Consider the following 164357-nt stretch of genomic DNA (forward strand, 5'->3'; position numbering starts at 1 on the left):
GTACCGGCGGCTGGACGCGCTGCCCGGCTACGACTTCACCGTCCTGCGCGCCTGGCTGGTCGAGATCCGGGAGCTGTGGGATACCTACTCCATTGAGTTCGCCGCCATGGAGCAGGCGATGGCCGCGGACACGGCGGTGGCGGATGAGTGGCTGGGGATGCTGCGCCGGGTCAGCGGTTCCATGCAGCGGCTGTATTCCACCTGCGCCTCGGAACAGGAGCGCGAGGAACGCCAGACCCACCTGGTCACCTTCATGATGAGCCTGGACCGCAACTTCTACTTCCTTTATGTCCGGGGCCACCAGGACCGGCATGAGCTGGTACTGGACGCCCTGGCCCGGCAGCTGCTGACCCTGTTCGAACCGCGCTAGCGTGCCGGCTGGTCCGCCGGCACGCTGGCGCCGGGTGCCTACCGGTCCAGGACCAGCCGCGGGCAGCCGCGCTCGGCCCGGGAAACGCAGATCATCAGCGTTTCATTGGCGTCCTGCTCGTCGGCGGTGAGGATCGAGTCCCGGTGTTCGGCCCGCCCGGAGAGCAGCCGCGTTTCGCAGGTGCCGCAGGTGCCGGTTTTGCAGGAGGAGATGACCGGCAGCCCGGCACGCTCCGCAGCGTCAAGAATGCTCTCGCCGGTGCCCACCTGCACGCTGACTCCGGATGCCGCGAATTCCACCTCGAAACCGTGTTCCGGTCCGGTGATCTCCACTTCCTTGGCGGCGAAGCGCTCCAGGCGCAGGGAGCCCTTGGGCCAGTGCGCGGACAGGGTTTCCACGGCACGGAGCACCGGTTCGGGACCGCAGCAGTAGATCAGGGTGTCCTCCCGCGGCTCGCGCAGCAGGTTCGGCAGGTCCATCAGCCCGTGGGTGTCCTGGGGCACCAGGGTCACCCGCTCCGCGTAGGGTGCCAGCTCATCCAGGAAGGCCATGGAACTGCGGGTCCTTCCGCCGTAGACCAGCTCCCAGTCCGCGCCCGCCCGTTCAGCTTCGCGGATCATGGCGAGGATGGGTGTGACGCCGATACCGCCGGCAATAAACAGGTACTTCCGGGCGGCGGTGAAGCGGAAGTTGTTCCGCGGCCAGGACACGGTGACTGCTGCACCCTCGCGCAGGGTCCGGTGCACCGCCAGCGAGCCGCCGCGGCCGGCGTCGGCACGCAGCACCCCTACCCGGTAGGCGGTGGTGTCCTCCGGATCCGAACACAGCGAGTACTGGCGCACCACCTGCTCCGGTTCCCCGGGGAGGTGCAGGTCAATGTGCGCCCCTGCCTTCCAGCGGGGCAGCTCCCCGCCGTCGGGGTGGCCCAGGAGCAGTGAGACCACGCCGTCGGACTCCTCGCGGCGCTGCAGCACCCGCAGGTTCAAGGTGCGCACGGCGCGTTCCTTGGAACGGGCGACGTCGGCGACGTCCCAGTGTACGTTCAGCGAGCGGCGGGCGGGCAGCAGCGCGAACCGGACGAAGTCCAGCGCCTCGGCGTCATCCGGGCGCAGGGACGGCAGCCGTTCGTAGAGGACCTTCAGCCCGGCAGCACCCTGCACCCGCGCCAGCGGATTGCCCAGGCACTTGTGCCGCCCGGTGGAAAAGCCCAGGTGGTCGGCGGGGTCGGTGCGGTGGATGTCGAAGGTGAAGGGGTGCTCCACGTAGTCGGGATCGGTGTTCACTGCCGCCAGCGCAAGCCAGACCATGTCCCCGGCCCTGATCTGCGCCCCGCCGAGTTCAATGTCGATGTTCGCGCGCCGGGACGCGAAGGTGGAGGAGGGTCGGCGCCGGACGGTTTCCTCGAAGACCCGCGGCCAGAGTTCCGGTTCGGCCAGCGCGTCACTGCGGGCCTCGGGGCTGCCGTCCAGGAACAGCACGGCGTTGGCCATGGCCTGGGCGGTGGTATCGGTGCCCGCTGCGGCGAACTCGGTCAGGTGGATGGCAATCTGGTCCGCACCGAGGGCATAGTTTCCCTTCTCGTCGCGGGCCGAGGCCATCACGGAAATCAGGTCCTCCGCCTTTGAGGTGCGCCGGGATTCAATGATGCCGCGCAGTACCAGGTTGGCCTCGGTGTAGCGCTTCCATACCTCGGAGCGCCGGGGCTCCGGGAAGGGCTCCTGCGCGGAGGCCAGGATCTGGAAGAAATCGTCGCGCAGCTGGCGCATCATCGGGTCGTATTCGTAGTCCAGGTCCATCAGCGCCATGAGCGTCTGGGTGGTCAGCTCCAGGCAGTAGTCCTCCAGCAGGTTGCCGGCACCGTTGTTCTCGAACCGGTCAATGATGCGGTGTGCCCGGGCTTCGATTTCCGGCTGCAGGGCGTCCATCCGTTCCTGCAGGAAGCCGAGCTGGGCCACGCCGCGCGCCGTGGTGTGCCCGGGCGGATCGGACCCGACCAGGATGCGGGACATCAGTTCCGCTGGAATGGTGGACCGGTATTCCTCGGGCACCTCGATCAGGCCGCCGTTGGAGGCGGAGGAGAATTTCTGCCAGTCCGAGAGCACGGTCAGTGCGTCTTCGCGTCGGGTGACAATCCAGGCATTCAGGTGCGGGTAAAAGAAGGTAGGCGTGGCGTCGCGCACTTCGGCGAAGTGCGCGGCAGGGTCGCGGTAGTAGGCATCGCCCATGGCATCGAAGCCGTGGGCCACGGGGCATTTGGCGGGGGCGGAGCTGGTGGCGGTCATGGGGCGTCCTTGAAAGGGGGTTTAGAGTGCTGCGGCGACGGCGAGGGTGGAGAGCTTCTGGAACCGGGCTACGTTCTCGCCCTCGTCCATGACGCCGGAGGAGAGGAACACGAAGGTCAGGTCCCGGACGGGGTCCACCCAGAACAGCGTGGACCCGGCACCGTAGTTGCCGAACGTGCGCGGGCTGGTGAACGGACCGAAGAACGTGGGCGCGGTGCCGGTGCCGGAGAGGGAGAAGCCCAGGCCGAAGTTGCCGTTGGGCGCTTCCCAGCCGCGCATGGCGGCGATCCCCGAATACAGGTCATTGGGCATGTCCCCGGTCTGCAGGGTGGTGGCTGCATCCACCACCGCCGGGGCCACCAACTGGACCCCATCGGCCCGGCCCTGGTTGCGGAACATTTCGGCGAAGCGGAACACATCGTCAACGGTGGAGGTCGCCCCCACCCAGGGCATTTCAGCGTCTTCGGTGATGTAGGTGTTCAGGCACTCAATGTCCTCGGGTGAGAGCCAACCGTCTTCGGGAACATAGACCTTCAGCGGAACAGCCCGTTCGGCGCGGTCGGCGGGCAGCCCGAAGGCTGTGTCGCCCATGCCCAGCGGAGTGAAGACCAGATCCCGGGCCAGGTCCCGGAAATGGTCGTAGCCATAGGCGCGCCGGACCATTTCGCCGATCAGTGCGTGGTTGATGGAGGGTGCGTAGTTGAGGTTGCTGCCCGGCTCGTTCACTACGTCCACGCCGCCCAGGGCCTCGATCACGTCAGCCAGTACACCGAACCGGTCCGCGGGCAGCCCGGGATCGGGGGTGGCGGGCATTCCGGAGCGGTGCGTGAGCAGGTGGCCCAGATTGATCTTGTCCTTGCGCACGGCCCGGAACCGGTCGGTGCCGAAGAACTCCGGAATCAGGTCCACTACGCGGGTGGACAGCGCGAGTTTCCCTTCGCCCAGGGCACGGTAGGCCAGGGTGTTGGTGAAGGCCTTGGACATGGACAGGATCCGGTAAACATCCCCGCGGTCCGTGCGCCGGCCGGCGGCCCGGTCGGCGAACCCGTAGCTGCCCTGCAGTCCGATCCGGCCGTTCCGGGCGACGATGATGTTGGCTCCGTCGTAGCTGCGGCGGTCAATATCCGTTGCGATGGTGTCTTCGAGGGTTTGCAGGGCTGCGGGGTTTAGGCCCTCAACATTGGTGATCATGGTGCCTTTCGGGGGTGGGCGCTGCGGCGGGAAACGCCGGTGAACTGCGGGGAGAGGGCGGGTCAGGACATCAGGGCCCCGCCCGAGGGCGAGAGCACCTGGCCGGTGTAGTGGGCGCCCGCGTCGGAGGCCAGGAAGACCAAGGTTCCGGCGATCTCCTCCGGTTCGGCCAGACGTTTGAGCGGCTGCAGTGCCAGCAGGGCCTGGACATGGTCCTCACCGGACTGGGTCATCAGCTGTGTGTTGATTCCGGCGGGGGCCAGGGCATTGACCCGGATCCCGAACGGTGCCAGTTCACCGGCGGTGGTGCGCGTCATGCCGACGACGGCGGCCTTGGACGCGGGGTAGTAGGTGGGCATGGGCAGGCCCACCAGGCCGGCCACGGAAGCGAAGTTGACGACGGCGCCGCCGCCGGCTGCCTTCAGCAGGGGCACGGCTGCGCGCAGGCAGTAGAACGTGCCGTACACATTGATGCGCATGACCCGGTCAAAGTCCTCGTCCGGGATTTCGGTGATGAATTCGGGGGTGAACGGCTCGCCCGCCTTCATGGCGTCCAGCATCCTGTGGTTGATGCCGTCCAGCCATTCCGTCGCCAGCCGATGGGGGGTGTTCACGCCGGCGGCGTTGATCAGTACGTCCAGCCGGCCGTGTTCATCGGCAACGCGTTTGAACGCGGCGTTGACGGCAGCGGAATCGGCAATGTCAACGGCAATGCCCGTGGCCCCGGGCAGGTCTGCCAGTTCGCGGTCCAGGGCGGCCTGGGATATGTCGAGGGCGTAGACGGTGGCGCCTTCGGCTACGAAGGTCCGCACTGCCGCGAGCCCCATGCCCGAGCCGGCTCCGGTGATGACGGCGATTTTGTCCTGCAGTTGCACGGGTACCCCTTTTGCTCCGACCACGGCGGTGTGGTCCATGAATGTGATCCACATCATGCCATTTCACTGGACAGGTGTCTAGTGAAATTCGGGTCTTGTCTCGGAACCTGCGCCTGCGCGGTATTCCCGGCGGGGCGGATGACCAGACGCCAGGTCTCCAGTAGGCTCCGGACATGGGGAAGCGACGAGACACACACGCAGCGGATTACCGGCTCTACGCCCGTCCCGAGGCGGGCGGCAGCGGCGGCTGGGCGGCGGGGCAGGCCGGCAGCGCCGAAGCCGGGACGTGGGCTGACGACGACGGCGGTACTGCAGCGGATGCCGGTGCGCGCGGGCTGCGGCGGCACAGCACCGGGCCAATGCCGGCAGCGGCCGGGGTCGGCCGGGTCTCCGGGGAAATCTTCAGGGAAGAGGATCCGCGCGGCAGCGGGGAGGAAAGCCCTGGTTTTCTGCCGGCCGGCGCCCCGGACTCGCGGCGGGTCAACCCTTATCTCTGTGGGGCCTGGGCGGTGGTGGCGCTGATGCTTGGCGTTGGGCTGCTCTGGTTTTTCGGCAGCCTCCAGATGGACTCTCTGTACGGTGTCAACACGCAGGTCATGACACGCAAGAGCATGGTGATGGTCAACTTCCAGATGATGGGTCCCAACCTGCTGCCGTTCGGCCTGGCAGGCGCCCTCGCCCTGCTGGGCATCCACGCGCTTAACTACGAGCGGTCCCGCAGCCGCCGGGACTGAGCCGGTGCCCCTCCCGCAGGGAAACGTGCAGGGGTTGTGCCGGGAATATGCCCTGCCCACAATGAAACTGGCGACCCGCACGGGCGCCGGCCCGCGACGCAGTCGATAGGACGGACATCATGGAGCTTGTTCCCAACAATTCCCTGAAATGCACCACTCCTGAGGACGGCCGCCGGCTGGCGATCAGCCTGGCGCTGCAGACGTCCTTTGCCATGCAGCCGGATGAACACGTCCAGGAGATTATCCGCACTACGTACGCGAACAATCCGGAAGACCTGCTTGCCGCCTCGCAGGTGGTGGCCACCGAATTTGCGACCATTGCCGCGGCCAATGACTACTGGCGCTAAGGTGCGATGACGGTGAGCTGAATCTCCCCTTTGGGGTTCAGATTCGGTTCCCCTCCGGGAGCGTCCCGCCCGCGCGGTCCTATACTTCACGGATGGAGGACCAACCCCGGATCCTGGTGGTGGAGGATGACCGGCGCCTGGCCGGGATGCTGGCTGAAATCCTGGAAGACGAAGGCTATGCCGTCACTCTCGCCCACGACGGGCAGCGGGCACTGCATGAGGGACTCACCGGGAACTTCGACGTGCTGCTGCTGGACCGTGGGCTGCCCGCCATCGAGGGCCTCGACGTTATGGCCCGGCTGCGCAGCCGGGGCGTGCTGACCCCCGTGCTGGTGCTCTCGGCGCTGGGCAACCCATCGGACCGGGTGGAGGGGCTGGACCGCGGTGCCGAGGACTATCTGGCCAAACCCTTCGACATGGACGAACTCCTGGCCCGGCTGCGGGCCCTGCGCCGGCGCACTCTGGAACGTATTCCGGTGCTCCCCGTTCCCGGCGGGACCTTTGACCCGGAAGCCAGGACGGTGTCCGCGGATACCGGCAAGGCCGTCCAGCTGTCCGAACGCGAGGCGGAACTACTGGAGGTCCTGGCCCGGCATCCGGGCCGGATCTACCCCCGCATGGAGCTCCAGGACCTGGTGTTCCCGGACGCGGACGACGACGGCGTGGTGGACACCTATGTGCATTATCTGCGCCGGAAACTCGGCCGCCCCGTGGTGATGACGGTGCGCGGGGTGGGCTACCGGCTGGGCAGGAGCCCATGAGCCGGCGGGACAGCTCCGAACTGCAGAGGGCGACCATCCGGCTTTCCCTTCAATTCACCGCCTTCATCGTGGTCCTCCTTTCCCTTGTGGGGGTGCTGGTGTATTCGCTCGCTGCCGCGGGATCCACCGCCGCCGCGCGCGAAACGCTGGAGAACGCCGTCGACCTCTCGAATGCCCGGGACGCTCCGCTTGATGTTTTCCTGGCCGTTTATGACCGGGGCAGGCTGGCGGTTTCGCGTGACATGCCCGCCGGGCTGCCGGTTGAAGACGCCCTCGCCGAGGTTTCCGCCGGCGGCGGAAGCCGTGAGGAGACGGTCTCGGTGGGCGGTGCAACGTACCAGGTGCTCACCGTCCGCCGGGGCAATGACGTGGTTCAGGCGGCAGTGGATACCCGCGAATCCCGCAATGAACTGCAGCGGTTGGTGCTGGTGCTGGTGGGAACCATCCTGGGCGCGGCGGTGATCGCTGCGGCCTTCTCCGTGCTGGCGGCACGTGCGGCCATCAGGCCTCTCGCGCGGGCGCTGGCGCTGCAGCGGCGTTTCGTTGCCGATGCGAGTCATGAACTGCGTACCCCGCTGACCCTGCTTAGCACCCGCGCACAGTTGCTGCGCCGGCGTCTGGACCGCGGGAACAGCGGGGGAGGATCAGGTGCCGGGGCCGGGACAGGCCCGGAGCCGGAAAAGTGGCTGCAGGACGGGCTGGCGGAAATCGTCTCCGACGCCGGCGTGCTGACCGGCATCCTGGAGGACCTGCTGGTCTCCGCTGACCCGCGCAGGAATGAAACCGTGGAACCCGTGGATCTGACCGCCGTCGTCCGCGACGTTGCGGATAGTTTCGAATCGATGGCGGGGGAGCGCGGTCTTCAGCTGGAGGTGCGGGCACCTCAGGGTCCGGTGGCCGTCCGCGGTGTGCGGGCGGCGTTCCAGCGGCTGGTGACCTCCCTGCTGGCTAACGCGGTGGATTACGCCGGATCGGCGGTGCGGCTGACCGTGGAGCCGGTCGGCCGGGAGGCGGTGCTGACGGTGGCCGACGACGGACCCGGCCTGCCGCCGGAACTTGAAGGACGCCTGTTCGAGCGGTTCTCATCCGTCCGCGCAGCCAGTCCGGTGGACCCGGCGGAGGGAGCCGGCCCCCAGCGGCATTACGGTCTGGGCCTGGCATTGGCGGCGGAAATCGCGGCCCGGTTCGGCGGGTCCATCCGGGCCGAATCAAGCCCGGGGGCCGGGACATCCCTGAGGGTCCGGCTGCCGCTGTCCGCGCCTGGCTCCTAGGCATAACTTCTAAGAAATCTCGAAGAATCCGGCGTCAGGATTGAATTATCAGCAAACCACTTGATGGAGGTGAAGACACCCATGGCTTTGGGTAGCAAGGCCAAGCGGGTCGTGATCTGGACCGCCGGTGCCCTTGCCGGAGCCGGACTGCTGGTTGGCAGCTTTTTCGCCGGTACCGCCGTTGGCGGGGACGATGCTTTGGAGCAGGCAGGTTCCACGACGCAACAGGAAAACACCCGGGACGCCGAAGACCGGGACGGCAGGGAGCTGCAGGACCAGGACCGGGATCAGGATCAGGGTCAGGATCAGGATGGCCGGGAGGCTCGGGAGCATATGGGTCCGGGGCACAAAGGCGAGGGTCCAGGTGATGAGAGCCAGGACGGCCAGAACCAGGACGGCCAGAACCAGGACGGCCCGAACCAGGGCGGCCAGGACCAGGACGGCCAGAACCAGGACGACCCGAACCAGGACGGCCAGGACCAGGACGGCCAGGACCGCGACCGACGTGAAGGCCGGCCCGAACGGGAGGACCGCGGACGCGGGGATCATCACGATGAACGGCACGATGGTCCCCGGGATGGGGACGACGCCGCCGACGGGGACACCGCAGACGGCGAAACCGACGGATAATCCTGCAGGGCATTAACCGGCCCCGGAGCGGACTCCGCACCGGAACCGGAGGTGAAAGGGCCGGGCGCATACGCGCCCGGCCCTTTCCTGTCAGCAGCCGCCCTTCCGGTTCAACGCCGGCGGTGCACCCTCGTTAGCGTTTTGGCTCGGGGACCAGGTCCAGCAGGTGGGTCTCCACGTAATCCAGGGCCAGGCGGACCGCACCCGTGGGGACCAGCATTTTGCCCAGGTCCGAGACAGCCAGCCGCGGCGGCTCCGCCACATAGTGTGCAAGTTCCCGCGTCATGGCCGGCAGCAGGGCCGTGGCCGACGCCGCAACGGCACCGCCGATGACAATCAGCCGCGGATCGAAGAAGGAGGACGCCAGCGCCAGCACCCGGGCCATGCGGGCCGCGATGCGGTTCAGGATCTCCACGGCCACCGGATCTCCGGCGGCTGCTGCTTCGAACACCAGGCGTGCCGAGGCCCGGTTGGTATCCGGGCCCACAAGCTCCCGGATTCTGCCGTTGTGCCCGTCCCTGAGGGCGGCGCTGCCCCACAACCGGGCCAGCTTGGCTATGCCGTCCTCGTTGCCCACGCCCTCCACCAGCTGCAGGGCACCCATGCCGCCGGTGCCCCCCGAGGCGCCATGCAGCAGCCGGCCGGACTCAATAATGCCGCTGCCGAGGCGCTCGCCGGCCAGGATCACGGCAAGGTTCTCCTCACCGGCACCCACTCCGCGCCAGCGTTCTGCCAGGGCCGCGAGCTTGGCGTCGTTTTCCACCAGCAGGGGCCACCCCCTCGTGTCGCCGAATTCCCGGCTCAGCCCCAGATCGAACATGGGTGCCACATCCTGCCCCGGGGCGAGGTCGCCGTTTCCCGTGACCTGCGCGGCGATCCCCATTCCGGTGCAGAGGACCGCCGAAGCCTCAATCCCGGCGTCGGCAAGTGCGGCGTCGACGGCGGCCGTGACCACGTCCCGACGCTGCTCCGGCTGCCCCCCGTGGCGCGGGAACCGTGCCTCGGATCCGCCGACGACGGCGCCGGAGAGATCGGCGGCCAGCACACGGACAGTGGCAATGCCGACGTCGAGACCGAGGACGTACCCGGCACTTTCGTTGAACTCAAACCGCCGGGCGGGCCGCCCCTTTTGCCGGTCAGTGCGCAGGGAGGGGGTTTCGCGGGCCCAGCCGCGGGCAATCAGGTCATCGCAGACCGCAATGACCGTTGCGCGGGTCAGTCCGGTGGCATTGATCAGGTCCGTGCCGGTGACGGACGGGACGGAGCGCAGCACTTCGAGCACGGCGCGCAGATTGGTTCGGCGCAGCAGCTGCGGGGTGTTTGCGGAGGCGTCCATGGAAGTGGCCTTTGACGTGTGGCGGCAATAACAGCATAATTGTAGAAGACATTAAATTTAGTCTCTAAATTTACTCTAGCTTCTAGGAGGCCGCAGTGACGGTACGCGTCGGAATCAATGGTTTTGGTCGGATTGGCCGCAATTACCTGCGGGCGGCCCTGCAGCACGGTGAAGGCTTTGAGGTAGTTGCCATCAACGACCTCGCCGATCCCGCGCAGCTGGCCCACCTGCTCAAATACGACTCCGTTGCCGGACGCCTGGCGGAGAAGGTCACCGTGGAAGACGGCAACCTCATCATCGGTGAGCACACCGTCAAGGTGTTTGCAGAGCGGGATCCCGCCAACCTGCCGTGGGCTGACCTGAACGTGGACATCGTGATTGAATCCACCGGCTTCTTCACCAACGCCGAGGATGCCCGCAAGCACATCACCGCCGGCGCCAAGAAGGTCCTGGTCTCCGCACCGGCCAAGGGCGACGCATTCACCGTGGTCATGGGCGTGAACGACGGCGACTACGACGCCGAGAAGCACGACATCATCTCCAACGCGTCCTGCACCACCAACTGCTTGGGCCCGCTGGCCAAGGTCCTGAATGACGCCTTCGGCATCGAAAAGGGCCTGATGACCACCGTGCACGCCTACACCGCAGACCAGAACCTGCAGGACGGCCCGCACAAGGACCTGCGCCGCGCCCGCGCCGCAGCCCTGAACATGGTGCCCACCTCCACCGGTGCCGCCAAGGCCATCGGCCTGGTGCTCCCGGAGCTGAAGGGCAAGCTGGACGGCTTCGCCATCCGCGTCCCCGTGCCCACCGGTTCCGTCACCGACCTGACGGTCACGCTGGAAAAGGAAGCCACGGTTGAGGAGATCAACGCCGCCTACGCCAAGGCTGCACAGGATCCCCGCTGGGAAGGCATCCTCACCTACACCGAGGATCCGATTGTTTCCTCCGACATCGTGGGCGATCCGGCCTCGAGCATCTTCGACTCAGGCCTGACCCGCGTGATGGGCAACGAGGTCAAGGTTGTTGCCTGGTACGACAACGAGTGGGGCTACTCCAACCGCCTGGTGGACCTCACCGGCCTGGTTGCCTCCAAGCTCTAGTCTTCGGAAAAACCGCCCGACGGCGCCGCGCCGGACTCCCTGCGAGTCCGGGCGGCGCCGTCGTCGTTTAATGCGGTGTCCAGGAAAAAAGAAAAGAAAAACGGGGGAACCGTGAACCATTCATGGTGAGCGGGCATTACAAGGTGTGAACACAGACAAAGAGATTGTGGAGCGGTCGCGCAGCGGCCCCGCCATATTCGGGGAACTCTATGACCGGCACGCGCCGGACATCTACCGGTACGCCGCCCGGCGTGCCGGTGACTTTGCCGCCGAGGACGTGATGGCGGAAACCTTCCTGGTCGCCTTCGAGGGACGGGCGGGTTTTGACGGGCCGGCCGAAGCGGTGCGGCCCTGGCTCTTTGGCATCGCCACCAACCTGCTGCGCCGGCACCACCGGGCCGAGGCGCGGATGCTGCGCGCGCTGGCCCGCAACGGCGGTCGCGGCCACACCGCGGACGGGTTGGATGCCATAGACGCGCGGGTCGACGCGGCCGGCGACCGCTCCCGGATTGGTGCGGCGCTGGCAGCGCTGGCACCTATCGACCGGGAAGCCATCCTGCTTTATGCCTGGGCGGACCTGACGTATGACGGAATCGCCACCGCAACGGGCGTGCCCATCGGCACCGTCCGCTCCCGCATCAACCGTGCCCGGCGCAAGCTCCGGGCGGACCTCGGCTTTGCCCTTTTCGACGAAATGGACAGTGATCATGGACGAACTGCACCTGCTCCGCGCCACGCGTAACACCACCGGTACCGTGCCTCCGGCTGTCCTGGCCGCGGGCCGGGAGAAACTCCTGCAAAAGGCAGCGGAGGAAGTACGTGAGCCGGCACCGGTGCTGCATCCCCGCCGACCCTGGCGGCGCGCGGTTTTTGCCGTTTCCGCTGCCGCCGCGCTGATTGCCGCACTGGTGGCGGTAGACGTTGTCGGGGCCGGCGAACGGCCGGGCGCGACGGCGGAGGCGGCGCAGGTGCTTAACGACGCCGCTGCCACCACCATTGCCGCCTCGGACCCGGTGCTGGCCCCGGGACAGTACCTGCTGATTGATACGAAGGCCGTGTACACCACGACAACCTCCACGGAGAACGGTGAATTTGTCTGGTTAAACAGCCAGGACGGACAGGTGTACGTACCGGCGGACCGGACGGCAGAGTGGATCTGGAACCGGGAGCCCAGCGAGCCGGTGCAGTTCTTTGATGAAGCTTCACGGCTGGAGGCCGAGCGGCAGGCTGCGCAGGAACAGGTCCCCGCGGAGACCTTCCCGTTCGAGAAGCAGCCCATGCGGGCTCGGGAAGGCAGGTTTTACGATTCCGAACAGCGCATTCTGGGTGCTATGCCATTGCAGGAGGGGGTGGCCAATGCCCCTCGGGATCCGGATGAGCTCTTAGAACTGATTTACGAAAACACCAATGGGCAGGGTCCTACCGCGGATGAGGAAGCGTTTATAACAATTGCTGACACCTTGAGGACGGGCGTCATCCCGGCGGATCTGCGGGGTGCCCTGTATCAGGCTGCTGCCTTGATCCCAGGGGTCACTGTAGTGGATCGGGAAGCTGCGCTGGATGGCCGCACCGGGATCTCACTGGGCATGAAAAGCAGCAGATACGAGGCGCGGCGGGAAATCATCATCGATCCGGACACCGGCCAGCTCATCGGAGAACGGGAAATCCTGCTCGAAGATCTGGGGGGCATTCCGTCTGGAACTGCCACCGCCTGGACCGCGGTCACCACCTCCGTAGTGGATTCGGCGCCCTAGGGAACCTCCGCAGCGGGAACTTCCCACGCTTTGGTACCTGTGTTGCCGGTGTGGTCCCTTCCGGAACAGCAGTCACAGAGCGTGGGAAGTTCGGCTCCCGGTTTGCGGAACCCCTTGCGGCACCTCTCGATTGTCGATAAGTATTGGTTGTCCTTCAATGGGATTCGGTCAGTCGATGAGGCCCCGTAGGGAGAGCGTGATGGGAAAAGCAACCATCCTGGCGTTGCGGATTGTGCTGGTCCTGGTGCTCCTGGGCACCCTGTTTGTCCAAGCGGTCCTGGTGCCGCTGTTCGGCGTCGACCTGGCCGAGGCCGGTGCGGAAGCCGTCCGGGTGCCGGTCCTGGCCATTGTGGTGCTGGGCATCCTCGCCTTCCAGGTCTGCCTGGTCTGTGTCTGGCGCCTGCTGACCATGGTCCGGCGTGGAACCGTGTTCTCCTCCGGTGCCTTCCGCTACGTGGACATTGTGATCGGAGCGCTGTCGGCCGCGGCCCTGCTGCTCTTCGCCCTGGGCACCGTGCTGGCGCCCGGCGAGGACGTGGCCCCCGGCGTCGTCCTGCTGATCGGCGGCATGGGAGTGACAGTAGCTGCCGGTGCCCTGCTGGTCCTGGTGATGCGGGCGCTGTTGGCCTCCGCCGTCGCCACTGCAGCGGAAGCGCACCAGCTGCGCAACGAACTCGGCGGCGTGATCTGATGCCGATCATCGTGGACATCGACGTGATGCTGGCAAAACGGAAAATGCCCGTAGGGATGCTGGCGGAGCGCATCGGAATTACCCCGGCGAACCTGGCAGTGCTCAAAAACGGTCGCGCGAAGGCAGTACGGTTCACCACCTTGGCTGCGCTGTGTGAAGTGCTGGAGTGCCAACCCGGAGACCTGCTGCGCTGGGAGCCGGATCCGAACGGCAGCCACCAGCCGGCAGCCGATGGAGCCCCCGAGGGCGTCGCGCCCGGTTCAGCGGCGCTGGGCCCTGTCCCTGAGGCGGGAGGCGAGGCGAAAAGGCGCTGACGGGGTGTGCTCTCCAGCGGGCAGGACGGCCGCTTGCACTGCGGAGGAGGCGTCCACGGCGTCTGACGGCTCAGCATCCTCGTCAGCCGGGATATCTACAGCCGGCTGGTTTCCGGCCGCAGCCCTCCGGTGCAGCACCAGGACCGCCACCGCTCCGACGGCAACCAGAGTGCTGGCCAGAGCGAGCATCAGGTTGGCGTAGAGCCAGAGGAACGTCATGGTCGGCGGGGTGCCCGGCGGCGCCTCCAAAAGGTCGGCGGCTGAGGCCAGCCAGAAAGCCACGCAGCAGGCAAGGACAATCCAGGCCGTTCGGGGGCTGACGAAGGAGAGGATCTTTTGCTCCATGGTGAATGTTCCTGGGCGAAAGGAGGAAGGTGCCGTCTTCTCGACGCACCAACCCTAGGCCACTCCTTGGCCCTGCTCGCGGTTCTGCGCAGCTTGTCCCTACTTCGTGGAGTAGGGGGTTGCCATCCCGGGGGATTCCTTCACAATAACCGGAATCTCTCCGGCCGGCGCCTGATCAGCGGCCGCCGACTGGAGGGCAGCGACCTGATCCGCCGGTACTTCGACAATCACCGCACCGTCACGGCCGCTGGCTGCGATGGAATGCACCTCCAAAGCCGGCAGCGGCTGTTGGGCCAGCCAGGTCCGGACCTGTGCCTTGGCTTGCTGCAGCTCGGTGCTGTTGAAGCCCACCAGCACCGGAACGGCACCGGCGTCGCGGACGGTGGCTTCCGCTGCGGAATCCGTGACCGCTACGTGCAGCACACCGCCGTCGACCCAGGCGTCCGAGTATGCAGGCCCCAGCTGGGTTTTGAGCTGCTCATGCAGCAGGAGCAGCTGTGTGGTGTATTCGTCCGTGGCCATGTTTCCTTCCGGTCCGGTGGCAGGGTCTGCCGGCGTTGCCCCGATACCGGGGGACGCCGCAGCGGATGATGAAGCCGCGGACGGATCGGCCGTAGGGGCGTTGTCGGGGCGCGCACCGGAATCCGTTCCGCAGCCGCCAAGTGCGGTGAGGACTGCTGCTACCAGGACGGCCGCGGCCAGTGGCCGTGCTTTCGGGTGGAGCTGACGGGTGTTCGGTTCCATGGTTCCCTCCTCGGCGTGACTGTAGCCTAAACCGGAACGGGCCCCGGCCGCTGGCCGGGACCCGTTCCACTATTCACTAGTGCACTTACGCGTCAGCAAGTACCCGGCGGCGCTTGGTGTAGAGCACTGCAGCGGCACCGGCGGCGAGCAGGGTAGCTCCGCCCCCGGCCAGCAGTGCGATGTTGGAAGCACCGGTATCAGGCAGTCCACCCGTTCCCGGGTTTCCTGCCGGCGCGACCGGTGCGACAGGCGCCGGATCGGCGTTGACAATGAAGGAGACGAAGGCAGCTGCCGAGGGAGCGCCCTGGTACACCTGCGTGACCTCCACGCCGTGGCTGCTGACCGCCAGGTCGCCCATGGGGGCGGACCAGTTGCCGTTGTCGTCAGCCTGCAGTTCCACGGCCGGCTGGCCGTCGAAGCTGACCAGCACCAGGGCGCCGGGCTTGGCCGTTCCGGTGATGTTGTCGGGGAGCTCGCTCTGCGTGAACTCCGAGCCGTCGGCCGGGTTGGTGATGACCGGTGCTTCCGGAGCAACCGTCAGGTTCAGCTCGGCGGCAGCGGAATCTTCCTTGCCTTCAATGCCGCCCTGGCGGGCAGTTACTTCGTAGACGCCGTAGCTCAGCGGCTCTTCGAGGGTGTACGCCCAGTTGCCTTCCTCATCAACCTCTATGGTGCGGGTGGCGAAGTTCTCCACCTGGTCATCCGGGATGGACACCGACACCGTGGCCCCGGCTACGCCGGTGCCTTCAATGCTGCTGAGGGAGTTCAGGACCGTGGCGGGAGTGGTGAACACCGGAACGGGAAGCGGCGCTTCCTTGACGGTCAGCTCGAACTCGCTGACGGTCGACTTGTTGAAACCGTTCACGGCCTGAGCCGTGATTTCCAGCTTCGCGCCCTCGGGAACCAGTGTAGGAGCCGTGGTGGACCAGGTCCCGTCGGGACCTGCCAATACCTCGGACTCTTCGCCGTTGAGCGAGAGCTGTACGGTGCTGCCGGCCGGAGCCGTTCCGGTGATGGGCGCATCGGTTTCCACCGTGCCGCCGTCCGCCGGGCTGGTCAGTGCCGGAGCGGCCAAGTGGATCGCCACGGAGTAGCCGGGAATGGCAGCCATGGAGCGGGCCAGGTCCACGCCGTAGACCTTGCCGGATCCGGGGACGCCGGCGCTGATGAGGCCGACGGCCAGGCTGCCGGAGATCATGCTGCCGCCGGAGTCGCCGGGAGCGGCGTCCAGCTCAGCCTGGAAACCTTCAGTCCAGGTGCCTTCGGCGTTGAAGAGGGCATCGGCGCTGAGGATGGTTCCGCAGGTCCAGAAGGAGGTCCGGCCGGACTTGCAGATCGGCGCACCTGCCACAGGGGTGGTGGAGCCGGTGATCTGGACTGTGGTTGCTTCCAGGTCCTCGGCGTTCGCCCACTGCAGGGTTTCCGGCAGCAGGGTCAGGTCGGGGTTGATGCTGTCGATCACGGAAATGTCCGTGCCCGGGTTAGCTTCGGTGCCGTCGAAGGAGTACGTGCCGAACATGCCCAGCTGCAGTTGAGTGTTGTGTTCAAGGATGGTGAGCGGGCCGGCCGCTCCCTCTGCACAGTGACCGGCGCTGATGACGGCGTCGTCGCCGGCGGCATTAAATCCGTTGAAGCCGATGGAGCAGGCTGACGCCAGGCCGTCGCCGCTTTCGAAGAGGTAGCCGAGACCGTTCGGGATATCGGTCTCCGCGAAGTTCTCCGGCAGACCCTGCGGGTCGGTGACGGTGACGTTTTCGTAGGTCGCGGCGAATTCCTCTGCCGTCATGGGTGCGGCCATGGCGCGGGCCTGGGCTCCGCCGAGCTCCGTAGCCGGCTCACCGACGGTCAGCACGAAGCCGCTGCCGGCGTTCCCGGTCACGGACTGCAGCTTGTCAGCGGCACCGGTGGCGTCAGCGTAATCCTGCAGGAGGCTTCGCAGGTCGGAGGCGCGCTTCAGGGGTGCAGCGGCTTCCTCCTCGGGGGCTTCAGTGGTGTTCTCAGCGGGTGCCGGAGCTTCGGTCTGCTCCGGTGCCGGCGCTTCCTCAACCGGTGCTTCCTCGGCCGGCGCTTCTTCAGCCGGTGCTTCGGTTGCCGGGGCGGGATCCACCACGGTGGCATCCAGTTCAGTGGCCAGCGTCTGCAGGTCCTCGCCGCTGCCGGTGATGACCAGGGCGCCGTCAACGAGCTCGATGCTGACAAAGCCATCGGTGGCCTTGAGCCGGTCAAGTGCGTCGGAGGCCTTCTTGCCGAGCTCGCCGGCCGCCAGGAACTCCTCGACCGTCATTCCCAGATCGCGCTGGAGCGCTTCGCTCAGGCCGGGGGCCAGTGTTGCCGCACCGTCCTCGACAGGCGCTTCGGTGCCTTCAACAGCCGGAACGGCCGGTGCCTCCGTGGCGGCCGGCTGCGGGGTTTCCCCCGTGGTTGCCATCGCCGGTCCGGCGATAAAGGCGCCGCTCACCGCCAGAAGGGCGGCGGCGCCAAGGGCACCTGCCCGTGCGTAGAGCGGGCGTGGACTTTCCTGCATGAAATTTTCCCCCATAGACGTTGGCCTCCGGCTTTCCATGCGGGCGCTAATGCGGTGCTGGAAGTGCGGAGGGGACAAGACTGTGAACTGCAAATGTTTACTGCGAGTGATGCGGAAACTGCCCGTAGCCGGGTTTTACTCAGTGAACTGATTAAAAAACGCCAGTGATAGTACCGAATAACTCCTGCCCGCCGCGGTTCCCACGCCCAAAAATGTTAATGACATAGATCACACGGGGAGGCACTCGAGAGAATAGCGGCCCCGGGAGGAGATAGCAAGGGTGGACGGGCAGAGCCGGGGGACACATATTGATCCCGCCGCACGGCCCGGGTAGCGTCACATTGACAATGCCAGCCACGGCGCGCACGCTGCCCCGGATCCAAGGAGAAACGTGGGACGAGGGCGCACAGGGGCCGGTTCCGGCGCGGCACAGGCAGGGGCCGGGGGAATTTTGGTGGCGCTCGCGTCCTCGGCAGTGTTCGGCCTCTCCGGTTCGTTTGCCAAGTCGCTGCTGGAGACCGGATGGACCAGCACCGGAGCCGTGGCGGTTCGGATGCTTGGTGCAGCGCTGGTCCTCGCGGTTCCCGCCGCGATCGCACTTCGCGGCCGCTGGCACCAGGTGCGGGACAACTGGCGCACCATCGCACTCTTCGGGTTTATCGGCGTGGCCGGATGCCAGTTCTTCTACTTCAACGCAGTGGAGCGTCTTTCCGTGGGAGTGGCGCTGCTGCTGGAGTTCCTGGCCCCCGTGCTGATGGTGCTCTGGATCTGGGCAGCCACCCGGCGCCGGCCCGGCCTGCGGACCGTGCTGGGGACTTTGGCGGCAATTGCCGGGCTGGTCCTGGTGCTTGACCTTGGCGGCAGCACCCGGATTGATCCGATCGGCGTGCTGTGGGGCCTGGCGGCAGCCGTGTGCCTGGCCATGTACTTCTTTATTACCGCCAAACAGAATGATTCCCTGCCGCCGCTGGTGCTGGCCACCGGAGGCATGCTGGTTGGCGGAGCAACAATGGCGGTTCTGGGCCTCACGGGCATTCTGCCGCTGGGGTTCAGCGCCGCCGATGTGGATCTTGGCGGGTGGCGGACCCCGTGGTGGGTGCCGGTGGCCGGCCTGGTGCTGTTCTCCACCGTTCTGGCCTACGTCACCGGGATCATCGCTGCCCGCGCCCTGGGCTCACGCGTGGCGTCCTTTGTCTCGCTGACGGAAGTCCTCTTCGCGGTTCTGTGGGCGTGGCTGCTGCTTGCAGAGCTGCCGCGTCCGGTGCAGCTGGCGGGCGGAGCCCTGATTGTGGCAGGGGTGGTGCTGGTCCGCTCCGATGAGCCGGCGGGACTGCCCGGCGAGGCAGCGGCCGACGTCGAACCCTACGCCTGAGCGGGTCCGACGCCGGTGCGCCGCTCAGGCGCCCGGAGCCTCGCCTACCAGCGGCGCTTCCACCGGCTCCACCGTTATTTCCCGCTTCAGGATCTTGCCCGTAGGCCCCTTGGGCAGGGCATCGGTCAGCTGGATCCGGCGGGGATATTTGTAGGCCGCCAGGCGGTCCTTGGCGAACTGGGCAATCTCCGCCACCAGCTGGTCCCGGGCGCTGTCATCAGCCGGCCGGGATTCTTCACGCAGGCCCACCACGGCCACGATTTCCTCGCCGTGCAGGTCATCGGGGACACCGATCACCGCGGCTTCGGCCACTGCCGGATGCCCGTAGAGCACCTCCTCGACCTCGCGGGGATACACGTTGTACCCGCCGCGCAGGATCATGTCCTTCTTCCGGTCCACAATGTAGATGTTGCCCTCCTCATCGAGGCGGGCAAGGTCCCCGCTGCGGAACCAGCCGTCCGGAATGGCGGCAGCCGTGGCGTCATCGTTGTGCCAGTACCCCTTCATCACGCCTTCGCCGCGAATGGAGAGCTCTCCGATCTCACCGGTTGGCACGTCCCTGCCTTCGGGATCCAGTATCCGCACCTCCATGCCGTCAACCGGCCGGCCGATGGACCCCGCCTTCCGCTCGCCGCCCGGAAGGTTGAAGGAAACAATCGGCGAGGTTTCGGAGAGCCCGTACCCCTCCAGCAGGTAGGTTCCGAAAACGTCCTCGAACTCATGCAGGATTTCCAGCGGCATGGCGGAGCCGCCGGTGATGGCACCGCGAAGCGAGGACAGATCGGTGGTTTTCACGTCCGGGTGGCGCAGCATCGCCACGTACATGGTGGGGACCCCCTCAAAAATGGTCACGCCGTCACGCTCAATAATCTGCAGTGCCTTGCCGGCATCAAACCGGGGCAGCAAGCTGATGGATGCACCGGCAAGAACGGCGGAATTGAGGGCGGCGGTCTGGCCGAACACGTGGAAGAACGGCAGTCCGCCGAAGATGACGTCGGTCTCGAGGGTGTCCAGCAGGGAGCGTGAGACCTGGGCATTGCTCAGCAGGTTCCAGTGGGTGAGCGCCGCACCCTTGGGGCGGCCGGTGGTCCCGGAGGTGTAGAGGATTACCGCGATGTCTTCATCATCTACGTCGGCAACCTCAGGGCGGGAATCCGCGGCAGCCAGCAGCTGGAGGAACTCCACCGAGTCCACGGAAACTACGTCCACATTCCCGGCCTCTTCGGCTCCGGCGGTTACCTCCGCAGCCACCCCTTCCCAGGCGAAAACAATCCGTGCCCCGGAATCCTGCAGGTGATAGGCAATCTCCCGGGCCTTCAGCAGCGGATTCATAGGCACCACAACGGCTCCGTACCGCAGCGCACCGTAATAGATGAACGGCATCTGCGGAATGTTCGGCATCACCAGCCCCACGCGGTCGCCGGGAGCCACGCCCCGTGCAGCCAGGACACCCGCCACTTTTGCGCTCATGGCCTCCAGCGCCGCGTACGTCACTACGGTCTCATCCAGTTTCAGAGCGGTCCGCTCCGGAACACGGGCAGCTGTGTCGGTAAGGACGCGGGCGAGGTTGGCCATGGGGATCTCCTTTGATCGTGCAACGTTGTGGGCAGTCTAGCCACAGCGGACGGGTGCTGCCGAGCTTTTTTGCCGGACCGGCTCACGAACGTTTCCCCAAAACCGTCTACCGTATGTGGAAGTGAAACCCTTTGAGCAGATTGTGCAGGAGCACGGCCCGGCCGTGCTGAGGGTCTGCCGTGCCGTGCTCGGTCCGCAGGACGCGGAAGACGCGTGGTCGGAAACATTCCTGGCCGCGCTGCGCGCCTACCCTGCTCTGCCGGAGGGTGCCAACATCCAGGCCTGGCTGGTCACCATTGCCAAACGGAAAGCGATCGACCAGCACCGGTCAGCAGCCAGGAATCCGCTGCCGGTGGAGCAGCTGCCGGAACCGCCCCCTGCCGGGGGAGCCGCCGAGCTGGACGGACTCTGGCATGCGCTGAAAACCCTGCCCGTGCGTCAGCGTGAGGCCTTGGCGTACCACCATCTGGCAGGGCTGCCGTACGCCGAGGTGGCACTGTTGCTGGGCGGTAGCGAAGCGGCCTGCCGGCGCTCGGCGGCAGATGGCATGAAGAAACTACGGACGCTGTACAGGGAGGACCGCAATGCCATCCTTTGATCTTTCCGAAGCGGGCCTCCTGGCCGGCATGGCGGCCGGAGAGCCGGACGCAGCGGTCCTGGCGCGGCTGCATTCCCGCCTGGCCGCCGACGCCGGGTCCGCCGGAGTCCTGGACCTCGCGTATACGGTGATGGACAGCCCGGTGGGCAGGCTGATCCTGGCCGCAACGGACGCCGGCCTGGTCAGGGTGGCCTTCGAATGTGAGGGAGTCGACGAGGTGCTGCAGGTGCTCAGCGACCGGATCAGCCCGCGGATCCTGGAGGCGCCGGAGCGGCTTGCCGTTCCCGTGGCGCAGCTGCAGGAGTATTTCGACGGCGCCCGGCATAGCTTCGACCTGGACCTGGATCTCCGCCTGACATCCGGTTACCGGCGCACCGTGGTCCAGGCCCTGCAGGGGATCGGCTACGGACACACGGTGACCTATGCAGGCATAGCCGCACTCACCGGCAACCCCGGTGCCGTGCGGGCGGTGGGCACCGCCTGCGGCCGCAATCCGCTGCCGCTGGTGATTCCCTGCCACCGGGTCCTGCGCTCGGACGGAACCACCGGCGGGTACCGCGGAGGACCGGCCGCGAAAAAGATTCTCCTCGATCTGGAAGCAGCAGCATGAGCAACTCCCTCTTTCCCCGCGAACGGACAGAACCGGCCGTGGGGGCCGTGCATGTTCCCGGCTGGCTGCCCGCGCAGCGCCAGCGCGAGATAGTGGATGCCTGCCGGCAGTGGGCCGTTGGGCCGGTTCCCATGCGATCGGCGGTGCTGCCCGGCGGGCACCCGATGTCCGTCCAGACCGTCTGCCTGGGCTGGCACTGGCAGCCGTACAAGTACACGCGAACCGCCGACGACGTCGGTGGTGGCCGCGTCGCGGACGTGCCCGAGTGGCTGGTCGAACTGGGACGCGATGCGCTGCGTGCTGCGTACCGCCGGCCGGACGGCAGCTATGAGCGGGATGACTACCGGCCGGAAAACTACACGCCGGACACTGCACTGATCAACTACTACGCCGAGGGCGCCCATATGGGCATGCACCAGGACAAGGACGAGAAATCCAGCGCCCCAGTGGTATCCATCAGTATTGGTGACACATGCGTGTTCCGTTTCGGCAACCCGGAAACGCGGAACCGGCCGTATACGGATCTTGAACTGGAGGGAGGGGACCTGTTTGTCTTCGGCGGGCCCTCACGCTTTGCCTATCACGGAGTACCCCGTACCCATGCCGGTACCGCGGACCCGGCGGGCGGGCTGGCCACCGGCCGCATCAACATCACCCTCCGGATGACCGGCCTGAGCGGATGAGCCCGAGCGGCCCCGGCGCAGTGCCCGATGTCCAACACGGCGCAGTTGTCCAAAACGGCGCGGTTGTCCAAAACGGCGCGGTGCCCCGAGCCGGCGGCGGTGCCGTGCGGCAGGACTCCCTGGCATACCGGGGGCCGCTGGCGCGGGAGCCGCTGGTCAACGCCCTCGCCGCCCACGCCGTGCCCGGACTGGAACGGGTCACGCGCGGCAGCGACGGCGCCGCGGTGGAACGGCTTCTGACGTTGCCCTCCGGTCCCGTGGAGATCGCCGTCCGTTTCCGTTCGGACGGCGAGGTGGTGCTGGCCCGTCCGCAACTGCCGGACACGGAGGACGCCGAACTGACCGCAAGGGTCCGTTCCTGGTTGGACCTGGAAGCGGACCACACGGTGATTGATCCGTTCCTGTCCCGCTTTGACCTCCTGGAACCGCTGGTGCGGTGCCATCCCGGGCTGCGGGTACCGGGTACCACTGACGGTTTCGAAACTGCCGTACTCACCGTCCTGGGACAGCAGGTATCCCTCGCCGCTGCCCGGACCTTCGGTGCGCGCCTGGTTGCCTCCTTCGGCCGCCCCGGGCCGGCCGGTCTTTCCACCTTCCCGACACCGGAGTCTCTGGGCGCCGTGCCTGCCGAAGATATCCAGGCTGCCGTCCGGATTCCCCACGCCCGCGCACGCACGGTATCCGCAATGGCCCGGGCCGCCGTGGAAGGGCTGGCGCTGCACCCCGGCGCTGACCGGCATACGGCACGGCGGGAACTGCTGGCGCTCCCGGGGATCGGTCCCTGGACCGCGGACTACCTGGCTGTCCGCGTGCTCGGGGACCGCGACGCCTATCCGGCGGATGACCTGGTGCTCAAGCGTGCGCTGGGCGTCGGTACCGGACGGGAGGCCGCGCTGCTTTCCCAACCGTGGCGTCCCTGGCGGTCCTATGCCCTGTTCCACCTCTGGACCGCCGCTGCGTACGCTCCCGTCGGGAAGGCCGCCGTCGGCAAAGCCGCGGGTTAGGCTCCCAGCAGGGAGAACATCAGCGAGACGCCTGCCGGGCCTCCCTGCACCACGGCCAGCCGGCCGAGCCTGCGGTCGCTAAGCACCAGAACGACGGCGGCCAGCAGCATGCACGCCGTGCTGAAGCTCATAAGCGTCAGGCCTGCCACCGCGTTGCCGGCGATCAGCAGCACCACGCCGAGGCAGGCACCCACGGCGAGGAAGAGGTTGTGGAAACCCAGGTTGTAGGCCAGCTGTGCCGTAGCCGCTGCGGAACTTGAACCCCGAAGCTGAAAGATCGCAACGGTCCCCGGGTCCGTCCATCTCAGGGATTCGAGCATAAAAAGGTAGAAGGCCACAGCAGCGGCGACCACGGCAAGGATGGCTGCGATTATCAGCACGGGGGGCTCCCTTGGCATTGCCCGGGCAGAGCCGTCCGGCACTGCCGCGCCGGGGACGGTAACCTCCGCCGGTGCGGTCAATCCTGACAGCCCACGGTCCCGCCCTCAAGGCCGCGTGTCTGTTTCGGTTGGCGGGCGCGGCCAAAAGCGAGCTAGCCTTGAATGAGCGGCCGTTGTACCGGCCCTCACCCCACCGGCGTTGGACGCCGCTGCCGCTTTCCCGGAAGGAAACCCATTGCGCCCAATCCGCCCCGCCCGTTCCCTGGCCATGGTGGTGCTGGCATCCCTTGCCCTCACCGCCTGCGGATCCGACTATCCTCTTGGCGACGCCCAGCGCGAGGCCGCCGAAAACAGCAACTCGACCCTCAGCGGTGTGCTGTCCGGGGCCGGATCAAGTGCCCAGGGTCCCGCCATGGACGCGTGGATCGCCGGGTTCGGGACGCTGCATCCGAAGGTGCAGCTGCAGTACTCTCCGGACGGATCGGGTGCCGGGCGCAGCGCGCTGCTGGCCGGCGCCGTGGATTTCGCCGGGTCGGATGCGTACCTGCAGGAAGAGGAAATGGCTGCTGCCCGGGAAGTCTGCGGACCGGAGGGCGCACTGGACATCCCGGCCTACATTTCACCGATTGCCGTGGCGTTTAATCTGCCAGGCTTCGAATCACTGAATCTGGACGCTGCGACCATCGCGGCCATTTTCCGCGGCAGCATTGAAACCTGGGATGATCCGGCCATTGCTGCCCTGAATCCCGGGGTCGCGTTGCCATCCACCCGCGTCACCCCCGTGAGCCGCGCCGATGACTCGGGCACCACGGAAAACTTCACTGAGTACCTGCACGAGGTGGCACCGGACGCTTGGCCCGATGCGCCGTCGGGAACCTGGCCGGGAGGCCTCGAAGGTGAGAACGCACAGGGTAACTCCGGTGTAGTCAGCACCGTCACGCGGACCGAAGGCGCCGTGACCTACGCCGATGATTCGGTGATCGACGAATCCATGGGCACCGCCAACCTGCTGGTCGGGGAGGAATTCGTCCCGATCAGCGCCGAAGCGGCGAGCACCGCCGTCGAACAGTCCACCCGGGTACCGGGGCGCAGCGAGCACGATATTGCGCTGCACCTGGACCGGAAGACCACCGAACCCGGTGCCTACCCGCTGGTCCTGGTCTCCTACCAGATCTACTGCAGCTCCTACGACGACGCCGCCCTGGTGGAACGCGTCAAGGCCTTCGGGGAGTACGTGGTCAGCGAGGCCGGACAGGCCGCCTCCGCCGATGCCGCGAAGAGCGCACCGATCCCGCCGGCACTTGCCGAAGATACCCTCGCCGCGGTGAAATCCATTACCGTGCGCGACTAGGCGTACTGCAATCGGGGCGGTCTGCAGTTAGCTGTATCTTCCGTCGCCGCTCTTTGGGCGCACTCTTGCGCCGCCTGCACGCCGGTGTCACCGTGGATTTACGCGACGCTGAAGGGGGCTGCTGTGGAACCTATCCGAATCGAACGTTGGTGGCCGTACCTGGACGGTTCGGCCAAGGATTGGCTGAGGCACAACCTGCGCCAGGACGGCCTGCCGCCCAGGGTGCAGGACCGGATTGCGGAGGCCGGCGGGCCGGTCATGGATCCCATTCTGAACGAACCCGACTGGGCCTTCATCGAGTTGGACTCCCAGACTGTCGAGTGATCGAACCTCCGTGAACGCGACTAGTTAACGAAATGCGTTTCCACGGACTCCGAGGTAATCGAGCCCACCACACGCTCCGCGAGGTCCCGCAGCTTCACGTTCCGGTTGCTGGAGGCCCGCCGCAGGATCTCGAAGGCCGCGTCCTGGCTGCACTTGTTTTGCGCCATGACAATGCCCACGGCAAGGTCGATGGTGGTTCGAGCCTCCATGGCCGCCCGCAGGTGCTCTGCCGTGTTCTTGTGCCGGGCAATCTCCACGGCCAGCTGCAGTGCTGAGCTGGCCTCACCGGCAAAGGCTTCCGCCGCCGCGATCCGCTCTTCGGTGAAGTACTCCGCTTCAGGGGCATAGAGATTTAGCCCCGCCCCGCCGTCGTTGCCGAGAACCAGGGGTACGCCGAGGATGGAATGGAAACCGCGGTCGCGAATGACATCCGCGTATTCCGGCCAGCGGGGGTCGGTACGCACATCCTGGATCAGCACCGTCTTTCCCGTTCGTGCCGCACGCAGGCACGGGCCGTCGCCGTAACCGTACTGGACCTCATCCAGCACCCGGGCGGCGTCACTGCTGCTGGCGACCGTGGCGCCCTGCTTATTGCGGAGCAGGGTCACGCCCACCAGGATGTCTGCGTCCGTACTGAAAAGCTCGGCGGCACGGGCCGCAAACGCCTCCAGGAAGTACTCCATCGATTCGGTCTCGAGGATTAACGCCTGCAGTTCGGCTGCGACCGAATGCTGCTGCGGGGCAAGTTTCATGATGCGAGTCTATCGCCGACGCCGCAGTTCCCGCTGGTTCGACGGCGCCGGCCGGACGGACTTAAAGCGAGTCTGTGAGCTCCGCTTCCTTCTCCCGGCTCCACGTCCTGGCGTAGACCCCGATCAGGGCTTCCTGCCGGAGCGTGAACCCGAGCCGGTTGAGCAATCCGTGCGCCTGGTAGACGGTGAGGTGCTGTGCGCTGCGGCTCGCCCCTGCCTTGTCCGCCCGGTACAAATAGGTGTCTATGGCCCGCAGCCAGCGCCGTCGCCAGTTTGCTACCGCCGACTCGGAGGCGGTGGCCATCATCAGGCGGTGGACCGGCATCAGCTGGGCCTGTGCCTGTGCGCCGGTGGCTTTCTGCACGCCGGCCGCCCGGGGATCCGAGGCGGTGCAGCTGTGCAGGTGGCTGTCCCAGTAGTATTCCCAGGACACCCGGCGCCGGTCCGGCCAGGTGGAGGCGCGCGGCCCCTTCATCATCGCGTAGGCGGAATCGAAGAGCAGCAGCGAGGCCAGCGCGGACCGGTTTTGTGCCTTGGGAAACCGGGCTGTTGCCCACAGGCACAAATCAGAGGAAAGCTCGAAGACCTCTTCCGCGAGGCTCAGGCCTTCCACGCCGCCATACCGCGCCAGGTCGGCTTCGACCCAGGGCAGCAGCGGATCGGTTCCCACAGTGCGGTCCAGGACCGGGTCGCTGAACTCATGCCCCACCGGCATGCTGCGCACCGGGTCCCCGGACTGGTCCTGCAGCGCCCCCAGCAGGGGTTTAAGCCTGTCCAGGGTTTCCGACGGGGCGAGGACCCTGAGCCGCACCTGGGCGTTCGCGGGCTGCATTCGCCGGGTATAGAACCATCGCTGGGCCCCCCATCTGCGAGCCTGTGCAACAAGCGGGGTGACCAATTCCCCGATAATGCGGTCCGCCAGCTCAAAACCGCCGGCCTCTACGGACAGGTTCCACCACACCGGATGCGGGGCGGAACGGAACGGGGTGCGAAGTGTGGTTGGCTGGCTCATAGCCATCCTTTCGTGCTGTCTGTGCGGGATAACTCGTGATTCCACTCAGGACTGCTCATGCTGGACCACCCCGTCCGGAATGCCCTTTTTCAGGGCGTCCCGGGTAGGAAGTCTTCCCCAGTCAAACGGCCGTGTCCACCGTCCCCGGAACCTGTTCGGAAAGGTTGTCGGAAGACCTCGCCATCCTGCGGAAGTGGAGTACTATCCCTTGGCATTCGGCCCGTCCCGGGAGGGTTCCCTTGGAGGGGATCCAGGCCTGCTGCGGCACTTCCGCAATGGTCCGGGCAGTGCCATAATCGGCGCCGATTGCGCCGCTGATCGGCGCACCCGCCGGACCTGCAACATTTGCAAAGTTACTAAGTCTGCTTATGGTTAAGGGACTTGGGGTGAGGGCCTCGCCGGGCAGGGTCGTCCGGGGGCCCCGCCCGGACCCGGAATCCGCGGAGACGAGGAGGCAGGCCTGTGCGAGCGATGGTGTACCGAGGACCCTGCAAGGTGCGGGTTGAGGAAAAGGACCGCCCGCCCATAGAGCATCCCAACGATGCCATCATCCGGGTCACCCTGGCCGCGATCTGCGGCTCCGACCTGCACCTGTACCACGGGCTGATGCCGGACACCCGGATCGGGCACACCTTCGGCCACGAATTCATTGGAGTGGTGGAAGAGGTAGGCCCCTCGGTACAGAACCTGAAGGTCGGGGACCGGGTGATGGTTCCCGCCAACATTTACTGCGGTTCCTGTTACTTCTGCGCCCGCGGAATGTACTCGAACTGCCACAACGTAAACCCCAACGCCACCGCCGTCGGGAGCCTGTACGGGTATTCGCACACCACCGGCGGGTACGACGGCGGCCAGGCCGAGTACGTGCGCGTGCCGTTTGCCGACGTCGGGCCCTCCGTGATCCCTGACTGGATGGACGAGGAAGACGCACTGATGTGCACCGATGCCCTGGCGACGGGATACTTTGGCGCGCAGCTCGGAGACATTGTCGAGGGCGATACCGTGGTGGTCTTTGGAGCAGGCCCCGTGGGCCTCTACGCTGCCAAGTCGGCCTGGCTGATGGGCGCCGGGCGGGTCATCGTGATAGACCACCTGGATTACCGGCTCGAAAAGGCGCGCACCTTCGCACATGCGGAAACCTACAACTTCACCGAGCATCAGGACATCGTGGTGCACATGAAGCAGATCACCGACCATCTCGGTGCCGACGTAGCCATCGACGCGGTGGGGGCGGAAGCTGACGGTAATTTCCTGCAGCACGTCACCGGGGCCAAGCTCAAGCTGCAGGGCGGATCCCCGGTGGCCCTGAACTGGGCGATCGACTCGGTACGGAAGGCGGGGACTGTCTCGGTGATGGGCGCCTACGGCCCCATGTTCAGTGCCGTGAAGTTCGGCGACGCCATGAATAAGGGCCTGACCCTGAATATGAACCAGGCTCCGATGAAGCGGCAGTGGCCGCGGCTCTTTGAACATATCCGTGCCGGGTACCTGAAGCCCAGTGAAATCATCACGCACCGGATCCCCCTGGAACACATCGCTGAGGGCTATCACATGTTCTCGGCGAAGCTGGATAACTGCATCAAGCCCGTCATTGTCCCCGGATCCTAAAGAAAGGACACGGTCATGGCCTACACACCGCAGAAGCCCGCCCTGACGCCGAGCAGTGAGGAGCTGCGTGCACGGATCCCGGGATGGGGCGCGGACCTGGACCCGAAGGACCGGCCCGCAGTGCCCAAACTGCAGTTCGATCCGACGCTCAGCGGCGCCCACTGGGAGTTTCCGGAACGCCAGGAGGAAAAGTATCCGCGGGAACGGTCCATGGAGCACAAGTTCCTCACTCCCGTTTTCGGCACCTCCTGTCCGCCGAAGGGATTATCGGGCGTGATGCGACGCTATGCCTACAGCCGTTACAGTGAGGCCCGGGCTGCGCACTGGCTGATCCTGCTGGCGGCGGACCGGGTGGATGCGGTGGAAAGCCACCTGGCATCCTTCGTGAGCCTGCGTCCGGACAATCCGGTCACCGAGACAGGGGTGCTCAGCGAATTTTCCCGGCACGGGTACGCGTCCCGCGCCGGCAGGAAACGGGCGGACACCAATCATCAGTGGATTGATCCCCTCCTGGTGGGCGGCCCGTGGCTGCTTGCCGGTGCGGGCCTGGCCACGGCCATTGGCGCAGCGGCCCGGCGGCTGCGGAAGTAAAAACCGTGAGTGCGTTGCAGGCCGCCCCAGGCGGTGGGAATACTGGTGGAGTCGGATGCGAAAGCAAGGCAGGTAAGGCGGTGGCCGGGCATGGACGGCAGGGGAGTGGAGCAGTATCGGCGCCGGATGGAACGGGCAGCCCGGCTCAGGGCGGCCGCGGCCGGCGGGGAACTCGACGCTGAAGATGCCAGGGCCGTGGCGGCGGAGGAAGAGCTGCAGCACAAGCGCCGCCAGTTCGACGACGCCGCGCGGGCGGATTACCTTGTCCGTGACGCGATGGCCCGCGGCGAGTTCGACAACCTGAAGTATGCCGGCAAACCCATCCCCGGACTGGGTGACGCCCATGATCCGGACTGGTGGATCAAGGGCCTGCTCCAGCGGGAAAACGTCACCGGCCTGGGTCCCAGGGCCATCCTGTTGCGTACCGAGGACGCGGAACTGGATGCCAGATTGGACACCCGGTGGAGCGAGAGGCAGGTGCGGGAAATCCTCGAGGACTTCAATGCCCGGGTGATCGACGCCCGGCGCCAGCTTGAGGGCGGCCCTCCGGTCATCACCCCCACCCGGGACGTGGAACTGGAGCTGCAGCGCTGGCGGGAACGGAAAGCGGCGGCGCAAAGCACAGCCGCCGCCGCCCCGGAAGAGGAGCGGCGGCGGCCATGGTGGAGACGGAAGCGCTAGGCCCTAGACGGTAGTGGCGTCCTGGACTTCGCCCACCAGCTCCTCGATGATGTCCTCGAGGAACAGCACGCCGGTGGTATTGCCTTCGGCATCGAAGACCCGCGCCACGTGGGCGCCGGTGCGGCGCATGGTGGCCAGTGCATCCTCCAGTTCGCTTTCGCGGTAGGCCGAGGCCAGGCGGCGGATGCGCTTGGCCGGCACGGATGCGGTGAACTCATCCGGGGAAGTCAGATCCATAACGTCCTTCAGGTGCAGGTAACCGTCGGGATCCCCGGCCTCGTTGGTCAGGATGTACCGCGAGTAGCCATGGATATCCACGGCCTGCTGCAGGTCCGCCGGCGAGGCGGTTTCCGGCAACAGCACCATCCGGGCAATGGGAACCTCGACGTCGGCCACTCTCTTCTCGGTGAATTCGAAAGCGGCCGTCAGTGTTCCGCTGCGGTCGGTCAGTACACCCTCACGGGTGGACTGCTCAACAATGGTGGCCACTTCGTCCAGGGTGTACGCGCTGGTCGCCTCATCCTTGGGTTCCACCTTGAACAGGCGCAGTACGCCGTTCGCTATCCCGTTCAGGGACCAGATCACCGGACGGACAATACGGGAAACCAGCACCAAGGGCGGCGCGAGCAGCAGGGCGGCGCGGGTGGGCACCGAGAAGGAAATATTCTTCGGCACCATTTCGCCCACCACCACGTGCAGGAAGGTCACCAGCAGCAGCGCCACGATAAAGGCAATAACACCAATGGCGTCCGGAGACAGCGGCGTCAGTGCCAGTGGTATCTCGAGCAGGTGGTGGATGGCCGGCTCCGAGACATTCAGGATGACCAGCGAGCAGACAGTGATACCCAGCTGGGCCGTGGCCAGCATCAGCGTGGCGTGTTCCATGGCCCACAGTGTGGTTTTCGCAGCCTTGCTCCCGGCTTCCGCCTTCGGCTCAATCTGTGACCGCCGGGCCGAGATGACCGCGAATTCAGCGCCGACAAAAAACGCGTTGACCGCCAGCAGCACTACGAGCCAGATGATTCCGGGCAGGTATTCACTCATGGGTCAGTTCCTTGGTCAGAGAGTCAACAATGCGGTCATGGGCGCTCTTCGGAGCTTCCGAGGTGCCGGAAGGTGTGAACCGGAGGCGTTCAATGTGGTTGCGGACCACACGCTCCACCCGGAGCGTGCCGCCGTTGATCTCCACCTCGTCGCCCAGTTCCGGAATGCGGTCCAGCTCGTCGGTGACAAACCCGGCAATGGTGTCATATTCCTCGCCGTCCGGAACGGTTACGCCCGTGCGGTCCAGGAGTTCGTCGGGCCGCAGTGCGGCGTCGAAGGTGATGGCGCGGCCTGTGCGGACCACACCCACCCGGGCGCGGTCATGCTCGTCCTCCAGCTCGCCCACAATCTCTTCCACGAGGTCTTCGAGGGTGACGATGCCCGCTGTGCCGCCGTGCTCGTCGGAGACAATGGCCACCTGCAGGCCCTGGGCGCGCAGCAGTCCCAGCAGGGTATCCACGCCCATGGACTCGGGCACGTGCAGCGGTTCAACCATCAGCTCGGCAGCGGTTACTGAGCCGCGGGAGGCCAAAGGCACTGCAAAGGCCTGCTTGACGTGCAGGACACCCAGGATGTCATCGGAATCCCGGCCGATCACAGGGAACCGGGAATAGCCGGTGGAGGTGGCCAGGGCCACCACCTGTTCGGAAGTATCCGCCTCATGGACGGTCTTCATCCGCACACGGGGCGTCATAACGTCTGCGGCCGAATGGTCAGCGAACCGCAGGGTGCGGTTCAGGAGGACCGCGTGGTCCAGATCCAGCAGGCCTTCCAGTGCGGAGCGGCGTACGAGGGAACTGAGTTCCTCTGCGCTGCGGGCACCGGAAAGCTCTTCCTTGGGCTCAATGCCGAAGGACCGGATGATCGCGTTGGCCGTGTTGTTGAACAGCAGAATGACGGGTTTGAACACGGTGGTGAACACCGACTGGAAGGGAACCACCAGTTTGGCGGTGGCCAGGGGGAGGGCCAGGGCAAAGTTCTTCGGAACCAGTTCACCGATGATCATGGAGAAGATGGTTGCCAGGAAGATGCCGATCACCGCGCCGACGCCCGGCACTACTGCCTCGGGAACGCCCAGGGCGGTAAGCGGGGAACTCAGCATTGAGCTGATCGCGGGTTCAAAGGTGTAGCCGGTCAGCAGCGTGGTTAGCGTAATGCCGAGCTGGGCACTGGAAAGATGCGTGGACGTGATCTTCAGTGCGTTGATCGTGGGGTTCAGCCGCTTCTCACCACGGTCACGCCGGGCTTCAAGCTCCGTGCGGTCCAGGTTGACGAGTGAAAACTCGGAGGCGACGAACAGTCCGGTGCCGACGGTGAGGAGCAAGCCTACGCCGACCATGAGCCATTCATACATGGGGCTGCCCCTCTCTCGTGATAGCCGGTGCAGCCGGAGTAAACACGGACTGCACGTCGGTCAGGACGGGGAGGGGCAAGGGTTTATGTGAGGGAGGGTCATCCATAGTCCAAGAGATAATACATGATCTCCCTGAAGTGGATTCCAAGGATTCTCCCAGCCTGAAACGGCCGGCCTGTTGCCCGGACGGATTAGCGTCTGCCGTGCCCATAGGTGGGTTCACGGTTAGTGGACCCGGCGACCCGGTGCTGCCGCACCAGGCAGAACGGATCATACATTTCAATGCCCAGCCGGCCCGTTCCGGGCACAGGCTGGTAAAAGCAGGTGCAGGGGAAGTTCACGGGCGCCTTTCCGGGCCCAGGCATCAAGGCCCTCGAAGTTCTCTTTGATCCGTTGGACGGTGCCTGCCCCGGGGGCGGGAACCGTCCTATATACCGTGATACAACGCAGGGCTGCCCGGTTTCAAAACGGTGCACCGGGGCCGAAACGGGCCTGCCGGGACCCCCGGATTCCCTGCGCCGCTGCGGTCCGGCAGGGAACCCGGCGGCGGGGTCAGCTGCTGGCCAGCTCCGGTTCCCCGGCAGCCTCCATAAGGACCGAGTCCAGGAGTTCACCTGCCTCTTCCGCCGTGGCCTGGCGGGCCAGGGCAAGTTCGGAAACCAGCAGCTGCCGGGCTTTGAGGAGCATCCGTTTTTCGCCGGTGGACAGCGGATGGGTCCGTTCGCGGGACCACAGGTCGCGGACAACTTCGGCAATCAGGTGGAGCTCGCCGGTGCTCATCTTGCCCTCATTGGCTTTGAACCTGCGGGACCAGTTGTCCGGTTCGAGGCCGGCCGGGCCGCGCAGCACGGAGAACACGGCCTGAACGCCGTCGTCGTTAATGACGCTGCGCACCCCCACGTCCTCGGCGTTGTCCGCGGGGAGCTTGATGGTCAGCTCCGTGGCGTGCACGCGGAAGGTAAGGGTTTCCCGTTCAACCCCCTTGATGGTCATGGGGGAGATATCTGTGACTGTGACGGCGCCGTGGTGCGGATATACCAGGGTCTGGCCGACGGTGAAATTCAAAATGACGTCCCTCTGTTCAGGTAGGCATGCTTCGGAAGCGGGGCTCCCAAAGACCGCACTGACCTGCACCGGCCGCTCACACACGGCCGTGGCAGCTTGGACCGCGGGCAATAGAGAAGGAGTCAAGTCCCAGGCGCGGGGTGTGTGGATAGTGCCTGGCGCCGGTACTAACCGCCGCCAGCGGTTCCGCAGTCCCACGCTGTGCCGTCAGCATATCCTCCCGGGGCAAGTGCTCCCGGCTCCGCCACGGCGTGCGGTCCGTGGACGGGGCCGGAGAGTCCCTATGCTTCGGCCCGCAGGAGCGCCCGGGCCGCTGCACGGGCGCTGACAATCGGGTCCGCCGGCAGGCCGCGCAGCAGGCTGGCCAGAACGCCGTTGTAGATCAGCAGCAGGGCTGAGGCAGTGGCAGCAGGCTGCCGGCAGCCAGCCGCCCGGGCCAGTTCCCCGAGCCGTTCACTGACCAGCCGGCTGTCCGTCTCCAGCAGTGCCTGCACCGGGTCGGATGCCCCCACGGCCGGGATGGGACGCTCGGATGCGGTGGCAAGGAAGCAACACCACTGGGTGGGACCGGATGCCGCGCGGAAGGTCTCAACCGCATCGAAAACCGCCAGCAGGCGGTCGGCGGGCGACGGGGCAGCGGCTATGGCGGCATCCCAGTGTCCCGTCCAGTCGCTGAGCCTGCGCGCGAGGACTTCGCGGAGGAGGTTGTCCTTGGACTTGAAGTGTTTATAGAGGGTCACCACCGAGACGCCGGCGTCGGCCGCCACGGAGTCCACCCCCGAAACGGCAATGCCGTTCTGGAAAAACAGCTTTTCCGCCGAGTCGAGCAGTCGGGTTTGGGTGTCCTGCGGGGATGCCATGCCTATAGTGTAACGTTCGTTACAGTGAAACGATCGTTAAGCAGGTGCCCATGAGCCAGACACGCCTCAGCTCCGCCGCAGGCCCGGGGATCGCTGTTGCCGGCATGCTGCTCATCGCCGCCACGTACGGGATGGCCCGGTTTGGGGTGGGTCTGTTTGCCCCCGCGCTGGCGGCCGTCCGTCCGGAGCTGGTCGGTGCCCTGGGTTGGGGCGCAGCGGCGCAGTTCACGTCCTATTCCCTGGCGGCGTTTGCCGCCGCCCGGCTCGTGGATCGGCACCCGCGTACCGGACTGCTGCTGGCCGGGGCCACGGCAACGGCTGGCTGTATCGGGGTGGCCGTGGCAACAGAACCGCTGATGTTCGTGCTGGCCGTCCTGATCGGTGGCATGGGCGGCGGCTTTGCCTCCCCGGCCCTGGTGCCGGTCATTGACGCGGTGACGGACCCGGGATCCGCGGGCACGGCACAGTCCGTTGCCAATGCCGGGACCGCGGTGGGAGTCATCGGAGCCGGCGGCATAGCCTTCGCGGCGCCCTCGGTCGGTTTCGCCTGGCTGCTCATGGCGTTGATCTGTGCCGCGGCCGCAGCTGCTGCCTGGTACCCCGTCCGCCATCCGGCCGCACTCTCCGGCGCCCGTCGCCCAGCCGCCCGGTCCCCGGATGCTGCTTCCTGGAAGCTTCTGGGTATTCCCAGTGCTGCTGCGGTGGTTGTCGGTGCCGGCTCCGCCCTTGCGTGGACCTTCGGTCCGCTGCTGGTCAGCCAGGGTGGAGCGGTGGCCGGGGGGCAAGTGGGGTGGCTCTGGATCGTGCTCGGGGCCGGCGGCCTGTTTGGCACGCTGACCGGGAAGCTGGTCAACCGCATTGGCCTCCGGGCGGGATGGGTCCTCTGTGCCGGGTCTCTGGCCGTGGCGACAGCCGCCGTCGGATTATCCGCCGTAACGGGCAACCCCTGGGCCGCCTATGCCGGGCTGGCCGTCTTCGGCGCCGGATACATGGGAATGTCGGCCGTGCTCATCCTATGGGCACGGTCCGTCTGGCCGCACCATGCCGGGGCGGGCACTTCCATGCTCTTTATTGCCCTGGCTACCGGGCAGGCTGCCGGATCGGCGGGCTTCGGCGTGGCACTGGACCTCTGGGGTCCGGCGCTCCCGGCGGCTCTGGCTGCCGCCCTGTGTGCCGCCGGCGGCCTGGCCGGCCTGGCCCGTCGGAGTCCCTAGGCATCCTTGCGGGCGGCGTCCGGGTCATCAGGTGCCTCCCTGCGCCGCTGGGCCACCAGTTCCTTGGTGCGCAGCAGACGCAGCGCCGTCACCAGGACCAGGCCGCCGATCATGTTGAACAGCAGGGTGTAGCCGAACCACCCCAGCCATTGCAGGTAACTGATCCCGGCGCCGGACTGGATGGCGCCGAACACGAGCAGGGAATCCAGGATTGAGTGGAACAGTTGCAGGCCGGCGAGGAGGAACCCGCCGATTACCGTAGCCACGATCTTGGCCGGGTCAGAGGTGGTGCCCTGCTGCATACGGCTCATGAGGGTGATGGTGCTGCCGCCCAGAATGGCCAGGGCAACAGTCTGGAGGGAAAACGGCGCGTCGGTGAAGTGCCGTGCCGATTCCGCCACCGTTGGCTCCCATTGCGGAAACGCCTGCATGACAATCCACATAAAGACCCAGCCGCCAGCAAGGTTGGCCACCAGGGTTCCGCCCCACAGTTTGCCCAACTGCCTAACGCTGCCTTCTTTGGCGGCAACTGCGGCAACGGGCATAAGGAAGTTCTCGGTGAAGAGCTCACTGTGGGCAAGGAACAGGGCGATCAACCCGACGCTGAAGGCAATGCCGGCCAGCAGGTGGTCGCCCGTTTCATGCATAACCGCCAAGTAGGCCATCACACCGAGTCCCACTTCGAGGCCGCCGAAAAAGCCGGTGATCAGAATGGTGCGAACCGTCCGGTGCAGCCGTTCCCCGCCTTCGGTGATCGTATTCTCAAATGATTCGTGAAGTTCGTCTTCAACGGGTGCATCGGACTGGCCGATTTCCCTGCGGCGTTCCTCGCTCATGGCGTCCCCTTCGGCGCTGCTTGATGGTGTGACAAGTAACCATAAGAACCATAAGCCTGCTGACCATCAGGGGTGGGCAGGCTGCCATCCTGCCGCAGGGAAACGCCCGGTTAGGGCAACTCGATCCAGTACCGCCGGGCACCTTCCCGTGAGTCCTCATACACGCCGCCGTTTTTCTCGATGATCGTCCGGGAGCCGGTGTTGTCCTCGGCGCAGGTGACGAGCACCCGCTCGATTCCCAGCCCGCGGGCAACCGGCAGGGCATCATGCAGGGCACGGACGGCGTGTCCCTGCCGGCGGGCCGAGGGCCGCACGCTGTAACCGATGTGCCCGCCCTGTTCGAACAGGAAGTCGTTCAGGGTGTGCCGGATGGCCAGGGACCCAAGGAATTCATCCTCTTCGGCCAGCCAAAGATATGTGCAGGGCACAAACTCAGGCGGTCGGGGCGTCTCCGGCAGCCGCTCCGCCACCAGCCCGTCGACAAAACCGGGGAAATCCGCGGCTATTTCCGTACGAATCCGCTTGAGAGGGTTCCCGCCGTACACGCCGGAACCGTCCATGTGCTCGCCGCCGAACTCTTCGGCGGCGGCAAGCCAGCTTTCACGGAAACGGGCATGCGGGGTGATCAGGGTGGCCATCCGGACATACTATGCCTGCGTAGGCGACGGGCCCTTTATTTGCCGGGCTGTGTGGCACGGGGTCTGCCCGTGTGTCCCGGCTTCGGGCCGAAGGGCTCCCGCTTGGAAACAGGCGTCCGTATCCTGACAAGAATGGACCCGGTTCGCACCTGCTTCTGGATTTTCCTTGCCACTGCCGCCGGAACGTGGGTTTTTTCGCTCCTGACGCGGGAGTACTCATGGACCGACCGGATCTGGTCAGTGACCCCGGTGGTTTATCTCTGGGTCTTTGCCGCCGCGTCCGGGGGTGAGCCGCGGATAGTGCTGATGGCGGTCCTTGTGTCGCTGTGGGGTGCCCGGCTGACGTTCAATTTCGCCCGGAAGGGCGGGTACCGGCCAGGCGGGGAGGATTACCGGTGGGGGATACTGCAGCAGCGGCTGCGGCCCTGGCAGTTCCAGCTCTTCAACCTCGGGTTCATTAGCGTGTACCAGAACGCCATTATCTGGCTGATCACCCTGCCGGTGCTTACCGTGTACCAACACCCGGGCCCGCTGACCCCGGGGGACTGGCTGCTGGCGGTACTGTTCCTTGCGGCCCTGGCCGGAGAGACGCTGGCGGACCAGGAGCAGTGGAACTTTCAACAGTGGAAAAAGGCCCAGCGCGCTGCCGGGCGAACCCCGGCGCCGGGGTTTGTCCACACGGGGCTGTTCCGGTTCTCGCGGCATCCGAACTTTTTCTTCGAGCAGGTCCAGTGGTGGCTCTTCTACGGGTTTGCCATCACGGCATCCGGCGCGTGGCTGCACTGGACCTTGGCCGGACCGGTGCTCCTGACGCTGTTGTTTATCGGTTCCACTGTTTTTACCGAGAGCATCTCCCGGAGCAGGTATCCGGATTACCGCCGGTATGAACAGCACACCTCCCCGATCATTCCGCTGCCGCCGCGCCGGCAGCAGGAGCAGCCCCTCTGATAAATGTTCGCCGCGTCACATTTCCGTGTTTTCGGAATGCCGAGTTCTTCTACATGTGTTGAATAGGGCAGGATGTAATCACAACGAAGGGAACGTAATGGGACGCGTGAGCGGCAAAGTGGCACTGATCAGCGGAGGTGCACGAGGCATGGGTGCCTCGCATGCCCGCCTGCTGGTCGAAGAAGGTGCCATGGTCGTTATTGGCGACATTCTCGACGACGACGGCCGGCAGACCGCCGCGGAGCTGGGCGACAACGCCCGCTACGTCCACCTGGATGTGACCAAGGCAGAAGACTGGGAAGCTGCGGTGCGGACCGCCGTCACCGAATTCGGCGGCCTGGACGTGCTGGTCAACAATGCGGGCATCGCGAACTTCGGGCACATCGAGGATTACAGCGTTGAGCAGTGGAATGCGATTGTAAACATCAACCTCAACGGCGTCTTCCTGGGTATCAAGTCAGCGATTCCGGCACTGAAGGAATCCAAGGGCGGCTCGATCATCAACATCTCCTCCACCGCCGGCCTGCAGGGCTTCGTGGAACTGCCGGGCTACACCGCCACCAAGTACGCGGTGCGCGGCCTGAGCAAGTCCGTGGCCCTGGATCTGGGCAAGTACGGCATCCGCGTGAACTCGGTGCACCCGGGCGTCATCAAGACGCCGATGACCGAGGGCATGGAGAACCCCATGAACCACGTCGCCCTGCACCGCATGGGTGAGGCGGAGGAAGTGTCCCGGATGGTCCTCTTCCTCGCGAGCGACGATTCCAGCTTCTCCACCGGAGCCGAGTTCGTTGTTGACGGCGGCGAAACCGCAGGCCTGGCCAACCACTAAGGCCCCTGCGCATACAAGCTTGCGGCGTCCCCCTGCGCCGCGGCATGAAAGGACTCCGCTTCGGCGGGGTCCTTTCGTGTATCTGCGAAGATTAGGTTTATGTCTGCACCGGAAGAGCCCAAGCCGCCCCGGCGCCCCTCTCCGGAGGAACCCCGGACTGCCCGGACCCGGGAAGCCCTCGAAGCAGGACTATGGGAGCTCCTGCGTGAGCATGAACTGGCGGAAATCAGCGTCTCCGCGCTCTGCAAAGTGGCCGGAGTGCACCGGACCACCTTCTACGGGCATCACCGGAACATTTTCGACTTCGCAGCCTCCGTCTACGCCGGACTCGTGGACCGGCTGGGCACCGTGGACCTGGACCAGCGGGGGACCGGCCGCACCGTCGCCGAAATCGGCGAACTCTACGTTGAATCCATCCGGCAGATCCTGCAGCACACCAAGGACGAACAGCGGGTGTACCGGGCCCTGTTCCACACCGAAGCGTTCCTCGGCGTCCTGGTCGAAAACCTGCGGATGCGCTTTGTGCTGGCCATGGACGTGTGGCAGGCACACGGAGTGCTTCCGGACCTTGATCCGGAGGCTACCGCCGGGTACCTGGGCGGCGCTTACGCGTCCTGGTTCGAGCAGTGGGTCATCAGTGACGACGACGACGTCGAAGCCTGGCTCGGTTCGCTGCGGAACCTTCTTCCCGTTTGGTGGCCAAGGGAAGGTTTTCCGCCCGCACCCCAACCGGTCCCCGGGCGCGGATCCCGCGCGGCGGGGGCCCGAAGCACGGAAGCCCTAGAGCCCGAACAGTCTTAGAGCCGGTGCAGGGCTCCCCGCAGCGAGGCCAGATCCGGATAGCCGTTGACCGCCATGGTCAGGTCCGCCTCGGCAAGCAGGCTGCGCATCACATGGGACACCCCGGCCTGCCCGCCCACGGCCAGCCCGTACACGTAGGGCCGTCCGATCCCCACCGCGGTGGCCCCGAGAGCCAGTGCCCGCAGCGCGTCCACGCCGGAACGCACCCCTGAATCGAAAAGCACCGGCGCGCCGTCGGCCGCCTCCACCACGCCGGGCAGGCAATCGATGGCGGGAATCCCGCCGTTGGCCTGCCGGCCGCCGTGGTTGGAGCAGTAGATCCCGTCCATCCCGCCGTCCAGGGCGCGCCGGGTGTCTTCGGGGGAGCAGATGCCCTTGAGCAGGATGGGCAGGCTGGTCAGGGACCGGAACCAGGCCAGGTCCTCCCAGGTCATGGTGGGATTCCCGAACAGTGAGGCCCAGAGCATCACCACGGCCGCCGGGTCGGTGGAGCCCTGCTCGGCCAGCAGCTTCCGGAAACGGTCATCGGTCAGGTAATTAGCCAGGCATTGCCCGGAGAGCATGGGCAGGTAGGCGGCGCTGAGGTCCCGAGGGCGCCAGCCGTTCACCCAGGTATCCAGGGTGATGACTATGCCCGTGTAGCCGGCCGCTTCGGCGCGGTGCACCAGGGATTCCGTCAGTTCACGGTCCGCCGGCGGGTAGAGCTGGAAAAACCCGGGCGTTCCGCCGGCCGCTGCGCGGACCTGCTCCAACGGGGCGGAGGCCAGCGTGGACGCCACCATGGGTACGCCCAGCTCGGACGACGACGCCGCGGTGGCCAGGTCGCCGTCGTCCGCCACTGCGCCCAGCACGCCCACGGGGGCGAAGAAGAGGGGCGACGGCATCCGGTGGCCAAACAGGTCGATTCCCAGATCGCGCTGTGCCGCACCGACCAGCATTCTCGGCATGATGCCCAACCGGTCAAAGGCAGCGACATTGGCCCGCTGGGTGTGTTCGTTGCCGGCGCCGCCGGCCACGTACCCCAGGACCCGGGGGTCCATCACGGTTTGCGCCAACTCCTCCGTGGCGGCAAAGCCCATCGGCAGTTCAGGGACCACGCCTTGGGCTCCGTTCATGTAGATGCCCAGCTGGTAATCCCCGAAGTTCGCGCCCATGTTGGTCCCCGTTCCTTCCTGTTCCCGGCGCCGTCGCCGGGATACCTGTGGGCGAAATGCTACTCCCGGGTCATCTTCGCTGCGCCGCGACCCGCTGGGGCCGCGACCCCCTCCACCCTGTGTTCGAGGAGTGCCCGGACCTGCGGCCACTCCTCCGAGAGGACCGAGTACACCGCTGTGTCCCGCCAGCTGCCGTCCGCCCGGCGCCTGTCCCGGCGGCGGATGCCCTCAAAAACCGCGCCGATGCCGAGGATCGCGGCCCGGGACCGCTCGTTGCGGGAATCCGCCTGGATGGTGATCCGGCCGATCCCGGAGGCGAACGCATGGCCCAGCAGCAGGAGCTTGGTCTCTGCGTTCACGGCGGTACCCCAGACCGAGGGGGCATACGCAGTCCAGCCCAGCTGGGCCGATTCGGTTCCCGGGTCCAGATCCGCCAGGCTGCTGGTGCCTACCACAGGACCGGCGTCCTCCCCGGTCAGCAGGCGGACCGCAAACGGTAGTTCGTTCCACCGGTAGTACGTCCGCGCCCACTCGGTGAACCCGAAAAGGTCCTCCCGGAGCCCCGCGGGTCCGCCAGCGTAGCCGCCCGCAAATACCTCGGGGACGGCGATGGCCCGGTGCAGTTCCGGCAGCAGGTCAGCGGTGAGCGGTTCAAGCCGGACCCACCGGCCGGTCAGGACGGCGGGAAGAGGGCGCACGGCGGTCATGGCGCCAGTTTTGCACATCCGGAACCGTCCGCCCCGTGCTGGAACGCTTCGTTACGCCAGGAACTTGTCCGGGGTCAGTGGCAGGTCCCGCACCCGGATACCCGAGGCGTTGTAGGCAGCATTGGCAATGGCTGCGGCACTGCCCACAATTCCGATTTCCCCGATGCCGCGGGCGCCCAGCGGCCCCGCGTGCTCGTCCCGGTCCTCAATCCACACGGCATCCATGTCCAGCACATCCGCACTGGTGGGGACATGGTATTCGGCCAGATCATGGTTGACGAAGATCCCGAACCGCGGATCCAGGACACTCTGCTCGTGCAGGGCCATGCCCAGGCCCATGGTCATTCCGCCAAGGAACTGGGAACGGGCGGTCCGCGGGTTGATGATCCGCCCTGCGGAAAAGACCCCGAGCATCCGGGCCACCCGGATCTCCCCGGTATCGGCAGAGATATGCACCTCGGCGAAGTGTGCACCGAAGGAGTAGAGGGCGAAGTTCTGCGCTTCGGCGTCTTCGGGTGCGTCCGCTTCGGTGGTGGCGCCGGGGGAGGGGTGTTCACCGTGGTCGGCCCGGAAGGCTTTGGCTGCAGCAATGATGGTGCCACCCCAGCTGGCCGTGCCGGAGGACCCGCCGGCCACGCTGGCCGCGGGGAACCGGGTATCGCCGATGCCGAGCCGGATCCGGTTCGCCGGAACCCGTAGCGCATCGGCGGCGATCTGCGTCAGGGACGCCCACGCACCGGTGCCAATGTCCGCGGCACCGATCTGCACTGAGTAGATCCCGTCCTGTTCATAACTGATCCGCGCCGTATTGGCGGGCTGGCGCATAAAGGGATACACGGCGCTGGCCGTGCCCAGGCCTACCAGCCAGCCGTCCTGCTGCACCGAGCGCGGCCGGGTGACCCGCCGGTCCCAGCCGAACCGTTCGGCGCCCAAATCGAAGCACTCCATCAGGTGCCGGCTGGACCAGGGTTTGCCGGTCTCCGGATCTGCCGCCGGTTCGTTCCGGCGGCGCAGTTCGATGGGGTCCAGCCCGGCAGCGGCGGCCAGTTCATCCATGGCCACCTCGGGACCGAACATGCCCGGGCACTCACCCGGCGCCCGCATCCAGGACGGCACCGGAATATCCAGAGGAGCCAGCCGGGTGGTGGTGCTCCGGTTGGGGGAGGCGTACATCATCCGGAACGGCGCGGGCGTCTGTTCGGCGAACTCCTTGATGCGGGAGGTGTGTTCCACAATGTCCAGGGACATGGCGGTCAGCCGGCCGTCGTCGGCGGCGCCCAGCCGGATGCGCTGGATGGTGGGGGTGCGGTGGCTGGTGAGGCTGTACATCTGCTGGCGGCTGACCGGGAACTTCACCGGCCGCCCGTCGGTGCACTGTGCGGCGAGGGCCGCCATCACCACGTGTACGTGCGGCATGCCCTTGGAGCCGAACCCGCCGCCCACGTGCGGGGCTATCACCCGCACCTGCTCCTGCTCCAGTCCGAGCACCTGGGCCAGGGTGCCCTTGACGGCGTGCACACCCTGGGTGGAGTCCCACAGGGTCAGCACGGAGCCGTCCCACTGCGCCACGGTGGCATGGGGTTCCAGCGGATTGTTGTGCTCGGCGGGGGTGGAATAGGTCTGTTCGATCTTCAGTGCGGCAGTATCGAAGGCCGCGTCCGCGTTCCCCTGGCTGCTGTCCGTAGGGGTGCCGGCATTCAGCTCCTCCGGGGCGTAGAGGGCGGGATCATCGGCACGGAGCTGGGCGGCAAAAGGTTCCTCCGCATAGCTCACCCGGACCGTATCCGCTGCCTGCCGGGCAATCTCCGGCGTCTCGGCCAGGACGGCTGCCACGATCTGCCCGCGGTAGCCCACCGTGGTGTCCTGCAGCACGGCCAGTTCCCGGTCCGAGGCATCCGCCAGCCGCGGCACGGTTTCCGCGGTCAGGACGGTCAGGACACCCTCGATGGCTTCAGCGTCGGCGGTGTCCACGCGTTCCACGGTCCCGCGGGCAATGGTGGAGAGCATCGGATACAGGTAAACGGGGTGGTCCACCGGCTGCTCATACGCGTACGGAGCGGTTCCGGTGACCTTGAGTTCGCCGTCGAGCCGTTCGAATGCGGTGCCGATAGCCGAAGCAGGCAGCAGGTTGCTCATGAGTCCAGTTCCTCCCAGCCGGCATCCGCGGGTCCGTCCGGACCCTCGGGGTGATCTGTTCCTTCGGCGCTCGCGTCCGGCGACGGCGAGCCGGTGAGGTCACGGAGGACCGCCACCAGCGTGTTGCGGACCATGGGGATCTTGAAGCCGTTTTCCCTCAGGGCCCGGGCGGAGAGCAGCTCGGCGTCGGCGGCGGCGCGGAAGTTCTCCTCGGTGGCGGGGGCGCCGCGCAGTACCGCTTCGGCCTGCAGTGCGCGCCAGGGTTTGTGCGCCACCCCGCTCAGGGCAATGCGTACGTCCCGGATCACCGGGGGATTAGCGCCGTCGTCCTCCAGCTCCACGGCTGCCGCTACGGAAACCAGCGCAAAGGCATAGGACGCACGGTCCCGGACCTTGCGGTAGGCGGATCGGGCCGGCGCCGGGGGGAGTTCGACGGCGGTGATGAGTTCGCCGTGCTCAAGCACGGTGTCACGTTGCGGCTCGCTGCCGGGCAGCCGGTGGAAGTCACTGACCGGGATGATCCGTTCCCCAGCCGGGCCCAGCACCACTACGGAGGCGTCCAGGGCAGCGAGGGCGACGGCCATGTCCGATGGATGGGTGGCCACGCAGTCCTCGGAGGCGCCGAGGATCGCGTGGTAGCGGGTGTACCCGTCCAGGGCGGAGCAGCCGGTACCGGGTTCGCGTTTGTTGCAGGGCGTGGTGGGGTTTTGGAAGTACACGCAGCGGGTGCGCTGGAGCAGGTTTCCGCCCGTGGTGGCGAGGTTGCGCAGCTGTCCGGATGCTCCGGCGAGCAGCGCCTGGGACAGCGCAGGGTAGCGGCGGCGGATGAACGTGTTGGCGGCCAGATCGGCGTTGCGGACGTTGGTTCCGATCCGCACCCGGCCGTCATCTTCGACCTCGACGGCGTCCAGCGGTAGCCGGCTGATATCAACGAGCATGGCGGGTTTAGCCACCCCGAGCTTCATCCGGTCCACCAGGTTGGTGCCCCCGGCCAGATAAGCGGCGTCCGGATTGCCGGAAACCAGTGCAACAGCCGACGCCGCGTTCTCGGCCCGCCGGTAATCAAAGGGGATCATGGGCGTTCCTCCGGGTGCGACGGCATGGATTCCGCTGTGGGCGAGTCCTCGACTTCCGGTTCCTCCGGATCAGCCGCACCGCCGCGCCGGGCTGCTGCTGCGACGGCGGCCTGACGCACTGCGGCCACAATGTTGGCGTACGCCCCGCAGCGGCACAGGTTTCCGCTCATGCGCTCGCGGATTTCCGCATCCGTCAGGTCGATTCCGCCCTCCGCTTGCAGATCGCCGGTGGCGGCCGAAGGGTGCCCGGCGGCGGCTTCCTCAATGATTCCGGCCGCGGAACAGACCTGGCCCGGGGTGCAGTAGCCGCACTGGAAACCGTCCTGTTCCAGGAAAGCGCGCTGGACCGGGTGCAGTTCCCCGTCCGCCGTGCCGCCCGCCAGTCCCTCCGCCGTGACAATCTCCGCGCCGTCGTGCGCCACCGCCAGCGTCAGACAGGAATTCGCACGCCGGCCGTCCAGGAGTACCGTGCAGGCGCCGCACTGGCCGTGGTCGCAACCCTTCTTGGGGCTGGTCACGCCCAGCCGGTCCCGCAGGGCGTCCAGGACGGTGGTGCGGGTGTCGACGGTGAGGGTGCGCTGGGCCCCGTCCACCTGCAGGGATATTCGGGCTTCCATGAATCAGGCCACCTCTCCATTGCCGGTTGGTCCTCGCAACTTATCGGAGGAGGCATGGAGGAAACAACTAAGCAGGCTGTCATCGGGCGTTGCCGGCAGGGTGTGAGCGCACAAAAAATCCCGATCCGGTGATCCGGATCGGGATTCTTCTACGTGGTTGCGGGGGCAAGATTTGAACTTGCGACCTCTGGGTTATGAGCCCAGCGAGCTACCGAACTGCTCCACCCCGCGGCGTGATTACGACTTTACCGCAGATCTTCCCCACAGCGTAATCCCGTGGCCCCCGTCACAGTTCCATGCTCCGGTTTCGGTAGGGTGGGCGGATGAGCCTGCCTACCGTCGATACCACTGTTACCTACCCCGCAGGTGCCGTTGCCGGCACCGGAACTGTCCTTTACACGCAGACGCTTCCGGACGGACGCCTGGCGGTACTGACCGACAGCACCCCGGTGCATCCGGTGGACGCGGGATGGCCGGACCAGGGGGCGGACCGGGCCACGCTGACCACGGCGGACGGCACCGAAGTGCCCGTGGAAGACTGCGTTGTCGGCGCTACGGACGGCAGCTCGCTTTTCCTGGGCCGGGACATCCCGGTCCGAAAAGGCACAGAGGGGTGGGTCTTTACCGTGGTCCACGTCCTGCCCGCCGGGACCGTCCCGGCCGAGGGCTCCGAGGTGCGGTTCCAGGTGGATAACGGCTACCGGGCAGCCCTTTCCGCCGGGCACACTGCCTGCCACCTGGCATCCCTGGCGCTGAACAAGGCGCTGGCCGAGGCCTGGAAAAAGGACGTTCAGGCCGACGCCGCCGGCAATCCCAATTTTGATGCGCTGGCCATCGAGACGTCCACCATTTCCGAATTCGGTTCCCGGGACCTCTACCGGCTGGGTAAGTCCCTGCGCCGCAAGGGGTTCCTGCCGGATGCCCTGCTGGCCTCACCTGAGGTCGTGGAGGAGGCTGTGAACCGGACCCTGGCCGGCTGGGTGGCCTCCGGCGCCGCGGTCCGTATTGAGCGGGACTCGGAACTGCTGACCGGGATGCGCCGGTGGGTCTGCGACCTGCCCGACGGCACTGTCAGCATTCCCTGTGGCGGCACCCATTCGGATTCCCTGGCCCGGTTCTCCGGCATCCAGGTCCGGCTGAGCCTCAAAACCGCCGACGGGGCTGCTGAAATGGTGATGGAAACCTCGGGTACTCCTGCCGGGTAAGCGTCAGAGTGCCTGGTTCTGCTCCTGCACGGTGGCGTTGGAGGATACCTCGAATGTCCGTTCCGGCTCCTCGACGCTGGCCGGGTCCATCCACATAAATTCCCAGACGTGACCGTCCGGGTCGGTGGCGGAACCGCTGTACATGCCGGGCATGCGTTCTTCGGCAGGAGCGTAAACAGCGCCGCCGCCCGTCTGGCAGGCAGCCAATATCCGGTCCACCTCGTCACGGCTCTCGCAGCTTATGCAGTTCAGGACTTCCTTGCCGGAGGACCCCAGATGCGGGGTGTCGCCCTGGGGCAGGAACCCCTGGTAAAAGTCCTGCTGCAGGAGCATCACCACAATGCTGTCGGAGATAACCATCGCAGCGGCGTCATCATTGCTGAACTGCGGATCCTTGGTGAAGCCAAGGCCCAGGTAGAACCTTTCGGCCGCTTTCAGGTCCGCAACCGGAAGATTCGGGAAGATCATGCGTTCCATGGCTGGTCCTTTCAAAGACGGATGGTTTTTACGTTCCCACCGCGGCGGGCCGGTGACAATGGGTAGCCGGAAGCGCTTCTCAGCGGGGCGGAAAGAACAGGTGTGCGGTCTCCGGGAGCATTGATGCCAGGGTATTTCCGGCGTTTGGGGAAGAATGCCGGGGCGCACCTGCGCTCCCCGCCGCCCCGGTAAGGTTCCAGCGGTTTTCCAGTGTTTCCCGTGCTGCCTGCCTGCGGAACATGTGCGGTCCTTTCCTCCGGGCGCCCGGATGGCAGCCCCTGCACTGAGCAAACGTGCTCAAGTGCGCTGGAGGTCAAATACGCGTCACAGTCACCGGCCGCGACGTGCGCGCTGCGACACTGAACTAGTGACTGAACCTGCCCAACCGCGCAACCTGCTCGCCATTGGTGAGGTAGCCGAACGTGCCGGCATCTCCGTGCCGGCCGTCCGCTATTACGAGGAGCGCGGACTCATCCGGTCCCAGCGCTCAAGCGCCAACCAGCGCCGCTTTCCTCGCCATGTCCTGCGCCGGCTGGCCGTTATCTCCGCCGGACAACGGATGGGCCTTTCGCTCCGGGAAGTGGGGGATGCCCTCGCCGTGCTGCCTGCGGACCGGGCGCCCACCCGGGCCGAATGGTCGGCCATGAGCGCAGACTGGTCCGCCATGGTGGCGGGAAGGATCCGCGGGTTGCAGGCACTGCAGCAGTCCCTGGACAGCTGCATCGGCTGCGGCTGCCTGTCACTGGACCGGTGCGGGATCTTCAACGCCGGGGATGAGGCCGCTGCTGAAGGCCCCGGCTCGCGGTGGGAACGCCGCGCACGGGAAATCTCCGCAGCCGGCAATGTCCCTTCGTGACGTGGCCCATATTCGTTGTGGCCGGAAAAACTGCTAACCTCGCTGCTGCGAAGGCGGGCCGGAAATGCACCGGTCATCTACCTGGCACACCTGCAACAACACTGCATCGGGAACCAAGGGAGAAGCCAATGAGCACCTCGGATATGGACAGCACCTACCTGGCCCAGGCCATTCGCCTCGCCACCGAAAACGTCGCGGCAGACGGCGGCCCGTTCGGCGCCGTCGTTGTCACTGCCGAGGGCGCCGCCTTCGAGGGCGTGAACCGGGTGACGGCCAACAACGATCCCACTGCGCACGCCGAAGTGACGGCAATCCGCAACGCCTGCGCCGCCCTGGGTACTTTCGACCTCACCGGCGCCGTCCTGTACACCAGCTGCGAACCGTGCCCCATGTGCCTGGCCTCCTCACTCTGGGCGCGGGTGGACCGGGTGGTGTTCGCCGCCGACCGGCACGACGCCGCCAGTGCGGGGTTCGACGACGCCGTGTTCTATGAGTACTTCGAAACCCCGCTGGAAGAGCGGTCCATGCAGGTCACCCAGCTTTCCGTGGACGGCACCCCGAGCATGGCGCCGTTTGATGCCTGGACCTCGGCCGCCAACCGCACCGACTATTAGGCTGCCCCACGGCACCCGTCCTACAGCGGCAGGGCAGCGCCGATGGTTTTTGAATAGCAGGTGGAGCCGGCGGCAGTGATGTACGGGCCGAAGTTGGGCACCACCTTGTAGCCGCCGTTCTCATAGAACCGGTGCCCGTCCGGTTGGGCGGAGCCTGCCTCCGCGGTCAGGACGGCGAAACCCATCTGCCGTGCCCTTGCCTCCAACGCCGCAAGGATGGCCGTGGCCACCCCTGACCCGCGGGCATAGGGGAGCACATAGACCCGTTTGATCTCCGCCGTCGAGGTATCCAGCCGGCGCAGGCCGCCGCAGCCCAGCGGCTGTCCGTTGCTGCGCTCGTAGGCGATCAGAAACACGGCGGATTCCGCAGCCTGCGGCGGATGCGGGTCGTGATGTACGGTCCCGTAGCGGGCATCCAGTTCAGCCTGCTGTGCCTCACGCAGATCCGCGCCCACGGGGTTGCTCCACGGGACTTCACGGATGATCAGGTGCGGGGTTGAGTACGGACGGAATCCGGAAACTCCGGAAACTCCGGAAACTCCGGAAACTCCGGAAACTCCGGAAAAAGGTCGCAAATCCGACATGCTGCCTCCAGTGGCCGGGGAGTGTGCCTCCACGCTACGGGCGGCGGGTTTCCGCGGTGTTTCAGCGGTGTGGCAGCGGCGCAAAAGGAATGTTCCGGACGTGCGAACCGTGCGAGAATAGTGGCGATGTCAACCCTCGATACTCCCCCCGCCAAAAAGCCGCGTACCGCCCGCACGCTTCCGTCTGCCACCGCACCGCAGGTCCGCCCTGCCACGGAGGGGTGGGAGCAGGCCAAGGAGCCGGACGGCCGCCCGCTGCTGCAGTTCAAGTCTCCGCGCGTATCCCAGCCGCCGGTCCACCTGGCCGATATGACGCTGGCCGAACGCCAGGAGAAGGTCAAGTCCCTGGGCCTGCCCGCCTTCCGCGCCAAGCAGCTCTCCGTGCATTATTTCCAGCACTACACCACGGACCCCGAGGCCATGAGCGACCTGCCCAAGGAACGCCGTGCCGAGCTTGCCGCCGAGATGTTCCCCACACTGCTCACCGAGGTCAAGCGCCTGACCACGGATAACGGCGACACCATCAAGTTCCTCTGGCGCCTCTTTGACGGCTCCCTGGTGGAGTCCGTGCTGATGCGCTACCCCGGCCGGATCACGCTGTGCGTTTCCAGTCAGTGCGGCTGCGGCATGAACTGCCCGTTCTGTGCCACCGGCCAGGCCGGCCTGACCCGGAACATGTCCGCCGCGGAAATCCTGGACCAGATTGTCCAGGCCAACCGCGTCATCAAGGAAGGCGGCCTCGGCGGCAAGCGGCGCGACGGCGGCCACGACGCCGAGCGCGTCACCAACATCGTGTTTATGGGCATGGGTGAGCCGCTGGCCAACTACAAGCGCGTGATGAATGCCGTGCACCGGATGGCCGCCGACGTCCCCGAAGGCCTCGGCATGAGTGCCCGCAACATCACCGTTTCCACGGTGGGACTGGTGCCGGCCATCAAGAAGCTGGCCGAGGAAAACATCCCGGTGACCTTCGCCCTGAGCCTGCACGCCCCGGATGACGAGCTGCGCGACGAGCTGATTCCGGTCAACAGCCGCTGGAAGGTGGACGAGGCGCTGGACGCTGCGTACAACTACTACCGGGTCACCGGACGGCGTGTGTCCATCGAATATGCCCTGATCAAGGACATGAATGACCACGCCTGGCGTGCGGACCTGCTGGCCAAGAAGCTGAACTCCCGCGGCCGCGGCTGGGTGCACGTCAACCCGATCCCGCTGAACCCCACGCCCGGTTCCATCTGGACCTCCCCGGAACCGGAGGTCATCCAGGAGTTCATCAACCACCTGATCGACGCCGGTGTGCCCACTACGGTCCGTGACACCCGCGGCAAGGAAATCGACGGTGCCTGCGGCCAGCTGGCCGCCGCCGACTAGTTTTCCCACCACAAACGACGACGGCGGGAGGCCGGGCTGTGTGCCCGCCTCCCGCCGTCGTCGTTTATGGGTGCCGGTCCGGTGCCGGCAGCCGGGGGTGCCGGGAGGACTGCTCCCGGCACCGCCGACTCACCGGCAGGGATGCTGCGGCTACTTCAGGTGGTCCACCAGTTCGTCCGCGATGCCCGTGTACCTGCCGGGCGTGAGCGCCTGGAGGCGTGCTTCCGCTTCGGTCGGCAGGCCGAGCCCGGCGATGAACTCCTGCATCCGTGCGGCGTCTACGCGGTGGCCGCGGGTGAGGTCCTTGAGCCGCTCGTAGGGGTTTTCCATGCCGGGGGTGCCGGCGACGGCCTCGGCGCGCATCACCATCTGGATGGCTTCGCCAAGAACCTCCCAGTTGGTGTCCAGATCCGCGGCCAGCACGGACTCGGCCACATCCAGGCGTTCAAGGCCCTTGGCCACGTTGGAGATGGCGAGCAGTGAATGGCCGACGGCAACGCCGATGTTGCGCTGGGAGGAGGAGTCGGTGAGGTCCCGCTGCCACCGGGAGGTCACCAGGGTGGAGGCGAGCGTGTCCAGCAGGCCGTTGGAAATCTCCAGGTTTGCTTCGGCGTTCTCGAACCGGATCGGATTGACCTTGTGCGGCATGGTGGAGGAGCCGGTGGCACCTTCGACGGGAACCTGCGCGAAGTAGCCAATGGAGATGTAACTCCACACATCGGTGCAGAAGTTGTGCAGAATCCGGTTGAAGCGGGCCATATCGGCGTAAAGCTCCGCCTGCCAGTCGTGGGATTCAATCTGCGTAGTGAGCGGGTTCCAGGTCAGGCCCAGTCCCTCGACGAAACTGCGGGCCACCTGCTGCCAGTCCGCCTGCGGCACAGCCGCGTAGTGTGCTGCATAGGTGCCGGTGGCCCCGTTGATCTTGCCCAGGAATTCGGTGTTGCGGATGTGGCGCAGCTGGCGGGAGAGGCGGTGAACGGTGACCGCCAGTTCCTTGCCCAGCGTGGTGGGCGTGGCAGGCTGGCCGTGGGTGCGGGAGAGCATGGGAACGTGGCGGGTTTCCTCCGCCATGGCAGCGATCCGGTTCACGAGGTCCTGTGCTGCCGGGAGCCACACGTTCTCCACGGCGCCCTTGATGCCCAGCGCGTAGGAGAGGTTGTTAACGTCTTCCGAGGTGCAGCCGAAGTGGACCAGGGCCTTCAGGTCCTCGATCCCGATGGCGGCCAGCCGGTCGGCGATGTAGTACTCCACGGCCTTCACATCATGCACCGTGCGCTTTTCAATCTCGCCGAGTTCAGCAACGGAGTTTCCGTCAAAGCTGCTGACGATCTCCCGGAGCTGGTGCTGCTGCTGTTCACTCAGGGGCTTGGTGCCGGGCAGGACCGAGTTGGAGGTCAGGTGGATCAGCCACTCCACCTCCACGTGGGTCCGGTCCCGGTTCAGGGCGGCTTCGGAGAGGTAATCCACCAGCGGGGCGGTGGCGCTGCGGTAGCGGCCGTCCAGGGGGCCCAGCGCGATGGCGGGGGTCACGGAGGCGAGGGAGACACGGGGAGCAGATGCGGATTCGGCCATGCGGCAATTCTTTCATGCCGCCGCCTGCCGCCGCGTGTGTGACTCTCCTGCTGGGTCACTGCCCCTCCACAGTGCGGTTCCCCACAGCGGGCGGAACTATCCGTCCACCAAGCTTTAACGCGCTGACCGTGCCCGGCCCGCCCTGAACTACGTTGACAGGGACAGAGAGCCGCGGTTGACGGCCGGCTGGAACGGAGATCTGGCCTTACGGCCTCACCTGCGTAGATTTGGACAAACGACATTCCTAGGGAGGAATCCGTGGATCAATTGCTGACCGCTGCGCGCGCTGAGCAGATGGAACGCTCGCTTCTTGCGTTGGCCGCGGAAATTGACGAAATCGAGGCGGAGGTCGCCAGTGCGGCAAATGTCCAGTGGGAGTCTCCGGCCGCCGATGCCTTCCGGCACGGTCTTATCGCAGCGATAGCGGACCTCCCGCCTGCCGTCCGCCACCTGCATGCCGCGGTAGGGGAATTGCGGGCGATTCCGCTTATTTGTGCTGCAGGAAGCTGACATCGTGGGAGCCTTGGGCGCGGCCGACACGGCAGGGGACAAGCCCGTCTACATTGTGGCCGGCGGGGCCGCGGGTCTCCTGGTGCAGTACGAGGACCTTGTCCGGATTGCCGGCCGGATGGAGCTGGCTGCGGAGCGCCTCCACAGCCTGCGGGAACAGGCCGCGGAGCTTTGGCAGGAGCCCGGCGTCGGAACCAGCCTCCCGGCGGACCGGATCAGGGTGCACCTGGCCGGCGCGGTTGGCAATCTCGCGCTCTGTGCCGCCGCGCTGGACCGGCTGGTAGACGGTGTTCGGGAAAGCGCGCGGCAGTACGCTGCAACCGAAGGTCGGATCCAGTTGATGCTGCCCTCCCTCGGCCCCCTTCCGCTGGCCCCCTGGATCATTCCCGGGCCCAGGGCCGGCGGGTTTCCCACTCTGCCGCAGACCGAGTCCGCTTTGGCCTCTCCGGCGGATGAGCGGGCCATGGCAGCGGCCATGTGGGTGGTTCGGAAAATGGGGTTCGGGAAACCGCGCCCGGTGACGGTCACGGCCCTGCCGGGCAAACCCGAGCTGGTGCAGGTGGAGGGAACGGCACGCTCCATCCTGTCCCGTTCCGAGGTGCTGAAACGTGAGAACCGTGAGGGGGTGGTGGAGATCCTGCGCATAGACGAGGCAGGGAAGAGCATTTTTGTGGTCACTATCCCCGGCACCCAGGACGGCGCAAACGGATCCAACCCCTTCGGATTCACCGGAAACGGAGAATCGCGGCTGGAGGAAAGCCGCTACGTCGCCGCAGGGGTAGCGGAGGCGCTGCGCCAGGCGGAAGCGGAGGCCGGGGACTCCGTCATCTTGTCCGGTTACAGTCAGGGCGGTGACCATGCCGCCAACGTTGCGGCGGAACTGGGCAGGGACAGTGAATACGACGTGGATTTCCTGCTGACCGCCGGCAGCCCCACGGGTGCAACCGACCTGCCTCCCGGCCTGCCGGCACTGCATCTGGAGCATGTCCAGGATTGGGTGCCTGGTATCGACAGCATCGCGAATCCGGACACTGCGGACCGGGTGACCCTGACCCGGCTTGACCCGGTGACCACGCCCGCCGGAGAGGATGTGGGCCTCGGCCCGGGGCACCGGCTGGACCACTACCAGCAGGCTGCGGCGATGGCCGATGCCAGTGACGATGCCTCCCTGCGGACGGTACTGGGTTCCCTCGGCGCGGCCATTGGTACGGCAACGGTCGCCACCCGGCACCTGTACCGGTTCAGCCGGGAACCGCTGACGCAGGTGCCGCTGCGCCACGCCGGGCCGTCAATGCCTGTAGCTAAAGCGGGGCCCTCGCTGCCCGTGGCTCCCGGATTCCGTCCGGTGGCCGGAGCAGGGGCTCCGGTGGTTCCGGACGTGGAACCCAGCGCCCGCCGGGCCGTTTGCACCGACCCGCTGCCCCGCTGACGGCAGCCCCGGACCGCTGACAGCGGAGTGCCTCGTAAACAGCGGGCTGCCCCTGCCATAGCGTGCCGGGGGAGGAGGTCCCGGAGGTCCTGCGGCGGACGGGCCGCTTATTGCCGGCTTCGCCTGCGGCTGCCGGTGACACCGTCCAGAACCATGGACACAAGGCTGATAATTACCGCACCCAGAATGGCTGTCCAGAAGAAGGACTCAACCTCGAACTGAATAGGTGTGTAGCTGCTGAGCCAGGCAGTGAGCTCCAGCATGGCCGCATTGATAATGATCCGGAATAGCCCCAGCGTGAGAATGGCCAAAGGCAGCGTCAGGCCTTGGGCAATGGGTCGGACAAGGGCGTTGACAATACCGAAAATCAAACCGATAAACAGATACGCAAGGACGGTATCCAGTGTCGGGTTGCCGGTCATGGACCCGGTGGAACTGGTCAGTGTGAGCCCGGGCAGAAGCCAGCCGGCTACCCACAGGGCAATCGCGTTGACGGCAATCCGCAGGACAAATGAGAGCATGCTCCCATGCTGGCAGAAACGCGGCGTTTAGTGTTAACGCCATGACCACACCCGTGAATGACACCAACGCAGCTGAAGTTCCCGCTACCGGCATTTCCTCCAGGCCCGCACTGGATGAAATGCCCCGCTACAGGGCGGGCAAGCCTCCGGTGGTTATCGACGGCCTGCAAAGCTACAAACTGTCCTCCAACGAGAACCCCTATCCGCCGCTCCCCTCGGTAGTGAAGGCTATCGCGGACCACGCGACCGTCAACCGGTATCCGGACCCGCTTTCCACCGCGCTGCGCACTGAGCTATCCGCTTTCCTGGACGTGCCCGCCGAAGACATCGTGACTGGCGGAGGAAGCCTGGGCGCGCTGAACCAGCTGCTGGCCACATATGCCGGCCGGAATGCGGACGGAACCGCGGATGAGGTCATTTACCCCTGGCGGTCCTTCGAGGCTTACCCCATCAGCGTTGGCCTCGCCGGGGCGGAAAGCGTCAAGGTCCCGCTCCGGGCTGACGGCACCCATGATCTGGACGCCATGGCCGCTGCGGTCACGGGGCGGACCAAGGTTATCCTGCTCTGCACTCCGAACAACCCCACCGGCCCGGCGCTGACCACCGCTCAGGTGGAAGACTTCCTGGCCAAGGTCCCATCCCGCGTCATCGTGGTGATCGACGAGGCGTATGAGGACTTCGTCCGCGATCCGGACGCGGTCAACGGCATCGAGATGTACCGGAAGCACCCCAACGTGGTTGTCCTGCGTACCTTCTCCAAGGGGGCCGGCCTCGCCGGTCTCCGGGTTGGCTATTCGGTGTCGCATCCGCCGATCACCCAGTACCTGCGGGTGGCAGCTGTGCCGTTCGCCGTATCCACCATCGCCGAACAGGCGGCGGTGGCATCCCTGCGCCATCACGACGAACTTGTGGAGAGAATACAAGCACTGGTGACCGAACGGACCCGCGTGGTGGAGGGACTGGAGGCACTGGGCTGGTTCGTTCCGGACGCGCAGGGGAACTTCGTCTGGCTGGCTCTGGGGGAGAACACCCCCGAGTTTGCGGCGCTGGCGGAGCAGCAGGCCCTGGCTGTGAGGGCCTTCGGCACCGAAGGTGTGAGAGTCACGATTGGCGAGGAGGAAGCGAACACCCGTTTCCTGTCAATATGTGCGACTTATACAAAAGGCCCGCGGGTTTCCTAGCGTGTCCTAGGTAGGGCCGAAGGCCGCGCCGTCGTTAGGCTGTGGAAAGTAACTTCCACATATATGCGGAACGGGGAATGTATTCCCCGCAAGGCATATTTCTAGCGCCGGAGTGGCCTTTGGCCGCCCGGGCGAGGAGTAGGCATGGACGTAGGACACCTGCCGGCCAGTGAATTCGACTCGGCCGGATTCGAGCAGACCCTGATGGGGTCTCCCGAGGAGAACCCTGTCCCCGACATGGTCCAGCTGCTCACCATCGATGGGGAAGTCCGTCATGACCCGACCTACAGCAGCTACGTCGCGGACCTGACGGCAGATGAGCTGCGCGGGTTCTACCGGGACATGTTCCTGGTCCGCCGGTTCGATGAGGAAGCGACGGCGCTGCAACGGCAGGGCGAGCTGGTGATGTGGGTGCCGATGACCGGCCAGGAGGGCGTCCAGATTGCCTCGGGCCGGGCACTTATGCCGCAGGACTACGTTTTCCCCACCTACCGTGAACACGGCGTGGCCTACACCCGCGGACTCGAGCTCTCGCATCTGCTGCGGCGTTTCCGCGGTATCTCCCACGGTGGCTGGGATCCCAGGGAAGCGAATTTCCACCTCTACACCCTGGTCCTTGCCGCCCAGGTTCCGCACGCCGTCGGCTACGCGATGGGAATGGCCCGGGACCGGCTGGTGAACCCGAAGCTTCCGGAAGCCGCCACGGTGGCCTACTTCGGTGACGGTGCCAGCTCCGAAGGCGACGTACACGAAGGCATGGTCTTCGCCGCCTCCTACAACGCGCCGGTGGTCTTCTTCTGCCAGAACAATCACTGGGCCATCTCCGTTCCCACCGAGGTCCAGTCGAGGGTTCCGCTGGCCAACCGCGCCCGGGGCTACGGATTCCCCGGAATCCGGGTGGACGGCAATGACGTGCTGGCAGTGCACGCCGTGACCCGGTGGGCGCTCGAACATGCCCGCTCCGGCGGCGGCCCGGTACTCATCGAGGCGTTTACCTACCGGATGAGCGCGCACACCACCGCGGATGACCCCACCAAGTACCGTCTCAGCGCCGACGAGGAAGCCTGGCTGGACCGGGATCCGCTGCTCCGGCTGGAAAAACACCTGCGGAGCCGGGATCTGGTGGACGATGCGTTCTTTGAGGATCTTCGCGAGGAAGGCCGCAACATGGCTGTCCGGCTGCGCGAGAACGTCCAGGCCATGGAAGCGCCCGGGTTTGAGGACGCCTTCACGGATGTCTACGCCGAAGCCCACCCGCTGGTCCGCGAGGAGCTGAACGCCCACCGCGCGTACGAGGCCGGGTTTGCCGATTCCGACGCCGATCCCACCGCCGCTTCCCGGGAGCACACTGCATGAGCACCACCATGACCATGGCCAAGGCCATCAACGCCGGCCTGCGCGCAGCGTTGGAATCCCATCCGAACTCGCTGCTGATGGGCGAGGACATCGGTTCCCTCGGCGGCGTTTACCGGGTCACCGAAGGGCTGAAGGCAGATTTTGGCGCCGACCGCGTGATGGACACCCCGCTGGCCGAATCCGGCATCATCGGAACTGCCATCGGACTGGCCCTGCGCGGCTACCTGCCGGTGTGTGAAATCCAGTTCGACGGCTTTGTCTTCCCGGGGTTCAACCAGATCACCACGCAGCTGGCCAAGATGCACTCGCGCAGCGAGGGCAACCTCAGTGCCCCGGTGGTCATCAGGATTCCCTACGGCGGCGGCATCGGTTCCATCGAACACCATTCCGAATCGCCCGAGGCGCTCTTTGCCCACACGGCCGGACTGCGCATCATCACGCCGTCGAACCCGCAGGACGCCTACTGGATGATCCAGCAGGCCGTGGCCTGCAAGGACCCGGTGATCGTTTTTGAACCCAAGCGCCGGTACTGGCTCAAGGGCGACGTCGACACCTCGGCACCCGCCTCGGATCCGTTCTCCGCGCAGATTGTCCGCGAAGGCACCGATGCCACCATCGTGACCTACGGGCCCCTGGTGCCCGTGGCCTTGGCCGCAGCAGCTGCCGCGGAGGAGGACGGCCGGTCCGTGGAGGTAGTGGACCTGCGGTCCATATCGCCCATCGACTTCGACACCATCACGGACTCGGTGAAGAAAACGGGCCGGTTGATCGTGACGCATGAGGCACCGACGTTCGGCGGCATTGGCGGCGAGATTGCCGCCCGAGTGGCCGAGCGGGCGTTCCTGTCGCTGGAAGCGCCGGTGCTGCGTGTCGGCGGCTTCCATATGCCCTATCCGGTGGCCAAGGTCGAAGAACACTACCTGCCGGACATTGACCGGCTGCTCGAGGCGCTGGACCGTTCCTTCGCCTACTGAGCGTCCTTCGCCTGAGCGCGGCCCCGCCGTTTGCCCACCGTCCCCATCCAGAGCCCTGAAGATCGAGAAGCCATGACTGAAAAGACATTCAACCTGCCGGACGTGGGCGAAGGCCTGACCGAAGCCGACATCGTCGAGTGGAAGGTCAAGGCGGGCGACACAGTTGCCGTCAATGACGTCATCGTCGAAATTGAAACCGCAAAGTCCCTGGTTGAGCTGCCCTCTCCCTACGCCGGTACGGTGGCATCACTCCTGGTCCGCGAGGGCGAAACCGTCGACGTCGGCACGCCCATCATCAGCGTGGCGGTCGACGGCGGGGCGGCCGGCGCTGACCGCGATGGCACTGATGATGCGCTTCCCGCGGCACGGACACCGGAACAGACTCCCGCGGACTCCTCGCCCGAAGCGCCGTCCGCGTCCCTGACCGGCACCGGACCCAAGCCGGACGCCGTCAAACGCCGCCCGCGGCGTCGTTCCACCGTGCCGGCGGATGCAGCACCGTCTACACCCGCCGCCGACGCCCCGGCTGCACCCCGGACTCAGACCCCGGGAGCAGCGTCCCCGGAGCGGACGCAGCCGTCCCGGACACCGCAGGCCGGCCCGGAACCAACCCCGGCAGCCGCAGCAGCGGCTGCTGTCCAGGACCGGGTGAACCGGCTGATCCAGCGGGTACTGGCCAAGCCGCCGGTGCGGAAGGCCGCCAAGGACTTGGGCATCAACCTGGCGGACGTCCCCGCAACCGGGGCCGGCGGTGAGGTGACCAAACAGGACCTCATCAGCTACCAGGCCCAGCGGGAGGCGGAGCGGGAATCAGCGCCACAGTTCTGGACTCCCGGAGCGGGAGCGCAGGAGTCCCGGATTGAGCGGATTCCCGTGAAGGGGGTCCGCCGGGCTACGGCCAAGGCCATGGTGTCCAGCGCCTTCAGTGCACCGCACGTGAGCATCTTCGTGGACGTGGATGCCTCCCGCACCATGGAGTTCGTCAAGCGGCTGAAGACATCCAAGGATTTTGAGGGCATCAGGGTCTCCCCGCTGCTGATCCTCGCCCGGGCGGTCATCTGGGCCGCAGCCCGCAACCCCTCCGTCAACGCGTCCTGGGCAGGCGACGAAATCCTGATCAAGCACTTTATGAACCTCGGCATCGCCGCGGCAACGCCCCGCGGCCTGATGGTGCCCAACATCAAGGACGCGCAGGATCTCTCACTGAAGGAACTCGCGGTTGCCCTGAACTCCCTGGCCTCCACCGCGCGGGAAGGCAGGACGCCGCCGGCGGACATGCAGGGTGGAACCCTGACCATCACGAACATCGGTTCGCTGGGCATTGATACCGGCACCCCCATCATCAATCCCGGCGAAGTGGCGATTGTCGCCTTTGGCACCATCAAGCAGAAACCGTGGGTGGTGGACGGGGAAGTGGTTCCGCGCTGGATCACCACACTCGGCGGCTCCTTTGACCACCGCGTGGTCGACGGCGATCTCTCCGCACGATTCATGGCCGACGTGGCGGCAATTCTCGAGGAACCGGCCCTGCTCCTGGATTAGCCGGGCCCGCGCCCCTAACCGGCGCGGTGCACCTTGGCCTTGTCGACGGCGGCCCTCAGGATCGGTGCCAGCCTGCGGACACCCTCCCGGATGTCCTCCGGCGATACGGCGCTGAAGGCCAGCCGCAGCTTGTTTGAGGGCCCTTCACCGGGTGTGAAGGCCGCGCCGGGGATAAAGACGGTGCCGGCGTCGATCGCCTCGTAGAGCAGGGGATAGGTGTCCACGCCGTCCGGCAGGGTCACCCAGATGAAGAAGCCGCCCTCGGGGCGGGTCCAGGAAACGTCCGCGGGCAGATGTTCCTCCAGCGCGGCGAGCATCGTGGAGCAGCGTTCGGCATAGAGCTCCCGGGAGTCCCGGATATGGCCCATCCAGTCATACTCGCGCAGGTATGCGGATACCAGCATCTGGGTCAGCGGGGAGGGGCACAGGACCACCGCCTCGCAGGCCAGATAGAAGCGCCGGTACAGGTGCCGCGGCACCAGTGCCCAGCCCAGCCGGACTCCGGGCGCAAAGATCTTGGAGAAGGACCCAAGGTACAGCACGTCCTGTGGGTTTGATGCGCGCATGGGCCGCAGTGGCCGGCCGTCAAAGCGGAGCAGCCCGTACGGATTGTCTTCGAGGATGAGGATGTTGTTGCGGCTGCAGATATCCACCACGGCCTGGCGCCGGGCCTCGGTGAGGGTTACCCCGCTGGGGTTGTTGAAGCTGGGGATGGTGTACAGCAGCTTGATGGTCTTGCCCTCCGCCTGCAGCGCGCGGATCTGTTGCTCCAGGGCCTCCGGAACCAGGCCGTCGGCGTCCATCGGGACGGTGCGGACGTCCACTTCGTAGGCTTCAAAGGCGTTGAGGGCGCCGACGTATGTGGGATCTTCGCAGAGAATGACGTCCCCGGGATCGCAGAACACCTTGGCTGCGACGTCCTGCGCTGACTGGGAGCCTGTGGTGATGACAATGTCCGCCGGATCGGCGTCGGTAATCCCTTCTGCGGCCATGACCTCGCAGGCCTGCCGGCGCAGTTCCTCCATGCCCTGGCCGCCGCCGTACTGCAGCGCCTCCAGGCCGTGGTCGCTGATGATCCGCTGGGCCGTCCTGCCCAGGTCCTCCAGCGGCAGCGACTTCAGGTACGGGCTGCCGCCGGCCAGGGAAATCAGGCCGGGTTGGATGGAGATGTCGAAGACATCCCGCACCGCCGACTGCTTGATGTGGAAGGCGCGGTTTGAAAAGAGCATTTCGTGCCGGTGGGATTCGGCGGCACGCTCCAGTGCGGCCATGGTGTCAACGGGTAGTTCTACTGCATTGGAGAATTCCTCGCGGGTCATGCCCCCAATGCTAACCCTGCGGGTTAACTGTTAGGCAACAGCTGTTGCCTAACCGAGCAGGGGTGTCGGACCGGCCCATAAAAGGTGCCACCTCCGGCAGGACCCGACTAAATCCAGCCCGCTTTGTGTGCCTTGATCCCGGCCTGGAACCGGCTTTCGGCGCCCAGTTCCTCCAGCATCCAGGCGATGTGCCGGCGGCAGGTCCGGACGCTGATGCCGACCCGGCGCGCAATGGCCTCGTCCGAATGCCCCGCGGCCAGGGCGGTGAGAACCGAGCGCTGCGTGCTGGTGAGTTCCTCCCGGCCCGGGCTTTCGGTGAGGAAGGGCTCCGCCAGCCCCCAGGCGAACTCAAAGAGCAGGCTGAAAATGCGGATCAGGTTCGGATCCCGTACTACCAGCCCTGCCATGTCGCCGGGATGGAGCTGCCGCGCCACCACTGCCACTTTTTCATCGAAGATCAGGGTGCGCAGGGGCATATAGGGCAGCGTACGGAATTGTCCACCCGCTTCGGTGATGGTTTCCACGGCCTTGCGGGTGGGAACGTGGTCCCGGGTGCTGGAATGGTAAAGCGTCTGGCGCCGGACGCCGCTGCGCAGCAGATCCAGGTCCTTTTGCACACTGTCCTCGTGAATGTCGGCATTGGCGCCCTGCCCCGGGCGCGCAATCAGGACGCGGTCCGTGGCACTGCGACCGTATTCGATGAGCACGCGCTGGACCTTCTCCTGGTCCTCCACCACTTCCACCGAGGAATCCGCGGCAAGACGCTTGCGGGCCTCGGCGTAGGCCGGCGTCAGTGCGGCCATTTCCCGGCGTCGGGCATTGATTCTTCCGCGTAGTTCCAACAGCGCGCGCTCGTCCGGATCCACCAGTTCAGCCAGGGCCACCTCCGGGGAAACGGCCGTGTAGCTGGGGCAGTCCGCAGCCTGCTTGAGCAGCAGGCAGCGCGAGGTGAGCTCCGCTATTGCGGCATCGATGACCCGGCTCGTATACCCCAGAGCTTCCGATGCCTCTTCAGCCGTCCACCCCGGACGGCTGACGGCAAATCGGTAAACATCCAGAGAAGCATGAGACAGCACGGCGGATCCTTTCAATGCAGCAAGCTGACCTCCCCCATGCACACCCTACCCAGCGGGCGGCAAGTGTGGGCCGCTCGTGACGAAAGTGTTTTGTGTCTACAACACACTAGGAAATGTTGGACATGGCCGGTTAATGCCACCATACGCACCCGGCTCGTCCATCCGCAGGAGGGCCGCTAATACGCCGCACTGCCACAGAAATCGGAGAAAAAACGGCTGACCCGTGTGCCGGAAGCGGACATGTCCGGAACCGGGCACCGGAGGGTATTTACAGTCCGCGTGACCGCGGGGGAAGCTTTCGGAGTCAATCAAGGCGCCGGCTGAGCTTCAGCCAGAAGAGACACAAGGGGGATAGCCATCATGATGAAGAGCTGGGATTGGTTCTAACCGTCGGCCCCAATTGGGCTGACCACAGATAACAACAATGCAAGGCCGCTCCAGCGGCGGTAACCAATACCCCGAGGGGAAAGACGCTTATGAGTCAGCTAGCTGCAGTTCGACCAGCCTCACGGACGCAAACCGGCACTCATTGGTGGTCTCTCTCCATCCACACCGGGGGCTTCGATGTAGCGGACGGCATCATTGGAGAGCTGGTTACCCCGCTGGCGGCTCAGGCCCAGATCCTGGGCGCGCAGCGCTGGTATTACACCCGATGTGCCGACCCGGCCCACGCTCACGTAAAGCTGAAAGTGTTGGCCGGCATGGACACCCTGGACCGGCTGCAGTCGCTGTTGGCGGCGCTGCAGGACCAGTCCAGCGGTGTTCTGGGCCATCTGGAAACCAGCCACCAGATCACCGAACCCGCTACGGACCGGTTGAGCCCCGGCGGCGGTGAACCGCAGGACCCCCGCGTGGAGGCGGACCTGGCCAAGTACGGCGGCGTGGAGGGCCTGTCCCTCGCCGAAGAGGTTTTTGAGCTTTCCTCGGATCTGGCCAGCTGGGCAACGGCACGCTTTCCCAAGGTCCAGAACCGCTGGGCCCTCGGGTCACTGCTGCTTTTCGATGCAGCGCGGAGCATGATGAAGGGCCCGCGGGCATCGGCCTGGCCGGACCGCCGGAGGCTCTCCTGGGACTACTACTGGGACAGCCACCTGCGTAGCTGCACCGCCGGATTCGGCCCGCGCGCAGCGGGTGTGCGCCAGGCAATGTCGGTGCAGGTGGGCGCCAAGGTGATGCCGACCCACCGGCTGATGGCGGCGACGGCGGCGGAATCGGCCGTCGAAAACTGGCGGCGCCGCTGGTTCCGGGGAATCGATACCTACCTGTACCGGGCGGACAAGGCCCGGCTTAGCCGAAGCGCACAGCACCTGACTGTCTATCAGGCACACATGCTCCTGAACCGGCTCGGTCTGAGCCTGCGCGAGGAAGCTGCCATGGGACTGTACGCACGCACATGGAGCCCTGAACGCGAATCGGTTCTGCTCGACAAGCGCTGATCCGGCGCATCAAGGGAAGGGGGCCCGTACCGTGGCCGATCAAGAAGAGGTAGTTGTTGCGCAGGCCCATGAGCTGGGCTCAGTGCTGGGCTGTTCCGAAGATGTACTTGCCGATATGAGGGACAGCGGCGTCCTTGAACCCTTTGGGGAGGCATGGAATGTCGGCCCGGCGCGGGAGTACCTGCGCGACGCAGCCTGGGCCGATCAGGTCTGGTACTAAGGGCCTGGTACTAGGCGGGGCAACGCGTAGAAGGTAGAACGTAGAACAGGGAAGGGACGGACCGGTACCGGTCCGTCCCTTCCCTGTTGTGCGGGTGCTGACTGCTCTCCGCCGGGATTCTCCCTAGACGGCGGGAACTAGACGGCGGAAACTAGACGGCGGAAACAGAGGCGTCGGCCAGCACGCGGAGGGCTTCGTCCAGCTGGGCCACGGTCTCTGCATCGTCCTTCGGGTGCAGTTCGGCGTAACGGGTTACCGAGCTGCCGATGGCCAGGCGTACTTCCTCGACCACGCGGGCGCCGGCGATTCCCACCGACTTGCGGGCATCATCCTGGGCCCAAACGCCGCCGTACTGGCCGAAGGCAGCGCCGATAACCGCGGTGGGCATTCCGGAGATGGGGCTGGCGCCAAACGGACGGGACAGCCAGTCGATGGCGTTCTTGAGGACGGCCGGCATGGTCCCGTTGTACTCGGGGCTGATCAGCAGCAGGCCGTCGGAAGCGGCGGCAGCGTTGCGAAGGGCCTGTGCCGTCTCGGGAATAGTTCCCTCGGCGTCAATGTCTTCGTTGTAGAAGGGGATCTCGCCAAGCCGGTCAAAGATCTGAACCTCGACGCCTTCCGGGGCGCCCGCTGCGGCAGTTTCGGCGAGCTGGCGGTTAACGGAACCGGCGCGCAGGCTGCCGACGAGGGTCAAGATTGTGGTGCTCAAGGTTGGAACTCCTGTCTGGCCGCGCACTCTGACTGGGGCGCGGACACGAATAACGTTTCAACCCCTTAAACGGGCCAGCACGGAAATTTATTCCCGAAAGGGCTTGCATTTACCGCACGAAGGGTGACGGGAAGTCCCGACCGGGTGGGACGCCGGGCTAGGGCCGGCGGTTCCCGGTCCCGTCCGGCCGGTCGAGCCGCAGGGAGGAAATCAGGGAGCGAAGCGCCTTGCGCAGCTCCTGGCTGTCCTCGGCGTCGAGTGTTATTTCGGCCTCCGCCAGCTTTGCGCACTCAATGACCTGACGGCCCGCGTCAGTGATGCACCACAGGCCCTGCCCGTTACGCGAGGCGTACCCCGAGGAATGCAGGGACGCCAGGTCACTGTCCAGGGAAGCCGGCTGCCCGGTGGTGGCGGCAAGGGCGGTGTCATCGGCTGTGGACAGGGCGAGGCGGTTGAGCAGGGAATACCGGTCGCGGGTGAGGTCAAACCGTTCCAGCACACTGTCGGAGGCTAGATGGGTCACGTGGGCAGCTGCCGACAGTAGGCGAGGAAAGTATCCGGGAGCGGGTGCGGGGTCCTGCGCGGGACCATCAGTGTCCGGCATCTGCGGCTCGTTGTCCGGAGCGGTGCCCGACGCGGTGTCCGGTTCGTTGTTCACAGTGCCCGTAACCGGGTGCGGTGGCCGGCGGGGCAGGCCGGGGCGGGAAATGCACCGGGAAGAAACCTTCGGGGTGCGTCAGCAGGGCAGACGTGGGAGTACGGCACGGATTCCTCGTGAAGGCAGGGTACGGGAGAGGCAAAGACCTTCGGCCACGTCTTGACCAAGGGAAATAGTAGAGCGAAACCGCTCTCCCCGCCAATCGCTCCATCCGGGCCGCAGCGGCGGAAACTGACACAGATTGACATCGAATCTGTATGTGGCCCTTCTCTCAGTTAGCGTTATCTGATGCACATCAAGGACCGGATCGAAGAAGCCCGGATGAGTCCCCGGCAGGTGGCCATCATTGCCATCTGCACCATGCTGTACATGATCGACGGATTTGACGTTCTGGTCATGGCATTCACTGCCAGCCACGTGGAGGCGGAGTGGGGGCTGAACGGCGCGCAGCTGGGCTACCTGCTGAGCGCCGCGCTGGTGGGAATGGCCGTCGGGTCGATCTTCGTCTCGACCGTGGCCGACATTATCGGCAGGCAGAAGACCCTGCTGATCGGCGTCTGCATCGTTGCCCTCGGCATGCTGGCCTCCTTCTTTGCCCCCAGCTATGCCGTGCTGGTGGCCCTGCGTTTTGTGACCGGCATAGCCATTGGAACCCTGCAGGCAACCATCAATGTTTTTGCTTCCGAGTTCTCCAACGCCAAGCGCCGCTCCACGGCGCTGGCCATTGTCAGTATCGGTCAGCCGATCGGCGGTGTTCTTGGTGGCATAGTCACCGGGGTGCTGATCAGCCAGTACGGCTGGCGGTCAGCGTTTATGTTCGGCGCCGTCGTGACCTTCATGATGATTCCGCTGGTGATGAAGGTGTTCCCGGAATCCGTGGACTATCTGCTGGTACGGCGCCCGGCCGGTGCCTTGGAACGGGTCAACCGGAGCCTGCGTGCCATTGGCCAGCCCGCCGTGGACGTGCTGCCCGAACGGGTGCAGCAGCAGCATCACAAGTCCCGCTTTGCGGACATCCTCACCGGTTACAACGCCCGGCGCACCATCCTGCTGGCGCTGGCCTACTTCATCCTGATGGCCAGCTTCTACTTCGCGAACTCGTGGACGCCTAAACTGATCACCGCCAGCGGGTTCTCGGCCCAGGACGGGATCAATGCCGGCATCCTCTTCAGCGTGGGCGCCATCGTGGGTGCGGTCATGCTGGGCCTGTTTGGGGCCCGCTTCCCCATGCGGAAGGTGCTGGCCGTCTTCTTCGTGATTGGCGCGGCAACGTTTGTGGTGTTCGCCAATTCCACTACCGGTTCACTCGGCTGGGCACTGTTTGCCGCGGCGCTGGTGGGCTTCGGGTCCAATGCGCCCATCGCCGGAATGCTGGCCATCAGCCCCACCTACTACACCAGTGACGTGCGCGGCACTGCGCTGGGACTGGTGATCGGTATGGGCCGGGTGGGTGCCATCGTGTCCCCGATCCTGGCCGGTGCCCTGATCGACGGCGGCTGGACCCCCGGCGACCTGTACTTCCTGTTCGTGATTCCCATGGCGCTGGGCGCCGTCGTCATCTCGCTGCTGGGCAAGCCGGTGCTGCGCGGACCCGCCGCCAAGGCGGACATCCCGGTCCACTAAGGCCGCACCCGAAGGCGCCGCACGGTTCTGTTTCCGGGACGGAAGCAGAACCGTGCGGCGGAGCCTAGGAGTTGACCAGTTCAGGCCAGTCCGAAGCCAGCTCAAGGCCATGTGCCGCGGACACGGAGGAGTGGGTGACCCGTCCGCCGGCGATATTCAGGCCGTGGGCCAGCTCGGGATACCGCTCGAAAGCGCCGGTGACGCCGCGGTCAGCCAGGGCCACTGCGTAGGGCAGCGTCACATTGGTCAGGGCATAGGTGGACGTGTTCGGCACGGCGCCGGGCATGTTGGCCACGCAGTAGAACAGCGATCCGTGCACCCGGAACGTCGGTTCCTCGTGTGTGGTGGGGTGGCTGTCCTCGAAGCAGCCGCCCTGGTCCACGGCGATATCCACCAGGACACTGCCGGGTTTCATCCGCGCCACCATGGCATTGGTGACCAGCTTGGGGGCCTTGGCACCGGGAATCAGCACGGAGCCGATCACGAGGTCCGCGTCCAGCACGGCACGCTCGATTTCAAACGCGTTGGATGCCACGGTTTTGATCCGCCCGGCGTACTGGGCATCAAGTTCGCGCAACCGGTCAATATTGATGTCCAGCACGGTGACGTCGGCATGGGCGCCGACGGCGGCCGCAGCGGCATTGGTGCCGGCGACTCCGGCGCCCAGCACCACCACCTTGGCGGGACGGACTCCCGGCACGCCGCCCAGCAGCAGCCCGGGACCGCCGGCGGGAGCCATCAGGGACTGGGCTCCGACCTGGACCGAGAGCCGCCCGGCAACTTCGGACATGGGGGCAAGCAGCGGCAGGGCCCTGCCGCGCTGCACGGTTTCATACGCAATGGCGGTGACACCGGATTCCAGCAGGACAGAGGTCAGTTCCGCCTCCGCAGCGAGGTGCAGGTAGGTGAAGAGAATGAGGCCCGGCCGGAAATGGCGGTACTCGGAGGCGATGGGTTCCTTCACCTTGAGGATCATGGCGGCCTGGGACCAGACGTCGTCGGCTGAGTCCAGGATCCGCGCTCCGGCCGCGGCATACTCCGCGTCGGAAATATTTGAACCGGTGCCGGCACCGCTTTGTACCAGCACCTCATGGCCGTGGGTAAGGAGCTCGTGCACTCCCGAGGCAGTGATTGCTACGCGGAATTCATTGTTCTTGATTTCCTTGGGGATACCGATGATCACAGTATTGCTCCGTCAGTAGGGTCAGCCGGCGGGGTGTCCGCCGACACAGCCCCAGCATAGATCCCCGGGCACCGTTGCGGGCATATGCGTCCGCTGCCGGTTGGCGGCTCAGCTGTCCGTTCCGCCCGGGCCGGCGGTTTCGCGCGCCGCTTTGGCGGCACTTTGGGATTCAAGCCAGGCCTGGATGTCTTCCATCCGGATGCGGCGGTGCGAACCGCGGTACTGCACCGGGATGATGCCGGCGTCGGTCAGGTTCCGCAGGTAGGTGTGTGAAATTCCGGCGGCGGCGGCGGCCTGCGAGGTGGTCAGCAGCGGCACCGGCCCGGCAGGAAGGGGCGGGTCCGCAGGAGCCGGGGTGGAGATCTTGACGGCATCGCCCCGGGCCAGGCGGGAGAGCAGCTCCAGCACCGCGTCCCTGGCTGCGTCCGGAAGCCGCAGGGCGGTCCCGTCCACAAAGACGGTCACATCCCCGGCGGCCAGGGCACGCTTCAAGGCAAGGGTGTCTTTGTCCGGCAGTGCCGGTACGGTCGCGGAACTCTCACTCATGACTTCATCTTGCCAAAGGATTCCGGCACCGGTGCCCATCCGGGGCGTGTTGGAACGTGCCGGACGTGGTGGAATAAGGCTGTCGGTGCGGAAACCGCCGGACCGGACAGACGCGGCAGGAATCTTCGAAGGAGAGTTCATGGGTATCGAGGGCACCAGGTCCATCCGGGGAGCGGTCCTCGAAACCATGGGCGCCGAGCGCCCCTACGCCCGTTCCCGGCCCGTAGCTGTACGCGACCTGGAACTCGATCCGCCGGGGCCGGGGGAGATCCTGGTGCGCATCGAGGCGGCCAGCCTGTGCCACTCGGACCTGTCGGTGGTGAACGGCAGCCGGGTGCGGCCCCTGCCCATGCTGCTCGGGCATGAAGCGGCGGGCAGGGTGGAGGAGCTGGGCGACGGCGTTCAGGATCTCAGTGTGGGGCAGCGGGTAGTGATGGCCTTCCTGCCGCGCTGCGGCGACTGCGCGGGTTGCCGGACGGACGGCAAAATGCCCTGCATTCCCGGCAGCGCGGCCAATAACGCCGGCACGCTTCTTGGGGGCGGGATGCGGCTGCGTTACCCCGACGGCGGGGAAGTGCGTCACCATCTGGGCGTTTCCGGCTTCGCGACCCACGCGGTGGTCAACCGGAAGTCCGTGGTGCCGGTGGAGGACGATATTCCGCCTCAGGTAGCCGCCCTGCTGGGCTGCGCCGTCCTTACCGGCGGCGGAGCCGTGCTGAACCCCGCGCGTCCGGGCCGGGACGACGACGTCGCAATAGTCGGGCTCGGAGGGGTGGGCATGGCAGCCCTCCTGACGGCGCTGTCGCTGGATGTCCGCACGGTCATCGGCATTGATGCACTGCCGGAGAAACTCATCCGGGCCAAGGAACTGGGCGCTGACGCGGTGTATACCCCGCAGGAGGCGATTGAGGCCGGCATCCGCCCGGCGCTGGTGATCGAGGCAGCCGGGCATCCCCGGGCCTTTGAAACAGCGGTGCGGATCACTGCGCCCGGCGGCACCACCGTGACAGTGGGCCTTCCCGGCCCGGACCAGACCTCGGAGATCACTCCGCTCACCTTGACGGCCGAGGCCAGGACCATCATCGGCAGCTACCTCGGTTCTGCCGTGCCTGCACGCGATATTCCGGTGTATGCACAGCTCTGGCGGGAGGGAAAACTTCCGGTGGAGGAACTGGTCTCCTCCACGATCGCCCTGGAGGACATCAACGCTGCCATGGACACCCTCGCGGACGGCCACGCGATCCGCCAGGTGATTCTTTTTGACTAGCGGAACCGGACTCCCGGCCGGGAACGTGGCGGCACAGAATGAATGAGTCCGCGGACGGGATCCCGGCGGCGCAGGAGTGGCGTCCGGACATTCTGGGGGAGGGGTTCGAGCAGCTGACCATGCCCCTCCCCGGTGGTTCGGTGGCCACGCTTGTGCGTTACGTCCCGCCGGAGCCCCATCCCCGCGGGCCGGTGCCGGCGGCGGATTCCGGGAGCCCGGACGCCGTCCCTGCCGACGTGCTGTACGTACACGGCTGGTCGGACTACTTTTTCCAGACCGAACTGGCCCGCTACTGGGCGGGCCGTGGCGCGCGCTTCTTCGCAGTGGACCTGCACAATTACGGGCGCAGCCTGCGGCCGGGCCAGGAACCCGGCTTTGCCCGGAGCCTCGCGGAGTATGACCCGGATCTGGAGGCGGCACTGCGGGCCATGGGCCAGGACCGGCCGGACGCAGCCCCGCTCATCCTGCTTGGGCACTCCACCGGCGGGCTGACGCTGGCCACCTGGGTGTACCGGCATCCGGGACGGGCGGCTGCCCTGATCCTGAACAGTCCCTGGCTGGAATTCCAGGCCACCGAACTGGCCCGCCGCGTGATGTCTCCGCTGGTGAGCCTTCAGGCGCAGCGCCGGCCCCGCACTCTGTTCCCTCCGGTGGATCAGGGGATTTACACCCGGACCGTCTCCGCAGCGTTTGGCGGGGAATGGCACTACAACACGGACTGGCGCCCGGTCCGCGGGTTTCCCGTTACCGTGGCGTTTTTGGATGCCGTCTTTTCAGCCCAGGCAACCGTGGCGGACGGGCTCCGGCTGGAGGTGCCCGTGCTGGTGCTGCTCTCGGACAAGAGTTACCTGCACCCGAGGTGGTCCGAGGCAGCGGAACGCGCCGACGTCGCCCTCGATGTAAACGTGGTGGCCCACCGGGCACTGTCGCTGGGTTCCGCGGTGAGCGTGGTGCGGATTGCCAACGCCATGCATGACGTGTTCCTGTCCGCACCGGCGGTGCGGGCGCAGGCCTATGCGGCGATTACCCGCTGGAGCAGCGGCTACCTTCGGGTCCCGCCGCAAAGCGGCAGGACCCGAAGCGCGCTCACACCGCCGGGGTGAACCGTGGCGGTGTGCCCGGCTAGTCGATCAGCTCGTATGCAGGCAGGGTCAGGAAGTCCGGGTAGTCCTCGGAGAGGCTGATCTCGCCGATCATGCGGCTGGCCGGTTCGAAGTACGCCGTGAACATTTCCTCGGAGACCTCACCGCGCAGGCGTTCGGTTTCCTCGGCAAGGATCCGGCTGACCAGTTCCTCCGTCACCGTGTCGCCGGTGTCCTCAAGCACCACGTTGTTGCGAACCTGCTGCCAGACCTGGGACCGGGAAATCTCCGCCGTCGCAGCGTCTTCCATCAGGTTGCGGATGGCCACTGCACCGTTGCCGGAAAGCCAGATGGCCACGTAGTTGACAGCCACGTAGAGGTTTGACCGCAGTCCGGCCTCGGTGATGGATCCGCCGGCGGTGCTGACATCCAGCAGGTCCGCAGCGCTGACCGAAACATCGTCCCGCTGCCGGTCCACCTGGTTGGGCTTCTCGCCCAGCACGCCGTCGAAAACGTCCTTGCAGGTGGCAACCAGGTCCGGGTGTGCCACCCAGGAGCCGTCGAAACCGTCGCCGGCTTCGCGGGTCTTGTCCGCCTTGACCTTGTCCAGGGCGGCGGCAGTGGTTTCCGGTTCGCGGCGGTTCGGGATGAACGCGGCCATGCCGCCCATCGCGAAGGCGCCGCGGCGGTGGCAGGTCTTCACCAGCAGCTCGGTGTAGGCGCGCATAAACGGTGCCGTCATGGTGACGTCGGCGCGGTCGGGCAGCAGGAAGGACTTTCCGGCGTCACGGAAGACCTTGATCATGCTGAACAGGTAATCCCAGCGGCCGGCGTTCAGGCCCGAGGCATGGTCGCGGAGTTCGTAGAGGATCTCGTCCATCTCGAATGCCGCCGGGATGGTCTCGATGAGCACCGTGGCGCGGACCGATCCCTGGGGTACGCCCACGTACTCTTCGGCGAAGGTAAAGATGTCATTCCAGAGCCGGGCTTCGAGGTGGCTCTCCATTTTGGGCAGGTAGTAGTACGGGCCCTGGCCGTTCTCGAGCAGCTGCTTGGCATTGGCGAAGAAGTGCAGCCCAAAGTCCACCAGTGCGCCCACGGCGGGTTCGCCGTCGATCAGTACGTGCTTCTCCGGCAGGTGCCAGCCGCGCGGGCGCATCACGACGACGGCGAGCGGGGCATCCGTGCGCAGCTTGTATTCCTTGCCCTCGGGGGACGTGAAGGAAAGGTCTCCCCGGGCTGCGTGGTAGAGGTTCACCTGCGAATCCACCACGTTGTGCCAGGTGGGGGTGCAGGCATCCTCGAGGTCGGCAAGCCAGACCTTCGCGCCGGAGTTCAGCGCGTTGATGGCCATCTTGGCGGGGGAGGCCGGGCCGGTCATTTCCACGCGCCGGTCCTGCAGTGCGGCCGGGGCCTCGGCTACCTTCCAGTCTCCGCTGCGAACCTCGGCGGTTTCGGGCAGGAAGTCCAGCTTGCCCGAGGCGGCAACCTCGCGGCGGCGGACGGTGCGGGCAGCGAGGCGCTCGTCGCGGGTGCTGCGGAAGCGGCGGTGGAGTTCCTCGATGAATTCCAGTGCCTCGGGGGTCAGGATCTGCTCCGCTCCCTCTGCGGGTGAGGGGTCGGTTACTTCAATGGCCATGATGGTTCTCCCTGTCGACAATGCCTGTGGGGCGGGTGCGGGTGCAGCAACGGGGCCGCGGCGGTCCGTGATGAACCGCCAACCCTACACTTTCTTCCGTATCGTGGATATTATTATCTGTGGAGTGGAATTACAAGGGTAAATGTGTCCTGTGACCCAGCATTACCGGTGCCTACTTCCACTCCGTCATAGCCGCTGCCAGGTGTTCCCGCGCCCGTGCCAGCCGCCCGCGGACCGCCTGGGGGCTGATCCTCAGGGCGGCACCAATCTCCGCGTAGCTCTGGTCATGGACTTCGCGCAGCAGCCAGCATGCCCGCTGGTCCGTCGGGAGCAGGGAGAGGGCACGCCGCAGGGTCTCGAGTTCAGCCGAGACTTCCGCGGTGCGGTGCGGGTCCGTACCGGGAAACGCGGCACGGAAGTGCGGGTCATCAGCATCCGGATCCAGCATGTCCTGCGGGTGGGAGGTGCGGCGGCGCAGGACGTCGAGGCAGCGGTTGGTGGCTGTGCGGTAGACCCATCCGCCGAACGCATCGTCGCGTTCCAATGACGGCAGCACGCGCCAGCCAGCCGTGAGTGTGTCCTGCACAACGTCTTCGGCATCGCCGCGGTCCCGCAGCATGCGGTAGGCCAGCCGGAACAACCGTTCCCGGTAAAGTGCCACAAGGTATTCGAACGCCGTCAGATCGCCGCCCCTGGCCATCGCCACGAGGGAAACCTCGTTCGGGAAGCCGGTATCCGTCCCCGCCGGGCTGCGGGTGGAACCCCTCCGGTCATGTGCCGCCTGCGGCAGCTCGGATCCTGCCATGGTGTCCCTTGTCCGTCCGGCAGTGACCGGATCTGCTCCGATTTTCCCAGAGGTGCGGGCAGGGCGGAATAAGCGGCTGCCGGACCGAGGGGAAGATACCCAAATCTCAGCTGCGGCCGTGACGTTTCCCGTCCGCACACGTCATTAATCCTGTAAGGGGCGTGCGCGGTGACGCCGCAACGATCGCAGGAGAGATGATTCCCATGGCAGATCCATCGAAACCGGCCGGACCCACACCGGCAACCACCACCCCCCGGGGAGCCCAGAGCGTCCCGGACCCCTCCGGAACCGGAACCCAGGCCCGGCCCCCGGCTCCGGACCCGCAGGGACACGATCACGAGTCGTCGGGGATGGACGCCCAGCGCCGGTCCGGCCCGCTGCAGACTCCCCGGGGCGACACCACCATTGAAGAAACCGTGGTGCAGAAACTGGCCGGAATGGCCACCCGCGAAGTGCCCGGTGTCTACGCCATGGGCAACGCAGCGCGGCGGGCCTTCAGTTCCATGACCGAGCGGATCCCGGGCTCGCAGACCAACGTCAGCAACGGCGTCACAGTGGAAAAGGGAGAGCGGCAGGCAGCCGTGGATGTGAGCATCGTGGTGGAGTACGGCTTCTCCGTAGTGGAGGTCAGCCAGAGCATCCGGCGCAACGTCATCCGGTCCGTGGAAAACGCCACCGGACTGGAGGTGCTCGAAGTCAACGTGAATGTCACGGACGTACACCTGCCGGATGAACAGGATGAGAGCGGCGAGAGCGAAAACAAGCCGCCCAAGAGCCTGCAGTAACGGCAGTACAACAAGCAGAAGGAGGACTCCATGTCCGCAACGCGGTGGTGTCTGGTAATCGGGTTGGTACTGGGAATCGTGCTGGCCTTCGGCGGTTGGCTGGCGCTCCTCATTACGCTTCTCTTTGGTCTGATCGGACTCCTCGTGGGTCTGGTGGTGGACGGAAAGGTGGACGTTCAGGGGATGCTCGGCAGAGCGTCAAGCCGATGAGCATCCCATCGGCGCCGGGACGGCTGCGTCCGGCACGGGATATCAATGACCGGGGGGAAACCGTGCTGTCCCGGCGGGTGCTGGAGAAAACCGCCAGCCAGGTTGCCCGGGATGAAACCTTTGCAGGCGGCAGTTCGGGAGGCTTTCTGGGGATCGGCGCCCGGGCCGATCTGTCCGCCAGGCCGGATGCCAGTGTGGAACTGGCGGGAAATATTGCCAGTTTGAAAGTCACCGTGGGACTGCCGTATCCGATTGCCCTGCGGCAGGCTACGGAACAGCTGCGCCGCCGGATTACCGACCGGGTCACTGAACTGACGGGTGTGGAGGTACGGCAGGTGGACATTACTGTGTCCTGGCTGAAGCCCGCCGGCACGCAGATCTCACGCCGGAGGCTGCAATGAGCGGGAGGATTCACCCGCCGGTCTCCATGCGGCGCAGACCCAGCCGGTCCGGCCCTGCCGTGGTCACCGCCCTCCTGCTGCTGGCACTGGGGGCGGCACTGGTGTGGGCGGCAGTGGTCCGGCTGGCGGAAGGGATGTGGCCGGTCTTTTTTGCCGAGCCGCTGGTGTGGCTGTCCTCCACCTCCTGGGACAGCCCTCAGGGCTGGACCGCCGCGGTGGTCCTGCTCCTCATCGGCCTGATCCTGCTGTTGTGCGGGATCATCCCCGGCGAATTCGGCGCCCTGCCGCTGCGGGCCAAACCCGTAAACATGCCGGGCCTGCCCGGAGCCGGGGAGTCCGGCGGGGTGCCTTCGGTGCGGGGAGGGGAAACGGTGGTGATGAGCCGGCGTGCCGTCGCGCGGCTGGCCGCGTCCACCTGCAACCACATTGACGGGGTGTCCTCCGCCTCGGCGACTGCCTCGGGTCGAAGGGTCCATCTGGACGTCACTACCGCACTGCACGGCACCGCGGATCTCCAGCACTGGGTGGTGGACGGGGTGCGGTCCCGTCTTGCCGCCACCGGATTGGATCCGGTGCCGGAAGTCACCGCCTCCATCCGCTCCCGGGAATGACCCGGGAGCGGTGACGGACAAGCAGAAAGGCCAGCCTCAATGAAAGAACATGCCGGAGCGGCCAACCGGACGTGGCTGATCATCCTCGGGATAGTTTTCCTTGCCGCCGGAGTGCTGGCGGTGCTTATCGCCACCGGTGTGCTGGGCGGCGTGGCCAACGCATCGGAGCCGCTGCTGGCGGACGGTGCGGAATTGCTCGCCGGCGAGTCAGCGCCGTGGGTGGTACTGCTGGCCGGCGTGGTGCTGGGCATTCTTGGCCTCTGGTGGATCCTGGCCCAGATTCCGCGCAGCCGGACGGCGGGGACCTTCCGCCTGCAGGAAGACCCGGCGCGGGGCATAACGGTCTGCGATCCGGCAGTGCTTGCGGCCGCCGTCAGCAACGAGACGGAACAGCTGCCCGGAGTGGTCTCCTCCAGCGTGCGCCTGCGGGGCACGGCAGATGAACCCGACCTGGCCATGAAGGTCACGGTGAACTCCGATGCGGATGTGCAGGGGGTCATCGCCCGGATCCAGCACGAGGTGGTTCCTCATCTGGTGACGGCGCTGGAGGTGCCGCTTAACACCTTCGGCCTCGAAGTGGACGCCAGCAGCAAACCGGGCGCCCGGACTGGCGGGGCAAGGGTCAGCTCCCGGGGCACCGTGGTGTACTAGCGGGCCCGCACCGCTTCGGCGCGCTCGCGGACCACCTTGTCCTGATGCGCCGCCACCCGCGCCTGGTGCACGGGAGTGCGGCGCAGGAATGCGTACACCACAGCGAGCAGGATGAACCAGAAGGGCGTTACCAACAGGGCCTGGAAGGTGTCCGGCTGGGTGGTCAGCGCCCACAGGATGAAGGCGAAGAAGGCGAATACCACGTACACCATAACGACGCCGCCCGGCAGCTTAAACTTCGATGCTTCGTGCAGCTGCGGCCGGCGCTTCCGGTACACCAGGTAGCTGGCCAGGATGATGGACCAGACGAACATAAAGCACAGCGCGGAAATTGTGGTTACGAGTGTAAACGCGGCGCTGACGGACTCGCCGGCATACAGGAGCACGACGCCGGCGAGCAGGAAGGTGCAGGAGAAGAACAGAGCATTTTGGGGCACTTTGCGCCGGGACAGCCGGCCGAAAGCCTGAGGGGCATCGCCGTCGTGCGCCAGGCCGAAAACCATGCGCGAGGTGGAATATATCCCCGAATTCGCGCTGGATGCCGCGGAAGTCAGCACCACGAAGTTCACTACGGCCGCAGCCGTGCCCAGGCCGGCCAGTGTGAACATCCCTACGAACGGACTTTCATCGGCGCTGAATTCGTCCCAGGGGACCACGGCCATCAGTACAACGAGGGCGCCTACGTAGAAGAGCAGGATGCGGATGGGGATGGAGTTCACGGCGCGGGGAAGGTTCTTCTCCGGGTCCTTGGTCTCCGCGGCGGCGGTGCCCACCAGTTCGATGCCCACAAAGGCGAAGACGGCTATCTGGAAGCCGGCCACAAAACCCATGGGACCGGTGGGGAAGAAGCCGCCGTGGTCCCAGAGGTTGTTGAAGCCTGCCGTGACGCCGTCGCCGTGGGTGAAGCCGGTCAGGACCATGGCCAGGCCCACCACAATCAGGGTGAGGATAGCGATGATCTTGATCAGTGCGAACCAGAATTCGGTCTCGCCGAAGGCCTTCACCGTGGGCAGGTTCAGCGCGAGCAGGACCAGTATGCAGGCCAGCGCGGGTATCCACAGCGGAGCGTTGCCCCACCAGAACGTCACGTAGTGGGCAATGGCCACCACGTCCGCAATGCCGGTGACCACCCAGCAGAACCAGTAGGTCCAGCCGGTGAAAAAGCCGGCCCAGGGGCCGAGCAGGTCCGCGGAGAAATCGCTGAAGGACTTGTAATTGAGGTTCGAGAGCAGCAGTTCGCCCATGGCCCGCATGACGAAAAACAGCATGAAGCCGATGATCGCGTAAACAAAGATGACGGACGGGCCGGCAACGGAGATGGTCTTGCCCGAACCCATAAACAGGCCGGTGCCGATGGCTCCGCCGATAGCCAGCAGCTGGATGTGGCGGCTGGAGAGTGAGCGGGCAAGATGCGGCTCAGCGGAATTGTTTTGCGGCGCTGAAACAGGGCTGTCGCTCGGTGGGCGGGTAATGCGCTCAGACATCAAAATCCTTCTAATAGGCACCCGCCGGCAGCTAACCGCCGTACTCGCCTATGCCGCTCCCGGAAGGGGACAGCACCTTGCTGTTGGCGCTGCCGCCGACATTTCAGTTTGGAAGCCGCCTACTGGCCCCGTCAAATTACAGGATTGTGACGTTGCAGGTCACAGCGCTCGTGTGGGGCTGCGTACGGCCCCCGCAGCCGGGTGTGTCGAGGGGTTGAGGCCGTGCGGGCGTCGGGTTAGAGTTTGCTGTGTCACGTGCGTGTGACACCCACAAATGAACATGCCTTTATCAGCCGTGGCGGGAGAGTCCCGCCGGATGCACACGAGCATCGCGCCGGGCGCCGTAGGAGCAAACCCTCCCCGGGAATCTCTCAGGCCCCCGTACCGCCATGGCGAGGCAACTCTGGAAAGCAGTTCCGGCCCCGGTCGGGACTCACCGACGGTGCAAGCGGAAGTACACCCGCGGAATCTCTCAGGTCCAATACAGAGCGGGGAGGAGCCTTCGTTAGTTGGCGTACCCCCGTCTGCCTTTCCTGGAGCCTCTCATGCCTGTAGAACCGTCCTCCTCCACCCTTGCCGCCGCGTTTGCGGACCGGCACATCGGTGCCCGCGGCGACGCCGTCGAAACCATGCTCAAGGCCGTTGGCTACGACACCCTGGACGGGCTGGCGGACATGGCTGTCCCCGCCGCCATCCGGCAGGGCTTCCCGCTGGTGCTGGATCCGGCGAAATCCGAAGAGGAAACCCTGGCCGCGCTGCGTCGTATCGCCGGGAAGAACAAAACCGCCGTGCAGATGATCGGGCAGGGCTACTACTCCACCCACACCCCGCCGGTAATCCTGCGCAATGTGGTGGAGGATCCGGCCTGGTACACCGCCTACACCCCGTACCAGCCCGAAATCTCCCAGGGCCGGCTTGAAGCGCTGCTGAACTTCCAGACCATGGTCCAGGACCTCACCGCACTGCCGATCGCCAATGCGTCCCTGCTGGATGAAGCCACCGCGGTGGCTGAGGCCGTTTTGCTGATGCGCCGGTCCAACAAGTCCAAGGGCAACGGCGCCATTGTGCTGGACTCCGAAGCCTTCCCGCAGACCATCGCCGTAGTGAAGGGCCGGGCGAAGGCGCTCGGCTTCAAGGTCATCGTCGCGGACCTGGCCAACGGACTCCCCGACGGTGAACTGGCCGGCGTCGTTCTGCAGCAGCCCGGTGCCTCCGGCGTGGTCCGCAACCAGGCCGCGCTGATTGCCGAAGCAAAGGAACGCGGCGCGCTGGTCACCGTTGCGGCTGACCTGCTGGCCCTGACCCTGATCACCCCTCCCGGCGAGCAGGGCGCGGACATTGCCGTCGGCTCCGTGCAGCGCTTCGGCGTTCCGCTGTTCTTCGGCGGCCCGCACGCCGCTTACATGGCCGTGCGCAAGGGCCTGGAACGCTCCCTGCCGGGCCGCCTGGTCGGCGTCTCCAAGGACTCCGCCGGCACCCCCGCCTACCGCCTGGCCCTGCAGACCCGCGAGCAGCACATCCGCCGGGAGAAGGCCACCTCCAATATCTGCACCGCACAGGCCCTGCTGGCCATTGTCGCCTCCATGTACGCCGTGTACCACGGCCCCGAAGGCCTGACGGCGATTGCCCGCCGGGCGCATGACTCGGCCCGTTCGCTGGCGGCCGCCCTCCAGGCCGCCGGCGTCGAACTGCTGCACGGGACCTTCTTCGACACCGTGACCGCCCGGGTTCCCGGCAAGGCCGCAGATATTGTGGCCGCGGCGGACGCGAAGGGCATCAACCTGCGCTTGGTTGATGCCGACACCGTGGGTGTTTCCGCCGACGAAACCACAACGCCGGCCGTCATCGCGGACGTGGCGGACGCCTTCGGTGCCGCCCCGGCAGACTCGGTGGAAGGCTTCGAGCTGCCCGCGGATCTGTTGCGCACCTCGGAGTTCATGACCCACCCGGTGTTCTCCTCCTACCGCTCCGAAACCCAGATGCTGCGTTACCTGCGGCGGCTCTCGGACCGTGACCTGGCCCTGGACCGCACCATGATCCCGCTGGGCTCCTGCACCATGAAGCTCAATGCCACCGCGGAAATGCAGGCCATGACCTGGCCCGAGTTCGCTTCCATCCACCCGTTCGCCCCGGATTCCCAGACCGAGGGCTGGCGTGAACTGATTGCGGACCTGGAAGAGAAGCTGGCTGTGATCACCGGCTATGACACGGTCTCCATCCAGCCCAACGCCGGTTCGCAGGGCGAACTGGCCGGCCTGCTGGCCATCCGCGGCTACCACCACTCCCGCGGCGACGAGCAGCGTACCGTCTGCCTCATCCCGGCGTCGGCACACGGCACCAACGCCGCCTCGGCCGTGCTGGCCGGCATGAAGGTGGTAGTTGTTGCCACTGCCGAGGACGGTGCCATTGACCACGCGGACCTGTGTGCCAAGATCGACGCGCACCGGGAGAACCTGGCCGCCATCATGATCACCTACCCCTCCACGCACGGCGTGTTCGACGACGACGTCCGCGACGTCTGCGAAGCCGTGCACGAGGCCGGCGGGCAGGTCTACATTGACGGCGCCAACCTCAACGCCCTGGTGGGCCTGGCCCAGCCGGGCGACTTCGGCGGCGACGTGTCCCACCTGAACCTGCACAAGACCTTCTGCATCCCGCACGGTGGCGGCGGTCCCGGCGTCGGACCCGTGGCCGCGAAGGCACATCTGGCACCGTTTATGCCCGGCGACGCCGCCACCTGGACCGAGGGCGAGGACATCCCCGTCTCGGCGTCGCGTTTCGGCTCCGCCGGCGTGCTGCCCATCTCCTGGGCCTACGTGAACCTGATGGGCGGCGAGGGCCTGACCAGCGCCACCAAGCACGCCCTGCTCGCGGCGAACTACGTGGCTGCACGCCTGAACGAGTACTTCCCGGTGCTTTACACCGGCAAGGGCGGACTCGTGGCGCACGAGTGCATCCTGGACCTGCGTGAACTCACTGCGAAGACCGGTGTTACCGCCGAGGACGTGGCCAAGCGGCTGGTGGACTACGGTTTCCACGCCCCCACGCTGTCCTTCCCGGTGGCCGGCACCCTGATGGTGGAGCCCACCGAGTCCGAGGATCTGGGCGAGATTGACCGGTTCATTGACGCGATGATCGCCATCCGCGCCGAAATCGATCAGGTGGCGGCCGGGGACTTCAGCCTGGAGGGCAGCCCGCTGCGCAATGCCCCGCACACCGCCGTGGTGGTGGCCGGGAACGAATGGGACCGTGCCTACCCCCGCGAGCAGGCAGCCTTCCCGCTGCGCAGCCTGCGGATGGATAAGTACTTCCCCCCGGTGGGACGGATTGACGGCGCCGCCGGCGACCGGAACCTGATCTGCTCCTGCCCGCCCATCGAAGAGTTCGAGAACTAGGGGTTATTCCAGTGACTGAGAAATACACCGCGCTCTATGAGGCGCACAAACAGCTGGGCGCCTCCTTCACCGACTTCGGTGGCTGGCAGATGCCGCTCAAGTACAGCTCCGAGCTGGCCGAACATAAGGCCGTGCGCAGCGCCGCAGGCCTGTTCGACCTCTCCCACATGGGTGAAGTGGAGGTCTCCGGCCCCGACGCCGGGGCGTTCCTGGACTACGCACTGGTGGGCAGGCTCTCCGCCGTGAAGCCGGGCCGTGCCAAGTACTCGCTGATCACCACCACTGACGGCGGGATCATTGATGACCTGATCAGCTACCGGCTGGCAGAGGACTCGTTCCTCGTGGTCCCCAACGCCGGCAATGCGGACACGGTGGCCGCTGAACTGGCCGCCCGCGCCGAGGGCTTCGACGTCACGGTGACCAACGTGTCCACCGAAACCTCACTGGTGGCAGTGCAGGGCCCGGCAGCCGAGGCCATCCTGCTGGAACTCGTGCCCGGAACGCAGCACGAAGCCGTCACCGGCATGAAGTACTACGCCGCGGACACGGTGGATGTCACTGCGGGGGAGCGGACGCTGAACCTGCTCGTGGCCCGCACCGGCTACACCGGCGAGGACGGCTTTGAAATCTACGTGCCCAACGACGACGCCGCGGCCCTCTGGGACGCGCTGCTCGCCGCCGGCGCGGACTCGGGCCTGATCCCGGCCGGCCTGGCCTGCCGCGACTCCCTGCGGCTGGAAGCCGGCATGCCGCTCTACGGCAACGAGCTCACCCTGGACACCGACCCCTACGCCGCAGGCCTCGGCCCGGTGGTGGCCCTGTCCAAGGAGGGCGACTTTGTGGGCCGCGCTGCTCTCGAAGCCCGGAAGGAAACCGGCCCGGCCCGGAAGCTCGTGGGCCTGAAGGGCTCCGGCCGCCGTTCGGCCCGCAGCTCCTACCCGGTCCTGAAGGACGGGGAGACGATCGGCGAAGTCACCTCCGGCGCTCCCAGCCCCACCCTCGGCTTCCCGATTGCCCTGGCCTACGTTGATGCCGCCTACACCGAACCCGGCACCCTCCTGGACGTGGACCTCCGCGGCAAGCCCGAGCAGTTCGAGGTTGTTGGCCTTCCGTTCTATAAGCGCGAGAAGCGGTAAACCAAAAACAAAAGATTCTCGTGACGCCGGCGACGGAGGGCCCGCTGTCGGTCACCTTCTTGCGAGCCTCTCGTGTGGGTACGTGGGTGTGAGCATAGTTAGGCGGGACGAACACGTCGGACGCGGGGCATTCTGTGTAGCCCGCATCGCCGAGCGAGGAACGACGAGGAAGTGAAAGATCCAGGGTTCCCTCTCCGAGCTTGCGAGGAGGAGGGCAGGATCTGGAACGCTAAGGGCGGCAGAATGCCGCGCTTTCGGCGCCCCGGCCTAGACTTTGGACTAAACGAACAGCCCGACAAAAAGCTTCGAAAGGCAAACAGATGAGCAAAGTAAACGCAGGACTCCGCTACTCCGCCGAACACGAGTGGGTCGACTCCTCCAGCCCCGTCCGCGTCGGCATTTCCGCCGTCGCCGCCGACGCCCTGGGCGATGTGGTCTACGTTGACCTGCCCGCCGTTGGCGACACGGTCACCGCCGGCGAGACCTGCGGCGAGGTCGAGTCCACGAAGTCCGTTTCGGACCTCTACGCTCCGGTATCCGGCGAAATCGTGGAAATCAACCAGGAAGCCATCGACAACCCGGTTCTGCTGAACGAGGACCCGTACGGCGCCGGCTGGCTGTTCACGGTGAACGCCACCGCCGAGGGTGAGCTGCTTAGCGCTGAGGAGTACGCCGAGAAGAACGGCGGCGAGCTGTGAGCGATTTCCTCAATTCCCCGCTGGCCGAGGTTGATCCCGAGGTAGCCGAGCAGATCGACAACGAGAGGCGCCGCCAGCAGCAGGGCCTGGAGATGATCGCCTCGGAGAACCACACCGCCGTGGCCATCATGCAGGCGCAGGGTTCGGTGCTGACCAACAAGTACGCCGAGGGTTACCCGGGCCGCCGCTACTACGGCGGCTGCGAATACGTGGACGTCATTGAGCAGCTGGCCATCGACCGTGCCAAGGAACTCTTCGGCGCGAACTTCGCCAACGTACAGCCGCACTCCGGTGCGCAGGCCAACGCCTCGGTGATGCATGCGCTGATCCGGCCGGGCGACACCGTGCTGGGGCTTTCCCTGGCCGACGGCGGCCACCTGACCCACGGGATGAAGATCAACTTCTCCGGCCGGCTCTACAACATCGTTCCCTACGGCGTGGACGAAACGACCCACACCGTGAACATGGACGACGTCGCCCGCCTGGCCCGTGAGCATCGGCCGAAGCTGATCGTCGCCGGCTGGTCCGCGTACGCCCGGCAGCTGGACTTTGAGGCGTTCCGCCGCATCGCCGACGAGGTCGGCGCCTACCTGATGGTGGACATGGCCCACTTCGCCGGCCTGGTGGCCGCCGGACTGCATCCCAGCCCGGTTCCGCACGCCCATGTGGTCACCACCACCACGCACAAGACCCTCGCGGGTCCGCGCGGCGGCATCATCCTCTCCAATGACGCGGACATTGCCAAGAAGATCAATTCCGCAGTGTTCCCGGGCCAGCAGGGCGGGCCGCTGGAACACGTTATTGCCGGCAAGGCGACCGCCTTCAAGATCGCCGCCACGCCGGAATTCCGTGAGCGCCAGGAACGTACGCTCGCCGGTGCGCGGATCCTCGCCGAGCGCCTGCTGGCCGACGACGTCGCTGCTGCCGGGATCTCGGTGGTCTCCGGCGGCACGGACGTGCACCTGGTGCTCGTGGACCTGCGCAATGCCTCCCTCAACGGGCAGGAAGCCGAAGACCGGCTGGCGCAGATCGACATCACCGTGAACCGGAACGCGGTGCCCTTCGACCCGCGTCCGCCGATGGTGACGTCGGGCCTGCGGATCGGTACCCCCGCCCTGGCCACCCGCGGCTTCGACGAGGACGCGTTCCGCGAGGTTGCGGACATCATCGCGCAGGCGCTGATTGCGGCCGACGACGCCGATCTGGCGCCGCTGCGCAACCGCGTCACCGCCCTGGCTGAATCCCACCCGCTGTACACCGATGTCGCGGATCTCTCCGCGGCCCCGGCGGCAGCACACCGTTAGGACACCCGATGGCTGTCGGCGTTTTTGATCTGTTTACCGTGGGCATCGGCCCGTCGAGCTCGCATACCGTGGGTCCGATGCGTGCCGCTGCCGTGTTCGCGGCCGAACTGGTGGACGCCGGCATCCTGGATTCCGTGGCCGGCCTCCGCGTGGACCTGTACGGGTCCCTCGCGGCGACCGGCCGCGGCCACGGCACCATGACGGCCGTGCTGCTGGGACTGGAAGGCTTCGCCCCCGAACTGATCCTGCCGGAACAAGTGGAGGAGCGGCTCGCCGACATCGAGGCCACCCGGAAACTGCAGCTCTGCAGCGAAGTGCCCGGCGCCGTCGCCCGCCCGCTGGAATACGGCGAGGCGGATATTGTCCTGCACCCCCTGACGGTGCTGCCCCGGCACACCAACGGCATGAAGTTCGCGGCCCTGGCCGGAGACGGATCAGTGCTGCACGCCGAAACATTCTTCTCCGTGGGCGGCGGGTTCATTGTCCGCGAGGGCGAGGAACGGGCAGCGGCCCTGGAACTGGAAGCCAGCAAGTCCGAGCTGCCGTATCCGTTCCGCACCGCTGCCGGGCTGCTGCGGCACTGTACCGAAAACGGCCTGAGCATCAGCGAAGTCATGCTGGCCAATGAGAAGGCCGCCCGGAGCGAAGAGGACATCCGTGCCGGCCTGCTGCACATCCGCGACGTCATGGAGGAGTGCAAAAACTCCGCGATCCGCCGCACGGGCCTGCTCCCCGGCGGGCTGAAGGTCCGCCGTCGTGCCCCCGGCTGGCACACCCGCTTGCGGGCCGAGGATCCCAACCGGGATCCGAAGTTCTGGCAGGAATGGGTGAATCTGGTGGCGCTGGCCGTGAACGAGGAAAACGCCTCCGGCGGCCGGGTAGTCACCGCACCCACCAACGGTGCCGCAGGCATCATTCCCGCGGTAATGTTCTACGCCACCCACTACGGTCCCGGCATGGACAGCGCCACGCCCGAACAGCGCGACGACGTGGTGGTCCGGTTCCTGCTCGCAGCGGGTGCCGTGGGCGTGCTGTACAAGGAGCAGGCCTCCATCTCCGGTGCTGAGGTGGGGTGCCAGGGCGAGGTGGGCTCGGCGTCGTCCATGGCGGCAGCCGGTCTGGCCGAAATCCTCGGCGGCAGTCCGGAGCAGGTGGAAAATGCCGCCGAAATCGCCATGGAACACAACCTGGGCCTGACCTGTGACCCGATTGGCGGACTCGTCCAGGTGCCCTGCATCGAACGCAACGCCATCGGAGCGGCCAAGGCCGTGAACGCGGCAAAGATGGCGCTCTGGGGCGACGGCGACCACCGTGTTTCGCTGGACGAAGTTATTGTGACCATGCGCGAAACCGGCCGCGACATGAGTTCGAAGTACAAGGAAACCGCCCTCGGCGGACTGGCCGTCAACGTCGTGGAGTGCTGACCGCTGCGCGCTGCGTCCGGCTGATGTGATTTGTCTAACATCCGTGTTTTAAGTAAGGCTATGGTGTCCCTTCGACAGCATGCTTACTGAAAACCGAGGTTCGATTGATGAGTGCAGCACGGGCAGTTCCCATGGCTCCGGCGTCGGAGGAAGTCGGATGGCTCGGGTCTGTGGATGCCGCCGTCAATTCCTTCTTCGAACCGATTACCGCGGTTTTCTCGGCGATCGTGTTTTTTCCGGTCAGCATCGGTGACTTCAGCTTTCCCGTGGTGGTCGCCTGGCTGATCGTGGCAGGCATAGTCTTCAGCATCTATTTCGGCTTCATCCAGTTCCGCGGGCTAAAAGTGGCGGTGGAAGTGGTCCGCGGGAAGTTCTCCTCGAAAGAGGACCCCGGGGAAGTGCCGCATTTCCAGGCACTGACTTCGGCGCTGTCCGGCACCGTGGGCCTGGGCAACATTGCCGGCGTTGGCGCGGCCATGGCCCTGGGCGGGCCGGGAGCAACCCTCTGGATGATCCTGGCCGGCCTGCTGGGCATGGCAACGAAGTTCGCCGAATGCACACTGGGCGTGAAATACCGCGAAGTGCATGCCGACGGCTCCATCAGCGGTGGGCCGTTCAAATACCTGCCGGTGGCGTTCGCCCGCTTCGGCAGCTGGCCGGCCAAGATCCTGACCGGCGTGTTTGCCGTGGCCATCCTGATCTTCGGTATCGCCGGCGGCAATATGTTCCAGGCCAACCAGACTTTCGCGCAGATCCAGAATGTCACCGGGGGTGATGACGGGCTCCTGGGCAGCGCGGGCGGAGCCTTGATCTTCGGCCTGATCCTGGCCGCCCTGGTGGCGGTGGTGATCCTGGGCGGCATCAAGTCCATCGGTGCCACCACCTCCAAGCTGGTCCCCGCCATGAGTGCGGTCTACATCCTGGCGTGCCTGTTCGTCATCATTGTGAATATCGAGAATGTGCCGGCGGCGTTTGGGGCCATCTTCGAGGGTGCTTTCCGTCCCGAAGGTTTCGCCGGCGGCATCATCGGCGTCATGATTGTCGGCTTCCAGCGCGCGTCCTTCTCCAACGAGGCGGGCGTCGGATCCGCGGCCATCGCGCACTCGGCGGTCAAAACCCGCCGCCCGGTCAGTGAGGGCTTCGTGGCCATGTTCGAGCCGCTGGTGGATACGGTCCTTATCTGCACCATGACCGCCCTGACCATCATCATGGCCTCGACTCCCAGCCTGCAGGCCGGAATTGACCAGGTGCAGGGCGGTGGCGATGCTCCCGACGGCGTCATCCTCACCTCGGACGCCTTCGCCACCGCGCTGCCGTGGTTCCCTGTTGTCCTCTCCATAGCGGTGGCCCTGTTCGCCTACTCCACCCTGATCACCTGGTCCTACTACGGACTCAAATCCTGGGAGTACCTTTTTGGCCGCGGGCGTCGCCGGGAAGTCACCTACAAGGTCATCTTCCTGACGTTCACCGTGGCCGGGTGCGTGCTGTCCTTCAGCCAGGTCATCAGCTTCGCCGACGCCGCGCTGTTTGTCTGCGCCTTTGTGAACCTGCTGGGTGTTTACCTCCTCCTGCCGGTGATCAAGCGGGAAATGAAGCAGTACCTGGCGGACCGCCGGAGCGGCAAGCTGGAGGTGCTCGGCATCGATGAAGAGGACATCAAAGAGGCCCAGGCCAACGCCTGAAATGTTCGGGGCGAGCCGCGTGCAGAGGCTTGAGGCGTCCGATTCTCCGGTGGTAAAACCGGAAGAACCCCTGGCAGCGACGGACCGGAAGGAACGGCATGACACACGGAAACAGCCACCCGAAGGACAAGGAGGCCCGAAATGCCTAAGACCGGCAAGAGTGGTTCACCGATCAAGGACGAACTGCCCTCGACTCTGCAGCGCTCGGACAAAAAGGCGCAGGACACGTTCGCAAAGACGTATGACTCCGCCATGGAGGAGTACGACGACGCCGAGCGGGCCGCGCGTACTGCCTACGCCTCGCTGAAGCACACCCATGAAAAGGTGGGCGACCACTGGGAGGAAAAGGAAGGGAAAGGCCCCTCTGATGCCAGGGCGGCCGAAGGACGGGGATCCTCCAAAAACACGGCAGGCGGTGTGGATGCCAACGCCTCCAAGGAACACCTCTACGAGCTGGCCTCCAAGCTGGACATCTCCGGCCGTTCCAAGATGACCAAGGACGAACTGGTGGACGCCCTGCAAAAGGCCAACGCGAGCGAAACACGGAAAGCCCGCAAAGACTGATTCGCTTAGCCGCGGCCGCCGAACGGCATCCCCGACGCCGTAACCACCAGGGAACGGACGTTCGCGGAGGCGGGTGCCGACGCCATAAAGAGCACCGCCGCGGCCGCTTCCTCCACCGGGAATGACGGCTCCACCGATGTGGTGCCGTTGGCCTGAAGTGCGCCCTGGCCGCTGCTGATCCCACTGAGCAGTTCGGTGGCGGCGTTGCCGATGTCGATCTGCCCGCAGGTGATGCCGTAGGGCCTGCCGTCCAGATCGATGGACTTCGTTAGTCCGGTCACGGCGTGCTTCGTGGCGGTGTACGCCGCGGAGAGCGGCCGGGGAGTGTGGGCGGAGATGGAACCGTTATTGATGATCCGTCCGCCACGGGGTGTCTGTGCCTTCATGTGCCGTACCGCCACGGCGGCGCACAGCATGGTGCCCGTGACATTGACCGCCAGGGTCCGGTTCCAATCCTCAATGCTCAGTTCGTCAATGCTGCCGGTGGGCCCGAAGACCCCGGCATTGTTGAACAGCACGTCCACCCGCCCGAAGGTTCCGGCGGCGGCAGCGAACAGCCGTTCGACGTCGTCGGGCACGGTGACGTCGGTGGGCACCACCAGCGCTTCCGGGTGGCCGGCAGCAGTTTCCTGCAGCTCGGCCTCGCGCCGGCCCGCAAGCACCACCCGGTAGCCTGCCGCCAGGAACGCCTGCGCGGTTGCCCGCCCAATACCGGATCCGGCGCCGGTAACCACAGCGGTGCGGGGCGTGGCGCCAGCGGCACCTGGTGGGATGTTGTGCGTGTCCTTGTCCATGACTTGATTCTGCCCTGCCGTCCGCAGGCGGTGCACCACCGGGACCTTCCGCCTGTTCCCTGCCCGCGGTGAAAACCCGTGAAGCCATTGGCTGCGCGGAGCCGTCCCGAAGGGCCGGGGGTCTGGCGGGCAGCCCGCGGCCGCCCTACGATACGAAGCACACGGTCTGAAACGTTTCTGGCAGGGCAGTACCCAACGGCTGATGGGGATAGATCCATGTCGACAGTGAAATACACCGCGGAACCGGACGGCACCTATGTTGCGCCCCGGGTTGTTCCGGTTTCCAAAGGGCGCATCGTCGTCAACTGGATCACCTCCACAGACCACAAAACCATCGGGTACATGTACCTGATCGCCTCATTCACTTTTTTCTGCCTCGCGGGCGTGATGGCACTGATCATCCGCATGGAACTCTTTGAACCGGGCATGCAGATCCTGCAGACCAAGGAACAGTACAACCAGCTCTTCACCATGCACGGCACAGCCATGCTGCTGATGTTCGCCACCCCGCTGTTCGCCGGGTTTGCGAACGCCATCATGCCGCTGCAGATCGGCGCCCCCGATGTGGCGTTCCCCCGGCTGAACGCCCTGGCCTTCTGGTTCTTCCTCTTCGGCAGCACCATTGCGCTCGCCGGGTTCATCCTGCCCCAGGGAGCGGCCTCCTTCGGCTGGACCGCCTATACCCCGCTTTCCAACACAGCATTCAGCCCCGGCCTCGGCGGGGATCTGTGGGTCTTTGGGCTGGCGTTGTCCGGCTTCGGCACCATCCTGGGTGCGGTCAACTTCGTCACCACCATCATCTGCCTGCGAGCCCCGGGCATGACCATGTGGCGGATGCCGATCTTCACCTGGAACACCCTGGTCACCGCCATCCTGATCCTGATGGCGTTCCCGCCGCTGGCCGCAGCCCTGTTCGCCCTCGGTGCCGACCGCCGGTTCGGCGCCGACATCTACAATCCGGAACGCGGCGGCTCGATCCTGTGGCAGCACCTGTTCTGGTTCTTCGGGCACCCTGAGGTGTACATCATTGCGCTGCCGTTCTTCGGCATCATCTCCGAGATCCTGCCTGTCTTCAGCCGCAAATCGATCTTCGGTTACAAGGGGCTGGTGTTTGCCACCATTGCCATCGCTGCCCTGTCCATGACCGTATGGGCACACCACATGTACGTCACCGGATCCGTGCTGCTGCCGTTCTTCGCCTTTATGACCATGCTCATCGCGGTGCCCACCGGCGTGAAGTTCTTCAACTGGATCGGCACCATGTGGCGGGGATCCATCACCTTTGAGACGCCGATGCTCTGGAGCATCGGCTTCCTGATTACCTTCCTGTTCGGCGGCCTGACCGGCATCATCCTGTCGGCACCGCCGTTGGACTTCCACGTTTCGGACACCTACTTCGTGGTGGCGCACTTCCACTACGTCATCTTCGGAACCGTGGTCTTCGCAATGTTCGCCGGCTTCTACTTCTGGTGGCCCAAGTGGACCGGCAAGATGCTCAATGAACGCCTGGGCAAAATCCACTTCTGGCTATTGTTCATCGGCTTCCACACAACCTTCCTGATCCAGCACTGGCTGGGCGTGCTGGGCATGCCGCGCCGCTACGCGGACTATTTGGTGGAGGACAACTTCACCGGCATGAACCAGCTGTCCACCATCGGTTCCGGCATCCTTGCCCTGTCCATGATTCCGTTCTTCTGGAACGTGTACATCACCTGGCGCCACGGCAAAAAAGTGGAAGTGGATGACCCGTGGGGCTTCGGGGGATCCCTTGAATGGGCCACGTCCTGCCCGCCGCCGCGCCACAATTTCACCTCGCTGCCCCGTATCCGCTCGGAGCGTCCGGCACTGGACCTGCACCATCCGGAGCTGATGCCGCGGGCCAACGAAGGTACTAATTCACCCGCGGAAAAGCTGTTTGGGGCGGCGGATATGGGTGGCGATGAACCGCGCAATCCGGATCCCCGGCAGTAGCGCAGACGGATCCCATAACATTTCCATTGCGCAGTTTGCCGAGTAGACAGTAAGTATGCTTACCATATCTCCGAACCATCCCGCAGTTTCCCCGCGGGCCGAACGAGAGATAGGTATGAGCAATGTCCAACCTGGCACTACCACCACAACCTCCCGGCGAACCAATGTTCAGAAGGCAGCCCTCGCTTTCGGCGTAGTATTCCTGCTGGTCGGCGTGATGGGCTTTATCCCCGGCATCACCAGCGACTATGACCAGCTGTCCTTTGCCGGCCACCACTCCGGCGCGCTCCTGCTGGGCATCTTCCAGGTCTCGGTGCTGCACAACATTGTGCACCTGCTGTTCGGCATTGCCGGCCTCGCCTTTGCCCGCAGTGTTGGCGCCGCGCGGAACTACTTGATCTGGGGCGGTGCGGTCTACGCTCTGCTGCTTCTTTACGGGCTCTTCATCGGCCACGACTCCGCGGCCAACTTCGTGCCGCTGAACACCGCCGATAACTGGCTGCACGCCTTCCTTGCGGTTGCCATGATTGGTTCGGGCCTGGCCCTGACCCGTGACCGCCGGGACGCACCGGCCGCCCGAGCCTAGCCCGTCACATCCGGCCAACCACTCCCGCCCGTGCGGCCGGACAGGTTCGGCCGGCCGGGCAGTACGCCTGGCACACTTCCGACGGCAGCCGCCCGGACTTCCGCCTTTGAGGCGGGAATCCGGGCGGCTGCCTCGTTAAATGCGGTATCGGGGCCGCACCCTGAATCGGAGGGACGTTTCTTTTGCCCGGAGTGGCTATTGATCCAAGGGTCATGAACCGTTGACCCTGCCGGTGACCCGGGCCTAGTGTCGGACCCATCCTCACTGTGACAGTTCGCCCCGGAAGAGCGGCGCGGAGGAAAGCGGTAGGAAACCTAGAGATGTGGGAACAAAAACAAGGGAGTTTTTGTGAAGACGCATGTAGCCGCCGCATTCCAGCAACCGCTCGATCCCGTAGCCGGGTCCCTGGCCATTTCGGCCATCCTGGCCGCCCTTCCGCTGCTGATCCTTTTCGTCCTGCTGGGCGTGTTCCGGATGAAGGCGTACCAAGCGGCCCTGATCAGCCTGGCACTGTCCATCATCCTGGCGGTTGTCGGCTGGCAAATGCCGGTGGGCCAGGTCCTGTCGGCAACCGGCCTGGGCGCCTTCTACGCGATCTTCCCGATCCTCTGGATCCTCATCAACGCCCTGTGGATTTACAAACTCACTGTCGCCACCCCGTGGTTCGAAATCCTTGGCCGCACCATCCGGTCCATCTCGGATGACCTGCGCATCCTCTCCATCCTGATTGCCTTCTGTTTCGGCGCCCTGCTCGAATCCCTCGCCGGGTTCGGCGCACCGGTGGCCATTGCGGCCGCCATGCTGATGGCTGCCGGCATGAAGCCGCTGAAATCCGCTGTTGTTGCTCTGCTCGCAAACACCGCCCCGGTGGCCTTCGGGGCCATGGCGGCACCCATCATCGCCCTGAACGGTGTCACGGGCATCCCGCTGCAGGAGCTTTCGTCCATGACCGGCCGGCAGACGCCCTTCATCGCCCTGGTGGTTCCGCTGATCCTGGTGTTCCTGGTGGACGGGAAGCGCGGGCTGCGGCAGACCTGGCCGGTGGCACTGGTGGCCGGAGCGGCCTTCGGGCTGGCCCAGTTCGTGGCCTCAAACTTCTTCATCGTGGAGCTGACCGACGTTGTTGCAGCCGTTGTGACGGTGATTGCGGTCCTGCTGATGCTCCGGGTCTGGCAGCCGGCAGAGATTATTGGCATGACCGGGGAAACCCGGGAAGCGGAAAAGGCCGAAGCAGCCGTTTCCGAGGCCGGGGCCGGAACGGATACCCTGACCGGATCGACGCGGGGCGCCGGGGCCGGGGCAGGGGCCGCAGGGGCCGGAGGAGCAAGCGGAGGAGCCACCGCCGTCGGTGCCGACAGCGCCGGTGACCCGGGCGGCGGAAGCAGCGCGGACGCCGGAACCCCGGGAAACCCCGCCCCGGGCGGCGGGGGACAGGCGGCTGGCGCACGCCCCTCCAGGCGTGAGGTCTGGATGGCCATTGCCCCGTACCTGATCATCATTGCCGTCTTCTCCCTCGCCCAGATTCCGGTCATCAAGACCTGGCTGACAAGCATCGGCAGCACTACCTTCCACTGGCCGGGCCTGGATGTCACCGGCGCCAACGGCAAACCGGTGGCGGCCCAGACCCTGCGCTTTGACCACCTCCGTGCCACCGGCACGCTGCTGCTGTTCTCCGGCATCATCACCATGTTCCTGTACCGGATTGCACCCCGCAGCGGAGTCCGCGTCTACGGCGAAACCCTGAAACAGCTGCGCTGGACCATCCTGACGGTCTGCGCCGTGCTGGCGCTGTCCTTTGTAATGAACCTGTCCGGGCAGACCACCACACTCGGGGTTGCCCTGGCCTCCGCCGGCGGCTTTTTTGCGCTGCTCTCACCGCTTCTGGGCTGGATCGGTGTGGCGCTGACCGGTTCCGACACTTCCTCGAACTCCCTCTTCGGTGCCCTGCAGGTGGCGGCAGCCAATGAGACCGGGCTCTCGCCCACACTGATGGCTGCGGCGAACTCGTCAGCCGGCGTGATGGGCAAGATGCTCTCGCTGCAGAACCTCGCCATCGCCTCCGCCGCCGTCGGGCTGGAAGGGGCGGAAGGGACGCTGCTGCGCAAACTCATTGGCTGGAGCTTGGGACTGCTGGCGTTTATTACCGTCCTGATCTGGCTGCAGTCCACCTCGATTCTCGGCTGGATGGTGCCCTGAGCGCCTCCGCCTGCCCAGTAAGCCCCGATCCCTAAGGAGAGATCCCGTGAGCACGCATTCCCTTGACCCGGAACTTGGTGACGCCGTCGCCGCCCCCGGCAGCACCGTCCTGGCCGGTTTCCCGTCGGTCTCCGTCCTGGAAGAGGACCGGCAGCGGGTCAGCACCGACCGTTCCGGCTTTGTCCCCGAAACGCTGCCGGACGGAGTGGTTGCGGCCCGGTCCGTTGAGGATGTTGTAGACACCCTCCGCCTGGCCAGCCTGCACCGGATCCCGGTGGTTCCGCGCGGTGCAGGCACCGGTCTGGCGGCGGCATCCTCCTCCCGGGCAGGTGAACTGGTGCTGGACGTTTCCGGCATGAACCGGATCCTGCGCATCGATCCGGAGGAACAGCTGGCCGTGGTGGAGCCCGGTGTCCTGAACGCGGACCTCAACGCTGCCGCCGCGGAGTACGGACTGTTCTATGCGCCGGATCCGGCCAGCACCGCCATCTGCAGCATCGGCGGGAACATCGCCACGAACGCCGGCGGGATGCGCTGCGCCAAATACGGGGTCACCCGTGAATCGGTGCTGGCCCTGCGGGTGATCCTGGCTGACGGGCGGGAACTGCGCACCGGGCGGGAAACCATCAAGGGTGTCAGCGGGTATGACCTGAACGCCTTGATGATTGGCTCCGAGGGAACGCTTGGCGTTGTGGTTGAAGCGACCCTGCGGCTGCGCCCGCAGCCGGTGCACACAGCCACCGTGGCGGCGTTTTTCCCGGATGTTACCGCCGCTGCCCGCGCGGCGTCCGCCGTCGTCGCGGCGCGGATCCAGCCCTCGGTGATGGAGCTGATGGACGGGCCCACGCTGGAAGCCGTGGACATGGCCATGGGCACCGATTACCGCGCCAAGGGTGGAGCGTTCCTGCTGGTGCAGACCGACGGGTACGGGGCTTTCCTGGAACAGGATGTGGTGATGGATGTGGTCTCGCCGCTGGGAAGCTGCGAAAAAGCAGTCGATGACGAACATGCCGCGGCGCTGATGACGGCCCGCCGCGAAGCCATCCCGTCCCTGGAGAAACTGGGCCGGGTCTCCATTGGGGATATTGGTGTGCCGCGCGGACGGCTGGCCGAAGTGGTGTCCGGACTGGAGGATATTTCCGCCCGGACCGGAGTGCGGATCTTCACCATTGCGCACGCTTCGGACGGCAACCTGCACCCCATGATCGTGATGGATCCCGAGGACTCGGTAACCACCGGCCCGGCCAAGGTTGCGCTGGGGGAGATGTTCCACCTGGCCAAGCGGCTGGGTGGAACCCTCACCGGGGAGCACGGGATCGGGCTGCTTAAGCGGGACTGGTTGGAGGAGGAAGTGGGGGCGGTTCCCCTGGAGGTCATGAACACCATCCGGACCGCTTTGGATCCGCTGGGCATCCTCAACCCCGGAAAGGGTCTCTGACCCGGCGCCCCCGGCGCGCATTCTGCGGGCCGGGGGCGCCCGCCCGGCACCGCGGTATGGCGTCTGCGGGCCGGAGCTGCCTACTCTGTGGGGCACCGTTCACGCCCCGTGAGGAGAAGCCATGAACCGTCTGCCCCTGGTCACCGTTGCCGACAAACTCGAAAACGCCTCATGGTTGGACGCGGCCGCCACCTGGGTGGCCCGGACCGTCAGGACACTGCTGCCCACGGAAGCCAAGGACATACTGCACGGGGTGCCGCTGGGACATCCGCTGCACCCGCTGCTGATAGTGGTGCCGCTGGGGTCCTGGGTGTCCGCCGCGGCCCTTGACCTGCTGCCCGGAACGGAACCAGCGGCGAAAACCCTGGTGGGACTCGGGGTCCTTTCCGCGGTACCCACGGCGCTTACCGGGGTGACTGATTTTTCCGAACTCGATACTGAACAGCAACGGGTCGGCATTGTCCATCAGGGCGCCAACGCCGCCGCCGTCGTACTCTATGCCGCGTCCTGGCTGGCACGCGCCCGCGGTGACCACGGCCTCGGGAAAGGGCTGGCCTTCGCCGGACTTGCGACGGCGGGAGCCGGCGGATTCCTGGGCGGCCACCTGTCCTACCGGCAGGGAGCCGGCGTCAACCGCAACGAGGACCTCCCCGAGCAGGTGCCGGCCGGATGGCATGCCCTGGGTCCGGTGGATTCCTTTGCCTCCGGGACCCCGCAGCGGGCGAGCCTGGGCGAGGTGGACCTGCTGGTGCTCCGGCGCACCGACGGTCCGGCGGATGGGGCCGTGTCCGTCCTCGCAGACACCTGCAGCCATTTGGGCGGGCCGTTGCATGAAGGGGAACTGCGGCGGGAAAAAGGCGGGCTGTGCATCGTCTGCCCCTGGCATGCCAGCACGTTCTCCATGGATTCCGGTGAGGTGGTGCACGGGCCGGCCACCGCCCCGCAACCGCGTTTTGCCACCCGGGTCCGGGACGGGATCCTCGAGGTCAGTCTGACCGCATAGCCGGTCCATTCAACAGCAAGCGGAAGGAAGCCCGTATGCGCACCACCACACTGGGAACCCAAGGTCCGGAGGTCGGCGTCATCGGCCTGGGCTGCATGGGCATGAGCTACGCCTATGACATGGACACCGCACGGGATGCGGAAACCTCCGTGTCGGTGATCCGCGGGGCCATTGAACTTGGCGCCACCCTGATCGATACGGCGGATGTGTACGGGCCGTATACCAATGAGGAACTGGTCGGCCGGGCCTTGCAGGACGGCTACCGGGAACGGGCCGTCCTCTCCACCAAAGTGGGGTTGGAAGTCAGCACTGCGGCGCCGGCGGCCGGGACCATGCCGGGGCTGGTCAAGAACGGCAGTCCGGAACACATTCGCGCCTCCATTGATGCCAGCCTGCGCCGGCTGGGCACGGACCACGTGGACCTCTACATCCTGCACCGTGTGGATCCGGACGTACCGCTGGAGGACTCCTGGGCGGCCATGGCGCAGACAGTCCGTGACGGCAAAGCCCGCGCCATCGGCATTTCCGAGGCGGACGTGGCGCAGATTGAGCTGGCACAGTCGGTGCATCCGGTGACGGCAGTGCAGTCCGAACTTTCACTGTGGACCCGTGACCGGTTGTCCGACGTCGTGCCCTACTGCGAGGAACGCGGCCTGGCGTTCCTGCCGTTCTCCCCGCTGGGCCGCGGTTTCCTCACGGGACGGTTCACGTCCTTTGACCAGCTGCCGGCCGATGACATGCGGCGCCGGCTGCCGCGCTTCCAGCAGGAGAACCTGAAGGCCAACCTGGCCATTGTGCAGCGGGTCCGGGAGGTTGCCGAACGGGTCGGGGCCACACCGGCCCAGGTGGCGCTCGCCTGGGTGGTCGCCCAGGGGCGGCGCGTCATTCCCATTCCCGGGACTAAAACGCCGAAGTACCTGCGGGAGAACGTTGCTGCCGGGGACTTGATGCTCAGCGGTGAGGATCTGGCACTCCTGGACGGTGCGCCCCTGCCGGAAGGCGGACGGTACTAGCCCGGCGCTTCGGGCGGTGCCAGCCGCACCTCCTCCAGATCCAGCTGGAACTGGAGCTCGCGCAGCACGGTGTCATCGATCCGGTGCTCGTTCCGCAGCCGGATCACGGTGGCCCGTTTTTGCCCCAGCAGCGCCAGGCGCAACCGGCGGTACTGCTCCTGGTTCGCGACGGCCGGATCGGTTCCGGCATCACCGCGCCCGCGTGCCCGCAGCACGCGCAGATGCTGCTGGTACTCGCGCCGCAGGACGGCCACCACGTCCCGGTTGATGCCGAGGTGTGCAGCCGTCCGCGGCATGGCGGCCAGTGCCTCCGAGGAGGCCACCGTTTCGGCCAGTTTCCGTTCGCTGCGGTACAGGTGGGCATCCGCCGGCAGGCCCGCCCAGCGCACTACCGCCGGCAGCAGGGGTCCCTGGACCACCAGGGTCAGGACAATCACGCCGGTGGCCACGAAAATGATGAAGCCGCGGTCCGGGAAGGGCGCCCCGGATGCCAGGACCGTAGGTGTGGCAAGCACGGCCGCCAGAGAGACGGCGCCGCGGAAACCGGCCAGCGCGCTGACCACATTGGCCCGTGCGCCCAGTTCCGGCCGCGGCGCCAGCGGGCCCCGGTAGGTCGCCCGCAGTGCCGAGGTCATCAGGAACAGGAACGCCAGCCGCACCCCTACCAGCACTGCGGCCACCACCACCATGGCGAGCAGGCCGCGCAGCAGCTCACCCACACCGGAGATGCCCCGGATACTGGCCTGCAGTTCCATGCCGACCAGCACAAAGAGCGCGCCGTTGAGCATAAACGTGGACAGTGACCAGAAGGACTCGAGGCTGCGCCGGGTGGCGGCTGGAACCAGTCCCGGCCCGGACTGGCTGATGCCAAGCCCCGCGGTCACGACGGCGAGCACGCCGGAGGCACCGATCAGTTCCGCCAGGACAAACGCGGTAAACGGAGTCAGGATGGACACCACGGAACCCGGCAGGGCGTCCCGAACCCGCCGCCGGACCTTGATGCCCGCCCAGACGGTCAGGACACCGGCAGCAATTCCCCCGGCATAGGCCAGCAGGAACATTCCGGAAATCTCCAGTCCGTCCAGCGGTTCCGCGCCTACCGTGAGGGACACCGCCACCCCGTAGACCACCAGGGCGGTACCGTCATTAATCAGTGATTCGGCCCGCAGCAGGGTCACGTTCCGGTGCGGCAGCACCCGTGCCAGCGCGCCCACGGCAGTAGCGTCCGTCGGGGCGATCGCGGCACCGAGCACCCAGGCGGGACCCCACGGCAGGCCCAGTGCGTGGACGACGACGGCGACGGCGGCGGCGGTGGCCGCCACGAGTGCGGTGCTCATCAGCACAATTCCGCGTTGGTAGCGGCGGATGTCCCGCAGCGGCGTCGTCAGGCTTTCCCAATAGAGCAGGGCGGGCAGGAAAAGGAACAGGACTGCCTCCGGTGGCAGCTGAACTGCCCGCAGCGCCGGGAAGAACCCCAGCAGAATCCCGGCCACCAGCAGCAGAATGGGGGCCGGCGTCCGCAGCCGGTCCGCCCACAGGTTGCAGGCCAGGACACAGATGCCCAGGATCAGGACCAGTTCGGGCCCAAACATGTGCAGTACGGTCTAATCTGCCGTCAGTGCCGGAACGGAGTTCACTGGTCCTCCTCGGGATGCTCCCGTTGCCGGGAAATGGCTGCACTTTAAATGGAACAGGACCATGCTCCGCTTGGGGAGGGTTTGGCGGAATCCTCGGCCTTCCGGCATCGTTTGCACCCAGTGCAACCGTGCACGTAGTGTAGAAACGTGTTCACCAACGCTACCCCTGACCGCCGCCAGGCGCTCAAGGACCGCCACCGGCAGGCCATTGTGACTGCTGCTGCCGCGCTGATGCACGAACGCCAGACCACGGATTTCACCGTCGATGAACTGGCGCAGCGCGCCGATGTTTCCCGCCGCACGGTGTTCAACCATTTTGGGTCCGTGCGTGACATAGTCTCCGAGGTCTGCAGCGGCGTCCTCAGCACTGCGGTGGAGAGCCTGACCGCCGTGCCGCAGGCCGGTGATGACCGTCCGGGCATGTTTGAGGAGATTGCCGAGGCATTCCGCACCGCGGACCTGGTGGCGCCCATGGCCTACCTGACCCGCCTGCTCGGTCCGGCGTTGCCCGCGTCCCCGGAGGCGCAGGCCCATCCCATCGCCCTGCGTGCCTTTACCGAATTGAACGAACGGTTCTCGGCATCCATGCTCAGCCGCTATCCGGAAGCGGACGGACTCAGCGTGGACCTGCTCATCGGTTCCCTGACCAGTGGGCTGGGCGTGCTCTACCACCACTGGCACTGTGCCACCGGTGCCGTGGACACGCCTGAATCCCGGCAGGTCTGGGCCGAGCTGCTGGACACACTCCTTGAAAAGGTACGCAGCGGCCACGCGGCGGACCCTTCATCCCCCAGATCACTCCACCCGTAGTTCCCCACCCCTCCCATAAAAGGACAGACCCTCAAAATGGCTGAATTCCTCTACCGCCTCGGTGCCGCGGCTGCCCGCCGCGCGAAAACCGTGCTGGCGGCATGGATCGGAGTGCTTGTGGCTGCCGGAGCGGCGTTTTTGCTCTTCGGCGGCACGCTTGCCACCGGCTTCTCCATCCCTGACACCCCCACCACACAGGTCACCAACCACCTGCAGGAGAAACTCCCCGAGGCTTCCGGCGGCTCCGGCTCCGTGGTGGTCCAGACCGAGGACGGCTCCGCCTTCACCGAGGAGCAGAAGCAGGACATCTCCTCGCTGATCGCTGATGCCTCGGAGATCGACGGCGTGGAAACCGTGGTTGACCCGTTCGCCACCGAGGCGGACCGCGCCGCGCAGGCGCAGCAGCTTCAGGACGGCCAGGCCCAGGTTGATGCCGGCCGCCTCCAGATCGAGCAGGGACGCGCCCAGCTCGAGGACGGCCAGGCCCAGCTTGACGCCGCCCGGCAGCAGGCTGAAGCAGCCGGCGCCCCGGCCGAAATGATGGCACAGCTGGACGCCCAGCAGGCCACCCTGGATGCCAGCCGTGCCGAGCTGGACGCCAAGAGCGCCGAGCTTGAAGCCGGCGCCGTCCAGGCTGAACAGGGTGCTGAACTGCTGGAGATGGCCGCCGACATCCGCACCGTGTCCGAGGACGGCAGTGCGGCAGTGGTCAACGTTGTCTTCAGCGAGACCCAGATGGAGGTGGAACAGGAAACCAAGGACGCGCTGGTCGCAGCCTTTGAGGATGAGCCTATCGACGGGGTCAAGGTGGACTTCTCCGCTGAAGTTTCCGCCGGGGTCCCCAGCATCCTGGGAGTCGGCGAGGTAGTCGGCCTGGCGGTCGCCGCCGTCGTGCTGGTGGTTATGCTGGGAACCTTCATCGGCGCCGGCCTGCCGCTGGTCACCGCGATCATCGGTGTGGGCATTGGTGCCGCCGGTGCGCTGGCCTTCTCCGGCGTCGTCGAAATGGCCTCCGTTACCCCCATCCTCGGCGTGATGCTCGGCCTGGCCGTGGGCATTGACTATGCCCTGTTCATCGTCAACCGGCACCGCCGCCAGCTCAAGGCCGGCTACAGCCTGTCCGAATCCATTGCCCTGGCCAACGGAACCTCCGGCAACGCCGTGGTGTTCGCCGGCACCACAGTGTTCATTGCCCTGTTGGCGCTGAACATTACCGGCATTCCCTTCCTGGGCCTGATGGGCACCGTGGGTGCGGCCTGCGTCGCCATTGCGGTCCTGGTGGCCACCACCCTGACACCGGCACTGCTCAAGCTGGCCGGCATGAAGATCCTCAGCCGCAAGGAGCGCGCGGCACGGGAAAAGGACCACGGTGCCTCGGCCTCGGCCGGCAAGCCGGAAACCATTCCGGTAAAGCAGATGTCCACGGTGCGCGCTGCGCTCACCGTAGTGCTCTCGATCGCTGGCCTGCTGGTCATCGCCATCCCGGCCCTGGACCTGCGCACCAACCTTCCCGACGGTTCCTCCGAAGCCCACGACACCACCCAGTACCGGGCCTACGAAGCCGTTTCGCAGAAGTTCGGCGAAGGCCAGAACGGTTCGCTGCTGGTGGTCGCGGACCTGCCCGGCAACCCGGACGAGGAAGAAATGCTGGTGGCGCAGGGCGAGGTTGCCCGTAGCCTCTTCGACCAGGACAACGTGGCGGCCGTGGCTCCCATCGGCTCCTCCGAGGACCGCACCGTTACTGCCTTCCAGGTGATCCCGGAGGAGGGTCCCACCAGCGAATCCACCCAGGAACTGGTGCACACCCTGCGGGACCTGTCTCCGATCGAGACCGAAAACGGTGACGTGAAGCTGGGCGTAGCCGGAACCGCCAGTGGCAACATCGACATCTCCGAGAAGCTCTCCGAAGCGCTGCCGATCTACCTGGGCGTAGTGGTGGGCCTGTCCCTGCTGATCCTGATCCTGGTCTTCCGGTCCATCTTTGTTCCGGTGATCGCGACGCTGGGCTTCATCCTGTCCTACTTCGCGGCCATCGGCGGCGTGGTGGCCATCTACCAGTGGGGCTGGCTGGCCGGCGTGTTCGGCGTGGAGACGCCGGGCCCGGTACTGAACTTCCTGCCGACGATCCTGGTGGGCATCCTGTTCGGCCTGGCCATGGACTACATGCTCTTCCTGGGCTCGGGCATGCGCGAAGCCTTCGTTCACGGTTCCCCGGCCCGGGTGGCCGTGATGCAGGGCTTCCGCGCCGGCCGTTCAGTGGTCACGGCGGCCGCGATCATCATGGTCTCCGTGTTCGGCGGCTTCATCTTCTCGCACAGCACCATGATCCGGCCCATTGGCTTCGCCCTGGCCTTCGGTGTGCTGGTGGACGCGTTTGTGGTGCGGATGCTGCTGATCCCGGCGCTGATGCACCTGGCCGGCGACAAGGCCTGGTGGCTGCCGAAGTGGCTGGATAAGATCCTGCCGGACGTCGACGTTGAGGGGGCTTCCCTGGAACGTGCCCACCCGCACGCCGAGGAGCAGCCGGCGTCGGACGGCGTCGAAACCCCCGTGCGCAGCTAGTCTGACCGGATAGCCACAACGGCAGGTGCCGCTTCCCGAACGGGGAGGGGCACCTGCCGTGTCCGTTTGGATGGAGCGGAAGCATGGCGGGGCAGCTCCGGGCATTGGGTCTAGCCGAACGCAGCAAAGGGCCCTAGGCTTCCGCCCATGGCTATTGCACGCAACCCCACCACTGTCCTTGACTGCCCCGACGCGGTTGCCCTCGCCACCTTCTACGGTGCCCTGCTCGACTGGAAGGTGAACCTGCACGAGGATGACCCGGACGGCGACTGGACGGACATCGCCGACGACGCCACCGGCCAGCGCTACTGCTTCCAGCAGGTGGAGAACTACACCCCGCCGGTTTGGCCCGAACAGGATATTCCGCAGCAGATGCACATTGACGTGGACGTTGATGACCTGGATGAGGGAGAAGCCGCCGTGCTGCTGCTGGGTGCCACCAAGCACGCGTATCAGCCGGGGGAAAGCTTCCGGGTCTTCCTGGATCCGGCCGGGCACCCGTTCTGCCTCTGCCAGGGCTAACCGGCGATTCTTGGCCCACTTCGAACTTCTACGTCCGTTTTAAGCTTTTTCGCCCGGTTTAAACCGGACGAAAACGTGCAAACCGGCCGTAGATTCTTGAGGGGCGTTCAGCGTGTCCGAACCGGTGACTGGCCGGAGTCCGGCAGGGTCCAGTGTACGGGTCACCTGGAACGGGGGCTGGCTAATGCCCGGGCTGCAGTGCCCCGCCTGCCGGTGCGGCATCCTCCAGTCCGGCACTGTGCGCGGCCAGGCGGGCATACGGGCCGTCCCCGGCCCGCAGCTCGGCCGGGGCGCCGCGCTCCACGATCCGGCCGGCGTCGAGCACCACCACCTGGTCCGCGTTCTCCACGGTGGAGAGCCGGTGCGCAATGGTCAGTGTGGTGCGCCCGGCAGCGAGCCGCTCCAGCGCGGCCTGCACCTGCGCTTCGGTGGTGTTGTCCAGCGCCGAGGTGGCCTCGTCCAGCACCAGCACCGGAGGATTGCGCAGGATGGTGCGGGCAATCGCCAGGCGCTGCTGCTCGCCGCCGGAGAAGCGGTGGCCGCGTGCACCCACCAGGGTGTCCAGGCCCTCGGGCAGGGCACCCACGGTATCGGCCATCCGGGCGGCGGCCAGGGCGGACCACAGCTGCTCATCGGTGGCGTCGGGATCGGCCAGGAGCAGGTTCTCCCGCACCGAGGCGTGGATCAGATAGGTCTCCTGGGAAACGACGCCGACAATCCGGGCCAGGTCCCCGGGCGCTATCTCACGTACGTCCACACCGTCAATGAGCACCGTGCCGGCGGTAGCGTCGTTGAGCCGCGGCAGCAGCGAGGCGAGGGTGCTCTTGCCGGAGCCGGTGGATCCGACGACGGCGGTGGATGTCCCGGCCGGAAGCGTCAGGTCGATGCCGTGCAGGACCTCCGCGCCGTCGTCGTACGCGAAGCGCACCCCCTCGAACCGGACCTCACCGCGCACCGTGGCGGGATCCAGCCGGACAGGCTTCGCGGCAGGCCGGATCCCCGGGACCAGGTCCAGATATTCAAAGATCCGGCTGAAGAACGCCAGGGCCGTCACCCACTGGACACCGATGTTCAGCAGGCCCATCACCGGACGGAAGATGGCTCCCTGCAGGCCGGTGAAGGCGACCAGGGTGCCGATGGTCATGCCGCCGCTGGTGGCCGGGAAGCCTGCGGCCAGGTAAATGACTGCGGGAATCGCGGCGAAGACCATCTGCATGGTGGCCATCCGCCAGCGCCCGGCCAGCTGGCTGCGCAGTTCCAGTCCCACCAGTTTTTCGGAACGGTTGCGGAACCGCTCCGCATCCCGCGGACCAGTGCCCAGGGTTTTGGCCAGTCGCACGCCGGAAACGGAGAGGCCTTCCTCCACCTGCGTGTGCAGGGCGGCCAGTTCGCGCTGGCGTTCGTCGGTGACCTCGCGGCGGATCTTCGCGACCCGGCGGGAGAGCCAGATGGCCGGCGGCAGCACCACCAGCGAGATCAGGCTCAGCCCGGGGGAGAGGGCGACCATTGCGACGGCGGTGGCCACCGCCGTCGTGAGGTTGGAGGCGACTCCGGTGGCGGTGGTGGTGACCACTGACTGCATGCCGGAAATGTCGTGCGTGAGCCGGGACTGCACCTCCCCGCCGCGGGTCCGGGTGAAAAAGCCCAGCGACTGCGCCTGCAGATGGGTAAAGAGGTTCACGCGCAGGGTGTGCATTACGCGCTGGCCCATTTTGGTGGCCAGCCAGGTCTGCACGACGCCGATCACGGCGGTCACGGCGGCAACCGCCACCATGGAGGCGGTCAGGACGGCCAGCAGCCGGATGTCCTGCTGCGGCAGCGCGTTGTCGATCACCCCTCGGACCAGGAACGGCTGGGCCAGGTTGACCACGGAGGAAGCACTGATGAGCAGCACAACGACGGCGATGGTTCCCTTGTGCGGGGCGAAAAGCGCCGCGATACGGCGCAGGGAGACGGGGTGCTGTTTCAGCTGTTTTTTATCCGCCGGGTTGAGCTTTGCGGGACCGCGGCCACCGCCTGGTGTGCCTGCTGCGCGCTCGCCGCGGGGTGCACCTGATCCGCCGCCGGGACGGCCCGTGTCGATGCCGGGTATAACCATGGATCCTCCTGACGCTGCCGGGAACGTACACGGCAGCTATTGCAGAGGTTACCTCACTATGTGGTTACAGCGAAATGGGTACACTGAAACCATGACTGATGTCCCTGCCGATCCGGCCGCCTTGGGTGAACTGATGCACTCCGCGTTCCGGGGCCTGCGGAAGCGATGGATGTTCCAGCTGGCACCGTTCGAGCTGACTCCGCACCAGTTCCGGGCGCTAAACGCTGTCGGCCGGGCGGCGGATCAGGCTGGAAGCCCCGAAGGTGCCGCACCCGGTCTGCGCCTGAAGGAGCTGGCCGAGCGGCTGCACATCGCGCCGCGCTCGGCTACAGAGGTGGTGGATCAGCTCACCGCCAAAGGGCTGGTGGACCGCAGTGCCCATCCCGCGGACCGGCGGGCCACCCTGCTGACGCTGACCGGTGCAGGGGAGGAGCTGCGCGAAAAGGTGCTGGCGGATCGCAAGCGCGAGGCGGACGAGTTCTTCTCGGTACTGGAGCCGGGGGACCGGGCCGAGCTCGCCCGGATCCTGGGGGAGCTGGTGCCCGGGCGGCCTTAACGACACATGTGCCCAGTCAGGATTTCGAAACTGATGCTGGACCTAGTCCCGCTCGTTGAGCTTGTTCAGCAGCTCTGCCAGCCGGTCCACCTCATCCGGGTGCCAGGTTTCCAGCCGGTCCCGCAGCCGGGAGCGCTTAGCGGAGTGGGCGGACTCGAACCGGGCCCGCCCCTCGGCCGTCAGGGTCAGCAGCTGCGCCCTCCCGTCAGCGGGGTCGGAGCGCCGGCATACCAGTCCCAGTGATTCGAGCTGCGAGACTGTCCGGCTCAGCAGTGCCTTATCCACCTGCAGTGTTTCCGCCACGGCACCCTGCTGGCATTCCGCACCCTGATAAAGGGTCATCAGGACAGTGAAGCCCAGCGGCTGCAGCGAAGGGTGCACGGCCAGGGCGGATTCCTTGAAGGTGCGCCGCGCAGCCGCCAGCATGTGCGCGAACTGACGCTCCACCTCATCGATCGAGGACTTCGCAACGGCCTCCCCGGGGGCCGGCGCCGTCATGCTAGTTCCCCCGCTTTCCGGCCGGAAGGTCCGGATTCTGTCCGGCGGCTGCCTCGGCGTCGGAAGCTATGCGGGCGGCGGTGTCGCCCGGAGTTTCCTCCGGTGTTTCAAGGGCGGGCGCACCGTTGACTGCAGTGGCGGCGGCTTTGGCGGATTCTTCAGCCTGCATTTTTTCGTGGCGCGTCATGCTGCCCAGTTCCAGGTTCGGCAGGAGCAGCACGGCGAGCAGGGTCAGCACGCCCAGCGGGGCGGCGATCATAAAGATGTGCGCCACCGACGAGCCGTAAACCGATTCCACAATCACGCGCACCGATTCAGGCAGGGCGCTGACCGCAGGAATGCTGCCGGAGGCCAGGGAGGCAGCAATATCCTTGCCCTGGTCGCCGAGGGCGGCGATGGCACCCATCAGCTCGCCCTGCTTTTGTGCCATCCGATCGGTGACCTGGGTGGCCAGCACGGCGCCGAGTGCGGAGACGCCGATGGTGCCGCCGATGGTGCGGAAGAAGTTGATGCCGGAGCTGGCCACGCCGAGGTCGCGGGTGGGGACGTCGTTCTGCACCACCAGGACCAGGTTCTGCATGACCATGCCAACGCCGGCGCCGAGCAGGAACATGTAGAGCGAAACCAGCCAGAAGTTGGTGTCGTATTCAATGGTGCCCATCAGCACCAGGGCCACGGTGAGGATGATCGACCCGGAAACCACGTAGGCCTTCCACTTGCCGGTCTTGGTGATCATCTTGCCCACAATGGTGGAGACGACCAGCAGTCCGCCCATCATCGGAATGGTCATGATGCCGGACATTGTTGCCGAAGCGCCGCGGGCCAGCTGCATGTACTGGGACAGGAACACAGAGGTGCCGAACATGGCCACGCCGACGGCGAGGGAACCGATCACCGAGAAGGTGAAGGTGCGGTTGCGGAACAGTGTGAGCGGAATCAGCGGCTCGGAGGACTTCAGCTCCACGGCCACGAAGGCCGCCAGGCCCACGAGGGAGCCGCCGACCATCCAAGCGGTGGCGGCACTTGCCCAACCGAAGTCGGTGCCGACCAGGGAGACCCAGATGAGCAGGACCGAGACGGAGGCGGCCAGCAGCACAATGCCGGCGTAGTCGATGGTGACCTTGCGCTTCTTCAATGCAGGCAGGTGCAGGGTCTTCTGGATCATGAACAGTGCGACGGCGGCCAGCGGCACCGCGATGTAGAAGTTCCAGCGCCAGTTGGCGAAGTCAGTGATGACGCCGCCGATCAGCGGCCCGCCCACGGTGGAGAGGGCCATCACCGCGCCGAACAGGCCCATGTAGCGGCCGCGTTCACGCGGGGAGATGATGTCCGCCATGATGATCTGCGTCAGTGCGCCGAGTCCGCCGGCACCGATGCCCTGGATCACGCGCATGGCAATCAGCCAGTCGGTGTTCTGCGCGAAACCGGCTGCTGCACTGGCCACGATGAAGATGATCAGTGCCAGCTGCACCAGGACCTTGCGGTTGAGCAGATCCGCGAGCTTGCCCCAGACCGGGGTGGAAACCGCAGTGGCCAGCAGGGTGGCGGTGACCACCCAGGTGAAGGCCGCCTGGTCGCCGTCGAGGTCGGAAATGATCACCGGCAGTGAGGTGCTCACCACGGTGCTGGCCAGCATCGAGACGAACATGCCCAACAGCAGGCCGGTCAGGGCCTGGAGGACTTCGCGGTGTTTGCGTTTGGCCGCGGCTTCGGCCTCGGCGCGGGCATCCTGCAGGGCAGGGGAGACGGACATGCATACTCCAAAGTGGTTGACTCAGGTCAAAGGTTGATTTAAGTCAACTATAGTGCCCGGCAATGCTGCAGGGTGCTCGCTTAGCGGTGGTTGTGAGGGATCTAACTGGCGGTTGTTGGCGACGTCGTCGGCTGCCGGCTCGTTTAGGCGCATCGGGTGGCGGCCGGGAAGTGGAGCCCCGCCACGAAGCCGGGCAGACTGGGATCCAGAGTAGTCCTGCGTTCAGAGGGGTCCCCATGGCTAAGCCCGTCCACGGTGCAACCACCGTTCCGCCCGATCCCCGTGGCCCGGAGTCGCGGGTTCGATTCTCGCGGGAGGGGCTGCGTGCGTCCTTATGGTTCTGGCCCAGCTGTGCCTCGCTTGCAGCGCTCGTGGTGTCCCTGCTGCTAATGCAGGTCCGCCCTGGGGATGACGCTGCCTGGGCGCAGTGGATCTGGCCCGCCGGCGTCGAGGCCGCGTCCAGTCTGCTGCAGACTGTGGCCACCAGTGTGATGACCGCGGCCACTGTGACGTTCTCGCTCACTGTGGTGGCCCTGCAGTTGGCCTCACAACAGTTCTCTCCGCGGTTGCTGCGTGAGTTTGCCCGGGATGTGCGCACCCAGGCGGTCCTGGGTGTACTGCTCGGCACATTCCTGGTCAGCATCACCGGGCTGCACGGGATGGATCCGGGCCGGCCGGTGCCGGTGCTGGTGGTCGGTCTGGTCTACGTGCTGGGCATAGCCTCCGGGATTGTGCTGCTGCTGTTCATTGGGCATATTGCCCGCTCGCTGCGCGTGGACACCATGATGCGCAACGCGCACCAGGGTTGCCTGACGGTCCTGCGGGAAACCTATCCGCTGTCCGAAACGGGTGAGGTGCAGGAATTTGAGCAGCCCGAGGGCGGAACGCTGGTGTCCGTGGGGCGCAGCGGCATTGTGCAGGCCGTGGAGTGGAAACCGCTGATGACGGTATTGCAGCAGCACCGGTTGAGCATGGGGGTGATGGTTCAGCCGGGTGACCACGTCACGTTCGGGTCACCGGTGGCGCGGGTGTGGGCCGACGACGGCCGGGAGGTGCCGCTGCCGGCCGTGCGCAAGGCGCTGGCGGAGGCCTTGGAAATTGGTTATGAGCGGACGCCGGAGCAGGATGCGGCACTCGGACTGCGGCAGCTGACCGATATTGCGGTGAAAGCCATTTCCCCCAGCATCAACGATCCCATTACTGCAGCCCATGCCGCCGGTTATTGCGCGGATCTGCTGGTGGATCTGCAGCGCCGCAGGCTGGGCGCTGAAGCGCACCGTGATGCCGAAGGGGTGCAGCGGCTGGTCACGGAGGGCCGGGACTACCGGTACTTCCTGGACCTGGTCTGCGGTCCGGTGCGCCGCTATGCCCAGTCGGAGCCGATTGTGCTGACGGCGGTGCTGCGCCTGCTGCGGGACTGCGCCGCCACGGCCGTCAACGACGGGCAGCGGGAGGAAATCCGCCGGCAGAATTCGCTGGTGCTGGAGACTGTCCGCGGCGAAATGGTGGTGGCTGATGAGGAGGAGATCCGCGATATGGGCCGTCGGGTCGAGGAGGCCCTAGCCGGAGACCTTGACGCTGCCTTCTCGGACCGGGCCGGAGAAACCCGGTCGGTGTGAAGCGCAGGCAAACTGTGCCGCAGGATGTTCCCAAAATGGCGGGAGCATCCCGAACCGATCCATTTCCGGGGCTGAAGATCGTTCGACGCGCCCAAGATCCCACGGAGTGTGGCTGGAGTTTCGGATGGGGAAACATCTGCACCACCTGCACCAGAGCGTGGGAAAATCTGTTCCACGGAAGGCAACAGCGCATCCAATCTGCAAAATTTTCAGACTAGCTGCCGAAACCAGTAAATCTTGCGGACTCGATCCAACCGCTGAGCACAAAAGGACCGGCCGTGGCAAGCGCCCCGGCCGGTCCTTTTGCTGCTGCTCCGGCTCAGCGGAGGCCCAGCAGCTCCTGGGCCAGGACGAAGATGCCCATGACCAGGACAAAGATGCCGAACCCGCGCCGCAGTGCAGCTTCCGGGATGCGTCCGGCCAGCCGGGCGCCGATGAGCGAACCCAGGATGGCGGCGACGGTGACAGCTGCGATCAGGGGCCAATTTAGGGACACCGTGGTCAGGTATCCGCCAAGGCCTGCGAAGGACTTCATGGCAATGACCACCAGCGAGGTGCCCACGGCCACCGGCATGGACAGTCCGCCCAGCAGTGCGAGGGCGGGCACCACCAGGAAGCCGCCGCCGGCACCCACGAGGCCGGTGACCAGGCCGACGACCAGGCCCTCGAAGATCACCTTGCCGACGCGGAGTTCACCGTCACCTGCCGCCTTCACGGTTTTGCGTCCGCGGATCATGGCTGCAGAGGTGGCCACCATCATCAGGGCAAAGGCGATCATCAGGATGGTGCCGGGGATCCGGCCACCCAGCAGTCCGCCGCCAAAGGCGCCCACCATGCCGGCCGCGCCGAAGATCAGACCGGTACGCCATTTCACCCGGCCCTTGCGGGCGTGCCCGATGGCACTGACTGCCGAGGTTACGCCTACTACGAACAGGGAGGAGGCGATCGCTTCACGCGGGCTGAGGCCGGCAACGTAGGTCAGGATGGGGACGGTCAGGATGGAACCGCCGCCGCCGAGCAGGCCGAGCGAAAGGCCGATCAATACGGATAGCAACAGGGTTGCCGCGAGGGCGAGGGTCATGGTGGGTCCTAGGGTTGAAGCGGCGGCGGGCAGCGGCCGTCCGCACAAAGCGGTGTCCGCTGCGGCGGGGCTAGCGGGAAGCGGGCAGCTGCCCGATGGCGGACTGTGCGGTGGGCTCGGCGGCAGTCTTGTTCCAAGGCATCTTGGCCAGGACCTGGCCCATGGCACAGGTATTGGTTGCGGCCGAGAAGGCCAGCCCGGCACCGATCCCTCCGGCAAGGAAGCGGACCTTGGGGGAAACGAACCGGCCCCCGGCAAGCCCGGCAACAACGAGCGTGCCTGCCGCCATGCGGACCTGGCGTTCCAGCGACCAGCGCCGGGCGCCGCGGACAACCTCGCCGCCGGCGGCGGCAAAGGCGGGTACACCGCCATTGAGGACCATTGCGCGCTCGACGCCGGCGCCTGCCAGGTGCCCGCGTGCCTGTTCGGCACGGACTCCGGATTGGCAGACGAGCACTACGCTGCCCCCGAGGCGCTCGGCCAGTTTGCCGGTGTGCTCGGAGAGCAGGGGAAGGGGCACGTTGTAGGAACCGCGGATGTGCAGGGACTCAAATTCGGCAGCGGAGCGGACATCGATGATGACAAGATCCTTGGTCTCACCGGATAGCTCCAGAAGTGCTGCGGCGTCGAGTTCGGATACGGCGGGAAGTGCGGAGGCCATGTGGTCTCATTTCTTATGGTTGTGGTGCTGTTGTGGTGCTTTGGATTGATGCGGTTTGGGGTGCCCGCCACTGCTGTCCGGTAAACCCCCGGGGGTATACTGGAGCAAGAAATCTACCGAGGAGTGTCCATGCAGCTCGATAACACTGAACTTGCCCCCGTCGTCAACCGGCTCAAGCGCGCGCAGGGCCAGCTGGCCGCCGTCACCCGGATGCTCGAGGAAGGCCGGGACTGCAAGGACATCGTCACGCAGCTCGCCGCCGTCTCGAAGGCCCTGGATAAGGCCGGATTCGCGATTATTGCTGCCGGGCTGGAACAGTGCCTGACCAGTGAGGACGGTTCCATGGACAAGAAGGACCTGGAGAAACTTTTCCTCTCCCTGGCCTGACGGGCGCGGGGAAGGGGGTGCTTCGCGATGCGGAGCACCCCCTTCTTTATGTGCCGGGACTAGGCCGGCTGTCCGGCTTTCCACTGGGACCAGCCGGCGTAGCTGCCGTCAAGCTCGACGACGTCGAAACCCGCGCGGCGCAGGGCGCTTGCGGCAACGGAGTTGCGCACCCCGCTCTGGCAGTAGGTCACGATGGTGCCCTCGGCGGGCAGCTGGTCCCGGTTCCACAGCACCCGGCCGGCGCTGAGCTGGTCCGATCCGGGGATGTGTCCGTCCGCGTGCTCGGTCTTGTTGCGGACATCGAGCACCAGCGCTGCGTCAAAGCCGTCCAGATCTTCAGGCTGGATGACCTTCGGCGTGCTCGTCGGCAGTCCATCGAGGCTGGTGGTGTAACCGGCTACTTTGTCGATGCCCACGCGGACCAGGTGGTCCCACATCTCGCGGGCGGCAGCGGCGTCGTCCGCGAGCAGCACCAGCGGACGGTCGTCCGTTTCCGGATCCACTGCCCAGGCGCCGAAGCTGGCGGTCTTCTTCCCTGCCGGGATGTTCACGGACCCGGTAACGGTTCCTTCGTGTACGGCCGTATGCGGGCGGGTGTCTACGAAGGTGATGCTGTCCTGCGCGAGCCGGCTGGCGACGTCGTCGGACGCGAGCTCTTCGAGTTCAGGGCGCTCGCCCATAACGTCCGGACCCTGGCGGTTTTCACGCTTCATCCGGCCAAAGTAGGCGTGGGCGTCCGGCTGGCCGTTGAGCAGCTCATCCACAAAACCCTGCTCATCGCCGGCTGCAACATACGGTCCCCACCAGGCATACAGCCGTTCGTAGCCCACTGTGGTGGACGGGAGCGCGCCCAGGGCCTTGCCGCAGGCGCTGCCGGAGCCGTGGCCGGGGTAGACCTGGACATGGTCCGGCAGGGTCACGAACTTCTCCTGCAGGCTGCGGAAAATCTGCCGAGCACCCTCGAAGCGGGTGTCGACGCCGCCGGCGGCCTCATCCAGCAGGTCCGGACGGCCCAGGTCGCCGGAGAACACGAAGTCGCCGGAGAGCAGGTAGCCGGGGTCCTTGCTGAAGGCGCCGTCGGTGACCAGGAAGGACAGGTGTTCCGGGGTGTGGCCGGGGGTGTGCACTGCCTTCAGCGTGATGTTGCCAATGCTGATGGCATCGCCGTCATGGAGGCGCTCCGCCGCGAAGCGGTACTGCCAGTCCTCTCCGCCTTCGCCGGAAACGTACATTTCGGCGCCGGTGGCGGCAGCCAGTTCCCGCGTGCCGGAGAGGTAATCGGCGTGGATATGGGTTTCCGTCACTGCCACGATGCGCATGCCGTTGGCGGCAGCAAGTTCCAAATAGGTGTCGATGTCCCGGCGGGCGTCAACGACGACAGCTTCGCCCTTGCGCTGGCAGCCGATGAAATAGCTCGCCTGGGCCAGGTCCTCGTCATAGATGCGTTCGAGCAGCATATTGTCTCCTTTGGTTGCCGTTGGACACCCCCGGGGGTATCCGATCCGCTCCCACGCTAATACCCAAGGGGGTATAGCTGCAACTTGCCGGATGTGGCTTTGCATACCCTGGGGGGTATCTGTCAGGATGGTCGAACCAAGACTTTTCCATCGATCCGAAACGGAGTTCGAACAATGTGCAGGGCAGCTACATGCAGGAAGTGCGGAAAGACCACCTGGGCAGGATGCGGCAACCACGTGGACCAGGTGATGCGTAATGTGCCCAAGGGTGAGCGCTGCACCTGCAGCGCAAATGCAGGCAAGACGGCTGTAGGTGCCCAGCCTTCCGGCGGCAGCAGCTGGCTCGGAAAGCTGTTCGGCCGCAAGTAGGTGCCTGCGCCTCCGGGACACGCAGGCACGGCCGTGGCAGGCTGTGCCCATGGAAACCAGCACCGGAATTCCGCCGTGGCCCGCGGCTGAACCCTCCAGTTGCAGCATCCGGCTCCGTCCGTTCCGGGACGAGGACGCCGGCATGGCCATGGACCTTGCCCAGGACACCTACATCCCCACGGTAGGCAGCCTGCCGGCACGGGCAACCCATGAACAGGCACTGGACTGGCTCGAACGCCAGCGGTACATGCATGTCCGGGGAACCGGGTACTCCTTCGCCATTGCCGACGCAGCCACGGACCGGGCCATCGGCCAGATGGGCCTGTGGGGCTGGGAACTGCAGCAGGGCCGCACCCAGGCCGGCTATGCAGTGGTGCCGGGTGAGCGGGGTGCAGGTGTCGCCGCCCAGGCACTCACCGCGCTGCTGGCATTTACCTGGAGCATCCCGGAGGTGCACCGCGTGGAGCTGTATATCGAACCATGGAACACCGCGTCCTTCCGCAGTGCAGAACATGCCGGTTTTGAGCGGGAGGGGCTGCTGCGCAGCTACATGGAAATCTCCGGGCAGCGCCGGGACATGCTCATTTATTCGGCAATACGGAACGGCGAAAAGCCCGCCTAGCCGCGGCGGGACTCTACCGGGACCAGGCCCAACGCGGCGCATCCCCTGGTGAGTCCGTCGAGGCCGAAGGCATCCAGGGGGCCGGCCACACCGGGGGTGAGATCCTGACGGTCGCGCAGCTGCTCGGCTCCCCATGCGATCAGCTCACCGGTCAGGGTGTAGACGTTCGGGCCGGTGAGCTGCACGGCGGCCAGCAGGTTTCCGTCTGTGCCCGTCACCGTGGCTACCACCTGGGTGCGTGTTTTTGCCCGCTGGCTGCTGTCCGGCCCGCCCGGTTTTCCGAGCATCGGCGCGGTAAGTCTCTCCAGCAGGCGGCGGCCCCGGGCGGAGCGGGCCATCGTGTGGGAGGCGGCGGACATCAGGCTTATTGCCCGGCTGAGGTCGGCAAACCAGCCGTTGTACACCGACACGGCGTCCAGCTGCGGGAAGGCCTTTGGCAGGAAAAGAACCTCCGTTCCCGGTACAAGGAATCCCGCCTTACGGCTACGGCGCGCCCCGCTCACCGGGAAATCGTGGACCTCAGCCGCTGCACGCTCTTCGACCAGGCGGCCGTTGGCAAAACGCACGGCGGGCAGGAACAATCCGTCGCGCATGGTGGCCCGGGTGCCCTGGCTGAGCCCCGGGTTTAGCGCGCCGGCAGTGAAATAGCCGACGTCGAGCTTTCGCCCGGCATCTCCGGCCTGCTGCGCCGCCATGGCGCCGGCCAGGATGCCCGGCACATAGTCATAACCGAAGGCCGGCAGCAGCACGGCACCGGTGTCCTGCGCCTGCCGGTGGAACCGCTCCTGCAGTGTGCGGACAAACCCCACCTCACCGGTGGTGTCGATGTACCGGGCGCCGGCCCGCACGGCTGCTTCGGCCACCGGCAGGCCGACGCGTTCGAACGGTCCCGCGGTGGTAATCAGCACGTCACCCGGATCCAACAGGCGGCGGACGCTGGCCGGGTCGGTCGCGTCTGCCGCAGTGAACTCCAGCCCGCCGTGTTCCTCAGCCAGTCCGGCCAGCGCATCAGTATTGCGTCCGGCCAGGACGGGCCGCAGACCACGCCGGAACAGTGCCCCCAGGACCAGCCCGCCGGTATATCCGGTGGCGCCGAGCAGGACAATGCGGCCGCTCATTTTGTCTCCTCCGGTTCGGGTTCGTATCCGATCAGCCAGTGCAGTCCGTATTGGTCGATGACCTGCCCGTCCGATGCCCCCCACGGCTTGGGTCCGAGCGGATCCACGATCCGCCCGTTGGCGGCGAGGAGGTCAAACCACTCGTGCAGACGCGCCGGCTCAGCGGTGCCGAGGAGCGAGAGCATCATGCCCTCCATCCGGACACTGGTCCCAGGCAGATCCGCATCCGCCCCGGCCAGTGAAACGACGCCGTCCAGCACCCCGTGCGCAATGGCGTCCGGCGCTCCTCCGCTGCCGAACTCCGCGTTGGTGTGCAGGGACAGTTCACCGCCGAAGATCCGGGCGTAAAACGTGAGGGCTTCGCGGGCAGTTGCCGGGAACAGGACATAGACCAGGGGCGCCGTCATGGCGGACAGCATACATACCTGAACCCGCCGCAGCGCCAGTGCCCGTTGACTCTCCGGCGGCACCGGCGGACAGTGGACCCATGCCAGGCATCGGCGCACCGCTGTGGGAGAAGCTGTCCGAGACCGTTGAGTCAGGATGGTGCCCCGGGCTGGTTGCCGGTATCCGGGTGAACGGGCAAACCGAAGTGTTTGCCACCGGATCGCTGGATTTTGGGCAGGCGGTGCCCATGGCCGAAGACACCCCGTTCCGCATCTCCTCGCTCAGCAAGCTCTACGGCGGCGCCCTGGCGTTGAGCCTGGTGGCGGACGAAACGCTGGGGCTGGAAGAGGACGTGTCCCGTATGCTGCCGGCGCTGGGCCACCTCCGGGTGCTCGCGACTCCGGATGCACCGCTGACCGTCTCGGTTCCAGCCCGCGGCCCGATCACCGTTCGGCACCTGCTGACCTTCACCGCCGGGCTCGGTGTCGACTTTGCTCCGACTCCGTACGCTGCCGCCACCAGGGACCTGCTGTGGGGGCCGAACCCGCCGGACTTTACGCCGGAGGAGTATCTGGCCCGGATTACTGCCCTGCCGCTGGCCCATCAGCCGGGTGAGCGCTGGATGTACCACGCGTGCGCGGATCTGCTCTCGGTGGTGCTGGCCAAGGCAGCCGATGCATCGGTGGGCGAGCTGCTGCAGGAGCGGATCAGCGAACCGTTTGGCCTGAGCGGCACGGGGTTTCCCACCGGGGCGGAAACCTTCCCGACTGTCTACCAGGAAGTGAACGGCAGGCTGCAGGAAGCGGCACTCTACCGGGACGCCATGGCGGTGCCGCCGAAGTTCGAATCCCTGGCCGGCGGCATGGTGTCCACGGTGCCGGACTACCTGCGTTTTCTGGCCGGGTTGGCCGACGACGTCGTGCTGCCCGCGGATCTCCGGGAACAGATGACTGATGACCAGCTGACCTCGCCGCAGCGCGAAGGCATGATCGAAATGTCCGGTCCGGATGAGTCCTGGGGCTTTATGACCGCAGTGCAGACCGGGCTGGGGGCGCACTGGTCCGAACCCGGCATGTGGGGCTGGGCGGGCGGATCGGGGACGAGCGCAGCGGTCTATCCCAACGGGGATATCGGCGTGGTGTTCACCCAGCGCTTTATGAGCGGGCCACAGGATAATTTCGACTACTTCTGGGAGCCGTTCGCGGCGTTGCGCCAAAGCCTGTACCGATAACCGGATCCCGGACGTGACAAAGCCTTATTTCCTTCCCATCCCGTGATGCAGCCGGGGTGCCGCCTGCGCGTTCCCTGAAACAAAAAACAAATCTCTTGCGCATTCGCATACATCTGTATACAGTCGCATACGCTGTGATGCAGCACACACACCGGAGGCGATCAAATGAGAAACGAAACAGTCAGCTCGACTGGGCAACAGGGTTATTCGAAGGCGATGACCCGCAAGGTAATCCTGGCTTCATTCGTGGGCACCACGATTGAGTGGTACGACTTTTACCTATACGGCACTGCTGCCGCGCTCGTATTCAATGTTCTTTTCTTCCCCTCATTCGACCCCCTGGTGGGCACCATTGCCGCATTTGGGACGTTCGCGGCAGGGTTCCTGGCACGGCCGATCGGGAGCGTGGTCTTTGGCCATTTCGGTGACCGGCTTGGCCGCAAAAAAATGCTCGTCTACTCCCTTGTCGGCATGGGTGTGGCAACGTTCCTCATTGGTGCCCTCCCGACGTACGCAAGCATCGGCGTCGCGGCACCCATCCTCTTGCTCCTGCTGCGCCTGCTGCAAGGCTTCGCGGTGGGCGGCGAGTGGGGCGGCGCCGTCCTCATGTCGGTGGAACATGAAGAGAAGGGCAAGCGGGGATTGGCGGGGAGCTGGACCCAGGCCGGCAGCCCGGCCGGTCTGGTGCTGTCCACCATCATTTTTGCCTTGGTGACTCTTATGCCCGGGGATTCCTTTATGGCGTGGGGCTGGCGCGTGCCGTTCCTTTTCAGTGCGGTTCTGGTGATGGTGGGGCTCTTTATCCGGCTGAGCGTGATCGAAAGCCCGGAGTTCAAGGCCATCGCTGCACAGGAAGAGCCCGCCAAAATCCCCGCCCTGGAGGCCATCCGGAAGCACCCGGTCAATATCCTGCTAGCCATTGCAATGTGCTTGGCACCCTTCGTGTGCTTCTACTTCTTCGCAACCTTCATGCTGACGTATGCCACAACCACATTGGGGATGGAGCGTCAGTCCGTCCTGTGGATTGTCGCGGCAGCCGGGTTCCTGGAGCTATTCACCATTCCCCTGGCCGCCGCACTCAGCGACAAGGTGGGGCGCGGCAAAGTGTTCCTCTGGGGCGCTGTGCTGTTTGCGGCCTACGCCTACCCGTTCTTCCTCATCAACGAGGCAATTCCGGGAACCGGGACGCTTCTTATCACTGTCATTGTTGGCCTTGGGCTTATCCACCCCCTGATGTACGGCCCGATGGCGACCCTGTTCGCCGAGCTCTTCCCGCCGCGCGTCCGCTACTCCGGCGCGTCACTCGGGTACTCAGTAGGTGCCGTTTTCGGCGGCGGATTTGCTCCGCTGATCTTTACCGCGCTGCTCGGATTGGGATGGGGAGCCGTTGCCTCCATTCCGCCATACATGATCATCGTGTCGGTCCTGACCTTCGTAGCCGTCTACATCGGCACCCGGCCGGGCCGAAGGTTCGAAGACGAGGGATTGCCTGCAAAGCGATCGCGGAAGGCTGTAGCCCAGGGAGACTTGGTGTGACGAAGGGCCTTGCAGCGCTCGCAACGAGCATTGACAGCTGGGCGGCGGCAGCACAGTTCGACGAACAGCTGACGGTTTTCCGTCAGAATGCCAGCTTTCGGCTGGGGCTCAGCGACGGCACAAATGCCGTGACGCTGGAACTCGGTTACGACGTCGTGAGCCCCACCGATGGTGCACCTGACCTCACCCTGATGGCCCCCTCGGACGCGTGGGCGCAATTGTTGTCGCGGGCACCTGCGGCAACCATGCACCATTTCCTAGCCATGCGCATGCGCGTCCCGGGGGTGCGCATCGACGGGGAGGAATTGCTCTTCGCGCAGCATGCCCACATTATTCGGCGGCTGCTTGAAATAGCCCGAGGCGTTGTTGACGCGCCGGTAGAGCGGGCAGCCGACCCCCGGATCGACCGCAGCCGGATCGAGGCGTTTTATGTGTCAACGACTTTGGAGGGCTCCTCAACGGACCTCTACGTCGAACGTGCAGGGACTGGAACGGGTGCGCCGATCCTGCTGCTGCATACAGCCGGCGCAGACGGGCGGCAGGCGCATCCGCTGATGTCGGATATCGAACTGACAAGCCGCCACCCGGTCTACGCATTCGACTTGCCCGGGCACGGGCGCTCAGCGCAATTGCCCGGTCCCATAGGTTCCTGGACGCTGACGCCGGAACGCTACGCGGAGTCGATTCTGTCGGTTATTGGGGCGCTTGATCTTGATCGTCCCATCCTGCTGGGCGCTTCAATGGCGGGGGAAGCCTGCCTGATGATGGCCCACCGCGCGCCCGAACGTCTCGGCGGAGTCATAGCCTGTGAGGCATCGGATCACGTCCCAGGCCGTGTCACCCCGTGGGCCGGCCACCATGAGGTCAACGAGATGCTCTTTGTACCCGAATGGATCGACGGACTCATCGGACCCGCCGCTCCTGCATCCATGCGCAGCCAGATTCTCCATACCTACGGCCAGGGCGGGCACCGGACCTTCGCCGGAGATATTGATTTTTACTCCGGCGGCTGGGACGGGCGGGAAATCGTTGCCGACATCGACACCGCCAAATGTCCCGTGATCATGATGACCGGGGAATACGACTATTCGTGTACTCCTGAAATGTCGGAGGCAACCGCCGGCAAGATCCACGGGGCCCACTACTGGACCATGCCCGGCCTCGGGCATTTCCCGATTTGCGAACATCCGGCAGCCTTCCGCCCGCACTTGGAACGGGCGTTGTCCCTGATAGGAGAGAAAAGTGGTTAAAGCGACCATTCCGGATACCCGAATGCTGGTCGGGGGTGAGCGGATTGCACACGAACCCGGACGCACGATTGCCGTCCTCAGTCCTTTGACAGGTGAGGTGCTCGCCGAAGTCGCCGATGCCGCCACTGAGCAGGTCAGCAACGCCCTCGCTTCCGCCGAATCTGCTTTCGAGGCTTGGCGCACCACCAGTGGAGCAGAGCGGGCCCGCCTGATGCACCGGCTCGCCGACATTCTCGAACGAGAAGCGGACGACCTGGCGCGCTTGGAGAGCGCCGACAACGGCAAACTATTGCGGGAAACATCGACCCAGGCACGCTTCACGGTCCGGAACTACCGGTTCTTTGCGGGAGCTGCGGACAAGATCTACGGGCACACCATCCCCTTGGATGCCTGGGAAACCTTCGACTACACCCGCAAGGAGCCGGTTGGGGTGGCGGTCCTCATTACGGCGTGGAACTCACCCATGCAGTTACTCGCCAACAAACTGGCTCCGGCGCTCGCCGCCGGGTGCACCGTCGTCATTAAACCCAGCGAAATCGCCCCTCTGACAACACTGCGGCTTGCCGATCTTGTGGAAGAGGCAGGGTTCCCGCCGGGTGTCATCAATATCGTCACCGGAGGCAAGGAAGCCGGTGTGGCGCTCACGACGGATCCGCGCGTAGGCCGTATCTCTTTCACCGGTTCAGTGGAGACGGGCAAGGCAATTGCCCGCGCAGCTGCTGACGTCCTCGTCCCCGTGACGCTGGAGTTGGGTGGCAAGGGTGCCAACATCGTGTTTGAAGACGCCGATCTGGACCGTGCCGTGCCCGGCGTGATCGCCGGCATTTTCGCCGCCGGCGGTCAGACCTGCATTGCCGGCTCCAGGCTCCTCGTGCACGAGACGGTGGCGGAGACGGTGATCTCCCGCATTTCCGAGATTGCCCGCCAGATCCGCATCGGGGACCCGACGGATCCGGATACCCAGATGGGTCCCGTTGCTTCCATCGTCCAGCGCGACCGGATTCTTTCAATGATTGCCGATGCCAAGACTGACGGTGCGCAGTTGGCTGCCGGAGGCGGTGCCCCCAAGGACGGCACCCTTGCCGGGGGTGCCTTCGTGGAACCGACCATCTTCACGAACGTGGCCCCGGACTCCAGGCTGGCACAGGAGGAAGTCTTTGGTCCTGTCCTGGCTGTCACGACCTTTTCCAGCGATGAAGAAGCTGTGACCATCGCGAACGGTACTGATTTCGGCCTTGCCTCCGGCCTCTGGACGCAGAACGTGCAACGCGCCCACCGAGTCGCCAGGGACCTGATCGCCGGCACCGTGTGGATCAACACCTACCGGTATTCAGCCGCCCAGGCACCGTTTGGCGGCGTAAAACAGTCAGGCTACGGCCGCGAACGCGGTTTGGAAGCACTCGACGAGTATCTGCGCACCAAAAACGTGCTGATGGACCTGTCCGACGATATCCGCGACCCGTTCGCAATCAAGGCTTAGGAGCAAAACATGAAGGACCGCATCGCACTCATCGGGCTGGGTCAGATGGGGTTGCCCATTGCCACTCGGCTTGCGACCGCCTTTGACGTTGTTGCCTTTGATATTTCGGCGGAACGCCGGGAACTGGCCTCGCGGCACGCGGGAATAGAGGCAACAGATGACCTGATCAAGCTCGACTCGGAAGCAGTCATCGTGGTGTCACTGCCCAATCCCGCAATTTCCCGTAGCGTGCTGCAGCAGCTGGCCCCCCACCTGCATGAGGGCGCCACCGTTATCGAGACCAGCACCGTGTTGCCGGACGACGTGCGCGAGTGGCAGCGAATGTTGGAACCCTCCGGGGTGCGGGTGATCGACGCAGCAGTGCTATCCGGTGTAGCGCAAATGGAACAGGGTAAGGCGACACTGCTGGTCGGCGGAGAAGATGCTGTCCTCGCCGACGTGCAACCGGTGCTGGAGGCAATTGGCGGCGCTGGCGTGGAGCGTTTCGGCGCGCTCGGTGCCGGTATGGCGGCGAAGGTCGTCAACAACGGTGTCGCCCATGCCGTGATGGTAGTGCTCGTCGAGGCGTTTGCCATGGCCAGGGCCGAAGGTGTGGCACTCACCGACATAGCGAAAATGCTGGACCGCGAGGATGGTGGCCTGCAGCGGCCCCTGAACCACCGCATCATGCAGCGCATGGCAGCGGGCGACTTCGACGGCGGGATGCCGCTGGAAGCAGCACGCAAGGACTCCACCCTGGCGCTGGCGATGGCGCAGCGCTCCGGCACCCCGTTGTTCGCGACCCAGGCTGCACAGACTGTTTACGACATTGCTTCCGGAACCGGGTTGGGGCGGAAGGACTATTCCGCTATTGCACAGCTCTGGGAGGGCTGGACCGACCGCGGTCTGGCCTACGGAGCGTGACGATGGAAGGAACGGAAGTCTACGCGCTTCGCTATGCCTACCGGACCGAATCGTTTAAGGGCGAGCATTTCCACGGCTATGCCAAAGACTGTCACGAGCGATGGCCTATCGACTACTTCACCTGGGTGATTGTGCAAGACGGAGTGCCCTATGTATTCGACACGGGTTTCACGCAACAGGAGGCCACAAGACGCGGCCATCGGACCTACTTGGGATCGCCGATAGAACTGCTGGGGGTGCTGGGCTTCGCGGCCGGCGACGTGGCTGTTGTGGTGCTCTCGCATTTGCATTACGACCACACGGGGTACCTGGATGCCTACCCCAATGCCCGGATCCTGGTCCAGCAGGCAGAGCTCGAATTCTGGGAAGGTCCCTATTCCCACCGGGGAGCCTACTCGCATCTCAGGCCCGATAACGATCTGTTGAGCCTTCGGAAACTCGTGGACAGTGGACGAGCCGAACTGGTCAATGGCGATGTCGGGGTTGTTCCCGGAATCACCGCACACCTTGTGGGCGGGCATACTGCCGGCACCCAGGTTCTGCGCATTGAAACCTCCCGTGGGCCCATCGTGCTTGCCTCCGACGCATCCCACTTTTACGCCAACTTTGAAGATGACCGTCCGTATGGGGCGGTACATCAGGTTGACCGTATGTACGCGGCTTTCGACACCTTGCAGGCCCTGGCGGGGCGGGATGGCGCGATTGTGCCGGGACACGACCCCCTGGTGGTTTCCCGGCATGAACAGCTAGCTGACCCGCGCATTATTCGTCTGCGGGTTCCCCCGAGGGAGTAGCAGCTTCGACCTCCCGTTGTACCGCTTTGAAGATCTCTTGTTTTACTGCTTTGAAAGGAACCATTTATGAACACCGCTACCTTTGACGTCATCGTAGTCGGCGGCGGCAACGCCGCCTTCTCGAGTGCCCATGCTGCTTCTGAGAGGGGGCGCAAGGTTGTTGTCCTCGAGCGCGGCCGGGAGGACATGGCGGGAGGCAACAGCTTCTACACCGCCGGAGCGACCCGCATTGCCCACGATGGCATGGCAAGTCTGAAGGGCCTTGTGGAGTTCGATGACCGCCACGAGGTCACCGAGGTGCCGCCATACTCGACCGATGACTACCTTGCCGATCTCATCAAGGTCACCGACGGCAAGACCGACCGGGACATGGCCGATGTGCTTGTCAGCGAATCCCATGATGCGGTGCGCTGGCTCAACGGCCTTGGCCTGAAATACCGTCTGATGTACGAACGGCAGGCATACGCCCGGGAGGACGGTACCTACCTTTTTTGGGGCGGCCTGCACATCGGCAACGTGGGCGGAGGCGAAGGATTGGTAGCCGATCACACGGCTGTAGCAAAACGACTCGGCACGGAGGTGCGCTACGGAATTCACGTCACCGGGCTCATCCTGGACAGGGGGAAGGTCGTAGGTGTCCGGGCCACCGATGACGAAGGTAACGGGCATGAGTTCCATGCCGAGAGTGTCATCATTGCCTCCGGCGGATTCGAATCCAGCCCTGAGCTTCGCAGGGAGCATCTTGGCGCGGGGTGGGAGAACGCCAAAGTGCGGGGAACGCCGTACAACGAGGGCGACATGATCACCGCGGCCCTTGAGATCGGTGCGGCGAAGGGCGGCGACTGGTCCACATGCCACTCGGTTCAATGGGACGCAGAAGCCGAGCAGAACGAGTCAAACCGCGAACTCACCAATCGGCTCACACGGCAGAGTTATCCGCTGGGCATCATCGTAAACCGCAACGGGAAACGGTTCCTCGACGAAGGCGCCGACTTCCGCAACTACACGTATGCCAAGTACGGCCGTGAGATCCTCCGGCAGCCGGGCTCGGTAGCCTGGCAGATTTTTGATGCCACGCTTCGGCCGATGCTGCGTACAGAGGAGTACGACATGCCAGGTATCGGGGTCCATACCGCCGATACAATCGAAGGCCTTGCACATGCGATGGGCGTCGACCCTGCGGCACTTGTTTCCACCGTGGAGACCTTCAACGCAGCAATCGACCGCAACGTTCCCTTCGACCCGACGGTGCTCGACGGCCGTGTTTCCCTGACGGAGCCGCTCAAATCGAACTGGGCGTCCCCGATTGAAACCGGCCCCTTTTACGCCTATCCGGTTACATGCGGCATCACTTTCACCTTTGGCGGGCTGAAGGGCGACCTGCACGGAAGGGTGCTCGATGAAACAGGTGCACCCATCCCCGGCCTTTTTGCCTGCGGAGAAGCTCTGGGTGGACTTTTCTCCGGCAACTACCCGGGAGGTTCCGGACTCACCGCCGGCATGGTGTTCGGACGTCGTGCAGGCATGATTGCCTGACCGGTCGACCTGGGGGTGGATAATCGATGTGACTTGAAGGGGGTGCCAATGGCTACAAATGTTTACGAGTCGATTCGTGAAGCCATCGTTAAAGGGCGCATAAAACCGGGCGAGCAGTTGAGTGAGTCCAACCTCGCTACTGAGTACGGCACTTCCCGTACGCCCATCCGGGAAGCGTTGCAGCGGCTTGAGGTGGAGTCGTTGGTTGAGCGGCTTCCCCGGGGTGTTCAGGTGCGCGAGACCAGTCCCGAAGAGATCATCGATATCTACGATGTCCGCATTACGTTGGAAGGCGCTGCGGCACGGGCGGCGGCGGAACGGGCTACGGAACTCGACCGCCGCCGTCTGCGGGCCGCGCAGTCAGAGATGGAGGCCATCGGGTCCGACCCCCACGCACGGGCGGAGTCCAATCGGCACTTCCACGAAGCCGTCTGGGCAGCGAGCCACAGTCCAACACTCATCGATATGCTTCACCGGCTTAACGTGCACCTTGTCCGATACCCCACAACGACTCTTGAGTACGAGAACCGCTGGCAGGAGGTTCTTGAAGAGCACAACGTGCTGCTGGACGCGATCGACGCCCGGGATTCCCTGAGGGCACGGGAGATCGCCGAAAAGCATATGAGTGGTGCCCGGGAGGTCCGCATGCAGATGTACGCCGAGGGTGACGCATAGCCCGCTGCGGTGCGTTGCGGGCGCACTGCCGCCGGGTCGTCGGCAGCGCTGACAAAAGTCCCGGCTAGGCCGACTGCAGGTACGCCAACACCGCGAGCACGCGCCGGTGGTCCGCCGGACTCTGCTGCAGGCCCAGCTTGGCGAAGATGGAGGTGATGTTCTTTTCCACCGCACCGGCGGAGAGGAACAGGGTGCTGCCGACGGCGGCATTGGTGCGGCCCTGCGCCATCAGCTCAAGCACCTCCGTCTCCCGCGGCGTCAGCCGGTCCAGGTCCGAACGGTGCCGGGAGGCGCCCATCAGCTGCTGCACCACCTCGGGATCCAGCACCGTCTCACCGCGCGCCAGCCGCGTCAGGGCATCAAGGAAATCACCGACGTCGGCCACCCGGTCCTTGAGCAGATACCCGACGCCGGCAGGAGTACCCGCCAGCAGCTCCGCGGCATACCGTGTCTCCACATACTGCGACAGCACCAGCACACCCACGCCCGGATGGGTGCGACGCAGCGTCAGTGCTGCCCGGATGCCCTCGTTGGTGAAGGTGGGCGGCATCCGGTTATCCAGCACCACGACGTCGGGCAACTCGCCGCCGTCCGCGCCGTTCAGGGCGGCGATCAGGTCCGCGGCATTGTCGACGGCGGTGCCCACCTGGTGTCCCCGACCGGTAAGCAGCTCGGTCAGGCCAACGCGCAGCAGGGTGGAGTCTTCGGCCAGCGCTATCCTCATGCGGCAGCCGCGGCAGGGCAGGGGAGGTCGGGGTGCGCCAGAATCATGCCTTTGAAGATAGCGGAAGCTCCACGCTGACCCGGGTGGGCCCGCCCGCCGGGGAGTCGATCTCCAGCCAGCCGTCCACCGATCCGGCCCGCTCCTGCAGTCCGGCGAGACCGGTGCGGGTGCCTGCGGCGGTACGGCGGCCGACGGCGGCGCCGCCGCGTCCGTCATCGGTGACGGTCAGCAGCAGCCCCTCGCCGTCGTTGTGCGCAGTGACGCTGATGTCGATCCGGGTGGCACGGGCGTGGCGGACGGCGTTGGTCACCAGCTCCGCCGCGCAGAAATAGGCAATGGCTTCGATGGCCGGGTCCGGACGGCGGCCCAGGGCGTAGGTCACCGCGACGGGCAGGGCGGCACCGGCAGCCAGGGTTTCCAACGCCGTGTCCAGCCCATCCTCCAAGGCGGCGGGACGGATGCCGCGGGCCAGGCCGCGCAGGTCAGTCAGGGCTTCCTTCGCGGTGCCGTTGGCGCTGTCCAGCAGGGCCAGGACCTCCGGGGCGGTGTCCCCGGCGGCGAGCCGCTCGCGGACATCACCGACCTTCATGGCGATGGCCACCAGCTGCGCCTGCGTGCCGTCATGGAGGTCGCGTTCAATCCGCCGCAGCCGGGCGTCGGCGTCGTCAACGGAAGCGCTGCGGGACTGCTCGAGTTCGCGCACCCGCAGGCTTGAAGCCGTCGGTGTCAGCAGCGCCGCAGCCAGCAGGGCCTGCAGCCGGGCGGTGACGTTGTTGACCCAGGGCCAGACGAAGAACAGGATCAGCAGCCCGGCGCCCGCATAGATCCACTGCCACATGGGGGTGTCGGCATAAACCTCGGGGAAGACCTGGGTGCCCCGGTGCCATGAACCGTCGGCACTTTGCTGCAGCGGGATGAACCGGTACCAGAACCAGTGCGTGACGCCGCCGAGCCCTAGCGCCAGGAACGTGGTGCTGAAGGTGAATGCGATCAGCGAGAGGACAAAAGAGACCTCCATATGCACAATCGCCCGCCAGCCGGCCCCGTCAGTCAGCCCGCTGCGGAGGAAGCCGACGAAACCGCGGCGGGGTGTAAACGGCACCGGCGCCTGCAGATCGGTGCCCAGCAGGTGTCGCGCCAGGCTGCGGTTGAGGCTGCCCCAGCCGCGGGCACCCACAATCATGGCCGCCGGAATCACGAGTCCGGCCCAGGTGAACGCCAGCGAGGCGCCAAGGGACACGGTGGCCACTGCGTAGGTAAAGGCGAGCGGTGTCAGCACCAGGGAAATCCAGTGATAGCCGAAAGCGCGCCAGGTTTCCCCGCGGAAGAGGGCCGGGACGCCGTTTCGGCGGGAGGCGGCGGGCAGTGATTGCGTCATGATCCAAGTCTGCCGGTGCCCGGAGGCCTGCGGACACCGGGCGCGCCGCCGGGCCGGGGTAGGGAAAACCCCCGTTATGAAGCCGATCGGAGGCGATACTTGACCCTGACACAGTGACAGAGAAGAGAACTGAAGCATGTTATCCATCGGAGCGTTCGCGCAGATCGGGCAGGTAACCCACCGCATGCTGCGGCATTGGGACACCTCCGGGCTGCTCGTTCCCGCCCACGTGGATGGGTTCAGCGGTTACCGTTCCTACGATCCCGCGCAGCTGGAACGGCTGCACCGGATCGTTGCTCTCCGCCAGCTCGGTTTCGGCCTGGAGGACATTGCCTCCATACTCGACGCCGGCGTTGACGCCGGCCGGATTGCGCAGCTGCTGCGCATCCGGCGTGCCGAAGTGGAGAACGAACAGCGGACGGCCACCGCCAGGCTCGCCGACGTGGAGCGCAGGCTCCGCCTCATCGAAAAGGAAAATGCCATGTCTCAGATCGAAATCATCTCCAAGCCCCTGCCCGCCCTCCGCCTGGCGGCGCGTACCGCCGCCGTCGCCGAACAGCCGGAGGTGGCCGGCGTCGTCGGACCGCTGTTCGACGCCGTCGGCGCTGCCCTGACGTCCGCCGGAGGAACCCTCGGAACCCCGGTTGCCCAGTACGCCATGGGCGAGGACGGAATGGACATTGTGGTGGGTTTCACCGTCTCCGCGGAGGTGCCAGGGGACCTGCTCACGGTGGACCTGCCCGCGGTCCCTGCCGCCATTTGCGGAGTGCATCTGGGTTCCATGGATCGGATCGGTGACAGCTGGCAGGCGGTGCACGCGGAGATTATTGCCCGCGGTTTCGCACCTTCGGGTCCGTGCCGGGAGGTGTACCTGCGCTCAGACACCGAGGACCAGCAAAACTGGGTGACCGAGCTGCAGCAGCCGGTGGAACGGCCGTAAGGCAGCCGCGGGCCGGTGGGAGAGCGCCGGCCCGCGGGATCCGGCTGGAAGACAGCAGCCCCATACCTGCGGAAAAATTCGGAACTACCTGAACCAGTATCGGTAAACACCCTATTCCGGTACTTAGGCGCTGCGTAGGCTCGGTCCAGCTAGCAGCAATTCACCCGGTATCTGACACCACTGCCAGGCAGGCGGATTACCGGAACGGACCACTCCCTTACGTTGGCGTTGTGTCCATTCCCCGCCGGGCCTGCATCCGGCCATGCCTGCCGTTCGGTGGGTACGGCCGACGAAGCGCACCCTCGTCGGCAGGAGCATCACCGCCATGAAACAAATCCGCCAACTCCGTGTCCTGAGTTTCCTAGCAGTTTTTGTGCTCGCTTTCCTTGGAATTGCCGGAGCGGCACAGGCAGTGAGCATGCCGACGCAAACGTCCCCCAACCTGGGTGCCGGCAAAGTCAATATTTGCCACCACCCGCAGGGCCAGCCGGAGGGTGTCTACAACTATCAATCCGTGAGTACGTCCAGCGTGTTTGGCGGCAACGGCCATGACAGCCACCAGGGGGACATAGTGCCGCCGTTTGAGGGCTACAGCGGAAGCGCGACATGGCGCGAGGACCCTGTCCGGGCCGCACAGTTCCTGGCCAACGGCTGCTCGGACGCACCGCCCACCACCTCGCCCGCCCCCACCCCCTGTCCCACCACGGATACGCCGGTCCCCACGCCGACTACCGCAACGCCGACGCCGGATCCGACCACGGGGACGCCGACGCCGGATCCGACCACGGGGACGCCGACGCCGGATCCGACCACGGGGGCACCGACGCCGGATCCCACGACGGGGGCACCGACAACGGATCCGACCACTGGCGCACCGACAACCAGTCCCACCGGCACCGCCTCGCAGGGCGGGGGCGCTGCTGCCGGCGGCGGAGGTGCAGCCAACTGCACCTGCCCGGACGCCGCAGCCGCCATTGCAGCTGCCGAAGCGGCAGGGCTTCCGGTGCCCACCACGGGACCTGACGGCGCTCTGGTGGACCCCGTCAGCGGTAACACTGTTCAGCCCTGCGCCAGTGCGCTGGCCTACACCGGCATCGAAGAAAGCGGCTTCCCTGTCGGGATGGCGGTCCTTGGCCTGGGCACGTTGGCGGCCGGTGTTGTGGTCATCGCGCTGACCCTCATGCCCCGCGGCCGCCACGGCTAAGCCCGGTGTTTCGCCGGCCGGGATATCTCCGGCCGGAGCACCGGCAGGGGAACACGGCAGCCGGAGCGGCGGGTCTCGCCCGCCCCCGGCTGCCGCTCTTCCTGCGGGGCATAACGGCGCAGCGGGGCTTTCCCCTCCCGCATCGCCAGTAGCCCTTGTAATGTCGACATCAGGTTTGCGGCCGCAGGCCGGTCCGGCGGTTTGAATCCCGTCCGGTGCCGCGCGAAACCGCTCTGAGTGAAGCCGTTCCCACCCACCGGCAGGGAGATGCCATGCAACTGGAACCACGCCAGCCCAGCACCAAGGGACCCGCCAATATGTTCACGGGCGACGTCTGGTTTGAAGTACTTGCCGCACCGAGGCCGTCCCCGTCCCGGATGCGGGTCAACTGGGTTCATTTCGCCCCGGGCGCCCGCACTGCGTGGCATTCACATGCCGTGGGGCAGACCCTGCATGTGACCGAGGGGTACGGGCTGATCCAGTCCTACGGAGGACTCGTTGTCCACATGCGGCCCGGAGACACCGTGTACACACCGCCGGGGGAGTGGCACTGGCACGGCGCCGGACCGGACAGTTTTATGACGCATCTGGCCATGTGGGAGGCGCCGCCGGTGGGGCCCGAGGCCGAATGGGGAGAACAGGTCACCGACGTGGAATACAGCGCGCGTTAGGCCGCCGGCAGCTGCAGGAACCGCCACCGAAAGGACAACCCGATGGAATACATCACCCTGAACAACGGCGTGGAAATGCCGATCCTGGGTTTCGGCGTGTACCAGGTCCCGCCGGACCAGACCGAAGAAGCCGTCACCAATGCCCTGGCCGCCGGTTACCGCTCACTGGACACCGCGGCGGCCTACCGGAACGAGGACGCGGTGGGGCGTGCCGTGCAGAAGAGCGGCATTGCGCGCAACGAACTTTTCATCACCACCAAGCTGTGGATCCAGGACAACGGGGAAGCCACCACCAGCCGGGCCTTTGAGACCTCACTGCAGAACCTTGGCACCGAATACGTGGACCTCTATCTGATCCACCAGCCCTTCGGCGACGTTTACGGCGAGTGGCGGGTGATGGAACAGCTCTATAACGACGGCGCCGCCCGCGCCATCGGGGTTTCGAACTTCGGCTCGGACCGGCTGGTGGACCTGATCATGCACAATGACGTGGTCCCGGCGGTAAACCAGATTGAAACGAACCCCTTCTACCAGCGCGCCGTCGAGAACCAATTGATGACGGATCGCGGCGTGCGGCATGAATCCTGGGCTCCGTTTGCGGAAGGGAAGAACAACCTTTTCTCGGATCCTACGCTGACGGCCGTGGCCTCCGGACACGGGAAGTCCGTTGCCCAGGTTGTGCTGCGCTGGCTGATCCAGCGGGGGATTGTGGTGATCCCCAAGTCAGTGCGGCCGGACCGGATGGCCGAGAACCTGCAGGTGTTCGACTTCGAACTCAGCCCGCAGGAAATGGCCGCCATCGCAGATCTGGATACCGGGCATTCACTCTTTTTCGACCACCGCGACCCGGAAGCAGTGGCCCGGCTCAGCGGAGTCAGAATGGAGTAGGTTCCGGAGGAATGTGCAGGTCCCGGACCAGGTAGAGCCAGGGGAAGGAACGGCTGCCCACTTGCCAGCCCTCGGTCTCGAAGTGATGGGCAGGCCGCGTCCACAGTACCCGGCGGTGCTCCCACTGGGTGTCGGTGCGCAGCATCCGGTGCCGCAGCAGATCGACGCCGATGGTGCGCCACCCCAGCCGGCCGGCAGCGTCCAGCTCGGCGAGTTCGTCAAAGGCCGTTACCGGGCCGAGCCAGCGTTCCTGCGGCCCGGATGCGGGACCCTGCGTCCGGGAACCAAAACGCTGCTGCACGGCCTGCCGGGTCATGCCCAGCTCACGGCCGAGCGCGGCCCAGCTGATGCCGGCGCTGCGGGCTGCGGCCACCGCACGGTGCTGCAGCTGCTGGCTGGCGCGCTCCGCGGCGCCGGCCCGGCGGACCAGGGCCAGATGATCCTCCTCGGTGAGGGTTCCGGCGTCGTCATAGCTGCCGAGGATCAGCGCGCCGATCTGTTCCTGCAGGTCACTCCCGGGGGCGGCAGGGTCCGCGGAGGGTGAATCCGTCACGGCCGGTCCGCCCCGTCCGCCTGGTTCTGTTCGCGGGACGGCAGCCACGTGGCGCCTGCGTCGTCCCGCTTCGCGGAGCCCCACCAGAGGTGCCGGGCCCCGATGTAGGTGGCGCAGACAATCAGCATTACCGAGGCTCCCTGGCACATGCCTTTGAAGAAACTGGTCAGATCGAGAAGCATGGACATTCCGCCGAGGACAAACCCCAGCAGAAGAAACACGGCGGCCATGCCGATGAGGTACCGGCGGTAGGTTTTCATGCGTCAATTAGACGTTGACAATTCCACTCTGTCAATAAGGAATTGACGTTTTTCGGCAGGCAGGTTTCAGCGGACAGGATGGTCCGGGCGCAGCTATCCTTCAAAAATGAATGCTTCCGGGGCCTTGCGAAGGAGAACCAGCGTGGAGAGTTCAGTGTTGTCACTGTGGTCATCAGGGTCCGTGCTCTCGATCGGATCGAAGAACTCCGTGCTGTCGATCGGCAGTGTGGGCTCGGCCTGCTCCATTGGATCGATCGGGTCCTTTGGCTCGGTGCTGGCCGTCGGATCGACGTTGTCCGTGCTGGCGGTGATGTCCTGGCTTTCGGCCGGATCCATCATGTCCTCGCGCTCCGTGGCCGGCGTGATGGCCACCGGCAGAGCCTGACCGCGTCCGCGCCTGCCAGCCACGGCAAGGGTGCAGGCCAGGCCGGCATACGCAGTGCGTGACCGCGAATTTAGCCGGCTGATGCCTCTCCTCCGGCGGGTGTCCAGGCCGTGACTGTCAGGAACCCGGGCTCCGCCAGATCAATATCCGCTTCCAGCTCCTGCCGCAAGGTTCCCGCATAGGGTGCCACCAGCAGCGTCCCCACCCGGACCATGTCCGCCCCGGCGGTGCCGCGCCAGCCGATGGACGCCGTGGCTTCCGCGCCCGGTGCCAGGGTCACCGTATCTGCCCCGGCATCCTCGGTCATCATGGAGCCGCCATGGACGGCGGTGATGCCCATGACCCAGCCGTCGCTGCTTTCAAAATCCAGATCCGGGTACCCCTGTACGGTGCAGGTCCGGGTGCCGGTGTTTTCCAGGGTGATCCGGGCGCCGCGGTGTCCGGTGGCCGCATCCCAGCCGCCGATGGACACTGCCACTTCATCGCCGGTGCACCATTGCGGATCGATCTCCGAGACCGCGGCAGCCACCGCTTCCGCGCCGTAGACCGTCGGCTCCGGAGTGGGGGTGCTCTCCGGGACCGGTGCCGGCTGGGAGGAATCCCGGGCGGTGAGCGGCAGGGTCACCAGCAGGGCAACCGAGAAAAGGGCGAAGGCGCCCAGTGCCCATGCCCGCTGCCGCCCCGGGGAAGTGGCCTCACCTGCGGCACCGTAGCCGCCGTCGTCGGCCCGGTGGCCGCCCTCGTCGTCCCGGTGGCCGTCCTCCCGCCGGGGACGCAGGTAGACGGCAAGAAGCGCAGGCATCCAGCCCCAGCTCACTCCCCAGTACGCGCCGGTCAGCAGCGAGGGGCTGAGCATGTCGAAGATCCACTGCACCCGGCCCAACGGCCATGCCGCGAGGATGCCTGCCGTAGCCAGCACCGCTGAGCCGGCCACGGCTGCCAGGACCACGCTCATCCAGCTGGCCAGGAACAGCGTGCCGCGCGCCGGCCTGCCTGCCCCGGTGCCTGCCGGCAGCAGTGCCAGGGTCAGAGCCGATACCGCCAGAGCCGAGAGCGGGGCCGCGAGGACCAAAGCCGGCCCGTCCAGCAGCGAGCGGATACGGACCGGCATGGTGTCGGGGGCAACCACGGCCGCCAGCCATACCGGTATTCTGCCGTTGCCGGCCGTCAGCAGCGCCTCATACCCCCAGCCCGAAAGCAGCCAGAGCAGCGCCACGGCAGCCGGCAAAAGAAGCGGTTTTACTACTGTTTTCCCCATGGCGGGAGCGTACCTGACCTTCCTCAAGCGCCCTCGGCCCGCGGATGCAGCACATTCTCCGGAGCCAGATGCCGGTGTAGCTCCGCAGCGAGTTCGGCCAGCGCCTGCGGGGCGCTGCGGAACACGCGGGGGAAGCCCAGGTAACCGTGCGGCATCCCCACGTACGTGGTCACCCGGACCGGCACGCCCGCAGCCCGCAGCGCATCGGCATAACGCAGCCCGTCGTCGCGGAGGGGATCGTGTTCGGCCACCTGGATCAGTGCCGGCGGCAGCCTGCTGTGGTCCGGAGCCAGCAACGGGGAAGCACACGGGTTGGTGTAATCCTCCGCCTGCGGGGCATAAAGACTGCGGTAGCGGAGCATGTCCTGCTTGGTGAGCATAGGCGCGTTGGCATTTTCCTCAATCGAAGCGCTGCCCATGGTCAGGTCGGTGGCCGGGTACACCAGACCCTGAAAGGAGAGCGCAGGTCCGGAGCGGTCCCGCGCCAACAGGGTCAGGACCGCTGCCAGATTGCCGCCGGCACTGTCGCCCACCACCGCCAGCCGGCGGGCGTCCGCCGCCCATTCCGCGGCGCGTTCGGACACCTCCAGCATTGCGGCGTAGCAGTCCTCGACCGCGGCGGGCCAGGGATGCGCGGGGGCCAGCCGGTATGCCAGGGAAACGACGACGGCGCGCGCGTCCCGGGCAATGGTGCTGGCGATGCCGTCGTAGACGTTCAGGGTTCCGAAGGTCCAGCCGCCGCCGTGCATAAACACCACCAGCGGCAGGGTTTCCGCGTTTTGCGCAGGACGGTAAATCCGGACGGGAATCCGGGCTCCGGAGCCTGCGGCGGTGTCATTGATAACGTCCACTCCGGCAGCGAGGCCGCCCAGCATAAAGTCCGTCACGGGGTTGTGCCGGACGGACAGTTTCTGTTCCGCGCGAATCCGCGCCTCGCTTTTGCCGGCCACCGAAAACCGCTTCAGTACCCTGCCGAGCAGCCGTACCCGCAGATCAAGCTTTGCCATGGCGATGCCCTTTGGTGCCGGAATCCTGCTCCGCCCGATGCCGGATCCGGCGGGGCGGGTGTAGTTAACACGGTAGAGTCCCGGGAAAGCACCCGCGACTGGAAGGGCCGGAATGGCGAAGGATGACCCGCAGGATCTGCCGGGAAATAGGACGGATACACGCAGGACAGCCGCGCCCGCACAGCCGGAGCAGCCGGGAATCTCGGGTGCACCCGAGCGATCCGGAAGGCTGGGCTGGTCCGGCGGCATCGCGCTGGGGCTGGGCATCACCTGTTTCCTGCTGACCCTGTTGCCGGCGTTCGCCCTCTTCCGGCTCACGCTGGAGATCGACGGCTGGACGGGTGCAGCCGTGTGGATGGGTCCGGGATGGGCTGCGGGGCTGAGCCTGGGCATCATCCTGCTCGTGGTCGGCGCCCGCAGCGGGAGTCCCAAGGCGGGCGCCTGGGGTTTGCTGGGTATGTTCCTGCTCTGGGCGGCGCCCTGGGTGCTCATAGCCCTGGGGCAGCAGGCCTGACCGCCCGCGCCGGCCAGCCGCCGTCGTCGTAAGGCGTTGCCCGGCCACCGTGCACGGGGCAGAATCGAACCGACGGACGGAGCGGGCAATGAGCGCGGGAACCACAAGCACAGACAGCACAACGACGGCGGAGGTGCACGCCGCGGACAGCCATGACGTGATCCGGGTGCAGGGCGCCCGGGTGAACAACCTGCAGGACCTCAGCATCGAAATTCCCAAGCGGCGGCTGACCGTCTTCACCGGGGTGTCCGGGTCAGGAAAGAGCTCGCTGGTGTTCGGCACCATTGCCGCCGAATCCCAGCGGCTGATCAACGAGACCTACAGTGCGTTTGTGCAGGGCTTTATGCCCTCGCTGGCCAGACCGGAAGTGGACCTGCTGGAAGGGCTGACCACGGCGATCATCGTGGACCAGGAACGGATGGGCTCCAACCCGCGCTCCACCGTGGGCACCGTCACGGATGCCAATGCCATGCTGCGTATCCTGTTCAGCCGGCTCGGGCAGCCGCAGATCGGCCCGCCCAATGCCTACTCGTTCAACGTGCCCTCCGTGCGGGGCACCGGCGCCATCACGGTGGAGCGCGGCGAGGGAAAAACCCGCGCAGAGAAGGCTGTCTACAACCGTCTGGGCGGAATGTGTCCGCGCTGCGAAGGCACCGGGGCGGTCACCGACTTTGACCTCACGGCCCTGTACGACGACGCGAAGTCCCTGGCCGAAGGCGCCATCACCATTCCCGGTTACAGCATGGACGGCTGGTACGGGCGGATCTTCGCAGGCTCGGGGTTCTTTAATATGGACAAGCCGATTGCGAAGTTCGGCAAACGGGAGCTGCATGACCTGCTCTGGAAGGAACCCACCAAGATCAAGGTGGACGGCATTAACCTCACCTATGAAGGACTGATCCCCAAAATCCAGAAGTCCATGCTGTCCAAGGACCCCGAATCCATGCAGCCGCACATCCGCGCCTTTGTGGAACGGGCCATCACCTTCAGCACCTGTCCGGACTGCGACGGAACCAGGCTGGCACCTGAGGCGCGCTCGTCGAAAATCGGGGGCCTGAACATTGCCGACGTGTGCGCCATGCAGATCAGCGACCTGGCCGCGTGGGTCCGCAGCCTGAAGGAACCGTCGGTGGCCCCGCTGCTGGCCGGACTGCAGCACCTGCTGGACGCGTTCGCGGAGATCGGGCTCGGCTACCTGTCGCTGGACCGGCCTTCGGGAACGCTCTCCGGCGGAGAGTCACAGCGGACCAAGATGATCCGGCACCTGGGGTCCTCGCTGACCGATGTCACCTATGTTTTCGATGAACCCACCATTGGCCTGCACCCGCATGACATTGCCCGGATGAACCGGTTGCTGCTGCAGCTGCGGGACAAGGGCAACACGGTGCTGGTGGTGGAGCACAAGCCCGAGACCATCGCGATTGCCGACCATGTGGTGGATCTGGGACCCGGCGCCGGCAGCGGGGGCGGCACGGTGACCTATGCGGGACCGCTGGAGGGGCTGCGGGAGAGCGGAACCCTGACCGGCCGGCACCTCGGGGACCGGGCGCGGCTGAAGGATTCGGTGCGGATACCGTCCTCGTTCCTTGAGGTTCGGGGCGCGGACGCCAACAACCTGCGCAACGTCGACGCCGACATCCCGCTGGGTGTTCTCACGGTCCTCACCGGGGTGGCCGGCTCGGGTAAGAGCTCGCTGATCAACGGGTCCGTGTCCGGGCGCGAGGGTGTGGTCACCGTGGACCAAAGTCCCATCCGCGGCTCCCGGCGCAGCAACCCCGCCACGTACACCGGACTGCTGGAACCGATCCGCAAAGCCTTCGCGAAGGCCAACGGGGTTAAACCGGCATTGTTCAGCTCCAACTCCGAAGGAGCCTGCCCCACCTGCAACGGAGCAGGAGTGATCTACACCGAGCTGGGCGTGATGGCCACAGTGGAATCCGTCTGCGAAACCTGCGAGGGCCGCCGGTTCCAGGCTTCCGTGCTGGAATACCGGTTCGGCGGCAGGAATATTGCCGAGGTGCTGGCCCTCTCCGTCGCCGATGCTCGGGACTTTTTCGGCGAGGGCGAGGCCCGCACCCCGGCTGCGCATAGGATCCTGACCCAGCTGGCCGACGTCGGGCTGGGTTACCTGCGCCTGGGCCAGCCGCTGACCACGCTCTCCGGCGGGGAACGGCAGCGGCTGAAGCTGGCCACGAACATGGGCGGCAAGGAATCCGTTTTTGTCTTGGACGAGCCGACCACGGGCCTGCACCTGGCCGACGTCCAGCAGTTGCTGGCCCTGCTGGACAGGCTGGTGGATGCGGGTAAATCGGTGATTGTGATTGAGCACCATCAGGCCGTGATGGCACACGCGGACTGGATCATCGACCTGGGGCCCGGCGCCGGACACGACGGCGGCACGATTGTCTTCCAGGGAACCCCGGCGGACCTGGTGGCGGATGGGTCCACCCTGACCGGGGAGCACCTGGCGGCGTACGTGGCGGGGTAGGTTTCTGCTGCCCGGCGGGGATTCTGCTGCCGGTTTGGGATTCCGCTGCCCGGCGGGGATTTCTGCTGCCGGTTTGGGAAGTTCCTGCCACTTTAAGGAAATTCGGCCAGTTTTAGCTGGTCGGTTTCTCCCAAAGTGGTCGGTTTTTCGCAAACTGTCCGGATTTCCCGGGCGTGGACGGGCGGTCAGGCTCCAGGGCTGCGCGGGGCGAACATGATCACTGCCACTCCGGCCAGGCAGATGAGCGAGCCGGTGATGTCCCACCGGTCGGGCCGGAAACCGTCAAAGACCATGCCCCAGACCAGCGAACCGGCCACAAACACACCGCCGTAGGCTGCAAGAATCCGGCCGAAGTTCGCGTCCGGCTGCAGTGTAGCGACAAACCCGTAGAGGCCCAGGGCCATCGCGCCCAGTCCGGCCCACCACCAGGCGCGGTCCTCCCGGACGGCCTGCCAGATCAGCCAGGCGCCGCCGATTTCCGCTGCCGCGGCCAGCCCGAACAGCAGCACGGTCTTTGCAATGGTCATGGCATCCATCCTGCCGTACCCGGTCCGATGCCGGCCCGCCAAGGCACCGATGCGCAGGCGGTACTGCGGTACTGCGGCTCTGAGTGACCGGTCCGGCGCCGACCGGCCCGCAGGCGGTACTGCGGCACTGAGGTGACCGGTCGGACGCCGACCTGCCCGCATGCGGCCTGATGCCGGGGCCGGTACGCACCGGAAGATGGGGTGCGCGCCCGTTCACGGCAAATTGTCAGACCCGAGGGGGATGATCTGCTGCATGGGGGACAGAGCGCGAATTTACGGAGATATTGGACAGCCCGGTACCGGGAACGGACCGGCGGGCGCAAAGGGCGGCGGGGGCGTGCCGCCGCAGCTGGGGCCGGGGCAGGTGTACGTCATGAAGTCCGGCTGGGTGTTCCACACCCGGCCATGCCAGATTGTCCGGCGGACCTGGGACTTCAACCCGTCGGGCCTGCTGGTGGTGGAAGCGGAGGGCGCCGAGGGGCGGCGGGAGTGCGGTTCCTGCCGGGCAGGGGACAAACCGTCCGGCTGACGCTGGTGGAGCGGAGGTGAAGACCTGCCGGGTAGCGATTGGCTCGGAATCCCACCGGGCCGGTCCCACCGGGTAGCGACCGGCTCCCCACCCCCCCCGGAATCCCATCGGCCGGTTCCGCCGGGTACCCACCGGCTCCCCACGCCCCGGAATCCCGCCAGGCCAGTTCCGCCGGGCGTCTGCGAAAGCGATGAAAGGACTCCGAAAGCCGCCGGTTGTGACCTGTGTCATGCCTCCCGTAGAGTATTGACACCGCGCACGCTCGACTAACGAACTTTTGTTCACATTGCGAACACCCCGGGCGGCGGCACTACTGGCACAACGAAGTGAGGACACCCGTGCAGTTCCACCATCACGGCTACGTATCCGGAGACCCGCGCATTCAGCCGGCCGCAGGCACCGGCGTCGACCGCCCGGCCGCGCTGCCCGAGGAGGTGGACGTGCTGATTGTGGGTACCGGACCGGCCGGTATGCTCACGGCGGCGCAGCTGTCCCAGTTCCCGAACATCACCACCCGGATTGTCGAGCGCCGGGACAGCCGGCTGGCCATTGGCCAGGCGGACGGCATCCAGGCCCGCAGCGTGGAAACCTTCCAGGCCTTCGGCTTCGCCGAGGAAATCACCGCCGAGGCCTACCGCATCAGCGAGATGTGCTTCTGGCGCCCCGACCCGGAAAACCCGGAAAACATTGTCCGCTCCGGCCGCGCCCTGGATGATCCGCACGGGATCAGCGAATTCCCGCACCTGATCGTCAACCAGGCCCGCGTGCTGGACTACTTCGCCCGGGTCATGGCCAACGCCCCCACCCGCATGGCGCCTGACTACGGCTTCGAGTTCCGCGGCCTGGAGGTCGACGACGCCGCCGAGTACCCGGTCACCGTCACCCTCCTGCACACCGCGGGTCCGAAGGAGGGCACCGAGCGCACGGTGAAGGCCAAGTACGTGGTGGGTGCCGACGGCGCGCGCAGCCAGGTCCGCCAGTCCATCGGCTGCACCCTGGAGGGCGACAAGGCCAACCACGCCTGGGGCGTGATGGACATCCTCGCCAACACCGATTTCCCGGACATCCGCACCAAGTGCGCCATCCAGTCCTCCAACGGCGGATCCATCCTGCTCATCCCGCGCGAGGGCGGGCACCTGTTCCGCATGTACGTGGACTTGGGTGTGGTCCCCGAGGATGACAACGGTGCGGTCCGCAAAACCACCATTGACCAGATCATTGCCACGGCCAACTCCATCCTGGCCCCCTACACGCTGGACGTCCGCAACGTCGCCTGGCACAGCGTCTACGAGGTGGGTCACCGGCTCACCGACCGGTTCGACGACGTACTGCCCGAGGACCTGGGGACCCGCACCCCGCGGGTGTTCATCACCGGCGACGCCTGCCACACACACAGCGCCAAGGCCGGGCAGGGCATGAACGTCTCCATGCAGGACGGCTTCAACATCGGCTGGAAGCTCGGCCACGTGCTGGACGGCCGCAGCCCGGAGGCCCTGCTCTCCACCTACTCCGCCGAGCGGCAGGTGGTGGCCAAAAACCTCATTGATTTCGACAAGGAATGGTCCACCCTCATGGCGAAGAAGCCCGAGGAGTTCGAGAACCCCTCGGATCTGGAGGACTTCTACGTCCGCACCGCCGAGTTCCCGGCCGGCTTTATGACGCAGTACACGCCCTCCATGCTCATCGCCGAACCCGCCCACCAGGACCTGGCGTCCGGTTTCCCGATCGGCAAGCGCTTCAAGTCCGCCATGGTGCAACGGGTCTGCGACACCAACCCGGTACACCTGGGCCATCAGGCGACGGCGGACGGCCGCTGGCGGATCTACGTTTTCGCTGACGCTGCCGCTGCGGGCGCACCCTCGGCCGTCACCGAGCTGGCGGAGTGGCTGGACACCGCACCGGATTCACCGCTGGCCGCCATGCCCGCCGGCTCGGACCGCGACGCCTGGTTTGATGTGAAGGTCATTTACCAGCAGGAACACGCGGGCATTGACATCAACAAGGTGCCTGCGGTGTTCAAGCCGCAGGTCGGTCCGTTCCAGCTCACTGACCTGTCCAAGGTCTACGGCCTGAATCCGGCCTCGGACATCTTCACCGAGCGCGGCATTTCCCGGGACGGCGCCGTAGTGGTGGTCCGCCCGGACCAGTACGTGGCCAATGTGCTGCCGCTGGGGGCGACCGCCGAACTGGCAGACTTCTTCGCCCCGCTGCTGCCCGCCCGGCAGGCCCAGCACTAAGGCGTCTCCGCGGCAGTACGACGACGGCGGCACCCGGGCGGGTGCCGCCGTCGTCGTACTGCCGCGGTTTAGTACTTCGCCGAATCGTCCAGGAGTGCCGCGATGGCGTCCAGGGTTTTGTTGTCCACTTCGGCCAGGGTGCGGGTGGCGAATTCCTTCACCTTGGCCCGCCGCATGGCTGCCAGGAGCTCCAGCTCATGCTGGATCCGCTCGGGGACGGGCCCGTCGGCGTGAAGCAGGTACTCCGGGTTGACGTCGAAAAACTCCGCCAGCGCAGCGATTACTTCCCTGGGCTGCCGGACGGTGGTGTCCCCGGTCTTAATGTGGTGCCAGCGGGTGCGGGAAAGTTTGACGCCCTGTTCCGCCAACGCCGACTGAATGTCCTGGAACTCATAGGGCCTGCCCTCGGCGGTCACCATGACGTCCAGCAGCAGATCTATTTTCCGGGCAAGGATCTGCGATTCTTTCAGGTTGCGCTGGGCAGCACTTTCAGCGGTCATGCTTTCTACTTCGCCTCCGAAAATTCTTGGATCGACCCTTTTCCAGCGTCCAATCCGAGGGAGCGGCACCAGGCTGTCACTGTCTGGTCCCAGAGTGCCGGGGCGGAATTCCACTCCAGCGTGTGATGAGCGCCGGCAAACTCGACAAGCGGGACAGGATCCTGCTGCCTCGAGGCGAATTGCCGGGAAAGCTCGACGGGTACTGATTGGTCACCCGAACCATGAAAAATCATAGTCGGGACAGGTGAATAGTTTTGCATGAAACAACCCGGCATTTCCTTCCAGCGCACCACCGGTTCACCCTTGCGGCGAAGGAGATTGAAGGTGGAGGGCACCCGGCGGGCGGCAAAGGCCGGGCACCCGGCCTTCTGCAGCTGTGCACTGATGATGGCCGGCCAGTCCAGCGCGGGTGAGACCAGCAGTGCTCCGGCAGTGCTGGGGTCCGGCGCCTGCTGCAGGGTGCGCAGGACAATGGAGGCGCCCAGGGACCAGCCGACAAAAAGGACTTTGCGGGCGCCGCGGGAGAGGGCATAGCGCCTCGCCGCGTCAATTTCGGCCCACTCGCTGACGCCCAGATCACTGCGGTGCTGCCGCCCGGGGAGGTCCAGCGAGGTCCGGTAGGAGGGCAGCAGCGAGGTGAAGCCGAGGCGGGAAAACGCTGCCACCCCGCGCAGGCACTGGCTCCGGGAACTCCCCAGTCCGTGCACATGGATAACCCAGACGTCACCGGGCCCCTCCGCCGGGATGACCCAGGCCGGCAGCCCGCCAATCCGGTGGTCCTCATACGTAAAACCGAAATCCTCCGGGGTCTGGCCCAGGTGACCGCTGAGCTGTCCCTTGCCGTCGCGAAGGACGCGGGAGGGATCTCCCCGCTCCACGGTCCTGCGCAGTGCGGGTCCCCGGGGTGTGGCTTCCCAGCGCGGCGGACCCAGGACGGTGAGCCCGCCGCCGGACGCGGCGCGCAGGCTCAGCCGGCCGGGATGGGCGGCGAAACCGTCAGGATCAAACTCCAGGTACGTCTGGGAATCCTGCACCCCGTGGCCCCGGACCGGGACCAACCGCCGGCTCGGACCGGCGTCGGTCACCCTGGCGCGCACCAGCGGCCCGGCCAGCAGGGGCAGGACAGCGGCGACGGCGGCAGTGACGGCGGCGGAGACCAGGAGCACGGTGCCGGGCCGGTTCACCGGACGGACCGTCCCTGCTTCAGGCACAGCGCTTCGGCGCGTTCCAGCACGGATTGGTGCTCTGCGGAGAGCTCCGGAGCGGTGCTGCCGCTGACGTTGAGCCAGTCATGGATTTCAATCACCCGCCGGTGGATGGCATCGGTGGCGTCCCGGGTGGTGTGTTCCCGGTCCGATTCGAGGGAGCGGGCCGTGGTTCCGAGCAGGCTGACGGCCGGGGCCAGGGCGACGGTTGAAAGCCAGATGGCCTTCACCTGCGGTTCCAGCTCGCGGACCTCCCGGCGGACGTTGATGTCATTCAGCACCCGGCCCAGCGGCGGAACGGCCAGCCCGGTAGCCAGCAGCACCACGGTGAGGGCGTAGGAGATGTCATACACGGTGCCGACGGCCCGCATGAGGCTCTCGGCTCCGGCAACATGGGCAATGTCCATCACGATCACCGATGTGCACAGCACCAGGCCCACCCCGCAGCCGGCACCGATCAGCCGGAATCCTACCCGGAAGCGCCTGCGCCGCATCTGCGGCACATTGCGGATACAGGTGGACAGGGTTCGCGCCATCACGGCGAAGATGTAGAGGTATTGGACCCCCGAATAAATACCGGCGGCCGGCTGGTCACCGAAGTCCAGCATGAACGTGGTGGAGGCGCGCGGATCGTCGATGAGGCAAAACGCCACCACCATCACGAGGACGGTTCCGGCGGCAGCGACGGCACTCCAGCGCTGAGCCCGGTCAACCGAGCCGTCCCCTGCCCCGGCGCCGCGGACAATGGCGCGGGACAAATAGTAGACGCCGATAATCAGCAGGATGTTGGACACCAGGTCCAGGGCATTGGGCCAGGGCAGGCCGTCAGACGCCCACAGGTAAACGCCGTTGATGTTGGTGGTCAGCGAAGCGGCAATGACCACCGCGGCTTTGACCATGGTGTTATCCGGGCGGGAACGGGCGCGCAGCAGCAGGGTCAGGACAAGCAGCCACATAAAGACGGCAACAACAATAGTGCTCATTCGAAGTAGGCCTCATAGCTGTAGATTTCCTGGCTGGATTCCCGAATGGCGGCGGCCAGCAGGTCGGCAAGATACTCTGCGGTGGCTTCCAGATCGGACCGGAAATCGCCCCGGGCCAGGGCTTTGGCCACCACTTCGCCGGAGAGTTCTCGGAAAACACTGACGCCCTGCCAGGTGGCATCTTCCGCTTCATCATGCCGGAGAATCATGTGTGCCACTTCATGAAGAATCATTTGCCGGCGGTGGAGCAAGCCTTTGGCAGCTGCGTGGTAAACAACGTCCACCTGCTCGCGGGGAATCCACAGTCCGCAGATTTTGCTGCCCGTGAGATGCGCACTTTCGATAATCACGATTCGGCGGCCCCGGAGAACCTGCAGGTGTTCAATCAGGGAATCGAGAGTGACGCGCGCAGGCAGCCGGAGGCGTTTGAACGCATCCAATGCCGTTTCCTGCAGCTGCTTATTCAAAGCGGGGATCCTCAATTCCAGGCGAACAGCCATTCTATTTCGGAACATGTTCCGATCATGTACGGTGGAGGTGCCGGTCCGCAGCCCGTCGTCGCGAAGTTGGGGGACTTGCGAGTAATCGCAGCCACGATATTGCGGACCGGCATCCTCATTCCGCACTGCTGAAAATAGCGCACTTTATCTGCCGGGGCGTTTCTTTGGGCTCAGGCCGGAATGTCAGACTTACCGGTATGGACACACCCTCTCCCATCCCGCTGGATTTCGAGGCCGCCGCCCGCCTTTGGGACGCCTACGCCGAGGCGCACCCCGGCCGGGCAGCGGCAGCCGGGGAATACACCGTTGAAGCGTTCGGAGATTCACCCGCGCTGGCCGATGAACTCCTGTCTCTGGTTCTTGACGGCCGCAAGCGTGCCACCTCCTCCGACGTCGCCGGATACGCCGCTGAGGGTGAACCGTTGCCGCGGATCGGCGTGCACTGGATTGTGTGCGACGGCGCCGGGGAACCTCACGTGATCCTGCGGACCACGGAGCTGCGGCTTGGCACTTTTAACGACGCCGATGAGGCGTTTGCCCGCGATGAGGGCGAGGATGATCTCAGCCTGGACTCCTGGCGGCGTGAACATCGCAGGTTCTGGCAGCGCACCGCTGCGGCGCGGGGCGGCAGCTGGTCCGAGTCCGACGAGCTGGTGTTCGAGCGTTTCGAGGTGGTCTGGCCCGCTGAAGCTAATTTGGGCAGCTCTTAGCGAATGCCCGGAGCCGGGCGGGTCCCGGTCTTGACCGGTCAGCCCGCTGCACCGGTCCGCCACCTACTGAGCCGCTGCCGGTCCGGCTACCAGGGCAGCGGACCGTCTTCGTCGCTGAAAGTCCCGGTGGGACCGTCGCCGGGTATGGTCGCCATGCGCACGGCGGCCCGGGCACCCTGCTCCGGGGTGCGGGCGCCGCGGAAGCCGTTCAGATCCGTGGCCACGAAGCCGGGACAGACCGCATTGACCAGGATCCCCTCCGGCGCCAGGCCCTTCGCATACTGCAGGGTCAGGGAGGTCAGCGCGGTCTTGGAGGGTGCGTAGCCGGCGGCAAGCGGGTTCGTGTTGGCCGGATCGGACACTGCGGCCAGGGAGCCGGCCACGCTGGAAACGTTGACAATGCGCGGGGCATCGGAGAGACGCAGCAGCGGCAGGAAAGCAGCGGTCACGGAAATGACGCCAAAGAAGTTGGTCTCGAATACCGCGCGGATTTCCTCCACCTCGGCCGAGCCCGGCTGCTGGGCAGCGAAGCTGACACCCGGCGTCGCCACAATACCGGCATTGTTCACCAGGGCGTCCAGCCGGCCGAAGCGGGTCTTGACGGCATCCGCTGCGGCTTCCACCGAGGCGCGGTTCGTGACATCCAGGACGACGGCGACGGCGTTGCCGCCCTCCGCCCGCACTTCCGCGGCAGCCCGCTCACCGGCATCGGCGTTCCGTGCGGCCACCACCACCGTGTGGCCCAGGGCGGCCAGCTGGCCGGCTATCTGACGTCCAATGCCCTTGTTGGCACCGGTCACGAGGGCAATCATGCTGTCATTCATGGGGACTCCTGGAAAGTTCGGTCCTTCCCGCTGCGGGAAGCGTAAGTCCACTCTGCCCGCACGATTCCGTACGGGGAATAATGTAGACTCCTGATTTTTTGCCCTAGAGTACAACCATGGAAAGTGACCGGCTGTCCGAAGTCCTGGAATTCATCAGCGTCCGGAGCATGATCTCCGGCGGCATGGCAGTGAACGGACGCTGGGAATCCCGCTCCCGGATTGATGAAGACCTGAAGTTCTTCGCCCTGGTCCAGGGCAGCATGCGGCTAAGCACGGACGGGCTGAAGACCCCGCTGCTGCTGGAAGCCGGCGACGTCGTCGTCCTTAACGGCCGCACCGAGCTGCTGTTGGAGGGCGGCAGCGGTGACGGCCCGCCCGTCCGGCTGGAGCCTCCCGCCAGCGGCAGTTTTGTCCGTAGCGGAGACGGCAGTGCCCGGGACATCATCATCGGCGGCCGGGTGACCGTGAATGCCGCGGGCAGGGAACTGCTGCTGCAGGCCCTGCCGCCCGTGGCGCACATCCGTTCCGGCACAGTATCCGCACCGCTTCTGCACATCCTGATTCAACAGTTGTTCGAGGAACTCTCCGGGCAGCGGATGGGCTGGGAGTTTGCGGTGCGCCAGTACGGGCAGCTGCTGCTGTTGGATGTCCTCCGGGCCTTTGTCGCTGATGCGGATCTGCCGCAGGGGTGGCTGAAACTGCTGGCAGACGAGCGGCTCCGGCCGGCCCTGGCCATGATCCATGCCTCGCCGTCCCGGCCCTGGAGCCTCCAGGACCTGGCACGCGCGTCCGCCATGTCCCGCACCGCTTTTGCGGAGCATTTCCGTGAGGTGGCAGGCACACCTCCGCGCACCTACCTGAACAACTGGCGGATGCTGGTGGCGCAGCGGGAACTGCGGGGCGGGGATACCCGCATCCGTGCGCTCGCGCTGAAGCTGGGCTACTCCTCGGAAAGTGCCTTCAGCACGGCATTCAAGCGCAGCGTGGGCGAGTCGCCCCTGCAGTACCGGAGCCGCGTGCGCGTCAGCGAATGAGGTCCTTTACCTCCCGGCGCCGCGCACCCGGTGACGGCGGCGGCTGTGCATGCGCGCGTATATTCTGGCACGGCTGCTGGACAGCGCCAGGATCAGCAGGATGTCGAAGGAATAGCCGAACAGGTTGGCGGCCAGCGGAACGGCCGGGCCGGTGGCCACCGCAATCATTTGCAGGATAATCGCCGCCGCGCTGAGGGACATGGCGGTGACCCGGGCAATGTTGTTGCCGCGCAGGATCAACAGTGCCAGCACCGCTTCCACGCAGGCGAAGACGGTTAGCGAGGCACTGGCCGGGGCGTAGGTGCTGCCCATGTCCGCCAGCCCCTGGCTCTCCTCGCCCAGCACCTGGGTGACCCACGGCCCATTGGCAAAGCGGGCAAGGAAGGGAGAGGCCACCGTCAGGGCGGCTACCCCGCGCAGGAACACCAGCACGGCGCCGAAGACCACCGGCGCCGGCCGGCGGAGCGGGAGCCGGGACAGCGTTCCGATGCCGGTCCGGTTGATCGCTGCCAGTTCCTCCTGCTCGCCGGGCCGCTCCGGCAGGCGCCCCACGTCAACCACGGGCAGGTCTCCATCAGTGGCAATCGCGTCCCCGCCGCCGTTGCGCGAGTGGTACCCGGTGGAAAAATTCTTAATGACGTCGACGGAGACATCCGGCGAAACCTGCTGCAGCGACGCGACGAGGTAGTCCCGTTCGGCGTCGATGTTCTCTCCGACCCGGTGGGTGACCTGCAGTGTAAACAGGGACAGCCCGACGGCGCGGTCAAAGGAGGCGGCCGCCAGCCAGTCCGAGGCGATGCCGCCGGGCAGCATCCAGCCTTCCGGGCAGCGCCAGAACCGCACATGGTGGCGTTGGCGCGGGTTGCCGTCCACCTCCTGCTCGTAGGCAAAGTCCTGTTCCCGGCCAAAGAGCAGCAGCGGACTGACCGGGGCATTCGGATAGCTGCGGTGCAGCAGGGTGGAGCTGACGATTCCCCAGCTGCTGGCCAGAGTCACCGGGTCCGCGAGATGCCAGCCGGCCCGGCCGAGCGCCCCGCGCAGCTGCTCCTCGTTGCCCAGGAAGGCGAGGTTGACGGCGTCGCCGAACAGTCCGGCATTGGTGCGGGTCCGTCCCATGAAGTAATCCGGGATAAAGATCTTGGTCAGGATCCGGTCCAGCCGTGGCAGCACCAGATAAGCCAGTGCGGCCCAGAAGACCACCAGGAAGCCGATATGTCCTATTTCCAGGGAGCTCTGGAACAACAGGATGGCGAACCAGATGGACGCGAGACCGCTGAACGCGAAGAAGGCCCAGTCCAGGGCGGTGGAGGCCGGCTGCGGCCCCGGACCCGGGTCGGTGGTGCCGGTTTCGCCCGCCGTGGAAGCGGCGGCTGTCGGGGACGCATCCGGGCGGGGATTCCCGGCGCCGGGGCCGTGCCCGCCGCCGCCTGCATCCCGATTGCCCGACTGCGTCATGCCTCCACGCTGACCCGCGGCTCCGGCCGGCGTCAATGCATTGCCGCGGGTTCGAGGGTCCGCGCCGACGCGGCGTTGTCAGAAGGGAAGGTTGGAGGCGCTCATGGGATGGACGATGAGCAGTCCGGTGATTTTTCCGGAACCGTTGTAGGCCACCCGGCCAATCCATTCCCCGGCCTCGTGGTTCAGCTGCGTCTGCCCCACCAGGCCGCCGCCCAGCAGCTGGTTGATCTGCTGCAGCACAATGTTGCGGCCGTCTGCGGTCTGGATGACGGTGTCCGACAGCGACTCCAGGGCACCGGTCTGCTGCACCACGCCATCCCAGACCTGCATCACCTTTTTCTTGGTGAGCGTGCGCGAACAGGTGAAGGTCATCAGCGCCTTGACCCCGGCGTAGTCGCCCTTGCTGAGCATCCGGAACACCTCTTCGGTGCGTTCCTCGAGATTTACCACGGGCTGGGCCATAAGTTCTCCTCCTGTTTCAAGTGCTGCTGCCGATCCGAACCGTTTGAACGCGGCCTGCCGGGAGATCCCCAGCGCCTCGCCAATGAGCTGCCAGGACACTCCGGCCGCGCGGGCTGCCGCGACGGAGGAGCGCAGGTGCGCCTCGGCGGCCCGTTCAATGCCGACGGCGACGGCGACGGCGGCTGTTGCGTCCGGGGCGCCGTCGTCGTTCTTGTCCGCGCCGGCGGCGAGCCCGCGTGCCTGATCCACCAGCCGCTTAAGCTGCGCCAGGGGCTCGCTGTCCGGGGAATCCATGCCCCCAACCTACTGTGGATCGGTGATTTGTCAACCGTTGGATGACAAGCACCGTTTTGTTGGCGGCCGGTCCGGAACCTCCACCGCAACCCGGTTCCGCCCCGAGTTGCCCCCGGCAACCGGGCGTGCGACCGTGGAAGGGAGGCCGCTCCACGGTCTCCCGGACGAGGGGTGCCGTACCCGGTGTGCGACAAGACGGCCCGTGGGAGATTTTTATGTCATGGGTTGTGTTGGTGCTGTCCGGCGTCCTGGAAGCAGTATGGGCCACCGCGCTGGATAAGTCGCAGGGCTTCAGCCGTTTCTGGCCGTCGGCTATTTTCGTTACCGCGCTGGTGGCCAGCATGGCCGGGCTGGCCTTCGCCATGCGGGAACTGCCGCTGGGCACCTCGTATGCCGTGTGGGTGGGGATCGGCGCCACCCTGACCGTCGTTTACGCCATGGCTACGGGCGCGGAGTCGGTGTCCCTGCTGAAAATCCTGTTCCTGGCCATGATTGTGGGCGGCGTGATCGGGTTGAAGTCGCTGCACTAGCCGGTTTGGCGTGATCTCAAAGGACGCGCACGGAGTCGGGTAAAGGGCCGGGGTACGTCCGGCAGGTAGATTCTTAGCTGAGAACCCCAGACCGACCGCCGAAAGAGGAGCAATGTCCGCTTCGAAATCCATCCTTTCCCTGCAGATCATGACACTGGTCCTGGTGTTGATTGCCTGCGTGATGAACGCGATCGTGGAAAACTGGGTGGCTTTCGGCATCCTGGTGGCAGTTGCGGTGCTGAATGTCATTCACATGGTCCTGTATCGCCGCTCCCGCGCCGGGGATGAGGCCCGGTCTGCCTCGGAGACAGCGGCGGTCTAGGTCTGCGGGTCCGGTGTCCGCCGGGTTTTCTGTACGGGTTTCCGCCCCGCACCCCTCGCCGGGTGTGCTGTTGTCCGCAAGAATGGACGGCACCTGCCAGCTATCCGAGAAGGGTCCGCCGCCATGACCAAGTACCTGATCTCCTTTCCCAGCAGCGCCATGATTGTCCCGCAGCAGGAAATGCAGTCCGTGGCGGACGCCGCCCACGCCGTGACGCAGGAAGCCAAGGACGCCGGCGTCTGGGTGTTCGGCGGCGGCATCGATGAGAGTGTCCCGCCTGTGATGGTCGACGGCGAAGGGACCGTCCTTGACGGCACCTATCCGCAGACCCGGCAGATCGAGGGCGGCTACACGGTGCTGGAAGTACCCACCCGCGAGGCGGCACTGGAATGGGCTGCGAAGTTCGCCGCTGCCTGCCGGTGCGCGCAGGAAGTGCGGGCCTTCGCCTACGATCCTGCCGCCTGACGCCCCACGGTCCGCCCAACCCTTTAACTACCGGCGGAACCGGTGTTAGCTGGAGGAAACTGATTCACCGCAGCAGCCCTTGTGCGAAGGAGATCGACATGACGGAGAAGCTCCACAAATTTGCGGATCTGTATCGGGGACAAGGGCCGTGGTGCGCCGCCTATGTTGACGCCGGTGCCGGCACGGTGGACGCCAAAGAGGCCGCCGAGGTCCGTCCCGGGGATGTCCTCGCAGCGCTGGCCGCGCAGGGGGCACCACCGGAGGACCAGCAGGCGATGGAAACCGCAGTGGATCCTGCCTACGGGCTGCCCGCCCCGATCTCGCGTTTTGTCCTGGTCCGGCAGGGCGGGGTGGAACTGAACGAGCTGCTCCCCGGTCCAATGGTGTCCCCGCAGCAGGTTTCCGTTGACCTGGTGCCGGATCTGCTGCCGCTGCTCAAGCACCGTCCGGAAGAATTCCCGTACATTGTTGCCGACGTATCACGCGAGGGCGGGGAGATCCGGCTGGAATATGTCGGCCGGCCCGGCCCTCCGTCCGTGGAGGATGTCGAAGGTTCCACCGAGGACATCCACAAAGTGTCCGTCGGCATCTGGGGGCAGGACAAGATGCAGCGCCGCACGGAGGAAGTATGGCGCCGCAACGCGGAGGATATGGCCGAACAGATCGACCGGGTGGTGGACAGCAGCGGCGCCCGGCTGATTGTGCTTGCCGGGGATGTCCGCGCCCGGGGGCTGGTGCAGGAGCAGCTGGCGGAGGCGCACAAGCCGCTGGTCAGCATGATCGATTCCGAGCCTCGCCCCGAAGACTCCCACCAGCAGGTTTTCCAGGACCGGGTCCTGGAGCGCGTTGCCCTGCAGTGGGCGGCCGAACAGGATCAGATCATGGACCGGCTTGCCCTGCAGGAAGGGCAGGCGAACCCCGAATCGGCCATGGGCGTGGGAGCAGTGGTCACTGCACTGCAGCAGGCGCAGGTGGACGTGCTGATCCTCAACGACAGTGCGCTCGCCGACCGGCAGATGCTGGCCCTGGGCGCCGAGCCCTGGCTTGCCACTGCGGAGGAGCACGCCCTCGGCGCGGAAGTTCTGGGATACGTGTCCGCGCCGTCCGCAATGCTGCGGGCGGCGTCACTGACGGACGCCAGCCTGCTTCTGGTGCCCGACGGCGTGCTGCCCGGCGGTGCCGGCGTCGCCGCGCTGCTGCGCTGGCCCACCGGCCCCGAAGCTCCCGGCGGCCTCTCAACGTAGCGGCGGTCAGTGGCGGCTATTTGCCGCTGAACACCGGGAACCGGCTGGACTGTCCGTAGTCGCTGATGCGCAGCCGCCACAGCGTGTTGATGTCCTCGTCGGAGATGGTGAAGTCCACCTGTGCGTTCTCGCGCATATGGTCCGGATTCGCCGTTTTGGGCAGCGGGACCGTCCCCAGCTGCAGGGCATAGCGGATGCACAGCTGCGGGACGGTCACCGAGTAGCGCGCAGCCATCTCGGCGACGTCGGCGTTCTCCAGGATCTCCCCGTGGGCGATGGGGGAGTAGGCCTCAATGAGGATGCCCTGCCCGGTGCAGTAGGAGAGAAGATCATCCGGGGTGTTGCCCACGTGGAACAGCACCTGGTTCACCTGCGGGGCCACCGTGCAGACCTCGATGATGTTCTCCACATCGGACTGTTCGAAGTTGGAGACGCCGATGGAGCGGAGCTTGCCCGCCTGCTGCGCTTCCTCCAGCGCCCGCCAGGCCGCCCGGTTTCCCTCCGCGTAGGTGCCGCCGCGCCAGTCGTTCCAGGGCTGGGGCGCGTGGATCAGCATCAGGTCCAGGTACTCCAGGCCCATCGTGGCCAGGGACCCGTCAATGGCGGCCACGGCGTCGTCGTAGTCCTTGATCTCTGCCGCCAGCTTGCTGGAGACAAACAGCTCACCGCGGGGAACCCCGCTGGTGCGCACGCCCTCACCCACCCCGCGCTCGTTGCCGTAGGCCTGGGCGGTGTCAATGTTCCGGTAACCGATCCCGATCGCGTCGCGGACCGCCTGCGCTGCGGCGCCGTCGTCAATAAACCAGGTGCCCAGGCCCAGCTTCGGAATGGGCCGCCCGTCGGTCAGCATGTAGGTCTCGTTCAGGATCATGGTTCCGGCTCCTCGCCGATCGGCGGAACACGCTCTTGACTGCCATGGTCCCGCAGTCTGCGGGGAAGGGGAACGGGCATTGAGGCGGGACGCGGCTCGTCCAGCGAATTCCGGCGCACGCCGGATGGACCCGGCCGGCGGCAGGTTTTTCCCCGGCTGCTGGCGGGCGCCGCGGCGGAGTGCTTGCATGGGAAGGACGGCCCGGGCCTAAGGAGCACACCATGACGGCAGAGGACCCCCGTTCACCGCAGGACACCGAGGCCCGCCGGGAGCAGGCAGAAGCGACGTTTGCCCGGCTCTTCGGGCCGCGTGACCGGGACGTGCACGAGGATGACCCCGAACTGATGGAGATCCTGCGGTGCTTCATTTTCGCCGACGTCTTCGGTACCGGCGTCCTGGATGACCGGACCCGGGAACTGATTACGGTGACCGTTCTTGCCTGCATGCAGACCCTGCCGCAGCTGACGGCCCACACGGCGGGGGCGCTGCACGTAGGCGTCACCCCGGTGCAGATCCGCGAGGCCGTGTACCAGCTGGCGCCCTTTATCGGTTTTCCCCGCACCCTCAACGCGCTGTCCACCATCAACGCCGTGTTCCGGGACCGCGGGATTCCGCTTCCGCTGCCGGCCCAGGGTGTGGAGGACGACGACGCCGGGCGCTACCAGCGCGGACTCGCCGAACAGCTGCCCCTGTACGGCAATGAGATCAGGGACAACCTGGCCGATCTGCCCGAGCCCTTCAACGAGGCCCTGCCCCGGTTCCTGACGGAGTTCTGTTTCGGGGACTTCTACACCCGCGGCGGGCTGACGCGTGCGGAGCGGGAACTGCTGGTGCTCTGTGCCCTGGCCACGCTCGGCGACACGGCCGCGCAGCTGGGGCCGCACGGCCGGGCCTGCCTGCAGGTGGGCAATTCCCGGCAGACGGTGGTCGCCGCGCTGGTGCACTGTTTCCCGTACATCGGTTTTCCGCGCACTGTCGCCGCCATCCGGGCCGTCAAGGAGCTCTGAGGCCGGCACTGCCCGGCCACACCCCGACTACCCGTGTGCCCTCCGGCTCTGCCAGCCATAATCGCTATTTCCGCGCAGGAAACAAGTATCGCAGCCCGGTTTCGGTTCACCGGGCACGGCGCAAAGACTCCCGCTCAGGGGGTCTGTTTGTTGCGGGGGAGCCAAAGGCCAAACAATCTTGGGGATGAAATGAGCCAGACAACGCAAGCACATGCCGTACGGAGAGAACTGCCCGGCCGATCTGCGGGGCAGCTGTCAGAGAGCACCCTGTGGTCCATCCTGACCATAGAATCGGCGGCACCTGAACCGGAGCACAGGGACTGGGGTGATGCGGTTATCCGCCGCGTTGCCGTCCCGCTCAGTGCCCAGGCACGCACCTGGGGCGGGTACCGGTTTGGGTTCACCCGGAACCCGGCCCCGGATCATCCCGCGGTACACCTGCATCTGCGCGCCGCCGAAGTTGTTGTTGGACGTGCGTGGAAGTTTGCCCGGACGCTGGCGGACGGGAATGCTGCAGCGCTGGGACCGGTGAAGCTCTCCACACCGATCGACATTGTCTACCCGCCGCTTCCGGGCGAACCGGTCCCTGAGCTCATGGAAGCCACGTTTGCCCGGTTCGGCGGGGAACACGGCCTGAAACTGGTGGCGGAGGTTTCGGAGTTGTCCGCGGATCTGGCCATGTGGGCGGTGAACCGCTTTCCAGGACCGAGCATGCGCTCCACGCTGGGGGCCCTGCTGCTCTTCGACGCCGCCCATGCCATGATGCGCGGCCGCCGGTCCGCCGTCTGGCCTGACCGCAGGGCGACCAGCTGGGACTATTACTGGAATGCCCATCTGCAGGCCTGCATAGGAGCCTCCGGTCAGCCCGCAGAGCATGTCCGCAGGGCAATGGTGGCACGGATGGCACCGCGGATTATGCCCATGCACCGGGTGATGGCCGCCCTTGCCTCCGAGCCGGCGGTGGATCTGTGGCGCAAGCGCTGGGGGCAGGCCATCGATCTGTATTTGTACCGGGCGGACAAGCAGCGGGTCAGCCGGAGTGCGCAGCGGCTGACCATGGCTGCGAGCGGGCTGATGCTCAACCGGCTGGGCATTTCCCTCCGCGAAGAGGCAACCCTGGGACTCTATGCGCGCGCTTGGAGCACGGAGGCCGAAGCGCACTATTCAGGCGAGGGATGACCCATCCCGGACGCCCGCCGCACCGGCAAGCGGCGGGCATCCGGCAGGGGCCCGCCGGACCGGGCCCGGCGGAAACCCCAGATGCTTAGAAGACGCGGTCTGCCACGTTCACCCGGGTGGCGGAGGCCAGGGAGGATTCAACCCGGTCGGCCGGCGTCGGCCCGGGAACCGAGCTCAGCAGCTGGTCATCCGGGGTGTTCGGATCTGCGAGGTAGATGCGCGTGTACCCGGCCGATTCCGGCTCGAACCTCCAGCTCTCGGACAGCCGGCCGGCGTCCACGGTGTCATACCCCAGCGCGTCGATGATCGCCTGCGCTTCGGCCTTGGCCTGGTCGTCGTCGCCGGCAATCGGGAGTGCGGAGCGGTCCGGGGCTCCGGAGGGGCGGGCCAGCTGCGGCAGGTGGTGGGCCAGGATGTTGTTGAAGGCCTTGACGTAGCGCACGCCGGGCAGCCAGCCGGAGACCAGTTCGCTGGTGGTCACCGTCCCGGCGTCGAGCTCCGCGATGCGACCGTCCCGGGAGGGGTAGTAGTTGCTGGTATCGAGGACAAACCTGCCCTCCAGCAGCCCTTCCGGCAGCTCTTGCACCGCCTTCAGGGGAATGGAGAGTACGATGGCGTCGCCGAGTTTAGCTGCGTCCTCCACGGTGCCTGCCTGGGCCAGCGGCCCAAGTTCGGCGACTAGGTCCTGCAGGGACTCGGGCCCGCGCGAGTTGGCGATGACCACGTTCATGCCGGCGGCAACAGCCAGCCGCGCGACGCCTGAGCCGATGTTTCCGCTCCCAATGATTCCAAGTGTCGGCATTGCGAACCCCTTCGGTGGTGTTCATTCGGCAACGCCGGTGGGGCGCCGCTCCTTGCAGGGTTCAGCATCCGCGGCGCTGTGAAAATTCCGTCCGGGCTGCCGGGTTAGGTGCGGCGCGTGGCGGAGACGACGACGTCGCGCAGGGTGACCCGGGTGCCGTCCGGCGCGGTCATGGAGCGCGGATGTTCCTCAGCGACGGTGATGTCCCATGCCGCCGGGTCCAGGAGTGCCCGGATGGCTTCGGCCGTCACCGTCGCTTCCTCCGGCGGGTGGTGCCCGTGCGCGGTGGAGGCATCGTCGTCGTGCGCGTGCCCGACAATCAGCAGCGTCCCGCCCGGAGCCACCCACTCGGCGACGCGGGAGTAGAACGCCAGCTGCGGCATCGCCGGGTGGGCGTAGTTGGTGGTGACCAGGTCGAAGCGGCGGCTGGGCTCCCAAGCTGTCAGGTCAGCTTCCGTCCACGTCACGCTGCCGGGCAGGGTCTGCGCTTCGGCCCGGCGGGCTGCCGTGGCGAGGGCCGACGCAGAAACATCGGCGCCGACCACATCCCAGCCGGCGGCAGCCAGTTCCAGGGCTTCGGCTCCCGTGCCGCAGCCGGCGTCCAGTGCGGTGCCCGCCGGAAGTTCGGCCGCGAGGCGTGCCACGTAGGGGTTGGCGGGCGGCTCGTGGCCCGTGTCCGGATCAGTGTCCGGGGCTTCGTGCCAGTGCTGCTCCCAGTAGTCCTTGTCGAAGCTGTGCGTCATTGTTCCAGCGTAGTGGCCACGGCTGCGCGGCATGGGCTGGATGGGCCACCATGCCGAACACCCGCCGCGGATCTGGACAGCGCCAAGCGAATCCGCGCGTCGGGTTCGCCCGGCGAAACGATGGTTCCCCCCACCGCCCATGCTCCCGCAGCGGGCGCGCAGGCGAAATGGCCCGCCGCTGTTCGCCGTCGAGGTTTTGGACTTCCCGGGGAAGACGCCGGGTGCTCTGCTGGAAAGTGACAGCACTGGATCCTTCGAAGGAGCACACTCATGCGCGGAGTTGTCATTCATGCCCCCGGCGATATCCGGGTCCAGGACCGGGAGGACCCGCGGATCCTGGAGCCGACGGACGCTGTCATTCAACTGGCCGCAACCTGCATCTGCGGTTCCGATCTCTGGCCTTACCGTGGCATCGAAGAGGTGTCGGCCGCTGCGCCGATGGGCCATGAGTATGTGGGCACGGTGACGGAGATCGGGACGGCCGTCCGCACGCTGAAACCCGGGGACTTTGTGGTCGGTTCCTTCTGGGCCTCCGATAACACCTGCGAGATCTGCCGTGCCGGTTACCAGAGCCGCTGCGTGCAGGCCTATCCCATGGGTGCGATCGGCACCCAGGCGCAGTTCGCGCGGATCCCGTTAGCCGACGGCACCCTGGTCGCTACCCCCGGCCAGCCCGACGCCGGCCTGCTGCCTTCGCTGATGGCCGCCTCCGATGTGCTCGGTACCGGCTGGTTCGGTGCCGTGGCGTCACAGGCCGGTCCCGGCAAGACCGTGGCAGTGGTGGGCGACGGCGCCGTCGGGCTCCTTGCCGTGCTGGCCGCACGCCAACTCGGCGCCGAGCGGATCATCGCCATGAGCAGACACCCGAAACGGCAGGAACTGGCCCGCCGGTTCGGCGCCACGGACATTGTCGCCGAACGGGGCGACGACGGCGTGGCGGTCATCAACGACATGACCAACGGACTCGGCGCGCACTCGGTGGTGGAGGCCGTGGGCACACAGGAATCGATGATGCAGGCGGTCCGTTCCACCCGGCCCGGCGGGCACATGGGGTTCGTGGGTGTCTCCCACGACGTCGCCCTGCCGGGGCTGGAATTATTCTTCGCCGAAATCAACATGCTTGGCGGCCCGGCGCCGGTCCGCCGGTTCCTGCCCGAATTGATCAAGCTGATCTGGAACCGGAGCATCGATCCGGGTCAGGTCTTTGATCTCACGCTTCCCCTCGAGGACGCCGCGGAAGGCTACCGGGCCATGGATGAGCGCCGGGCGGTGAAGGTGCTGCTGACTCCGTAGCGGCGGTTGGGTGCTTCGCCCTTAGATCTGCCGCTCGGCCACGTTCACCCGGGTCGCAGTGTCCAGCGCTGCCTTGATCTGCTCGGCCGGAGTGGTGCCGGGCGCTGCCTCCGCCATCTTTTCCTGCGGCACGTTCGGATCCTCGAAGTACACCAGGCCGTAGGCCGGGGTTTCGGGTTCGAAGCGCCAGCTCTCGGCCAGCGTCCCGGCGTCGTACGTGTCATAGCCCAACGCGCTGATGAGGTCCGTGGCCTCCGTCTTGGCCGCGGCGTCGTCGCCGGCGATGGGCAGTGCGGACCGGTCTCCGGCACCGGCGGGGCGGGCAAGCGCCGGGATGTGCGCGGCCATGATGTTGTTGAATACCTTCACCTCGCGGGCGCCGGTGAGCCGCTGCACCAGTTCACTGGTGGTCACGGCGCTGGAGTCGAGTTCCTCAATGCGCCCGTCGCGGGAGGGGTAGTAGTTGCTGGTGTCCAGGACGAGCTTGCCGGCCAACAGCCCTTCGGGCAGTTCCGGTACAGCCTTCAGCGGGATGGACAGCACGACGGCGTCTCCGGCGCTGGCTGCGTCTTCCACCGTTCCGGCGGTGGCCAGCGGTCCGAGTTCGGTGACCAGGTCCTGCAATGTTTCCGGCCCGCGGGAGTTCGCGATGACTACCTTCATGTCCGCGGCAACGGCCAGCCGTGCCACTGCCGATCCGATGTTTCCGCTGCCAATGATTCCCAATGTCGTCATGGTTCATCCCTCCGTGTGGTGTACTGCCGCCTGTTGTCCTGCGGCCGTACGAAGTGCAAACCGGCAGGGGTGGGCCGAAATTCCCGGAGCTCCGGTGCCCGAACCCGCCGCGCGGTTCTACGCGGGAAGCTGTTCCGGGTTCTTCCATCCGCCGCGGTGCGTCATGGACGGTTCAACCGGTTCCGGTGCCGGCCGCAGGACAATCACTGCGGTGGCAATGGGCCCCAGAAGGAGCGAGAGCAGGAACCAGATCCAGCGGGACCCGTTCTTCTGCTCGGCCAGCCCGGCGTTGATCAGGGCTACGGTGAACCAGAACATGCCTGTTGTTACGTACGTATCCATCGGCCTACCCGAGCACAACGGCAATACCTCGTCGAATCGAAGACGTGAGGAAGCCCGGATGTGCAGCGAGCTAACCCGCCTGACTGAGCAGGTTTTCCAGGTGCAGGCGTTTGCGGTTCAGCCGGGCCAGCGAGGTCAGGCCAAACAGCATCATCCTCATCTGCGTGCCGACGCCCGGCAGTCCCTGCTCACGCAGGGCAGCGGCGACTGCTGTGCGGTCCTCGACGGATGTGTCTTTCATCAGCGCCCGGGCCCGGGTGAACTCTTCGGAATTCAACGGGTGGTCCCGGAGGCGGCGGTTCACTTCCTCCAGCTGGCGGCGGATAGAGGCCGGTTCTGCGTTTTCTCCAACCATGGGCCGAATCTACCAGCCGTGGTCCGGGCCCGCCCTGAGCCCGCTGCCTTCCCGCAGATGCTCCTGCAGGTAGCGGCCGGTGGGGTCGGTGGGCTCGGTGGCACCATTCCGTAGTGGTCATGCGTGCGGAGGAAAAGGACGGTCTGGGGCAAACGATCGATGGTTTTGGCCAGCAGGTATGGATATTCGCAGGGCGATATCACAGCCTGTAGTACGTACAGCTGACAACGCTTAGGGGGATGAATGAGTCGCATAATGGACTCGAGCACCGATTATCTACGAGTAGCTATCCGTCCTGAGCAGCATTCCGACGCAATCCTGTGGTCCATCCTGACCATTGAGCCGGACCGCGATGATGTGGGCGACGATATAGTCCGCCACATTATCGCTCCTCTTTCTTCCCAGCTGCGGGCCGGGGAAGGGGGCCGCTTTCGGTTTTCCCGGAGCCTGGAATCCGACCGCTATGCCGTGCATCTGCACTTGAATGCACCGGAACGCGTGATCGAACGCGTGTGGAAGTTCGCGCACGCGCTGGCTGACGAAAATGTTTGCACGGTGGGTGCCCTCAAGCTCTCGCATTCGCCAGGCGTTATTTATCCACCACCTTCGGGCGAACCGGTACCCGAGCTGTTGGAGGCGCCGCTTGCGCGTTTTGGCGGATTCAAGGGCTTGGAACTGTTGGCTGAGATTTCCGAGGTCTCATCGGACCTGGCGTTGTGGGCGGTCGACCGCTTTCCCAGCCTGAAGATGCGTTCGATGGTGGCGGCCCTGCTTCTCTTCGATACGGCTCATGCCATGATGCGAGGACCCCGCTCCGCTGTTTGGGCTGACCGCAGAACCACCAGCTGGGAGTACTTCTGGAATGCCCATCTGCATGCCTGCACCGGTTCGCTGGGCCCGCACTCCGCGCAGGTGCGCAGCGCAATGATCGCTCAGATGGCACCCCGGGTTGTTCCCGTCCACAGAATCATGGCCGCGTTGGCCGCAGAGCCGGCGGTGGAGATCTGGCGGAAGCGCTGGGCCCGGGCCGTTGATGAGTATTTATACCGGGCAGACAAGCAACGTATTAGCCGCAGTGCGCAGCAGCTGGCCACGCGGGCAAGCCAGCTGTCCCTGAACCGACTGGGCTTCTCGCTCAGGGACCAGGCGGTCCTGGGGCTCTACGCGCGTGCCTGGAGCAAGGACATCGAGTCGCAGTACTTGGGAGAGGACCGCTCGTCGCAGCCGTCAAAGCGCTAATAAACGACGACGGCAGGCCCCCGCATTCCGCGGCAGGCCTGCCGTCGTCGTTTGTTTCAGCCGGGAAACCGGAGCGAGCACCGGGTAGTCCGTGTAGCACGCGGCCAGGTCTTTGACCTCGGGCTTCCCCTCAGGGACGTGGCGGAAAAATACCGAGCCATGGATCAACGCAGGGCGGAGAAGGTATTGCCGGCTCCGTAATCATCCTCAGTGCCGCCCAGTTGCCGTCGCCTCTATTGTGCGGCGGAGATCTGCAGGACACTGAAGGTATTGGCCGCAGGAGTGCGGCGCCGGATACGCAGCGGCTGCCCAGCCGCGGGATGCCGCTGCATCAGCCCTCTGACGAGGAAGAACAGGCGAACACCGTACCCCCGGAAAGGCATTCCTATGAGACTTCCCTCTCTTGCCCGGCGGGCTTTCTCCGCACTTCTAGCCGTCTGCATTCTGGCCCTGGCGACGGGGTCGGCTGCATTCGCCGTGTCCCCGGGTTCCAGCCCGCAGTCCGCGCCCTTTGCCGTGGTGAATGACGGCTCCGGTCCGCAGTTCTACAGCGGAGTGAACATCGACGTCCAGGATGACGTGTCCGGTGACGTGTACGTCTCCGGGCAGAGCGTCACCATCAGCGGAAATGTCACGGGGGACGTGATCGCGGCAGCCCAAACGATTTCCATTACCGGCAACGTCGACGGAAACGTCCGGCTCGCCGGGCAGGACGTGACCATCAGCGGTGAGGTTGCGCGCAGCGGAACAATCTTCGCGGCAACCCTCACCATTACTGATGCCGGGTCATTCGGGGACGACCTGGTGGGCGCCGCGGGTGACATCGCCATCTCCGGTGCGATCGGCCGGGACGTCGAGGTCGGCGTCGGAAACCTCACCATCAACGGCACGGTCGGGGGCAACCTCACGTACAACTCCGACCAGGAGGCAAACATCGCCGCGGATGCGGTCAGCGGCAACGTGGAGCGCATCGCCCCGGAGCCCGAGCAGGAGCCCACGGCGGGGGAGAAGTTCGTTGGCTGGCTGCTCGGGCTGCTGTATGCGCTGGTTGCGCTGAGCCTTATCACCGTGCTCGCGGGCTGGCTCTTCCCCCGTTTGCTGCACCGGGTGACCGACAGGCTCCTGCCCCGGCCATGGCTGGCGCTGCTGGTCGGTTTTGTGGCATCAATCGCCGTTCCGCTGGTGGTGGTGCTCCTTCTGGCCACGGTCATCGGGGCGCCCCTGGCCCTGGCGGTCCTGTTGGTCTGGATAACGCTGACGCTCGCCACCTTTGTTTTCGGTGCCTATTTCATTGGCCGGCTCATTTTCCGCGGCAACCAGCATCCGGTGGTGAAGGCGCTGGTCGGAGGGCTGATTCTTATTGTCGCGCTGCATATTCCGTGGCTGAACATCATCGTCTGGCTGGCCATGGTGTTTCTTGGACTGGGTGCCCAGCTGCTGGCAATCTACGACCGGCGTCCCTGGCGGCGGGTTCCGCCCGTATCCGGTGTTGCCGGCGCCTCCGCTGTTTCCGGCGCCTCAGGCGTCGAACAGCGAAGGGGCGACGGCGGGGACCAGCCCCCAGCCGTCGACTCCAACTGACCCGGTGACACGACGGCAGGCCTCCCGCATCAGCGGAAGGCCTGCCGTCGTCGTTAGTAATTCAGATTAGGAAGCGACGGGCTCCAGCACCGGGTAGTCCGTGTAGCCGGCGGCGCCGTCGGTGTAACGGCCAGGATCGTCGAGCCCAATCTCCTGACGAGGTGGTCGACTCGGTGCCTCTATTGTTTCTCGGTGACAGGGCCGCCTGCATCGAATGTGCTTTGGAAGACCTTCCAATTTCCGTTGTCCAGGAGCATCACTGCGTAATGGCTATAGGAACGCAGTGCCGTCCGGCCGTCCACAAGGGGAATTTCATAGTCGATGGTGGAGTATATTCCGATCACCTTAACGTTCTCGGCGGGGTTGGCAAACGGAAAAACGTCATCCACCTTCTCAATACGCGGAACGAGATCCACCTTGTCCCCCTGCCGATACGGCGTGGCACTGGACTCGTCACCAACGGTGATCCATAGGGCAGGCCGGCCGTCCAGCTGGGGCCAAGCCTCCAGTCGGTCCTGGCGTTGGCCGGCAGCAGCCGGATCCGCACTGCTCTTGGCCGCCACCATTCCCAAATGGAAGGGGTACCACAGGGAATCCACTCCTTCCGGGAAGGGTGCCTCGGTTCCCTCCCTCTCCACGCTCTTTGCGAAGTCAAGCGCTGTCTGCCCACGGGCTAGAAGGTCGCTTTCGAGAATGTTTGAGGCTGCGAAGTGCTTCGCGTCCTCAAGGCTGGATTGAATCTTGTCGCTATCCGGACCTCCGAGGAAAACGTTCCGTTCGTTTTCGACCCACTTCCACTGCAAGTAGGCGTCGATGGCATCAGCGGCATCCGAAGCCTGCTCGGACCGGAGGTTCCACTCGATGCCGTGCGAGGCGGGATCGGCTGCGATTTGGGACGGATCGAGGCCAAACGGCTTCTCCGGGATGCGGGCAAGGGCATCCGGAAGGTCAGATGGAGTTGCCGACGCTGACGCTGTCGCCGATGCCGTCGATTTTGATGCGGGGACCGCATCTCCTCCAGCGCATCCCGCCAAACTTACGAGAACGGCCATTGACGCAGCGACCCGTACGGAAATCTTCAATTGTTCCCCCATGTTAGAAACCTGAGTCAACGCGACCCGGGAACGAGTGTATATGTCCGCATAGAAGTTCCTGTTATGCAGTCTCTAAGCCGGTGACCGGGCGCCCGGCATACCCCACCAAGCAGTTCGGCATCCGGGTATTTACCTGCACATCGGTCTGGGTAACGTGCTGCTGCCCGCAGAAAACGACGGCAGGCCCCGCATCAGCGGAAGGCCTGCCGTCGTCGTTCGGTTGGACTAGGAAACCGGCTCGAGCACCGGGTAGTCCGTGTAGCCGGCGGCGCCGTCGGTGTAGACGGTGGCCTGGTCGATCTCGTTCAGCGGGTGGTCCTCCTGCCAGCGGCGGGCCAGGTCCGGGTTGGCGATCACGGGGCGGCCGACGACGACGGCGTCGGCCAGGTCCTCCTCGAGCAGCATGATCGCGTCCTCTCGGCTGGTGACCGTGCCAAAGCCGGTGTTCATCAGCACCGGGCCGCCGAAGCGGTGGCGCAGGTCCTGAACCATCTCGTCAGCCGGGTCGGCATGCAGGATGGACAGGTAGGCCGGCTTCAGATCGGCGATGCCGTCCACCAGGGCGGTGTAGGTGGCGGTCACGTCGGCGCGGTCGGTCTCCAGCACGCCCTGGATGTTGTGCTCCGGGGAGATGCGGATGCCGGTGTGCTCGGCGCCGACGGCCTCGGCGACGGCGCGGAAGGTCTCGATGACCATCCGGGCGCGGTTTTCCGGGGAGCCGCCGTAGTTATCCGTGCGGGTGTTGGAGACGGGGGAGAGGAATTCCTGCAGCAGGTAGCCGTTGGCACCGTGCAGCTCGACGCCGTCGAACCCGGCCTTCATCGCGTTCTGCGCGGCGGAGACGAAGTCCTGCACGACGCCGGGGAGTTCGGCCTCGGTGAGGGCGTGCGGCACCGGGAAGGGCTGCTTGCCGTCGTAGGTGTGGGCCATGCCCTCGACGGCGATGGCGCTGGGGGCCTGCGGCTGGCGGCCGCCGTTGATGTTCTCGTGCGCGACGCGTCCGGAGTGCATCAGCTGGGCGACGATCCGGCCGCCGGCCTCGTGCACGGCGTCGGTGACGCGCTTCCAGCCGGCCACGTGCTCCTCTGTGACCAGGCCGGGCATCAGGGCGTTGCCCTGGCCGGTGAAGGAGGGGTAGATGCCGTCACTGACGATCAGGCCCATGGAGGCGCGCTGGCGGTAGTGCTCGACCATGATGTCGGTGGGCACGCCGCTGCGGTCGGCGCGCACGCGGGACATCGGTGCCATGACGAGGCGGTTGGGCAGTTCCATGGTGCCGACGGCGAGGGGGGTGAAGAGTTTCAAGTGGTGGTTCCTTCTGTTGCGTGTGCAGGGGAGGTGAATGCTCCCAACCAGCGAATCTGTCTATGCACCAACAACCGCTAGGGATGGGGGAGATATTCCGCTGACGTTGCACATCACACTCAGGAGGCCTGGGGCACCAACGGCAGAGAGCTGCCGTTTCGCATAGTTAGATCATCTCTAGCCACTGCTTGTTTTCATTCCGAATGAACCCTGTCGTAGGCTGCCCGGATGGGGAAATATGCAAAATCGTGCGTAGTTTTATTTGGACTCTGCGCGACTCTGGTCGTCACTGGTTGCGAAAGTGATGTCGCAGACACTGTGGTATCTCATGCTTGTACACAGGCATTTGAAGAACTTCGCCAAATATCTGACGCTATGTATGCAGCCGAAGCAGAGGGAAAGACTTTTACTGACGCTCAGTGGAACTCGATAGACGTCGCACCTCTGCAATCATGCACATCAGCGGATGAGTGGCTAGCCGCCGGAAAGCAGAATCCTGGTGCTTTAGGGTTCACCCATCCGGATGCAATTGATGAAACAGTGCTAGGCGTCTTCTGCTATGGCGATGATGTCACGAGCACACCAGTCTGCGTTGATGCGGCTGCGAAGGGCATCAAGGCTCCGTGACCAGCAGGTAGAGCTCTCATGAAAATAAAAGCTCATCCCGGCCCGGGCTCCCGTCTAGCCCGGCTACAGACAGCACCCTCATCTAGACGATCAGTAAATGGGCCTCCGAAGTTGATTGCTACGAGCGTGCAGGGCCGCAACTGAGACCCAAAACGTCTTCCCAAAGGGAAACCCACCGTATTGCGAGAGGACTGCGAAGAACAGGTAGAGTCCCGTCACCTGGGATGGATCAGCAGGAGCATCATCGAGGTGCAAAGCTGACATATGCGCTGTTATCGGCGTTCCTGATTGTGTGTCATATGTCTCTAGTAGGTAGCTACACGGGCCGCCCTACCCACTGAAGCGCGCTGCATTCCCAAAGTTGGCCCGCAGCCTCACCGCTACAAGCTGGATCTAGCAGCTTCGCGACAAGTTCAGCCGCGGACTCGAAGGTTGTAAATTCGCCACACGCCCGAACGCCTCGGGCAATCGTCGAGTACTGAGTCCGCCACTCCAGGGGCGGATCAAACGAGGGAGTATTATCTAATTTTCGGACAGTCCACTCTGACCTTATGGCATTGATTAGATCTGAACCCTGCATGTTTTGCGTGCGGGCGAAGACAACCAAATCAACTAGATCACGTACGCGGCTGGACCTTTCGTGTGCGTAACCGTAACGGGCCTGGGTGGCGCAGAGCTTATCAGCGACATGATCGACAACGGGGTAAAGCAGTATTTTTGCAGGCTTTAGGCCTTCGATCTCGAGTATCTGACTGAGGCTCTCTTCCGGGTCTGTGGTCATGATCGACCCAACTACCAAATCGACTTTTACGTATTGGACTTTCTGGCTCCCGCAATACGCATCGAACGTTACCCTTAGTCCTTCGACGTCGGGCTGATCTGCGCCTTTTCCTGCGTTTACCTTCTTGGTCGGCTCAAACCGGAAGTGATCGCCCAGGTCAACCTTCGACGCTGCAATTAGCTCGTCATAGACCGTTCCCAAATCCTCAAGTCGACCAAGTAGATCAACGTCCTGGGTGGTGCGAGCGTCGCTAACCCTGGCAAGAACCGCGTTTCCTCCTTTGAGTACCCATCCTCCTGGTCCGGCAAAGATCCGGGCGAGAAACCTTTCGTGGACGAACCGACTTGTAAAGGCAGCAACGGTACCCCCATCCCTCTTCGCGGTGGTTCTCGCGTGTTCGGTAACAGCGCGCCAGAAACCCTGCGCCGTCCGATACGAATCTGGGGATTTCACTTATCATCTTCCGGTGCTCGTTGTTCTTTGGCGTTCTGCTGCTTTGTATTTGTGAGCTTCCCGGCACTCTGACCTTCATATTCCCTCATGTTTTTGATCGCCTCCATGACTCCGCTGT

Annotated in this window: 162 protein-coding genes, 1 tRNA gene and 2 riboswitches (1 of these 165 running past the window's edge); of the genes, 93 read left to right on the plus strand and 70 right to left on the minus strand. The window is 65.9% G+C overall.

Going from position 1 to position 164357, the window contains the following annotated elements; translation table 11 throughout:
- Positions 1 to 370 carry the 3' portion of a TetR family transcriptional regulator gene (locus tag QWJ37_RS01415; RefSeq protein ID WP_244802801.1) on the plus strand. 215 nt of this gene lie to the left of the window's left edge, so 370 of the gene's 585 nt are visible here — the last part of the coding sequence; the start codon falls outside the window, past its left edge; its stop codon occupies positions 368 to 370.
- Between the two features lie 38 nt (positions 371 to 408).
- Here QWJ37_RS01415 and QWJ37_RS01420 read toward each other — a convergent pair whose 3' ends face one another.
- The 3 genes from QWJ37_RS01420 to QWJ37_RS01430 all read right to left on the minus strand — a co-directional run bounded on the left by QWJ37_RS01420 (position 409) and on the right by QWJ37_RS01430 (position 4772).
- Positions 409 to 2652: a cytochrome P450 gene (locus QWJ37_RS01420; RefSeq protein ID WP_290243523.1), complete on the minus strand. Its 2244-nt coding sequence runs from the start codon at positions 2650 to 2652 to the stop codon at positions 409 to 411.
- A 21-nt stretch (positions 2653 to 2673) separates the two neighbouring features.
- Positions 2674 to 3843 carry a serine hydrolase domain-containing protein gene (locus QWJ37_RS01425; RefSeq protein WP_290243524.1) on the minus strand — a complete coding sequence of 390 codons (1170 nt, stop codon included), beginning with the start codon at positions 3841 to 3843 and terminating at the stop codon, positions 2674 to 2676.
- A gap of 62 nt (positions 3844 to 3905) precedes the next feature.
- Positions 3906 to 4772, minus strand: coding sequence for an SDR family oxidoreductase (locus QWJ37_RS01430; RefSeq protein ID WP_290243527.1), 867 nt, complete (start codon positions 4770 to 4772; stop codon positions 3906 to 3908).
- 119 nt (positions 4773 to 4891) lie between these two features.
- On the opposite strand from QWJ37_RS01430, the gene QWJ37_RS01435 reads away from it, so the two are divergent.
- The 5 genes from QWJ37_RS01435 (at position 4892) to QWJ37_RS01455 (ending at position 8461) form a co-directional block, all read left to right on the plus strand.
- A complete protein-coding gene (locus QWJ37_RS01435; protein ID WP_290243529.1) occupies positions 4892 to 5452 on the plus strand; it encodes a hypothetical protein in 561 nt (186 codons plus the stop codon).
- A 119-nt stretch (positions 5453 to 5571) separates the two neighbouring features.
- Entirely contained in the window at positions 5572 to 5799 is a 228-nt protein-coding gene (locus tag QWJ37_RS01440) for a hexameric tyrosine-coordinated heme protein (RefSeq protein WP_227903041.1), read from the plus strand.
- A gap of 92 nt (positions 5800 to 5891) precedes the next feature.
- Positions 5892 to 6560 carry a response regulator transcription factor gene (locus QWJ37_RS01445; RefSeq protein WP_290243531.1) on the plus strand — a complete coding sequence of 223 codons (669 nt, stop codon included), beginning with the start codon at positions 5892 to 5894 and terminating at the stop codon, positions 6558 to 6560.
- Positions 6557 to 7831, plus strand: coding sequence for a HAMP domain-containing sensor histidine kinase (locus QWJ37_RS01450; RefSeq protein ID WP_290243533.1), 1275 nt, complete (start codon positions 6557 to 6559; stop codon positions 7829 to 7831). The genes QWJ37_RS01445 and QWJ37_RS01450 overlap by 4 nt, the downstream gene beginning before the upstream one ends.
- 81 nt (positions 7832 to 7912) lie before the next feature.
- A complete protein-coding gene (locus tag QWJ37_RS01455; protein ID WP_290243535.1) occupies positions 7913 to 8461 on the plus strand; it encodes a hypothetical protein in 549 nt (182 codons plus the stop codon).
- A 133-nt stretch (positions 8462 to 8594) separates the two neighbouring features.
- On the opposite strand, the gene QWJ37_RS01460 is transcribed toward QWJ37_RS01455, so the two are convergent.
- Positions 8595 to 9797 carry an ROK family protein gene (locus tag QWJ37_RS01460; RefSeq protein WP_290243537.1) on the minus strand — a complete coding sequence of 401 codons (1203 nt, stop codon included), beginning with the start codon at positions 9795 to 9797 and terminating at the stop codon, positions 8595 to 8597.
- Positions 9798 to 9892: 95 nt separating this feature from the next.
- On the opposite strand from QWJ37_RS01460, the gene gap reads away from it, so the two are divergent.
- The 5 genes from gap to QWJ37_RS01485 all read left to right on the plus strand — a co-directional run bounded on the left by gap (position 9893) and on the right by QWJ37_RS01485 (position 13659).
- Entirely contained in the window at positions 9893 to 10900 is a 1008-nt protein-coding gene (gene gap, locus QWJ37_RS01465) for a type I glyceraldehyde-3-phosphate dehydrogenase (RefSeq protein WP_227903036.1), read from the plus strand.
- A 145-nt stretch (positions 10901 to 11045) separates the two neighbouring features.
- Positions 11046 to 11642, plus strand: a complete 597-nt coding sequence (locus tag QWJ37_RS01470; RefSeq protein WP_290243540.1) for an RNA polymerase sigma factor — start codon at positions 11046 to 11048, stop codon at positions 11640 to 11642.
- Positions 11608 to 12654, plus strand: coding sequence for a CU044_5270 family protein (locus QWJ37_RS01475; protein ID WP_290243542.1), 1047 nt, complete (start codon positions 11608 to 11610; stop codon positions 12652 to 12654). Before QWJ37_RS01470 ends, QWJ37_RS01475 begins: the two co-directional genes overlap by 35 nt.
- Before the next feature lie 199 nt (positions 12655 to 12853).
- Positions 12854 to 13345, plus strand: coding sequence for a DUF2975 domain-containing protein (locus QWJ37_RS01480; protein ID WP_290243544.1), 492 nt, complete (start codon positions 12854 to 12856; stop codon positions 13343 to 13345).
- Positions 13345 to 13659, plus strand: coding sequence for a helix-turn-helix transcriptional regulator (locus QWJ37_RS01485; RefSeq protein WP_227928206.1), 315 nt, complete (start codon positions 13345 to 13347; stop codon positions 13657 to 13659). Before QWJ37_RS01480 ends, QWJ37_RS01485 begins: the two co-directional genes overlap by 1 nt.
- Here the strand turns inward: QWJ37_RS01485 and QWJ37_RS01490 are convergent.
- From QWJ37_RS01490 to QWJ37_RS01500, 3 genes are all read right to left on the minus strand, one after another.
- A complete protein-coding gene (locus QWJ37_RS01490) occupies positions 13606 to 14004 on the minus strand; it encodes a hypothetical protein (protein ID WP_290243546.1) in 399 nt (132 codons plus the stop codon). The two genes, QWJ37_RS01485 and QWJ37_RS01490, sit on opposite strands and share 54 nt — an antisense overlap.
- Positions 14005 to 14103: 99 nt before the next feature.
- On the minus strand, positions 14104 to 14748 hold the full coding sequence (locus QWJ37_RS01495) for a hypothetical protein (RefSeq protein ID WP_227903032.1): 645 nt from the start codon (positions 14746 to 14748) through the stop codon (positions 14104 to 14106).
- Between the two features lie 85 nt (positions 14749 to 14833).
- On the minus strand, positions 14834 to 17272 hold the full coding sequence (locus tag QWJ37_RS01500) for a trypsin-like serine protease (RefSeq protein ID WP_290243548.1): 2439 nt from the start codon (positions 17270 to 17272) through the stop codon (positions 14834 to 14836).
- A gap of 448 nt (positions 17273 to 17720) precedes the next feature.
- Here QWJ37_RS01500 and QWJ37_RS01505 point away from each other — a divergent pair, with 448 nt between their 5' ends.
- Positions 17721 to 18644, plus strand: a complete 924-nt coding sequence (locus QWJ37_RS01505; protein ID WP_290244817.1) for a DMT family transporter — start codon at positions 17721 to 17723, stop codon at positions 18642 to 18644.
- A 24-nt stretch (positions 18645 to 18668) separates the two neighbouring features.
- On the opposite strand, the gene QWJ37_RS01510 is transcribed toward QWJ37_RS01505, so the two are convergent.
- Positions 18669 to 20219 carry a long-chain fatty acid--CoA ligase gene (locus QWJ37_RS01510; protein WP_290243551.1) on the minus strand — a complete coding sequence of 517 codons (1551 nt, stop codon included), beginning with the start codon at positions 20217 to 20219 and terminating at the stop codon, positions 18669 to 18671.
- A gap of 121 nt (positions 20220 to 20340) precedes the next feature.
- On the opposite strand from QWJ37_RS01510, the gene QWJ37_RS01515 reads away from it, so the two are divergent.
- From QWJ37_RS01515 to QWJ37_RS01530, 4 genes are read left to right on the plus strand one after another with little or no spacing between them, the layout of a single operon-like run.
- Entirely contained in the window at positions 20341 to 20817 is a 477-nt protein-coding gene (locus QWJ37_RS01515) for an RNA polymerase sigma factor (protein ID WP_227903028.1), read from the plus strand.
- Entirely contained in the window at positions 20804 to 21427 is a 624-nt protein-coding gene (locus QWJ37_RS01520; protein ID WP_227903027.1) for a methylated-DNA--[protein]-cysteine S-methyltransferase, read from the plus strand. The genes QWJ37_RS01515 and QWJ37_RS01520 overlap by 14 nt, the downstream gene beginning before the upstream one ends.
- A complete protein-coding gene (locus QWJ37_RS01525) occupies positions 21424 to 22110 on the plus strand; it encodes an alpha-ketoglutarate-dependent dioxygenase AlkB (RefSeq protein WP_227903026.1) in 687 nt (228 codons plus the stop codon). Before QWJ37_RS01520 ends, QWJ37_RS01525 begins: the two co-directional genes overlap by 4 nt.
- On the plus strand, positions 22107 to 23114 hold the full coding sequence (locus QWJ37_RS01530; RefSeq protein ID WP_290243556.1) for an AlkA N-terminal domain-containing protein: 1008 nt from the start codon (positions 22107 to 22109) through the stop codon (positions 23112 to 23114). Before QWJ37_RS01525 ends, QWJ37_RS01530 begins: the two co-directional genes overlap by 4 nt.
- On the opposite strand, the gene QWJ37_RS01535 is transcribed toward QWJ37_RS01530, so the two are convergent.
- Complete coding sequence (locus QWJ37_RS01535) at positions 23111 to 23494, minus strand: DUF1304 domain-containing protein (protein WP_227903024.1); 384 nt, start codon at positions 23492 to 23494, stop codon at positions 23111 to 23113. The two genes, QWJ37_RS01530 and QWJ37_RS01535, sit on opposite strands and share 4 nt — an antisense overlap.
- 235 nt (positions 23495 to 23729) lie before the next feature.
- Between QWJ37_RS01535 and pstS the strand changes: the two genes are divergently transcribed.
- Both pstS and QWJ37_RS01545 read left to right on the plus strand, forming a co-directional pair.
- Positions 23730 to 24845, plus strand: a complete 1116-nt coding sequence (gene pstS, locus QWJ37_RS01540; RefSeq protein ID WP_227928216.1) for a phosphate ABC transporter substrate-binding protein PstS — start codon at positions 23730 to 23732, stop codon at positions 24843 to 24845.
- A 123-nt stretch (positions 24846 to 24968) separates the two neighbouring features.
- A complete protein-coding gene (locus QWJ37_RS01545) occupies positions 24969 to 25169 on the plus strand; it encodes a hypothetical protein (RefSeq protein ID WP_227903022.1) in 201 nt (66 codons plus the stop codon).
- A gap of 20 nt (positions 25170 to 25189) precedes the next feature.
- Here the strand turns inward: QWJ37_RS01545 and QWJ37_RS01550 are convergent, their stop codons facing one another.
- Positions 25190 to 25921, minus strand: a complete 732-nt coding sequence (locus tag QWJ37_RS01550; protein ID WP_227903021.1) for a GAF and ANTAR domain-containing protein — start codon at positions 25919 to 25921, stop codon at positions 25190 to 25192.
- 61 nt (positions 25922 to 25982) lie between these two features.
- A complete protein-coding gene (locus QWJ37_RS01555) occupies positions 25983 to 26933 on the minus strand; it encodes a lantibiotic dehydratase C-terminal domain-containing protein (protein ID WP_227903020.1) in 951 nt (316 codons plus the stop codon).
- 462 nt (positions 26934 to 27395) lie between these two features.
- Between QWJ37_RS01555 and QWJ37_RS01560 the strand changes: the two genes are divergently transcribed.
- From QWJ37_RS01560 to QWJ37_RS01570, 3 genes are all read left to right on the plus strand, one after another.
- Complete coding sequence (locus QWJ37_RS01560) at positions 27396 to 28541, plus strand: zinc-dependent alcohol dehydrogenase (RefSeq protein WP_290243561.1); 1146 nt, start codon at positions 27396 to 27398, stop codon at positions 28539 to 28541.
- A 15-nt stretch (positions 28542 to 28556) separates the two neighbouring features.
- Positions 28557 to 29132, plus strand: coding sequence for a hypothetical protein (locus QWJ37_RS01565; RefSeq protein ID WP_227903018.1), 576 nt, complete (start codon positions 28557 to 28559; stop codon positions 29130 to 29132).
- Positions 29133 to 29222: 90 nt separating this feature from the next.
- Entirely contained in the window at positions 29223 to 29813 is a 591-nt protein-coding gene (locus QWJ37_RS01570; protein ID WP_227903017.1) for a DUF1992 domain-containing protein, read from the plus strand.
- A 3-nt stretch (positions 29814 to 29816) separates the two neighbouring features.
- Here the strand turns inward: QWJ37_RS01570 and QWJ37_RS01575 are convergent, their stop codons facing one another.
- From QWJ37_RS01575 to QWJ37_RS01590, 4 genes are all read right to left on the minus strand, one after another.
- The gene (locus QWJ37_RS01575; protein ID WP_290243564.1) at positions 29817 to 30857 is read right to left on the minus strand and encodes a hemolysin family protein; all 1041 of its coding nucleotides are present in this window, start codon (positions 30855 to 30857) and stop codon (positions 29817 to 29819) included.
- Positions 30850 to 32211 carry a hemolysin family protein gene (locus QWJ37_RS01580; RefSeq protein WP_227903015.1) on the minus strand — a complete coding sequence of 454 codons (1362 nt, stop codon included), beginning with the start codon at positions 32209 to 32211 and terminating at the stop codon, positions 30850 to 30852. The genes QWJ37_RS01575 and QWJ37_RS01580 overlap by 8 nt, the downstream gene beginning before the upstream one ends.
- Positions 32212 to 32763: 552 nt before the next feature.
- Positions 32764 to 33276 carry a CarD family transcriptional regulator gene (locus tag QWJ37_RS01585; RefSeq protein ID WP_290243567.1) on the minus strand — a complete coding sequence of 171 codons (513 nt, stop codon included), beginning with the start codon at positions 33274 to 33276 and terminating at the stop codon, positions 32764 to 32766.
- A gap of 281 nt (positions 33277 to 33557) precedes the next feature.
- Complete coding sequence (locus QWJ37_RS01590; RefSeq protein ID WP_290243569.1) at positions 33558 to 34136, minus strand: TetR/AcrR family transcriptional regulator; 579 nt, start codon at positions 34134 to 34136, stop codon at positions 33558 to 33560.
- A 50-nt stretch (positions 34137 to 34186) separates the two neighbouring features.
- Here QWJ37_RS01590 and QWJ37_RS01595 point away from each other — a divergent pair, with 50 nt between their 5' ends.
- Positions 34187 to 35350 (plus strand): MFS transporter, encoded by a 1164-nt coding sequence (locus tag QWJ37_RS01595; RefSeq protein WP_290243571.1) that lies wholly within the window; start codon positions 34187 to 34189, stop codon positions 35348 to 35350.
- On the opposite strand, the gene QWJ37_RS01600 is transcribed toward QWJ37_RS01595, so the two are convergent.
- Together QWJ37_RS01600 and QWJ37_RS01605 are read right to left on the minus strand one after the other, a co-directional pair.
- A complete protein-coding gene (locus QWJ37_RS01600; RefSeq protein WP_290243573.1) occupies positions 35347 to 36186 on the minus strand; it encodes a formate/nitrite transporter family protein in 840 nt (279 codons plus the stop codon). The two genes, QWJ37_RS01595 and QWJ37_RS01600, sit on opposite strands and share 4 nt — an antisense overlap.
- A 110-nt stretch (positions 36187 to 36296) precedes the next feature.
- Positions 36297 to 36824, minus strand: coding sequence for a GNAT family N-acetyltransferase (locus QWJ37_RS01605; protein ID WP_227903010.1), 528 nt, complete (start codon positions 36822 to 36824; stop codon positions 36297 to 36299).
- A 132-nt stretch (positions 36825 to 36956) separates the two neighbouring features.
- On the opposite strand from QWJ37_RS01605, the gene QWJ37_RS01610 reads away from it, so the two are divergent.
- The 3 genes from QWJ37_RS01610 (at position 36957) to QWJ37_RS01620 (ending at position 39405) form a co-directional block, all read left to right on the plus strand.
- Positions 36957 to 37772 carry a DUF1295 domain-containing protein gene (locus tag QWJ37_RS01610; protein ID WP_227928228.1) on the plus strand — a complete coding sequence of 272 codons (816 nt, stop codon included), beginning with the start codon at positions 36957 to 36959 and terminating at the stop codon, positions 37770 to 37772.
- Between the two features lie 97 nt (positions 37773 to 37869).
- Positions 37870 to 38604: a glucose 1-dehydrogenase gene (locus QWJ37_RS01615; RefSeq protein ID WP_227903008.1), complete on the plus strand. Its 735-nt coding sequence runs from the start codon at positions 37870 to 37872 to the stop codon at positions 38602 to 38604.
- Between the two features lie 99 nt (positions 38605 to 38703).
- The gene (locus QWJ37_RS01620; protein ID WP_290243578.1) at positions 38704 to 39405 is read left to right on the plus strand and encodes a TetR/AcrR family transcriptional regulator; all 702 of its coding nucleotides are present in this window, start codon (positions 38704 to 38706) and stop codon (positions 39403 to 39405) included.
- Here the strand turns inward: QWJ37_RS01620 and QWJ37_RS01625 are convergent.
- From QWJ37_RS01625 to QWJ37_RS01650, 6 genes are all read right to left on the minus strand, one after another.
- Positions 39402 to 40559, minus strand: a complete 1158-nt coding sequence (locus tag QWJ37_RS01625; protein ID WP_290243580.1) for an alpha-hydroxy-acid oxidizing protein — start codon at positions 40557 to 40559, stop codon at positions 39402 to 39404. The genes QWJ37_RS01620 and QWJ37_RS01625 overlap by 4 nt on opposite strands.
- A 59-nt stretch (positions 40560 to 40618) precedes the next feature.
- A complete protein-coding gene (locus QWJ37_RS01630; protein WP_290243582.1) occupies positions 40619 to 41266 on the minus strand; it encodes a GNAT family protein in 648 nt (215 codons plus the stop codon).
- Between the two features lie 51 nt (positions 41267 to 41317).
- A complete protein-coding gene (locus QWJ37_RS01635; RefSeq protein ID WP_290243585.1) occupies positions 41318 to 43402 on the minus strand; it encodes a xanthine dehydrogenase family protein molybdopterin-binding subunit in 2085 nt (694 codons plus the stop codon).
- Positions 43399 to 44478, minus strand: coding sequence for a xanthine dehydrogenase family protein subunit M (locus QWJ37_RS01640; protein ID WP_290243587.1), 1080 nt, complete (start codon positions 44476 to 44478; stop codon positions 43399 to 43401). The genes QWJ37_RS01635 and QWJ37_RS01640 overlap by 4 nt, the downstream gene beginning before the upstream one ends.
- Complete coding sequence (locus QWJ37_RS01645; protein ID WP_227903002.1) at positions 44475 to 45095, minus strand: 2Fe-2S iron-sulfur cluster-binding protein; 621 nt, start codon at positions 45093 to 45095, stop codon at positions 44475 to 44477. Before QWJ37_RS01645 ends, QWJ37_RS01640 begins: the two co-directional genes overlap by 4 nt.
- 154 nt (positions 45096 to 45249) lie before the next feature.
- Positions 45250 to 45326 (minus strand) — tRNA-Met (locus tag QWJ37_RS01650).
- A 92-nt stretch (positions 45327 to 45418) separates the two neighbouring features.
- On the opposite strand from QWJ37_RS01650, the gene QWJ37_RS01655 reads away from it, so the two are divergent.
- A complete protein-coding gene (locus QWJ37_RS01655) occupies positions 45419 to 46300 on the plus strand; it encodes a metal-dependent hydrolase (protein ID WP_290243591.1) in 882 nt (293 codons plus the stop codon).
- A 3-nt stretch (positions 46301 to 46303) separates the two neighbouring features.
- Here the strand turns inward: QWJ37_RS01655 and QWJ37_RS01660 are convergent, their stop codons facing one another.
- The gene (locus QWJ37_RS01660) at positions 46304 to 46777 is read right to left on the minus strand and encodes a VOC family protein (RefSeq protein ID WP_227903000.1); all 474 of its coding nucleotides are present in this window, start codon (positions 46775 to 46777) and stop codon (positions 46304 to 46306) included.
- A 367-nt stretch (positions 46778 to 47144) separates the two neighbouring features.
- Here QWJ37_RS01660 and soxR point away from each other — a divergent pair, with 367 nt between their 5' ends.
- Together soxR and QWJ37_RS01670 are read left to right on the plus strand one after the other, a co-directional pair.
- Positions 47145 to 47633: a redox-sensitive transcriptional activator SoxR gene (gene soxR, locus QWJ37_RS01665; RefSeq protein WP_227902999.1), complete on the plus strand. Its 489-nt coding sequence runs from the start codon at positions 47145 to 47147 to the stop codon at positions 47631 to 47633.
- A gap of 128 nt (positions 47634 to 47761) precedes the next feature.
- A complete protein-coding gene (locus QWJ37_RS01670) occupies positions 47762 to 48247 on the plus strand; it encodes a nucleoside deaminase (RefSeq protein WP_290243594.1) in 486 nt (161 codons plus the stop codon).
- Between the two features lie 20 nt (positions 48248 to 48267).
- On the opposite strand, the gene QWJ37_RS01675 is transcribed toward QWJ37_RS01670, so the two are convergent.
- Positions 48268 to 48702, minus strand: a complete 435-nt coding sequence (locus QWJ37_RS01675) for a GNAT family N-acetyltransferase (protein WP_227902998.1) — start codon at positions 48700 to 48702, stop codon at positions 48268 to 48270.
- A gap of 255 nt (positions 48703 to 48957) precedes the next feature.
- Here QWJ37_RS01675 and rlmN point away from each other — a divergent pair, with 255 nt between their 5' ends.
- Positions 48958 to 50202, plus strand: a complete 1245-nt coding sequence (gene rlmN / locus QWJ37_RS01680; protein WP_227902997.1) for a 23S rRNA (adenine(2503)-C(2))-methyltransferase RlmN — start codon at positions 48958 to 48960, stop codon at positions 50200 to 50202.
- Positions 50203 to 50352: 150 nt separating this feature from the next.
- Here the strand turns inward: rlmN and purB are convergent, their stop codons facing one another.
- Positions 50353 to 51774, minus strand: a complete 1422-nt coding sequence (gene purB / locus QWJ37_RS01685) for an adenylosuccinate lyase (protein WP_227928243.1) — start codon at positions 51772 to 51774, stop codon at positions 50353 to 50355.
- Positions 51775 to 52032: 258 nt separating this feature from the next.
- Between purB and QWJ37_RS01690 the strand changes: the two genes are divergently transcribed.
- Together QWJ37_RS01690 and QWJ37_RS01695 are read left to right on the plus strand one after the other, a co-directional pair.
- Complete coding sequence (locus QWJ37_RS01690; RefSeq protein ID WP_290243601.1) at positions 52033 to 52284, plus strand: hypothetical protein; 252 nt, start codon at positions 52033 to 52035, stop codon at positions 52282 to 52284.
- Entirely contained in the window at positions 52268 to 53713 is a 1446-nt protein-coding gene (locus QWJ37_RS01695) for a hypothetical protein (protein ID WP_227928247.1), read from the plus strand. The genes QWJ37_RS01690 and QWJ37_RS01695 overlap by 17 nt, the downstream gene beginning before the upstream one ends.
- Before the next feature lie 107 nt (positions 53714 to 53820).
- On the opposite strand, the gene QWJ37_RS01700 is transcribed toward QWJ37_RS01695, so the two are convergent.
- Positions 53821 to 54234 carry a phage holin family protein gene (locus QWJ37_RS01700; protein ID WP_227902993.1) on the minus strand — a complete coding sequence of 138 codons (414 nt, stop codon included), beginning with the start codon at positions 54232 to 54234 and terminating at the stop codon, positions 53821 to 53823.
- Positions 54235 to 54275: 41 nt separating this feature from the next.
- Here QWJ37_RS01700 and QWJ37_RS01705 point away from each other — a divergent pair, with 41 nt between their 5' ends.
- The 4 genes from QWJ37_RS01705 (at position 54276) to QWJ37_RS01720 (ending at position 59287) form a co-directional block, all read left to right on the plus strand.
- Entirely contained in the window at positions 54276 to 55415 is a 1140-nt protein-coding gene (locus QWJ37_RS01705; RefSeq protein WP_290243605.1) for a histidinol-phosphate transaminase, read from the plus strand.
- A gap of 144 nt (positions 55416 to 55559) precedes the next feature.
- Positions 55560 to 56771: a pyruvate dehydrogenase (acetyl-transferring) E1 component subunit alpha gene (gene pdhA, locus QWJ37_RS01710; RefSeq protein ID WP_290243607.1), complete on the plus strand. Its 1212-nt coding sequence runs from the start codon at positions 55560 to 55562 to the stop codon at positions 56769 to 56771.
- Positions 56768 to 57745: a transketolase C-terminal domain-containing protein gene (locus QWJ37_RS01715; protein ID WP_290243609.1), complete on the plus strand. Its 978-nt coding sequence runs from the start codon at positions 56768 to 56770 to the stop codon at positions 57743 to 57745. Before pdhA ends, QWJ37_RS01715 begins: the two co-directional genes overlap by 4 nt.
- A gap of 72 nt (positions 57746 to 57817) precedes the next feature.
- Complete coding sequence (locus tag QWJ37_RS01720; protein WP_290243611.1) at positions 57818 to 59287, plus strand: dihydrolipoamide acetyltransferase family protein; 1470 nt, start codon at positions 57818 to 57820, stop codon at positions 59285 to 59287.
- Between the two features lie 14 nt (positions 59288 to 59301).
- Here the strand turns inward: QWJ37_RS01720 and QWJ37_RS01725 are convergent, their stop codons facing one another.
- Together QWJ37_RS01725 and QWJ37_RS01730 are read right to left on the minus strand one after the other, a co-directional pair.
- The gene (locus QWJ37_RS01725) at positions 59302 to 60606 is read right to left on the minus strand and encodes a PLP-dependent aminotransferase family protein (RefSeq protein ID WP_290243613.1); all 1305 of its coding nucleotides are present in this window, start codon (positions 60604 to 60606) and stop codon (positions 59302 to 59304) included.
- Between the two features lie 107 nt (positions 60607 to 60713).
- Positions 60714 to 61682 (minus strand): helix-turn-helix transcriptional regulator, encoded by a 969-nt coding sequence (locus tag QWJ37_RS01730; protein ID WP_227902987.1) that lies wholly within the window; start codon positions 61680 to 61682, stop codon positions 60714 to 60716.
- A gap of 476 nt (positions 61683 to 62158) precedes the next feature.
- On the opposite strand from QWJ37_RS01730, the gene QWJ37_RS01735 reads away from it, so the two are divergent.
- The gene (locus QWJ37_RS01735; protein WP_227902986.1) at positions 62159 to 63118 is read left to right on the plus strand and encodes a lantibiotic dehydratase C-terminal domain-containing protein; all 960 of its coding nucleotides are present in this window, start codon (positions 62159 to 62161) and stop codon (positions 63116 to 63118) included.
- 31 nt (positions 63119 to 63149) lie between these two features.
- Positions 63150 to 63338 carry a hypothetical protein gene (locus QWJ37_RS01740; protein ID WP_227902985.1) on the plus strand — a complete coding sequence of 63 codons (189 nt, stop codon included), beginning with the start codon at positions 63150 to 63152 and terminating at the stop codon, positions 63336 to 63338.
- Positions 63339 to 63489: 151 nt separating this feature from the next.
- On the opposite strand, the gene QWJ37_RS01745 is transcribed toward QWJ37_RS01740, so the two are convergent.
- Together QWJ37_RS01745 and QWJ37_RS01750 are read right to left on the minus strand one after the other, a co-directional pair.
- The gene (locus tag QWJ37_RS01745; protein ID WP_227902984.1) at positions 63490 to 64047 is read right to left on the minus strand and encodes an NAD(P)H-dependent oxidoreductase; all 558 of its coding nucleotides are present in this window, start codon (positions 64045 to 64047) and stop codon (positions 63490 to 63492) included.
- Positions 64048 to 64204: 157 nt separating this feature from the next.
- Entirely contained in the window at positions 64205 to 64570 is a 366-nt protein-coding gene (locus tag QWJ37_RS01750) for a hypothetical protein (RefSeq protein WP_227902983.1), read from the minus strand.
- A gap of 423 nt (positions 64571 to 64993) precedes the next feature.
- Here QWJ37_RS01750 and QWJ37_RS01755 point away from each other — a divergent pair, with 423 nt between their 5' ends.
- Complete coding sequence (locus QWJ37_RS01755) at positions 64994 to 66328, plus strand: MFS transporter (protein WP_290243618.1); 1335 nt, start codon at positions 64994 to 64996, stop codon at positions 66326 to 66328.
- 64 nt (positions 66329 to 66392) lie between these two features.
- Here QWJ37_RS01755 and ald read toward each other — a convergent pair whose 3' ends face one another.
- Positions 66393 to 67511, minus strand: a complete 1119-nt coding sequence (ald, locus tag QWJ37_RS01760) for an alanine dehydrogenase (RefSeq protein ID WP_227902981.1) — start codon at positions 67509 to 67511, stop codon at positions 66393 to 66395.
- A 108-nt stretch (positions 67512 to 67619) separates the two neighbouring features.
- Positions 67620 to 68057 carry a helix-turn-helix domain-containing protein gene (locus tag QWJ37_RS01765; RefSeq protein WP_227902980.1) on the minus strand — a complete coding sequence of 146 codons (438 nt, stop codon included), beginning with the start codon at positions 68055 to 68057 and terminating at the stop codon, positions 67620 to 67622.
- Between the two features lie 139 nt (positions 68058 to 68196).
- On the opposite strand from QWJ37_RS01765, the gene QWJ37_RS01770 reads away from it, so the two are divergent.
- Together QWJ37_RS01770 and QWJ37_RS01775 are read left to right on the plus strand one after the other, a co-directional pair.
- Entirely contained in the window at positions 68197 to 69324 is a 1128-nt protein-coding gene (locus QWJ37_RS01770; protein WP_227902979.1) for an alcohol dehydrogenase catalytic domain-containing protein, read from the plus strand.
- Positions 69325 to 69362: 38 nt separating this feature from the next.
- Complete coding sequence (locus tag QWJ37_RS01775) at positions 69363 to 70427, plus strand: alpha/beta hydrolase (RefSeq protein WP_290243621.1); 1065 nt, start codon at positions 69363 to 69365, stop codon at positions 70425 to 70427.
- Between the two features lie 19 nt (positions 70428 to 70446).
- Here QWJ37_RS01775 and aceB read toward each other — a convergent pair whose 3' ends face one another.
- Both aceB and QWJ37_RS01785 read right to left on the minus strand, forming a co-directional pair.
- Entirely contained in the window at positions 70447 to 72045 is a 1599-nt protein-coding gene (aceB, locus tag QWJ37_RS01780) for a malate synthase A (RefSeq protein ID WP_227902977.1), read from the minus strand.
- Between the two features lie 172 nt (positions 72046 to 72217).
- Positions 72218 to 72850 (minus strand): RNA polymerase sigma factor, encoded by a 633-nt coding sequence (locus tag QWJ37_RS01785; RefSeq protein WP_290243624.1) that lies wholly within the window; start codon positions 72848 to 72850, stop codon positions 72218 to 72220.
- A gap of 350 nt (positions 72851 to 73200) precedes the next feature.
- On the opposite strand from QWJ37_RS01785, the gene QWJ37_RS01790 reads away from it, so the two are divergent.
- The 4 genes from QWJ37_RS01790 (at position 73201) to QWJ37_RS01805 (ending at position 75508) form a co-directional block, all read left to right on the plus strand.
- Positions 73201 to 73635, plus strand: coding sequence for an Asp23/Gls24 family envelope stress response protein (locus QWJ37_RS01790; RefSeq protein WP_227903056.1), 435 nt, complete (start codon positions 73201 to 73203; stop codon positions 73633 to 73635).
- A gap of 206 nt (positions 73636 to 73841) precedes the next feature.
- Positions 73842 to 74246, plus strand: coding sequence for an Asp23/Gls24 family envelope stress response protein (locus QWJ37_RS01795; RefSeq protein WP_290243626.1), 405 nt, complete (start codon positions 73842 to 73844; stop codon positions 74244 to 74246).
- Entirely contained in the window at positions 74243 to 74857 is a 615-nt protein-coding gene (locus tag QWJ37_RS01800; protein ID WP_290243628.1) for a DUF6286 domain-containing protein, read from the plus strand. The genes QWJ37_RS01795 and QWJ37_RS01800 overlap by 4 nt, the downstream gene beginning before the upstream one ends.
- Before the next feature lie 39 nt (positions 74858 to 74896).
- Positions 74897 to 75508 (plus strand): alkaline shock response membrane anchor protein AmaP, encoded by a 612-nt coding sequence (locus QWJ37_RS01805; protein ID WP_290243629.1) that lies wholly within the window; start codon positions 74897 to 74899, stop codon positions 75506 to 75508.
- Here the strand turns inward: QWJ37_RS01805 and cycA are convergent.
- Positions 75505 to 76992, minus strand: a complete 1488-nt coding sequence (gene cycA, locus QWJ37_RS01810; protein WP_290243631.1) for a D-serine/D-alanine/glycine transporter — start codon at positions 76990 to 76992, stop codon at positions 75505 to 75507. The genes QWJ37_RS01805 and cycA overlap by 4 nt on opposite strands.
- 289 nt (positions 76993 to 77281) lie before the next feature.
- A riboswitch (glycine riboswitch) is annotated at positions 77282 to 77389 on the plus strand.
- A gap of 148 nt (positions 77390 to 77537) precedes the next feature.
- On the opposite strand from cycA, the gene gcvP reads away from it, so the two are divergent.
- From gcvP to QWJ37_RS01845, 7 genes are all read left to right on the plus strand, one after another.
- Positions 77538 to 80387: an aminomethyl-transferring glycine dehydrogenase gene (gene gcvP, locus QWJ37_RS01815; protein ID WP_290243634.1), complete on the plus strand. Its 2850-nt coding sequence runs from the start codon at positions 77538 to 77540 to the stop codon at positions 80385 to 80387.
- A gap of 11 nt (positions 80388 to 80398) precedes the next feature.
- Positions 80399 to 81523, plus strand: a complete 1125-nt coding sequence (gene gcvT / locus QWJ37_RS01820) for a glycine cleavage system aminomethyltransferase GcvT (RefSeq protein WP_290243636.1) — start codon at positions 80399 to 80401, stop codon at positions 81521 to 81523.
- Positions 81524 to 81843: 320 nt separating this feature from the next.
- Positions 81844 to 82221: a glycine cleavage system protein GcvH gene (gcvH, locus tag QWJ37_RS01825; protein WP_290243637.1), complete on the plus strand. Its 378-nt coding sequence runs from the start codon at positions 81844 to 81846 to the stop codon at positions 82219 to 82221.
- Positions 82218 to 83525 carry a serine hydroxymethyltransferase gene (gene glyA / locus QWJ37_RS01830; RefSeq protein ID WP_290243639.1) on the plus strand — a complete coding sequence of 436 codons (1308 nt, stop codon included), beginning with the start codon at positions 82218 to 82220 and terminating at the stop codon, positions 83523 to 83525. Before gcvH ends, glyA begins: the two co-directional genes overlap by 4 nt.
- Positions 83526 to 83533: 8 nt before the next feature.
- Positions 83534 to 84949: an L-serine ammonia-lyase gene (locus QWJ37_RS01835; protein ID WP_290243641.1), complete on the plus strand. Its 1416-nt coding sequence runs from the start codon at positions 83534 to 83536 to the stop codon at positions 84947 to 84949.
- A gap of 107 nt (positions 84950 to 85056) precedes the next feature.
- Positions 85057 to 86631, plus strand: a complete 1575-nt coding sequence (locus QWJ37_RS01840; protein ID WP_290243643.1) for an alanine/glycine:cation symporter family protein — start codon at positions 85057 to 85059, stop codon at positions 86629 to 86631.
- 141 nt (positions 86632 to 86772) lie between these two features.
- The gene (locus QWJ37_RS01845) at positions 86773 to 87195 is read left to right on the plus strand and encodes a ChaB family protein (RefSeq protein ID WP_290243645.1); all 423 of its coding nucleotides are present in this window, start codon (positions 86773 to 86775) and stop codon (positions 87193 to 87195) included.
- A gap of 5 nt (positions 87196 to 87200) precedes the next feature.
- Here the strand turns inward: QWJ37_RS01845 and QWJ37_RS01850 are convergent, their stop codons facing one another.
- Positions 87201 to 87989: an SDR family oxidoreductase gene (locus tag QWJ37_RS01850; RefSeq protein WP_290243647.1), complete on the minus strand. Its 789-nt coding sequence runs from the start codon at positions 87987 to 87989 to the stop codon at positions 87201 to 87203.
- Between the two features lie 216 nt (positions 87990 to 88205).
- Between QWJ37_RS01850 and ctaD the strand changes: the two genes are divergently transcribed.
- The 6 genes from ctaD to QWJ37_RS01880 all read left to right on the plus strand — a co-directional run bounded on the left by ctaD (position 88206) and on the right by QWJ37_RS01880 (position 96196).
- Positions 88206 to 89960 (plus strand): cytochrome c oxidase subunit I, encoded by a 1755-nt coding sequence (ctaD, locus tag QWJ37_RS01855; RefSeq protein WP_290243649.1) that lies wholly within the window; start codon positions 88206 to 88208, stop codon positions 89958 to 89960.
- Positions 89961 to 90075: 115 nt separating this feature from the next.
- Positions 90076 to 90546: a DUF4383 domain-containing protein gene (locus QWJ37_RS01860; RefSeq protein WP_290243651.1), complete on the plus strand. Its 471-nt coding sequence runs from the start codon at positions 90076 to 90078 to the stop codon at positions 90544 to 90546.
- Positions 90547 to 90894: 348 nt separating this feature from the next.
- Positions 90895 to 92742, plus strand: a complete 1848-nt coding sequence (locus QWJ37_RS01865) for an L-lactate permease (RefSeq protein ID WP_290243652.1) — start codon at positions 90895 to 90897, stop codon at positions 92740 to 92742.
- Between the two features lie 46 nt (positions 92743 to 92788).
- Positions 92789 to 94180, plus strand: coding sequence for an FAD-linked oxidase C-terminal domain-containing protein (locus tag QWJ37_RS01870; RefSeq protein WP_227928278.1), 1392 nt, complete (start codon positions 92789 to 92791; stop codon positions 94178 to 94180).
- 121 nt (positions 94181 to 94301) lie between these two features.
- Entirely contained in the window at positions 94302 to 95183 is an 882-nt protein-coding gene (locus QWJ37_RS01875) for a Rieske (2Fe-2S) protein (protein ID WP_290243656.1), read from the plus strand.
- Between the two features lie 35 nt (positions 95184 to 95218).
- On the plus strand, positions 95219 to 96196 hold the full coding sequence (locus tag QWJ37_RS01880) for an aldo/keto reductase (RefSeq protein ID WP_290243658.1): 978 nt from the start codon (positions 95219 to 95221) through the stop codon (positions 96194 to 96196).
- On the opposite strand, the gene QWJ37_RS01885 is transcribed toward QWJ37_RS01880, so the two are convergent.
- A complete protein-coding gene (locus tag QWJ37_RS01885) occupies positions 96193 to 97788 on the minus strand; it encodes a Na+/H+ antiporter (RefSeq protein ID WP_290243660.1) in 1596 nt (531 codons plus the stop codon). The two genes, QWJ37_RS01880 and QWJ37_RS01885, sit on opposite strands and share 4 nt — an antisense overlap.
- 192 nt (positions 97789 to 97980) lie before the next feature.
- On the opposite strand from QWJ37_RS01885, the gene QWJ37_RS01890 reads away from it, so the two are divergent.
- From QWJ37_RS01890 to QWJ37_RS01900, 3 genes are all read left to right on the plus strand, one after another.
- Positions 97981 to 98643: a TetR/AcrR family transcriptional regulator gene (locus QWJ37_RS01890; protein WP_227902957.1), complete on the plus strand. Its 663-nt coding sequence runs from the start codon at positions 97981 to 97983 to the stop codon at positions 98641 to 98643.
- Positions 98644 to 98679: 36 nt separating this feature from the next.
- Positions 98680 to 101205, plus strand: coding sequence for an MMPL family transporter (locus QWJ37_RS01895; protein ID WP_290243664.1), 2526 nt, complete (start codon positions 98680 to 98682; stop codon positions 101203 to 101205).
- Positions 101206 to 101352: 147 nt separating this feature from the next.
- Positions 101353 to 101727 carry a VOC family protein gene (locus tag QWJ37_RS01900; protein ID WP_290243666.1) on the plus strand — a complete coding sequence of 125 codons (375 nt, stop codon included), beginning with the start codon at positions 101353 to 101355 and terminating at the stop codon, positions 101725 to 101727.
- 181 nt (positions 101728 to 101908) lie between these two features.
- Here QWJ37_RS01900 and QWJ37_RS01905 read toward each other — a convergent pair whose 3' ends face one another.
- Positions 101909 to 103825 (minus strand): ABC transporter ATP-binding protein, encoded by a 1917-nt coding sequence (locus QWJ37_RS01905; protein ID WP_227928290.1) that lies wholly within the window; start codon positions 103823 to 103825, stop codon positions 101909 to 101911.
- A 91-nt stretch (positions 103826 to 103916) separates the two neighbouring features.
- Between QWJ37_RS01905 and QWJ37_RS01910 the strand changes: the two genes are divergently transcribed.
- Positions 103917 to 104381 carry a MarR family transcriptional regulator gene (locus QWJ37_RS01910; protein WP_290243669.1) on the plus strand — a complete coding sequence of 155 codons (465 nt, stop codon included), beginning with the start codon at positions 103917 to 103919 and terminating at the stop codon, positions 104379 to 104381.
- Between the two features lie 42 nt (positions 104382 to 104423).
- On the opposite strand, the gene QWJ37_RS01915 is transcribed toward QWJ37_RS01910, so the two are convergent.
- A complete protein-coding gene (locus QWJ37_RS01915) occupies positions 104424 to 104879 on the minus strand; it encodes a MarR family winged helix-turn-helix transcriptional regulator (RefSeq protein WP_290243671.1) in 456 nt (151 codons plus the stop codon).
- A 1-nt stretch (position 104880) separates the two neighbouring features.
- Positions 104881 to 106632: an MDR family MFS transporter gene (locus tag QWJ37_RS01920; protein WP_290243673.1), complete on the minus strand. Its 1752-nt coding sequence runs from the start codon at positions 106630 to 106632 to the stop codon at positions 104881 to 104883.
- 236 nt (positions 106633 to 106868) lie between these two features.
- Between QWJ37_RS01920 and QWJ37_RS01925 the strand changes: the two genes are divergently transcribed.
- Entirely contained in the window at positions 106869 to 108251 is a 1383-nt protein-coding gene (locus QWJ37_RS01925; RefSeq protein ID WP_290243675.1) for a DUF2254 domain-containing protein, read from the plus strand.
- Between the two features lie 319 nt (positions 108252 to 108570).
- Here the strand turns inward: QWJ37_RS01925 and QWJ37_RS01930 are convergent, their stop codons facing one another.
- Positions 108571 to 109332: a sulfite exporter TauE/SafE family protein gene (locus QWJ37_RS01930; protein WP_227928299.1), complete on the minus strand. Its 762-nt coding sequence runs from the start codon at positions 109330 to 109332 to the stop codon at positions 108571 to 108573.
- A 70-nt stretch (positions 109333 to 109402) separates the two neighbouring features.
- Entirely contained in the window at positions 109403 to 109993 is a 591-nt protein-coding gene (locus tag QWJ37_RS01935) for a rhodanese-like domain-containing protein (protein WP_290243678.1), read from the minus strand.
- A gap of 129 nt (positions 109994 to 110122) precedes the next feature.
- Between QWJ37_RS01935 and QWJ37_RS01940 the strand changes: the two genes are divergently transcribed.
- Positions 110123 to 110380, plus strand: a complete 258-nt coding sequence (locus tag QWJ37_RS01940; RefSeq protein ID WP_227902944.1) for a metal-sensitive transcriptional regulator — start codon at positions 110123 to 110125, stop codon at positions 110378 to 110380.
- A gap of 59 nt (positions 110381 to 110439) precedes the next feature.
- Here QWJ37_RS01940 and QWJ37_RS01945 read toward each other — a convergent pair whose 3' ends face one another.
- Positions 110440 to 111837, minus strand: coding sequence for an MBL fold metallo-hydrolase (locus QWJ37_RS01945; protein WP_290243683.1), 1398 nt, complete (start codon positions 111835 to 111837; stop codon positions 110440 to 110442).
- 174 nt (positions 111838 to 112011) lie between these two features.
- Between QWJ37_RS01945 and QWJ37_RS01950 the strand changes: the two genes are divergently transcribed.
- Together QWJ37_RS01950 and QWJ37_RS01955 are read left to right on the plus strand one after the other, a co-directional pair.
- Positions 112012 to 112206: a hypothetical protein gene (locus QWJ37_RS01950; RefSeq protein ID WP_227902942.1), complete on the plus strand. Its 195-nt coding sequence runs from the start codon at positions 112012 to 112014 to the stop codon at positions 112204 to 112206.
- Positions 112207 to 112255: 49 nt separating this feature from the next.
- Positions 112256 to 112828, plus strand: a complete 573-nt coding sequence (locus QWJ37_RS01955; protein ID WP_290243685.1) for a GNAT family protein — start codon at positions 112256 to 112258, stop codon at positions 112826 to 112828.
- On the opposite strand, the gene QWJ37_RS01960 is transcribed toward QWJ37_RS01955, so the two are convergent.
- Both QWJ37_RS01960 and QWJ37_RS01965 read right to left on the minus strand, forming a co-directional pair.
- A complete protein-coding gene (locus QWJ37_RS01960) occupies positions 112825 to 113946 on the minus strand; it encodes a saccharopine dehydrogenase NADP-binding domain-containing protein (RefSeq protein WP_290243687.1) in 1122 nt (373 codons plus the stop codon). The two genes, QWJ37_RS01955 and QWJ37_RS01960, sit on opposite strands and share 4 nt — an antisense overlap.
- The gene (locus QWJ37_RS01965) at positions 113943 to 114353 is read right to left on the minus strand and encodes a VOC family protein (protein WP_227902939.1); all 411 of its coding nucleotides are present in this window, start codon (positions 114351 to 114353) and stop codon (positions 113943 to 113945) included. Before QWJ37_RS01965 ends, QWJ37_RS01960 begins: the two co-directional genes overlap by 4 nt.
- Before the next feature lie 80 nt (positions 114354 to 114433).
- On the opposite strand from QWJ37_RS01965, the gene QWJ37_RS01970 reads away from it, so the two are divergent.
- From QWJ37_RS01970 to QWJ37_RS02005, 8 genes are all read left to right on the plus strand, one after another.
- Positions 114434 to 115564, plus strand: a complete 1131-nt coding sequence (locus tag QWJ37_RS01970; RefSeq protein ID WP_290243690.1) for a serine hydrolase domain-containing protein — start codon at positions 114434 to 114436, stop codon at positions 115562 to 115564.
- A 216-nt stretch (positions 115565 to 115780) separates the two neighbouring features.
- Complete coding sequence (locus tag QWJ37_RS01975; protein ID WP_290243692.1) at positions 115781 to 117100, plus strand: MFS transporter; 1320 nt, start codon at positions 115781 to 115783, stop codon at positions 117098 to 117100.
- Positions 117097 to 118350, plus strand: coding sequence for an alpha/beta fold hydrolase (locus QWJ37_RS01980; protein ID WP_290243694.1), 1254 nt, complete (start codon positions 117097 to 117099; stop codon positions 118348 to 118350). The genes QWJ37_RS01975 and QWJ37_RS01980 overlap by 4 nt, the downstream gene beginning before the upstream one ends.
- Positions 118343 to 119830 (plus strand): aldehyde dehydrogenase, encoded by a 1488-nt coding sequence (locus QWJ37_RS01985; RefSeq protein ID WP_290243696.1) that lies wholly within the window; start codon positions 118343 to 118345, stop codon positions 119828 to 119830. The genes QWJ37_RS01980 and QWJ37_RS01985 overlap by 8 nt, the downstream gene beginning before the upstream one ends.
- Positions 119831 to 119839: 9 nt before the next feature.
- Positions 119840 to 120733, plus strand: coding sequence for an NAD(P)-dependent oxidoreductase (locus QWJ37_RS01990; protein ID WP_290243698.1), 894 nt, complete (start codon positions 119840 to 119842; stop codon positions 120731 to 120733).
- Positions 120734 to 120735: 2 nt separating this feature from the next.
- Positions 120736 to 121527, plus strand: coding sequence for an N-acyl homoserine lactonase family protein (locus QWJ37_RS01995; RefSeq protein WP_290244818.1), 792 nt, complete (start codon positions 120736 to 120738; stop codon positions 121525 to 121527).
- Positions 121528 to 121593: 66 nt separating this feature from the next.
- On the plus strand, positions 121594 to 123063 hold the full coding sequence (gene tcuA, locus QWJ37_RS02000; RefSeq protein WP_290243700.1) for an FAD-dependent tricarballylate dehydrogenase TcuA: 1470 nt from the start codon (positions 121594 to 121596) through the stop codon (positions 123061 to 123063).
- Between the two features lie 48 nt (positions 123064 to 123111).
- Positions 123112 to 123738 (plus strand): GntR family transcriptional regulator, encoded by a 627-nt coding sequence (locus QWJ37_RS02005; protein ID WP_290243703.1) that lies wholly within the window; start codon positions 123112 to 123114, stop codon positions 123736 to 123738.
- Positions 123739 to 123802: 64 nt separating this feature from the next.
- On the opposite strand, the gene QWJ37_RS02010 is transcribed toward QWJ37_RS02005, so the two are convergent.
- A complete protein-coding gene (locus QWJ37_RS02010) occupies positions 123803 to 124462 on the minus strand; it encodes a response regulator transcription factor (protein ID WP_227928312.1) in 660 nt (219 codons plus the stop codon).
- A gap of 43 nt (positions 124463 to 124505) precedes the next feature.
- On the minus strand, positions 124506 to 125840 hold the full coding sequence (locus QWJ37_RS02015; protein ID WP_290243707.1) for a sensor histidine kinase: 1335 nt from the start codon (positions 125838 to 125840) through the stop codon (positions 124506 to 124508).
- Between the two features lie 136 nt (positions 125841 to 125976).
- On the opposite strand from QWJ37_RS02015, the gene QWJ37_RS02020 reads away from it, so the two are divergent.
- The 4 genes from QWJ37_RS02020 (at position 125977) to QWJ37_RS02035 (ending at position 129543) form a co-directional block, all read left to right on the plus strand.
- Entirely contained in the window at positions 125977 to 126780 is an 804-nt protein-coding gene (locus QWJ37_RS02020; protein WP_290243709.1) for a MerR family transcriptional regulator, read from the plus strand.
- 418 nt (positions 126781 to 127198) lie between these two features.
- Positions 127199 to 127984, plus strand: coding sequence for a hypothetical protein (locus QWJ37_RS02025; RefSeq protein WP_290243711.1), 786 nt, complete (start codon positions 127199 to 127201; stop codon positions 127982 to 127984).
- Positions 127985 to 128256: 272 nt separating this feature from the next.
- Positions 128257 to 128655: a cupin domain-containing protein gene (locus QWJ37_RS02030; RefSeq protein ID WP_227902935.1), complete on the plus strand. Its 399-nt coding sequence runs from the start codon at positions 128257 to 128259 to the stop codon at positions 128653 to 128655.
- A gap of 42 nt (positions 128656 to 128697) precedes the next feature.
- Positions 128698 to 129543, plus strand: a complete 846-nt coding sequence (locus QWJ37_RS02035; RefSeq protein ID WP_290243713.1) for an aldo/keto reductase — start codon at positions 128698 to 128700, stop codon at positions 129541 to 129543.
- Here QWJ37_RS02035 and QWJ37_RS02040 read toward each other — a convergent pair.
- The 5 genes from QWJ37_RS02040 to QWJ37_RS02060 all read right to left on the minus strand — a co-directional run bounded on the left by QWJ37_RS02040 (position 129530) and on the right by QWJ37_RS02060 (position 133006).
- Positions 129530 to 130096, minus strand: a complete 567-nt coding sequence (locus QWJ37_RS02040) for a hypothetical protein (RefSeq protein ID WP_290243715.1) — start codon at positions 130094 to 130096, stop codon at positions 129530 to 129532. The two genes, QWJ37_RS02035 and QWJ37_RS02040, sit on opposite strands and share 14 nt — an antisense overlap.
- Positions 130093 to 130356, minus strand: a complete 264-nt coding sequence (locus QWJ37_RS02045; protein ID WP_290243716.1) for a hypothetical protein — start codon at positions 130354 to 130356, stop codon at positions 130093 to 130095. The genes QWJ37_RS02040 and QWJ37_RS02045 overlap by 4 nt, the downstream gene beginning before the upstream one ends.
- A 93-nt stretch (positions 130357 to 130449) precedes the next feature.
- Positions 130450 to 130728, minus strand: coding sequence for a hypothetical protein (locus QWJ37_RS02050; RefSeq protein WP_290243718.1), 279 nt, complete (start codon positions 130726 to 130728; stop codon positions 130450 to 130452).
- Between the two features lie 83 nt (positions 130729 to 130811).
- Positions 130812 to 131999 carry a DUF4232 domain-containing protein gene (locus QWJ37_RS02055; RefSeq protein ID WP_290243719.1) on the minus strand — a complete coding sequence of 396 codons (1188 nt, stop codon included), beginning with the start codon at positions 131997 to 131999 and terminating at the stop codon, positions 130812 to 130814.
- A 23-nt stretch (positions 132000 to 132022) separates the two neighbouring features.
- A complete protein-coding gene (locus QWJ37_RS02060; RefSeq protein WP_290243721.1) occupies positions 132023 to 133006 on the minus strand; it encodes an alpha/beta hydrolase in 984 nt (327 codons plus the stop codon).
- Between the two features lie 112 nt (positions 133007 to 133118).
- Here QWJ37_RS02060 and QWJ37_RS02065 point away from each other — a divergent pair, with 112 nt between their 5' ends.
- Both QWJ37_RS02065 and QWJ37_RS02070 read left to right on the plus strand, forming a co-directional pair.
- Positions 133119 to 133520, plus strand: coding sequence for a hypothetical protein (locus QWJ37_RS02065; protein WP_290243723.1), 402 nt, complete (start codon positions 133119 to 133121; stop codon positions 133518 to 133520).
- A gap of 88 nt (positions 133521 to 133608) precedes the next feature.
- Positions 133609 to 136008 carry an excinuclease ABC subunit UvrA gene (locus QWJ37_RS02070; RefSeq protein WP_290243724.1) on the plus strand — a complete coding sequence of 800 codons (2400 nt, stop codon included), beginning with the start codon at positions 133609 to 133611 and terminating at the stop codon, positions 136006 to 136008.
- 185 nt (positions 136009 to 136193) lie between these two features.
- Here QWJ37_RS02070 and QWJ37_RS02075 read toward each other — a convergent pair whose 3' ends face one another.
- Positions 136194 to 136535: a YnfA family protein gene (locus tag QWJ37_RS02075; RefSeq protein WP_290243726.1), complete on the minus strand. Its 342-nt coding sequence runs from the start codon at positions 136533 to 136535 to the stop codon at positions 136194 to 136196.
- Positions 136536 to 136872: 337 nt separating this feature from the next.
- On the opposite strand from QWJ37_RS02075, the gene QWJ37_RS02080 reads away from it, so the two are divergent.
- Together QWJ37_RS02080 and QWJ37_RS02085 are read left to right on the plus strand one after the other, a co-directional pair.
- On the plus strand, positions 136873 to 137064 hold the full coding sequence (locus QWJ37_RS02080; RefSeq protein WP_290243728.1) for a hypothetical protein: 192 nt from the start codon (positions 136873 to 136875) through the stop codon (positions 137062 to 137064).
- A gap of 338 nt (positions 137065 to 137402) precedes the next feature.
- On the plus strand, positions 137403 to 139301 hold the full coding sequence (locus QWJ37_RS02085; protein WP_290243730.1) for an FAD-binding monooxygenase: 1899 nt from the start codon (positions 137403 to 137405) through the stop codon (positions 139299 to 139301).
- A 68-nt stretch (positions 139302 to 139369) separates the two neighbouring features.
- On the opposite strand, the gene QWJ37_RS02090 is transcribed toward QWJ37_RS02085, so the two are convergent.
- Genes QWJ37_RS02090 through QWJ37_RS02105 form a run of 4 tightly spaced genes read right to left on the minus strand, consistent with a single transcriptional unit; the run spans position 139370 to position 142456 of the window.
- Positions 139370 to 139801, minus strand: a complete 432-nt coding sequence (locus QWJ37_RS02090) for a hypothetical protein (RefSeq protein ID WP_290243733.1) — start codon at positions 139799 to 139801, stop codon at positions 139370 to 139372.
- A gap of 5 nt (positions 139802 to 139806) precedes the next feature.
- Positions 139807 to 141012 (minus strand): hypothetical protein, encoded by a 1206-nt coding sequence (locus tag QWJ37_RS02095; RefSeq protein WP_290243734.1) that lies wholly within the window; start codon positions 141010 to 141012, stop codon positions 139807 to 139809.
- Positions 140982 to 141989 (minus strand): MAB_1171c family putative transporter, encoded by a 1008-nt coding sequence (locus QWJ37_RS02100; protein ID WP_290243736.1) that lies wholly within the window; start codon positions 141987 to 141989, stop codon positions 140982 to 140984. The genes QWJ37_RS02095 and QWJ37_RS02100 overlap by 31 nt, the downstream gene beginning before the upstream one ends.
- Positions 141986 to 142456: a hypothetical protein gene (locus tag QWJ37_RS02105; RefSeq protein WP_290243738.1), complete on the minus strand. Its 471-nt coding sequence runs from the start codon at positions 142454 to 142456 to the stop codon at positions 141986 to 141988. Before QWJ37_RS02105 ends, QWJ37_RS02100 begins: the two co-directional genes overlap by 4 nt.
- Before the next feature lie 230 nt (positions 142457 to 142686).
- Between QWJ37_RS02105 and QWJ37_RS02110 the strand changes: the two genes are divergently transcribed.
- Positions 142687 to 143199 (plus strand): ASCH domain-containing protein, encoded by a 513-nt coding sequence (locus tag QWJ37_RS02110; protein WP_290243739.1) that lies wholly within the window; start codon positions 142687 to 142689, stop codon positions 143197 to 143199.
- 86 nt (positions 143200 to 143285) lie between these two features.
- Here QWJ37_RS02110 and QWJ37_RS02115 read toward each other — a convergent pair whose 3' ends face one another.
- The gene (locus QWJ37_RS02115; RefSeq protein ID WP_290243741.1) at positions 143286 to 144023 is read right to left on the minus strand and encodes an SDR family oxidoreductase; all 738 of its coding nucleotides are present in this window, start codon (positions 144021 to 144023) and stop codon (positions 143286 to 143288) included.
- A 116-nt stretch (positions 144024 to 144139) separates the two neighbouring features.
- On the opposite strand from QWJ37_RS02115, the gene QWJ37_RS02120 reads away from it, so the two are divergent.
- The gene (locus QWJ37_RS02120; RefSeq protein ID WP_290243743.1) at positions 144140 to 145057 is read left to right on the plus strand and encodes an AraC family transcriptional regulator; all 918 of its coding nucleotides are present in this window, start codon (positions 144140 to 144142) and stop codon (positions 145055 to 145057) included.
- Between the two features lie 6 nt (positions 145058 to 145063).
- Here QWJ37_RS02120 and QWJ37_RS02125 read toward each other — a convergent pair whose 3' ends face one another.
- Both QWJ37_RS02125 and QWJ37_RS02130 read right to left on the minus strand, forming a co-directional pair.
- The gene (locus QWJ37_RS02125) at positions 145064 to 146512 is read right to left on the minus strand and encodes an LssY C-terminal domain-containing protein (protein WP_290243745.1); all 1449 of its coding nucleotides are present in this window, start codon (positions 146510 to 146512) and stop codon (positions 145064 to 145066) included.
- A 78-nt stretch (positions 146513 to 146590) separates the two neighbouring features.
- The gene (locus tag QWJ37_RS02130) at positions 146591 to 147271 is read right to left on the minus strand and encodes a hypothetical protein (protein ID WP_290243746.1); all 681 of its coding nucleotides are present in this window, start codon (positions 147269 to 147271) and stop codon (positions 146591 to 146593) included.
- 138 nt (positions 147272 to 147409) lie between these two features.
- Positions 147410 to 147476: riboswitch (guanidine-III (ykkC-III) riboswitch) on the plus strand.
- Positions 147477 to 147486: 10 nt separating this feature from the next.
- Here QWJ37_RS02130 and QWJ37_RS02135 point away from each other — a divergent pair.
- From QWJ37_RS02135 to QWJ37_RS02150, 4 genes are all read left to right on the plus strand, one after another.
- Entirely contained in the window at positions 147487 to 147801 is a 315-nt protein-coding gene (locus QWJ37_RS02135) for an SMR family transporter (RefSeq protein WP_227928346.1), read from the plus strand.
- Positions 147802 to 147913: 112 nt separating this feature from the next.
- Positions 147914 to 148123, plus strand: coding sequence for a hypothetical protein (locus QWJ37_RS02140; RefSeq protein WP_227902916.1), 210 nt, complete (start codon positions 147914 to 147916; stop codon positions 148121 to 148123).
- A gap of 123 nt (positions 148124 to 148246) precedes the next feature.
- Positions 148247 to 148588: a YciI family protein gene (locus tag QWJ37_RS02145; protein WP_290243749.1), complete on the plus strand. Its 342-nt coding sequence runs from the start codon at positions 148247 to 148249 to the stop codon at positions 148586 to 148588.
- A gap of 98 nt (positions 148589 to 148686) precedes the next feature.
- Positions 148687 to 149832: a Vms1/Ankzf1 family peptidyl-tRNA hydrolase gene (locus QWJ37_RS02150; protein ID WP_290243751.1), complete on the plus strand. Its 1146-nt coding sequence runs from the start codon at positions 148687 to 148689 to the stop codon at positions 149830 to 149832.
- Between the two features lie 16 nt (positions 149833 to 149848).
- On the opposite strand, the gene QWJ37_RS02155 is transcribed toward QWJ37_RS02150, so the two are convergent.
- Positions 149849 to 150703: an aldo/keto reductase gene (locus QWJ37_RS02155; RefSeq protein WP_290243754.1), complete on the minus strand. Its 855-nt coding sequence runs from the start codon at positions 150701 to 150703 to the stop codon at positions 149849 to 149851.
- A 221-nt stretch (positions 150704 to 150924) separates the two neighbouring features.
- Here QWJ37_RS02155 and QWJ37_RS02160 point away from each other — a divergent pair, with 221 nt between their 5' ends.
- The gene (locus QWJ37_RS02160) at positions 150925 to 151710 is read left to right on the plus strand and encodes a carboxymuconolactone decarboxylase family protein (RefSeq protein WP_290243756.1); all 786 of its coding nucleotides are present in this window, start codon (positions 150925 to 150927) and stop codon (positions 151708 to 151710) included.
- A 189-nt stretch (positions 151711 to 151899) separates the two neighbouring features.
- Positions 151900 to 152889: a lantibiotic dehydratase C-terminal domain-containing protein gene (locus QWJ37_RS02165; RefSeq protein ID WP_290243758.1), complete on the plus strand. Its 990-nt coding sequence runs from the start codon at positions 151900 to 151902 to the stop codon at positions 152887 to 152889.
- An 85-nt stretch (positions 152890 to 152974) separates the two neighbouring features.
- Here QWJ37_RS02165 and QWJ37_RS02170 read toward each other — a convergent pair whose 3' ends face one another.
- Both QWJ37_RS02170 and QWJ37_RS02175 read right to left on the minus strand, forming a co-directional pair.
- Positions 152975 to 153691, minus strand: a complete 717-nt coding sequence (locus QWJ37_RS02170) for an NADPH-dependent F420 reductase (protein WP_290243759.1) — start codon at positions 153689 to 153691, stop codon at positions 152975 to 152977.
- Between the two features lie 104 nt (positions 153692 to 153795).
- Complete coding sequence (locus QWJ37_RS02175; RefSeq protein ID WP_290243761.1) at positions 153796 to 154434, minus strand: class I SAM-dependent methyltransferase; 639 nt, start codon at positions 154432 to 154434, stop codon at positions 153796 to 153798.
- Positions 154435 to 154704: 270 nt separating this feature from the next.
- Here QWJ37_RS02175 and QWJ37_RS02180 point away from each other — a divergent pair, with 270 nt between their 5' ends.
- The gene (locus QWJ37_RS02180; RefSeq protein WP_290243762.1) at positions 154705 to 155727 is read left to right on the plus strand and encodes a zinc-dependent alcohol dehydrogenase family protein; all 1023 of its coding nucleotides are present in this window, start codon (positions 154705 to 154707) and stop codon (positions 155725 to 155727) included.
- 21 nt (positions 155728 to 155748) lie between these two features.
- Here QWJ37_RS02180 and QWJ37_RS02185 read toward each other — a convergent pair whose 3' ends face one another.
- The 3 genes from QWJ37_RS02185 to QWJ37_RS02195 form a co-directional block, all read right to left on the minus strand.
- Positions 155749 to 156462, minus strand: coding sequence for an NADPH-dependent F420 reductase (locus tag QWJ37_RS02185; protein ID WP_290243765.1), 714 nt, complete (start codon positions 156460 to 156462; stop codon positions 155749 to 155751).
- 117 nt (positions 156463 to 156579) lie between these two features.
- Positions 156580 to 156804: a hypothetical protein gene (locus QWJ37_RS02190; protein WP_227902906.1), complete on the minus strand. Its 225-nt coding sequence runs from the start codon at positions 156802 to 156804 to the stop codon at positions 156580 to 156582.
- Between the two features lie 70 nt (positions 156805 to 156874).
- A complete protein-coding gene (locus QWJ37_RS02195) occupies positions 156875 to 157159 on the minus strand; it encodes a hypothetical protein (RefSeq protein ID WP_227902905.1) in 285 nt (94 codons plus the stop codon).
- Between the two features lie 255 nt (positions 157160 to 157414).
- Here QWJ37_RS02195 and QWJ37_RS02200 point away from each other — a divergent pair, with 255 nt between their 5' ends.
- Together QWJ37_RS02200 and QWJ37_RS02205 are read left to right on the plus strand one after the other, a co-directional pair.
- Entirely contained in the window at positions 157415 to 158398 is a 984-nt protein-coding gene (locus tag QWJ37_RS02200) for a lantibiotic dehydratase C-terminal domain-containing protein (RefSeq protein WP_290243768.1), read from the plus strand.
- Positions 158399 to 158785: 387 nt separating this feature from the next.
- On the plus strand, positions 158786 to 159979 hold the full coding sequence (locus QWJ37_RS02205) for a hypothetical protein (RefSeq protein ID WP_290243770.1): 1194 nt from the start codon (positions 158786 to 158788) through the stop codon (positions 159977 to 159979).
- A 179-nt stretch (positions 159980 to 160158) separates the two neighbouring features.
- On the opposite strand, the gene QWJ37_RS02210 is transcribed toward QWJ37_RS02205, so the two are convergent.
- Together QWJ37_RS02210 and QWJ37_RS02215 are read right to left on the minus strand one after the other, a co-directional pair.
- On the minus strand, positions 160159 to 161073 hold the full coding sequence (locus tag QWJ37_RS02210; protein WP_290243772.1) for a hypothetical protein: 915 nt from the start codon (positions 161071 to 161073) through the stop codon (positions 160159 to 160161).
- A 225-nt stretch (positions 161074 to 161298) separates the two neighbouring features.
- Positions 161299 to 162378: an alkene reductase gene (locus tag QWJ37_RS02215; RefSeq protein WP_290243774.1), complete on the minus strand. Its 1080-nt coding sequence runs from the start codon at positions 162376 to 162378 to the stop codon at positions 161299 to 161301.
- 228 nt (positions 162379 to 162606) lie between these two features.
- Between QWJ37_RS02215 and QWJ37_RS02220 the strand changes: the two genes are divergently transcribed.
- The gene (locus QWJ37_RS02220; RefSeq protein WP_290243776.1) at positions 162607 to 163005 is read left to right on the plus strand and encodes a hypothetical protein; all 399 of its coding nucleotides are present in this window, start codon (positions 162607 to 162609) and stop codon (positions 163003 to 163005) included.
- A 316-nt stretch (positions 163006 to 163321) separates the two neighbouring features.
- Here the strand turns inward: QWJ37_RS02220 and QWJ37_RS02225 are convergent, their stop codons facing one another.
- Positions 163322 to 164239, minus strand: coding sequence for a nucleotidyl transferase AbiEii/AbiGii toxin family protein (locus QWJ37_RS02225; protein ID WP_290243778.1), 918 nt, complete (start codon positions 164237 to 164239; stop codon positions 163322 to 163324).
- Positions 164240 to 164357: the final 118 nt, after the last annotated feature.

This window comes from Arthrobacter sp. YD2, from assembly GCF_030410475.1.
Taxonomy (GTDB): domain Bacteria; phylum Actinomycetota; class Actinomycetes; order Actinomycetales; family Micrococcaceae; genus Arthrobacter_B; species Arthrobacter_B zhangbolii.

Excerpts from the sequence above, each read along its gene's own strand:
- QWJ37_RS02110 (WP_290243739.1), top strand. The coding sequence starts at position 142,687 with ATGGACACACCCTCTCCCATCCCGCTGGATTTCGAGGCCGCCGCCCGC.
- QWJ37_RS01795 (WP_290243626.1), top strand. The coding sequence starts at position 73,842 with ATGAGCATCCCATCGGCGCCGGGACGGCTGCGTCCGGCACGGGATATC.
- QWJ37_RS01705 (WP_290243605.1), top strand. The coding sequence starts at position 54,276 with ATGACCACACCCGTGAATGACACCAACGCAGCTGAAGTTCCCGCTACC.
- rlmN (WP_227902997.1), top strand. The coding sequence starts at position 48,958 with ATGTCAACCCTCGATACTCCCCCCGCCAAAAAGCCGCGTACCGCCCGC.
- QWJ37_RS02195 (WP_227902905.1), bottom strand. The coding sequence starts at position 157,159 with ATGGTTGGAGAAAACGCAGAACCGGCCTCTATCCGCCGCCAGCTGGAG.
- QWJ37_RS02135 (WP_227928346.1), top strand. The coding sequence starts at position 147,487 with ATGTCATGGGTTGTGTTGGTGCTGTCCGGCGTCCTGGAAGCAGTATGG.
- QWJ37_RS01845 (WP_290243645.1), top strand. The coding sequence starts at position 86,773 with ATGCCTAAGACCGGCAAGAGTGGTTCACCGATCAAGGACGAACTGCCC.
- QWJ37_RS01960 (WP_290243687.1), bottom strand. The coding sequence starts at position 113,946 with ATGAGCGGCCGCATTGTCCTGCTCGGCGCCACCGGATATACCGGCGGG.
- QWJ37_RS02035 (WP_290243713.1), top strand. The coding sequence starts at position 128,698 with ATGGAATACATCACCCTGAACAACGGCGTGGAAATGCCGATCCTGGGT.
- QWJ37_RS02045 (WP_290243716.1), bottom strand. The coding sequence starts at position 130,356 with ATGAAAACCTACCGCCGGTACCTCATCGGCATGGCCGCCGTGTTTCTT.
- QWJ37_RS01575 (WP_290243564.1), bottom strand. The coding sequence starts at position 30,857 with ATGAGTGAATACCTGCCCGGAATCATCTGGCTCGTAGTGCTGCTGGCG.
- QWJ37_RS01790 (WP_227903056.1), top strand. The coding sequence starts at position 73,201 with ATGGACGCCCAGCGCCGGTCCGGCCCGCTGCAGACTCCCCGGGGCGAC.
- QWJ37_RS01550 (WP_227903021.1), bottom strand. The coding sequence starts at position 25,921 with ATGAAACTTGCCCCGCAGCAGCATTCGGTCGCAGCCGAACTGCAGGCG.
- QWJ37_RS01950 (WP_227902942.1), top strand. The coding sequence starts at position 112,012 with ATGTGCAGGGCAGCTACATGCAGGAAGTGCGGAAAGACCACCTGGGCA.
- QWJ37_RS01655 (WP_290243591.1), top strand. The coding sequence starts at position 45,419 with ATGAGCCTGCCTACCGTCGATACCACTGTTACCTACCCCGCAGGTGCC.
- QWJ37_RS01570 (WP_227903017.1), top strand. The coding sequence starts at position 29,223 with ATGGACGGCAGGGGAGTGGAGCAGTATCGGCGCCGGATGGAACGGGCA.
- QWJ37_RS01785 (WP_290243624.1), bottom strand. The coding sequence starts at position 72,850 with ATGGCAGGATCCGAGCTGCCGCAGGCGGCACATGACCGGAGGGGTTCC.
- QWJ37_RS01700 (WP_227902993.1), bottom strand. The coding sequence starts at position 54,234 with ATGCTCTCATTTGTCCTGCGGATTGCCGTCAACGCGATTGCCCTGTGG.
- QWJ37_RS01555 (WP_227903020.1), bottom strand. The coding sequence starts at position 26,933 with ATGAGCCAGCCAACCACACTTCGCACCCCGTTCCGTTCCGCCCCGCAT.
- QWJ37_RS01485 (WP_227928206.1), top strand. The coding sequence starts at position 13,345 with ATGCCGATCATCGTGGACATCGACGTGATGCTGGCAAAACGGAAAATG.
- QWJ37_RS01430 (WP_290243527.1), bottom strand. The coding sequence starts at position 4,772 with ATGTGGATCACATTCATGGACCACACCGCCGTGGTCGGAGCAAAAGGG.
- QWJ37_RS01435 (WP_290243529.1), top strand. The coding sequence starts at position 4,892 with ATGGGGAAGCGACGAGACACACACGCAGCGGATTACCGGCTCTACGCC.
- QWJ37_RS02025 (WP_290243711.1), top strand. The coding sequence starts at position 127,199 with ATGCCGACGCAAACGTCCCCCAACCTGGGTGCCGGCAAAGTCAATATT.
- QWJ37_RS01445 (WP_290243531.1), top strand. The coding sequence starts at position 5,892 with ATGGAGGACCAACCCCGGATCCTGGTGGTGGAGGATGACCGGCGCCTG.
- QWJ37_RS01735 (WP_227902986.1), top strand. The coding sequence starts at position 62,159 with ATGAGTCAGCTAGCTGCAGTTCGACCAGCCTCACGGACGCAAACCGGC.
- QWJ37_RS02015 (WP_290243707.1), bottom strand. The coding sequence starts at position 125,840 with ATGACGCAATCACTGCCCGCCGCCTCCCGCCGAAACGGCGTCCCGGCC.
- QWJ37_RS01590 (WP_290243569.1), bottom strand. The coding sequence starts at position 34,136 with ATGGCATCCCCGCAGGACACCCAAACCCGACTGCTCGACTCGGCGGAA.
- QWJ37_RS01910 (WP_290243669.1), top strand. The coding sequence starts at position 103,917 with ATGACTGATGTCCCTGCCGATCCGGCCGCCTTGGGTGAACTGATGCAC.
- QWJ37_RS01640 (WP_290243587.1), bottom strand. The coding sequence starts at position 44,478 with ATGATCCCCTTTGATTACCGGCGGGCCGAGAACGCGGCGTCGGCTGTT.
- QWJ37_RS01755 (WP_290243618.1), top strand. The coding sequence starts at position 64,994 with ATGCACATCAAGGACCGGATCGAAGAAGCCCGGATGAGTCCCCGGCAG.
- QWJ37_RS01420 (WP_290243523.1), bottom strand. The coding sequence starts at position 2,652 with ATGACCGCCACCAGCTCCGCCCCCGCCAAATGCCCCGTGGCCCACGGC.
- QWJ37_RS01475 (WP_290243542.1), top strand. The coding sequence starts at position 11,608 with ATGGACGAACTGCACCTGCTCCGCGCCACGCGTAACACCACCGGTACC.
- QWJ37_RS01885 (WP_290243660.1), bottom strand. The coding sequence starts at position 97,788 with ATGTTTGGGCCCGAACTGGTCCTGATCCTGGGCATCTGTGTCCTGGCC.
- QWJ37_RS01965 (WP_227902939.1), bottom strand. The coding sequence starts at position 114,353 with ATGACGGCGCCCCTGGTCTATGTCCTGTTCCCGGCAACTGCCCGCGAA.
- QWJ37_RS01530 (WP_290243556.1), top strand. The coding sequence starts at position 22,107 with ATGAGCCCGAGCGGCCCCGGCGCAGTGCCCGATGTCCAACACGGCGCA.
- QWJ37_RS01970 (WP_290243690.1), top strand. The coding sequence starts at position 114,434 with ATGCCAGGCATCGGCGCACCGCTGTGGGAGAAGCTGTCCGAGACCGTT.
- QWJ37_RS01715 (WP_290243609.1), top strand. The coding sequence starts at position 56,768 with ATGAGCACCACCATGACCATGGCCAAGGCCATCAACGCCGGCCTGCGC.
- QWJ37_RS01450 (WP_290243533.1), top strand. The coding sequence starts at position 6,557 with ATGAGCCGGCGGGACAGCTCCGAACTGCAGAGGGCGACCATCCGGCTT.
- QWJ37_RS01940 (WP_227902944.1), top strand. The coding sequence starts at position 110,123 with ATGCAGCTCGATAACACTGAACTTGCCCCCGTCGTCAACCGGCTCAAG.
- QWJ37_RS02010 (WP_227928312.1), bottom strand. The coding sequence starts at position 124,462 with ATGAGGATAGCGCTGGCCGAAGACTCCACCCTGCTGCGCGTTGGCCTG.
- QWJ37_RS01500 (WP_290243548.1), bottom strand. The coding sequence starts at position 17,272 with ATGCAGGAAAGTCCACGCCCGCTCTACGCACGGGCAGGTGCCCTTGGC.
- QWJ37_RS02115 (WP_290243741.1), bottom strand. The coding sequence starts at position 144,023 with ATGAATGACAGCATGATTGCCCTCGTGACCGGTGCCAACAAGGGCATT.
- QWJ37_RS01770 (WP_227902979.1), top strand. The coding sequence starts at position 68,197 with ATGGGTATCGAGGGCACCAGGTCCATCCGGGGAGCGGTCCTCGAAACC.
- QWJ37_RS01945 (WP_290243683.1), bottom strand. The coding sequence starts at position 111,837 with ATGCTGCTCGAACGCATCTATGACGAGGACCTGGCCCAGGCGAGCTAT.
- QWJ37_RS02125 (WP_290243745.1), bottom strand. The coding sequence starts at position 146,512 with ATGACGCAGTCGGGCAATCGGGATGCAGGCGGCGGCGGGCACGGCCCC.
- QWJ37_RS01610 (WP_227928228.1), top strand. The coding sequence starts at position 36,957 with ATGGACCCGGTTCGCACCTGCTTCTGGATTTTCCTTGCCACTGCCGCC.
- QWJ37_RS01725 (WP_290243613.1), bottom strand. The coding sequence starts at position 60,606 with ATGACCCGCGAGGAATTCTCCAATGCAGTAGAACTACCCGTTGACACC.
- QWJ37_RS02075 (WP_290243726.1), bottom strand. The coding sequence starts at position 136,535 with ATGACCATTGCAAAGACCGTGCTGCTGTTCGGGCTGGCCGCGGCAGCG.
- QWJ37_RS01930 (WP_227928299.1), bottom strand. The coding sequence starts at position 109,332 with ATGACCCTCGCCCTCGCGGCAACCCTGTTGCTATCCGTATTGATCGGC.
- QWJ37_RS01990 (WP_290243698.1), top strand. The coding sequence starts at position 119,840 with ATGAAGGACCGCATCGCACTCATCGGGCTGGGTCAGATGGGGTTGCCC.
- QWJ37_RS01875 (WP_290243656.1), top strand. The coding sequence starts at position 94,302 with ATGAACCGTCTGCCCCTGGTCACCGTTGCCGACAAACTCGAAAACGCC.
- QWJ37_RS01925 (WP_290243675.1), top strand. The coding sequence starts at position 106,869 with ATGGCTAAGCCCGTCCACGGTGCAACCACCGTTCCGCCCGATCCCCGT.
- QWJ37_RS02120 (WP_290243743.1), top strand. The coding sequence starts at position 144,140 with ATGGAAAGTGACCGGCTGTCCGAAGTCCTGGAATTCATCAGCGTCCGG.
- QWJ37_RS01975 (WP_290243692.1), top strand. The coding sequence starts at position 115,781 with ATGACCCGCAAGGTAATCCTGGCTTCATTCGTGGGCACCACGATTGAG.
- QWJ37_RS02070 (WP_290243724.1), top strand. The coding sequence starts at position 133,609 with ATGAGCGCGGGAACCACAAGCACAGACAGCACAACGACGGCGGAGGTG.
- QWJ37_RS01670 (WP_290243594.1), top strand. The coding sequence starts at position 47,762 with ATGAGCACCTCGGATATGGACAGCACCTACCTGGCCCAGGCCATTCGC.
- QWJ37_RS02100 (WP_290243736.1), bottom strand. The coding sequence starts at position 141,989 with ATGAGCACTATTGTTGTTGCCGTCTTTATGTGGCTGCTTGTCCTGACC.
- QWJ37_RS01565 (WP_227903018.1), top strand. The coding sequence starts at position 28,557 with ATGGCCTACACACCGCAGAAGCCCGCCCTGACGCCGAGCAGTGAGGAG.
- QWJ37_RS01805 (WP_290243629.1), top strand. The coding sequence starts at position 74,897 with ATGAAAGAACATGCCGGAGCGGCCAACCGGACGTGGCTGATCATCCTC.
- QWJ37_RS02185 (WP_290243765.1), bottom strand. The coding sequence starts at position 156,462 with ATGACGACATTGGGAATCATTGGCAGCGGAAACATCGGATCGGCAGTG.
- QWJ37_RS01490 (WP_290243546.1), bottom strand. The coding sequence starts at position 14,004 with ATGGAGCAAAAGATCCTCTCCTTCGTCAGCCCCCGAACGGCCTGGATT.
- QWJ37_RS01495 (WP_227903032.1), bottom strand. The coding sequence starts at position 14,748 with ATGGAACCGAACACCCGTCAGCTCCACCCGAAAGCACGGCCACTGGCC.
- QWJ37_RS01510 (WP_290243551.1), bottom strand. The coding sequence starts at position 20,219 with ATGGCCAACCTCGCCCGCGTCCTTACCGACACAGCTGCCCGTGTTCCG.
- QWJ37_RS01905 (WP_227928290.1), bottom strand. The coding sequence starts at position 103,825 with ATGGTTATACCCGGCATCGACACGGGCCGTCCCGGCGGCGGATCAGGT.
- QWJ37_RS01915 (WP_290243671.1), bottom strand. The coding sequence starts at position 104,879 with ATGACGGCGCCGGCCCCCGGGGAGGCCGTTGCGAAGTCCTCGATCGAT.
- QWJ37_RS02005 (WP_290243703.1), top strand. The coding sequence starts at position 123,112 with ATGGCTACAAATGTTTACGAGTCGATTCGTGAAGCCATCGTTAAAGGG.
- QWJ37_RS02090 (WP_290243733.1), bottom strand. The coding sequence starts at position 139,801 with ATGACCGCTGAAAGTGCTGCCCAGCGCAACCTGAAAGAATCGCAGATC.
- QWJ37_RS01850 (WP_290243647.1), bottom strand. The coding sequence starts at position 87,989 with ATGGACAAGGACACGCACAACATCCCACCAGGTGCCGCTGGCGCCACG.
- QWJ37_RS01880 (WP_290243658.1), top strand. The coding sequence starts at position 95,219 with ATGCGCACCACCACACTGGGAACCCAAGGTCCGGAGGTCGGCGTCATC.
- QWJ37_RS02140 (WP_227902916.1), top strand. The coding sequence starts at position 147,914 with ATGTCCGCTTCGAAATCCATCCTTTCCCTGCAGATCATGACACTGGTC.
- pdhA (WP_290243607.1), top strand. The coding sequence starts at position 55,560 with ATGGACGTAGGACACCTGCCGGCCAGTGAATTCGACTCGGCCGGATTC.
- QWJ37_RS02170 (WP_290243759.1), bottom strand. The coding sequence starts at position 153,691 with ATGCCGACACTTGGAATCATTGGGAGCGGAAACATCGGCTCAGGCGTC.
- QWJ37_RS01525 (WP_227903026.1), top strand. The coding sequence starts at position 21,424 with ATGAGCAACTCCCTCTTTCCCCGCGAACGGACAGAACCGGCCGTGGGG.
- QWJ37_RS02065 (WP_290243723.1), top strand. The coding sequence starts at position 133,119 with ATGGCGAAGGATGACCCGCAGGATCTGCCGGGAAATAGGACGGATACA.
- purB (WP_227928243.1), bottom strand. The coding sequence starts at position 51,774 with ATGGCCGAATCCGCATCTGCTCCCCGTGTCTCCCTCGCCTCCGTGACC.
- ctaD (WP_290243649.1), top strand. The coding sequence starts at position 88,206 with ATGTCGACAGTGAAATACACCGCGGAACCGGACGGCACCTATGTTGCG.
- QWJ37_RS02180 (WP_290243762.1), top strand. The coding sequence starts at position 154,705 with ATGCGCGGAGTTGTCATTCATGCCCCCGGCGATATCCGGGTCCAGGAC.
- QWJ37_RS01615 (WP_227903008.1), top strand. The coding sequence starts at position 37,870 with ATGGGACGCGTGAGCGGCAAAGTGGCACTGATCAGCGGAGGTGCACGA.
- QWJ37_RS01645 (WP_227903002.1), bottom strand. The coding sequence starts at position 45,095 with ATGGAAGCCCGAATATCCCTGCAGGTGGACGGGGCCCAGCGCACCCTC.
- QWJ37_RS01440 (WP_227903041.1), top strand. The coding sequence starts at position 5,572 with ATGGAGCTTGTTCCCAACAATTCCCTGAAATGCACCACTCCTGAGGAC.
- QWJ37_RS01955 (WP_290243685.1), top strand. The coding sequence starts at position 112,256 with ATGGAAACCAGCACCGGAATTCCGCCGTGGCCCGCGGCTGAACCCTCC.
- QWJ37_RS01900 (WP_290243666.1), top strand. The coding sequence starts at position 101,353 with ATGGCTATTGCACGCAACCCCACCACTGTCCTTGACTGCCCCGACGCG.
- QWJ37_RS02160 (WP_290243756.1), top strand. The coding sequence starts at position 150,925 with ATGACGGCAGAGGACCCCCGTTCACCGCAGGACACCGAGGCCCGCCGG.
- QWJ37_RS01480 (WP_290243544.1), top strand. The coding sequence starts at position 12,854 with ATGGGAAAAGCAACCATCCTGGCGTTGCGGATTGTGCTGGTCCTGGTG.
- QWJ37_RS02150 (WP_290243751.1), top strand. The coding sequence starts at position 148,687 with ATGACGGAGAAGCTCCACAAATTTGCGGATCTGTATCGGGGACAAGGG.
- QWJ37_RS01600 (WP_290243573.1), bottom strand. The coding sequence starts at position 36,186 with ATGAGCGAGGAACGCCGCAGGGAAATCGGCCAGTCCGATGCACCCGTT.
- QWJ37_RS01935 (WP_290243678.1), bottom strand. The coding sequence starts at position 109,993 with ATGGCCTCCGCACTTCCCGCCGTATCCGAACTCGACGCCGCAGCACTT.
- QWJ37_RS01425 (WP_290243524.1), bottom strand. The coding sequence starts at position 3,843 with ATGATCACCAATGTTGAGGGCCTAAACCCCGCAGCCCTGCAAACCCTC.
- QWJ37_RS02060 (WP_290243721.1), bottom strand. The coding sequence starts at position 133,006 with ATGGCAAAGCTTGATCTGCGGGTACGGCTGCTCGGCAGGGTACTGAAG.
- QWJ37_RS01455 (WP_290243535.1), top strand. The coding sequence starts at position 7,913 with ATGGCTTTGGGTAGCAAGGCCAAGCGGGTCGTGATCTGGACCGCCGGT.
- QWJ37_RS01920 (WP_290243673.1), bottom strand. The coding sequence starts at position 106,632 with ATGTCCGTCTCCCCTGCCCTGCAGGATGCCCGCGCCGAGGCCGAAGCC.
- QWJ37_RS01765 (WP_227902980.1), bottom strand. The coding sequence starts at position 68,057 with ATGAGTGAGAGTTCCGCGACCGTACCGGCACTGCCGGACAAAGACACC.
- QWJ37_RS01605 (WP_227903010.1), bottom strand. The coding sequence starts at position 36,824 with ATGGCCACCCTGATCACCCCGCATGCCCGTTTCCGTGAAAGCTGGCTT.
- QWJ37_RS01520 (WP_227903027.1), top strand. The coding sequence starts at position 20,804 with ATGCCATCCTTTGATCTTTCCGAAGCGGGCCTCCTGGCCGGCATGGCG.
- gcvH (WP_290243637.1), top strand. The coding sequence starts at position 81,844 with ATGAGCAAAGTAAACGCAGGACTCCGCTACTCCGCCGAACACGAGTGG.
- QWJ37_RS01835 (WP_290243641.1), top strand. The coding sequence starts at position 83,534 with ATGGCTGTCGGCGTTTTTGATCTGTTTACCGTGGGCATCGGCCCGTCG.
- cycA (WP_290243631.1), bottom strand. The coding sequence starts at position 76,992 with ATGTCTGAGCGCATTACCCGCCCACCGAGCGACAGCCCTGTTTCAGCG.
- QWJ37_RS01995 (WP_290244818.1), top strand. The coding sequence starts at position 120,736 with ATGGAAGGAACGGAAGTCTACGCGCTTCGCTATGCCTACCGGACCGAA.
- QWJ37_RS02200 (WP_290243768.1), top strand. The coding sequence starts at position 157,415 with ATGGACTCGAGCACCGATTATCTACGAGTAGCTATCCGTCCTGAGCAG.
- QWJ37_RS01595 (WP_290243571.1), top strand. The coding sequence starts at position 34,187 with ATGAGCCAGACACGCCTCAGCTCCGCCGCAGGCCCGGGGATCGCTGTT.
- QWJ37_RS02220 (WP_290243776.1), top strand. The coding sequence starts at position 162,607 with ATGGGGAAATATGCAAAATCGTGCGTAGTTTTATTTGGACTCTGCGCG.
- QWJ37_RS02175 (WP_290243761.1), bottom strand. The coding sequence starts at position 154,434 with ATGACGCACAGCTTCGACAAGGACTACTGGGAGCAGCACTGGCACGAA.
- QWJ37_RS01580 (WP_227903015.1), bottom strand. The coding sequence starts at position 32,211 with ATGTATGAATGGCTCATGGTCGGCGTAGGCTTGCTCCTCACCGTCGGC.
- aceB (WP_227902977.1), bottom strand. The coding sequence starts at position 72,045 with ATGGCCATTGAAGTAACCGACCCCTCACCCGCAGAGGGAGCGGAGCAG.
- QWJ37_RS02165 (WP_290243758.1), top strand. The coding sequence starts at position 151,900 with ATGAGCCAGACAACGCAAGCACATGCCGTACGGAGAGAACTGCCCGGC.
- QWJ37_RS01625 (WP_290243580.1), bottom strand. The coding sequence starts at position 40,559 with ATGGGCGCGAACTTCGGGGATTACCAGCTGGGCATCTACATGAACGGA.
- QWJ37_RS01720 (WP_290243611.1), top strand. The coding sequence starts at position 57,818 with ATGACTGAAAAGACATTCAACCTGCCGGACGTGGGCGAAGGCCTGACC.
- QWJ37_RS01460 (WP_290243537.1), bottom strand. The coding sequence starts at position 9,797 with ATGGACGCCTCCGCAAACACCCCGCAGCTGCTGCGCCGAACCAATCTG.
- QWJ37_RS01620 (WP_290243578.1), top strand. The coding sequence starts at position 38,704 with ATGTCTGCACCGGAAGAGCCCAAGCCGCCCCGGCGCCCCTCTCCGGAG.
- QWJ37_RS01860 (WP_290243651.1), top strand. The coding sequence starts at position 90,076 with ATGAGCAATGTCCAACCTGGCACTACCACCACAACCTCCCGGCGAACC.
- QWJ37_RS01630 (WP_290243582.1), bottom strand. The coding sequence starts at position 41,266 with ATGACCGCCGTGCGCCCTCTTCCCGCCGTCCTGACCGGCCGGTGGGTC.
- QWJ37_RS01895 (WP_290243664.1), top strand. The coding sequence starts at position 98,680 with ATGGCTGAATTCCTCTACCGCCTCGGTGCCGCGGCTGCCCGCCGCGCG.
- QWJ37_RS02190 (WP_227902906.1), bottom strand. The coding sequence starts at position 156,804 with ATGGATACGTACGTAACAACAGGCATGTTCTGGTTCACCGTAGCCCTG.
- QWJ37_RS01660 (WP_227903000.1), bottom strand. The coding sequence starts at position 46,777 with ATGGAACGCATGATCTTCCCGAATCTTCCGGTTGCGGACCTGAAAGCG.
- QWJ37_RS02130 (WP_290243746.1), bottom strand. The coding sequence starts at position 147,271 with ATGGATTCCCCGGACAGCGAGCCCCTGGCGCAGCTTAAGCGGCTGGTG.
- QWJ37_RS02205 (WP_290243770.1), top strand. The coding sequence starts at position 158,786 with ATGAGACTTCCCTCTCTTGCCCGGCGGGCTTTCTCCGCACTTCTAGCC.
- gcvP (WP_290243634.1), top strand. The coding sequence starts at position 77,538 with ATGCCTGTAGAACCGTCCTCCTCCACCCTTGCCGCCGCGTTTGCGGAC.
- QWJ37_RS02210 (WP_290243772.1), bottom strand. The coding sequence starts at position 161,073 with ATGGGGGAACAATTGAAGATTTCCGTACGGGTCGCTGCGTCAATGGCC.
- QWJ37_RS02020 (WP_290243709.1), top strand. The coding sequence starts at position 125,977 with ATGTTATCCATCGGAGCGTTCGCGCAGATCGGGCAGGTAACCCACCGC.
- QWJ37_RS02155 (WP_290243754.1), bottom strand. The coding sequence starts at position 150,703 with ATGATCCTGAACGAGACCTACATGCTGACCGACGGGCGGCCCATTCCG.
- QWJ37_RS01635 (WP_290243585.1), bottom strand. The coding sequence starts at position 43,402 with ATGAGCAACCTGCTGCCTGCTTCGGCTATCGGCACCGCATTCGAACGG.
- tcuA (WP_290243700.1), top strand. The coding sequence starts at position 121,594 with ATGAACACCGCTACCTTTGACGTCATCGTAGTCGGCGGCGGCAACGCC.
- QWJ37_RS02145 (WP_290243749.1), top strand. The coding sequence starts at position 148,247 with ATGACCAAGTACCTGATCTCCTTTCCCAGCAGCGCCATGATTGTCCCG.
- QWJ37_RS01775 (WP_290243621.1), top strand. The coding sequence starts at position 69,363 with ATGAATGAGTCCGCGGACGGGATCCCGGCGGCGCAGGAGTGGCGTCCG.
- QWJ37_RS02055 (WP_290243719.1), bottom strand. The coding sequence starts at position 131,999 with ATGGGGAAAACAGTAGTAAAACCGCTTCTTTTGCCGGCTGCCGTGGCG.
- QWJ37_RS01840 (WP_290243643.1), top strand. The coding sequence starts at position 85,057 with ATGAGTGCAGCACGGGCAGTTCCCATGGCTCCGGCGTCGGAGGAAGTC.
- QWJ37_RS02030 (WP_227902935.1), top strand. The coding sequence starts at position 128,257 with ATGCAACTGGAACCACGCCAGCCCAGCACCAAGGGACCCGCCAATATG.
- QWJ37_RS01800 (WP_290243628.1), top strand. The coding sequence starts at position 74,243 with ATGAGCGGGAGGATTCACCCGCCGGTCTCCATGCGGCGCAGACCCAGC.